Origin of the sequence: Sphingomonas sp. Leaf34, from assembly GCF_001421805.1 — a bacterium.
GTDB lineage: Bacteria > Pseudomonadota > Alphaproteobacteria > Sphingomonadales > Sphingomonadaceae > Sphingomonas.
On the sequence record NZ_LMLC01000003.1, the window covers coordinates 286,624 to 511,212 of the forward strand.

At 65.9% G+C, this 224,589-nt stretch carries 224 protein-coding genes, 3 tRNA genes, 2 other RNA genes and 2 pseudogenes (1 of these 231 only partly in view); 120 read left to right on the plus strand and 111 right to left on the minus strand.

The window, feature by feature from the left end; translation table 11 throughout:
• Nucleotides 1-1,104: the 5' portion of a protein-disulfide reductase DsbD domain-containing protein gene (locus ASF00_RS09740; RefSeq protein ID WP_200910516.1), read on the minus strand. 948 nt of this gene lie to the left of the window's left edge; 1,104 of the gene's 2,052 nt are visible here — the first part of the coding sequence; it begins with the start codon at nt 1,102-1,104; the stop codon falls past the left edge of the window.
• Here ASF00_RS09740 and ASF00_RS18720 point away from each other — a divergent pair.
• Together ASF00_RS18720 and ASF00_RS09745 are read left to right on the plus strand one after the other, a co-directional pair.
• The gene (locus tag ASF00_RS18720) at nt 1,061-1,216 is read left to right on the plus strand and encodes a hypothetical protein (protein ID WP_162233579.1); all 156 of its coding nucleotides are present in this window, start codon (nt 1,061-1,063) and stop codon (nt 1,214-1,216) included. The two genes, ASF00_RS09740 and ASF00_RS18720, sit on opposite strands and share 44 nt — an antisense overlap.
• On the plus strand, nt 1,213-2,856 hold the full coding sequence (locus ASF00_RS09745) for an alkaline phosphatase family protein (protein ID WP_055878002.1): 1,644 nt from the start codon (nt 1,213-1,215) through the stop codon (nt 2,854-2,856). The genes ASF00_RS18720 and ASF00_RS09745 overlap by 4 nt, the downstream gene beginning before the upstream one ends.
• A gap of 207 nt (nt 2,857-3,063) precedes the next feature.
• Here the strand turns inward: ASF00_RS09745 and ASF00_RS09750 are convergent, their stop codons facing one another.
• Nucleotides 3,064-3,984: a right-handed parallel beta-helix repeat-containing protein gene (locus ASF00_RS09750; protein WP_055878005.1), complete on the minus strand. Its 921-nt coding sequence runs from the start codon at nt 3,982-3,984 to the stop codon at nt 3,064-3,066.
• Nucleotides 3,985-4,232: 248 nt separating this feature from the next.
• Here ASF00_RS09750 and ASF00_RS09755 point away from each other — a divergent pair, with 248 nt between their 5' ends.
• Nucleotides 4,233-5,441 carry a cation:proton antiporter gene (locus tag ASF00_RS09755; protein WP_055878006.1) on the plus strand — a complete coding sequence of 403 codons (1,209 nt, stop codon included), beginning with the start codon at nt 4,233-4,235 and terminating at the stop codon, nt 5,439-5,441.
• A 189-nt stretch (nt 5,442-5,630) separates the two neighbouring features.
• Here ASF00_RS09755 and pspF read toward each other — a convergent pair whose 3' ends face one another.
• Nucleotides 5,631-6,671, minus strand: coding sequence for a phage shock protein operon transcriptional activator (gene pspF / locus ASF00_RS09760; protein WP_055878008.1), 1,041 nt, complete (start codon nt 6,669-6,671; stop codon nt 5,631-5,633).
• Nucleotides 6,672-6,843: 172 nt separating this feature from the next.
• Here pspF and ASF00_RS18840 point away from each other — a divergent pair, with 172 nt between their 5' ends.
• From ASF00_RS18840 to ASF00_RS09800, 9 genes are all read left to right on the plus strand, one after another.
• Entirely contained in the window at nt 6,844-6,987 is a 144-nt protein-coding gene (locus tag ASF00_RS18840; RefSeq protein WP_165391738.1) for a hypothetical protein, read from the plus strand.
• Between the two features lie 53 nt (nt 6,988-7,040).
• Entirely contained in the window at nt 7,041-7,706 is a 666-nt protein-coding gene (gene pspA / locus ASF00_RS09765; protein WP_055878009.1) for a phage shock protein PspA, read from the plus strand.
• 1 nt (nt 7,707) lies between these two features.
• Nucleotides 7,708-8,004 carry an envelope stress response membrane protein PspB gene (gene pspB, locus ASF00_RS09770; RefSeq protein WP_055878012.1) on the plus strand — a complete coding sequence of 99 codons (297 nt, stop codon included), beginning with the start codon at nt 7,708-7,710 and terminating at the stop codon, nt 8,002-8,004.
• Between the two features lies 1 nt (nt 8,005).
• Nucleotides 8,006-8,386: an envelope stress response membrane protein PspC gene (gene pspC / locus ASF00_RS09775; RefSeq protein WP_055878014.1), complete on the plus strand. Its 381-nt coding sequence runs from the start codon at nt 8,006-8,008 to the stop codon at nt 8,384-8,386.
• Between the two features lie 27 nt (nt 8,387-8,413).
• Complete coding sequence (locus ASF00_RS09780) at nt 8,414-8,725, plus strand: hypothetical protein (RefSeq protein WP_055878770.1); 312 nt, start codon at nt 8,414-8,416, stop codon at nt 8,723-8,725.
• 15 nt (nt 8,726-8,740) lie between these two features.
• Nucleotides 8,741-9,040: a hypothetical protein gene (locus ASF00_RS09785; protein ID WP_055878016.1), complete on the plus strand. Its 300-nt coding sequence runs from the start codon at nt 8,741-8,743 to the stop codon at nt 9,038-9,040.
• The gene (locus ASF00_RS09790) at nt 9,037-9,285 is read left to right on the plus strand and encodes a hypothetical protein (protein WP_055878018.1); all 249 of its coding nucleotides are present in this window, start codon (nt 9,037-9,039) and stop codon (nt 9,283-9,285) included. Before ASF00_RS09785 ends, ASF00_RS09790 begins: the two co-directional genes overlap by 4 nt.
• 9 nt (nt 9,286-9,294) lie before the next feature.
• Complete coding sequence (locus ASF00_RS09795; RefSeq protein WP_055878020.1) at nt 9,295-9,534, plus strand: hypothetical protein; 240 nt, start codon at nt 9,295-9,297, stop codon at nt 9,532-9,534.
• Nucleotides 9,535-9,658: 124 nt separating this feature from the next.
• Nucleotides 9,659-10,066 (plus strand): SufE family protein, encoded by a 408-nt coding sequence (locus ASF00_RS09800; RefSeq protein WP_055878022.1) that lies wholly within the window; start codon nt 9,659-9,661, stop codon nt 10,064-10,066.
• A gap of 58 nt (nt 10,067-10,124) precedes the next feature.
• Here ASF00_RS09800 and ASF00_RS09805 read toward each other — a convergent pair whose 3' ends face one another.
• Both ASF00_RS09805 and ASF00_RS09810 read right to left on the minus strand, forming a co-directional pair.
• Nucleotides 10,125-10,424 carry a (2Fe-2S) ferredoxin domain-containing protein gene (locus ASF00_RS09805; RefSeq protein ID WP_443024399.1) on the minus strand — a complete coding sequence of 100 codons (300 nt, stop codon included), beginning with the start codon at nt 10,422-10,424 and terminating at the stop codon, nt 10,125-10,127.
• Nucleotides 10,421-10,960 (minus strand): J domain-containing protein, encoded by a 540-nt coding sequence (locus tag ASF00_RS09810; RefSeq protein ID WP_055878024.1) that lies wholly within the window; start codon nt 10,958-10,960, stop codon nt 10,421-10,423. Before ASF00_RS09810 ends, ASF00_RS09805 begins: the two co-directional genes overlap by 4 nt.
• A 217-nt stretch (nt 10,961-11,177) precedes the next feature.
• On the opposite strand from ASF00_RS09810, the gene ASF00_RS09815 reads away from it, so the two are divergent.
• Nucleotides 11,178-12,758: a SulP family inorganic anion transporter gene (locus tag ASF00_RS09815; RefSeq protein WP_082463355.1), complete on the plus strand. Its 1,581-nt coding sequence runs from the start codon at nt 11,178-11,180 to the stop codon at nt 12,756-12,758.
• On the plus strand, nt 12,755-13,393 hold the full coding sequence (locus tag ASF00_RS09820; protein ID WP_055878026.1) for a carbonic anhydrase: 639 nt from the start codon (nt 12,755-12,757) through the stop codon (nt 13,391-13,393). The genes ASF00_RS09815 and ASF00_RS09820 overlap by 4 nt, the downstream gene beginning before the upstream one ends.
• 115 nt (nt 13,394-13,508) lie before the next feature.
• Here ASF00_RS09820 and ASF00_RS09825 read toward each other — a convergent pair whose 3' ends face one another.
• From ASF00_RS09825 to ASF00_RS09870, 11 genes are all read right to left on the minus strand, one after another.
• Entirely contained in the window at nt 13,509-15,479 is a 1,971-nt protein-coding gene (locus ASF00_RS09825; RefSeq protein ID WP_156348292.1) for an energy transducer TonB, read from the minus strand.
• A gap of 48 nt (nt 15,480-15,527) precedes the next feature.
• Nucleotides 15,528-15,911: RNase P RNA component class A (rnpB, locus tag ASF00_RS11510), an RNA gene on the minus strand.
• An 88-nt stretch (nt 15,912-15,999) separates the two neighbouring features.
• Nucleotides 16,000-16,632, minus strand: a complete 633-nt coding sequence (locus ASF00_RS09830; protein ID WP_082463392.1) for an N-acetylmuramoyl-L-alanine amidase — start codon at nt 16,630-16,632, stop codon at nt 16,000-16,002.
• A 53-nt stretch (nt 16,633-16,685) separates the two neighbouring features.
• On the minus strand, nt 16,686-17,606 hold the full coding sequence (locus ASF00_RS09835) for a DMT family transporter (RefSeq protein ID WP_235525720.1): 921 nt from the start codon (nt 17,604-17,606) through the stop codon (nt 16,686-16,688).
• Between the two features lie 42 nt (nt 17,607-17,648).
• Complete coding sequence (locus ASF00_RS09840) at nt 17,649-18,500, minus strand: CheR family methyltransferase (protein WP_082463356.1); 852 nt, start codon at nt 18,498-18,500, stop codon at nt 17,649-17,651.
• Nucleotides 18,497-19,621 carry a chemotaxis-specific protein-glutamate methyltransferase CheB gene (gene cheB, locus ASF00_RS09845; protein WP_082463357.1) on the minus strand — a complete coding sequence of 375 codons (1,125 nt, stop codon included), beginning with the start codon at nt 19,619-19,621 and terminating at the stop codon, nt 18,497-18,499. The genes ASF00_RS09840 and cheB overlap by 4 nt, the downstream gene beginning before the upstream one ends.
• Before the next feature lie 13 nt (nt 19,622-19,634).
• Complete coding sequence (locus tag ASF00_RS09850) at nt 19,635-20,000, minus strand: response regulator (RefSeq protein WP_055878033.1); 366 nt, start codon at nt 19,998-20,000, stop codon at nt 19,635-19,637.
• A 76-nt stretch (nt 20,001-20,076) separates the two neighbouring features.
• Nucleotides 20,077-20,505 (minus strand): chemotaxis protein CheW, encoded by a 429-nt coding sequence (locus ASF00_RS09855; RefSeq protein WP_055878035.1) that lies wholly within the window; start codon nt 20,503-20,505, stop codon nt 20,077-20,079.
• Nucleotides 20,502-22,787 (minus strand): chemotaxis protein CheA, encoded by a 2,286-nt coding sequence (locus ASF00_RS09860; protein WP_055878038.1) that lies wholly within the window; start codon nt 22,785-22,787, stop codon nt 20,502-20,504. Before ASF00_RS09860 ends, ASF00_RS09855 begins: the two co-directional genes overlap by 4 nt.
• A gap of 119 nt (nt 22,788-22,906) precedes the next feature.
• Complete coding sequence (locus tag ASF00_RS09865) at nt 22,907-23,551, minus strand: histidine phosphotransferase family protein (RefSeq protein WP_055878041.1); 645 nt, start codon at nt 23,549-23,551, stop codon at nt 22,907-22,909.
• Between the two features lie 120 nt (nt 23,552-23,671).
• Nucleotides 23,672-24,064, minus strand: a complete 393-nt coding sequence (locus tag ASF00_RS09870) for a M67 family metallopeptidase (protein ID WP_055878043.1) — start codon at nt 24,062-24,064, stop codon at nt 23,672-23,674.
• 17 nt (nt 24,065-24,081) lie between these two features.
• Here ASF00_RS09870 and ASF00_RS09875 point away from each other — a divergent pair, with 17 nt between their 5' ends.
• The 5 genes and pseudogenes from ASF00_RS09875 to mtgA all read left to right on the plus strand — a co-directional run bounded on the left by ASF00_RS09875 (nt 24,082) and on the right by mtgA (nt 27,943).
• Nucleotides 24,082-25,029, plus strand: a complete 948-nt coding sequence (locus ASF00_RS09875; RefSeq protein WP_055878045.1) for an RluA family pseudouridine synthase — start codon at nt 24,082-24,084, stop codon at nt 25,027-25,029.
• A 57-nt stretch (nt 25,030-25,086) separates the two neighbouring features.
• Entirely contained in the window at nt 25,087-25,989 is a 903-nt protein-coding gene (gene rpoH, locus ASF00_RS09880; RefSeq protein WP_055878049.1) for an RNA polymerase sigma factor RpoH, read from the plus strand.
• 1 nt (nt 25,990) lies between these two features.
• Nucleotides 25,991-26,233 (plus strand): annotated as a pseudogene (locus tag ASF00_RS19230) (FAD-dependent oxidoreductase); the annotation flags it as partial.
• 264 nt (nt 26,234-26,497) lie between these two features.
• Nucleotides 26,498-27,262 (plus strand): flavin monoamine oxidase family protein, encoded by a 765-nt coding sequence (locus tag ASF00_RS19235; protein WP_327196357.1) that lies wholly within the window; start codon nt 26,498-26,500, stop codon nt 27,260-27,262.
• Between the two features lie 9 nt (nt 27,263-27,271).
• Nucleotides 27,272-27,943 carry a monofunctional biosynthetic peptidoglycan transglycosylase gene (gene mtgA, locus ASF00_RS09890; RefSeq protein WP_055878055.1) on the plus strand — a complete coding sequence of 224 codons (672 nt, stop codon included), beginning with the start codon at nt 27,272-27,274 and terminating at the stop codon, nt 27,941-27,943.
• A 57-nt stretch (nt 27,944-28,000) separates the two neighbouring features.
• Here mtgA and ASF00_RS09895 read toward each other — a convergent pair whose 3' ends face one another.
• From ASF00_RS09895 to ASF00_RS09930, 9 genes are all read right to left on the minus strand, one after another.
• Nucleotides 28,001-28,243 carry a hypothetical protein gene (locus ASF00_RS09895; protein ID WP_055878057.1) on the minus strand — a complete coding sequence of 81 codons (243 nt, stop codon included), beginning with the start codon at nt 28,241-28,243 and terminating at the stop codon, nt 28,001-28,003.
• A gap of 78 nt (nt 28,244-28,321) precedes the next feature.
• Entirely contained in the window at nt 28,322-28,645 is a 324-nt protein-coding gene (locus ASF00_RS09900; RefSeq protein WP_055878059.1) for a YbaB/EbfC family nucleoid-associated protein, read from the minus strand.
• Entirely contained in the window at nt 28,642-30,312 is a 1,671-nt protein-coding gene (locus ASF00_RS09905; RefSeq protein ID WP_055878061.1) for a DNA polymerase III subunit gamma/tau, read from the minus strand. Before ASF00_RS09905 ends, ASF00_RS09900 begins: the two co-directional genes overlap by 4 nt.
• Before the next feature lie 324 nt (nt 30,313-30,636).
• An RNA gene (gene ffs, locus ASF00_RS18025) (signal recognition particle sRNA small type) lies at nt 30,637-30,732 on the minus strand.
• A 79-nt stretch (nt 30,733-30,811) separates the two neighbouring features.
• Entirely contained in the window at nt 30,812-31,051 is a 240-nt protein-coding gene (locus tag ASF00_RS09910) for a hypothetical protein (protein WP_055878063.1), read from the minus strand.
• A 78-nt stretch (nt 31,052-31,129) separates the two neighbouring features.
• Complete coding sequence (locus ASF00_RS09915; protein ID WP_200910517.1) at nt 31,130-31,444, minus strand: hypothetical protein; 315 nt, start codon at nt 31,442-31,444, stop codon at nt 31,130-31,132.
• Nucleotides 31,445-31,554: 110 nt separating this feature from the next.
• On the minus strand, nt 31,555-31,860 hold the full coding sequence (locus ASF00_RS09920; RefSeq protein WP_055878794.1) for a 2Fe-2S iron-sulfur cluster-binding protein: 306 nt from the start codon (nt 31,858-31,860) through the stop codon (nt 31,555-31,557).
• On the minus strand, nt 31,857-32,942 hold the full coding sequence (locus ASF00_RS09925; protein ID WP_055878068.1) for a cysteine desulfurase family protein: 1,086 nt from the start codon (nt 32,940-32,942) through the stop codon (nt 31,857-31,859). Before ASF00_RS09925 ends, ASF00_RS09920 begins: the two co-directional genes overlap by 4 nt.
• The gene (locus ASF00_RS09930) at nt 32,939-33,982 is read right to left on the minus strand and encodes a cysteine desulfurase family protein (protein ID WP_268795094.1); all 1,044 of its coding nucleotides are present in this window, start codon (nt 33,980-33,982) and stop codon (nt 32,939-32,941) included. Before ASF00_RS09930 ends, ASF00_RS09925 begins: the two co-directional genes overlap by 4 nt.
• Nucleotides 33,983-34,063: 81 nt before the next feature.
• Between ASF00_RS09930 and ASF00_RS09935 the strand changes: the two genes are divergently transcribed.
• Nucleotides 34,064-34,720, plus strand: a complete 657-nt coding sequence (locus ASF00_RS09935) for an alpha/beta hydrolase (protein WP_055878070.1) — start codon at nt 34,064-34,066, stop codon at nt 34,718-34,720.
• Between the two features lie 111 nt (nt 34,721-34,831).
• Here ASF00_RS09935 and ASF00_RS09940 read toward each other — a convergent pair whose 3' ends face one another.
• Nucleotides 34,832-35,011: a hypothetical protein gene (locus ASF00_RS09940; RefSeq protein ID WP_055878072.1), complete on the minus strand. Its 180-nt coding sequence runs from the start codon at nt 35,009-35,011 to the stop codon at nt 34,832-34,834.
• Nucleotides 35,012-35,109: 98 nt separating this feature from the next.
• Between ASF00_RS09940 and ASF00_RS09945 the strand changes: the two genes are divergently transcribed.
• Nucleotides 35,110-35,691, plus strand: coding sequence for a hypothetical protein (locus tag ASF00_RS09945; protein ID WP_055878074.1), 582 nt, complete (start codon nt 35,110-35,112; stop codon nt 35,689-35,691).
• Here ASF00_RS09945 and ASF00_RS09950 read toward each other — a convergent pair whose 3' ends face one another.
• Nucleotides 35,692-36,654: a threonine ammonia-lyase gene (locus ASF00_RS09950; protein ID WP_055878076.1), complete on the minus strand. Its 963-nt coding sequence runs from the start codon at nt 36,652-36,654 to the stop codon at nt 35,692-35,694. It lies immediately after the preceding gene.
• A gap of 137 nt (nt 36,655-36,791) precedes the next feature.
• Here ASF00_RS09950 and ASF00_RS09955 point away from each other — a divergent pair, with 137 nt between their 5' ends.
• From ASF00_RS09955 to ASF00_RS09975, 5 genes are all read left to right on the plus strand, one after another.
• A complete protein-coding gene (locus tag ASF00_RS09955; protein ID WP_082463358.1) occupies nt 36,792-38,027 on the plus strand; it encodes a type III PLP-dependent enzyme in 1,236 nt (411 codons plus the stop codon).
• Nucleotides 38,028-38,179: 152 nt separating this feature from the next.
• Nucleotides 38,180-39,241, plus strand: coding sequence for a 1,9-bis(guanidino)-5-aza-nonane synthase (locus ASF00_RS09960; protein ID WP_055878081.1), 1,062 nt, complete (start codon nt 38,180-38,182; stop codon nt 39,239-39,241).
• Nucleotides 39,242-39,511: 270 nt separating this feature from the next.
• Nucleotides 39,512-39,937, plus strand: a complete 426-nt coding sequence (locus tag ASF00_RS09965) for an MAPEG family protein (RefSeq protein ID WP_055878083.1) — start codon at nt 39,512-39,514, stop codon at nt 39,935-39,937.
• 85 nt (nt 39,938-40,022) lie between these two features.
• On the plus strand, nt 40,023-41,027 hold the full coding sequence (locus ASF00_RS09970) for an alpha/beta hydrolase (protein ID WP_055878085.1): 1,005 nt from the start codon (nt 40,023-40,025) through the stop codon (nt 41,025-41,027).
• A 68-nt stretch (nt 41,028-41,095) separates the two neighbouring features.
• Nucleotides 41,096-41,287 carry a hypothetical protein gene (locus tag ASF00_RS09975; RefSeq protein WP_055878087.1) on the plus strand — a complete coding sequence of 64 codons (192 nt, stop codon included), beginning with the start codon at nt 41,096-41,098 and terminating at the stop codon, nt 41,285-41,287.
• A 4-nt stretch (nt 41,288-41,291) separates the two neighbouring features.
• Here the strand turns inward: ASF00_RS09975 and ASF00_RS09980 are convergent, their stop codons facing one another.
• The 12 genes from ASF00_RS09980 to ASF00_RS10035 form a co-directional block, all read right to left on the minus strand.
• Complete coding sequence (locus ASF00_RS09980) at nt 41,292-43,178, minus strand: XrtA/PEP-CTERM system amidotransferase (protein ID WP_055878089.1); 1,887 nt, start codon at nt 43,176-43,178, stop codon at nt 41,292-41,294.
• A complete protein-coding gene (xrtA, locus tag ASF00_RS09985; protein ID WP_055878092.1) occupies nt 43,179-44,654 on the minus strand; it encodes an exosortase A in 1,476 nt (491 codons plus the stop codon).
• Nucleotides 44,651-45,847, minus strand: coding sequence for a TIGR03087 family PEP-CTERM/XrtA system glycosyltransferase (locus ASF00_RS09990; RefSeq protein WP_055878094.1), 1,197 nt, complete (start codon nt 45,845-45,847; stop codon nt 44,651-44,653). The genes xrtA and ASF00_RS09990 overlap by 4 nt, the downstream gene beginning before the upstream one ends.
• Nucleotides 45,844-46,884 (minus strand): FemAB family XrtA/PEP-CTERM system-associated protein, encoded by a 1,041-nt coding sequence (locus ASF00_RS09995; RefSeq protein ID WP_055878096.1) that lies wholly within the window; start codon nt 46,882-46,884, stop codon nt 45,844-45,846. Before ASF00_RS09995 ends, ASF00_RS09990 begins: the two co-directional genes overlap by 4 nt.
• Nucleotides 46,881-47,741 (minus strand): XrtA system polysaccharide deacetylase, encoded by an 861-nt coding sequence (locus ASF00_RS10000; RefSeq protein WP_235525721.1) that lies wholly within the window; start codon nt 47,739-47,741, stop codon nt 46,881-46,883. Before ASF00_RS10000 ends, ASF00_RS09995 begins: the two co-directional genes overlap by 4 nt.
• Nucleotides 47,728-48,798, minus strand: coding sequence for an ExeA family protein (locus ASF00_RS10005; protein ID WP_055878098.1), 1,071 nt, complete (start codon nt 48,796-48,798; stop codon nt 47,728-47,730). Before ASF00_RS10005 ends, ASF00_RS10000 begins: the two co-directional genes overlap by 14 nt.
• A 13-nt stretch (nt 48,799-48,811) precedes the next feature.
• A complete protein-coding gene (locus ASF00_RS10010; protein WP_055878100.1) occupies nt 48,812-50,449 on the minus strand; it encodes a hypothetical protein in 1,638 nt (545 codons plus the stop codon).
• The gene (locus ASF00_RS10015; RefSeq protein ID WP_055878102.1) at nt 50,446-51,462 is read right to left on the minus strand and encodes an AAA family ATPase; all 1,017 of its coding nucleotides are present in this window, start codon (nt 51,460-51,462) and stop codon (nt 50,446-50,448) included. The genes ASF00_RS10010 and ASF00_RS10015 overlap by 4 nt, the downstream gene beginning before the upstream one ends.
• Before the next feature lie 6 nt (nt 51,463-51,468).
• Nucleotides 51,469-52,992, minus strand: coding sequence for an XrtA system polysaccharide chain length determinant (locus tag ASF00_RS10020; protein WP_055878104.1), 1,524 nt, complete (start codon nt 52,990-52,992; stop codon nt 51,469-51,471).
• Nucleotides 52,993-53,003: 11 nt separating this feature from the next.
• Nucleotides 53,004-53,648 (minus strand): XrtA/PEP-CTERM system exopolysaccharide export protein, encoded by a 645-nt coding sequence (locus tag ASF00_RS10025; protein WP_055878105.1) that lies wholly within the window; start codon nt 53,646-53,648, stop codon nt 53,004-53,006.
• A gap of 158 nt (nt 53,649-53,806) precedes the next feature.
• The gene (locus ASF00_RS10030) at nt 53,807-55,033 is read right to left on the minus strand and encodes a pyridoxal-dependent decarboxylase, exosortase A system-associated (protein ID WP_055878108.1); all 1,227 of its coding nucleotides are present in this window, start codon (nt 55,031-55,033) and stop codon (nt 53,807-53,809) included.
• Nucleotides 55,030-56,559, minus strand: a complete 1,530-nt coding sequence (locus ASF00_RS10035; protein WP_200910527.1) for an acyl-CoA ligase (AMP-forming), exosortase A system-associated — start codon at nt 56,557-56,559, stop codon at nt 55,030-55,032. The genes ASF00_RS10030 and ASF00_RS10035 overlap by 4 nt, the downstream gene beginning before the upstream one ends.
• A 78-nt stretch (nt 56,560-56,637) precedes the next feature.
• Between ASF00_RS10035 and ASF00_RS10040 the strand changes: the two genes are divergently transcribed.
• Genes ASF00_RS10040 through ASF00_RS10050 form a run of 3 tightly spaced genes read left to right on the plus strand, consistent with a single transcriptional unit; the run spans nt 56,638 to nt 58,405 of the window.
• Nucleotides 56,638-56,916, plus strand: a complete 279-nt coding sequence (locus tag ASF00_RS10040) for an acyl carrier protein (protein WP_200910214.1) — start codon at nt 56,638-56,640, stop codon at nt 56,914-56,916.
• 29 nt (nt 56,917-56,945) lie between these two features.
• The gene (locus tag ASF00_RS10045) at nt 56,946-57,602 is read left to right on the plus strand and encodes a hypothetical protein (protein ID WP_055878111.1); all 657 of its coding nucleotides are present in this window, start codon (nt 56,946-56,948) and stop codon (nt 57,600-57,602) included.
• Nucleotides 57,599-58,405 carry a hydrolase 1, exosortase A system-associated gene (locus tag ASF00_RS10050; protein WP_055878113.1) on the plus strand — a complete coding sequence of 269 codons (807 nt, stop codon included), beginning with the start codon at nt 57,599-57,601 and terminating at the stop codon, nt 58,403-58,405. Before ASF00_RS10045 ends, ASF00_RS10050 begins: the two co-directional genes overlap by 4 nt.
• A 59-nt stretch (nt 58,406-58,464) precedes the next feature.
• On the opposite strand, the gene trxB is transcribed toward ASF00_RS10050, so the two are convergent.
• A complete protein-coding gene (gene trxB / locus ASF00_RS10055; RefSeq protein WP_055878115.1) occupies nt 58,465-59,433 on the minus strand; it encodes a thioredoxin-disulfide reductase in 969 nt (322 codons plus the stop codon).
• Nucleotides 59,434-59,558: 125 nt separating this feature from the next.
• On the opposite strand from trxB, the gene ASF00_RS10060 reads away from it, so the two are divergent.
• Genes ASF00_RS10060 through fdhD form a run of 3 tightly spaced genes read left to right on the plus strand, consistent with a single transcriptional unit; the run spans nt 59,559 to nt 63,150 of the window.
• Nucleotides 59,559-61,847: an FdhF/YdeP family oxidoreductase gene (locus tag ASF00_RS10060; RefSeq protein ID WP_055878809.1), complete on the plus strand. Its 2,289-nt coding sequence runs from the start codon at nt 59,559-59,561 to the stop codon at nt 61,845-61,847.
• Nucleotides 61,848-61,870: 23 nt separating this feature from the next.
• Nucleotides 61,871-62,359, plus strand: coding sequence for a molybdenum cofactor guanylyltransferase (gene mobA / locus ASF00_RS10065; RefSeq protein ID WP_235525723.1), 489 nt, complete (start codon nt 61,871-61,873; stop codon nt 62,357-62,359).
• The gene (gene fdhD / locus ASF00_RS10070; protein WP_055878117.1) at nt 62,356-63,150 is read left to right on the plus strand and encodes a formate dehydrogenase accessory sulfurtransferase FdhD; all 795 of its coding nucleotides are present in this window, start codon (nt 62,356-62,358) and stop codon (nt 63,148-63,150) included. The genes mobA and fdhD overlap by 4 nt, the downstream gene beginning before the upstream one ends.
• 15 nt (nt 63,151-63,165) lie before the next feature.
• Here fdhD and ASF00_RS10075 read toward each other — a convergent pair.
• From ASF00_RS10075 to ASF00_RS10090, 4 genes are all read right to left on the minus strand, one after another.
• Nucleotides 63,166-63,242, minus strand: a tRNA-Met gene (locus tag ASF00_RS10075).
• Nucleotides 63,243-63,308: 66 nt separating this feature from the next.
• Nucleotides 63,309-63,824, minus strand: coding sequence for a 2'-5' RNA ligase family protein (locus ASF00_RS10080; protein WP_055878119.1), 516 nt, complete (start codon nt 63,822-63,824; stop codon nt 63,309-63,311).
• Between the two features lie 2 nt (nt 63,825-63,826).
• Nucleotides 63,827-65,725: a potassium transporter Kup gene (locus ASF00_RS10085; RefSeq protein ID WP_055878814.1), complete on the minus strand. Its 1,899-nt coding sequence runs from the start codon at nt 65,723-65,725 to the stop codon at nt 63,827-63,829.
• Between the two features lie 171 nt (nt 65,726-65,896).
• Complete coding sequence (locus tag ASF00_RS10090; RefSeq protein ID WP_055878121.1) at nt 65,897-66,340, minus strand: Lrp/AsnC family transcriptional regulator; 444 nt, start codon at nt 66,338-66,340, stop codon at nt 65,897-65,899.
• Between the two features lie 127 nt (nt 66,341-66,467).
• Between ASF00_RS10090 and ald the strand changes: the two genes are divergently transcribed.
• Nucleotides 66,468-67,574, plus strand: coding sequence for an alanine dehydrogenase (gene ald, locus ASF00_RS10095; RefSeq protein ID WP_055878124.1), 1,107 nt, complete (start codon nt 66,468-66,470; stop codon nt 67,572-67,574).
• 50 nt (nt 67,575-67,624) lie between these two features.
• The gene (locus ASF00_RS10100; RefSeq protein WP_055878126.1) at nt 67,625-67,843 is read left to right on the plus strand and encodes a DUF3072 domain-containing protein; all 219 of its coding nucleotides are present in this window, start codon (nt 67,625-67,627) and stop codon (nt 67,841-67,843) included.
• A gap of 79 nt (nt 67,844-67,922) precedes the next feature.
• Here the strand turns inward: ASF00_RS10100 and ASF00_RS10105 are convergent, their stop codons facing one another.
• The 20 genes from ASF00_RS10105 to ASF00_RS10200 all read right to left on the minus strand — a co-directional run bounded on the left by ASF00_RS10105 (nt 67,923) and on the right by ASF00_RS10200 (nt 85,464).
• Entirely contained in the window at nt 67,923-68,561 is a 639-nt protein-coding gene (locus ASF00_RS10105; protein ID WP_055878817.1) for a tetratricopeptide repeat protein, read from the minus strand.
• Nucleotides 68,561-69,001 (minus strand): cytochrome c-type biogenesis protein, encoded by a 441-nt coding sequence (locus tag ASF00_RS10110; protein WP_443024400.1) that lies wholly within the window; start codon nt 68,999-69,001, stop codon nt 68,561-68,563. Before ASF00_RS10110 ends, ASF00_RS10105 begins: the two co-directional genes overlap by 1 nt.
• The gene (locus ASF00_RS10115; RefSeq protein ID WP_055878129.1) at nt 68,998-69,525 is read right to left on the minus strand and encodes a DsbE family thiol:disulfide interchange protein; all 528 of its coding nucleotides are present in this window, start codon (nt 69,523-69,525) and stop codon (nt 68,998-69,000) included. Before ASF00_RS10115 ends, ASF00_RS10110 begins: the two co-directional genes overlap by 4 nt.
• Nucleotides 69,522-71,435, minus strand: coding sequence for a heme lyase CcmF/NrfE family subunit (locus ASF00_RS10120; protein ID WP_055878131.1), 1,914 nt, complete (start codon nt 71,433-71,435; stop codon nt 69,522-69,524). Before ASF00_RS10120 ends, ASF00_RS10115 begins: the two co-directional genes overlap by 4 nt.
• Nucleotides 71,432-71,878 (minus strand): cytochrome c maturation protein CcmE, encoded by a 447-nt coding sequence (gene ccmE, locus ASF00_RS10125; protein WP_055878133.1) that lies wholly within the window; start codon nt 71,876-71,878, stop codon nt 71,432-71,434. Before ccmE ends, ASF00_RS10120 begins: the two co-directional genes overlap by 4 nt.
• A 97-nt stretch (nt 71,879-71,975) precedes the next feature.
• On the minus strand, nt 71,976-72,701 hold the full coding sequence (ccmC, locus tag ASF00_RS10130) for a heme ABC transporter permease CcmC (protein WP_055878135.1): 726 nt from the start codon (nt 72,699-72,701) through the stop codon (nt 71,976-71,978).
• 176 nt (nt 72,702-72,877) lie between these two features.
• Nucleotides 72,878-73,927: a Leu/Phe/Val dehydrogenase gene (locus tag ASF00_RS10135; protein WP_055878138.1), complete on the minus strand. Its 1,050-nt coding sequence runs from the start codon at nt 73,925-73,927 to the stop codon at nt 72,878-72,880.
• Between the two features lie 112 nt (nt 73,928-74,039).
• Nucleotides 74,040-74,116, minus strand: a tRNA-His gene (locus tag ASF00_RS10140).
• A gap of 64 nt (nt 74,117-74,180) precedes the next feature.
• Nucleotides 74,181-74,906: a type II secretion system protein N gene (gene gspN / locus ASF00_RS10145; protein WP_055878140.1), complete on the minus strand. Its 726-nt coding sequence runs from the start codon at nt 74,904-74,906 to the stop codon at nt 74,181-74,183.
• Nucleotides 74,903-75,379 (minus strand): type II secretion system protein GspM, encoded by a 477-nt coding sequence (gspM, locus tag ASF00_RS10150; protein ID WP_055878142.1) that lies wholly within the window; start codon nt 75,377-75,379, stop codon nt 74,903-74,905. Before gspM ends, gspN begins: the two co-directional genes overlap by 4 nt.
• Nucleotides 75,376-76,464 (minus strand): type II secretion system protein GspL, encoded by a 1,089-nt coding sequence (gene gspL / locus ASF00_RS10155; RefSeq protein WP_055878145.1) that lies wholly within the window; start codon nt 76,462-76,464, stop codon nt 75,376-75,378. The genes gspM and gspL overlap by 4 nt, the downstream gene beginning before the upstream one ends.
• The gene (gspK, locus tag ASF00_RS10160) at nt 76,461-77,468 is read right to left on the minus strand and encodes a type II secretion system minor pseudopilin GspK (protein ID WP_268795095.1); all 1,008 of its coding nucleotides are present in this window, start codon (nt 77,466-77,468) and stop codon (nt 76,461-76,463) included. Before gspK ends, gspL begins: the two co-directional genes overlap by 4 nt.
• Nucleotides 77,455-78,135 carry a type II secretion system minor pseudopilin GspJ gene (gene gspJ / locus ASF00_RS10165; RefSeq protein WP_055878148.1) on the minus strand — a complete coding sequence of 227 codons (681 nt, stop codon included), beginning with the start codon at nt 78,133-78,135 and terminating at the stop codon, nt 77,455-77,457. The genes gspK and gspJ overlap by 14 nt, the downstream gene beginning before the upstream one ends.
• Nucleotides 78,135-78,521, minus strand: coding sequence for a type II secretion system minor pseudopilin GspI (gspI, locus tag ASF00_RS10170; RefSeq protein ID WP_055878150.1), 387 nt, complete (start codon nt 78,519-78,521; stop codon nt 78,135-78,137). Before gspI ends, gspJ begins: the two co-directional genes overlap by 1 nt.
• Nucleotides 78,511-78,981 carry a GspH/FimT family pseudopilin gene (locus tag ASF00_RS10175; RefSeq protein ID WP_055878152.1) on the minus strand — a complete coding sequence of 157 codons (471 nt, stop codon included), beginning with the start codon at nt 78,979-78,981 and terminating at the stop codon, nt 78,511-78,513. Before ASF00_RS10175 ends, gspI begins: the two co-directional genes overlap by 11 nt.
• Complete coding sequence (gene gspG / locus ASF00_RS10180) at nt 78,956-79,396, minus strand: type II secretion system major pseudopilin GspG (protein ID WP_235525725.1); 441 nt, start codon at nt 79,394-79,396, stop codon at nt 78,956-78,958. The genes ASF00_RS10175 and gspG overlap by 26 nt, the downstream gene beginning before the upstream one ends.
• 8 nt (nt 79,397-79,404) lie before the next feature.
• Nucleotides 79,405-80,631: a type II secretion system inner membrane protein GspF gene (gene gspF, locus ASF00_RS10185; RefSeq protein WP_055878155.1), complete on the minus strand. Its 1,227-nt coding sequence runs from the start codon at nt 80,629-80,631 to the stop codon at nt 79,405-79,407.
• A gap of 189 nt (nt 80,632-80,820) precedes the next feature.
• Nucleotides 80,821-82,341: a GspE/PulE family protein gene (locus ASF00_RS10190; protein ID WP_055878157.1), complete on the minus strand. Its 1,521-nt coding sequence runs from the start codon at nt 82,339-82,341 to the stop codon at nt 80,821-80,823.
• A 131-nt stretch (nt 82,342-82,472) separates the two neighbouring features.
• On the minus strand, nt 82,473-84,680 hold the full coding sequence (gene gspD / locus ASF00_RS10195; protein ID WP_055878159.1) for a type II secretion system secretin GspD: 2,208 nt from the start codon (nt 84,678-84,680) through the stop codon (nt 82,473-82,475).
• A 10-nt stretch (nt 84,681-84,690) separates the two neighbouring features.
• A complete protein-coding gene (locus ASF00_RS10200; RefSeq protein ID WP_327196356.1) occupies nt 84,691-85,464 on the minus strand; it encodes a type II secretion system protein N in 774 nt (257 codons plus the stop codon).
• Nucleotides 85,465-85,641: 177 nt separating this feature from the next.
• Between ASF00_RS10200 and ASF00_RS10205 the strand changes: the two genes are divergently transcribed.
• On the plus strand, nt 85,642-86,298 hold the full coding sequence (locus ASF00_RS10205; protein ID WP_055878164.1) for a prolyl hydroxylase family protein: 657 nt from the start codon (nt 85,642-85,644) through the stop codon (nt 86,296-86,298).
• 178 nt (nt 86,299-86,476) lie between these two features.
• Here the strand turns inward: ASF00_RS10205 and ASF00_RS10210 are convergent, their stop codons facing one another.
• Nucleotides 86,477-89,197: a TonB-dependent receptor domain-containing protein gene (locus tag ASF00_RS10210; RefSeq protein WP_055878166.1), complete on the minus strand. Its 2,721-nt coding sequence runs from the start codon at nt 89,195-89,197 to the stop codon at nt 86,477-86,479.
• An 89-nt stretch (nt 89,198-89,286) separates the two neighbouring features.
• Nucleotides 89,287-90,888 (minus strand): hypothetical protein, encoded by a 1,602-nt coding sequence (locus tag ASF00_RS10215; RefSeq protein WP_055878168.1) that lies wholly within the window; start codon nt 90,886-90,888, stop codon nt 89,287-89,289.
• Nucleotides 90,889-91,184: 296 nt separating this feature from the next.
• Here ASF00_RS10215 and ASF00_RS10220 point away from each other — a divergent pair, with 296 nt between their 5' ends.
• Complete coding sequence (locus tag ASF00_RS10220; RefSeq protein ID WP_055878170.1) at nt 91,185-91,520, plus strand: DUF6481 family protein; 336 nt, start codon at nt 91,185-91,187, stop codon at nt 91,518-91,520.
• Between the two features lie 141 nt (nt 91,521-91,661).
• Here ASF00_RS10220 and mtnP read toward each other — a convergent pair whose 3' ends face one another.
• From mtnP to ASF00_RS10265, 9 genes are all read right to left on the minus strand, one after another.
• On the minus strand, nt 91,662-92,534 hold the full coding sequence (gene mtnP / locus ASF00_RS10225) for an S-methyl-5'-thioadenosine phosphorylase (RefSeq protein ID WP_055878172.1): 873 nt from the start codon (nt 92,532-92,534) through the stop codon (nt 91,662-91,664).
• On the minus strand, nt 92,531-93,922 hold the full coding sequence (locus ASF00_RS10230; protein WP_055878174.1) for an amino acid permease: 1,392 nt from the start codon (nt 93,920-93,922) through the stop codon (nt 92,531-92,533). The genes mtnP and ASF00_RS10230 overlap by 4 nt, the downstream gene beginning before the upstream one ends.
• Nucleotides 93,923-94,091: 169 nt before the next feature.
• Nucleotides 94,092-94,445 carry a HesB/IscA family protein gene (locus ASF00_RS10235; RefSeq protein ID WP_055878175.1) on the minus strand — a complete coding sequence of 118 codons (354 nt, stop codon included), beginning with the start codon at nt 94,443-94,445 and terminating at the stop codon, nt 94,092-94,094.
• A gap of 41 nt (nt 94,446-94,486) precedes the next feature.
• Nucleotides 94,487-94,948, minus strand: a complete 462-nt coding sequence (locus ASF00_RS10240; protein WP_055878177.1) for an SUF system Fe-S cluster assembly protein — start codon at nt 94,946-94,948, stop codon at nt 94,487-94,489.
• Complete coding sequence (locus tag ASF00_RS10245; protein WP_055878179.1) at nt 94,945-96,123, minus strand: cysteine desulfurase; 1,179 nt, start codon at nt 96,121-96,123, stop codon at nt 94,945-94,947. The genes ASF00_RS10240 and ASF00_RS10245 overlap by 4 nt, the downstream gene beginning before the upstream one ends.
• 146 nt (nt 96,124-96,269) lie before the next feature.
• On the minus strand, nt 96,270-97,349 hold the full coding sequence (locus ASF00_RS10250) for a SufB/SufD family protein (RefSeq protein WP_055878181.1): 1,080 nt from the start codon (nt 97,347-97,349) through the stop codon (nt 96,270-96,272).
• A 199-nt stretch (nt 97,350-97,548) separates the two neighbouring features.
• Nucleotides 97,549-98,292 (minus strand): Fe-S cluster assembly ATPase SufC, encoded by a 744-nt coding sequence (gene sufC, locus ASF00_RS10255; RefSeq protein ID WP_055878183.1) that lies wholly within the window; start codon nt 98,290-98,292, stop codon nt 97,549-97,551.
• A gap of 96 nt (nt 98,293-98,388) precedes the next feature.
• Nucleotides 98,389-99,879 carry a Fe-S cluster assembly protein SufB gene (gene sufB, locus ASF00_RS10260; protein ID WP_055878827.1) on the minus strand — a complete coding sequence of 497 codons (1,491 nt, stop codon included), beginning with the start codon at nt 99,877-99,879 and terminating at the stop codon, nt 98,389-98,391.
• Nucleotides 99,880-100,003: 124 nt separating this feature from the next.
• Nucleotides 100,004-100,432, minus strand: a complete 429-nt coding sequence (locus tag ASF00_RS10265; RefSeq protein WP_055878185.1) for an SUF system Fe-S cluster assembly regulator — start codon at nt 100,430-100,432, stop codon at nt 100,004-100,006.
• A gap of 158 nt (nt 100,433-100,590) precedes the next feature.
• Here ASF00_RS10265 and ASF00_RS10270 point away from each other — a divergent pair, with 158 nt between their 5' ends.
• The 4 genes from ASF00_RS10270 (at nt 100,591) to ASF00_RS10285 (ending at nt 105,153) form a co-directional block, all read left to right on the plus strand.
• Nucleotides 100,591-101,619: a quinone-dependent dihydroorotate dehydrogenase gene (locus tag ASF00_RS10270; protein WP_055878188.1), complete on the plus strand. Its 1,029-nt coding sequence runs from the start codon at nt 100,591-100,593 to the stop codon at nt 101,617-101,619.
• Nucleotides 101,620-101,704: 85 nt separating this feature from the next.
• On the plus strand, nt 101,705-103,444 hold the full coding sequence (gene ggt, locus ASF00_RS10275) for a gamma-glutamyltransferase (protein ID WP_200910519.1): 1,740 nt from the start codon (nt 101,705-101,707) through the stop codon (nt 103,442-103,444).
• 79 nt (nt 103,445-103,523) lie between these two features.
• Nucleotides 103,524-104,228 (plus strand): SDR family NAD(P)-dependent oxidoreductase, encoded by a 705-nt coding sequence (locus tag ASF00_RS10280; RefSeq protein WP_055878192.1) that lies wholly within the window; start codon nt 103,524-103,526, stop codon nt 104,226-104,228.
• Nucleotides 104,218-105,153, plus strand: coding sequence for a 50S ribosomal protein L11 methyltransferase (locus tag ASF00_RS10285; RefSeq protein WP_055878194.1), 936 nt, complete (start codon nt 104,218-104,220; stop codon nt 105,151-105,153). Before ASF00_RS10280 ends, ASF00_RS10285 begins: the two co-directional genes overlap by 11 nt.
• Nucleotides 105,154-105,392: 239 nt before the next feature.
• On the opposite strand, the gene phhA is transcribed toward ASF00_RS10285, so the two are convergent.
• Nucleotides 105,393-106,271 (minus strand): phenylalanine 4-monooxygenase, encoded by an 879-nt coding sequence (phhA, locus tag ASF00_RS10290; RefSeq protein WP_055878196.1) that lies wholly within the window; start codon nt 106,269-106,271, stop codon nt 105,393-105,395.
• A gap of 22 nt (nt 106,272-106,293) precedes the next feature.
• Between phhA and ASF00_RS10295 the strand changes: the two genes are divergently transcribed.
• Nucleotides 106,294-106,959: a TIGR02117 family protein gene (locus tag ASF00_RS10295; RefSeq protein WP_235525726.1), complete on the plus strand. Its 666-nt coding sequence runs from the start codon at nt 106,294-106,296 to the stop codon at nt 106,957-106,959.
• 225 nt (nt 106,960-107,184) lie between these two features.
• Here the strand turns inward: ASF00_RS10295 and ASF00_RS10300 are convergent, their stop codons facing one another.
• Complete coding sequence (locus tag ASF00_RS10300; protein ID WP_055878199.1) at nt 107,185-107,463, minus strand: hypothetical protein; 279 nt, start codon at nt 107,461-107,463, stop codon at nt 107,185-107,187.
• Entirely contained in the window at nt 107,464-108,468 is a 1,005-nt protein-coding gene (locus ASF00_RS10305) for a glycerophosphodiester phosphodiesterase (RefSeq protein ID WP_055878201.1), read from the minus strand.
• Between the two features lie 140 nt (nt 108,469-108,608).
• On the opposite strand from ASF00_RS10305, the gene ASF00_RS10310 reads away from it, so the two are divergent.
• The 6 genes from ASF00_RS10310 (at nt 108,609) to ASF00_RS10335 (ending at nt 116,583) form a co-directional block, all read left to right on the plus strand.
• Nucleotides 108,609-109,172, plus strand: coding sequence for a 2Fe-2S iron-sulfur cluster-binding protein (locus ASF00_RS10310; RefSeq protein ID WP_082445319.1), 564 nt, complete (start codon nt 108,609-108,611; stop codon nt 109,170-109,172).
• A complete protein-coding gene (locus ASF00_RS10315; protein WP_055878203.1) occupies nt 109,169-110,149 on the plus strand; it encodes an FAD binding domain-containing protein in 981 nt (326 codons plus the stop codon). The genes ASF00_RS10310 and ASF00_RS10315 overlap by 4 nt, the downstream gene beginning before the upstream one ends.
• Nucleotides 110,150-110,151: 2 nt before the next feature.
• Nucleotides 110,152-112,383 carry a xanthine dehydrogenase family protein molybdopterin-binding subunit gene (locus ASF00_RS10320; protein ID WP_055878206.1) on the plus strand — a complete coding sequence of 744 codons (2,232 nt, stop codon included), beginning with the start codon at nt 110,152-110,154 and terminating at the stop codon, nt 112,381-112,383.
• 323 nt (nt 112,384-112,706) lie between these two features.
• Entirely contained in the window at nt 112,707-114,911 is a 2,205-nt protein-coding gene (locus tag ASF00_RS10325; RefSeq protein WP_055878208.1) for a xanthine dehydrogenase family protein molybdopterin-binding subunit, read from the plus strand.
• A 144-nt stretch (nt 114,912-115,055) separates the two neighbouring features.
• Nucleotides 115,056-115,979 carry an XdhC family protein gene (locus ASF00_RS10330; RefSeq protein WP_055878210.1) on the plus strand — a complete coding sequence of 308 codons (924 nt, stop codon included), beginning with the start codon at nt 115,056-115,058 and terminating at the stop codon, nt 115,977-115,979.
• Complete coding sequence (locus ASF00_RS10335) at nt 115,966-116,583, plus strand: nucleotidyltransferase family protein (RefSeq protein ID WP_055878212.1); 618 nt, start codon at nt 115,966-115,968, stop codon at nt 116,581-116,583. The genes ASF00_RS10330 and ASF00_RS10335 overlap by 14 nt, the downstream gene beginning before the upstream one ends.
• Here the strand turns inward: ASF00_RS10335 and ASF00_RS10340 are convergent.
• From ASF00_RS10340 to ASF00_RS10355, 4 genes are all read right to left on the minus strand, one after another.
• Nucleotides 116,558-117,766 carry an ABC transporter permease gene (locus ASF00_RS10340; RefSeq protein ID WP_055878214.1) on the minus strand — a complete coding sequence of 403 codons (1,209 nt, stop codon included), beginning with the start codon at nt 117,764-117,766 and terminating at the stop codon, nt 116,558-116,560. The genes ASF00_RS10335 and ASF00_RS10340 overlap by 26 nt on opposite strands.
• Before the next feature lie 202 nt (nt 117,767-117,968).
• On the minus strand, nt 117,969-118,625 hold the full coding sequence (locus ASF00_RS10345; RefSeq protein WP_082463361.1) for an ABC transporter ATP-binding protein: 657 nt from the start codon (nt 118,623-118,625) through the stop codon (nt 117,969-117,971).
• Nucleotides 118,626-118,683: 58 nt separating this feature from the next.
• Nucleotides 118,684-120,066: an efflux RND transporter periplasmic adaptor subunit gene (locus ASF00_RS10350; protein WP_055878216.1), complete on the minus strand. Its 1,383-nt coding sequence runs from the start codon at nt 120,064-120,066 to the stop codon at nt 118,684-118,686.
• Nucleotides 120,066-121,550, minus strand: coding sequence for an efflux transporter outer membrane subunit (locus ASF00_RS10355; RefSeq protein WP_055878219.1), 1,485 nt, complete (start codon nt 121,548-121,550; stop codon nt 120,066-120,068). Before ASF00_RS10355 ends, ASF00_RS10350 begins: the two co-directional genes overlap by 1 nt.
• 688 nt (nt 121,551-122,238) lie before the next feature.
• Here ASF00_RS10355 and otsB point away from each other — a divergent pair.
• Genes otsB through ASF00_RS10370 form a run of 3 tightly spaced genes read left to right on the plus strand, consistent with a single transcriptional unit; the run spans nt 122,239 to nt 126,142 of the window.
• Nucleotides 122,239-122,952, plus strand: coding sequence for a trehalose-phosphatase (otsB, locus tag ASF00_RS10360; protein WP_235525728.1), 714 nt, complete (start codon nt 122,239-122,241; stop codon nt 122,950-122,952).
• Entirely contained in the window at nt 122,949-124,757 is a 1,809-nt protein-coding gene (locus ASF00_RS10365; protein WP_055878221.1) for a glycoside hydrolase family 15 protein, read from the plus strand. Before otsB ends, ASF00_RS10365 begins: the two co-directional genes overlap by 4 nt.
• Nucleotides 124,754-126,142 carry an alpha,alpha-trehalose-phosphate synthase (UDP-forming) gene (locus ASF00_RS10370; RefSeq protein ID WP_055878224.1) on the plus strand — a complete coding sequence of 463 codons (1,389 nt, stop codon included), beginning with the start codon at nt 124,754-124,756 and terminating at the stop codon, nt 126,140-126,142. Before ASF00_RS10365 ends, ASF00_RS10370 begins: the two co-directional genes overlap by 4 nt.
• Nucleotides 126,143-126,273: 131 nt before the next feature.
• Here the strand turns inward: ASF00_RS10370 and ASF00_RS10375 are convergent, their stop codons facing one another.
• The gene (locus ASF00_RS10375) at nt 126,274-127,347 is read right to left on the minus strand and encodes a mechanosensitive ion channel family protein (RefSeq protein WP_055878838.1); all 1,074 of its coding nucleotides are present in this window, start codon (nt 127,345-127,347) and stop codon (nt 126,274-126,276) included.
• Nucleotides 127,348-127,623: 276 nt separating this feature from the next.
• Between ASF00_RS10375 and ASF00_RS10385 the strand changes: the two genes are divergently transcribed.
• From ASF00_RS10385 to ASF00_RS10410, 6 genes are all read left to right on the plus strand, one after another.
• Nucleotides 127,624-129,282, plus strand: coding sequence for an MFS transporter (locus tag ASF00_RS10385; protein ID WP_055878229.1), 1,659 nt, complete (start codon nt 127,624-127,626; stop codon nt 129,280-129,282).
• On the plus strand, nt 129,279-130,457 hold the full coding sequence (locus tag ASF00_RS10390) for an HlyD family secretion protein (RefSeq protein ID WP_055878231.1): 1,179 nt from the start codon (nt 129,279-129,281) through the stop codon (nt 130,455-130,457). The genes ASF00_RS10385 and ASF00_RS10390 overlap by 4 nt, the downstream gene beginning before the upstream one ends.
• Nucleotides 130,458-130,714: 257 nt before the next feature.
• Nucleotides 130,715-132,103 (plus strand): efflux transporter outer membrane subunit, encoded by a 1,389-nt coding sequence (locus ASF00_RS10395; protein ID WP_055878234.1) that lies wholly within the window; start codon nt 130,715-130,717, stop codon nt 132,101-132,103.
• A gap of 76 nt (nt 132,104-132,179) precedes the next feature.
• A complete protein-coding gene (locus ASF00_RS10400; protein WP_055878236.1) occupies nt 132,180-132,896 on the plus strand; it encodes a phosphocholine cytidylyltransferase family protein in 717 nt (238 codons plus the stop codon).
• Nucleotides 132,893-134,023, plus strand: a complete 1,131-nt coding sequence (locus tag ASF00_RS10405) for a hypothetical protein (protein WP_055878239.1) — start codon at nt 132,893-132,895, stop codon at nt 134,021-134,023. Before ASF00_RS10400 ends, ASF00_RS10405 begins: the two co-directional genes overlap by 4 nt.
• Nucleotides 134,024-134,206: 183 nt before the next feature.
• Nucleotides 134,207-135,325: a CDP-alcohol phosphatidyltransferase family protein gene (locus ASF00_RS10410; RefSeq protein WP_055878242.1), complete on the plus strand. Its 1,119-nt coding sequence runs from the start codon at nt 134,207-134,209 to the stop codon at nt 135,323-135,325.
• Nucleotides 135,326-135,418: 93 nt separating this feature from the next.
• Here ASF00_RS10410 and asnB read toward each other — a convergent pair whose 3' ends face one another.
• Complete coding sequence (asnB, locus tag ASF00_RS10415) at nt 135,419-137,368, minus strand: asparagine synthase (glutamine-hydrolyzing) (protein WP_235525730.1); 1,950 nt, start codon at nt 137,366-137,368, stop codon at nt 135,419-135,421.
• A 114-nt stretch (nt 137,369-137,482) separates the two neighbouring features.
• On the opposite strand from asnB, the gene ASF00_RS10420 reads away from it, so the two are divergent.
• From ASF00_RS10420 to ASF00_RS10455, 8 genes are all read left to right on the plus strand, one after another.
• Nucleotides 137,483-138,835 (plus strand): lipopolysaccharide biosynthesis protein, encoded by a 1,353-nt coding sequence (locus ASF00_RS10420; protein ID WP_156348293.1) that lies wholly within the window; start codon nt 137,483-137,485, stop codon nt 138,833-138,835.
• A 101-nt stretch (nt 138,836-138,936) separates the two neighbouring features.
• Nucleotides 138,937-139,398 (plus strand): DUF2141 domain-containing protein, encoded by a 462-nt coding sequence (locus ASF00_RS10425; protein ID WP_055878244.1) that lies wholly within the window; start codon nt 138,937-138,939, stop codon nt 139,396-139,398.
• A 205-nt stretch (nt 139,399-139,603) separates the two neighbouring features.
• Nucleotides 139,604-140,578, plus strand: a complete 975-nt coding sequence (locus ASF00_RS10430) for a diacylglycerol/lipid kinase family protein (protein WP_162233422.1) — start codon at nt 139,604-139,606, stop codon at nt 140,576-140,578.
• The gene (locus ASF00_RS10435) at nt 140,575-141,480 is read left to right on the plus strand and encodes a hypothetical protein (protein WP_055878249.1); all 906 of its coding nucleotides are present in this window, start codon (nt 140,575-140,577) and stop codon (nt 141,478-141,480) included. Before ASF00_RS10430 ends, ASF00_RS10435 begins: the two co-directional genes overlap by 4 nt.
• Nucleotides 141,477-142,232: a nucleotidyltransferase family protein gene (locus ASF00_RS10440; RefSeq protein WP_055878251.1), complete on the plus strand. Its 756-nt coding sequence runs from the start codon at nt 141,477-141,479 to the stop codon at nt 142,230-142,232. The genes ASF00_RS10435 and ASF00_RS10440 overlap by 4 nt, the downstream gene beginning before the upstream one ends.
• A gap of 101 nt (nt 142,233-142,333) precedes the next feature.
• A complete protein-coding gene (gene dapB / locus ASF00_RS10445; protein WP_055878848.1) occupies nt 142,334-143,116 on the plus strand; it encodes a 4-hydroxy-tetrahydrodipicolinate reductase in 783 nt (260 codons plus the stop codon).
• 4 nt (nt 143,117-143,120) lie between these two features.
• Nucleotides 143,121-143,792: an endonuclease III gene (gene nth / locus ASF00_RS10450; protein ID WP_055878253.1), complete on the plus strand. Its 672-nt coding sequence runs from the start codon at nt 143,121-143,123 to the stop codon at nt 143,790-143,792.
• Between the two features lie 387 nt (nt 143,793-144,179).
• Nucleotides 144,180-144,875 (plus strand): replication protein A, encoded by a 696-nt coding sequence (locus tag ASF00_RS10455; RefSeq protein ID WP_156348294.1) that lies wholly within the window; start codon nt 144,180-144,182, stop codon nt 144,873-144,875.
• A 903-nt stretch (nt 144,876-145,778) separates the two neighbouring features.
• Here the strand turns inward: ASF00_RS10455 and ASF00_RS10460 are convergent.
• On the minus strand, nt 145,779-146,429 hold the full coding sequence (locus ASF00_RS10460; protein ID WP_443024406.1) for an HPP family protein: 651 nt from the start codon (nt 146,427-146,429) through the stop codon (nt 145,779-145,781).
• Nucleotides 146,430-146,828: 399 nt separating this feature from the next.
• On the opposite strand from ASF00_RS10460, the gene ASF00_RS10465 reads away from it, so the two are divergent.
• Nucleotides 146,829-147,245 (plus strand): hypothetical protein, encoded by a 417-nt coding sequence (locus tag ASF00_RS10465; protein ID WP_156348295.1) that lies wholly within the window; start codon nt 146,829-146,831, stop codon nt 147,243-147,245.
• A gap of 114 nt (nt 147,246-147,359) precedes the next feature.
• Here the strand turns inward: ASF00_RS10465 and ASF00_RS10470 are convergent, their stop codons facing one another.
• The 5 genes from ASF00_RS10470 to ASF00_RS10485 all read right to left on the minus strand — a co-directional run bounded on the left by ASF00_RS10470 (nt 147,360) and on the right by ASF00_RS10485 (nt 149,588).
• On the minus strand, nt 147,360-147,863 hold the full coding sequence (locus tag ASF00_RS10470; RefSeq protein WP_055878262.1) for a DUF4262 domain-containing protein: 504 nt from the start codon (nt 147,861-147,863) through the stop codon (nt 147,360-147,362).
• Between the two features lie 597 nt (nt 147,864-148,460).
• Nucleotides 148,461-148,631 carry a hypothetical protein gene (locus ASF00_RS18500; protein ID WP_156348296.1) on the minus strand — a complete coding sequence of 57 codons (171 nt, stop codon included), beginning with the start codon at nt 148,629-148,631 and terminating at the stop codon, nt 148,461-148,463.
• Between the two features lie 170 nt (nt 148,632-148,801).
• A complete protein-coding gene (locus tag ASF00_RS10475; protein ID WP_055878264.1) occupies nt 148,802-149,104 on the minus strand; it encodes a hypothetical protein in 303 nt (100 codons plus the stop codon).
• The gene (locus tag ASF00_RS10480) at nt 149,101-149,331 is read right to left on the minus strand and encodes a hypothetical protein (protein WP_235525733.1); all 231 of its coding nucleotides are present in this window, start codon (nt 149,329-149,331) and stop codon (nt 149,101-149,103) included. The genes ASF00_RS10475 and ASF00_RS10480 overlap by 4 nt, the downstream gene beginning before the upstream one ends.
• Before the next feature lie 20 nt (nt 149,332-149,351).
• A complete protein-coding gene (locus ASF00_RS10485; RefSeq protein WP_055878268.1) occupies nt 149,352-149,588 on the minus strand; it encodes a hypothetical protein in 237 nt (78 codons plus the stop codon).
• Nucleotides 149,589-149,790: 202 nt separating this feature from the next.
• On the opposite strand from ASF00_RS10485, the gene ASF00_RS10490 reads away from it, so the two are divergent.
• The 19 genes from ASF00_RS10490 (at nt 149,791) to ASF00_RS10575 (ending at nt 163,260) form a co-directional block, all read left to right on the plus strand.
• Nucleotides 149,791-150,369 (plus strand): P2 family phage major capsid protein, encoded by a 579-nt coding sequence (locus ASF00_RS10490; RefSeq protein ID WP_235525734.1) that lies wholly within the window; start codon nt 149,791-149,793, stop codon nt 150,367-150,369.
• A 94-nt stretch (nt 150,370-150,463) separates the two neighbouring features.
• On the plus strand, nt 150,464-151,213 hold the full coding sequence (gpM, locus tag ASF00_RS10495; RefSeq protein WP_235525736.1) for a phage terminase small subunit: 750 nt from the start codon (nt 150,464-150,466) through the stop codon (nt 151,211-151,213).
• Between the two features lie 110 nt (nt 151,214-151,323).
• The gene (locus tag ASF00_RS10500; protein WP_055878271.1) at nt 151,324-151,536 is read left to right on the plus strand and encodes a DUF6458 family protein; all 213 of its coding nucleotides are present in this window, start codon (nt 151,324-151,326) and stop codon (nt 151,534-151,536) included.
• Complete coding sequence (locus ASF00_RS10505; RefSeq protein ID WP_055878273.1) at nt 151,533-152,012, plus strand: head completion/stabilization protein; 480 nt, start codon at nt 151,533-151,535, stop codon at nt 152,010-152,012. The genes ASF00_RS10500 and ASF00_RS10505 overlap by 4 nt, the downstream gene beginning before the upstream one ends.
• Nucleotides 152,012-152,227, plus strand: coding sequence for a tail protein X (locus ASF00_RS10510; RefSeq protein ID WP_055878276.1), 216 nt, complete (start codon nt 152,012-152,014; stop codon nt 152,225-152,227). The genes ASF00_RS10505 and ASF00_RS10510 overlap by 1 nt, the downstream gene beginning before the upstream one ends.
• A 3-nt stretch (nt 152,228-152,230) precedes the next feature.
• Entirely contained in the window at nt 152,231-152,584 is a 354-nt protein-coding gene (locus ASF00_RS10515; RefSeq protein ID WP_055878278.1) for a hypothetical protein, read from the plus strand.
• The gene (locus ASF00_RS10520; protein ID WP_082463367.1) at nt 152,584-153,099 is read left to right on the plus strand and encodes a lysozyme; all 516 of its coding nucleotides are present in this window, start codon (nt 152,584-152,586) and stop codon (nt 153,097-153,099) included. Before ASF00_RS10515 ends, ASF00_RS10520 begins: the two co-directional genes overlap by 1 nt.
• Nucleotides 153,096-153,560, plus strand: coding sequence for a hypothetical protein (locus tag ASF00_RS10525; RefSeq protein WP_055878281.1), 465 nt, complete (start codon nt 153,096-153,098; stop codon nt 153,558-153,560). Before ASF00_RS10520 ends, ASF00_RS10525 begins: the two co-directional genes overlap by 4 nt.
• Before the next feature lie 40 nt (nt 153,561-153,600).
• Entirely contained in the window at nt 153,601-153,807 is a 207-nt protein-coding gene (locus ASF00_RS10530; protein WP_235525737.1) for a hypothetical protein, read from the plus strand.
• 11 nt (nt 153,808-153,818) lie between these two features.
• Complete coding sequence (locus tag ASF00_RS10535) at nt 153,819-156,260, plus strand: SGNH/GDSL hydrolase family protein (RefSeq protein ID WP_055878285.1); 2,442 nt, start codon at nt 153,819-153,821, stop codon at nt 156,258-156,260.
• A 12-nt stretch (nt 156,261-156,272) separates the two neighbouring features.
• Nucleotides 156,273-157,034: a hypothetical protein gene (locus tag ASF00_RS10540; RefSeq protein WP_055878288.1), complete on the plus strand. Its 762-nt coding sequence runs from the start codon at nt 156,273-156,275 to the stop codon at nt 157,032-157,034.
• Nucleotides 157,035-157,037: 3 nt separating this feature from the next.
• Entirely contained in the window at nt 157,038-157,526 is a 489-nt protein-coding gene (locus tag ASF00_RS10545) for a phage tail protein (RefSeq protein WP_055878290.1), read from the plus strand.
• Entirely contained in the window at nt 157,523-158,188 is a 666-nt protein-coding gene (locus ASF00_RS10550) for a phage virion morphogenesis protein (RefSeq protein WP_055878293.1), read from the plus strand. Before ASF00_RS10545 ends, ASF00_RS10550 begins: the two co-directional genes overlap by 4 nt.
• Before the next feature lie 221 nt (nt 158,189-158,409).
• Nucleotides 158,410-160,209, plus strand: coding sequence for a sensor domain-containing diguanylate cyclase (locus tag ASF00_RS10555; protein WP_055878295.1), 1,800 nt, complete (start codon nt 158,410-158,412; stop codon nt 160,207-160,209).
• Between the two features lie 78 nt (nt 160,210-160,287).
• Nucleotides 160,288-160,707 (plus strand): globin domain-containing protein, encoded by a 420-nt coding sequence (locus ASF00_RS10560; RefSeq protein ID WP_082463368.1) that lies wholly within the window; start codon nt 160,288-160,290, stop codon nt 160,705-160,707.
• A 189-nt stretch (nt 160,708-160,896) separates the two neighbouring features.
• Complete coding sequence (locus ASF00_RS18030; RefSeq protein WP_082463369.1) at nt 160,897-161,211, plus strand: PilZ domain-containing protein; 315 nt, start codon at nt 160,897-160,899, stop codon at nt 161,209-161,211.
• A 152-nt stretch (nt 161,212-161,363) separates the two neighbouring features.
• Nucleotides 161,364-161,507, plus strand: coding sequence for a hypothetical protein (locus ASF00_RS18505; protein WP_156348297.1), 144 nt, complete (start codon nt 161,364-161,366; stop codon nt 161,505-161,507).
• 386 nt (nt 161,508-161,893) lie between these two features.
• Nucleotides 161,894-162,154, plus strand: coding sequence for a hypothetical protein (locus ASF00_RS10565; protein ID WP_156348298.1), 261 nt, complete (start codon nt 161,894-161,896; stop codon nt 162,152-162,154).
• A gap of 440 nt (nt 162,155-162,594) precedes the next feature.
• The gene (locus ASF00_RS10575; RefSeq protein WP_055878302.1) at nt 162,595-163,260 is read left to right on the plus strand and encodes a PAS domain-containing protein; all 666 of its coding nucleotides are present in this window, start codon (nt 162,595-162,597) and stop codon (nt 163,258-163,260) included.
• Between the two features lie 540 nt (nt 163,261-163,800).
• On the opposite strand, the gene ASF00_RS10580 is transcribed toward ASF00_RS10575, so the two are convergent.
• Entirely contained in the window at nt 163,801-164,265 is a 465-nt protein-coding gene (locus ASF00_RS10580; protein ID WP_055878304.1) for a GAF domain-containing protein, read from the minus strand.
• A gap of 659 nt (nt 164,266-164,924) precedes the next feature.
• Here ASF00_RS10580 and ASF00_RS10585 point away from each other — a divergent pair.
• From ASF00_RS10585 to ASF00_RS10610, 7 genes are all read left to right on the plus strand, one after another.
• The gene (locus ASF00_RS10585) at nt 164,925-165,809 is read left to right on the plus strand and encodes a baseplate assembly protein (protein ID WP_055878853.1); all 885 of its coding nucleotides are present in this window, start codon (nt 164,925-164,927) and stop codon (nt 165,807-165,809) included.
• Nucleotides 165,806-166,453, plus strand: coding sequence for a phage tail protein I (locus ASF00_RS10590; RefSeq protein WP_055878306.1), 648 nt, complete (start codon nt 165,806-165,808; stop codon nt 166,451-166,453). The genes ASF00_RS10585 and ASF00_RS10590 overlap by 4 nt, the downstream gene beginning before the upstream one ends.
• On the plus strand, nt 166,450-166,965 hold the full coding sequence (locus ASF00_RS10595; protein ID WP_055878308.1) for a hypothetical protein: 516 nt from the start codon (nt 166,450-166,452) through the stop codon (nt 166,963-166,965). Before ASF00_RS10590 ends, ASF00_RS10595 begins: the two co-directional genes overlap by 4 nt.
• A gap of 1 nt (nt 166,966) precedes the next feature.
• Nucleotides 166,967-167,155 carry a hypothetical protein gene (locus ASF00_RS10600; protein WP_055878310.1) on the plus strand — a complete coding sequence of 63 codons (189 nt, stop codon included), beginning with the start codon at nt 166,967-166,969 and terminating at the stop codon, nt 167,153-167,155.
• Between the two features lie 195 nt (nt 167,156-167,350).
• Nucleotides 167,351-167,614, plus strand: coding sequence for a hypothetical protein (locus ASF00_RS10605; protein ID WP_055878312.1), 264 nt, complete (start codon nt 167,351-167,353; stop codon nt 167,612-167,614).
• Complete coding sequence (locus ASF00_RS18510; protein WP_156348299.1) at nt 167,611-167,781, plus strand: hypothetical protein; 171 nt, start codon at nt 167,611-167,613, stop codon at nt 167,779-167,781. Before ASF00_RS10605 ends, ASF00_RS18510 begins: the two co-directional genes overlap by 4 nt.
• A complete protein-coding gene (locus ASF00_RS10610) occupies nt 167,778-168,884 on the plus strand; it encodes a site-specific integrase (RefSeq protein ID WP_055878315.1) in 1,107 nt (368 codons plus the stop codon). The genes ASF00_RS18510 and ASF00_RS10610 overlap by 4 nt, the downstream gene beginning before the upstream one ends.
• A gap of 4 nt (nt 168,885-168,888) precedes the next feature.
• On the opposite strand, the gene ASF00_RS10615 is transcribed toward ASF00_RS10610, so the two are convergent.
• Both ASF00_RS10615 and ASF00_RS10620 read right to left on the minus strand, forming a co-directional pair.
• Nucleotides 168,889-168,965 (minus strand) — tRNA-Arg (locus ASF00_RS10615).
• 642 nt (nt 168,966-169,607) lie between these two features.
• A complete protein-coding gene (locus ASF00_RS10620; protein ID WP_268795096.1) occupies nt 169,608-170,696 on the minus strand; it encodes a Gfo/Idh/MocA family protein in 1,089 nt (362 codons plus the stop codon).
• A 31-nt stretch (nt 170,697-170,727) separates the two neighbouring features.
• On the opposite strand from ASF00_RS10620, the gene ASF00_RS10625 reads away from it, so the two are divergent.
• From ASF00_RS10625 to ASF00_RS10645, 5 genes are all read left to right on the plus strand, one after another.
• Nucleotides 170,728-171,621 carry an aldo/keto reductase gene (locus tag ASF00_RS10625; protein WP_055878316.1) on the plus strand — a complete coding sequence of 298 codons (894 nt, stop codon included), beginning with the start codon at nt 170,728-170,730 and terminating at the stop codon, nt 171,619-171,621.
• Nucleotides 171,618-172,685 carry an LLM class flavin-dependent oxidoreductase gene (locus tag ASF00_RS10630; protein WP_055878319.1) on the plus strand — a complete coding sequence of 356 codons (1,068 nt, stop codon included), beginning with the start codon at nt 171,618-171,620 and terminating at the stop codon, nt 172,683-172,685. Before ASF00_RS10625 ends, ASF00_RS10630 begins: the two co-directional genes overlap by 4 nt.
• Nucleotides 172,686-172,964: 279 nt before the next feature.
• A complete protein-coding gene (locus ASF00_RS10635) occupies nt 172,965-174,224 on the plus strand; it encodes an MFS transporter (RefSeq protein ID WP_055878321.1) in 1,260 nt (419 codons plus the stop codon).
• An 86-nt stretch (nt 174,225-174,310) separates the two neighbouring features.
• Entirely contained in the window at nt 174,311-176,626 is a 2,316-nt protein-coding gene (locus ASF00_RS10640; protein ID WP_055878323.1) for a TonB-dependent receptor, read from the plus strand.
• Between the two features lie 122 nt (nt 176,627-176,748).
• Nucleotides 176,749-177,678 (plus strand): NAD(P)/FAD-dependent oxidoreductase, encoded by a 930-nt coding sequence (locus ASF00_RS10645; RefSeq protein WP_055878325.1) that lies wholly within the window; start codon nt 176,749-176,751, stop codon nt 177,676-177,678.
• A 141-nt stretch (nt 177,679-177,819) separates the two neighbouring features.
• Here ASF00_RS10645 and ASF00_RS10650 read toward each other — a convergent pair whose 3' ends face one another.
• The 3 genes from ASF00_RS10650 to ASF00_RS10660 all read right to left on the minus strand — a co-directional run bounded on the left by ASF00_RS10650 (nt 177,820) and on the right by ASF00_RS10660 (nt 180,407).
• Nucleotides 177,820-178,737 carry a Brp/Blh family beta-carotene 15,15'-dioxygenase gene (locus ASF00_RS10650; RefSeq protein ID WP_235525739.1) on the minus strand — a complete coding sequence of 306 codons (918 nt, stop codon included), beginning with the start codon at nt 178,735-178,737 and terminating at the stop codon, nt 177,820-177,822.
• 19 nt (nt 178,738-178,756) lie between these two features.
• Nucleotides 178,757-179,524, minus strand: a complete 768-nt coding sequence (locus ASF00_RS10655) for a bacteriorhodopsin-like (protein ID WP_055878861.1) — start codon at nt 179,522-179,524, stop codon at nt 178,757-178,759.
• Between the two features lie 262 nt (nt 179,525-179,786).
• A complete protein-coding gene (locus tag ASF00_RS10660) occupies nt 179,787-180,407 on the minus strand; it encodes a LuxR C-terminal-related transcriptional regulator (RefSeq protein WP_055878327.1) in 621 nt (206 codons plus the stop codon).
• A gap of 195 nt (nt 180,408-180,602) precedes the next feature.
• Here ASF00_RS10660 and ASF00_RS10665 point away from each other — a divergent pair, with 195 nt between their 5' ends.
• Nucleotides 180,603-180,872 (plus strand): DUF1488 family protein, encoded by a 270-nt coding sequence (locus tag ASF00_RS10665; RefSeq protein WP_055878329.1) that lies wholly within the window; start codon nt 180,603-180,605, stop codon nt 180,870-180,872.
• A gap of 85 nt (nt 180,873-180,957) precedes the next feature.
• Nucleotides 180,958-181,542, plus strand: a complete 585-nt coding sequence (locus ASF00_RS10670) for a glutathione S-transferase N-terminal domain-containing protein (protein WP_055878331.1) — start codon at nt 180,958-180,960, stop codon at nt 181,540-181,542.
• A 51-nt stretch (nt 181,543-181,593) separates the two neighbouring features.
• Here the strand turns inward: ASF00_RS10670 and ASF00_RS10675 are convergent, their stop codons facing one another.
• Nucleotides 181,594-182,805, minus strand: a complete 1,212-nt coding sequence (locus ASF00_RS10675) for a DUF1624 domain-containing protein (protein WP_235525746.1) — start codon at nt 182,803-182,805, stop codon at nt 181,594-181,596.
• A gap of 56 nt (nt 182,806-182,861) precedes the next feature.
• Between ASF00_RS10675 and ASF00_RS10680 the strand changes: the two genes are divergently transcribed.
• Complete coding sequence (locus ASF00_RS10680) at nt 182,862-184,931, plus strand: TonB-dependent siderophore receptor (RefSeq protein WP_235525747.1); 2,070 nt, start codon at nt 182,862-182,864, stop codon at nt 184,929-184,931.
• Nucleotide 184,932: 1 nt separating this feature from the next.
• Here ASF00_RS10680 and ASF00_RS10685 read toward each other — a convergent pair whose 3' ends face one another.
• Nucleotides 184,933-187,332, minus strand: a complete 2,400-nt coding sequence (locus ASF00_RS10685; RefSeq protein ID WP_055878336.1) for a glycoside hydrolase family 3 N-terminal domain-containing protein — start codon at nt 187,330-187,332, stop codon at nt 184,933-184,935.
• A 313-nt stretch (nt 187,333-187,645) separates the two neighbouring features.
• Between ASF00_RS10685 and ASF00_RS10690 the strand changes: the two genes are divergently transcribed.
• The 5 genes from ASF00_RS10690 to ASF00_RS10710 all read left to right on the plus strand — a co-directional run bounded on the left by ASF00_RS10690 (nt 187,646) and on the right by ASF00_RS10710 (nt 193,123).
• Nucleotides 187,646-188,806, plus strand: a complete 1,161-nt coding sequence (locus tag ASF00_RS10690) for an endo-1,4-beta-xylanase (protein WP_055878339.1) — start codon at nt 187,646-187,648, stop codon at nt 188,804-188,806.
• Between the two features lie 268 nt (nt 188,807-189,074).
• Nucleotides 189,075-190,025: a GGDEF domain-containing protein gene (locus ASF00_RS10695; protein WP_055878342.1), complete on the plus strand. Its 951-nt coding sequence runs from the start codon at nt 189,075-189,077 to the stop codon at nt 190,023-190,025.
• A gap of 114 nt (nt 190,026-190,139) precedes the next feature.
• The gene (locus ASF00_RS10700; RefSeq protein ID WP_200910520.1) at nt 190,140-191,525 is read left to right on the plus strand and encodes a hypothetical protein; all 1,386 of its coding nucleotides are present in this window, start codon (nt 190,140-190,142) and stop codon (nt 191,523-191,525) included.
• A 109-nt stretch (nt 191,526-191,634) separates the two neighbouring features.
• Nucleotides 191,635-192,393: an NUDIX hydrolase gene (locus ASF00_RS10705; protein WP_055878344.1), complete on the plus strand. Its 759-nt coding sequence runs from the start codon at nt 191,635-191,637 to the stop codon at nt 192,391-192,393.
• 1 nt (nt 192,394) lies between these two features.
• A complete protein-coding gene (locus ASF00_RS10710; protein WP_055878347.1) occupies nt 192,395-193,123 on the plus strand; it encodes an extensin-like domain-containing protein in 729 nt (242 codons plus the stop codon).
• 49 nt (nt 193,124-193,172) lie between these two features.
• Here ASF00_RS10710 and ASF00_RS10715 read toward each other — a convergent pair whose 3' ends face one another.
• The 4 genes from ASF00_RS10715 to ASF00_RS10730 form a co-directional block, all read right to left on the minus strand.
• Complete coding sequence (locus ASF00_RS10715; RefSeq protein ID WP_055878349.1) at nt 193,173-193,727, minus strand: hypothetical protein; 555 nt, start codon at nt 193,725-193,727, stop codon at nt 193,173-193,175.
• 235 nt (nt 193,728-193,962) lie between these two features.
• Complete coding sequence (locus tag ASF00_RS10720; protein ID WP_055878352.1) at nt 193,963-194,262, minus strand: hypothetical protein; 300 nt, start codon at nt 194,260-194,262, stop codon at nt 193,963-193,965.
• A gap of 83 nt (nt 194,263-194,345) precedes the next feature.
• Nucleotides 194,346-195,125, minus strand: coding sequence for a transglutaminase-like domain-containing protein (locus ASF00_RS10725; RefSeq protein WP_055878867.1), 780 nt, complete (start codon nt 195,123-195,125; stop codon nt 194,346-194,348).
• A gap of 88 nt (nt 195,126-195,213) precedes the next feature.
• Nucleotides 195,214-195,963 carry a Bax inhibitor-1/YccA family protein gene (locus tag ASF00_RS10730; protein WP_055878870.1) on the minus strand — a complete coding sequence of 250 codons (750 nt, stop codon included), beginning with the start codon at nt 195,961-195,963 and terminating at the stop codon, nt 195,214-195,216.
• Between the two features lie 121 nt (nt 195,964-196,084).
• Between ASF00_RS10730 and thpR the strand changes: the two genes are divergently transcribed.
• Together thpR and ASF00_RS10740 are read left to right on the plus strand one after the other, a co-directional pair.
• Nucleotides 196,085-196,672 carry an RNA 2',3'-cyclic phosphodiesterase gene (thpR, locus tag ASF00_RS10735; protein ID WP_055878354.1) on the plus strand — a complete coding sequence of 196 codons (588 nt, stop codon included), beginning with the start codon at nt 196,085-196,087 and terminating at the stop codon, nt 196,670-196,672.
• A gap of 14 nt (nt 196,673-196,686) precedes the next feature.
• Nucleotides 196,687-197,223, plus strand: coding sequence for a superoxide dismutase family protein (locus ASF00_RS10740; RefSeq protein WP_055878356.1), 537 nt, complete (start codon nt 196,687-196,689; stop codon nt 197,221-197,223).
• 169 nt (nt 197,224-197,392) lie between these two features.
• On the opposite strand, the gene ASF00_RS10745 is transcribed toward ASF00_RS10740, so the two are convergent.
• From ASF00_RS10745 to ASF00_RS10755, 3 genes are all read right to left on the minus strand, one after another.
• Nucleotides 197,393-198,991, minus strand: a complete 1,599-nt coding sequence (locus ASF00_RS10745; protein WP_082463370.1) for a spinster family MFS transporter — start codon at nt 198,989-198,991, stop codon at nt 197,393-197,395.
• Between the two features lie 111 nt (nt 198,992-199,102).
• Nucleotides 199,103-199,984, minus strand: coding sequence for a hypothetical protein (locus ASF00_RS10750; RefSeq protein WP_055878358.1), 882 nt, complete (start codon nt 199,982-199,984; stop codon nt 199,103-199,105).
• Nucleotides 199,981-201,192, minus strand: a complete 1,212-nt coding sequence (locus tag ASF00_RS10755) for a TIGR04063 family PEP-CTERM/XrtA system glycosyltransferase (RefSeq protein ID WP_055878876.1) — start codon at nt 201,190-201,192, stop codon at nt 199,981-199,983. The genes ASF00_RS10750 and ASF00_RS10755 overlap by 4 nt, the downstream gene beginning before the upstream one ends.
• A 97-nt stretch (nt 201,193-201,289) precedes the next feature.
• On the opposite strand from ASF00_RS10755, the gene ASF00_RS18845 reads away from it, so the two are divergent.
• The 3 genes from ASF00_RS18845 to ASF00_RS10765 are packed head-to-tail and all read left to right on the plus strand — an operon-like array spanning nt 201,290 to nt 203,827.
• On the plus strand, nt 201,290-201,442 hold the full coding sequence (locus tag ASF00_RS18845) for a hypothetical protein (protein ID WP_200910208.1): 153 nt from the start codon (nt 201,290-201,292) through the stop codon (nt 201,440-201,442).
• Nucleotides 201,435-202,787: a putative O-glycosylation ligase, exosortase A system-associated gene (locus ASF00_RS10760; RefSeq protein WP_055878361.1), complete on the plus strand. Its 1,353-nt coding sequence runs from the start codon at nt 201,435-201,437 to the stop codon at nt 202,785-202,787. Before ASF00_RS18845 ends, ASF00_RS10760 begins: the two co-directional genes overlap by 8 nt.
• Nucleotides 202,784-203,827 carry an acyltransferase family protein gene (locus ASF00_RS10765; RefSeq protein WP_082463371.1) on the plus strand — a complete coding sequence of 348 codons (1,044 nt, stop codon included), beginning with the start codon at nt 202,784-202,786 and terminating at the stop codon, nt 203,825-203,827. Before ASF00_RS10760 ends, ASF00_RS10765 begins: the two co-directional genes overlap by 4 nt.
• A gap of 48 nt (nt 203,828-203,875) precedes the next feature.
• On the opposite strand, the gene ASF00_RS10770 is transcribed toward ASF00_RS10765, so the two are convergent.
• Complete coding sequence (locus tag ASF00_RS10770) at nt 203,876-204,439, minus strand: type 1 glutamine amidotransferase domain-containing protein (RefSeq protein WP_055878364.1); 564 nt, start codon at nt 204,437-204,439, stop codon at nt 203,876-203,878.
• A gap of 178 nt (nt 204,440-204,617) precedes the next feature.
• Between ASF00_RS10770 and ASF00_RS10775 the strand changes: the two genes are divergently transcribed.
• The 5 genes from ASF00_RS10775 (at nt 204,618) to ASF00_RS10795 (ending at nt 209,761) form a co-directional block, all read left to right on the plus strand.
• Nucleotides 204,618-205,589, plus strand: a complete 972-nt coding sequence (locus tag ASF00_RS10775; protein ID WP_055878881.1) for a DNA topoisomerase IB — start codon at nt 204,618-204,620, stop codon at nt 205,587-205,589.
• 11 nt (nt 205,590-205,600) lie between these two features.
• The gene (locus tag ASF00_RS10780; protein WP_055878367.1) at nt 205,601-206,767 is read left to right on the plus strand and encodes a mechanosensitive ion channel family protein; all 1,167 of its coding nucleotides are present in this window, start codon (nt 205,601-205,603) and stop codon (nt 206,765-206,767) included.
• A gap of 453 nt (nt 206,768-207,220) precedes the next feature.
• Nucleotides 207,221-207,655 (plus strand): MaoC family dehydratase, encoded by a 435-nt coding sequence (locus tag ASF00_RS10785; protein ID WP_200910530.1) that lies wholly within the window; start codon nt 207,221-207,223, stop codon nt 207,653-207,655.
• Nucleotides 207,656-207,707: 52 nt separating this feature from the next.
• On the plus strand, nt 207,708-208,886 hold the full coding sequence (locus ASF00_RS10790) for an acetyl-CoA C-acyltransferase (protein ID WP_055878373.1): 1,179 nt from the start codon (nt 207,708-207,710) through the stop codon (nt 208,884-208,886).
• Between the two features lie 392 nt (nt 208,887-209,278).
• Nucleotides 209,279-209,761 (plus strand): pyridoxamine 5'-phosphate oxidase family protein, encoded by a 483-nt coding sequence (locus ASF00_RS10795; protein ID WP_055878883.1) that lies wholly within the window; start codon nt 209,279-209,281, stop codon nt 209,759-209,761.
• Nucleotides 209,762-209,803: 42 nt separating this feature from the next.
• Here the strand turns inward: ASF00_RS10795 and ASF00_RS10800 are convergent, their stop codons facing one another.
• Nucleotides 209,804-211,036: a polyhydroxyalkanoate depolymerase gene (locus ASF00_RS10800; protein ID WP_055878885.1), complete on the minus strand. Its 1,233-nt coding sequence runs from the start codon at nt 211,034-211,036 to the stop codon at nt 209,804-209,806.
• 163 nt (nt 211,037-211,199) lie between these two features.
• Here ASF00_RS10800 and ASF00_RS10805 point away from each other — a divergent pair, with 163 nt between their 5' ends.
• Nucleotides 211,200-212,975 carry an ABC transporter transmembrane domain-containing protein gene (locus ASF00_RS10805; RefSeq protein ID WP_055878375.1) on the plus strand — a complete coding sequence of 592 codons (1,776 nt, stop codon included), beginning with the start codon at nt 211,200-211,202 and terminating at the stop codon, nt 212,973-212,975.
• Here the strand turns inward: ASF00_RS10805 and ASF00_RS10810 are convergent.
• Complete coding sequence (locus ASF00_RS10810) at nt 212,959-213,294, minus strand: TfoX/Sxy family protein (RefSeq protein ID WP_055878378.1); 336 nt, start codon at nt 213,292-213,294, stop codon at nt 212,959-212,961. The genes ASF00_RS10805 and ASF00_RS10810 overlap by 17 nt on opposite strands.
• A 100-nt stretch (nt 213,295-213,394) precedes the next feature.
• Between ASF00_RS10810 and ASF00_RS10815 the strand changes: the two genes are divergently transcribed.
• Nucleotides 213,395-214,552 (plus strand): saccharopine dehydrogenase family protein, encoded by a 1,158-nt coding sequence (locus ASF00_RS10815; protein ID WP_055878380.1) that lies wholly within the window; start codon nt 213,395-213,397, stop codon nt 214,550-214,552.
• Nucleotides 214,553-214,556: 4 nt separating this feature from the next.
• On the opposite strand, the gene ASF00_RS10820 is transcribed toward ASF00_RS10815, so the two are convergent.
• Nucleotides 214,557-216,776, minus strand: coding sequence for a ribonuclease R family protein (locus ASF00_RS10820; RefSeq protein WP_055878383.1), 2,220 nt, complete (start codon nt 216,774-216,776; stop codon nt 214,557-214,559).
• A 167-nt stretch (nt 216,777-216,943) separates the two neighbouring features.
• On the opposite strand from ASF00_RS10820, the gene ASF00_RS10825 reads away from it, so the two are divergent.
• A complete protein-coding gene (locus ASF00_RS10825) occupies nt 216,944-217,708 on the plus strand; it encodes a FadR/GntR family transcriptional regulator (RefSeq protein WP_082463372.1) in 765 nt (254 codons plus the stop codon).
• A gap of 25 nt (nt 217,709-217,733) precedes the next feature.
• On the opposite strand, the gene ASF00_RS10830 is transcribed toward ASF00_RS10825, so the two are convergent.
• On the minus strand, nt 217,734-219,059 hold the full coding sequence (locus ASF00_RS10830; protein WP_055878385.1) for a sugar MFS transporter: 1,326 nt from the start codon (nt 219,057-219,059) through the stop codon (nt 217,734-217,736).
• Between the two features lie 147 nt (nt 219,060-219,206).
• On the opposite strand from ASF00_RS10830, the gene ASF00_RS10835 reads away from it, so the two are divergent.
• From ASF00_RS10835 to ASF00_RS18035, 3 genes and pseudogenes are all read left to right on the plus strand, one after another.
• Complete coding sequence (locus ASF00_RS10835) at nt 219,207-220,352, plus strand: aldose epimerase family protein (RefSeq protein ID WP_055878386.1); 1,146 nt, start codon at nt 219,207-219,209, stop codon at nt 220,350-220,352.
• 28 nt (nt 220,353-220,380) lie between these two features.
• Nucleotides 220,381-222,183 (plus strand): IlvD/Edd family dehydratase, encoded by a 1,803-nt coding sequence (locus tag ASF00_RS10840; RefSeq protein WP_055878390.1) that lies wholly within the window; start codon nt 220,381-220,383, stop codon nt 222,181-222,183.
• A gap of 84 nt (nt 222,184-222,267) precedes the next feature.
• Nucleotides 222,268-223,228 (plus strand): annotated as a pseudogene (locus ASF00_RS18035) (glycoside hydrolase family 43 protein); the annotation flags it as partial.
• A gap of 60 nt (nt 223,229-223,288) precedes the next feature.
• On the opposite strand, the gene ASF00_RS10855 reads toward ASF00_RS18035, so the two are convergent.
• On the minus strand, nt 223,289-224,371 hold the full coding sequence (locus ASF00_RS10855; protein ID WP_082463373.1) for an alpha/beta hydrolase: 1,083 nt from the start codon (nt 224,369-224,371) through the stop codon (nt 223,289-223,291).
• Between the last annotated feature and the right edge of the window lie 218 nt (nt 224,372-224,589).

Sequence of the window (224,589 nt, forward strand, 5' to 3'; positions counted from 1 at the left end):
GACCGCCGAGCCGCCCGCACGCAGCGCCAGGATCGCGGCGCCGAGCCCGAGGCAGACCAGCACGACGCCTGCGGTATAGGCCAGCGCCTCGCCGCGCGCGTCCTTCTCGCTCGCACCGCCGCGCGCGAGGCTGAGCGCCTTGAGGCTGAGGATCGGGAAGACGCACGGCATGATGTTGAGGATCAGTCCGCCGAGCACCGCGCCCGCAAACGCGACCAGCGCGGTCAGCCAGAGGCTTTCGCCATTCGCGCTGGTCGCGGCGTCGGTCCCGGCAACCTCGGCAACCACGCCGGACGTCGCCTTGACGCTCAGGCCCTGGCCGTCGCCGATCCGCAGCACGCCTTCGATCGGTCCGCCAAGCTTGGCGTTCGCCGCGACCTTCGTGCTGATCGTCAGCCGGTCGCCATCGCGCGTGACCGTCTGCGCGGCGCCATTCTCGATCGCACCTGTGGTGACGGGGAAGAAATACGCCTTGTCGGCCTTCGCGCTGGCAGGGAACGGGATGGCGATGCGCATCGTCCCGTTGCTCGCCGCATAGGTCGCACCCGCGTCGAGCGGCTTGGGGATCGCCTGCCGCCAGCCTGCGAACGCTGCCGCCTGCGACGGCGCGCCATCACCAATCGTCAGGTCGAGCGACAACGCCTTTTCCTCGGGCACGCAGATCGTCGCCGAGCAGACGAGGTAGCCCGTCTTCAGACGGATCGGGAATTTGGTGCCTGCCGCCAGCCCGGCTGGAACCTGGATCGTCACGAGCGGCGCGTAAGGCGCCTCGTAGACATAGTTCATCAGCCCCGCGATCAGCAGCGTCGTCGGCACCGGCCATTCGGCGTCGCCCGCCTTCGCGCCCGCCGGCAAGGTCCAGTCGAACGTCGCCGGAAAGCCCGCATCGCCGGGGTTGCGCCAATAGCCATGCCAGCCCTTTTCGGGCGTGGTCGCGAGTGCGATCGTCAGCGGTGCACCAGCCTTCGGGTGATCGCTTTCGGCGACCAGCGTCATCATCAGGTGCTGGCTCGATCCGTTGAGCGATTCCGCAAGCGCAGGGCCGCTCGCGAGGCCGCACATGGCCAGCAAGACCGTCATCAGGACGCAACGTAAACTGCGCATGGCCATCCTTGTTTCGTTCATCGCGCAAAGCCATAGCGGTGACCTTGTCGTATTGCACTTCAAAGCGACGCGCCGGATCGCTGGCGTCAGCTTGGTAAAGGACTGCTCGTGAAAGCACTTATCGCCGCGCTGCTGCTGACTTCGGCCGCTTCGGCCTCCGCCCAGACGGCGCCTCCGGCCTCAGCGGCTGCGCCCGCCGCGACATCGACGACACCGCCGAAGCTGATCGTCGCGATTTCAGTCGACCAGTTCGCCGCGGACCTGTTCCAGCAATATCGCAACCATTATACCGGCGGCTTCACGCGGCTGCTGAACGGTGCGGTATTCCCGAGCGGCTATCAGAGCCACGCCGCGACCGAGACGTGCCCCGGCCATTCGACGATCCTGACCGGCATGCGGCCCGCGCATACCGGGATCATCGCCAACAACTGGGTCGACCAGCGCGCGGGGCGGCCCGACAAGATCGTCTATTGCTCGGAGGACGAGCGCGTCGCGGGCAGCACGCACGACAGCTACACCGTGTCCGACATGCACCTGAAGGTGCCGACGCTGGGCGAGATGATGAAGGCGCGCGATCCGCGCACTCGTTCGGTCTCGGTCGCGGGCAAGGATCGCGCGGCGGTGATGATGGGCGGCCACAAGGTCGACGAACTCTGGTGGTGGGACGGCAAGACCTATGTCTCCTACGCCGGCCGCGCGGTGCCGCCCGCGGTGCAGCGCACGCGCGATGCGGTCGCCGCGCTGATCTCCAAGCCGCAGGTGGCACTGCCGCTGCCCGGCTACTGCGCGGCGGTGAACCATCCGATCGTGATCGCGGGCAAGACGTACGGCCAGGGCCGGTTCGAGCGCGAGGCGGGCGACGCCAAGGGCTTCCGCGTGTCGCCGGCGTCCGATGCAGCCGTGTTCGCGATGGCGGCCGCGCTGGTGCAGGACATGAAGCTCGGCAAGGGCCCGCAGACCGACATCATCGACATCGGCGCATCGGCGACCGACTATATCGGCCATACCTACGGCACGCAGGGGTCGGAGATGTGCATCCAGATGGCGCAGCTCGACAAGACGCTCGACGATTTCTTCGCCGTGATGGATGAGACCGGCGTCGACTACGAGGTCGTGCTGACTGCGGATCATGGCGCGCACGACGCGACCGAGCGCCAGCAGCAGCGCGCCATGCCGATGGAGGCGCATATGGAAGAGAACGTGCTGGCCAAGCAGGTCGGCACCGCCATCGCCGGGGACATGGGGCTCAAGGGCAGCGTGCTGCTCGGCACCGAGGGCGACGTCTATATCGATGATACGCTGCCGGCTAAGACGCAGGCCAAGGTGCTCGCCGAGGCGCTGCGCCGCTACCGTGCGCTGCCGCAGATCGCGGCGGCGTATTCGACCGCCGAGATCATGGCAACGCCGATGGCGAAGACTCCGCCCGAGACATGGACGCTGATCGAGCGCGCGCGCGCGTCCTTCTATCCGGGGCGCTCGGGGCAGATGGTGGTGTTGCTCAAGCCGCGCGTGACGACGATCGTGTCGCCCGCGGGCGGCTATGTCGAAACGCACGGGTCGCCCTGGGATTATGATCGCCGCGTGCCGATTCTGTTCTGGCGCAAGGGGATGACCGGGTTCGAACAGCCGCTATCGGTCGAAACGGTCGACATCGTGCCGACCTTGGCCGCGACGATCGGGTTGCCTGTGTCCGGGTTGGACGGGCGCTGCCTCGATCTCGATCCGGGGGCTGCAAGCACCTGCGCAAATTGAGGCGCGCCTCGCTCGCCCGGACTGTTCTCCCATAAAGGCGGAGTCCAGTCTGGGCTCGCGCCTTCGCTGAAGAACGGTCTTTTTGACGCGCGTGGTGCTTCATTGCGATCGTTAGCCACGTTTCGCTGCCCCACCGGTCATTCTGACAAAATGAGCATCGCGTGCATCATATTGGCTCGAGGTTTCTCTCGCTGCGGGCGCTTCGCCTTACCGCGTCTCGAACGGCTTCACCCCAGTCCCGAGCCGGTTCGCACCCAGCGCCAGCCGATCGTGACTGAAATCCACCACGAACGCCGGGTTCTTATTGTCCCCCGGAGTCAGTCGCGCGTCGTTGTCCTCGACCCGCAACCCGGTCGAAGGATACGTCTTCGCCTCCGCCGCCACGACGATCAGCGCCGAGCCGTTCTCCTTGTTCTTGCCCTGCACGAAGGTGTTGCGAGCGATCACGCCGGTTGCGCCGTCGGGCAGGTCGATCATGTAGTTGGTCTTGCGCCCCGCGGTGTCATCGAAGCTGTTGTCGGTGATCGACACGCGGGGGCTGCGCACCTTGACGTAATGCCCCCCCGTGCCGCGCTCGAACCGCGAGTTGGTAACGGTCACGCTGCCCTGATTGGCGAGATAAATGCCATGCGCGCAGTTCGGCGCCTCGTCGCATTGGCCGAGCCCGGAGAAGGTCGAATGGTCGATCGTGATCGTCTGACCGGAGGACTCGCCACCGAGAATGCCCTCCTGACTGTTTAGAAACATCGCATCGATAACTCGCAGGTCGCCCGTCTCGCTCCGGATACCGGCACCGTTGCCGTCCCTGACGCGATAGCCGCGGAACACCAGGCCTTCGACGACCGAGCCCTGGCCGCGCAGCACCAGCGCCGCCTTGTCCTCGCACGTCACGCTGTCGAAGATCGCGGTGCCGGGCTGAACCGCCTTGAAGGTGATGTGACCGCCGGACTGGACCGCGCATTGGCGATAGGTGCCGGGCGCGATCAGGATCACCGCGGTCCCCGCCCCGATCGACGACACCGCCTCCTGCAACGTCGCGAAGCCGCGCCCCGCCACCGTGAACGGCGCGGCGGTCTGCGCGAACGCAGGAACGGCAAGAACCGCAAATGCCAGCAACGATCGTTTCATCCGAGATCCTCCGTCTGTCCCGCTGACGACGAGATCGCAGCGTCAGCCTTCCCGTCGCATGGAATGCCGCGGGGCGGCCAGACGATCCAGAGCGTATTCACGCTCTTGTCCCGATTTGGCGCATCGGGCTGCCGACCGGCGGCAGGGCTATCACAGGTGCGTGGCTTGCCCCCGTTGCTTCCACGCAATACCACCGCGACCGAAACAAAGCCGGCGGGGGGGAACCGATCGGCGCAGGGGGGTATCAGATGCACGCCATGACGCCGACGGAGGTTTTCCTCCTCGCGATACTCATCATCTTTACCGTGCCCTATCTCGTGTGGCGGCTCGGGCGGACCGATTACTGGGCGCCGCTGGTGGTGGTGCAGATCTTCGGCGGCATCCTGCTCGGGCCGGGCGTGCTCGGCGCGGCCTATCCCGCCTATTACGCGACGATCTTCACGCCCGCGACGCTGGGGTCGCTGAACGGGATCGCCTGGTGGGCGGTGATGATGTTCGTCTGGGTCGCGGGCATCGAGCTCGATCTCGGCGAAGCGTGGAAGCGGCGCGGCGAGACCGGTGTCACCGCAGGACTCGCGCTCGCGGTACCGCTCGTCACCGGCAGCATCGCTGCGGTGCTGATGCTGCGCTACCCCGGCTGGCGCGGGCCGGACGGCGCGACGTGGCAGGTTGTGCTCGGCATCGGCATGGCCTGCGCGGTGACGGCGCTGCCGATCCTCGTGCTGTTCCTCGAAAAGCTCGACATCCTGCGCGAGCCGATCGGGCAGCGCATCCTGCGCTATGCCAGCCTCGACGACATCGCGATCTGGGGCGTGCTTGCGCTGATCATGCTCGATTGGGAGCGCGTCGGCCGACAGGGCGGGTTCCTTGTCGGGTTCGCGATCGCGACGCTGCTGGTGCGAAAGCTCATGGCGAAGATCGAGGAACGCGACCGCTGGTATGTCAGCCTGATCTGGCTCGCGGGCTGCGGGTTCGCGGCGGACTGGGCTGGGCTGCATTTCATGGTCGGTGCGTTCCTGTCAGGCGCGGTGCTCGATGCGAAATGGTTCACGACGGCGCGGATGGACCAGTTCCGCCACTTCGTGCTGCTCGCGGTGATGCCGGTGTTCTTCCTGTCGACCGGGCTGAAGACGCAATGGGCGGTCGGCGGGGTCGCAGTCTTCGGCGCGGCGGCGCTGCTGCTGCTCGCATCGGTCGGCGGCAAGCTCGCGGGGGTTCATGCCGCCGGACGGATCCTGAAGTGGCGGCCGGGCGAGGCGTCGGTGATCGGCTGGCTGCTCCAAACCAAGGCGCTCATCATGATCATCTTCGTCAACATCCTGCTGGATAAGAAGATCATCACGAACGAGACGTTCACCGCGCTGCTGCTGATGGCGCTGGCAAGCACGATGCTGACAGTGCCGATGGTCGCGCCGAAGTTGAAGAAATTGGCGGGGCTGGTGCGGAAGAGCGGCTGACGCCCACCCCCCATCGTCGCCCTGACGAAAGTCAGGACCCAGGGTTACGAACGCCGCCCTGCTTGGCTCTGGGTCCTGACTTTCGTCAGGATGACGGAGGTGGGAGGGGGCGGCATGCGAAACATTGGCGCCGTGCCCTCCCCCTCCGTCGCAATCGGCGCCACCTCCCCCTGCCGGGGGGGGATCACTTCAACCTCCCGCGTTGAGCAGGTCGTGTCGTTTGAGCGCGTGGCGGAGCTGGTCGTAGCTCAGGCCTAGCGCATCCGCGGTGGCGCGCTGGTTGAACCGATGCTCCGCCAGCGCCCTCGCTAGCAGCTCGCGTTCGAACCGTGATACGCGCGACTTGAAGTCTGAGGGGCCTTCCTCGCACGCCACTACCGGATCTTCGCCGTCATCCGTCTCGGCCGGTCGCGGCGCCACCACTGCCGGTGGCCTAGGTCCAGTCGCCGCCCCGGGCCGGTGCGGCGACTGGAACGGGTCGATCTCGATCGCGTCGATCGGACCCGCCTGTTCCCAGCGATACACTGCGCGCTCGACGACGTTGCGCAATTCCCGGACGTTGCCCGGCCAGCGATACGCGACCAGTGCATCCATCGCCGCAGGGCCGAACCCTTCCCAGCGCTCACGCCCGAGTTCGGACGCCATCCGCCGCCCGAAATGCTCGGCGAGCACCACGACGTCGCCGGCCCGTGCCCTGAGCGGCGGCAACGTCACCACCTCGAACGAGAGCCGGTCGAGCAGATCGGCGCGAAACTCGTGCCGGTCCACCTTGTCGGGCAGATGCTCGTTGGTCGCCGCGACGATCCGAACGTCGACGCGCATCGGCCGCGACGAGCCGATCCGCGTGATCTCGCCATATTCGACCGCGCGCAGCAGCCGGTCCTGCGCCGCCATCGACAGCGTGCCGAGCTCGTCGAGGAACAGCGTACCGCCATCGGCTTCCTCGAATCGGCCCGTCCGCGCCTTGGTCGCGCCGGTGAACGCGCCCGCTTCGTGCCCGAACAATTCGGCCTCGATGAGAGTCTCGGGCAGCGCGGCGCAGTTCATGATGACCAAAGGCTGATCCCACCGCGGCGACAACCGGTGGAGACGTTCAGCGACCAGTTCCTTGCCCGTGCCACGCTCGCCGATCACCAGCACCGGGCGGTCCAGCGCCGCTGCGCGCGACGCGCGTTCGAGCGCCGCCATGAACGTGCCGGACTCGCCGATGACCTGTGTGGTTCGCTCCATGGCGAAGATGTGGCGCGAATTCCCAACTCTTGGCAAGCTTCGGGCGAAACGCACGGCGCAACTTTTGCGCAAAGCCTTGGAATTGCGCGGTTTTCAAAACTGGCACGCTAGATGCAATGCTTCAGGTAACCCGCCAAACCGCGGAAACGACCATCTTTAAAGGGGACCCACTATGATCAAGACCGACATCGCTCGCACCGTCGCCGCCGTTCTCTGCACCATCGTCTTCAGCACCACCTGCGTGCTCGGCGCTGTCGGCCCGGCCACGGCAACCACCGCAGCGCCTGTCGCGGTACACACCGCGATTGTGGCATAAGAGCCCGACGGACTCGCTGAGAGCCTCGGGCCGACCCCTGGAGTAGGAATTACATGGGCATCTTTTCCCGCACCCGCGACATCGTCGCCGCCAACTTCGCCGATCTCATCGAGAAGGCCGAGGACCCGTCGAAGATGATCCGCATGATCATCCTCGAGATGGAGGAGACGCTCGTCGAGGTTCGTGCCTCCGCCGCGCGCACCATCGCCGACCAGAAGGAGATGCGCCGGCATATCTCGAAGCTCGAGCAGCTCCAGGACAACTGGACTGAAAAGGCCGAACTGGCGCTGAGCAAGGACCGCGAGGACCTCGCCAAGGCTGCGCTCGTGGAACGTCAGAAGGCGTTCGACATGGCCGAGCAGCTCAAAGCCGAGGTCGGCGTACTCGACGACGCGCTTCGGGCTTCCGAGGAGGACATCGCCAAGCTGCAGACCAAGCTGCGCGAGGCGCGTACCAAGCAGAACGCGGTGCAGACCCGCCTCGAAAGCGCGAACAACCGCACCCGCCTGCGCGAGATGTACAACGGCCCGAAGACGCACGAGGCGTTCAGCCGTTTCGACATTCTCGACCGCCGCGTCGACGAGGCCGAGGGCCGCGCGGACGCGATGGGGCTCGGGGTGGTCAAGACGCTCGAAGAGGAAATTGCCGAGCTGCGCAGCAACGACAAGGTCGACGCCCAGCTCGCCGCGCTCAAGGCGCGCATGAAGAAGGACGATTGAGATGGACACCGTACTCGTATGTGCCACCATCTTCGTCGGTTTGCCCTGGGTGATCCTTCACTACGTTACCAAGTGGAAGACCGCACCCAAGATCACGGATGAGGACGAGAAGCTGCTCGATGAGATGCAGATGCTTGCCCGTCGGCTCGAAGACCGGGTGATGACCGTCGAACGGATCATCGCCGCCGACAATCCCGACTGGAAGCCAGGCCTTGGCAACACCCAGTCGGACGCACCCTATCGGCTCGATCGCGACAGCAATCGCCAGGCCGACCGCCCTTTCGAACGGAGGAACTGAAATGTCCGGCAGTCGCACGCAGTTTTACCTCGACAAACAGAACGCCAAGTTCAAGGGCGTTTGCTCCGGGATCGCCGATTATACAGGCGTTGATATCACGCTCGTCCGAGTTGCCATGGTTGTGTTGGCCTTCGCCACCAGCGGATGGGTCATTCTCGGCTATTTCGCGACCGCATGGTTGGCGCCGAAAAAACCGACTGGCCTGTATGATACGCCTGACGACGCAAAATTCTGGCAAGGTGTCCGCTCGAACCCGAAGCGCTCGACCGCCGAGGTCCGCAGCAAGTTCCGCGACATCGACCGCCGCCTCGCTGACATCGAGACGCACTACACCAGCCGCTCAAGCAACAGCCTCGCGGCAGAGATCGACAGCCTGCGCTGAGACGCGGCGTTAACAGGGAGAATGACGATGAATTGGGGTGGACCTGGGTTCGTGCTCGCAATCATCGCGATGACGACGATCGGCTGGATCGCAAACAACTGGATCCGGACGAAGCACGGTTATCCGCCGAGCGACGACTGGGGCAACACGATGAACTGGGGCGGATCACAAAAACAGACCGCCGACGGAGAGCGCAAGGTCGCGCTTCTAAGCAGCGAGAACGAGCGGCTGATCGGCCAGGTCTCCCGACTCGAGGAGCGGATCGCGGTCCTCGAGCGCATCGCCACCGATCCCGCCGAGCGGACCGCACGCGAAATCGAAGCGCTCCGCAACCGCTGAAAAGGGACGAGGACGATGATCAACCCGCTACTCATTCCCATCCTCGCCATCTGCTGCGGACTGCTCGCGATCTTCGGCGGCGTCGTGGTCAGACCCTGGTTCGCCTACAAGCATCGCCGGATGGAACTCGACGCGCAGATGATCGCGGAAAAGTCAGCACAATATGCGGCACATACCGACCGACTTGAACAGCGCGTACGTGTGCTTGAACGGATCGTCACCGACCGCGGCGTCGAACTCTCGGACCAGATCGACCAGCTTCTCGACGACCGCCCGCATAATACAACCAAGACGATACAGGAGATAAGATCATGAATGGTGGACAGGTGATGGTCGTGATGATCGTCCTGATCGTGATGATCACCGGCATCTTCAAGTCGCGCCTCAAAAGCGCGCGACATGCAGAAGACGTCTCGCTGATGAGCGATCCCGAGGCGGCGCGACTGCGCGACGAGGTCCGGCAGATGAAGGAACGCATCCAGGTGCTCGAACGCGTGATTACCGACAACCACAAAAGCGTCGATCTCGACCGAGAGATCGAGCGGCTTCGCGACCGCTAGGAGGCGGATATGATCGACCCGAACTTCTACATCACGCTCGCACTGGCGGGACTTGCGGGGCTCGCGATGATCGTTGTCGCCGGATTGGCTGGTTGGCGCGGGTGGCTTTCATTGCGGCGGCTGGAATTGGACCATGCGCAGGACGGCCGCATGCCGGTCGCGGTGTCGACCGGATCGCGGATCGAGATCGCCGATCTGAAGGAGCGCATCAAAAAGCTCGAGGCGATTGCGGCCGGGGTGGATCTCTGAAGCCCCTTCCCGGCGACGCCAGAGGAATGGTGCTCCGCGAAGACGGGAGTCCAGTCTGGGGCCCCGCATGCGCGCGGGAACATCTTGTTGAAGCGCCACCCTCGACCCGCTACCGATCCGCGACATGGCCACGCTCACCGACATCCGCGAGGAATATGACTTCCTCGAACCCGACGATCGCTATCGCCTTCTGATCGATCTCGGCCGCGAGCTTGAACCGATGCCCGATGCACTCAAGACCGATGCAACGCTGGTGCGCGGATGTTCGGCGTCGGTGTGGGTGTATCCGACCACCACCGACGACGGCCGGCTGCATTTCCTCGCGGATTCGAATGCAGCAATCACCAAGGGGATCATCGCGCTGGTGTTGCTGCCCGTGCAGGACCAGTCGCCTGGCGCGATCGTGGCAATCGACATAAAGGCGGAACTCGAACCGTTCGATCTGGGCAAGCAGTTGAGTTCGAACCGGACGCAAGGCATCCCGAACATGATCGCACTCATCCGGGAAACTGCGGAGCGCTACGCCGCGTAAGATAGCGGTGATGCCCCTGCCCGCTCCCGATCGGCAGCCGCGCGGGAGTCAGGACACGTCAGGCGTCGGACAGCGTTGCGAGCACCTCGCTCGTATCCGCGCCAGCCGGCACCAGCAGCCAACGATCGGTCCGAGCGCCGTCGACCATCACGACGGCGTTCTTAGGGCAAATGCCGAGGCACTTCACCTCGACCACCCCGCGCTCCGCCTTGCGGCCCTTCTTCACCCCAAGCCCCGCGCGCAGCAGCTTGGCGAGTGAGGTGCGTCCCTTAACACCGAACCCGCCGTCAAGCTTCCTAGAGCATTTGCCACAAACCAGCACGCTTCCCTGCCAGCGGCTGGCAAGTACGCGGATCACGCCGGCTTCCATGTCCGCTGCTCTTCGGCGGCCTTCAGGACTTCATACGCCGCCTGCACGCCTTGAAACCGCGTCGCGGCATCCTTGTCGCCGGGGCGCACGTCAGGGTGGTTCGCCTTTGCCATCCGGCGCCATGCCGCGCGTACGTCGTCGAACGACGCGTCAGGCTCGAGTTGCAATACCTCTAGCGCGCGCATTTCGTCGCGCGATCGGCTGCCGTCGCCCGAGCCTGCCCAGGCATAATGCTTCGGGTCCGTATAACCGTCAGCAGTCCGGGTCTCCGCCGCCTCCCGTTCCGCAGCTTCTTCCGCGCTCAAGCCTTCGAAGTAGTTCCAGCCGCGGTTATATTCGCCGGCATGGTTCATGCAGAAATACCACCGGTCTGGGCTGTTTGGGGACTTGGGCGCGGGGCAATTGCCAGGTTCGTTGCAGCCATGCCGGTCGCACAACCGCACCGTCACCGCCTCGGTGCTCGCCCCGTATGCACGCCAGCGTGGAAAACCCCAGTCGGAAGATCGTGTCGTGCTTCTCGCCATAGCGGCCCGAGATAAGCGTTCGCGCCCACAACGCAACCGCGGGCGACCACCGCGCGCACCGCTCCTGCAACCCATTTAACCTTCCGCGCCGCAACATTGCGCCTTGAGTCAGCCACCATTCATCGATTAATAAACATGAACTATTTGTCATGTGGCATGGATAGATGCGTCCGGGTCGGACGTATTCCCAGCCGACACCTCAGCGACAGGAGCCCTGGTGCCGACTCTAATTCCAAAGCTTACCACATGGCGCGCGGATCTTCCCGCCTCCATCGTCGTCGCGCTCGTCGCGCTTCCTCTTTGTCTCGGCGTCGCGCTGGCATCGGGTGCGCCGTTGTTCGCCGGTATCATCTCCGGGATCGTCGGCGGTATCGCCGTCGGGCTGTTCTCGAAATCTCCGCTGTCGGTCAGCGGCCCCGCCGCCGGTCTGACGGTGATCGTGCTGACCGCGATCGAGAGCATGCCGAGCTACCAGATGTTCCTGATGGCGGTCGTGCTCGCCGGCGTGCTGCAGATCTGCTTCTCGCTAACGCGCGCCGGTATTCTGAGCGAATTCGTGCCGTCTTCGGTCATCACCGGGATGCTTGCGGCGATCGGCCTGATCCTGATCCTCAAACAGATCCCGCATGCGGTCGGCTTCGACCGCGAGGCCGAAGGAATTTTTGAATTCACGACCGCCAACGGCATCAACACCTTCTCGCGAATCTTCGATAGTCTGAGCGCCGCGGTAACGCCCGGCGCGATCCTGATCGCGTCGATCAGCCTTATCTTCCTTTTCTGGTGGGACGGCGCCAAGCCCAAGGACGGCCCGTTGCGGTTCATCCCCGGCCCGCTGGTCGTCGTGTTGATCGGCATCGTCGGCAACATGCTGCTCGGCGTCGTAAAGCCCGAATGGCAGCTCAAGGCAACGCACCTCGTGCAGGTTCCGATCACGCAGACGCTGTCGCAGTTCCCGTCGCTGTTCACCTTTCCCGATTTTTCGGGGATCACGATGGGGGTCGTGTGGACCAGCGCCGTGACGCTGGCGATCGTCGCCAGCCTCGAATCGCTGCTGAGCGTTAAGGCGGTCGACGAGATCGATCCGCGCCGCCGCTCGACCGATAAGAACTGGGAGTTGATGGCGCAGGGCGGCGGCAACATCCTGTCGGGCCTGATCGGGGGCCTGCCTGTCACGTCGGTGATCGTGCGCTCGTCCGCGAACGTCGATTCGAAGGCGGAGAGCAAGCTGTCGACGATGTTGCACGGCTTCTGGCTGCTGGTCAGCGTCGCGCTGATCCCCGCGGTGCTGAATTTGATTCCGCTGTCCGCGCTCGCCGCCGTCCTGATCGCCACCGGCTACAAGTTGACCAAGCCCAAGCTGTTCCAGGAACGCTACAAGCAGGGCTGGACCCAGTTCATCCCGTTCGTCGTGACCGTCGCAGCCATCCTGTTCACCGACCTGCTTGAGGGCATCGTCATCGGGCTCGCGGTCGGCTTCGTGTTCGTCGTCGCCCGCAACTTCCGAACTGCAATCACCTTCGCCTGCGACGATGACGACTGCCTCGTCCGTGCCCGTCGCAACCTGTATTTCATCCACAAATATGAACTGCAAAAGGCGCTCGCCAAGGTGCCGGATAACGCCAACCTGCTGATCGATCTGTCGTCGACCAGCTATGTCGATCTCGACAACGTCGACATCATCAACGCCTTCATCAAGGGCGCTGCGTATCGCGGCATCACCGTCCTGATCCGCGGTGACCTAGCACTCCGCACGGTAAAGCTGATCAACGCCCCCCAGACCGAGGTCCGTTTCGCATGAGGCAGTACAAACAGCTCTTGCTCGCCAACAAGGCATGGTCGGCCGAGATCATCGAGGAAAGCGCCGACTTCTTCCAACGCCAGCTGGTCGGCCAGAATCCGGAATTCCTGTGGATCGGCTGTTCGGACAGCCGGGTCGGTCCGGAACAGATGACCATGACGCCACCGGGCAACATGTTCATCCACCGCAACATCGCCAATCTCGTCAACGACGACGACATGAACCTGATGTCTGTGCTGCAATATGCGGTCGACGTGCTCGGCGTGCGGCACATCATCATCTGCGGTCATTATGCGTGCGGCGGAATCCGCGCGACGCTCGACGGTGGCACCACGGGACCGGTCGACGCCTGGCTCGGTACCGCGCGCTGCGTGCTGCACGACCATGCCGACGAGATCGCCGCACAGCCTGACCGCGAACAGAAGGTCAATCGGCTGGTCGAAGTCAACGTCCGTGACCAGCTCATCCGGCTCGCGCGGACCGCGACGATCCAGGGTGCGTTTGCCCGTGGGCAGGAAGTGCTGCTCCACGGGTGGGTTTACGACATTCGCGACGGACTCATCAAACCGATGATGGAAATCGACGCGACCACCGTGCTGGACGAGGTGGGCCGACCGGAGAAGGTACTGATGTAAGCGGCGAGATCGCTAAGTTTGCGATCATGGGCGGGACCAGACCGGGGCCCCCGCCTTTCCCTCAGAACCCTTCGCTTGAGATCAGGAAGCGCTTTGCCACGCTCCCCGCGCCCGCTCATCCCGGCATCTTGAACCGCACTTGCTGAGAGAGGCCGCCGCAGCCAACGCCGCCATCGGGGCGAAAGGTCTTGCTCCACCGTGCGCCCGCGACCGTTTGCACGCCCGCCTTGGTGAATACAAACGGCGGATAGCTCAGCACCGCCCGCTGGTGCAGCACCCGGCCATCGGCATCGACGTCGAATTGCGTTCTCGTCCAGCCCTCGAAACCCCACATCCGCGCCTCGTCGGGGAATACGCCGCCCGCCGAAAGAAAATGCGGCGGCGCATCAAGGATCGCGCATTGGTTTGCGGCTAGACCCGACCGTTCGAACGTCGCGCGGGCGGTCGCGGTGTCGCCCGCCTGCTGCTGAAGAGACGCGAGCCGGATCAGCGCGCCGACCCGCAGCGGGTCGTTCGCGGCAAGCGCTTTGTCGTCAGCGACCTGCTGCAACAGCGCGCCACGGCGGCTGCGCGAATTGGTGCGGTCGGCAATGAGCAGCGTGATCGCGGACCGCGCGGTGGCATCGTTCGCATAGACCGGCATCGACAGCAGCGGCGTGATGTCGCGCGCGTAGACCTCGTCCTTCCAGTTGTCCGCACTGCTGGTCTGCCGAACAATGACGTCGAGCGGAAGGCGCGCGGTCGGCGGCGCGCCCTGCGCCTCGGCAATCGCGAGAGCACGACGCGCTAGGACGTTGCTCTCCTCGCGCCCAACCACCGCATTATTCGCGAGTTGGAAGAGCGGTGGTAGCGCCGCGAGCGACGTGGCCCCGGACTTCGCCTCCGCCGCGGCAAGCGCCGCGCGCTGGCGCACGATTGCGACCGCATCCGCCCCACGCTCCTCGGTTCGCAACGCCAGGCCCTTTGACTCCAGCCAAGTCGCCATGTCGGCGTCGAGGAACTTGGTGATCGACGGACGCTCGAACGCGGTCGAGCAACGCATCTCGATCCGCACATTGTACCGGAAGAATGCAGGAAAAGCCTTGACCTGCTCCGGTGTCCAAGACCAGTCGCGAACCGCGCGCGCGAATTCGAGCGCGACCGCGCCGCCACCCGCGGCATAGATGGGCGCGACCGCACTCACGACGCCGTCGTCGCCGATCGAGAACTCGACCACTGCCATATCGGCGGGGCGCAGATCGGCCTCACCGCCACAGGGTGGTACGTCCATCTGCACCGCCGGATCGAACTCGCCCTTGCTCAAGCGCCCCGCGCCGGTCATCGCCATATAGCGGCGCGCGTCGTCGGGTTTCCCCGCCAGCAACGAAGCGATCGCCGCGTCCGATCGCGCTGAAACATCGCTGATAGTGGTCTGCGAGGTCAGGCCGCCGTGTTGCTTGACTGCCTCGACTGCATAGACCCGTGCCGGTTCGTACGCGCTTCGGTTGAGCAGTAGGATCGCGTGGCGGCGCGCGACCAGCGCCTTCAGCTTGCCGTCCGCCTTGAGCGGCATCAGCAGCGCATCGGCGCGCGCAAGCGCGGTCTCCGCGGCGGCGGGGTCGGTGAACGTCTTCGTGTTGGCCAATGCGAGCATCGACGCGGCTTTTAAGTCGGGCGCATCCGCGGCCATTTCGGCGCTGGCATAGGAATCGCTCGCGCCTGCGTAGTCGAGTGCGTTCTCCGCGATGGAGCCAAGGTTATAATAGGCGCGCCAGCGATCCTCGGCGAGCGTTGCATCGCTTGCAGGCAGCAGCGCGAGCCCAGCGCGCGCCGCTGTTACGGCGTCATCCGAACGATCGAGCTTGAACAGCGCGGCGCTCTTGCGGATCTGCGCAACGCCGCGGCTGCGCGAGCCGAGCTTGGTGCGCGCTTCGAGCCTTTGCCAGGCAGCGAGCGCACCAGCCCTATCGCCCTTCGTATCAAGGGCCGCGGCGGCATCGAAATCCTGTTGCAAGGTCGTCGCCGTGACGGGCGCGCCGGTCTGCGCCGCCGCGGCGGACATCGCCATAAGCCCAACACTTAACATGCCGATTTTTCCGAAACGCATCACTTCCCCCGACGTCAGTTCGCGGCAGTCTGCAATGGTTCGGGGGAGGATGCCAGAGGGTCTGTAAGCCGGGTTCTGTCCATTTCCGACCCTTCGGTCGAAAGTTAGGCGACCATTCCTCTAGGACGACGGTTGCCCGCCGCCTCAAGCAATCAACCCGGGTGACGAGCTGAAACGAAGCCCATGTGCCACCCCTATTCGATCTTGCTCCCGGTGGGGTTTGCCGTGCCGCCCCTGTTACCAGGCGCGCGGTGCGCTCTTACCGCACCCTTTCACTCTGACCGCCCCGGCTTGCGCTGAGGGTTGGCCGTCTGCTCTCTGTGGCACTTTCCCTAAGGTCACCCTCGCCGGGCGTTACCCGGCACCGTCGTTTCGCGGAGCCCGGACTTTCCTCGCGTGTCCTGAAACACCCGCGGCCGCCCGACCCTCTGGCAGGGGTGGCCCTAGCGCGCGGACGGGCGATGCACCACCGTTTTTCGCGTACGCGCTCAATCCTCCCCCTCGCCTGGCAGAGAATTGGTCAGTCGTCCCCCGTCGGCTTGGGGAGCAGCAACGCCAACAAGATGCAGCGGCATTCCGCATCGACCTCGCCGTCGACGAGCTCCGGGCGAAAGCGCCGCTGGAACGCCATCGTCGCCGCCATCCGGTTTTCGACGTCATAGCCGAAGCGGTCGAGCGCGAGGCAGAAGCCGCCCTCGGTCCAGCCGGGGTCCATCAAATTTTTGGTCGGTCGCGGCAACGCCAGCCGCCGCCGCGCCAGTTCATGCCACGGGAACAGCTCGCCCGGATCGCGTTTGCGCGTCGGCGCGATGTCCGAATGGCCGACGATGTTGCCGCGCGTTATCTCGTGCCGGTCCATGATCTCGGCGACCAACCCGACGACCGCGGCGATCTGCTCGGCCGGGAACGGACGATAGCCGAATTCGTGACCGGGATTGACGATCTCGATGCCGATGCTCGCCGAGTTGACGTCGTCCACCCCACGCCAGTGCGACTTGCCAGCATGCCAGGCGCGTTTGCCCTCGGCGACCATCCGGAGCACGGTGCCGTCCTCCTCGACGAGGTAATGCGACGAGACCTTCGCCGCGGGATCGCGCAATCGTGCGATCGCCGAAGCACCGTCCTGCATGCCGGTATAGTGCAGCACGATCATCGTAATGGGCAGCGATCGATCGTCGAAATTGGGTGACGGCGTCTCGATGAACTTCAAGCCAGCTTCCCTTCGAGCCGTTCTACACGCGCGGTGCGGATGGTGACGATCGCGACACCGAGCATCGCCAGGCCTCCACCCGCCAGCATCAATAGCGTCAACGGGTTGTGGAAGTAATAGGCCGCTGCGAACACCGAGATGATCGGCGCGGCGAGCGTCATCGGCGTGACGATGCTGACAGAATGGCGCTGAAGCAACCATGACATCGAGCCTTGCCCGATTACGGTCGAGCCGATCGCCGAGAACGCGACCCAGCCGATCGTGTGCAGGGGCAGGTCGGGAATAGCGCGCATCGCCGCGGGTTCGGTGATCCCGGCGACCGCCGCCATGACGAGGCTCCCCATCAATCCGACCCAGGCGTAAATCGTCAGCACTGGGACGCCAACGAGCCGCCGCAGGATCAACGACGTGATCGCCCATACCAAGCTGGCGAGTGCGGTCAACGCAAGCCCGGCGCCCTCCCGTGCGGCGGACGGATCGAACACCAGCAACAGTACACCGAGGATCGACAATCCGATCCCGAGCATCCGCGGCCAATGGATCCGTTCGCGAAACACGACGATCGCCAGCAAAAGCGAGAACGGTACGCCGAGCTGTCCGGCGATCGCCAGCGCGCCGATATTGGTAGACACCGCCAGCGACAGGTTGATGATCAGGTAAAACACGCCGCCTGACAGCAGCCCGAGCAAGGCGAGCGTCGCGGTGCGCCCAGGGATCACGCGCAGCCACGTTGCGCAGACCAGAAACACGATCGCTTGGCGGAGGAAGCCGGCGGTCATCGGCGCGATGTCGGTCACCGCCATTTTCACGGCGATGATGTTGAGCCCCCATAGTACGTTCATCACGATGACGACCGTGAAGTCGCGCAGCCCGAAGCGGTGCGGTTCTCGCGGAGCAGTGGCGGCAGGCATCTGCATGACTTGCCGTTACGTCGCTGCGAAGTAAACCGCGCTTGCCCGTCAGAGCGGCGCGTGCGCGGCGCTGCCGACGGACTGATACAGACCGCGGAATCGCTTGCTCGGCTCAAACGCACCGGTCTGGCCGATCACCGTCTCGCCCGCGCCCAGCACGAGCTTGCCGCCGGGATTGAGCGCCGCCGCGATCTTCGCGAACACCGGCCCCTTGGTATCAGTCGAAAGATACAGCAGGACGTTGCGGCACAGGACGATGTCGAACCGGCCGGGCGGCGGCTGATCCGATACGAGGTTCATCCGCCGGAACGCGATCAGTTTGACGAGTTCGGGCTTCGCCACCCAGTCGCTACCGGTAGTATCGAACCAGCGGATCATCCGGCGGACGGGCAATCCGCGCTGGATCTCAAACTGCGAGAAGCGCCCCGCACGGGCCCGCGCTAGCGCCGCTTCGGAGACGTCCGTAGCGACGATCTCGGGCACCGCAGCCCCGTTCGTCTCCTTGCGTTCGGCGAACAGCATCGCCAGCGACAGCGGCTCCTGCCCGGTCGAACAGCCCGCACACCAGATGCGAACCCGGCGCCGCTCGGCCTCCGCCTCGGCGACTGCCTCGACCAGCGTGTCAAACACCGGCGCGTCGCGGAAGAACGACGTTTCCTGGTTGACGAGGGCATCGACGATCCGGTCGCCGATCAGCCGGTCGCTGCCTTCGAGCAGCTGCGTCACGAGCTGATCGAGCGTTTCGAGTTTGCGATCGCGCAGCAGCGGTTTGAGCGCGGTGTCGAGCCGCCACGAGCGATAGGCGGCGATCTGCTGGCCGGTGCGCGCTTCAAGCAACGCAGTCAGCACGTTGATCGCGGTCTGCGAGGCGATCGGCGGCGATAAGGATGCGGCGGTCATGGTCGCCGCCGTGTCGCGATAAGGCGACCGATCGCGTCGGGCGGCAGGACGGCATCGGCCACCCCCGCTGCTGCCACCGCGCCCGGCATGCCCCAAACGACTGAGCTCGCCTGATCCTGCGCAACGACGCTGCCGCCAAGTTCCCGGACACGCCGAGCGCCCTCCGCACCGTCACGCCCCATGCCGCTAAGAATGATCGCGAGCATCCTTGCGCCATAGACCTCGGCGATCGAGGCGAGCATCGGATCGACCGACGGCATGCAGCCGCTCGCGGCCGGATCATGCGTGAGGCGGAACGCCGCCCCGCCATCGCCCAACGCAACGCATCTCAGATGCGCATCGCCAGGTGCAATCACGATACGCCCAGGCCTGATGCGCACGCAGTCGGTCGCGACCTCGCACGGGCGCCCGGCGAGCAACGCAACCTGTGCCGCAAAATACGGCATGAACGACGTCGGCAGATGCTGCGTGATGACGATCGGCAGGCGAAACCCGGCAGGCAGCTCGCGGAAGACGTGGCTCAATGCATGGATGCCGCCGGTCGACGCGCCGATCGCGACGATATCATAGTCGTCGCTCTGCGCGATCGCAGGCGATGGCGCGCGGGACGCAGGCCGCGGCAGCGCAGACGGCGCGCGCGCCGCATTGACCGCGACCGCCGGAGGTAACTGCTTGGGATGCTCACACAACCGCTCCAGCTTGGCGACGAGCGCCGCGCCGAACCGCCCCGACAATGCGCCCGCGGACGGCTTGACCAGCGTCTCGGCAGCACCGAGCGCAAGGGCCTGAACGGTCGCTGCGCCGCCCTCATCAGTCGAGGACGAAACGATCAGCACCCTGGCCCCCTGCCCCGCGGCGATCAGGTCGGGCAGCGCCGTCAGCCCGTCCACTCCTGGCATCTCAATATCGAGCAGGATGAACTCGACCTTTGCGCGGGCCAGGAATTCGAGCGCAGCCTTGGCGCTGCCGACCGCCCCAACCACCGAGAACTGGTCGCTCGCATCGACTAGACGCGCGATCACCGCACGCGCGACGACCGAATCGTCGACGATCAGGACGCGCGACGCCGCGGCCGCATGATGCTCGTCGTAGCGTGTCGCAGGAGGAGACCGACTGGCCATTGTTCGCGCCGGATCAGGCCATGCCGACGATCTGGAGCTTCGATTCCAGCGTATCGCGGTCGAACGGCTTCATGACATACTCGTCGGCACCGGCTTCAATCGCGGCACGAATATACGCCATGCCGTTCTCGGTCGTGCAAAACACCACTTTCGGGCGGCGCGGCACATCAGCCTCGCGCAACGCGCGCAAAAAATCCATGCCGCTCATCACCGGCATGTTCCAATCCAGCAGGATCACGTCCGGGATCGACGCCATGCACGACGCGAGCGCCTCGCGGCCGTCGCATGCCTCGGTGACGGTGAAATCGAGCGTCTCGAGGATATGCCGCGCGACCTTGCGGATCACTTTGGAATCATCGACAACGAGACAGGTCTTCATGGAAAGCCTTCCGGAGAAAATCGTGGAGCCGGTCTATGCGCCAAAGCGTGAGTACCGGGTTAAGCGTATGAAAATGTTACGCGGCCAGCGAGTCAGCGGGAATTATCGCGGCAAGGTCGAGTATCAGTAACGGCTCGCCATGGCGCTCGACGATCCCCGTCCCCGCCGCCGCCCAGCCCCGGTGCAGCGCCAAGCCCGACGACAGCGGCAATCTCGCGAACGAGGCGACATCCTCGACCGAATCGACCAGGATCGCGTAATGATGCCCCTCGACGATCGTGATCACCGCGCGGCGTACGTCATGTTCGGTCGGGGCGAAGCCGAGCGCGGTGCCGGTATCGATCACCGTGACCACGCGGCTGCGCAACGCCGCCAATCCGCGCACGAACGCCTCCGCGCGCGGCACGGCAATCACCTCGCCGATATCGACCACCGAATCGACCTGATCAGCAGCGATCGCGACGCCGCGTCCCGCGATATGCGCCACCAAAAACAATTCGCTCACATCGCTCTCCGTGCTGCCAGCGCCGCGATCAGCGCGGGCCGGTCATACCGATAGATGCTTGCATCATCGTCGCGCTTCGCAGTGCGGCCACGGCGCAGCGTCACCACCGGCGCGATCGTCTTAGGAACCGGTGCATCGTCCATCGCCAGTGCCACCGCCGCGGTCTCGCCCGCTTCCAGCGCGGTGACGCAGCGATAGCCCGAAGCTTCGAGGGCGGGTTTCAGGAACGTCTCCATCCAGCCCGACCCATCGACCTGCAGCAGGCACACCGGGAGCGAGGTCAGCGTCACCGGTTGCCCAGCGAACAGCGCATGCGGATCGACCAGCTCGATCTGCTCTCCCCCGATCGAAACCACGCCCGCGATCGGTCCGCCACCGCGTGCAGGTGCCATCTCGGCGGGCAAGGTGACAATCTCGATCGCTTCGGCGATCGCATAGGCCATCTCGCTTTCGCCATCGGTCAGGCGCAGCACCGCGACTTCGGCGCGCGGGCCGAGGTCCGCGACCGCGTGAAGTGGGATGATCGCATCGCCGACCGACAGCCGCATCGCGCCCCCCGACCAGCGGATCGCGTCGGTGGGCACCGGCTCGACCCGGTCGATCACTGCCAGCGCGATCGCGCGGCGTTGGCCATCGAGATCGTCAAACAGCAACGCGGGCACCCCGGGTATGGCCTCGTCGATCGCCGCGGCCGCCGCGAGGACGGGCGTGAAGCGCAGCCCCGCGACCGCTGCGATACCCGACGCATCGAGCAACAGCATCGGCAGGCCGTTATCGGGCAGCGTCTTGCCCGCATAGACGCCCGTCGCCATCACCGCGGGCGAAGCGGGCTTTACGACCAGTTCCTCGGCATCGAGCACGGCATCGACGCCGAGCGCATAGTCGCCCTCGCGAGTCGCCACGATCACCAGCGTCGGCGGTGCATCGGTACCCAGGCGGAACAGCTTGGCGAGCGACACCAGCGGCATCCGTCGTCCGCGCACCGTGACTGCCGCTGCATCGCCGATCGTGTCGATCCGCACCGCATCGCCGCGGACCATGACGATTTCCTCGATCGCCTGGCGGGGCAGCGCGAACCGCTGCGTGCCGACGCCGACGATGATCGTCGACAGGATCGACAGCGTCAGCGGCACATGGATGACGATCCGCAACCCACGCCCCGGATCGTTGGTCAGCACAATCCGCCCGCCGATCTGCTCGATATTGGCGCGCACCACGTCCATGCCGACGCCGCGCCCCGAGATTGCGGTCACCACGTCGCGGCTCGACAACCCGGCGGCGAAAATCAGGTCGAGCTTGGCCGCGTCGGTCATCGCGGCGAGTTCGGTAACGCTGTAGAGGCCCTTCTCCGACGCCTTGGCAACGATGCGCGCGACGTCGATGCCCTTGCCGTCGTCGGCTATCTCGATGAGGATCTGGTTACCAGACTGCCGCGCAGACACTACCAGACGACCGGTCATCGGCTTGCCCAACAGGCGCCGTTCGGTCGGTGCCTCGATGCCGTGATCGATCGAATTGCGGATGATGTGGACGAGCGGATCGCGCATCATCTCGATCATCTCGCGGTCGAGTTCGACGTCGGCGCCCTCGATGACGAGATCGACGCTCTTGCCGAGTTCAGCGCTGGTATCGCGTACCATCCGGGGCAGCGCCGAGAACAGCGCGTCGACCTTCTGCATGCGGGTGCGGGTGACGGTGTCGCGCATGTCGGCGACGGTCAGCGAAAGCCGCTCCAGCGCCGCCTCGACCTGTGGATCGACATCGCTGTCGCGCAACCGTCGGGCAAGTTCATTTCGCGCGAGCACCATCTCCGACATGCCGCTCATCATGTGATCGAGCAGCTCGACATTGAGGCGGACGCTGCGGCTGGCGGCGCGGTTCTGCAGCGCGGTCGGCGCCTGCGCGCGCGGTCGGGCGTCGGGCTGGAGTGCCTCGATCAGCAGATCCTCGTCCGAGTTGTCGATCGGCGCGCCGGAGTCGATCGCCTCGACGATCGCGCCGATCCGGTCGACGATGCCCAGCACCGCATTGACGAGCGCGGTGTCGGGCGTGCGCTTGCCGTCGCGGACCGCGGCTAGCACGTCTTCCGCGGCGTGACTGAGTCGGGCGAGCCGGGGCAGGTCGAGAAACCCGCAGCTCCCCTTGACGGTGTGGACGAAGCGGAAGATCGCATCGAGACGCCCGTCATCCGCGGGCGCGGCTTCCCAAGCGACGATCTCGCCGGAGATCGCCTCCAGCGTTTCGCGCGTCTCGGCAATGAATTCCTGTAGCAAATCGTCCATGCGAGCCCCGCGTTCGAGGCCTGTCATGCATGGCGGAGGTTAAGGGCGCGTTATCTTTGGTAAGACGCCGTCCCCGCAATCCGTCCCCGCGAGGGGGAGGCTTACAAAGCCGCCCCCCCTTACCGTGCGTCAAATACCGCACCGAAAATCATGATACCCTCTGCAGGCTCGGAGACGATCACCGCCCCACCCGCCTCGGTGACCAGCGTGTTGATCATGTATGCCGCAGCCGCCCGCGGCGTCACGGTATGCTGGCCATCCCCTTCAATCAGCGTCCGCCGAATTTCGGGATCCAGCACGATCCGCGCCCCCTCGATCTTCACAACGATCTCGAGCTGCCCCTCATTGTCCTCGCCGCCGACCTCCATCGTCCCACCGCGCACCAATGACTCCGTGGCGATCAGGACGAGGTTGAGCAGCACCTTGATCGCAGACTTGGGCATCGCCGAAGCTTCGACCGCCCACACAAACGTGATCCGCTTGTTCTCCGCGACCAACCCCTCGATCGCGTTCCGGGCCTCGTGCGTGTCGACCAGTTCGCCGAACCCGCCCGCGGCCCCAAAGGCGAGACGGAAGAATTTTAGCTTGCTAGCGGAGGCGCGTGCGCTGTCGGCAAGCAACTGCATGACTCGCTCGCGCATCGCCGGATCGGTTTCATCGGCCAGCAGCTCGAGTCCGTTGTTGAGCGCGCCGACCGGCGACAGCAGGTCGTGACACAGGCGCGAACAGAGCAGGCTCGCGAAATCGACCGGGCTGACCGTCATGAAAATCCCCTAGTTAGAGGCGTCTTCTGACGGTCGTGATGCGGCGACGCAAGGGTGGGCATTTGCATACGCCGCTGGGGCGTCGCGGACAAAGCGCGGGATGGCAAAATCGGGTGGCAGTCACGCCTCGTAGATCGCCTCCGCTACGAACACGCCCGGCTCAACCGAGCGCCAGGCCCGGGCGACGTTTCCGCCCAGGATCACCCAGACGGCCCCATCCCCCATCGCCTGGACGGCGTCGCGCGGCGAAGGGATCGGCAAGCCCGACGGGTGCGAGTGATAGTGGCCAATAACCGCGGCGCCACCAGCCCTTGCCCGCCGATGCGCCGCGAACAAAGCCGTCGGATCGATCTCGAACGCCCGCGCTGGATCCGTCGCGACGTTCGCGCACGGCTCCGCGGCCTCGATCCGATCTCCGGCCCCCAGTAACAGCCCACAGATCTCAGCCTCGAGCGATGCGGCCGCCTGCGCCAACATTCGCCGCAGCACTTCGCTTGAAATCGTCACACTCATCGCCACATCGCTACGACATGGACCGGGGGGTTTCCATCGTCGAAGCATCGATCACGCCGGCCACGGATGGCTGGAGGCTCGATCGCGCGCTCGCCGAACTGCTACCCGACATGTCTCGGGAGCGGTTGAAGACACTGATCGCCGCAGGGCAGGTGACGCTCAACGGCCGCGAATGGCGCGATTCGGCGAAGAAGGTTGCGACCTGCCAGACGTTCGCGATTGCGATCCCGCCGCCAACCCCGCTGCACAACGAAGCGCAGGATATCCCGCTCGTCATCGCCTATGAAGACGACGACCTGATCGTGATCGACAAGCCGGCCGGGCTCGTCGTTCATCCGGCGGCTGGCAATTTCGACGGGACGCTCGTCAACGCGCTGCTCCATCATTGCGCAGGCAATTTGTCTGGGATCGGCGGCGTCGCGCGGCCCGGTATTGTCCACCGCATCGACAAGGACACGTCGGGGCTGATGATCGCGGCAAAAACCGACCGCGCGCACGAGGGCCTGGCCAAGCAGTTCCATGATCACAGCATCGATCGCCGCTACAAGGCCATCGTCGGGGGCATTCCTCGCCCGTCAAGCGGCACCGTCAACGCGCCGCTCGCGCGCAGTCCGCAGAATCGCAAGAAGATCGCGATCGTCGAGGGCGGCAAACGCGCGGTTACGCACTTTTCGACTATAAAGAGCTTACGCGCTGCAGCGTTGATCGAATGTCGGCTCGAAACCGGTCGCACGCACCAGGTGCGCGTGCACATGGCGTCGATCGGCCATGCCTTGTTGGGCGACCCGGTCTATGGTAGAACAAAGCAAGCTCAGAAGTCGTTGCTCGATACGCTCGGGTTCCGTCGCCAGGCGTTGCACGCGGCCCATCTTGGGTTCATCCATCCGGTGAAAAGCATCGCTTTGGCGTTCGAAAGCGAAATGCCCGCAGACATGCAGGAACTGTTCACCCAGCTTGACGTATAGATAATCGATACCATGCCGCAGTGCGGCAATCGGGGTCAGCAGAAAGGGATTACGACCATGGCAGCCCGCTCCAACGTTCCAGCGACGATTCCTGCGCTCGGCAGCGAGGCGGGTCTCAATCGCTATCTCGCCGAGATCAAGAAATTTCCGCTGCTGAAACCCGAGCAGGAATATATGCTCGCCAAGCGCTTCCAAGAGCATGGCGATACCGAGGCGGCGGCGCAGCTCGTGACCTCGCACCTCCGTCTCGTGGCGAAGATCGCGATGGGCTATCGCGGTTATGGCCTGCCGACGTCGGAACTCATTTCCGAGGGCAATATCGGCTTGATGCAGGGTGTTAAGAAGTTCGAGCCCGAGCGCGGCTTCCGTTTGGCCACTTACGCCATGTGGTGGATCCGCGCGTCAATCCAGGAATATATCCTGCGCTCGTGGAGCCTGGTAAAAATGGGCACCACCGCGGCACAGAAGAAGCTGTTCTTCAACCTGCGGCGGATGAAGAGCCGGCTCGACGCGTTCGAGGATGGCGATCTGCGCCCCGAGCATGTTACCAAGATCGCGACCGATCTGGGCGTCGCGGAAACCGACGTCGTCAGCATGAACCGCCGCATGGCGATGGGCGGCGACACGTCGCTCAATGTCCCGATGCGCGAAGATGGCGACGGGCAATGGCAGGATTGGCTGCAGGACGATGCGCCGTTGCAGGACAAGATCGTGGCCGACGCGCAGGAAGCTGATGTCCGCCACTCGATGCTGGTATCGGCAATGGACGACCTCAACGAACGCGAGCAGCATATCTTGACCGAGCGGCGCCTGACCGACGATCCCAAGACGCTCGAGGAGCTGTCGCAGGTCTACAACGTCTCGCGCGAACGCGTGCGGCAGATTGAGGTTCGTGCCTTCGAGAAACTGCAAAAGGCGATGATGCGGATCGCCGGCGAGAAACGCCTGCTGGCGGCATAACGTGCCACGCACCGTCGTCATCGGCGGCGGTGCAGCCGGCATTGCCGCAGCCCGAACACTGCATGATGCGGGTCGCGAGGTAATGGTGGTCGAGGCTAGCGATCGCCTGGGCGGCCGAGCCCGAAGCCTTCTCCTGGCCGATTTGCTCGCCCATCAAGGTCTAACGCATGGCCCGCCTTCCGCCTTGTCGCGATACCATGTCGACGCCGGTTGTGGTTGGCTTCACTCAGCGCAGCGCAATCCGTGGACTGCGATCGCGGCGGCGAAGGGTTTTTCCCTTGATCGCTCCGAGGCGAACTGGCGCATACAATGGCGCGACCTAGGCTTCCCGCCTGAAGAACAGGACGCTTCTTCGGAGGCATACCAGTCCTGGATCGCGCGGGCGCTGGCCGCACAAAATGGTCCGGACCGCCCTCTATCCGACTTTATCGACGCAGACGATAAGTGGCGTCCCAAGATCGACGCGATCTCTGGTTACGCAAACGGCGCGAACCTCGGCCAAGTCTCGTTGCACGACTGGGCGGCCTACGAAGATGCCGCGACCGACGACAACTGGACGGTGAAGGAGGGCTACGGCACGCTCGTTACCAGCCACGCTGCGGGTCTCGCCGTCCGCTTCTCGACGCCCGTCACACGCATTGATCACACCGGCCATTGCCTCAAACTTGACACCCCCGCGGGTACGATCGAGGCGGACCACGTCGTGGTCTGCGTTCCCACGACGGTCCTCGCCACCGCGCAGATCGTGTTCGACCCGCCCCTCGCTGACAAGCATGCCGCCGCCGCAGACCTGCCGCTCGGCCTCGCCGACAAGCTGTTCCTCTACGTCGATCGCCCCGAATGGCCCAGCGACGCGCATCTGATCGGCAACCCGTACAGCGCCTGCACCGCAAGCCATCGCCTGTCGCCTTTTGGCTGGCCGATCGTCGAGAGCTTCTTTGGTGGCGACTGTGCGGAGATGCTCGAGGACCGCGACGCCGCGCAGTTCGCGATCGACGAGCTCGTGGGACTGCTCGGCACCGGCTGGCGCAACAGATTTACCCCGCTCGCCGCGACGCGCTGGCGCCATGAACCTTATATTGGCGGCAGCTACAGCCACGCGCTGGTGGGCAAGGCTGCACAACGCGGCGTCCTTGCGGCGCCGATCGATGGCCGGATCCACTTCGCCGGCGAGGCCTGCCATGCGTTCGATTTCTCGACCGCGCATGGCGCGTATGAGACGGGCGTCGCGGCGGCGCGCGCGATCATTGGCGAGCCCGCCTCGATCGCATAAGGAGCGCCGATGGGCTTCTTCCGCATTTTCGCCAAGATCGTCTTCGGGTTCGTCCTGATCACGGTCGCATGGGTCGGCATCTATCGGTTCGTGCCGGTACCGTTCACCTGGACGATGATGGGCGACGTGCTCAACGGCCATGGCGTGACGAAGGACTGGATGCCGCTGTCGGAGATGGATCCGGACATGGCGCGCGCGGCGATTGCGGGCGAGGATTCGCGATTCTGTTCGCATCATGGCTTTGATTTCAAGGCGATCGCGGGGGCGGCGGCGCGCAATGCGCGGGGCGGGCGGATCCGCGGTGGATCGACGATCAGCCAGCAGACCGCGAAGAACGCGTTCCTGTTCCAGGGCGGCGGCTATGTGCGCAAAGCGTTCGAGGCGTATTTTACGGTGCTGATCGAAGCGCTGTGGCCGAAGCGACGGATCATGGAGGTGTATCTCAACATCGCCGAGACCGGGATCGGGACCTACGGCGCCAATGCCGGGGCGATCCGCTATTTCAACCATGACGCGTCGAAGCTGTCGCCGACCGAGGCGGGGCGGATCGCTGCGGTGCTGCCGTTGCCCAAGAAGCGTGCGGCGATCGATCCGCATGGGTTCGTGCGCAAGCACGGAAATACGCTGTCGCGGCGGGTTTCGGTGGTGAGGAATGATGGGCTGGACAGCTGCCTGCGGTGAGGCTGCCAGCGCCGCGAAACTGCCGCCCCGGTGTTGGCCGGGGCGGTGCAGCCTGGATTACTGCGTCGACTTCTCGACCGCGTCGCCGGCCTTGTCGGCAGCGCCGCCGACGCTCTTGGCCGCCGAGGTGATCGCCGCGTCCTTGCTGTTCTGCGCGCCCTGGCGGCTGAACAGGTAGAAGCCGCCGATCAGCACGGCGATCAGCAGGACGACCGCGATCATCGCGCCGCCACCGCCGCCGCGGCGTTCGATGACGGTGGTGTGGGTGGTCGGGGTCTCGACGATACGCTCTTCGGCCATGCTACTCTCCCTGATAACTGAGAGGCGCAACGCCGGCCGAAGACCGAATGTTCCCGTCCCGAAACGAACCCGAAGTCGTTAGAACGGCAGCTTAAAGCCCGGGGGCAGCTGAAGCCCGCTGGTCATCTTCGACATTTCGGTGCCCGATACCGCGTCCGCCTTGGCGCGCGCATCGTTGAACGCCGCCGTCAGCAGATCCTCGAGCATCTGCTTCTCGCTCACCTGGATCAGCGAATCGTCGATCGCGATGCCGATGATCCGGCCCTTGGCCGACGCCTTGACCTTGACGAGCCCGCCGCCCGATGCGCCCTCGACCTCGATCGTGTCGAGATTGGCCTGCGCCTTTTCGAGCTCGCTCTGGACGTTCTGCGCCATGGCGAGGATTTCATCGATATTCTTCATGCGTTGCTCCTTTGGCCGGGCCAATTTTCCATTCTGGTATCCGGGAACGCTTCGCGCGCTGCCCGGACCAATGGCGAGTCCCAATATTTCAAACGGTTTGCCTCTTCAGCAGAGTCGGCCTGTTCCTTCAACGTCGGCTCGCCGGGCGCGTCGACGATCGACACTTTCCACGCAGTCCGCGTCACCGTCTTCAACAGCGTGTTGAGTTCGGCCAGCGTGTCCGCCGACACCGGGCGGCTGCCGCTGAGGATGAGTTCGGGCGGCGCATAGCTGACGATCCGCGCGCCGTGTCGCAGCCGCGCGGCGATCGCGAGACCGCCTTGCTCGTCGAGCAGGTCGACCAGCGCCTCGAACGTCGGCGGCAGGATCGGGCCGATCGGTTCAGGTGCCTTCGCAACGGGGGCTGGCTGGCTGGCCGGAGTCGGCAGCGACGGTGTGGCGGCGGGGGCTGCCCCGCTGGCGATCTGGCGGGCTAGTTCGCCGGGATCGGGCAAAGTCGACGCGTAGATCGCGCGCAACAGCGCCATCTCCGCCGCCTCGATCGGCAGCGCAGCCTTGGCGACCTCGTCATGCCCCTTGAGGAACAGCTGCCACAACCGGTGCAGCGCGGGGTAACCGAGCGATGCCGCCCATTCTTCACGCGCCGCGCGTTCCTCGGCCGGTTGCGCGGCGTCGGGCGGCGTGCCGACCTTGGTCAGCGTGATGCCGTGGACCGTCTCAAGCAGCGAGCGAAGCACCGACAGCGGGTCGACGCCATAATCATATTGCCGGCGCATCGCGGCGAGCGCGCCTGCCCCGTCGCCGGCGAGGATCAGCGTGAGCAGATCGCGCACCGCACCGCGATCGGACAGGCCGAGCATCTGGCGGACCGCATCCGCCGTCACGCCGCCGCCTTCGAGGCCTGCATGCGCGATCGCCTGGTCGAGGATCGACAGCCCGTCGCGCGCCGAGCCTTCCGCGGCGCGCGCGATCAGCATCAGCGCCTCGGGGTCCGCGACGACGCCTTCTTCGGTCGACACCCACGCAAAGTGCTTGGCGAGCTGTTCGGCGGAGATGCGGCGCAGGTCGAACCGCTGACAGCGCGACAGGACCGTTACCGGCACCTTGTTCACTTCCGTGGTCGCGAACAGGAACTTCACATGCGGTGGCGGCTCCTCGAGCGTCTTGAGCAACGCGTTGAACGCGTTCTTCGACAGCATGTGGACTTCGTCGATGATGTAGATCTTGAAGCGCGCGGTGACCGCCGAATAACGCGACGCGTCGATGATCTCGCGGACGTCGTCGACGCCGGTGTGGCTGGCGGCATCCATCTCGATCACGTCGATATGGCGGCCCTCGGCGATCGCGCGGCAGGGTTCGCAGACGCCGCACGGGTCGATCGTCGGGCCGCCCTGCCCGTCGGGACCGATGCAGTTGAGCGCCTTGGCGATCAGCCGCGCGGTCGACGTCTTGCCGACCCCGCGGACGCCGGTCATCAGGAAGGCGTGCGCGAGCCGGTCGCGCTTGATCGCGTTGCCCAGCGTCTGCACCATCGCATCCTGCCCGATGAGTTCGGAAAAGGTCTGCGGACGGTATTTGCGCGCGAGCACGCGGTAGGCGACATCCCCGGTTTGGGCTGGCGTCTTGGCCGGCTGCGGGGGTTCGCCCAGGTCGAAGGAATCTGACATTGCCGGCGTCATAGCGGGTGTGACGCCCGCTGTCGAAGGGGAGTGAAGTTCACAAAGTTCACACGCTGCGAAGCGTCTGTACTTGCGTTGCCGGGGCAGCGTGCCGGGCCGGCTTTGGGATGGGTGTGGGGCATGGACCGGGTTTGCCACAGTGTGACGCTGTAGGACAATGATTCGGAACGTTTCGGGAACGGTCTAGGCCAAACACATCGGGCCGGTGTCTGTGGGTGGACGAAGAAGTTTAGGAAGGGCGCTGCGGCTTAGCCGCATCGTCAGTCGGCGCTTTGCGCCGCTGGCCGCGCTCATGTTTGCCTGCAAACATTCGCGGTGGGAGCCGGGACGACCCGTGGCGAAATCGTTGTGGCTGCTTCCTTCCGGATCTGACCAAGTTGGCGACGACCACGTCCGCCCGACTCCCGCGGCGCATATGGCGGGGTCGGGCGGGATGATCAAGCCTTAGCTTGCTACTTCGCCATCAGCGGCCAGATCAATGCCGCGATCAGCGGTTGATGCGCACCGTGCGGCAGACGCGCTGGCGATGATGGTTGCGGTACACGTTGCGGCATACCTGGCGCGTGCGGACGACATGGCGACGATAGCCGGGGCGGCGATCCGTGTGGCGGACGACCGTACGCTCATGGACGACGGTGCGCTGTGCGGAGGCCTCTGCAGCGATCCCGACGGGCGCGAGACCGGTAAGCGCGACGAGACCTGCAGCGGCGATGGTAAAGAACTTCATGGGGGTCTCCTACGTGACGCGAGCCCTGACGGACTGGCAACCTATGTTAAACAAAGCGGGTGTCGTTACGGTTCCGTATCAGCGCCGGAAGCAGCGACGGACCGGGCCGTAATAGCCACGCTCGATCCGGCAGACGACGCGCGAGCGGCCATAGCCACGCGGGCCGCGATACCCGTAACCACCGCCACGATAGCCGCCGCGATAACCGCCATATCCGTGACGCGGGCCGTCCCAGCCTCGGCGGCCATGCCAGCCCCGGTCGCCGCGAGGCCCACGCCAGTCGTGGTGGCCGCGTGGACCGTCCCAGCCATGGCGCTGTGCATTGGCGGGGGCGGAAGCAAACAGCGTTCCCGCGGCCAAGGCGCCAGCGGCGAACATTGCGATGATCTTCATGTCCGGTACTCCTCTCAAGACCTCGTACATTGAGGCGATGAGAGGATAATCCGCTTAAGCGCGTGGACGTTCCCTGAACCGTCCGTTGTCTTCCTGTAAGCTTTGCTGACCTAACCTGGAATTCGAACCGTCAGTCCGTCGAGCGTGTCGGTGAGGCGGATCTGGCAGGCGAGCCGGCTCGTCCGCGTGGCGTTCTGCGCGAGATCGAGCATGTCCTCCTCATCCTCGGTCGCCGGCGGGAGGCGCGCGAAGTCGGCGGGATCGACGACGACATGGCAGGTCGCGCAGGACAGCTGGCCTTCGCAGGTGCCCTCGAGCGGCTGGCCATGCGCCTGCGCGGCATCAAGCAGCCGATCGCCCGGGCTGGCGGCAGCCATCGTGGCAGTGCCATCGCGGGCGATGAAGCGGACGATCATGGCCATTGTCCCTCGGCAGCGGCAACGATCGCGTCGATCGCACCGCACAGTTCGGTTTCGGTGGTGTAGCGGCCGAAGCCGAGACGAATGCTGGCGCGCGCCTGCGCCTCGGCGAGGCCGATCGCGCGGAGGACGTGGCTGGACCGGCCCGAACCGCTCGCACAGGCTGACCCTGCGGAGAAGGCGATGTCGCGCAGGTCCGACATCAGCCGGTTCACGTCGAGGCCGTCGCGGCGGACGTTCAGGTTGCCGTTATAGCGGTGTTCGATCGAGCCGTTGACGATCCAGTCGGGGCCGAGACGGTCGAGCGCGAGCGACTTGAGGCGGTCGACATGCGCGGCGTCCTCGGTGCTCCGTGCAGCCATCAGCTTTGCCGCGACACCGAAGCCTGCGCACAGCGCGGGCGAGAGCGTGCCCGATCGACCGGGTGCTTCCTGCCCGCCGCCATGCAACAGCGGGGCGAGGTCGATGCCGTCGCGGATCCATAGCGCGCCTATGCCCTTGGGACCGTGGATCTTGTGCGCAGAGATCGCGATCAGGTCGACGGTGTCGGGGATCGGCACGCGGCCATAACCCTGGACCGCGTCGCAGAGCATCAGCGCGCCGGCTGAATGCGCAAGATCGACGAGCGCCGCGATCGGCTGGACGACGCCGATCTCGTTGTTGACGAGCATCGCGGCGACGAGGCCGGTGCCGGGGAAGATTGCGGCGCGGGCCACGTCGAGATCGACCACGCCGTCGGGGCCGAGCGGGAGGACCGTGACCTGGCGCCCCCTCGCCGCCTCGGCTGCAACCGTATCGAGGACGGCGGCGTGTTCGGTCGCCAGCGTGACGAGAGGGCCGGTCGTCCCCTTGATCGCCCAGTTGAGCGCCTCGGTCGCGCCGCTGGTGAAGGCGATTCGGCCACCGGGGGGCAGCAGCGCGGCCACCTGATCGCGCGCGACCTCGACTGCGGCTTTCGCGCGGCGGCCTTCGCGGTGCGGGGAATGTGGGTTGGCGTGCTGCGATTCGAGCCACGGCAGCATCGCGGCGAGCGCTTCGGACGCGAGCGGGGTGGTCGCCTGGTAATCGAGATAGGTCATGCGGCTCGCTTTACGTCGCGTGCGATCCGGGTCCAGGCCTCGGCGAACCGCGCCACGTCGTCCGGGGTGGTCGTCCAGCCGAAGCTGACGCGGACGACCTCGGCGGCGACGTCGGGGCTATAGCCCATCGCGGCGAGCACGTGGCTGGGGCGCATGCTGCCCGACGAACAGGCGCTACCCGCGGAGACCGCGAAGCCGGCCATGTCGAGGCGGATCAGCTGCGCCGCGGAGCTTATGCCAGGCATGCGATAGGAGGCGATCGTCGAGATTCGGGGCGCGTGGTGCGCGACGATCTCGCCGCCGCCCGCGAGGATGGCGGTATCGAGCGTGGCGCGGAGGTCTGCTATGGCGGCGAACCAGTCGCGGGGTGCCTCCAGCGCGGCGGCGAAACCGAGCGCGGCCGGGAGGTTTTCGGTGCCGCCGCGATAGCCGCGCTCCTGTCCGCCGGTCGGGTCGAGGAGGCCCAGATCACGGACCAGCAATGCACCGATGCCGGGCGGCCCACCCAGCTTGTGCGCCGAGACGATCACGAGGTCCGCCTCGGGGAGCGCGAGCTTGCCGGCGGTCTGCGCGCAATCGGCGATCCATACGTCGGTCGCCGTATGCTTCGGCATACCGGGCAAGACGCCGGTTTCGCTGTTCGCGGATTGGACCGCAATGACGGCGGGGAGGTTTGCCGTGCCGATGCGCCCATCGTCGTCGACCGGCAGCATAACCGGACTTTCGGCAGCGCGCAGGATCGCGTCGTGCTCCACAGACGCAACGCCGACTCCCGGCCTACCGCGTAGTGCCAGCGCCGCGGACTCGCTCGCGCCGCTGGTCAGGATCACGTGGTGCGGCCAGTCCAGCGCCTTGGCGATACGGTTCCGCGCGTCCTCCAGCGCGGCGCGGGCCGCGCGCCCCTCGGCATGCGGCGAAGACGGGTTCGCCCAGCGCGTCATGCCCTCCATCACCGCCGCGACGGCCTCCGGACGCATCGGCGTCGTGGCGGCGTGATCGAGATAGATGCGGGACGTGTTGCGGGACAGGATCGGTTCCAATTGCGAGAATGGGTGTTTGGCCTATATAGCGCGCATAGTCCCGCACTCCACCCGAGTGCGTATCCCAGCTCGCGAGTGTCCATGCCCGAAGTCATTTTCCCCGGTCCCGAAGGCCGTCTCGAAGGTCGTTTTGCGCCGGGTCCGCGCCCGCGCGCGCCCGTTGCGATGATCCTGCACCCGCATCCGTCCGCGGGTGGCACGATGAACAACGCGATCGTCCAGCAGCTCTACAAGACGTTCCAGCGGCGCGGCTTCGCGACGCTCCGCTTCAATTTCCGTGGCGTCGGCAAGAGCCAGGGCGTGTTCGACAACGGCGTCGGCGAGCTGTCCGACGCGGCGAGCGCGCTCGACTGGGTGCAGAGCTTCCACCCCGAAGCGCAGACGACCTGGATCGCGGGCGTCAGCTTCGGCGCGTGGATCGGCATGCAGCTGCTGATGCGTCGCCCCGAGATCCGCGGGTTCATCTCGATCGCGCCGCCGGCGAACCTGTACGACTTCACCTTCCTGGCGCCGTGCCCGTCGAGTGGGATCATCATCCAGGGCGAGGCCGACGAGGTCGCGACGCCGGGGGCCACGCAGAAGCTGGTCGACAAGCTGCGCACGCAGAAGCACATCACGATCCATCACGACACGATCCCCAAGGCGAACCACTTCTTCGAACACGAGATGCCCGAGCTGATGGGGAGCGTGGACAAGTATCTGGATATGCGGCTGGACCCGAACTCGCCGATCCGGTGAATCTGTCCTTCTCCCCTCGGGGAGAAGATGCCGCGGCAGCGCCGGATGAGGGGGCGTTGTGGGATACCTCAGGCCTCCCCAACGCCCCCCACCCTCCCAAGGGGCGAGGGGTTAGAGAGTCCAGATCGCGACGTTGGCCAGCAGCACTGCGGCCATCACCAGCATCAGCAACCCTTTTTTCGTATCACGCCTCTTCACGATGAGCATCAGTCCGCCGATCAGGCAGGCGAACATGCCGAGCATGGCAATGGCGGGCGCGGCGGCGGCGATGCTGGTGAGGGCGGCGTTCATGCCGTTCGATACGCCAGTGCAGCCCCGGATTGAAGCGCGTTGACTTAGTGCCACGCGCGACAATAGCTTGGCGCCGTACTGGAACAGACGGAGGCTCGATGCTGGCCATTCTTACCCTGATCGCCGCGCAGGCTCCCCCCCAGAACGAGTGTCGCCATGACACGTCCGCGATGATGGCGCTCGACGAACGCGGCTTTGATCAGACGATGTCAGGCGGGTGGCGGACGCTCGCCGATGCCGGGTGCGATGCGCAGGCGGCCGACCTGATCGCGGAATGGCGGTCGAACCATCCCGCCAACCCGCGCACCGCAGGGCTCTTGCAGTGGCACGAGGGGCAGTTGCGCGCGAACGCCGGGCAGACGGCGCGGGCGATCATGTTGTTCGAGGCTGCCCGCAAGCCGGCGGAAGAGGATGCGGGGTTTGGCTGGAACCTCTACGTCGATGGCAGCGTCGCGTTCCTGCGTCGCGACCTTGTCGGGCTCGACACCGCGCGGGCCAAGCTTGCCGCGCTGCCACGCCCGGCGGGGTATGCGCCGATCGGGGCAGACGGCAAGCCCCGCGCCTATGCCTGGCCGATGAACCTCAACATCCTCGACGGCTTCGTCGCGTGCTGGAACCGGCCGTACAAGCAAGCCTATGCCTGCGCGAAACCCGCGACCAAGACGCTGCCGCCCGCCTAGTCAGCCCGCCATCGCCTTTGCATAGTCGGCAAGATCGACGTTGCCGCCCGACAGGATCACCAGCAGCCCCGGTTCGAGCGTCACCTTGCCCGCGAGCACGGCAGCCAACCCGACCGCGCCGCCGGGTTCGATCACCAGCCGCAACTTCTCCCCCGCCCAGCGCTGCGCCGCGGCGATCTCCGATTCGCTGACCGCGACGCCGGTCGCATCGCGGCGGTAGAGGACGTCGAAGGTCAGCGGCGAGACGCGCAACGTCTGGAGCGAATCGCACGCGGTCGGCGGCGGGTTGGGACCGACGGGCTCGATCCACGACGCCTCCAGCGACCGCCGCATGTCGTCCCAGCCCTCGGGTTCGACGACGGTGATCGCGCTTTCCTTCAACGCCAGCGCGATACCCGCCGACAGACCGCCGCCGCCGCACGGAACGATCACGCGAGTCGGTGCGCCCAGTCCGAATGCCGCCATCTGCGCGGCCGCTTCGATCCCGGTGCTCCCCTGCCCCTCGATGATCCACGGGTCGTCGAAGCTTGGTACCAACGTCGCCCCCCGCGCTTCCGCGAGCTGCGCGGCGATCGCCTCGCGGCTTTCGGTCGCGCGGTCGTAGGTCACGACCTCCGCGCCGAGCGCCAGGGTCGACTCGCGCTTCAGGCGCGGCGCGTCCGAGGGCATCACGATCGTCGCCGCGATCCCCAGCCGCTTCGCCGCCCAGGCGACGCCTTGCGCGTGATTGCCCGAGGAAAACGCAACGACGCCCTTTTTCCGCGCACCCTCGTCAAGTGCGGTCAGCCGATGCCAGGCGCCGCGAATCTTGAACGCGCCGATTGGTTGCAACGATTCAGCCTTAAAAGCGACCGGTACACCTTTGATTTCATAGATAAACAGTGGCGTCGGCGGGAGGATCCGCGCGATCTTTTCCGCGGCATCGCGGACCCCCGCCCGTGTCGGCTGTCGCAAAATCGTCACACACTGGCTCCTATGCGGCCAACCCTATTTACATGGGGGGCAAGCGACCCTAAATCGCCCTTCCGCTGCCCCATGGGACTTCCAACCGCAAGGCAGTGTTTTCGTAATTTGTCTCAGGACATTGGAGGTCCCTTGAATTGCACAAGCATCATAACGCGCTGGGGCTAGCGAAAGCCCATTCGACCGCCGTCTCCCCTTACGTAGGGCGCGGCATCGACATCGCTAAGGGGCGCCCGGTTGATCCGGTAACGCTCGTTCGACCGCACGCCGCTGCGCGCGCCGCCCGATTCTTCGCAGAGAAGTTTCCGGGCCGCTCGATGTACGCGGTGAAGGCGAACCCGAGCCCCGAACTCCTGCAGATTTTGTGGGACAATGGCATCACGCATTATGACGTGGCGTCGATCGCGGAGGTGCGCCTGGTCGCCCGCACGCTGCCCGAGGCGACCCTGTGCTTCATGCACCCGGTCAAGGCCGAGGAAGCGATCCGCGAGGCGTATTTCACGCATGGCGTACGGACCTTCAGCCTCGACAGCCTGGAAGAGCTGGACAAGGTCGTTCGTGCCACCAACGAAGCCGCCGACCTGACGCTGTGCGTCCGGCTGCGCGTGTCGTCGGAGCATTCGAAGCTTTCGCTCGCATCGAAGTTCGGTGTCGCCCCCGGCGAATCGAAGGAGCTGCTGTTCGCGGCCCGCCAGGCGGCGGACGCGCTGGGCATCTGCTTCCATGTCGGTTCGCAGGCGATGACCCCGGAGGCCTATTCGAACGCGATGGAACGCGTCCGCGCGGCGATCGTCGAGGCAGCGGTCACGGTCGACGTCATCGACGTCGGCGGCGGCTTCCCGTCGTCCTACCCGGGCATGGAGCCCCCGCCGCTCGAGCATTTCTTCGAGACGATCCACCGTGCGTTCGAATCGCTGCCCGTCAGCTATTCGTCCGAGCTGTGGTGCGAGCCGGGCCGGGCGCTGTGCGCGGAATATTCGTCGATCATCGTGCGCGTCGAGAAGCGCCGCGGGACCGAGCTGTACATCAACGATGGTGCGTATGGCGCGCTGTTCGATGCGGCGCATATCGGCTGGCGCTTCCCGGTCGAACTGCTCCGCGAGCCGGACAGCCGCGCGAAGGACATGGAGTTCAGCTTCTACGGTCCGACGTGCGACGACATGGATTACATGGTCGGGCCGTTCCTGCTGCCCGCCGACATCCAGGCCGGCGACTATATCGAGATCGGCATGCTCGGCGCCTATGGCTCGGCGATGCGGACCGCGTTCAACGGGTTCGGATCGGACGAGACGGTGATCGTCACCGACGAGCCGATGGTTTCGCTGTACGTCGAGACGTACCAAGAGGTCGCCTCGAACGTCGTCAAGCTGTAACCAAGCTTTAGTACCGCGCCCTTCTTCCTCCCCTCCCGCTTGCGGGAGGGGTCGGGGGAGGGCTTGTCCGCGAGCGATGGCGTTCGCGGATCGATCAGCCCCTCCCCTAACCCCTCCCGCAAGCGGGAGGGGAATTTCTGGAGAATTCAGACATGACCGAAGACACCCGCATCGACGCGCAGCGCAAGGCTGAGCTCCTGTCCACCACCGTCGAGCATATCGACATCACCAGCTTCGACGCGCGGCCGATCGTCGACGCGATGAAGAAGATGTCGTTCACCAGCCGCGACCTCGGCCGTGCGACCGACATCTACAACCAGATGCTCTCCGACAAGGACTGCACGATCTTCCTCGTGATCGCGGGCTCGACGAGCGCTGGCGGTTGCATGGACCTGTATGCCGAGCTGTTGCGCAACAACATGATCGACGGCATCGTCGCGACCGGCGCGACCATCGTCGACATGGATTTCTTCGAGGGCCTCGGCCACAAGCATTATCAGGCGCTCGAAGTGCCGCACGACGACGTGCTGCGCTCGCTGATGATCGACCGGATCTACGACACCTATATCGACGAGGAAGAGCTCCAGCACGTCGACCACACGATCTTCGAGATCGCCGAGACGCTCGAGCCGCGCGCCTATTCGAGCCGCGAGTTCATCCGCGAGATGGGCAAGTACCTCGTCGAGCACGGCAATAAGGAGAACAGCCTCGTCAAGCTCGCCTACGAGCATGACGTGCCGATCTTCTGCCCGGCATTCGTCGACAGCTCGGCGGGCTTCGGTCTGGTCAAGCACCAGGTCGACGCGGTGAAGGCGGGCAAGCCGTACATGGTCCTCGACGCGATCGCCGACTTCCGCGAGCTCACCGAGATCAAGATCAAGGCTGGCACCACAGGGCTTCTCATGATCGGCGGCGGCGTGCCGAAGAACTTCATTCAGGACACCGTGGTGTGCGCCGAGATCCTCGGTCACGATGACGTCCAGGTCCACAAATACGCGGTGCAGATCACGGTGGCGGACGTGCGCGACGGTGCGTGCTCGTCCTCGACGCTGCAGGAGGCGGCATCGTGGGGCAAGGTCAACACCGGCATCGAGCAGATGGTATTCGCCGAAGCGGGTTCGGTCATGCCGCTGCTGGCATCGGACGCGTACCACCGCGGCCATTGGAAGGACCGTCCGGTCCGCAAGTGGGGCGCGAGCTTCGACAAGGCCTGACTTCTAAATCCTCCCCCGCAAGGGAGTGCGAGGTTGGATTGCCGCCGGCAATCCAAGATCATGCTGGGAGCATGATCGACCTTGCACTGTGGCGCCGAAGGTGACGGAGGGGGCGGTGGCGATAACCTCGGTTCCGTGTCCTCCCCCTCCGTCAGGCAAGTGCCTGCCACCTCCCCCTGACGGGGGAGGATTGGCGGAACTGCGATCGGCATTGCCCCCACAGGGCAATTGAGGCAGCCTCTCCCGGGGATAACCGGGGGAGGCTTTTTCATGCACAGCGACATCCTGCGACCGATGGTGGCGCTGATCGCGTGGACGCTCGTCATGCTGGGCTGGACGCTCGCCACGCGGCTGCCGGCGATGAAGGCGGCGGGCGTCGACCTGCGCACGCTCGTCGGCACCAAGGGGTCCGACGCCGACCGGTCGCTGCCCCCGCAGGCGCAGTGGAAGGTCCACAACTATAATCATCTGATGGAACAGCCGACGCTGTTCTACGCGGTCTGCACCGTGCTGGCGCTGAGTGGCTCGGGCGACGGGCCCAACGCCTGGATTGCCTGGGCGTATGTCGGGTTGCGGATCGTGCACAGCCTGATCCAGGCGACCAGCAACCGCGTCCGCGACCGTTTTGTTGTGTTCGTGCTGTCGAGCCTGACACTGGTGGCGCTTACGCTGCACGCGGCATTGGCAGTGTTTTGAGGATCTTGGGACCGCTGCCGGGGAAAACCGCCGATCGCGCAGCACTCCCCTCCCCCAACGGGGTTGGATCGGCTAGCAGTCCGGCATGACCTTCGACCGCCGCTCGCTTCTCACCATTCCCCTTGTTGCCGGAGTCGCACCCGCCGCGTTCGCGCGGACCGGGGCGCAGCTTGGCGGGGGTCAGCCGCGCGAGACGGACCTGCCGGTCTGGCCGCCCGCCGAGCGGTTCGCGCTCTGGCCGGGCATGCCGCAGGGTGCCCCGAACCCGCTGCCGATTTCGCATCCCACGATGCCGCGCTACCCGGATGGCTATCGCGATTTCCAGATGCGCGGCGTGGTCCGTCCCGAGGTCGGCGTGTTCCGGGCGCCGCGGCCCGATGGTCGCGCCGTGCTGATCGTCCCCGGCGGCGGCTATGCGATCACCTCGCTCCGCAACGAGGGTATCGACGTCGCGCGTGCGCTCAACGCGTTCGGGATCACCGCGTTCGTGCTCAGCTATCGCCTGCCGGGCGAAGGCTGGGCGGACCGGGCCGACGTGCCGCTCGCCGACGCACAGCGGGCGATGCGGCTGATCCGTGCCAATGCGCGTACCTATGGCATCCGCGCGGACAAACTCGGGGTGCTCGGCTTCTCCGCCGGCGGTCATCTCGCCGGATCGCTGACCGTGCTGCCCGACTTCAACGTCTATCGGCCGGTCGATGCCGCCGACCGGCATTCTGCACGCCCTGCATGGGCCGGGCTCATGTATGCCGTCTCGAACATGGATCCCGGGCGCAGCCATGGCGGATCGCGCGCCAACCTGCTCGGCCCCGATCCGCTGCCCACGGTCCAGGCGCGCTATGCGATCGACCGCCAGCTCCGGCCCGGTGCGCCGCCGCTGTTCCTCGTCCATGCCGAGGACGACACTACCGTGCCGGTCGCCAATAGCGTCGACACGCTCGCCGCCGCGCACCGTGCCGGTATCCCCGCGGAAGCGCACTTCCTCCAGCGCGGCGGCCACGGCTTTGGGACGCGCCTGTCGCCGCGCTCGCCGGGATCGTTGTGGCCGCAGTTGTTCGATCGCTGGATGGGCGACCTCGTTACTACGTAACGATACGAGTCAGGCTTACGGACCTAATTACGGCCGCGGAACGTTCAACCCGCAATTAGGAGAGCGTGATGTCCCGTCCGCATGCCGAGCCCCGCACCGTCTTCCACGAAAACGGCGAGGTGATCATCGACGGGCCCGATGGCACGATCATCGCGATGACCCCTGAAGCGGCGTTGCGTACCGCGGGGCGGCTCGACGAAGCCGCACTCGACGAACTGATCGCCCGTGCGCAGATCGGGGACGGCGGCAAGCTGGACTGAACGCCTAGCCGAACATCCGCTTCATCGAACGGTCCAGCATCACGAATTGCCAGAGCGTACGGCCGTGCTCGGCGCGACCCATTCGGTGCTCGTCGGCGATACGCGCGAGAGTCGCCATGTCGAACCATCCCGTCTCGCCGAGGGTGCGCGATTTCGCCAGTGCGCGCGCCTCTCCTGCCAGATGGTCGCGGAACCACGCGCCGATTGGAGTCACGAAGCCCATCTTTTGCCGATAGAGGATCTCGCGCGGCAGATAGGGTTCCAGCGCCCGCTTCATCAGCCATTTGCCCTCGCCGTGGCGCAGCCGCATCGTCGCCGGCAGCGTGGCACAGAATTCGACGAGGCGGTGGTCCAGCAGAGGCTCGCGCGCCTCGAGCCCGACGGCCATGCTGGTGCGATCGACCTTGGTGAGGATATCGCCCGGCAGCCAATGCTTGATGTCGGCATATTGCGCGCGGTCGATCGCGTCGCGGGCGGGGGCATCGGCCATCGTCGCGACGTAGCGATCCTCGGCGCGATACCCTTGCAGGACGGTGCGCGCGCTCGGGCTGAAAAGTTGGGCGCGCAGTTCGGGCGTGGTGACGCCGACCGCGCGTGCATATGCTTCGCCGCCGCCCCTCGCGAGCGCGAGCAGCGTCGATTTCGCACGCAGCGGGCGTGGTGCCCAATCGGCCTTCGGGTACCAGCGGCCCAGGGTGCCGAACACGTCCTGCCGCAGAGCCTCGGGCAGCAATCCGCGAACGCGCTCTTCCGCAGCCTGGAACTTGTAGCGACGATAGCCGGCGAGCGCTTCGTCCGCGCCGTCGCCCGACAAGGCGACCGTAACGCTTTCGCGGGCCAGTGCGCAGACCTGATACGTCGCGAGCGCCGAGGCATCGGCGAACGGTTCGTCGAAACTGGCGACCAGCGTGTCGATCAGGCCGAAATCGCCCGACTGGACAACGCGTTCGCGGTGATCGGTCGCGAACCGCCGCGCGACGGTGGCGGCATAGCCGCGCTCGTCGTGCCCCGCCTCATCAAACCCGATCGTGCAGGTACGGACGGCCCGGGGGCTCGCCTCCGCCATCAGCGCGACGACCGCCGAGCTGTCGACGCCACCCGACAGAAAGGCACCCAGCGGCACATCCGCAATCATGCGCGAGCGTATGGCGGCGCGCATTCGGTCGACCAGTTCCTCGCCCAACGCCTTGGCCGACCCGGTCGCCCGGCTGGAGAAATCAAGGTCCCACCATTGGCGTGGCTGCGGGACGGGGCGGCCGCGCTCGATCAGGAGGAAATGGCCGGCGGCGAGCTTCTTCACGCCCGCGACAAGACACGCGTCGTCAGGAACATAGCCAAAGGCCAGATAATCCTCGACGGCGCGCAGGTCGGGCACGCGGCGGAGTTGAGGGTGCGCGAGCAGCCCCTTGAGCTCGGATGCGAAGGCAAGCGACCCGTCCGCCAGTTCGACATAATGGAGTGGCTTCACGCCCATCCGATCGCGCGCGAGAAACAGCGTGTGCGCCGCCGAGTCGTGGATCGCGAAAGCGAACATGCCGTTCAGCCGGTCGAGCATCGACGCCCCCCAGGCGCGCCAGGCGTGGAGCAGGACTTCGGTATCGCCCTCGGTCCGGAAGCGTGCGCCCTTCGCGGTCAATTCGGTGCGCAGCTCGGCAAAATTATAGACTTCGCCATTATAGGTGATCGTCAGATCGCCGTCGGACATCGGCTGCGGCGAGCCTTCGAGGTCGATGATCGACAGCCGGCGATGGCCCAGCCCGACGCCGGGTGCGGTCCAGATGCCGTCACCGTCGGGACCGCGATGCGCCTGTGCGGCGATCATCGCGAGGACGCGGTTGGGCTCGACCGGCTTGGGCGTGCCCGGATGGAAAATCCCGGCGATGCCGCACATCTAGCGCATTCCCGCGGCATGATCGGCGACGGTGTCGAGCGGGCCGAGCGCGCCGAGAAAGCGCCCGATCGGCTGCGGATCCGCGCCCTCCGTCGACAGATGGATCGCCACCGCGCGCTGCGGGCCGCCGAGCAGCCGCGTCTTCATCGTCTCGATCTTCACCAGCGTCTCGTCACTCGTCGTTACGTCGCCCACCCGGTACCACGTCGCGACGATCCGCTCCACGGGGCCGGGCGCGGTGATCCGCATCGTCGTTCCGTCGGCGATCGCGGGAAGATCGGCGACGCGGACCCAGCGGTCCTCTTGCCGGAGCACGCCCGTACCGAACGCGATCAGCTCCTTGCCTTCATGCTGGCTGGCGAAGACCGCGATGCTCATGTCGACGGTCGCGCCCGATGCATCGGCATAGCGACCGAACAGATAGTGATCGGCACCGGGGTAATAGGGAGTCCAGGGCGCCCGCGTGCTGACGGGGACGCGGTGCCAGCCGGGTATGTCGGGCAGCGTGATATGCGGAGGCAGCACTTGCGCGCGGCCCGATACGACCGCGCTCCAAGCGGGAAACAGTGCGACCGTCGCGAGCACCAGCGCGGTGGCAATACCGAGATCGGTGCGATGGCGCGGCGGCGTCTGGAGCTTGCCCGGATCGAAGGCGGGATCGTCGGGGCTGCGGTCAAACCAGCGCCAGCCGATCGCAAGTACGCCAGCCATCACCAGCCCGAAAAAGACCCAGCCATAGATGATGTGGTCAAGGCCGGTGGCCGCCTCGACCGAGGTCAGGTCCGCTGCCCAGATCGTGCCGAACGCGCGAAACCCGTTGGCGATGACCGGCACGACCACCGACACGGCGAGAAAGATCGCGCGGCGTCGGATCGAGACGAAGCACAGATTGGCAACGAGCACGCCGAACGCGACCATCGCGATGACGAACTTGGCGCCCGAGCAGGCTTCGGCGACCTCGAAATAATAGCGACCGGCGTGAATCAGCACGCCGTCGACCACCGCGGGCACGCCGACGAGGTGGAGCAACGGCATGACGATCGCGACCGTCACCGCCTGCAACGGCGGCTCCAGTCCTTCGCCGAACGGAACGAGAAACACGGCGTAGCAGAGCGGGAACAGGAGGCCACGCGTGACGCTGGGGCCGAAGATCGTCACGACCGTGCCCTGCAGCATCATCACGAGGCCCAACTGCCGCGCGAAACCGACCGAGGCGGCGTCACCCATCAGCCAGCCAAAGCCTCCGATCGCGACCAGGGCTAGCCCGGGCCACCATCCCGTCGGCGTGAGTTGGGCGAGCTCGGCCCGGCGCTGCCAGACGAGCCAAGCGATGACCGGGCCGATAAAGAGGCAATGGCCGAACGTCGTGCTGGTCCACCAGATGCGTGCGAGATCGGCCACGTCGCCGCGGAACGTAAGCAAGATCAGCGCCGCCGACAGCACGAACGCGAGGCCGTGGCGGCGCCAAGCGGTCACGGCGCGAGTCCGAGCAGCGCGTCGAGCGGAGCTAGCCGGGCATCCCAGCCATAACGACGAATGACGTGCGCGCGGGCGGCGTGGCCGATCAGCGCGGCGGCGTCGGGCGATTCGATCAGCGTGGCAATCCGGTCGGCAAAATCCTGTGCGGTATCGGCGACGCGGATCGTGTCGCCGTGATCGATCCCCTCGGCAGCAGCGACAGAGGCGACGACCGGCCGCGCCATCGCCATCGCTTCGAGCACCTTGTTCTGGATGCCGCGCGCGAGCTTTAGCGGTGCGACGCAGACCGCGGCAGATGCGAGCCAGCCCCGCACGTCGTCGACCGCGCCGGTAACGGTGACGTCGTCCCCCGCAAGCGCCAGAACCGCGGCGGTCGGTGCACGGCCGACGATCGCGAAATGCGCGGGGTGGCGTTGGTGGAGCAACGGCAGGATGCGGCGCACGAACCACGTCACCGCGTCGATGTTGGGCCGATAGTCCATCTGGCCGGTGAAGACGATCAGCGGGACATCGTCGCGCTCCCCCCCGGCGTTGGGGAACATGGTATCGCGGGGGGCGTACTGTAGCGCTGGGTCGAACCTGACCGAATCGATACCGTTTTCGAGCGCCAGCACCCGGCCCGCCGCGCCCCCTGCACGGAACAGCGCGGCCTCCATCTCGCTGACGAACAGACTCGCCGACGCGTGAGCCGCCACCTTGCGTTCGAACGCGCCGAGCAGCCGGGCTTCGCGGCGCATCATCCAGCGCATCGGGCCGTGCATATCCTCCGCGAAACCCGCGAACTTGGCGGAGTCGACGTCGACGAAATCCATGACGAACGGCGGCCCGCCGAACGGCAGATACTGCGCCATCTGGCCCGAGAAACAGTAGATTCCGGAGACTTCGGGCAGCACTTTGTCGACCGCTGCGCGCATTGCCGGACTGGCGAAGGCTGCCAGCGATACCGGTTTCCCGGTACCGAGCGCCTCGGCCGCGGCGCGCATCTGCGACTTCGTCCGCGGCACGACCGTGCAACTCGCGAGACGCTCGGTGAACACCGCCGGCGGATCGAGATCCGCCGCATCGTCGGCAAAGGCAATCAGATGCACGGGCGTACGTTGCGCCAGATACTGGAGAATGTGGAAGCTACGAATCTTATCGCCTCGATCGGGCGGAAAAGGCACCCGGTGCGCGAGAAAGAGCAGGCTCACCCCAAGCCTCGGGAGATCCAGGGTCCCGCCGCGGTTGCCGCCCAGAGCGGGAGCCGCTTCCACGTCCGGACCATCAGCGCATATTTGGGGTTGAGCGGGTTCACCTCGCGCGCCGGCCCGGCGCTGCGCTTAGCGTAGAGCCGTGGTTCGGGGACGAAGCCCCAGTTCTTCTTGAACGCCGCCGCACCCGTCCCCGTCTTCGATCGACCGAAGTCGAACCGCGTACATCCCTTTGCGCGCGCATGTGCCATCAGCGCGAAATACATCCGGTCATTGGCGCGCAGCCCGCGCGCGGCGCCGGTGCCGCCGCCCCAATAGGGATAGACGGTCCCGTTGAAATACAGGCTGAGGACGCTCGCGACGGCCCTACCCTCATGCCGGACGGTGAGAAGATCGGCATCCATCACGCTCGCAACGCTGCGAAACAGCTTGGACGGAAACACCGGCGTACCGAGGTTCCGGACCGACTCCGCATAGACCCGGTAATGTTCGGCGAGCAGCTTGCGGTCGTTGCCGGTGACGATCTCCAGGTCGAAGCCAAGCGCCCGCCGAACTTCGGCGCGCTGCTTGCGGGGGATCGCCAACAGCTCAGCATCATCGTCGACCGCCAGATCGCGGGCGAAACCCAGATAGCTGGTGTCGTCGCGAGCCCACCCATCGGGTGCCGGGCCGCCACGCAGTTCGACCGAGGGGCACCCGGTCAGCTGCGCAAGGTTCCACGCCGCCGCCGCGAGCGGTTCGATCGCCGTGCCCAAAATGCCGCCATCGACGCCGAATCCGGTCGATACCAGCGCACGCCCGAACAGCGGCGAGCGCATTTCGGTCAGCGGCAGCACGCCGACGATGGCACCACGGGCATCTTCGGACAGCAGATAGCGCGCGCGCTGGCCGCAGCCCTCCTGCACGGCACGGCTCCACGCAGGAAGATGAAACGGGGTGGCACCCTCCGTCGTTTCGACGAACGCGGCGATACGCGCGCATTCGGCCGGATCGCGAAGATCTACCTCGCGCACGCCGGCGGGCATGGGCGCAGTCACGCCAGCCGGGCCGCTTCGCGCGCCACGACGGCGTCGACACGGCCCCAGTCATGACGGGCGAGCAAGCCACGCAGCTTGCCGGCCATCGCGCCGAGGCGGGCGTAATGGCGGATCTTCGACCGCAGCGGCGCCTGGTCGACACGGGGTTGCGCTGCGTCGATCTCCCAAGGGTGGAAATAGAACATCGCCGGGCGATCGTCACGATTGACCTGACGCACCGCTAAATCGGTGATCGCCGCGGGAAGCAGGCGAAAGAAGCCGCCGCCGGTGGCAAGCTTGCGCGCGCCGAACTTGGCGACCGTCACGGGAACTTCGATCAACGCGCTGTCGGCGAGCGGCCTGAAGCCGTAGCGCGGGGCGTCGAGCCAGCCGTAATGATCGTGCTTCACCGGCGCGACGCTGGAGGAATAGGTGTATCCCGCCTCCGCCAATTCGATGTGCGCCCACGGCGTGCGCTGGTCGATCGAGAAGCTCGGCGCGCGGTAGCCAGTGACCTGCGTTCCGGCGGCATCCTCGATCGCGGTGCGCGCCCGTGCGAGGTCGGCGCGGAAAACGTCCGGCGTCATCGTGAAGACGCGTTGATGATCCCAGCCGTGGCTGGCGATCTCATGGCCTGCGTCGACAACGCGGCGGATCAGCGCGGGATACCGGTGCGCGACCCAGCCAAGCGTGAAGAACGTTGCCTTCGTCTCACTTTCGGCGAACAGCGCGAGGACGGCATCGGTATTCGTCTCGACCCGCGGCATCAGCGAGTCCCAGTCGGCCTTGTCGATCACCGTCTCGAATGCACCGACCTGAAACCAATCCTCGACGTCCACGGACATGCCATTGAGAACGGCCATGTCAGGCAGCATCATGCCAAGCCGCCACGCCCCGGATCGGCGCGTAGTCGGGCTTGTCGGTATCGCTTTCGACCCAGTCGACCAGCAGCGTCAGGACGCGCCGCAAGGCCTTGTCCTGCAACTCGACCCGCGCCTCGAGCGCCGCAATGCGGTCTTCGATCACCGGATCGGTGGACGGCGCCGCCGCAACCGGCGCCGCGTGCACGACCGGATCGGCCGGCGCCGCGGCCCCCTTCCCCGTATCCGTCGCAAGCGTCGGCAGATCGCCTTCGAGATCGCGCTGCACCGAGCGCACCACCGCCGCGTCGATGACCGTCAGATCCTCGATCGCGGCATGGAGCATCACGCGACCTGCCAGCAGATTGAGGCGGCGCGGCACGCCCGCCGATCCCGCGTAAAATGCGGCGAAGGCATCGTCGGCAAAGTCGGGATTGCCGTTCCAGCCGACGACCGACAGGCGATGCGCGAGATAGTCCGAAACCTCGCTCGCCTCCATCGGATCGAGATGATGGATCGCGATCACGCGCTGACGGAGCTGTTCGAGCCGCTCCGAACCGTGCAGCCGGTCGCGGAATTCGGGCTGGCCGAGCAGGACGATCTGCAACAGCGCATGCCCGCCCGCCTGGAAATTCGACAGCATCCGCAGTTCTTCGAGCGCGGAGACTGGCAAGGCCTGCGCCTCGTCGACGATCAGCAGCGTGCGCTTGCCGGTGCGCGCGACGGCGTGCAGCCCGCGCTCGATCGCGGTCAGCAGCTCGGCCTTGGTCAACCCCGCGGGATCGACCTTCAATTCGGTAGCGACGATCCGCAGCAGGTCGTCCGCCTCGATCGCGGTCGACACCAGCTTGATGGCGTTCAGCCGCTGATGATCGATCGTGTCCATCAGATGACCGACGAGCGTGGTCTTGCCCGCGCCGATATCGCCGGTGATGACGATAAAGCCCTCGCCCTGCGCCAGGCCATAGCCGAGATACGCCATCGCCTTGCGGTGGGTGGCGGTCTCGAACCAGAATTTGGGATCGGGGGTAAGCTGGAAGGGCCGACCCGTCAGTCCGTAATGTTCGTCGTACATCTGCTACTCGCCTTCAGAACTGGTACCGCGCACCGATCAGCGCCTGCGCCGACCAGACGCTGTCGAGGTCACCGACCTTGAAGCTGTAAAGCCCGGCCGACGCGGTCGTCCCGAGCCGTCCGAAATTGTGGTAATAGGTGCCGGAACCACCATAGGACCAAACGCTGGTGTCGCCGGTGATATCCTCGACGCCGCTGTCATAGTAGTTAACGAACAGATCGGCGTTGACGCCCGAAACCCTGGTCAGCGATCGCGTGTAGAAGAGCTGACCGAAATAGCTCTCGTCGTCGAGCCCGTCGACCGCGATCCCCGGCGCGTTTTGCGGCGCGAAGAGCTTGCGATTGACATAGCCTGCCCCCGCCCCCCAGGTCGAGCGACCACGGGTCGCGACGATCACGCCGTTGATCCCGCGCGCGCGGTAACTGGAGGTCGAGATCGACTGGAACACGTCGTTCAGACAGGCGCCGGGTTGCGCACCGCTGGTCCCGAACACGCAGCCGTTGAACTGCGGGTCGAGGCCCTGCTGCTGACCCGACACGAAGCTGGTGGGCAGGTTGGCGAGCCCCGTGCGAAGCTGACGACCGAAGGTCTGGATGCCGTCATAGACGACGACCGACATGCCGACCGATTGCGATGCCTGATAGGTTGCGGCCCCGGTCACGCTGAGCGAGCCATAGCGCTTGCCGACATGGCCCTCGACCGAGGTGCGACGGTTGGGACGCCAGATCACGCCGGCATCGTAATAGAGTCCGTCGGTGCGATAAGCGATGCGTCGTGGCGACGCCGCGTCGGTGACGAAGCGGCCGCGCCGGTCCACCACCGGCGCACCGGTCGCATCGACCAACGGATCCTTCTGGCTGGTCTCGATCGTCTCGTAGCCCACGCCCGCGGTCAGCGCGACATAGGGCGAGACCGGTTGCAGCACGTCGCCACGACCGAAATAGCCCTCATAGCGCTGCTTGAGCTGGCTCGCGGTCTCGCGGTCATATGCGCCGCTGAGCGTCATGCCGAACGGCGCGACGCTGCCGGGCGCGACCGATGCGCTGGCGGTGGCGGTGTGGCCGATCGAATCGTCGTAATAATCGAGCCGCCGCCCGCCGGCGCGCGGATCGGCGAAGGTCGGTGTCTCGACCTTGGTATAGCCGAGGCGGTAATTGGCGTTGAACGCCACCGGGCCGGCCGTCGTGGCGAGGCTGGGTCCGCCATAGACCGAATAAAGCTGTGCGACGTTGTCGACATTGCCGACCAGCAGTCCCGGCGCGGCCCCGCGGATATCCGAGCGCGTCCGTGTGGCAATGCCGCCGGCCTCCAGCGTCAGCGCGTTGCTCACCTTGGCATTGACGCGCGCGAGGCCCGAATGGATGTCGCTGTCGCCGATATCATCATCCCAGGCGAACCGCCGCTCGTAGCGATAGCTCAGCTGACCCGAGACGCGCGGCGTCGCGATCGCCGCGTCAACCCCTGCAGCGAGGCTGGTATAGGTCAGCACATCGCCACCGTCGAGGTCCGCGGACAGGATCTGGCTCGCCTCGACATAGGGCGAGATCGTGACGCGGCGCGTGGCCTGCGCGGCTGCAGGTACCGCGATCAGCGCAGCGAGTGTCACTGCACCGCCGGCCAATGCGAGGCTACGGATCGCGTGGCGTGTCATTGGGGGCTCCCCTGGCCGTAATAGCTGCCGAACCGCGCACCACCCTGGATGAACGACACCGCGTTCAACACGAGCTGGATGTGCTCGCATCCGTCGAGAAGATTCACCGCGGCGCGCAGTTCGCTTTCGGGCGTGCGATCGGCACGGACCACCAGCATCACCTGCCCGACACGCATCGCCAGCACCGACGCCGCCGACGCCGCGAGCGCGGGCGGCGAATCGATGACGATGATGCGGCGCGGATTGGCGGCAAGCAGCCGCGCGATCACCGCCTTGGTCCGTGCGCTGGCAAGCAGTTCGGTATCCATCGCGGTCTTGGTGCCGGCAGGCAGGATCGACAGATGCGGCACGTCGGTATGGATCACGAGATCCTCGACGTCGATCCGCACGTCGCCGAGCGCGTCGAGCAGACCGGGACTGTCGGTAAGACCGAGCTGGCGGACGATATCGGGCTTGGCGACATCGGCGTCGACGAGCAGGACTTCGGTGTCGCGTTCGGCCGCGATCGACAGCGCCAGATTGACCGCGCAGAACGTCTTGCCGTCCTCCGGCCGCGCCGAGCAGATCAGGATCATCCGCGCCTTGTCGGCGCTGTCGCTCTCGGCGATCCGTGCGCTGGCGATCAGCAGCTGCCGCTTGATCAGGCGGAATTCCTCGGCGAGCGGCCCAACCGGCGCGCCGGGGACGATCATGCCGTTGGCGGCAAGCATCCCGCGATCGATCCGCGCGGTATCGCCGCTATCCTCCGGCAGAAAGAACTCGTCGGGCAATTCATCGCCGACCGGTGCGCGCAGTTCTTCGGGGATCGCGAGGAACGTCGCGTCGGAATAGCTTGGTGCGAACGGCACGACCGGATCGGCGGTCGGAGCAGGCGGCGACGCGTCGACCACAGGCGTCTCGATCGATGCGTCGGGCACCGCGGCATGGCGCGCCCGCGCGTGCGCGCCGAAGTCGTACACCTTGGCGGCCCGTTCGAGCAGCGAGGGTTCGCGATCAGGTTTCGTCACGGTCATACCCCCTTAAGCCGCCAGCCCGCGCTGAAGGATCTCGACCCCCAGCAACAGGACATAGGCGGCGCCCAGCGCGGCAGTGCCGCCCAGGAACACCTTGAACTGGCGACGCCGCTGGTTCGACTGGACGCGCGTCACGACTTCGCCGATCGACCCGATCACCGGCATCCCCGCCGCCTTTTCAAGCCGCGCGCTGGTCGAGAACGTCGTTCGCAACTGCCCCATTGCGAACGCCGCACCGATCCCGCCGGCGAGTCCCGCGATCAATACACCCGACAATAGCAGCATTCGGTTCGGCGCGCTCGGTGTGCTCGGCATCGTCGGCGGATCGACCACGCTGAACTTCACATGATCGCTCTGCGATTGCGCCTGACCGACCAAGGCGGTTTGTTCGCGCTGGCGCAGCAGCGCGTCATACTGGTCCTTGAGCACCTGATAATCGCGATCGATCGAGCCCTGCTCCGCGGCGACTTCGGGGTCGCCGGTCAGCTTCGAGTTGAGCAGGTCGAGATCACCCTGCAACTGGCTGCGCCGCATCCGCAGCGACGCCACCGTCGCCTGGCGATCCGCCGCCATCGACTGGAGCGAGGCGTAAAGCGGGTTCTGCGCAGTGCCGCCGGCGCTGCCGCCCGACAGGGGTTCGCTGCGTGCCGCCGCAGTCGCCGCCGCGAGCTGGCTCTTGAGCGCCACCACGTCCGGGTGATTTTCGGTATATCCGCGCGACCGGGCGTCGGCGAGCTGACCCTGGATCGCCTGGAGACGCGCGCGCGCAGGGCCTGCCGCACCGGCGACGCCGCCCGCACCCGGCACGGTCGCAGGCGTTCCCGCCATCTGACCCTGCACCGCGGACAGGCTGGACTGCGCCGCCGCCAGATCGCCGTCGACCTGCGCCATCTGCGAGCGTGCCGCACCGATCCGGTCGCTGACCGATCCGGTGCCGGGCAACGCGCCGAGATAGCGGTTCTGGAAGTCGGCACGCTTGGCCTCGGCGTCCGCAAGCTGCTTCTGCCGCGCCGCCAGTTGCTGGTCGAGAAAAGTCAGGCTCTGGGTCGTTTTCGAACGATCGCCGGCCAGATTCTGTTCGACGAACAGGTCGATCAGCTTCTGCGTCACCTGGCGTGCGATCTTCGGGCTGGCGGCACGCGTCGTGATCTGAAAGACATTGTCCTGCTGCGACACGATCGTGATGTTCGGCATCAGGCCCGCCACGCGATCGGCGACGTCACGCTCGCTGGCCACGGTGTTCGCCAGATCGGTGCCGCGCACGACCTTTTCCAGATTGACCGCGGTGATCAGCGTGGTGCGGATCGTGTCGACGCTCATCGGAATGCTCTGTGGCACGCCGTCCATACCCGACGGCAGGATCGTCTGCATCTGCACGAACACGCGCGCGGTCGATTCGTAGCGGCTCGGAATCTGCGAGACGACCAGCCAGCCGAGGACGCATACGCCCCACGCAACGCCAAGCGCCAGCCAGCGCCGCGTCCAGATCGCGTGGAGTGCGATGCGCACCTCGTCGTAGATCCCGTTCATCTGGGTGTGCCTCAGAACATCGATTCGGGGATGATGATCACGTCGCCCGGCTCAAGCCGGACGTTGGCCGACGAATCGCCCTTCTTGAGCAGATTGCCGATCTGCAGCGCGAACTCGCTCTGCTTTCCGGTGGCGCGGTCGTAGCGGACGAGGCGCGCCTTGTTGCCCGCGGCATATTGATTGAGCCCACCGACCGCGATCATAGCATCCAGCAACGTCATGTTGGCGCGATACGGGATCGACGCGGGCTTCTCGGTCGCGCCGACGATGCGGACCTGCTGGCTGTAGGTGCCGCTGAAGTTCTCGACGATCACCGAAACGATCGGATCCTTGATATACGCCCCCAGCGCCTTCTTCATGTCGTCAGCGAGGATCGCCGGGGTTTTGCCGACCGCGGGCATGTCGTTGATGAGAGGCGTGGTGATCCGGCCATCGGGTCGGACCTGGACCTTCGCCGACAATTCGGGATTGCGCCAGACAAAGATGTTGAGCTGATCGAGCGGGCCGATCACATATTCCTCGCCTGGCAATTCCTGATTCGCGACATAGGCCGCGGGCGGCAATTCGGGGCGCCCACCCGTGCTGGCGCAGGCGCCAAGCGTGGTGGCGGTAAGGCCAAGGGTCAGCAGGGATTTCGAAATCGATCCGGAACGCATGGGCACTTTCTCCTGGCGCCACACCGCCCGTCGGTTGCCCGGCGGTCGGCTAAACTCAGCCTCGGCTATGCAAGGAACAGGTGAAGATAGCGTTAGGAGCGCCCCGTAACCATGCTCCCGACCGGTGATCGCCCCGAATTGGGACATCGCCCGGCAGGCTACCCCCGAGTAACGATCTCGATCGCCGGTGGATGCCCAAGAAACGCACTCGGGCTGGCGCTGGCGCCATATGCGCCAGCCATGAAGATCGCGATCAGGTCGCCGACTGCGACGGGGGGAAGCGCCACCTTGTCACCGAGCCGGTCGAGCGGCGTGCATAACGGGCCGACGACCGAGACGGTGTCCGTGGCGGCCTGCCCGATCCGCGCGGCGACCGCGATCGGATAGTTGCGGCGGACGACGGTGCCGAAATTGCCGCTGGCGGCGAGCTGGTGATTGAGCCCGCCGTCGACGACGACGTAGGTCTCGCCTTGGCTCTGCTTGATGTCGACGACGCGGGTGAGGTAGACGCCCGCTTCGGCGACGAGCCAGCGACCGAGTTCGATCGCGAACCGCGTGTCGCGCAGGATCGCCGGGCGCGACGCGAGCGCTTGGGCCAGCGCGTCGCCGACTCGTTCGACGTCGAGCGCTACGTCACCTGCGAAATAGGGCACGCCGAAGCCGCCGCCGAGATTGACCAGCGGCGGTGCCGCGCCGACCTCGTTCGCCAACCGCGCGGCGAGCGCGATCGTCGCGGCCTGCGTTTCGACGATCGCGCCGGGATCGAGCGCCTGGCTGCCCGCGTAGATGTGGAAGCCCCGCCAGTCCGCCCCGGCAGCGACGATCGCGGTCACCAGCGCAGCCGCCCGCACCGCATCGACGCCGAACGGCGATGCGCGACCGCCCATCCGCATTCCCGATCCGCGCAGTTCGATATCGGGGTTCACGCGCACCGCCATGCGCGGCGTCAGTCCGAGCCTATCGCCGATCGCGAACGCCCGTGCGGCCTCGCCTTCCGATTCGACGTTGAGCGTGGCGCCGGCGGTGATGGCGGCGCCGAGTTCGTCGTCGCGCTTGCCGGGACCAGCAAAGCTGATCGCCGCGGGCGGCTTGACGACCAGCGCCTTGGCGAGTTCGCCCGAGGAGGCGACGTCGAGCCCGTCGACGAGCGGCGCGATCGCGGTCAGCAGGTCGGCGTGCGGATTGGCCTTTATCGCATAATGAAGATCGATCGCCGGCATCGCCGCGCGGAACCGGGCGATTCGGGCGGCGACAATCGCCATGTCGTAGACGAACAGCGGCGTGTCGCCGGCCTGCGAGGCCCAGTCGTCCGCCGTCTCGCCGCCGATCCTGAAAGCACCACTTTGCAGCAGGAATTCGGGAGGGAGAGCGCCCATAGGTTTCATCGCCCTTGCTCCTCATTGCCCCGCGAAGATTGCCGCACCTGGGTCGCGATGGCAGACCTGTCCAGCTTCCCATTGGCATTGCGGGGCAATTCCTCCCGCCAAAGATAGTGGCCCGGCTGCATGAAGCTCGGCAGCGCGGTCCGCAGCCGCGCTCGCAACGCCGTCTCGCCGCTCGCATCCCCCGCCAGCACCACGACGATCGCCTGCCCCAGGCGCGCATCGGCGACGCCGACTGCCACCGCCTCGCGCGCCTCGTTTCCCGCCAGCACGGCCTCTTCGACCTCGAGCGGACTGATCCGGTTCCCCGCGCTCTTGATCATCTCGTCATCCCGACCGACGAAGCGCAACAGCCCGTCCTCTCCCTCGACGACGGTATCGCCCGACCACACCGCCATGCCGCCTCCGTCCGGCGCCGGCCGAAACCGCTGCGCCGTCCGCTCGGCGTCGCGCCAATAGCCTTGCGCGACCAGCGGCCCCGCATGCACCAGCTCGCCCGCCTCGCCCGGCGCGGCGCGCGTCCCGTCGGGTTTGACCACCGCGATGTCTGCAAACGGGATCGCCCGCCCCATCGCATCGGGCTTCGCATCGATCATCGCGGGGTCGAGATAGGTCGACCGGAACGCCTCGGTCAGCCCGTACATCGCGTACACGTCCGCCGCGGGAAAGCGGTCGCGCAGCCCGCGCACCAGCCGCGGCGTCAGCGCGCCGCCGGAGTTCGTCAATCGCGTCAGCCGCGCCGCAGTCTCCGCGGGCCACTCGGCTTCGAGTAGCTGCACCCAGAGCGGCGGTACACCGGCCAGCGTCGTCGCCGCGACGCGCTCGACCGCCTTCACGACGTCGCGGGCCACCAGATAATCGAGCGGCGCCACCGACCCGCCCGCGAGCCAGGTCGAGAATAGCTGGTTCTGGCCGTAATCGAATGACAGCGGCAGCCCGGCGAGCACCCGGTCTGCGGGGGCAAGCTTGAGGTAATGCGCGACCGAAACCGCGCCGAGCCACAGGTTCGCATGACTGAGCATCACCCCTTTCGGCCGTCCGGTGGACCCGGATGTGTAGAGGATCGCGGCAAGGCTCGCGGGATCGGCATCGGACGGCCCGATACTGCTTGGCCCGGGAACCAAGGGGCAATCCGCCTCGTCGACGATCGTGCAGCCGTCCGGAACGTCGCCCGCGTCCAGTGTCCCAGCGCGCGCGGCCTGCGTCACCAGCAACCGCGCACCGCTATCGTCGAGAATATGCGCGACCTGCGCGCGTCGGAGCAGCGAATTGATCGGCACATGCACCAGCCCGGCGCGCGCCACCGCGAGCGGCATCAGGCAGGCCGTGCGGGTCTTGGGCAACCACGTCGCGACCCGGTCGCCCGCTGCCAGCCCCCTGCCCGCCAGCCAGCCCGCCAGCGTGGCGACCCCGGCCTCGAGCCCGGCGAAGGTCATCGTCCCCGCCTTGTCGACCAGCGCCACCGCCTCGGCAGCACCGCGCAGCGCGACATGGTCGATAGGGTATGGCGTAGGGTCGAGCGCGATCATCTGCCCCTCATAGCGCCAAGCCGTTGCCGAATTCACCCCCACACGCTAGCGCACCCCCGGTTCGTAACGGTTCAGGCGATGCTCGTGATCTTCGAAGGCACTTCCCAGGTTGAAACGACGGTTCGCGCCGTCCTTGCCGACATCCTCGGTCTCAGCGCCGAGCGAGTCGCGGCGTTCACACCCGACACGCCGCTGTTCGGCGCGCTGCCCGAACTCGATTCGATGGCGGTGGCCAGCGTGCTGACCGAACTCGAGGATCGGCTCGGCATCCTGATCGAGGACGACGAGATCGACGGCGAGATGCTCGAGACGTTCGGCGCGCTGGTGACGTTTGCCGCGAGCAAGGCGCTGGTCTAGCCGGCGTCGGGGGTCTAGCCTCTGCCGGGATGACGGGTATCCGCTTCGATCACTATGACTGGGCGGGTGGGCGCGAGGCGATGCTGCGGTTCGGCCCCGACGCCGGCCCGATCGTCCTCGCCGCGCTGCCGCTGTTCGAGGAAGCGAACCGGACGCGACAGTTCGCCTGCACGATCCTGCGCGCGCTCGCCGGGCGCGGGATAGGCAGCGTCCTCCCCGATCTTCCCGGCACCGGCGAAAGTCTGGTTGCCACGGCCGACGCGACGCTCTCCGACCAACGCGCGGCGTATTTCGCGCTGGCACAGCAGCTTGGCGTTGATACCTATGCGGCTTCGATAAGAAGCGGCGCGCTGCTTGAGGGCGACGCGACGCTGGCCGGGCGCTGGCACCTGTCGCCACAGACGGGCGAAGACCTTGTTCGCGACCTCGAACGCATGCGAGCCGCGGCTGGCAAACCCGAAGGCGACTATGCCAGCAATAGACTGTCCCCCGAACAGCTCGCCGCGTTGCGAGAAGCCATGCCGCGGGGCGAGGGGCGATGCCGGATCATACGCCTCGACACGGACCCGCGGGCGGCGGATGCGACCTATCCCGGCGCGCCGCTCTGGCGCCGGGCCGAACCGGACAACAATATCGAACTCGCCGAGAAGCTTGCTGCCGACATCGCGCACTGGATCGCAGCATGAGGCGGTTCGTCGCGGTCGCGTGCGAGGGCGAGACGCTCGCCGCCACGCTGGACGAGGCGGACGGGACGACGGGGCTGCTCATCGTGTCCGGCGGCAACGAGATCCGCAGCGGCGCGCATCGCGGGATGGCGGATCTCGCCCAGCGGCTTGCCGCCACCGGCACGCCGGTCTTTCGCTACGACCGTCGCGGTGTCGGCGATTCGACGGGTGATAATCGCGGATTCCTCAGCGCCCGGCCCGACCTGGTCTCGGCTGCCACTGCATTCTGGAACGCAGCACCGCATGTCACGCGCATCGTCGGCTTCGGCAATTGCGATGCGGCCAGCACGCTTGCGCTGTTCGGGCGATCGGCGGAGATCGATCAGATCATTCTCGCCAATCCCTGGGTGATCGAGCCGGTCGACGACCTGCCCCCCGCCGCGGCGATCCGTGCGCGCTATGGCGAACGGTTGCGCGATCCTGCGACGTGGCGGCGGGCCGTCACAGGGCAGGTTAGCCTGGCAAAGCTTTTCAATGGCTTGAGACGGGTGGTTGCCGCGAAGTCTGAGATACTCGCGCCACTCGCTACCCAAGTACTCACCGCGTTGGACGACTGGCGGGACGATGTCGCGATCGTTCTTGCAAGCGGGGACGCGACCGCGGTCGCGTTTGCTGCAGCGTATCGCGGCGGGGCGAGCGTGACACGGCTGGACACGGCGTCCCACAGCTTTGCGGGCACAGAGAACGCGGCGGCACTCCACGCCGTCCTCGCTGCCGCCATTGCTTTGCGTCATCCTGACGAAGGTCAGGATTCAGAGCCATAAGCGCTATCGCCTGGAACCCTGGGTCCTGACTTTCGTCAGGATGACGGTGGAGGTCAGTGTTATTCCGCGGCTTCGGCCATTTCGGCAAATTCGGCGGCCGCGAGGAAGCGCTCGGCGTCCAGCGCGGCCATGCACCCCGTCCCCGCCGCCGTCACCGCTTGGCGGTACACCTTGTCCGCGACGTCGCCGCACGCGAACACGCCCTCGACGTTCGTACGCGTCGAGCCGGTCTCGACCGCGATATAGCCGTCCGAATCGAGTTCGAGGTGGCCGCGGAACAGCTCGGTCGCCGGGTGGTGGCCGATCGCGACGAACCCGCCATCGACCGCGAGGCGCGAGCGTTCGCCCGTCACCGTGTCCTCGAGTTCGAGCGCGACCAGCCCGGCATTGCCGCCGCCGTCGACGAATTCGCGGACTTCCTTGTTCCACAGCACCGTCACGCCCTTGTGCGCGAACAGCCGCTCCTGGAGGATCTTTTCCGCGCGGAGCGAATCGCGACGGTGGATTAGCGTCACGTCGGGCGAGTGGTTGGTGAGGTAGAGCGCTTCCTCGACCGCGGTGTTGCCGCCGCCGATGACCGCGACCTTCTTGCCGCGGTAGAAGAAGCCGTCGCAGGTCGCGCAGGCGCTGACGCCCTTGCCCTTCATCGGCTCCTCGCTGTCGATGCCGAGCCATTTGGCCTGCGCGCCCGTCGCGATCACCAGCGTGTCGCCCTCATACACGTCGCCGCTGTCGCCGATCAGGCGGAACGGGCGGCTGGTGAGATCGACCTGCACGATCGTGTCCCACATCATCCGCGTGCCGACATGCTCGGCCTGTGCCTGCATCTGCTCCATAAGCCATGGGCCCTGGATGACGTCCTTGAAGCCGGGGTAGTTCTCGACATCGGTCGTCGTGGTCAGCTGGCCGCCGGGCTGGATGCCCTGCACCACGATCGGCGCCATCCCGGCCCGCGCGCCATAGATCGCGGCGGAGAGGCCGGCCGGGCCCGAGCCGAGGATAAGCATGCGGGTCGTGTGCGTCGTCATCGTGATTCCTTGGAGATTCCAACCCCATCTAGGCGATCGGCATCGGGATTTGAACCGTCGGTAAATCTGTTGGCCTTGCATCGAAAGCTTTGCCGCTTCGTTCGGGTATAAAAGCGGAGATGACCATGAGCGACGACCGGACCGTAGAGATCGAGAACTACACGGCACCAGCAGGCGGCTGGGGATCGATGAAGTCGCTGGTGGAGATATCCGCCCGCGAGAAGGTCGGTCCCGAGGTGATCCGCGAACTCGCCCGCCAGAACAAGCCCGACGGCTTTGCGTGCGTCAGCTGCGCTTGGGGCAAGCCCGCGCATCCGCATGTCGCCGAGTTCTGTGAGAATGGCGCCAAGGCGACCGCCTGGGAGCTGACCTCGTTCCGCGTCACGCCCGCTTTCTTCGAACAGCATACCGTCAGCGAGCTGATCGGCTGGAAGGATTATGATCTCGAACAGGCCGGACGCCTCACGCACCCGCTGAAATATGATGCGGCGACGGACAAATATGCCGCGTGCAGCTGGGACGAGGCGTTTGCCGGGATCGGTGCCAAGCTGAAGACCTATGATCCGACCAAGGTCATCTTCTACGCCTCGGGCCGCGCCAGCCTCGAGACGTCGTACATGTATAGCCTGCTCGCCCGGATGTACGGCAGCCAGAACCTGCCCGACAGCTCGAACATGTGCCACGAGACGACGTCGGTCGGGCTGAAGTCGGCGATCGGCTCGGCGGTGGGGACGATCCACCTGTCGGACTATGAGAAGTGCGACGCGATCTTCTATTTCGGGCAGAACCCCGGCGTGAACAGCCCGCGGTTCCTGCATCCGCTGCGTGACTGCGCCAAGAGGGGCGTCGAGATCGTCGTGTTCAATCCGCTCAAGGAGCGCGGGCTCGAGAAATTCCAGGATCCGCAGAATCCGATCGAGATGGTGACGGGCAAGTCCACGCCGATCGCCTCGCAATATCACCAGCTGAAGACCGGCGGCGACGTCGGGGCGATCATGGGGATGTGCAAATACCTGATCGAAGCCGACGACAACGCTAAGCGGATCAACGGCCTACCCGTGCTTGACCACGCGTTTCTCGCCGAGCACACGACCGGGTTCGAGGCGTTCGCCGATGTCGCACGCGGCACCGATTGGGCGACGATCGAGCATGAGAGCGGGCTGGCGCGCACCGAGATCGAGGCGGCGGCGAAGGTCTATGCCAAGTCGAAGGCGGTGATTGCGGTCTACGGCATGGGGCTGACGCAGCATGTCGGCGGGATCGACAACGTCCATATGGTCGTCAACCTGATGCTGCTGCGCGGCAACATCGGCAAGCCCGGCGCGGGCATGGGCCCGGTCCGCGGGCATTCGAACGTACAGGGCCAGCGGACCGTCGGTATCACCGAAAAGCCCGAACTCGCCCCGCTCGACCTGCTGGCCGAGCAATATGGCTTCGAGCCGCCGCGCGAAAAGGGCTGGGACACGGTCGAGGCGTGCGAGGCGGTCCTGGACGGCACCGCGCAGGCGTTCGTCGGTCTCGGCGGCAATTTCGTGCGCGCGATCCCCGACCATGCGCGGATGGAGCCGAAATGGCGCGGGCTCGACCTGACCGTCCATATCGCGACCAAGCTCAACCGCTCGCACCTGCTGCCCGGCGAGACGTCGTACCTGCTCCCCTGCCTCGGCCGGATCGAGACCGACATGCAGGGCACCGGCCCGCAAAGCGTGTCGATCGAGGATTCGTTCAGCCAGATCTATGGCTCGAAGGGCAAGGCGACACCCGCTGCCGAAACGCTGCTGTCCGAGCCGGCGATCGTTGCCGGGATCGCCAAGGCGACGCTAGCGCCCAATCCGAAGCTCGATTGGGATGCGTGGGTGCGCGACTATGCGCGCGTTCGCGATGCGATCGAGGTGACGTATCCGGACCTGTTCAAGGACTTCAACGCGCAGATGTTCACGCCCGGCGGCTTCTGGAAGGGCGTGCCGGCGGCACATCGCGAGTGGAAGACCGAGAGTGGCAAGGCGGAGATCAACATCCCGCAGGCGTTGAACGTGACCGGGTTCGAAGAGGCGGAAGGCCGTTTCCGCTTGATGACGCTGCGGTCGAACGACCAGTTCAATACGACCGTCTATGGCTATCACGACCGGTTTCGCGGCGTGAAGGGCACGCGCGATATTGTGTTCATGAACCGCAGCGACATGATCCGGATGGGCATCACCGATGGTGACGACGTCGATCTGGTCGGCGACGCAGGCGGCAATTCGGATCGCCGCCTGAACAAGCTTCGCGTGGTCGAATATTCGATCCCCGAGGGGTGTCTTGGTGCCTATTACCCCGAGTGCAACCTGCTGATGCCGGTCGCGCATCACGCGCGCGAAAGCCATGTTCCGGCGGCAAAATCGGTGCCGGTGCGGATCGAGAAGACACGCTGAGCAACCGCCACATCCTCGGCGTCGTGCTTGCCGGCGGACAGTCGTCGCGCTTCGGGTCCGACAAGGCGCAGGCGGTGTTAGACGGGCGCGCGTTAGCCGAGCATGCGCGTGCCCTGCTGGCGCCGCACGTCGAGCGCGCGGTGATCGCCGGGCGCGACGGGACGATCCCCGACCTGCCGAGTCCGGAGCTCGGACCTTTGGGCGGCATTGCCGGCGCGCTCGACTATGCCGCCGGGCTGGGCTTCACCTCGGTGCTGACGATCGCGTGTGACATGCCCCGGCTGCCCGATGGATTGCTGGAAGCATTGGCACGCAGGGCGTCGGCCTATTGCCCCGATGCGCCGGTGCTCGGGCATTGGGAGACACGGTCGCTCGGGCACCTACTGAACCACATCGCGACCGTGCCGAGGCGCTCGGTGCGGGGGTGGGCGGAAGCGGTCGGTGCTATCCCTATCTCGGCGGGGGCACGCATCCCGAACGTCAACACGCCGCAGGACCTCGATACCCTATGACCATCGCGCGCGCGCAAGCGATCAAGATCCTACGGCCTGACTCGATCACCGCGGGCGAACGCGCGATCGCGGTCGAGGTCCCGGTCGCGATCGAGATCGACGGTCTCGGCTATGCGGTGATGATGATGACCCCGGCAGACCTCGCTGAATTCACCACCGGCTTCCTGCTGACCGAACGCCTAGCCGACAGCGCCGACGACGTCCGCGACATCGATATCTTCGAGGCGGAGGCGGGCTGGATCGTCCGCGTTGGGCTGTCCGATCGATGCAAGGGGCGGATCCACGACCGAGTCCGCCACCGGACCAGCGACACGAGCTGCGGCCTGTGCGGCATCTCCGGACTTGAACAACTCCGCAAACCGGTCCCCAGCACCCCGCCAAGGCCCGACGCGCCCGTCGAGGCGCTGTTCGCCGCCCTTAGCGGCCTGCGCGCGCACCAGCCGCTCAACAGCGCCACCGGGGCGATCCACGCCGCCGCCGCATGCGATCGAAACGGGCGGATCACCGCAGCCTTTGAAGATGTCGGCCGCCACAACGCGCTCGACAAGCTGGTCGGCGGGCTGGCGATCGCACGGCAGCCGGTCGACGGCTTCATTCTGGTGACGTCGCGGATCAGCTTCGAGATGGTCGACAAGGCGCTGATCGCGCGCGCGCCGATGCTGGTGGGAATCTCCGCGCCGACCAGCTTGGCGATCGATCACGCGCACGCGCACGGCCTGACGCTGCTCGCGCTCGCGCGGAGCGATGCGATCCTGGTCGTCAACGACCCATGGGCCGTCTTCAGCGACTGAAACTGTGTCTGAGAATGGTAGCGAAGGAGGGACTTGAACCCCCGACCCCAGGATTATGATTCCCGTGCTCTAACCAACTGAGCTACTTCGCCGTACCGTCCGTCAGGGAAGCGTTCTTCCCTGCGAGGCGCGGCCTATAGGAAGCGGATTCGAGGCGGTCAAGCAAACATGTCCCGAGAAATCGCTTCCCACGGTCCGCCGCGATACCACCACGCGCCAAGACCGGCGATTTCGACGTCCTTCGGGACGAAACCGCGCTGCAGATTGCCAAGCAGGAGCTTGGCCACTGGCGGGCTGACCTTGTTCTGGATCGTGACGTGCGGACGCCAGCCGCCGGCATCTTGCGGCGTAAGCATGCCGGTAAACGCGTCGGCCAGCCGCGCGCGGATGCCGACGAGGTCGGGGGACTCGATCCGGTAGGCGACCCCGCGCCCCAGCGACATCAGCCCGCCGATCCGTGCCTGCGGGGCACGGATGCCGCGCGTCTCCTGATTGAGGCGGTGCTTGAGCTCATCGAGCCCCGACGGCGGTAGATGGTGAAACAGCGTCAGATGCGCGTCGAGCTGGTTGCGCTCGGGCGGGAAATGCTCGCGGCGCATCGCGTCGAAGAACGCGGTATCCTGTCGACCAAACAAGGCCGTCACGATGATCGGCGCGGGTACGAAATCCGTCATGCTCAAATTTCGATCTGGCTGCCGAGCTCGACCACGCGGTTGGTCGGCAGTCGGAAGAACTCCATCGCGCTTTCAGCATTGCGCAGCATCCAGGCGAACAGCTTTTCGCGCCACAGCATCATGCCGGGCTTGTCCGACGCGAGCAGCGTCTGGCGCGAGAGGAAGAAGCTGGTGTCCATCATCTTGAAGTCCGCACCGCAGCTATGGACCTGGCGCAGCGCCGCGGGGACATCGGCATCCTCCATGAAGCCGTAGCGCAGCACGAGGCGGTGGAAGCCGCTGCCGAGCTCCTCGCGTACCGCACGGTCGTTGGCGGGCCAATAAGGCTGGCTGGCGATCTTTACCGTCAGCAGGATCACGCGCTCGTGCAGCACCTTGTTGTGCTTGAGGTTGTGGAGCAGCGCGTGTGGCACGCCGTCCGCGGTCGAGGTCATGAACACCGCGGTGCCCGGCACGCGCGATGCCGAGCTGGCAGCCGAGCCGATGAACACCTTTATCGGCATCGCCGCCTCGTGCATCCGGTCGATCATCAGCTGCCGCCCCTTCGACCAGGTGGTCAGAAAGGTGAAGATGATGAAGCCGACCAGCAGCGGGAACCAGCCCCCGGCCGGGACCTTGGTCAGGTTCGCCGCGAAATAGGCGCCGTCGACGGTGAAGAAGATCGCCAGCAGCGGGATCGCCGCGATCTTCGGCCAGTTCCACAGGCGGAACAGCACCACGCCGAGCAGGCACGTGTCGATGAGCATCGCGCCCGTCACCGCGATGCCATACGCGCTCGTCAGGTTCGACGAAGTGCGGAAGAACAGCACGAGGAGGATCACCATCACCATCAGCGCGCCGTTGACGAGCGGAATGTAAATCTGCCCCTCGGTCGAGGCGCTGGTATGCTCGATCCGAAGCCGCGGGATGAAGCCGAGCTGGATCGCCTGCTGGGTCACCGAGAACGCGCCCGAAATGACCGCCTGCGACGCGATCACCGCAGCCATCGTCGCGAGAATGACGAGCGGGAGCTGGAGGCTCTCGGGCGCAAGATTGTAGAACGGGCTGACCAGCGCGGCCTGACCGTCGCGGAACAGCAAGGCGCCCTGCCCCATATAGTTGAGGATCAATGCGGGGAGGACGAAGACCAGCCAGGACAACCCGATCGGTTTGCGACCGAAATGGCCCATATCCGCATACAGTGCCTCGGCCCCGGTGACCGCGAGCACGACCGAACCCAGCGCCAGGAAGGCGCGCTCGGGATCGATGAGGAAGAACTCGACGGCGTAATGCGGCGACAGCGCCCAGAGCACGCCCGGGGTCTGGACGATGCTGAGGATACCCAGCACCGCGATGACGCTGAAATACACGAGCATGATCGGCCCGAAGACGAGGCCGATCCGGGCGGTGCCGCTTTTCTGAACCCAGAACAGCGCGATCAGGATCACGATTACGATCGGCAGCACGAGACCGCCAAAGGCGGGCGCGGCGACGGCCAGGCCCTCGACCGCGGACAGCACCGAGACCGCGGGGGTGATCATGCTGTCACCGTAGAACAAAGCAGTCGCAAAGACGCCGAGCAGGATGATGCCCTTGCTCCAGCGCCGCGTCTTGGTCTTGCCCGAGACCAGCGCCAGCAGCGCGAGACTGCCGCCCTCGCCCTTGTTGTCGGCGCGCATGATGATGATGACGTATTTGACCGTCACGACGATCATCATCGACCAGAACATCAGGCTGATGACGCCCATGATGTGCGCCGCGTCGAGCGCGAGCTTGTGATGGCCGGCGAAGGTTTCACGAAAAGCATAGAGCGGGCTTGTGCCGATATCGCCGAAGACGATGCCGATCGCGCCGAAAGCGAGCTTCAGCATACCGTCCGAGTGATGATGCCCCGTCTCGGGATCGAGAGTGGCGGGTGGCACGGTCGAGGCCGCGGCGGTCTGATCGACGCTCACTGGACGGTGAATCGACCCGGAAGTGCAGCAATCATCATCGAATTTCCGATTTCACCCTGTGCCCCAAGCGCGCGCATTTAGCATGAGGGGCAAAGGGCGGCAACGGCGGGACGGTTAGCGTGGATTAACCGGGGCTGATCAGACGCGCGTGACGACTTCGCGGATGACGAAATGCGAGGCGAGACGCGTGACGCCGGGGAGTTGCGACAGCGTCTCGCGGTGGATGCGTTCGAACGTCTCGCCGTCGCGAATCTCGACATGCAGCATGTAATCCGCCTCCCCGCTCATCAGAAAGCATTGCACGACCTGCGGGCAGTCGACGATCTCGGCCTCGAACGCCGCCATCGTTTCCTTGCGCTGGTCGCGCAGCGTTACGTTGACGAGGACGATGCTTGGGTCGCCGCGCGCCGCGCGCGACAGGACGGCACGATAGCCGGTGATCGCGCCGCTTTCCCGCAGTTGCGCGACGCGGCGATGCGCGGCGCTTGCCGACAGGCCGACCGCGTCGCCGATCTCGGCGCTGGTGAGGTCCGAGTTGGCGGCGAGCAGGTCCAAAATCCTGCGTTCGATCGTGATGCTCAAGATATTCCCGAATTACCTACGCTGAGTGCAATCATCGTGCGGATCCGCTACTGCATCGCGACGAGTTTGCGAACCCTTCCCATCCAAGGCGCGCTAGTATCGCGCAAACGATAATGGAGTGGAATCAATGCGCGTCGGTGTCCCCAAGGAAATCAAGAACCACGAATATCGCGTCGGCCTGACCCCGCCGTCGGTCGCCGAACTCGTCGCCGCGGGTCACGAGGTCGTGGTCGAGACGCAAGCCGGATCCGGGATCGATTTCGAGGACCAGGACTATGTCGACGCGGGTGCGACGATCCTGCCGACCGCGGCCGCGGTGTTCGCCGGCGCCGACATGATCGTGAAGGTCAAGGAGCCGCAGCCGGGCGAGATCGCGATGCTCGAACCGCGCCATGTGCTGTTCACCTATCTCCATCTCGCAGCCGACAAGCCGCAGGCCGAGGGCCTGATGAAGTCCGGCGCGACCTGCATCGCGTACGAGACCGTCACCGACAATCGCCGCGGTCTGCCGTTGCTCAAGCCGATGTCCGAGGTCGCCGGCCGCATGTCGGTGCAGGTCGGCGCGCATTATCTCGAAAAGGAGCAGGGCGGACGCGGCGTGCTGCTCGGCGGCGTCCCCGGTGTCGCGCCGGCCAAGGTCGCGATTCTCGGTGGCGGCGTCTCGGGCGTCAATGCCGCGCAGATGGCGGTCGGCATGCGCGCCGATGTGACGATCTACGACATCTCGAACGATCGCCTGGCCGAGCTCGACATGTTCTTCTCGAGCCAGATCAAGACGGCGTACGCATCGAAGGCCGCGATCGCGGCGGCGGTGAAGAACGCACATCTGGTGATCGGCGCGGTGTTGGTCCCCGGGGCGGCCGCCCCCAAGCTCGTCACGCGCGAGATGCTCAAGACGATGAAGCGCGGTTCGGTGCTGGTCGACATCGCGATCGACCAGGGCGGGTGCTTCGAGACGAGCCATGCCACCACGCATGAAGACCCGGTGTTCGAGGTCGACGGGGTGATCCATTACTGCGTCGCCAACATGCCCGGCGCGGTCGCCCGGACCTCGGCGTTCGCGCTCAACAACGCGACGCTGCCGTTCGCGCTAAAGCTCGCCAATCTGGGGGCTGAGGCGGCGATGAAGGCCGATGCGCATCTTGCCAATGGGCTGAACGTCTACAAGGGCAAGATCGCGTACAAGGCGGTCGCGGATGATCTAGGTTTACCTTACGAAGCTTGGGTCGGCTGATAGGGAACGGATACGGAACATGGGTGTTGGACAGGGGAAAGGAATTTCCAATGTCCGACACCCCGAACCCGAAGTCCGAACCGTTCTCGAACGCCGAGAAGGACCCGGACGACTGGACCACCGGCGACGAGAAGATGACCGGTGCGCAGGCGAGCTACCTCAAGACGCTGTCCGAGGAAGCGCATGAGGAATTTGACGAGTCGCTGACCAAGGCGGACGCGTCGAAGAAGATCGACGAACTTCAGTCGAAGACCGGGCGCGGTCAGTAAAAGGGGGGCGCCTGTAGGCGCCCTGTTTCCACGGCCTCACGCAAAACCGTTATCCCTGCTTGCGCAGGGATAACGGTTTCTAAGGCCTATCCGGCGCGTCCTGCGCATCCAGCAGTCGGTCAAGCAACGTCAGTCGCGCCGCAATCTCGCCGCGATAGGAGATGTCGGCCGGTGTGAGCGTCAGCGCCCGGGCCCAATATGGCCGGGCCTTTGCGAACTCCCCCGCTCTCACATACGCCAAGCCGAGAAAGAACGGCGGCGCGGGGTGCTTCGGCGCCAACCGCATCGCCTGTTGAAACGCGAACAGCGCGGGCGGCGACACCTGGTTCGCATCATGCGCGGCGAGCGCATTGGCGAGACCAGTCCATAATACCACGTTCGTAGGCGCGATACGGATTCCGCCCAGCAACACCTGCACTGCGGCACGGCGATCGCCGATCCGGGTCATCGCATCCGCGGCCACGAGATACGCCGCCGCGCCGGTATACCGCTCCAGCATCTGATCGCGCAGCTCAAGCATCGCGCTATCGTCAGGCGCGGGCGCGAGCCCGGTCGTCACCGAATGCCCGGCAAGCCCCGGCTGACCCTGCAGCGCATAGCCCGCCGCGCCCAGCATCAGCGCCGACGCAACCATCGACCACAACAGTCGATCGACCTTCAACACCGCGAGCATTGCGAACACCCCCGCGCCGATCACGCCAAGCCAGACCCAGCCCATCAGCGTTTCCTCCGCCGGAAACTCGACCGCGCGATCCACCCGCCGACGCCGAGCAGCAGGATCGGGGCGAGCCATAGCGGCCAGGTCAATCCCGTCAGCGGCGGATCATAGGTCACGTAATCGCCGTAGCGTGCGACCAGCCAGTCGCGGATCGACGCGGGCTTCTCCCCCCGCTCGATCCGTTCGCGGACGAGCGCGCGCATGTCGGCGGCCATGTCGGCATCGCTGTCGGCGATCGACTGGCCTTGGCAGACCAGGCACCGCAACGTCTCCATGAGCGCGCGCGCGGAGGCTTCCTGGGCGGGGTCGGCGAGCTGGACGTTCGCGTAATGGGCGGGCGCGATGACGGGCTGCGCGGCGGCTGGCGCAACGCAGAGCAACAGCGCCGCGAGAACCTCCGCTCCCGCTCGCGACAGGGGAATGACGTGTGGGTTCTTCACCGCGCGTCCTTCACCGCTTGCACGATATCGGCGACATTCTCGGGCCGGATATCGCCGATGATCTGCTTCACGACGATGCCGCGACCGTCGATCACGAACGTCTCGGGCACGCCTGACGAGCCCAGCGCCAGCTGCACCCGGCTCGCCGTGTCGCTGCCGATCCGCTCGTACGGATCGCCGTTGCGGCGCAGGAAGCCCACGATCGCGGGCGTCGTGTCGCGGATCGCGATCGCGTCGATCGGGACGCCCATCGCCTTCAGCCGCATCAGCTGCGGGGCCTCGGCGATGCACGGAATGCACCAGCTGGCGAAGACGTTGAGCAACCGCGGCTTGCCCTGTCGGAACGATGCGCTGGTCAGGCCCGGCTTGCCCGGGACCATCGCCGGCAAGGCGAAATCGGGGAGCGGCTTGCCGACCATCGCCGAGCGAACGGTTTTCTCGGCGGGCCGGAACAGCCCGCTCGCCACCACTGCGAACAGCAAGGCGAAGATCGCCAGCGGCGCCCAAAGTGCGAAGCGCTTCATGCCGAATGCGTCCGTATCGCGGTACGCCGCTCGCGCCGGACGCGGCCGAGCAGCGACAGCGCGCCGCCCAGCGCGATCAGCACGCCGCCGAACCAGATGAGCGTCACGAACGGCTTCCACCAGAGCCGAAGCTGCCACCGCCCCTGCCCGTCCGGCTGGCCGAGGACGGTATAGAGCTGGCCGTCGAGCACGGTCAGGATCGCGGATTCGTTGGTGCTGGTCGGCGGGTTGGCGAAGAACCGGAGTTGCGGGCGGAGGATGCGCGCGCTGTCACCACGCGTGGCGGTCAGCCGCGCTTCGAGCGCGGACCAGTTCTCGCCGATCACGGGCGATATCCCGTCGAGCGTCACGGTGTACGGTCCAACGCGCGCGGGTTCGCCCGCACGCACAGCGACCAGAGTCTCCTTGGTGAACGCGCTGTCCGACGCCATCCCGGCGAGGCTGACCGCGATCCCGAGATGCGCGATGACCATGCCATAGGTGAAAAGCGGCGTGCGCCTGAGATTGCGTTTCCACAACGGCGCGACGCTGGCGACTGCCAGACCGGCGGCGAGCGACAGTCCTGCCCAGGGGAGCACACCCGGCCAGACGAACAGCAACGCGACTACCGCGACCAGCGTCGCGCCGATCGGCAGGATGACACGGCCGAGCACCGCCTTCGCGTCGTCACGCCGCCAGCGCAGCAACGGCCCGACCGCCATCACCGCGACCAGCAGCAGCGCGATCGGCCCTGCCGCCTTGTTGAAGAACGGCGGGCCGACCGAGAGCTGCACGCCGAAGCTCGCCGCGACGATCGGGTAGAGCGTGCCGATCAGGACGACGCCGAGGATCACCGACAACAGCAGGTTGTTCGCGACGAGACCGCCCTCGCGGCTGACCCGATCGAAGGTCGTGCCCGCGCGGACGGTACCGATCCGCGCGGCGAACAGCGCCAGCGCGCCGCCGATATAGATCGCGAGCAACGCCAGGATGAACGCACCGCGCTCGGGATCGACCGCGAACGCGTGGACACTCGTCAGGATACCCGAGCGGACCAGGAACGTGCCGATCATCGACATCGAGAACGCGACGACCGCGAGCATGATCGTCCAGGCGCGCAGGCCATCGCGGGTCGCGAGCACGGTCACCGAATGGAGCAAGGCGGTGGCGGCGAGCCACGGCATCAGCGAGGCGTTCTCTACCGGGTCCCAGAACCACCAGCCGCCCCAGCCTAGCTCGTAATAGGCCCAGTAGCTGCCCGCGGTGATGCCGAGCGTCAGGAAGATCCATGCGATCAGCACCCACGGCCGCATCGCCTTGGCGAACGCGGGTCCGACGTCGCGGGTGACCAGCGCGCCGACTGCGAACGAGAACGCGACCGAGAGGCCGACATACCCCGTGTAGAGCGTCGGCGGATGGAACGCCAAGCCGGGGTCCTGCAACAGCGGATTGAGCCCGAGGCCATCGGCTGCGGCAGGGTTCAACCGCGCGAACGGGTTCGAGGAGAAGAGCAGGAACGCATAGAATCCGAGCGCGATCGTCGCCTGCGCGCCGAGCGTCGCGGTGAGCGTGCGTTCGGGCAGCGTCCGTTCGAGAATCGCGACCGCACCGCCAGCGAGCCCGAGGATCGTCACCCAGAGCAGCATCGAGCCTTCGTGGTTCCCCCAGGCGCCGGCGAACTTGTAGAGCCACGGCTTGGCCGAATGGCTGTTCTCGACGACCAGTCTCACCGACATGTCGGAGTCGAGGAACAGCGCGATCAGCAGCGCCATCGCCAGCAGTGCGAGCAGCCCCTGGACGATCGCCACCGGCCGTACCGCCGCCGCGACGTCGTCACGACCGCGCGCGATACCGATCGTCGCCATGACCAGCTGCAACGCCGCCAGCGCGCCTGCGAACCACAGCGCGGCGAGACCTGCTTCGGCGATCATCGCTTGGCGTCCGGCTCGAGCGTCTTGGTTTCGTGCATCTTGCCGGCCATCTGCGGCGGCATGTATTTCTCGTCGTGCTTTGCGAGCAGATTCGACGCGACGAAGCTGCCGTCGGGCTGGAACTGGCCTTCGGCGACGATGCCCGATTTCTCGCGGAACAGGTCGGGGACGATGCCGGCGAAAACGACCGGCGTGCTCGCCTGCCCGTCGGTGACGACGAAATGCACGGTGATGCCGTCCGCGGCGCGCTCGACCGAACCGCCCTCGACCATCCCGCCGAGCCGTACCGCACGCCCGAGCGGCAAGCCGTCGCGGCGCACGTCGGAGGGCGCGTAGAAGAACGCGGCCTGATCCTTGAGGGCCGACAGCGCGAGCAGCCCTGCAACCACGACCGCGCCGAGCGCCAGCAGCGCCAGCGTGAGGCGTTGATGCTTGGCCTTCATTTCTCGGCCTTCCGCATCGCTAGGTAGCTGATGAGCGCGATGATGGCGCCGCCGCCCAGCGTCAGGACGTAGGCAGCAGTCACGAACGGCCAGGGGTTCATGATCGGGCCATCCGGCGCATGCGGGCTTCGGACTTGGCAATCGCCAGTATCGTGCGCATCCGCATCAAGACGATCCCGGCGAATATGAAGGTAAACCCGGCCAGCATGATAGGCAGCGGCCACAGGATCGAACCGGCGATCGTCGATTGCGTGAGGCCGATGCTCGGCCCCTGATGCAGCGTGTTCCACCACACCACCGAATAGCGGATGATCGGCAGCAGCACCGATCCGGCGATCCCGTACAGCGCCGGCACACGGCCATCGCCGCCCCGGTCGGCATCGGCCTTCGCGAGCGCCATATAGCCGAGATAGACGAACAGCAGCAGCAGCATCGAGGTCAGGCGGCCATCCCATTGCCACCACGTTCCCCAGGTCGGCCGTCCCCAGATCGAGCCGGTCGTCAGGCAGAGCGCGGCGAATACCGAACCGGGCAGCGCGATCGCGCGCGCGGCGACGCTGGCGAGCGGATGCCGCCAGACAAGAAACATGATGCTTGAAATCGCGATCCCGCTCCACCCGCCCATCCCGAGCCAGGCGGCGGGGACGTGGATGTAGAGGATGCGGACGGTCTCGCCCTGGAGGTAATCGGGCGGGGTCTGCGTGAGGCCCGCCCAGCAGCCAAGACCAATGAGCGCAACGCCGGCCCAAAAGAGCAACGGCGTCAACGGCTTGGCGATCTTCAGGAAGCGCGCGGGGTTTGCGAAGGCGTGTAGGGTAGCCACTGGATGTCACCACTATGGCAAGTCATCACGGACTTAAAGCCCCTCTCCCCATCGGGGAAAGGGAGGGGCCCGCCGCGATTGCGGTGGGAGGGTGAGGGGCTTCGGGCTCGGGTCGTTCGCCCCGACGGCCCCTCATCCGGCACTTCGTGCCACCTTCTCCCCGACGGGGAGAGGGATCAGCGGCCGATCAGGCGCTTGGCGATCGAGTCCGCCACATCCGACGCTGGCTGGCCGGTGCGGTCGCTTTCGTTCCAGACTTCGATCAGGCGCTCGGGAATGCGCGCGATCCGTGCCTTGACCTCGGCCTCGTCGCCGTGACCCAGATATTCGAGGCCGACGTTGATGATCCCGCCTGCGTTGATGACGTAATCGGGCGCATACAGGATACCGCGCGCATGCAGACGCGCGCCGTCTTCGCGGACGCTCAGCTGATTGTTCGCACCGCCTGCGACCACCTTCGTCTTCAGCGCGGCAATCGACATCTCGGTCAGGATCGCGCCGAGCGCGTTCGGGCTGAAGATATCCGCGTCTGTCGTCAGGATCGCCTCGGCGGCAACCGCGGTCGCGCCGAGCTCGGCGGCAAGCGTCTGCGCGCGCGCCTCGTCGACATCGGCCAGCGTCAGCACCGCGCCATCCTTGGCGAGCAGTCGCGCGAGCCCGCCGCCGACCGAGCCGACGCCCTGGATCGCGACGCGCACGCCCTTCATGTCGGTCGCCCCCAGACCACGCTGTGCCGCCGCCTTCACGCCGAGATAGATGCCGAGCGCGGTATACGGCCCGGGATCGCCGCCCGCCGCGCCGCTCGCGACCGGCAGGCCGGAGACGAAGCGCGTCTGCGTCGCGATCACCTTCATGCGCTCTTCGGACATGCCGACGTCTTCCGCCGTCACATAACGTCCCCCGAGCGAATCGACCGCGCGGCCGAACGCCTCGAGCTGTGCGGTGGTGATGACGTCGCCGGGTTTGGCGGCGAGGACGACGCCCTTGCCGCCGCCGAGTTCGAGCCCGGCCATCGCGTTCTTGAAGCTCATGCCGCGCGACAGGCGCAGCGCGTCGATCACCGCGCGACCGTTATCGGCGTAATGCCAGAAGCGCGTGCCACCCGCCGCCGGGCCTAGCTTGGTGGAATGCAGCGCGATGACCGCGCGCAGGCCCGATTCGGGATCGGTGAACGCGTGTACGCCCTCGTGGTCGTCGAAATCGGGAAGGTCCCAAACCGCTGTCATCGCCGGCTCCTGAGGAGAATAAAATTACCGGGGAGCGAAATATTATTTTCTTGGGGGTTTTACCAGCCCAAAGCGCCCGCAGCGCGGGAGCTTGTCGAAAATAACTAAATAATGGGGCGACCGACGGGACTTGAACCCGCAACATCCGGCATCACAAGCCGACGCTCTAACCAATTGAACTACGACCGCCGCGTAGGCGTCGCCCCTAGCGGGGGTCGGCGTCATCCGTCAACCGCGGACTTGCACAAATCTGTCAAAAACGTCCTTCGATCGCGAGCCGGTACCCGTTTGGCCCCGCCACGAACCCGGCCTGTTCGAGCTTCTGGACGGCGAGCGGATCGGACGGGCGCAGCGACAATTCGGCGCGGTAGGTGCCCGCGCCCTCGATCCGCAGCGCGATGCTTTCCGTCCCGGCCTGGCTCGCCAGCGGCAGCAGCAGCGCGGTGCCGTCGCAGCGCGCGGTGCCGCTGACCGATTGCGGCAACGCGATCCCGCCGACGTCGCCCGCCAGCGTCGCGCGAACGCGACCCTCGGCCGCGTCGCACTGTCCGTCGCGGAACCGGACCGACACGTCGTCGAGATCGAGCGCGGCGACAGGCACCGGTGCGAACAGCCGTCCGGTGGCGACCGTCGCGGTCATGTGGTCGACGCCGAAGCCGTGCCGGCTGACGCTCGCCGACCCGCGCAGCGGCTTTGCCGATACCGAATCCGGACCTGAAAAGACGATGGTCGCGCGGCCGACGAGCAGCGGCAGCGGCGAAAGCCGCGCGTGGAGGTCGCCCAGCGCGAGATCGCCGAACCGCGTCTCGGTGAGCGTGGCGCCCCAGATCGTGCCCGACACGCGCCGCGCGACGAGTCCCTCGTCCCCGATCCCGGTCCAGCCGAGCACCGCGCGCATCGGCAGGAAGACGATCAGCGCGATCAGCAGCATCATCCCGAACAGCGCGGCGGGGCCGGTGCGCAAACGAATCCGCCTCATGCCGCGCGCGCCTTCAGCGTGAGTGCGACGCCGACGGTCTTGTCGCCCTTGTCGGTCATCGCCACCGAATCAACGAGGATGCCGAGGCGTTCGAGCCGCGCCAGCCACGCGACGAGCGCGCCGGGACGCGCCGACTGGATACCGATGCGCACCCGGTCTGCCCCGTCCTGATCGAGCGTGGCGAGCGCGAAACCGGCCTGATCGGCCTCCGCCCGGACCGCGTCGGCGAGCGTGCCCGTCAGCGGGGTCGCGCGGTTCCGCTGGATATCGCGCAACGTCGCGACCTGCGCGCGAGTCTCGCCGAGCCGCGTGACGGCATTGGCATGACGCTCGCGCGCGCTCGACAGGCCGTCGCCGACCGGACGGATGATCAGCGCCCACAGCAATGTCAGCACCGCGAGCGCCGCCATGACGAGCAGCAACCGCCGCTCCCGCAGCGAGCGGCCCTCGAACCAGTTACGAAGTCCGGTCATCGTCCACCTCCCGGCCCTGGGCTGATCGTCAGTTCACCCGTCACGCGGCCCGCGACCGCCTGGAACACGCCCGCGCGGACATCGAAGCCGGCGGCTTCGAGCGCGCGCTTGAGATCGGTCGCCAGCGCCTCGCGCTCGACCGCGACCGACAGGCGGAGATCGCCGTTCGCCTGGAAATCGAGCGCGGTCACTTCGGTGCCGGGCGTCGCGCGGACCGCGGCGAAGACAGCGGCGGTCGTGGTGGTGAAGCCGAGCCCCGGCCCCCGGACGCGCGAGAGACGCTCGTCGAGCTGGCGGGCGGCATCGACCACCGTCTCGCCGCGCGGCAATCCCGTCACCGCGACCGTGTCCGCCTCGGCCTCCAGCGCATCGGCACCGAAGCTGAACTTGGCGATGCGGACGAGCGAGATCGCCAGCGTCACCGCCAGAATCGTCAGCGACAGCAGCGCCAGCCGCCGGATCAGTGCCCAGTCGATCGCGAACCGGCGTCGATGCGCAAACGGCCCTTGCCGCAGGTCGAGCGGCGGCGACGCGACGGCCGCGACGATCGCCGCTTCCAGCGTGTCCCGGTCGATCGTCGCTGGCGCGGTACCGCCCGTGACCAGCTCGGTCAGCCGGGCTTCGTCGGCGAACCCGCTGGCGGTGCCGCGCACCACGCCGCTGCCAGCGAGCTCGGCGCGCGCATACCCCTCTTCGGGCCGCGGGAGGAGCATCGGCGCGGGGATGACGGCGACCGGATCGACGCCCGCGTCGGCCAGCATCAGCAGCCAGTCGCGCATCGTGGCCACGCCGACCACGCCGATCGGCCGATCGCTCGCGCCTTCGTCCCCGACCGCGACATGGAGTTCCGCGAGCGGCGATGCGCTCGCCTCGCTGGCGAGGATCCGCGCGGCGGCGGTCGCCTGCGCCACCGATCGCGACGGCAATTCCGCCCAGTGCAGCGTCACCGCATCGGCAGGCGCCACGGCAATCGTCGCGTCGTCGGTCTCGGGGATGCCCTCCCCCTCCCCGACCACGCGCGCGTCGACGACGCGCATCCAGCGAAATCCGGTCTCGCCGGCGGGAAGGAATAACAGCGTGGTCATGATGGCTCGCCCCATTGCCGCGATACGAGCTGCGCGGGAAGCCGGTTCGCGTCGATAAGCGCGCGTTCCTGCATCTGCGTGCTACCCAGGGTCACGTCGATATCGAGCGTGAACCATTTTGACGTCACGGTCGCGACGGCACCGGGGGCGAGATTGGCCGCCCCCTGCAACGCCGCCGCCTTGGTAATCGCACCGACGTCCGCATAGCCTTGCGGCGGGCGACGGAGCAGCATCTGCTGCGCGCTGCCGACCTGGAGCGTGTCGGGATACAGCATCGCGAACAGCGGCGCCTGTTCGGGAAGCAAGGTGTTCACGTTGATCGGCGACGGCTCGGCGATCGGCAAGGTGCAGATCCAGGGCCTAAGCGTCGTGTAGATCGCAGGCGTCATGCCCGCGACCGGGCGCAGTTCGCTCGGATCGCTCATCAGCGTGCCGCCGGTGCGATAGGGCGTTTCGCGCGCCAGATACGCGCCGTCCTCCGCCCCCATCGCCTGCTGGTCCTGATCGCTGTCGATCCAGTCCGCGGTGCCCGACGCGATCTGTTCGGCGACCTGGACGGGGACGTCGAGCAACCGCATCAGCCGGACGAACTGCGGCCGGATCTCGGGATTGGTGATGTACGTGCCAGGTGCACCCTGCACCTGTTTGACGAGACCGTTGAGATTGAAGCAGTTGCCGCCGTCGCGCACGCGTGCGGTCGCGAAGCCGCCGGGGACGGGCAGGCCGAACGGCGTGTTGCTCCAATTGCCGGCGAGCGTGACTCGCTTGGGGCTCTGCCCGAGCAGGGTGGAGACGCGGGTCAGCGCCATCGTCTCGGCGGCAAACGCATAGGCGCGTGCCTGTTCGCCGGTCGCGGCATTCCCCGCGAGCCGGGTCGACAGCCTCAGCTTTTCAAGCGCGGCGCCCGCCATCACCGCGATGATCGCGACGAGCATCAGCACGGTGAGCAGCGCCGCACCGCGTTCCTGCCCGCGCGGGATGCCGCCGCGATCAGGTGCGCGCACCGGGCGTCTCCTGCGAGGGGGTGCCGGCAGGCGGCGTGCCGGCCGGATCGGTATTCTCGGTCCGCGCCGGGACATAACCGGTGCCGACGAGGAACATCTGGCGGAACTGCGTGCCGTCGTCGCGGACGATGCGGAGCTCCATCGCGTCGGGCAAGGGCGTTCCGTTCGCGCCGTCCCAGCGATCGCTCCAGGCGCCCGCGATACGGTAGCGGAGCGCGATCTGGCGCACTCGCGTGAGGAGCGCGGCGGGCGGGAGGCCCTGCGCGCCGTCGACCATCGGGTAGGCGATCCGCTGGAGATTGCCGCCGTCGATGCGGTAGGCGATCTTCTGCAGGCTGGGCCGCGGCGCGCCGTCGATGTTGCTCCAGCCCGCGCGGACGAGGCGGAGCATCGGCGTGACGCCCGATCCGCTCTCCCCGACGAACGCGGGGACGCGAGTCCCGGCCTCGTCGCGGGAGGCGCGGTTGGCGGCCTGGGCGAGATCGGCGGACAGGATCGACATCGTCCGGGTGAGCGCGCCGATATCGTCAAGCTTCGCGCCGGTGCTGCTCTGCGCACTGACGCTGAACGACAGGATCGCGACGCCCGCCGCGGCGATCATGCCGAAGATCATGAGCGAGACCATGACCTCGATCAGCGTGAAACCCGCCTCGTTGCGCGGTCGCATCACGTCGCGGTCCGGGGAGCGGGGCGAACCATCGTCAGGCGGCCGAGCTGCGTGCCCGACCGATCCGCGACCGTCACGTCGATCCGCAGCACGCGCGATCCGCCGAGCGCGCTCACCTGCCGGGTCCAGCTCCAGGGCTGGCCGCCGTTGATCTCGACGCCGGTGACTCGCCCGGCGGTCGGGGGCTGCGCGTCGGTCACCGCGTCGATCGCGACGTTGCGCGCGACCATCTGCGCGACCAGCGTCTCGTCGAGGATCGACGCGCCGCGGATCGTCGTGCTTTCGAGACGGACGAGCGCCATCGCGGCCAGGCTGAACACCGCCAGCGCGACCATGATCTCGATGAGGGTAAAGCCCCTCTCGCCCGGATGGCCGTCAGCCGGCATCGGCGCGCACGCTGCCGTCGGCGTCGATATGCACGGTCGCCGCGACGCCGCCGCGATCGAGCCGGATTTCCGCGGGGCGATCGACGAGCCCGGTCGGATCGAACGTCACGCGCATCCGGCCGCTGCTGTCGCCGATGCTGGCGCGCGTACCCTCGTTCCAGCGTTCGACGCGCATCGGTTTCTCGGCGATCGGCGTCCAGCCGCCGGACAGACGCCGGTCGAAGCCATAGCCGCCGCCGCTGACCCAGACGCTGACCGGGCGCGCCTCGACGATCGCGGAATCATGCGCGGCGCGGGTGCGCAACGCGAACCGCGTCGCCTCGTCGAGGACGCGGCCGCGGGGGTCCGGCATGACGAGCATCGCCACGGCCGAGGCGAGGCCGATGACGGTGACCACGACCATCAGTTCGACGAGCGTGAAGCCCGTCTCCCGATTACTGCCAGCTGCCGATATCGGCATCGATCCCCTCGCCGCCTTCCTTGCCGTCCGCCCCGAAGGTCCAGACGTCGGCCTCGCCGTGCGTGCCCGGCGACGCATAGAGATACGGGCGACCCCAGGGGTCGTTCGGCAGCTTCTTCAGATACCCGCCACGCTGATAGCGCGAGGGATCGGTGAGACCTGCGGGCGCGGTGACGAGTGCGTTCAGCCCCTGCGACGTGTTGGGGAAGGTCATGTTCTGGAGCTTGTAGAGTTCCAGCCCGCCCTCGATCTGCGCGATGTCGGCCTTCGCCTTCTGGATCCGCGCGGTGTCGCCCGAGGGCAGCACGTTGAGCGCGACGATGGTCGCGAGCAGGCCGATGATTACGATCACCACCATCAGCTCGACGAGCGTGAAACCCGCTTCACGACGGCGTTTGTTGACTTCTTGACGCATACGAAACCTCATTGGCCTGCCAGCGTGTTGAGCTGGAGGATCGGGAGCAGGATGGATAGCACGATCGTCGCGACGATACCGCCCATCACGACGATGATCAGCGGTTCGAGCAGCGACAGCGCGGTGGCGGTGAAGCGGTCAAATTCGCGTTCGAGATAGTCGGCGGCGCGCTCGAGCATCTCGTCGAGGCGACCCGCCGCTTCGCCGCTCGCCGCGAGATAGGTCAGCAGCGGCGGGAAGACGCCGGCGCGGCGCATGGCGGCGGACAGGCTGCCGCCGCCGCGGATCGCGTCGACGATCTGGTCCGACGCGAGCCGGAGGCGGCGATTGTGGATCGTGCTCGCGGTGAGGTTGAGCCCGTCGAGCAGCGGCAGGCGGCTGGCGACCATCGTCCCCAGCGTGCGTGCCATCCGCGCCGCGTGGAGATCGCGCAGCAGCCGCCCGAGCAGCGGGATACGGAGCAGCCAGCCGTCGAAGGCGAGCCGGATCGTCGGGTCCTTGAGCGCCTGCCACCCGCCCAGCGCGGCGAGCCCAACGACCAGCAGCATCACCCACCAATAGCCGACCAGAAACGCCGAGAACGCCATCACCATCCGCGTCAGCAGCGGGAGCTGCTGGCCGACCGTGTCGAACTGCTCGACGACCTGCGGGACGACGAACATCATCAGCGCGGTGACGACGCCCAGCGCGACCAGCGCGAGGATCGCGGGATAGGCGAGCGCGGTGATCAGCTTGCCACGGATCTCGGCCTGGCGTTCGAGCAACGCTGCGAGCCGGTCGAGGATCGTCGGAAGCGAGCCCGAGCTCTCGCCCGCCGACACCATCGCGCGGTAGAGCGGCGGGAAGCTTTTCGGTTCGCGCGCCATCGCATCGGCGAGACGCCGGCCCTCGACGACGCCGGCATGGACGTGCTGGACGATCGCGCGGACGCTGTCCTGCTCGGTCTGGCGCGTGATCGTACGGAGCGATTCCTCGAGCGGCGAGACGCGGTTGAGCGTGGCGAGCTGGCGCGTGAACAGCGTGAGGTTCTTGCCCGACATTTTCGGCGTGCCGAGCTGGAGCCCGAACAGCGGGCGGCCCTTCGTCGCCTGTGGCGGGGCGCCGGGGGTGATCTTGACGACGTACAGTTTCCGCGCGTTGAGCGTCGCGCGCGCGACGTCGATATCAGCCGCGGCGACATGGCCGCGGCGTTCAGCGCCCTTCGTATCGATCGCAAGATAGTCGAAGTCCGCCATCATCCTCCCCGGCACGGGGAGGGGGACCGCCGCGTAGCGGTGGTGGAGGGAGCGTGCCGCAAACGCTTCGAGCGTAGTGGCCGTGGGCGAAAGGTTGTGGCGGTCTGCGGCTGGCGTTGCGCACGGGGTGAGCCCCCTCCACCAGCTGCGCTGGTCCCCCTCCCCGTTCCGGGGAGGATTTGCCTGGCGCTATGCACTGGCTGTTTCCTTGACGACCTCGGTGGTGTCGCGACGCGAGACGCGGACGGCTTCTTCGGCCGTGGTCTGCCCCGACAGGACGAGATCGCGCGCGGATTGGGCGAGGTTGGGCGACTTCGCAAAGGCGTGCGCGACGATCTCGGATTCGTGGCCGTCGGTGTTGATCAGCCGGCGGATCGTGTCGTCGATGCGGACTGCCTCGAACACGCCGATGCGGCCCTTGTAGCCGGTCTGGTTGCAGTCCTCGCAGCCTTGCGCGACGTAGACCACCGCGTCAGGGGCGATCCCGAGCAGCGGCGCGACCGTGTCCGATGCGGGCACGGCCTTGCGACAGGTCGGGCAGAGCCGGCGGACGAGGCGCTGCGCGATCACCGCGCGCAGCGTGGAGGCGAGCAGGAAGCTCTCGACCTTCATGTCGCGCATGCGGGTGATCGCGCCGATCGCGTCGTTGGTATGGACCGTCGACAGCACGAGATGGCCGGTGAGCGACGCCTGCACCGCGATCTCGGCGGTTTCTCGGTCGCGGATTTCGCCGACCATGACGACGTCGGGGTCCTGGCGCAGGATCGCGCGCAGGCCCGCCGCGAACGTCAGCCCGACCTTCGGGTTCACCTGAGTCTGGCCGACGCCGTCGACGGCGTACTCGACCGGATCCTCGACGGTGAGGATGTTGCGGCTGCCGTCGTTGAGCAGGCGGAGCGCGGCGTAGAGCGAGGTCGTCTTGCCCGAGCCGGTCGGGCCGGTGACGAGGATGATGCCGTTGGGTTCGCTCAGCGCCTCGTTGAGGAGCGCGAACAAAGCGGGCGGCAGGCCGAGCGCTTCGAGGTCGATCCCGGCGTTTTCCTTGTCGAGGATACGCAGCACCACGCGCTCGCCCGCGCGGCTTGGCAGCGTTGAGACGCGGACGTCGAGCAGCTTGCCGCCCAGCGTTAGCCCCATGCGACCGTCCTGCGGCACGCGGCGCTCGGCGATGTCGAGCCGCGCCATGACCTTGATGCGGCTGACCACCACGGGCGCGACGTTGGGGGGCATGCGCAGCGTCTCGCGCAGCACGCCGTCGATACGCATGCGGACGACGAGGCCGCTTTCGTAGGGCTCGATATGGATGTCCGACACGCCGTTGCGCGCGGCGTCGGCGATGATGCCGTTGATGAGGCGGATCGCGGGCGCGTCGTCGGCGGTGTCGAGCAGATCCTCCGCGGTCGGCATGTCGCCCGCGAGCAGATCGAGCTCGTCGCCCATGCCGACCGCGGCTAGCGCATTGGCCTGGCCGTCCATCGCGTAGACGTTCGACAGGAGGCGGTCGAAGGCGACCTGTTCGACGAAGCCGACGTCGAACGGGCGGCCGAGATAGCGGCGGAGCTCGAGCAGGACCTTGGGGTCGGCGCCCGCGCGCATCGCGATCGTCAGGTGCGAGTCGGTCTCGGTGTGGTCGACGACGACGCCGAACTTGCGGGCGAAGGCGTAGGGGATGGTGATTTGGGGAAGGTCCGCATCACCCCCCTCCCGCATGCGGGAGGGGTTGGGGGTGGGCTCGCGCTCACCGTCGAGGACGTCGTTCGGGGAAAGCGCGTGCCCACCCCCGGCCCCTCCCGCTTGCGGGAGGGGGGAAGAAGGTTCGGGAGGGAAGCCTTCGCGGATGATCATTTCTTCGGCCGCACGACCATCGTAGAGGTGCGCACCGCCACCGCGATCCGGGGGTCCTCAATGTTGCCGGGGATCGGCGCGGACGGGATGGGCGGTGCAGCCCCCATGTAATCGCGAACGAGCTGGTCGATCGACGGCTCCGCTCCCGGCTCCTGCAGGCCCTGTTGCAGCCGGACATAGCCGTAGCGCTGCTCGGTCAGCTTGCGGCTGTCTTCCGCGGTGCGCAGGATCGTCGGGCGGATGAAAATCATCAAATTGGTCTTCGACCGCTGCTTGGCCTTCGACGTGAACAGATGGCCGAGCACGGGAATGTCGCCGAGCAGTGGAATCTTCTCGATCGTGCGGCGCTCATTGTCGTCGAGCAGGCCGCTGATGACCGCGATCTGGCCGTCGTCGACGGTGCGGACGGTCTCGACCTCGCGCTTGTTAAGGATCAGGTCGCTATTGTCGCTAGACACCGGCCCCGCGATCGAGCTGACTTCGAGGCGGAGGTTGAGCTTCACCGTGCCCGACGAGTTCACCTGAGGCCGCACAGTCAGCTCGATGCCGACATTCTGGCGCTGCGTGGTGCGGAACGCGTTGTCGAAATTGGTGCTGAGCGCCTGCCCCGTGGTGATCGGGATCTCCTGCCCGACGAGGCTGTGCGCCTCCTGATTGTCGAGCGTGACGAGGTGCGGGACCTGGAGCAGGTTCGAGGTCGTGTCGCTCTTCACCGCGTTGATGATCGCGCCGAAGAATGTGCTGCCGATCTTGCCGCCGAACCCACCGAACCCGCCGGTTGCGGCGAGGATCGACGAGATCGCCGACTGCGCGAGTGAGTCCGCGGCCGCGTTGGGTGTGTTCGTTTCCGTGCGCGTGCCATCGGGCGCGACGACCGTCGTGCCGTTGCCCGTGATCGAGCGCGCGCCGATCGCGCCAGCGATCTGCAGGATGTTAGGCGCGGAGTTCGAGAAGGTCGACGCGCCGAACGCGCCGCCGCTGGGATCGCCGACGATGAACTGCGCACCGAGCGTGCGCGCCGTCGTGTCGGACACTTCGGCGACGATCGCCTCGACCAGCACCTGTTCGCGACGCGTATCGAGCTGGCGGACGACCTCGTTCAGCTGGCGCTGGATTTCGGCGGGCGCGGCGATGACGATCGCGTTGGCCCCGGCGAAGCGCGTGACGACCGCGGCGGTCTTGCCCCCGGCCGCGGTGATCGCGGGCTGGCCCGAGCCACCCGACCCGCCCGAGCTCGGGATCGACTGGTTGACCTGTGGCTGCGAGATGTTCGACTGGCCGCCGGATGCCCCATTGGTGCTGCTCGATCCGAAATTCGAGCGCGACAAGGCGGTCTGGACGGGCTGTGTCGGGGTCTGGCCGACGAGTTCCTGCAGGACCGGCAGCAATTGCTCGGCGTCGGCATTCTCGAGGAACACGACCTTGATCTCGGTGCCGTTGCGCGCCTTCTGGTCGAGATCGGCGGCGACCTGTGCGAGGCGGGCGACGGTGGTCGGGTCGCCGCGGAGTGCGACCGCGTTCGATCCCTCGACCGCGACAACCGAGGCGCTCGGGCCGGTCGCGGAGGCACCGCCCTGCCCGCCACCGGTTCCCGTGCCGATCAGCCCCTGAAGCGCGGTCGCGATTTCCTTGGCGCTCGCATTCTTCAGCGCGACGACGCGGGTCGACGAGGTGTCGGTATCGATCCGGCGAAGGACCTCGCGGATGCGGCGGATATTGTCGGCGAAATCAACGACGACCAGACTGTTGCCGCCGCGGTTCGCGCTGACCGAGCCTTGCGCGCTGACGAGCGGACGGACGGTCTCGACCGCGGACTGCGCGTCGATTGCGCGGAGGCGGACGATCTCGGTGACGTAGCTGTTGCGCGCGGCGCCTGCGACGCCGATCCGGCTGGGCTGCGACGCAGCGTTGTCGAGCGGCTGGACGCGGAAAGCCCCGCCCGAGGTCGGCACCGCGACGAGGCCGTTGGCGCGCAGCGTCGAGAGGAACACCTCGAAATATTCGGAGCGCGACAGCGGACGATCGGTGACTACGGTCACCTTGCCGGCGACGCGGTTGTCGATGATGAACGTGCGGCCGGTAACCTTCGCGGCGTCGGCGATAAACGCGCGGATATCGGCGTCGCGAACGTTGAGCGTGGTCTGTGCGTGGACGCTGGCGGCGAGCGCCAGCGCGACGACGGGACCGAGGATAAGCTTTTTCATGGGGCCGTTTTCATTGGGGGGGCGCGATCGTGATGGCGAGCGGGAGGGTATCCTGGCCGCGTTCGACGGTGATGGGGACGTTGCCGCCGCCCGCGAAATCCTTGGCGATCCGGTCGAGATCGCCCGGCCCTGAGACGGGGCGACCGCCGATCGAGGTGACGACGTCGCCGTCCTTGAGCCCCGCCGCGCGGAAGGCGGCGCCCGATCCTTGCGCGCGGACGGTCAGCCCGCTGATGCGGCCGCCATCGATCCGCGGGATAAACCCGATCTCGGTGCGTAGTTGCGCGACCGGGATGCCGATCGCGGGCGATGCCGCCCCCGCTGGTGCCGCGCCGGGCACGACCGGCGTGACGGCGCCCGACTGGTCGAGGAACAGGTCCTCGTCCGCGCCGCCGCGATCGATCGTGACGTGATCGAACGCGACGGCCTTGAGGCGGACGCCGGGCTGGATCTCATCGCCGATCGCGACGCTCTGCTGGACGCCGTCGGGACCGGCGATAATCGCGGAACTGCGACCCATCGCCTCGTCCATGCGCGTGCCGAACAGCGTGAGTTGCAGCGACGTGACGGTCGCGGGAGCGCCCACGGCCCCTGCAAGACGGAAGAACGGATCGAAGCCGCGCAGGATATCGGCGGGTGCACCGACGACCATCGGCGCGGCCGGTCGCCAGTCGCCGAGCGGCGTGATCGGCGTGACGATGGTCCAGGCCAGCCGCGCGCACTGCACCGCAAGCCCGGCCAGCAGCGCGAGCTCCACGACACTATAGACATTCACGACCGGCATACGCCGCAAGATACGGCGCGCCCGCGCGTCCAGCTTCAATCGCATCCGCGACCCACCCCAATTTCCCGCATTTCGTCGCGTAGGCATGCCATGTTACAATTCCGCGTCAATGGCTTGTGCACAGATACCGCGTTCGGCGGGGTGGCGCTTTGTCTTCGGGATTGGCAGAAAGCGCGAATGTCCGATGTTCTTCCGTCCAGTGGCTCCGGCCTGCCGCCCGAACCGGTCATCGCGCGCCTGACCGTCCCCGGCGTGCAGCGCGTGCCGAGCGCGAAGCTCGATCTGTTCGTGCGGCGAGACTTCCTGCCGCCGGATCAGTGCGCGGCGTTGATCGAGCGGATCGATGCGGTGCGACGGCCCTCGACGATCTCCGATTCGAACGGAGATGCGAGCTATCGGACGAGCGAGACGGGCGACCTGGCCGCGAGCGACGCGGTGGTCATGGACGTCGAACGCCGGATCCTCGCGCTGACCGGGCTCGACCCGGCGCATGGCGAGCCGTTGCAGGGGCAGCGCTACGCGGTCGGGCAGGAATTCAAGGGGCATACCGATTATTTCGAGCCGAACGGCGTCGACTATCAGCGCTATTGCGGGGTCGCCGGCAACCGGACGTGGACCGTCATGGTCTATCTCAACCAGCCTGAGGCGGGCGGTGCGACGCGCTTCAAGGCGATCGACAAGATTGTCCAGCCCGAGACGGGTAAGCTGCTCGCGTGGAACAACCGACGCGCGGATGGGAGCTTGAATGCGGCAACGCTGCATCATGGGATGAAGGTGCGCGCGGGGGTCAAATACGTGATCACCAAATGGTTTCGGGAGAAAGCGTGGGGGTGAACGGCGGCTTGGCGAGCCTCACAAACGGGTATCACCCCGGCAAAAGCCGGGGCCCATTTTGGGGGAAGCCGATAACGAAGCGTATCGCTCCATTACGCCCACCGTCCCAGCTAGGCCCCGGCTTTCGCCGCGGTGGTTCTGTACTTCGCCGACACAATAAACTGCGTCCGCCCCGCCCTCAAAACTGCACGCTTGCGCCCAGCGTGAACAGGCGGCCCAGCTTGTAGCGGTTGATATCGACTTCGGCGCCGTTCGAGAATGTCTGGTATTCGCGATACCCCGTCCCCGTCAGGTTGCGCGCCTCGAACTTCACCTCGATCTGCTTGCCCGCCACCGCGATGCCCTGGCGTGCGACGACGTCGAAGCGGATGCCGGGTTTCTCGATCAGGTCGGGCAGGCGAACACCGCCGCCGCCGCCGACCGGGCCACGATTCGTCACGCGGTCGCTGGCGTAGTTGAACAGCAGCGTCAGCTGCGACAGGCTCGACTTGTCCTCGATGCCGAGCTGCAAATTGACGAGGTGGTCGGACTGGCCGGTCAGCGCGGCGCCATCCTGGAACAGCACGTTGGCAGGACGCAGGCTGGCGGTGCTGCCATTGCTCTGGATCGGGCTGGCAATCAGCTCGTTACCGACCTTAAGCTCGGAGTGCGTGTAGGTATAGTTGGCGATCGCGACGAGACGGCGCGTCGCGAAGAAATCACCCCCAAAGCCGTCCAGCGGGATGTATTTCTGCAGCTCGACCTCGCCGCCGTACAGGTTCGCGCGCGGCGCGTTGGCGAAGCCGGTCTGGAGCGTGTCGCTGCCCGCCGGGAAAAACGCGACCGCTTCGATCGGGTTGTCGATACGCTTGTAGAAACCCGCCAGGTTGAACTTCTGGTCGCGCGCGAAATACCATTCGTAGCGCAGCTCGCCGTTATACAATTGCGAGTCGGTCAGGAACGGGTTGCCGAAGAACAGGCGATCGCTCTCGAAATCCTGATACAGCTGTGGCGCGAGCTCGCGGAACTGTGGTCTGGCCAGCGTCTTCGACATGTGTCCGCGCAGCTGCATGTCCGACGCGAAGTTCCACGTCACCGTCACGGCAGGCAGCCAGTAGGCGCGCGACAAATTGGTTTGCGCGAACGACACGCCTGCACCGCCGCCCGGCAGCACCGTCTCCAACGCATCCTCATAGCGGATGCCCACATTGGCGCGCAGACCGTCGAGAATCTCGCCCTCGACCTGCGCATACGCCCCATGGACGCGCAGCGAAGCGTCGTAGGTCGGCGCGCAATTCGGCGCGACGCAGGTGTTGGCGAGGCCGATGCCATAGGTCTGGAGGTTGAAGTCCGACAGCAGATAGTCGGGACGCTCCTGCGCGACGGCATCGTTCAGCGCGACGTTGCCCGCGGTCTGGTAGCGGAAGGTGTAGCGGCTCGATGTGCGATCGGTGTCGCTATACGCATAGCCGACCGACAGCGCGAACGGGCGGTCGAACGGTACGTTCCAGGTGAGGTTCGCCTGACCCGACCACAGCGTCTCGTCGAGTTCGCTGAACGCCACAGCCGCGCTCTGCAAGCCGCTGAGGTTGTTGGTGTAGTCGCCGACGGTCGCGTTGTACTGATAGGTGAACTGACGTTCGTAGGGCGAGTTGCGCTCGGTCTTGGCGTAGCTGCCGCGGGTGTCGAGCGCGAAGTCGCCGAACTTGAATTCGCCGACGAGCTGCGTGTCGATGAGCTGGCGTTCGAACCAGCTGGTGTTCTGGACGATGAACGGCTGGATGCCCGCAACATCGCCGATGTTCGAAGTGGATCCGGTGCTAAGACGACCCTGCTTTAGCGTGTCGTGGATGTACAGATTGGTCCAGCGGATCTTGTTCTCGCCGAACTCCGCGCCGAAGCCGAGCAGGCCGTTGATGATCGACCGGTTGTCGGTGAGGACGGTGCGGAAGTCGCGCGTCAGGATGCCGCCGACGTCGTCGGTCGACTGCTGGAGCGCATCGCGCGTCCGCCAAGTGTTGCTGATCCCCGCCGCGGCGATGACGCCGACGCGAGTGCTGCCGATATCGGCGGAGGTGCCGAAGCTCGCCTCGCCCGACAGGTTGGCCGGGATCTGGTTGTTCTGCTGCAGCAGGGTCGTCTTGGCGTTCGACAGCGCGGTGATCTGCGCGCCGGTCAGCGACGTCCCATTGGCGCCCGCCGACTTGATGAAGCCGGGCACCTTGCGCTCGCCGCTGTCGAAGCCCGTCCAGTCGTGCTTGCCGCCGTCATAGACATAGCCGAGCTCGCTGGTCGTGACGGTGTCCGCGCCGACCGATCCGCCGAACTGGAAGAACGTCTTGTCGGGAACCGCCTTAGTCGTCAGGTTGATGACGCCGCCGCCAAATTCGCCCGAATAATTGACCGAATAGCTCTTCTGCACGACCGCCGAGGCAATCACGTTGGTCGGGAAGATGTCGAGCGGGACGACGCGGCGCAGCGGCTCGGGGCTCGGCAAGGGCGAACCGTTGAGCAGCGACGACGAATAGCGATCGCCCAGACCGCGGACATAGACGAGCCCGTTGCCGACCACCGACAGCCCGGTGACGCGCTGGAGCGCGCCGGCGATGTCGCCTTCGCCGGTCCGCGCGATATCGGCCGAGGACAGGACGTTGACGACTTCGGCGGTGGCGCGGACCGCGTTGGGCACGTTGCGGCCGACGACGACGATATCCTCACCGGTGCCACTGCCGCCAGGCGTGGAGATCTCGACCTGCTCCTGCTGTTGCTCGCCCTGGACGGCAGGGTCGGTGCGCTGCTCGACCGGCGTACCGGCCTGAGGCGAGACGACGCTGCCTGCGGGCGCGGTTTGCGCGAACGACTGCGCCGGGACGAGCGTCGTCGTCGCGAGCAGGACGGAGACGAGAACGGATGACTTCATGGCTGCCCCGGCAACAAGAGGAATTCGGTAGGTGTGAGGCTGCGCGGCGGGCCCCCGCCCCCCGCACAGCCTCAGGCTTGGCGTCGGTGTCAGTTGGTCGGCAGCGCGGTGCAGGCGCTGCTCGTCGTACCGAAGCTCGCGCGGTTCGAGTTGCAGGTCCAACCGCGATACCATGTGTCGGTCGAGCCGTTGACCGCACCGACATAGCTTGTGTTGACCAGGAACGCGCTGCCCGACGGGTTGAGGCTGGTCGCGTTGAACGCAGTGGTCGTGCTCGACACGCCGGCGGGCAGGAACGTGCCGGTTACGGCCGAGCCGACTGCGGCGCTCTCGGTATTGTTGCTGCCGGCGCGGAAGATCGCCTGCTGCTCGTCGGTGGTCACGGTGATGCCGTTGACGGTGGTGGTCGCATAGGGCGTCAGGCAGCTGAAGACGACCGAGTTGAACACCGGCGGGCCCTTGTCCTGCAACGTCGTCAGCTCGGCCGGACGGATGGTCGTTTTGCCCCCTGCATCGGCGCCGGCGATGATGTTCAGGCAGGCGCTGTTCGGGTTGCTGACGATGCCGTTGACGAAGGTTGCGTCCGCACCGCCACGCAGACGGATCGCCGCGTTGGTCGCGGTCGACGTCTCGATGAAGGTGAAGTTGGCAAGCGTGTAAGCCTGGCGTGGCAGCGCGTCTTCCGAACCGTTCGAGTCGATTTCGGTCGAGTAGTTGTCGGTCTGCGTGTTGTTCGGCTTCTGGATCGCTAGCACGAACTGGACGAAGCCCTGCCAGCCGACATCGGTATCCAGGCCGTCATCGTCCGAGCCGGTCAGCGCCAGATAGCGCAGGTTGCTGCGACCGCCGAAGATTTCAATACCGTCGTCCGAGCTGTTGTGGACCTGGATGTGATCGAGCGTCGTGCCCGAGCCGGTGCCGCCGAGCGTCAGACCCTGAAGCTCGTTGTTCGGGCTGATAACGGTGCCCGAATAGCGGATCTGAACGTAACGGACGCTGCCGCTGCTGTCGGTCGGCGTCGCGCCGCCGTACAGCGCGGTGCTGGTGCCTTCGACGACGTTCTCGCACGCCACGTTACCGCCGGGCACGGTGTTGTTGCAGTTCGAGATCGGCGCGCGGCCGGCGAGGATGATGCCGCCCCACAGACCCTGCGACTCGTCGGTGACGCCGCCGGTCAGGTTCGCCTGCGCGGTGAAGATGATCGGCTGGGTCTCGGTACCCTCGGCGATCAGCTTCGAACCGCGGTTGACGACCATATAGTCGTTATCGGCGTTGGTCGTGTTCGCGTATACCAGCGAGCCCGCTGCGATCGTCAGCGTCGTAGCGATCCCGCCCGGCTGCGTGCCCGCGCCGCCGATGTCGACACCGACATCGACGCGGCCGTTGATTTCGTAGGCGACGCCCGCGACCTTCGGCAGGCTCAGCGCAGAGGTGATCAGCGTCGGCAGGCGGCACGAGCGGTAATTGCCGATGATGCCGACATCGGTGGTGCCGGTCGGGCACGACGTCGCGGGCGTCCCAGCCGTCGGGGTTGGCGTCGGCGTGGGCGTCGGGCTTGGCGTCGGCGTACCCGGTACGACGATCACGCCTTCACCCGGCGAGGCGACGCTGTCCGCGCCATCGCAGGCCGAGAGGGCCATGCAGGCGGTGCCGGCGAGCAGAACAAGACTCGTGCGCTTGAAGATAGTCATTCGAGAGACTCCCGGTCGGATCGTTGATCTGATGGATCGACTCAGGCTCCCCCCTGCCGACCTCGATTAGGCGACTATGCGGGATGCGTGACGTTACGATGCGATTTGGATGACGCCGACGTGACTGTGATATGACGAAATGGTGACACCGCTTTCAGGCGTCGGTTGAAACCGGGAGTTTCGAACAGATCTCTTCCGATCCGGCGCGCGATGATTTACAGGCGCTGGCAGAGTCACCCGCGGCGCATTCCTGCGACCGCGCGGCCAGACCATCATTACAGGATATTTCGACAATAATGGCCTCTTTCAAGGACCCCAGTTTCCAGGACCGCACGAGCAGCGCAGCCGCCGCCAAGCAGAAGGCGCTCGAAGCGCTGCGTGCAAAGCCGCCGATCGACGAGGCCGTCGTCGCCGAGCGCCTCGCCGCGCGTGAAGCCAAGGAACTGGCCGAGCGTGAGAAGCGTGCCGCCAAGCGTGCCGCCGAGGATGCCGCCAAGGCTGCCAAGAAGGCCGAGGCCGAAGCGGCGGCTGCGAAGAAGCGCGAGGCCGAAGCCAAGGTCGAGCTGACCGACGCCGAGAAGAAGGCGATTCGCGACGCAAAATACGCGGCCCGCAAGAACAAGAAGAAGTAAACGCGCGCGTGGGCCTGCTGCGGCGGGCCCACCTCTCCGGCTCAGTGCAAGATCGCATCGCGCGATCGACCGTGCATGCGGCAATGTACGCACTCCCGGCCCCCGGCGCAAAAGCCCTCGCGCCGGATGCACATATCCCTCCTACATTTTCGAAAGCGCCCGACCGGCGACCGCATCGAGCTTGGCGACCAGCGCGGGATCGCGCGCGCCGCGCGCGGTAAGTATCGCGCTATCCAGGCAGTCGTCGATCGGCGACGCGAGCCGCGTCAATGGCAGGGTGCGCAACAGCGTCATGACCATCGCACGCGCCTTGGCCGCATTGGCGTCCAGCTGCGCGAGGACCTGCGCAACGTCGACCCCGTCCTCGTCTTCACGCCAGCAGTCATAATCCGTGACCATGCCGACCAGCGCGTAGGGAAGCTCTGCCTCGCGCGCGAGTTTCGCCTCGGGCATCGCGGTCATGCCGATCACGTCGCAGCCCCATTGGCGGTAGAGCCGGCTTTCCGCCCGCGTCGAGAATTGCGGGCCTTCCATCGCGAGGTAGGTGCCGCGCTCGTCGACTTGCGCCCCTGCGTCGCGCGCGGCGTCGGCGGCGTAGCGCGACAGGCGCCGACAGACGGGATCCGCCATCGAGACATGCGCGACCAAGCCGGTGCCGAAGAAGCTCGACGGCCGCCCCTTGGTGCGATCGATGAACTGGTCGACGACGGTGAAGCTGCCGGGCGGGCGGGTCTCGGCCAGCGAGCCGACCGACGACACCGCCAGAACGTCGGTCACGCCGAGGCGCTTGAGTGCATCGATGTTCGCGCGGGCGTTCAGATCCGACGGCGCGATCCTGTGCCCGCGTCCATGCCGCGGCAGGAATGCCACGCCGACATGCCCGACGCGGCCGGTATAGATGGCATCCGATGGCGTGCCCCAAGGCGTTTCCACCGTCTGCCAGCGTCCGTCCTCGATCCCGTCGACCGCGTACAGTCCCGAGCCGCCGATGATCCCGATCGTCCAGCCGGTCATTCGGCGAGCGCCCGTGGCCGCGCGTAGACGAAGTAGATCACCAGCCCGAGCAGGTTCCACACACCGAAATAAAGCTGTGTCTTCGAGGGCAGACTGAAGAACAAATACAGGCAGCCGAGGATGCCGATCGTACCCACCAACGTCGCCGCCGGCGCGCGGAAGGTGCGGATCGCGTCGGGTGCACGGCGGCGCATCACCAGCATGCAGGCGCATACCGCGACGAACGCGGCGAGCGTGCCGGCATTGGCCAGTGCGGCGATCTCGGCGAGCGGCAACAGCCCTGCGATCACCGCGACGATCGCCGCGGTGATCCAGGTGATGCGGACGGGTGCGCCGCGCTTTGAGACCTTGGCCAGGCTCAGGGGAAGCAGCCCGTCGCGGGCCATCGTGAAGAAGATCCGGCTCTGGCCGAACAGGAAGGCTAGCAGCACGGTCGGCAACGCAACCACCGCCGACGCGCCGAGGAAGGTCGCGAATCCCGGACGGCCGATCTCGCGGAGGATCAGCGCGAGCGGCTCGGCGCTGCCCGCGAACCGCGTGTACGACAGCGCACCGACGGCGGCAACCGCGACGAGGATGTAGATCGCGATGCACGCCACCATCGATCCGACGATGCCGATGGCGAGGTCGCGGCCGGGATTCTTGGTCTCCTCCGCTGCGGTGGAGATCGCGTCGAAGCCGTAGAAGGCGAAGAAGATGATCGCCGCCGCCGCCATCACGCCGCGCTCGGCACCGTCGGGCTGCACGGCCTTGGGGAAGCCATAGGGCATGAACGGATGGAGGTTGGCGCTGTTGAAATAGTGCAGCGCGATGAACACGAAGACCGTCAGCGCGATCATCTTCACGCCCACCAGCACCGCGTTCAGCGTCGCACTCTCGCGCGTGCCGAACGACAGCACGCCCGCGACGACCGCGATGATGAAAATCGCGGGGACGTTCAGTATGCCGCCAAGCTCGGGGCTAAGCGTCAGTGCCTCGGGAAAGCCGAACGCGCCGCGCAGCAATGGCGCGGCATAGCCCGACCAGCCGACCGCGACGGTCGACACGACGAGCGAATATTCGAGGATCAGCGACCAGCCGATCACCCAAGCGATCAGCTCGCCGAGCACGACATAGCTGTACGTGTACGCGCTGCCCGACGCCGGGATCATCGTCGCCATCTCGGCATAGGCAAGCGCGGCGCAGGCGCAGATCCCGCCGGCGATGACGAAGGACAAGATGACCGCGGGTCCGGCTAGCCCTGCCCCGACGCCGATCAGCGTCAGGATGCCGGTGCCGACAATCCCGCCGACGCCCATCGCGACCAGGTGCGGCCACGACAAGGTCCGCGCGAGCTGGTGCTCGGGCGGCTGCTCGGTGACGATTTTTCGGCGAAACAGACTGGCCACGTATATCCCCTCTTCTCGGCGGGGGAGTGGCACAGGACGGGATGGGCAGGCAAGGCGGGCGGTCGTTCGGCGCTGCCCCGTCTCGACCCGACGCTTGTACTCCCGCGTAGGCGGGAGCCCAGTCTGTGTCCCCGCCTTCGCGGGGACACATGCTAATTAACGGTGAGGTTCAGACCGTGAAGCTCTCGCCGCACCCGCACGCGCCCTTGGCGTTGGGGTTCTGGAACACGAATCCCGCGGTAAAGTCGTCCTCGACCCAGTCCATCGTCGAGCCGATCAGATACAGGATCGACCCGCCATCGACGAACAGCGTGCCGCCGGGCGTGTCGATCCGCTCGTCGAACGGCTTGGCTTCGGTGACGTAATCGACCGAATAGGCAAGCCCCGAACACCCACGCTTGGGCGTCGACAGCTTCACCCCGATGGCATCCCCGGGCGCGCGCGCCATCAGGTCGGCGATCCGCGCATGCGCCGTCCCCGTCAGGTTCAGCGCCGCCGGCCGTGCTCGCAATGTCGTCGCCATTCTTATTCCTTCCTCGATCAAAGTAGCACTTTGATCGATGCCTACAGCATGCCCAGTTCGAGCTTAGCCTCGTCCGACATCTTCTGCGGATCCCAGGGCGGATCCCAGACCAGGTTTACTTCGGCGAACCCGACTCCCGGCACCGACCCGACGCGCATCTCGACTTCCGCCGGCATCGATTCCGCGACCGGGCAGTTCGGCGTCGTCAGAGTCATCGCGACCACCGCATGCCCGTCCTCGGTCACCTCGACGCCGTAGATCAGACCCAGGTCATAGATGTTCACCGGGATCTCGGGATCGTAGATCTCCTTCAGCGCATCGATGATCGCATCATACACCGCGCCGCCCGGCTCACCAGGCGAGTCGACCTGCGGCTTCTGCGCCAGGAACCCGGCAAGATAGTCGCGCTTGCGCTCCGCATCGCCGTCGGTGTCGAGCACGACACGCGCCTTGGGCGGCGACTGCACCGCCTCGACTTCCTCGATCTCGAACCGATCGCTCATCCAAATATCCTCGTTACTCGCGCGATACCGCGCACCAGCGCATCCACGTCGGCAGGACCATTATACACGCCGAAGCTCGCCCGCGCCGTCGCCTCGACACCCAGCGCCTCCATCAGCGGTTGTGCGCAGTGATGGCCCGCCCGGATCGCGACGCGCTCTTCGTCCAATATGGTGCCGATGTCGTGCGGATGAACCCCCTCGATCGTGAACGAGACGATCCCCGCGGACTCCGCCGGGCCGTACAGCCGCACCGAATTGATCCCCGACAGCGCCTCGCGCGTCGCGGTCACCAGCGCAATCTCGTGCGCGTGGATCGCGCCAAGCCCGATGCTCTCGACGTAATCGATCGCCGCGTGAAGCCCGAGCGCACCGACGATATGCGGCGTCCCCGCCTCGAACCGGCCGGGCGCCGGCGCGTAGGTCGTCTTCGCGAACGACACCTTGTCGATCATCGACCCGCCACCCTGATAGGGCGGCATCGCCTCGAGCAGCTCGGGCTTCGCCCACAGCACCCCGATCCCGGTCGGGCCGTAAAGCTTGTGCCCGGAGAACACGTAGAAATCGCAGCCGATCGCCTGAACGTCGACCGCGATCCGCGGCACCGACTGGCATCCGTCGAGCAGGATCTTCGCGGCGACCGAATGCGCGATTTCGGTCGCGCGCTTCACATCGAGCACCGAGCCGAACACGTTCGAGACATGGCCAAGCGCGACCAGCTTGTGCGCCGGCGTGATCATCCGCTCCATCGCATCGAGATCGATGCGGTGGTCGGGGGTCAGCGGGATCACGTCGATCGCCGCACCAATGCGCTCGGCGACCATCTGCCACGGCACGATGTTCGAGTGATGCTCGAGCATCGACAACAGGATGCGGTCGCCCGCCTTCAACTGCTCGCCGGCCCAGCATTGCGCGACGAGGTTGATCGCCTCGGTCGCGCCGCGCACGAACACGATCTCGTCGGGCGAGCCTGCGCCGATGAACCGCGCGACAGCCTTGCGCGCCTCTTCATAGGCGACCGTCATGTCGGCCGAGCGCTGGTACACGCCGCGGTGCACGGTGGCGTAGGTCTCGCCGTACGCGCGCGTGATCGCGTCGACGACGACTTGCGGCTTCTGCGCAGTGGCGGCAGTATCGAGATACGCCCAGCCCTCGGGAATCGCCGGGAAGTCCGACACACGATCAAGACACTCCTCCCCGGCACGGGGAGGGGAACCGCGACGCGAAGCGGCGGGGTGGAGGGGGGCTTCCACAGACGCGGCGCCAAGTGGAGAACCCCCTCCACCAGCTGCGCTGGTCCCCCTCCCCGTGCCGGGGAGGATACTCATAATGCCGCCTCCAGCCATGCATCCGCGTCCGCGACAAACGCGTCGCGCACCGTCTCGTCCGCGATCTGCGCGAACGCATCGCCCACGAACGCGCGCGTGAGAAGCGCCTGCGCCTTGGCATGCGGGATGCCGCGGCTCTGCATGTAGAACAAAGCGCGCTGATCGAGCTCGCCGACCGTCGCGCCGTGCGCGCACTTCACGTCGTCGGCGAAGATCTCGAGCTCGGGCTTGAGATTGACCGTCGCGGTGCGCTTGAGCAGCAACCCGCGCAACGACTGCACGCCATCGGTCTTCTGCGCATCGCGCGCCACCTCGACGCGCGCCGCAAGGCTCGCGGTCGACGTATCCGCCGCGACCGCGCGCCAGATCTGCTTGCTCTGCCCGTTCAGCGCGGCATGCCGCACCGACACCGCGCATTCCTGCCGCTGGTCGTTTCGCGTCAGCAGAGCGCCGCCATACTCGGCGAACGCGTCGTCGCCCGACACGATGATCGCGCCATCGATCCGCGTGCCCGCATCGCCCGCGCCCAGCACCGTCGCGATCAGGCTCGCGCCTGCATGGATATCGACCTCGTCGCGTACCGACACGAAACCGGCCGTCTGCAACAGGCGCACCGCGCGCGTGAGCTTCGCACCGCTGCCGAGCGTCGTCCGCGTCGACCGGTTCGACCAGCCGGTGCCGACATAGGTCTCGACCACCGACGCGGTCGCGCCCTCGGCGAGGACGATCTCCGCGGGAAGATGGTTCTCGCCGCCGGTCGCGATGTGGACGATCTGGAGCAGCTCGGCGGCCGTGTCGCCCGCGACGCGGATCGACCAGCCGGTACCCGTCGTCCGGCGCCCGAGCACATGCGCGCCGCCATCGACCTGCACGAGTTCGACATGGCGCAGATCGCTGCGTGCCGCGTCGAGCACGCCATCGACGAACACCGCCCGCGCACCCGGCAAGTCCAGGAACAACGCATCGGCATCGAGCGCCGCACCCCGAGGCAATTCAGCCGCCGCCACGATCGCCGCCGGATCGCCCCAACGCCACGATTCCTCGCGCGTGGACGGGAGTTCCATCACCGCGGTCATTCGGCGCCCCTTGCGAAGAAGAGGGGTTCGCGCAGAGGCGCGGAGACGCGGGGAAGAAGAGGAGAAACGCCCGTGAGGGCTCTCGAATTCCGGTTCATGATGGCGCGCGGGAGCGTTGCCGAGGCGACGACTCCTCCGCGTCTCCGCGTCTCCGCGCGAACCCCCTTACTTCTATAAAAGCCTGCGGCGCGAAGGGAGATCATGCGGCGATCCCCACATAGCCTTCGCTCTCGAGCTGCTGCGCGAGTTCCTTGCCGCCCGACCGGACGATGCGGCCGTCGGCGAGAACGTGGACGAAGTCCGGCTCCACATAATCGAGCAGCCGCTGATAGTGCGTGATCAGCAGCACCGCCTTGTCGGGCGCGCGCATGATGCGGTTGATGCCGTCGCCAACGACGCGCAGCGCATCGATGTCGAGCCCTGAATCCGTCTCGTCGAGGATCGCGAACTTCGGGTTGACGATGCCCATCTGCACCATCTCGTTGCGCTTCTTCTCGCCGCCCGAAAAGCCGACATTCACCGGCCGCTTGAGCATGTCGTAATCCATGCCGAGCAGATCCGCCTGCCCGCGTGCGAGCTTCAGGAACTCGCCGCCGGTTAAGGCCTTCTCGTCCCGCGTCGCGCGCTGGGCGTTCAAGGCCTCGCGCAGGAACTGGACGTTCGACACACCGGGGATCTCGACCGGATACTGGAAGCCGAGGAACACGCCCGCCGCGGCGCGCTCATGCGCCTCGAGTTCGAGCAGGTCGACGTCGTCGAACGTCACCGATCCTGCCGTGACCTCGTAGCCGGGCCGCCCGCCGAGCACATAGCCCAACGTCGACTTGCCCGCGCCGTTCGGCCCCATGATCGCGTGCACCTCGCCCGCATTCACGGTCAGGGACAGGCCCTTGAGGATTTCCTTGCCGTCGATCTCGGCGTGAAGGTTTTCAATTTTCAGCATCGAATGTAGCCCAATTCCAAATCTCTAAATTCCGAAGCGCGCGATGCGCCGGCCGTGCCCCGTCATTCCCGCATGTGCGGGCATGACGGGCGGGGATCACCCCACAGACCCTTCCAGCGAAATCCCCAGCAGCTTCTGCGCTTCCACCGCGAACTCCATCGGCAGCTGCTGCAACACCTCACGCGCGAAGCCATTGACGATCAGCGCGACCGCCGCCTCCGCATCCAGCCCGCGCGACATCGCGTAGAAGAGCTGGTCCTCGGAGATCTTCGACGTGGTCGCCTCATGCTCGATCTGCGCGGACGGGTTGCGGACCTCGATATACGGCACGGTATGCGCGCCGCACTGGTCGCCCAGCAGCAGGCTGTCGCACTGCGTGAAGTTGCGCACGCCCTCCGCGGTCGGCGCGACGCGCACCAGCCCGCGATAGGTGTTGTCCGACCGCCCCGCCGAAATCCCCTTCGACACGATCGTCGAGCGCGTGTTCTTACCGAGATGGATCATCTTCGTTCCGGTATCGGCCTGCTGGCGATTGTTCGTCACCGCGACCGAATAGAATTCGCCGACCGATCCATCGCCCGCCAACACGCACGACGGATATTTCCACGTGATCGCGCTGCCGGTCTCAACCTGCGTCCAGCTGACCTTCGAATTCTTGCCCTGGCAGAGCGCGCGCTTGGTGACGAAATTGTAGATCCCGCCGACGCCGTTCTCGTCGCCCGGATACCAGTTCTGCACGGTCGAATATTTGATCTCGGCATCGTCGAGCACGACGAGCTCGACCACGGCCGCGTGCAGCTGGTTCTCGTCGCGCATCGGCGCGGTGCAACCTTCGAGATACGAGACGTAACTGCCCTTGTCGGCGACGATCAGCGTGCGCTCGAACTGCCCGGTATTCTCGGCGTTGATCCGGAAATAGGTCGACAGCTCCATCGGGCAGCGCACGCCCTCGGGGATGTAGACGAACGTGCCGTCGGAGAAGACCGCCGAGTTCAGCGTCGCGAAGTAATTGTCACGCTGCGGCACGACCTTGCCGAGCCACTTCCGCACGAGGTCGGGATATTCCTTGATCGCCTCGGAGATCGAGCGGAAGATCACGCCCGCAGCCTCGAGCTCCTTGCGGAACGTGGTCGCGACCGAGACGCTGTCGAACACCGCGTCGATCGCGACGCGGCGCTTCGGCGTGCCGTCTTCGTTGAGCGGATCCTCCACCACGCCCGCGAGCATCTTCTGCTCGCCGATCGGGATGCCGAGTTTTTCGTAGACGCGCAGGATCTCGGGATCGACCTCGTCGAGCGAGCCAAGCTTCGGCTTAGCCTTCGGCTCCGCGTAATAATACGCGTCCTGGTAATCGATCGGCGGGACGTTGAGCTTCGACCAGTCGGGCGCCTCCATCGTCTGCCAAAGCGCGAACGCCTTCAGCCGCCAGTCGAGCATCCACTGCGGCTCGCCCTTCTTGGCGGAAATGAAGCGCACCGTGTCTTCCGACAGACCCTTGGGCGCGAATTCCTGTTCGATGTCCGAGGAGAAGCCCCACTCGTACGTCTTGTTCGCGGCGGCGTATGCCTCTGCGTTCCGGGTAGCCATCATTCCATCTCCGCCGCAACGCGGCTCTCTAAAAACTCTGCGATCTCTGCGCCTCTGCGCGAACAAGAAATTTTGCGCGCGGAGGCGCAGAGATCGCGGAGAAAAGGGTTAGGCGCTGCGCGCGTCATGCGGGCACCGGCGAATTCGGGACTTGCGAAAGACTGGCGAGCGTCACGCCGGCGAGCGCGCCGCGGACCGCGCCGTTGACCGCGTTCCAGTGCGGCTTCACCTTGCACGTCTGATCGATGCAACAATCCTGCGCGGCACCGTCGACGCACGCGGTGAGCGCGATCGGACCCTCGACCGCCTCGATGATGTCGGCTAGCGAGATCGACGCGGGCGGTCGCGACAGGCGGAAGCCGCCGCCGGTGCCGCGCGTGCTCTCGATCAGCCCTGCGGCCGACAGCCGGCTTACGAGCTTCTGCACGGTCGGCAGCGGCACGCCGGTCTCTTCGCTCAGCAGCGTCGCGTTCAGCCGCGCGATACCGCCACAATGACGCGCCGCGGCGCTCATCATCACGACCGCATAGTCGGCTAGGCTGGAAAGACGCATGGTGGCTTGATAGTCCAATCGGAGCGATATGATCCGATTGCGCAAATGGGCGTTGCGCGAGTCGTCGTCAACCCGTCGACGCGTGCTAACGACTCGCAACTGGGGTGGGGTTTTCAAGCGATTTTTGACGTGAAGCCGAACCAGTGCGAAGAGCGCGCATGGCCTTCTACCACCCGCTTCTCTTCCGCCTCGACGCCGAACGCGCGCATGGCCTGACGATCGCCGCGCTTGCCGCATGGGGCAAGGCGGGCACCCCGCTCGCCCCACACGTCCCGCGGCTCGCGACGACCGTGGCGGGGATCGCGTTTCCCAATCCGGTGGGGCTTGCGGCGGGCGTCGACAAGGACGGCCGCGCCATCGACGGGTTCTTCGGGCTGGGCTTGGGCAGCGTCGAGATCGGCACGCTCACCCCACTGCCCCAGCCCGGCAACCCGAAGCCGCGGATCTTCCGCCTCCCCGAAGACCGTGCGGTCATCAACCGCCTCGGCTTCAACAATGGCGGCCTCGGCGAAGCGCTCGACCGGGCCAAGGCGCACAAGCGCGGCACGCGCGTGCTTGGCATCAACGTCGGCGCCAACAAGGACGCGGCCGATCGCACCGCGGATTACGTCCACGGCGTCACCCGTGCCGCGCCGCACGCCGATTTCATCACGATAAACATCAGCTCCCCCAACACCCCGGGCCTGCGCGATCTCCAGCATGGCGCGGCACTGCGCGATCTGCTCGCCGCCTGCACCGCCGCCAAGGGCACCACGCCGATCTTCCTCAAGGTCGCGCCCGATCTCGAGCCCGCCGACATCGACGACATCGCCCGCGCCGCGATCACCAATCGCATCGACGCGCTGATCGTCAACAACACGACGATCTCCCGCCCCGGCTTGCGCTCGGGCAATGCGAACGAAACCGGCGGCCTGTCGGGCGCGCCGCTCGCGCCGCTCGCCCGGCAGCGCCTCGCCGACTTTCGCAAGGCTACCGGCGCGGCGATCCCGCTGATCTCGGTCGGCGGCATCGGCAGCGGTGCGGAGGCCTATGCCCGCCTCCGTGCGGGCGCGAGCCTCGTCCAGCTTTACACCGCGCTGGTCTATGAAGGTCCGGGCCTGCCGGCGCGGATGCTGCGCGACCTCGACGCGCTGCTAACGCGCGACGGCTTCGCGACCGTCGCAGACGCGGTGGGGATCGACGCCTGACGACCCTCCCCGCCGGGGAAAGGATCGCGCGGTCTGACGGCGAGACGGCTTGCCTCATATTCCAACCGCGCTAGGCTCGCAGGTGATGAAGACCTCTCTCCTAGCTCTCGCCCTGCTCGTCCCCGCCGCCACCCAGGCGCGCCAATCCACCCCCGCACCGGCGAAAGACCAAGGCATGGTCAGTGCCGCCGATCCACGCGCGGCGGCGGCCGGCGTCGAGATCCTGCGCGCGGGCGGCAGCGCCACCGACGCGGCGATCGCGACGATGCTCGCGCTCAACGTCGTCGAGCCGCAAAGCTCGGGGATCGGCGGCGGCAGCTTCTGGATCAGCCATGCGGCCAGCGGCGCGCTCAGCACGATCGACGCGCGCGAAACCGCGCCGGCCGCCGCCGACGCGCGCTGGTTCTACGCCCCCGACGGCACCCCGCTCAGCCATCGCGAGGCGGTCCCCGGCGGTCGCAGCGTCGGCATCCCCGGTGCGCTGCGCGGCATGGCGCTAGCACACCGGGCGTCGGGCAAGCTCCCCTGGGCGCAGTTGTTCGCCCCCGCGATCCGCCTCGCAACCAACGGCTTCCAGGCCTCGCCACGCCTCGTCAACGGCATGTCTGCCTATGGCGACCACATCACGCCGGAGACTCGCAAACTCTTCTCCGCGCCCGACGGCGCGCCGGTCGCGATCGGCGCGACGATCAGAAACCCTGAGCAGGCCGCGCTTCTCCAGCGGATCGCGAGCCAGGGCCCCGACAGCTTCTATGTCGGCCCGCAGGCGCAGAAGCTCGTCACTGCGGTCAACACCGCCGCACGCAACCCGTCGAAGATGACGCTCGGCGACCTCGCCAGCTACGACGCCAAGAACCGCCCGCCCGTCTGCATCAAATACCGCGTCTACCGCGTCTGCGGGATGGGCCCGCCCTCGTCGGGTGGCATCACCGTGCTGATGATCCTCAAGCAGCTCGAACGCTTCGACATGGGCAAGCTCGGCAAGGACAGCGTGCAGGCGTGGCACCTGTTCGCCGAATCCTCGCGGCTCGCTTATGCCGATCGCGACCAGTACGTCGGCGATCCCGATTTCGTCCGCGTGCCGATCACGGGCATGCTCTCTCAAGGCTATCTCGCGTCGCGCTCGGCGCTGATCTCGCCCACGACGACGATGGCGAGCATCGCACCCGGCACGCCTCCCGGAGCCCCTGCCCGCGTCCGCGCGCCGGTCAGCGAAGTCCCCGGCACCACCGACCTCGCGGTCTCCGATGCGCGCGGCAACGTCGTCGAGGTCACGACCACGGTCGAGGGCTATTTCGGGTCGGGAATCACCGTCGACGGCACCGTGCTCAACAACCAGCTCACCGATTTCGACATCGTGCCCGAGAAGAACGGCGCGCTGGTCGCCAACCGGGTCGAGGGCGGCAAGCGGCCGCGCAGTTCGATGGCCCCGACGATTGTCTACGGCCCCGACGGCAAGGTCCGCCTCGCGGTCGGCGCGGCGGGCGGCTCGACGATCATCGCGCAGGTGGCCAAGGCGATCATCGGCGTGGTCGACTGGAAATTGTCGGCGCAGAACTCGATCGCGCTCGGCCTGATCTATGCTCCCGGCCAGGTCGCCGCGGTCGAGAAGGGCACCGAGCGCGAGGCGATGGTCCCCGCGTTGCAGGCGCTCGGCGAAACCGTGCAGGTCGCGGCGCTCGGCCTGAAGGCGAACGCGATCGAACGCGTCGGCGGCAAATGGGTCGGCGCGGCCGATCCGCGCAGCGAAGGCGTCGCGATCAGCCAGGACGGCACCGTCTCGCAGATCCAGCGTGTCGGCAAGCTGCAGCGCGCGCCGGAATGAAGAGCGGCGCGTCGTTTAGCCAGGCTGCCGGCGTCGGCATGGGGTGACGCGACACGAAACCGGACGCTAAGGGCGGCGCATGACCATATTACTTACCGGCTCCAGCCGCGGCATCGGCGCGGCGATCCATCGGGCGCTGACCGACGCCGGCGCCTCCGTCATCGGGCACGGGACCGCGAGCGGCATCCCCGCCGACTTCGCCGATCCGGCAGGGCCCATGGCGTTGTGGAACGCCGCGCTGGAGCAGGCGGGCGGGACGATCGACGTGCTGATCAACAATGCGGGGGTGTTCGAGGCCAGTCCGCTCGGTGACGACGACTGGACCGCGCAGTGGGAGCGGACGATGCGGATCAACCTGACCGCATCCGCCGAGCTGTGCCGGCTGGCCGTACTGCATTGGCAATCGCGCGGGCGCCAGGGCTGGAAGGGGGGCGGCCGGATCGTCAACATCGCCAGCCGCGCCGCGTATCGCGGCGATTCGCCGGCGCACTGGCATTATGCCGCGTCGAAGGCGGGGATGGTGGCGATGACCAAGACCATTGCCCGAGGCTATGCCCGCGAGGGGATTCTGGCGTTCGCGGTGTGTCCGGGGTTCACGATGACCGGGATGGCGGAGGACTATCTGTCGAGCCGCGGGGGCGATGCGTTGCTGGCGGATATTCCGTTGGGCCGCGTTGCGGCGCCTGAAGAGGTGGCTGCCGCGGCTAAGTTTCTCGCGTTGGAGGCTCCGGCCTCGATGACGGGATCGGTGATCGACGTGAATGGAGCGAGCTATGTCCGATAGTTGGAAGCTGACTCTGCCCTGCACGCGCGCGGAGGCCGAGGCGATCGATGCGAGCGACGATCTCACGATCGACGCCGCGTTGATGACGACCGAGGAGATCGAGGACGACGTCGAATCGTGGCGGCTCGATGCGTATTTCGAGCATGAGCCGGCGGCCGACACGGTCGCGGCGGTGCGCGCGCTGGTGCCGAGTGCGGCGGGCGCCGAGATTGCGGTCGAGCGGTTGGGCGATGCCGATTGGGTGACGATGAGCCAGGCGGGGCTGGAGCCTTTGTCGGTCGGGCGGTTCTTCGTGCACACCGGCGCGCATGCGGGCGCGGTGCCGGCGGACAAGCGCGCGTTCCTGATCGAGGCGAGCCGCGCGTTCGGGACAGGGCATCACGAGACGACCAGCGGGTGTCTGGCGATGCTCGACGGGTTGGCGGGCGCCGACTTTGCGAACGTGATCGATATCGGGACGGGGACCGGGCTGCTCGCGTTTGCCGCGGCGCATCTGTGGCCCGAGGCGGCGGTGATGGGGACGGATATCGATCCGGTCTCGATCGACGTCACGCGCGAGAATGCGGATCTGAACGGGGTTTTCGGGATCGAGCTGATCGTGGCCGATGGCACGCTCGACGACGCGATCGTGGCGAAGGCGCCGTATGATCTGGTGATCGCGAACATTCTGGCGGGGCCGCTGGTGTCGATGGCGCCCGAGATCGCGTCGATTGCCGATTCAGGGGCGACGATCGTGCTGGCGGGGTTGCTGGAGACGCAGCGGGCTGGCGTGGTGGCGGCGTATGCGGCGTGCGGGTGCTCGCTCGAGGCGGTCGACCGGCGGGGGGATTGGAGCGTGCTTCGGTTGAAGGCGGGGGCTGCGCGGTTCGTGGCCGATGGGCCGTTCGATCCCAAGGGGCGCGATGGGTGGGCGCTGGATATCTAACGGCTGCTGGAAGTACGTTCCCCCGTGAAGGCGGGGGTCCAGTCTGGGCCCCCGCCTTCACGGGGGAACATGGTGGCAGGGGTGCCCTCCCCTCACCCCCAGCACCACCCCGGCGGAGGCCGGGGCGCAGTTGCGATGGCGGTGCGGCTCTATTTCGGGGGTTCGCTCAATTGGGCCCCGGCCTTCGCCGGGGTGGTAGGGTCGCGCCGGAGTGGTGGCATCATGCCGGGTGGTGGATACTATGCAGTGAGCGTCGTGAGCTTCGCGTTCGCGTAGTCCTGCGTGCCTTCCGTCAGCACGACATCGCCGGGCTCGATCTGTGCCACTGGGATATCCGGCAGTGCCTTCAGCTCCTCGTACAACGGTGCGAAGTCGGTCTCGACGGTCAGCCGCAATAGCTCGTCGAAGCTCGGGATGACGAAGTAGTTCTGCTGGAAATCGTCGATCCGGTATTCGGTCCGCATCACGCGCGCGAGGTCGAGCGCGATGCGGTTGGGGCTTGGGTCGTCGAGCGCGAAGCGCGTTTCCGCATAGCTGGAAACGATCCCTGAGCCGTAGATCCGCAGGCCCTCGGGTTCGGCGATCAGCCCGAACTCGACGGTGTACCAATAGAGCCGCCCGAGATATTTCAGCGCGTCGAGCCCGAGCGCGCGCTGGCCGCCGCGGCCATACGCCGCGAGGTAGTCGGCGAAGACTGGGTCGGCGAGCATCGGCACGTGCCCGAACACGTCGTGGAAGACGTCGGGCTCCTGGAGATAATCGAGCTGGTTGGGCCGACGGATGAAGTTGCCCGCGACGAAGCGGCGATTGGCCATGTGGTCGAAGAACACGTCGTCGGGGACGAGCCCCGGCACTGCGACAACCGACCAGCCGGTGAGCTTGGTCAGGCGTTCGGAGAGTTCCTCGAAATCGGGGATGCCGGGTTTCGAGAGCTTGAGCACATCGAGCCCGCGCAGCCACGCGTTCGACGCGCGCCCGGGGAGCAGTTTCGACTGGCGTGCGAACAGCGTGTCCCAAGTCGCGTGATCCTCCGTGGTGTAGGCAGACCAGTTCTGTGGGATCGTCCAGTCGGGGGCGCCTTCGGGCGGGGTGCTCAGTACGTGCGTGTCATTGGCCATGCGCTTGGTCTAGCATGACGGAATGAAGACGGAAACGCACTGGATGCGGTGGATTTTATGGTGCGCCGCAGCGGTGTTCGGGCTGATCGCGAGCTATGCCGTGGCGGGGCTGATCGGTGGGGCGATCGCAAGCAATCGCAGCTGGCGGGCACCTGCCGAGGGCGTTCATATCTTCGTCGAGAGCAACGGCGTGCATACCGGGATCATCGTGCCGAAGGTGGCCGTGGGCGTGGATTGGCGCGGCGTGGCGCGCGCGGAGGATCTGCGCGATCCGCGGTTTGCAGGATATGATCATGTGGCGTTCGGGTGGGGCGAGAAGACCTTCTACCTCGAGACGCCGACCTGGGCCGAGGTGAAGCTGCGCACCGTGCTGGCTTCGGCGGTCGGGAGCAATCGCACGTTGATGCATGTCGAGCATCTGGCGGTGCCGCGGGCGGGCGACGGCGCGCGCGAGATCGTGGTGACTCCGGCGCAGTATCGCCGACTGGCGGCGTATATCCGCGCAAGCTTTCGCGACGGGGGTGCGCGGTATCGCGGGTATGCGGGGTATGACGCGTTCTACGACGCGAACGGGCGGTATGACGCGATTCGGACGTGCAACAGCTGGACGGGCGATGCGCTGCGGTTTGCCGGGGTAAGGGTTGGGGCGTGGACGCCGTTTCCGGTTACCGTGATGGGGTGGTTTTGAGCCAAGCTTGTTCTCCCGCGAAGGCGGGAGTCCAAACTGGGCTCCCGCCTTCGCGGGAGAGCAAAGAAGTAGAAGGAGCAGTAGTTCGGGCCACCACCCCGGCGCAGGCCGGGGCCCAATTGGGAAGCAGCGGTAACCGCGCGCCGTCCGTCGTCGGCGTCGTCCCCCAATTGGGCCCCGGCCTTCGCTGGGGTGGTAGATGGAGGATGGGGTGCTGGACCGCGCTTAATAGCCCGCGCGATACCCCTGATACTGGCCGCATTCCGAGCGTTGCGGGTTCTTCTTGCAGCGCTTGGCGAGTTCCGTGCGCTGCTTGCCCTCTTCGGCTTCCTGCTTGCGCATCTTCTTGCCGTAGTTGCGGTCGGCTTCTTCCTGGCTGGTCGTCGTCCAGTCGACCGCCTTGCCGGCGACCTGGAACGGTGCCTTCACGATCGAGGTGGCGGTGCTGATGCAGCCGCTGACGAGGAACGGCAGGATGGCCAGCACGGGAAGGACTTTACGCATTTACTTCACTCCTGTGCGCACCCTGTCGCGCGCTTGAGCCCCGTATAGCGGATAATCGGTGAAGAATCCGTCGATACCTTGAGCGAGGCCCGCGTCGATCTCGCCGGCGATGTCGCCGTGCGTCGCGGGGTCGCTGCCGCGGCGGAAGCGATCGGGCTCGAAATAATTTTCCGCGCGGTAGGTCCAGGGGTGGACGCGCAACCCCGCCGCATGCGCATCGGCGACCAGCGTCGTCGGCGTCGCGTCGGCCCAGAGCATGCCCTTGTTCGGGCCGATTCCGTAGGCATAGGCCGCGACCGCCTTCAGGCCTTCGGGCGTGATCATCGCCTTGTAGCTAGGTTGCGCGCGATCGGCGGGGCCGCCCTCCCCGTCCATGAGCTGGATCAGCCGGACCTTCGTCATCGTGTGGAGACGCCGCAGATTGGCGACCTCGAACGACTGGATGAAGACCGGTGCCTTGGCCGAATCCCACCCCGCCGCGCGGAGTTCGGCAACGAGCTTCGCGTCGGTCGGATGGCCGATGCTCGCAAAATAGGTCGGGTGCTTGGTCTCGGGATAGATGCCGATCGTCCGGCCCGTGTCCTTCGAACGACGTTTTGCCAGCGCGATGATTTCGGCGAGCGTCGGTATCTCGAACTGGCCGTCATAGGCGGTGTTGGCCGGGCGAAGTTTCGGCAGGCGCTCCTTCGCGCGGAGCGTCTTCAACTCGGCCAGCGTGAAATCCTCGACGAACCAGCCGGTCGCCGCCTGGCCGTCGATCGTCTTGGTGGTCTTGCGGGCGGCGAACTCGGGATGATCGGCGACGTTGGTCGTCTCAGCGATGTTGTTCTCGTGCCGCGCGACGAGGACGTCGTCCTTGGTCGGCACTAGATCGGGCTCGATGAAATCGGCGCCCTGGTCGATCGCGAGCGCGTAGCCCGCCAGCGTGTGCTCGGGCCGAAGCCCGCTGGCGCCGCGGTGCGCGATCACGATCGGGGGCGACAAACGGGGAGAAGCAGGCGTCATCGCAACAGCTTGCCCGCTCGCGAGGACGAGCGCCAGCGCGCCAATGTGTGAGAGCTTGTCGCAATAGGAAACCATCGGTCGCATCGGCGTTCAGTCCTCGTATTCCAAAATTCCCAGCGCATCCAACGAGGGGCACTCCCATGCATTTCACGATCAATGGTCAATCATATGACGCCGAGCCCGATATTCGTACGTCGGTCCTTGACCTCTGTCGCGAGCATCTCGGGCTGACCGGCTCGAAAAAGGGTTGCGACCACGGCCAGTGCGGGGCGTGCACCGTCCTGATCAACGGGCGGCGCGTCAATTCCTGCCTGACGCTCGCCGTCATGCACCAGGACGACGAGATCACCACGATCGAGGGCATCGGCCAGCCGGGCAACCTGCACCCGTTGCAGGACGCGTTCGTGCGGCATGACGGCTATCAGTGCGGCTATTGCACGCCGGGCCAGATCTGCTCGGCGGTCGGCATGCTCGACGAGGTCAAGAAGGGCTGGGCCAGCCACGCCTCGGGCGACCTGACCGATCCGAAGTTCGACGACGCCGAGATTTCGGAGCGGATGAGCGGCAACCTGTGCCGTTGCGCCGCCTATCCGAACATCGTCGATGCGATCCGCGAAGTCGGCGACACCGCGCCCAAGGGCCGGTCCGCGGACGAGAAGGACGCCGCGATGGACGCCAATGCGCGCGGGGAGCTGGTAGCATGAAGACCTTCACCTACGAAAAGCCCGCCACGCCCGAGGCTGCGGCGAAAGACGCGGGCACGACCGGCGCGAAGTTCATCGCGGGCGGTACAAACCTGCTCGACCTGATGAAGCTGCAGGTCGAGACGCCCGACAAGCTCGTCGACATCAGCCGCCTCGATCTCGCGAAGATCGAGGAGCGCGAGGATGGCGGGCTGACGATCGGTGCGCTGGTGCCGAACAGCGATCTGGCCGCCGACCGCCGCGTCGTCGCCAAGTATGAGGTGCTGAGCCGTGCCTTGCTGGCGGGTGCCTCGGGGCAGTTGCGCAACAAGGCGTCGACCGGGGGCAATCTGCTCCAGCGGACGCGCTGCTATTATTTCTACGACACCGCGGCGGCGTGCAACAAGCGCGAGCCGGGCAGCGGCTGTTCGGCGATCGGCGGCTATAACCGGATCCTCGCGATCCTGGGGACTAGCGAGCATTGCATCGCGACGCACCCGAGCGACATGGCGGTGGCGATGCGCGCGCTCGAAGCGACGATCGTGACGCTGAAGGCGGATGGCGATCGGCGACGGATCTCGATCCATGAGTTCTACCGCCTGCCGGGCGATACGCCGCAGGTCGAGAACGCGCTCGAGGCGGGCGAACTGATCACGCATATCGAGCTGCCCGCCCCGCCGAAGGGCAAGCAGGAGTATCGCAAGGTGCGCGACCGTGCCTCCTATGCGTTCGCGCTCGTATCGGTCGCGGCCGTGGTCGACGTGCGGGACGGCGTGATCGCGTCCGCCTCGCTCGCGTTCGGCGGGCTCGGGCCGATGCCGTGGCGCAATCCGGCGGTCGAGGCCGCGTTGGTCGGCAAGGCGCCGTCGGACGAGGCGTTCGAGGCTGCGGCCACTGCGCTCCTCGCCGATGCCAAGGGCTATGGCTCGAACGACTTCAAGATCCCCCTCGCCCGTCGCACGCTGATCGCGACGCTGCGCACCGTAACGGGAGCATAAGCATGTTCGGTTTAGGAACCACCAACAGCCTGACGATGGACAAGCCGCATCCGGACAGTCTTCTGGATACCGGAGTCCAGGGCGTGATCGGCAAGCCGCTCGACCGGATCGACGGGCCGCTCAAGGTCACCGGCACCGCGACCTATGCGGCGGAATATCAGTTCGACGACATGGCCTACGGCGTGCTCGTCGGCACGAAGATCTCGGCGGGCAAGATCGTCTCGATCGACGTCGATGCGGTGAAGTCGATGCCCGGCGTGATCGATGTCGTGACCGACTTCGACCAGTTCATCCGCGTGTCCGCACAGGGCGGCGCGACCGATGCACCGACGCAGGGCGTGAAGGACATCGCCTTCTTCGGTCAGATCGTTGCGATCGTGCTCGCCGAGAGTTTCGAGGTCGCGCGCGATGCGGCGGCCCGCCTGCCGATCGTGTATGACGAAGCCGAGGGTCAGTATGACTTCGCCGCGCACCGCGACGAGACGCGGACGCCGCCGGACGATGCCGCACCCGCGCACTTCAAGCAGGGCGACGTCGACAGGGCGATGGCCGATGCGGCGGTGACGATCGACTCCACTTATGTCACGCCGAGCCAGAATTCGGCGGCGATGGAGCCGCACGCCTCGACCGCGGTGTGGGACGAGGATGGTTCGCTGACGTTGTACGGCGCGTACCAGATGCCGACGTCGGACGCGCAGCAGCTCGCCAAGTCGCTCGGCATCTCGGAGAAGAAGTGCCGGATCGTCGCGCGCTATATTGGCGGCGGGTTCGGGTCGAAACTCGGCATCGCGCCCGAGAGCGTCGCGGCGGCGATTGCGGCGAAGCAGCTTGGCCGGCCGGTCAAGGCGGTGATGGCGCGCCAGCAGGTGTTCGAGGCGACCGTGCGGCGCTCGAATACAGAGCAGCATATACGGCTTGCGGCGGATGCCGAGGGCAAACTGCTGGCGATCGGTCACGAGACACTGACCTCCAACCAGCCGACCGAGGATTATTTCGAGCCGGCGGGTATCGGAACGCATCTGCTGTATGGCGGTGAGAACCGGCTGATCACGCATGACGTTGTCGACGTGAATCTGGTGCTGTCGGGATCGATGCGGGCGCCGGGCGAGGCGGTCGGGATGCTGGCGCTCGAGGGTGCGATGGACGAGCTGGCCGAGAAGCTCGAGATGGATCCGATCGAGCTGCGCAAGCGCAACGATCCGAAGGTCGACCCCGAGAAGGACGTGCCGTATTCGTCGCGTAACCTGACACGGGCGCTCGACGAGGGCGCGAAGAAGTTCGGCTGGGACAAGCGCCAGAAGGCCGGGACGCGGCGCGAGGGCGAGTGGTTGATCGGGATGGGCGTGTCGGCGGCGGTGCGCGGCAACATGATGATGGAGTCGTCCGCCAAGGTCGAGATACACCCGGACGGCTCGGCGACGGTGTCGTCGGCGATGACCGACATCGGCACCGGCAGCTACACGATCCTGGCGCAGATCGCGTCGGAGATCCTGGGGATTCCGGTGGCGAACATCACGATGGCGCTGGGTGATACCAACGATCCCCCCGCCGCGGGTTCGGGCGGGTCGTGGGGCGCGGCCTCGTCGGGCACCGCGGTGTATCTCGCCTGCGAGATGTTGCGCGGGAAGCTCGCCAAGGCGATGGGCGTCGAGGAGGATGGCCTGACACTGAAGGACGGTAACGCGATCGGCGACAACCGGTCGACGCCGATCGGCGAGCTGGTCGGCAAGGGTCTCGAGGCGACCGGGCATATCAAGCCGGGCAAGCAGGAGAAGGAGACGTCGCAGGCAGGGTTCGGCGCGCACTTTGCGGAGGTCGCGGTCAACGTGATCACCGGCGAGACGCGCGTGCGGCGGATGCTCGGGTCGTTCGCGGCGGGGCGTGTCCTCAACGCGAAGACCGCGCGGTCGCAGTGCCTGGGCGGGATGACGTTCGGGATCGGCACCGCGCTGACCGAGGATCTGATCCACGACACGCGGACCGGCAAGCTGGTGAACCACGATCTCGGCGAATATCACGTGCCGGCCAATGCGGACGTGCCGCAGATGGACGTGCACTTCGTCGACGAGCGCGACATCCATGCGAACCCGATCCATGCGAAGGGGATCGGCGAGCTGGGGATTTCGGGCGCGGGCGCTGCGGTGGCGAACGCAGTGTATAATGCCACCGGGATCCGGGTGCGCGAGTTCCCGATCACGCTCGACAAGCTGCTGGATCAGTTGCCGGCGGTTTGAGGGCATCGTGACGGTCGTCATCTTGTTCCCCCGCGAAAGCGGGGGCCCAGGAGCCACGATCGCCACCGCCTGTAACCCTGGATCCCCGCCTTCGCGGGGAAACAGCTTAGACGAGCGCATGTCTCAAAATTACCACCCCGGCGAAGGCCGGGGTCCAGTTGGGGAACGACGATAACGCGGGGTTGGTCTCCGTTATCAAGACCCTTCCACCTGGACCCCGGCCTTCGCCGGGGTGGCGGCTGAGAGGGGGAGCGTCCGAGCTTTCACCCTCGTCAAACGCAGCCACCACACCCATATCTCTCCCTCCACCCGAGGATGCCAGAATGAACGAACACGTGATGGATGCGGCGTTTCGGCCGGCGGGGCTTGGCCGTGCGAAGCAGGGCGTTCTCGGGCTGGGGCTGGACCGGATCGAGGGGCCCGCAAAGGTCACCGGCGTTGCCGATTATGCGTACGAGGGCACGCCCGAGGGCATCGCCTATGCCGCGATCGTCGGCACGCCGGTCGGCAGCGGGCGCATTCTCGGGATCGATGTGAGCGCGGCGGAGGCGTTGCCCGGCGTCATCGCGGTCCTTCACGGCGACGCGCGCATGCCCGCGGGCGAGTCCAATTCGCGCGCGATGCCGCTGTTTGATACCGACGTCATCCTCCACCTCGGCCAGCCGGTCGCGATCGTCGTTGCCGAGGATCAGGCGATCGCGCGCGATGCCGCCGCGTTGGTGGTGGTGCGTACCGAAGCGGGCGAGGACCGGTTCGACGTCGAGGCGCAGCCGGTCGATACCAAGCCCGAAATCGGCTTCCTCCCCCCCGTCGACAATGGCGATCTCGACGCCGTGATGGCCGATGCGGCAGTGACGTTCGACCGGACCTACACGACCCCGGTGCATTTCCCCGCCGCGCTCGAACCGCATGCGGCCACCGCGTGGTGGGAGGACGGCAAGCTGACCGTGCGTACCAGCAACCAGGTCATCGGCGGCGCGCGCAAGACGATTGCCAAGGCGTTGAAGATCGACGCGGACTCGGTGCGCGTGCTTGCGCCCTATGTGGGCGGCGGGTTCGGCGGGAAGACCGGCGTCGGTGCCGAGGCAATCCTTGCGGCGATCGCTGCCGAGGTCGTCAGGCGGCCGGTGAAGATCGCGCTGCCCCGCCGCCAGACCGCGTACATGGTCCACCACCGCTCGCACACCACGCAGCGTATCCGGATCGCCGCCGACAAGGACGGCGTGATCCTCGGCATGGGGCATGAGAGCGTCGTCGCGCAGAACGACGATGGCGAGTTTCTCGAGCCGGTGCCGTTCGGGACGCTGCCGCTGTACCGGGGCGAGGCGCGGCGGTTCAAGACCGACCTCGTCCGCGTCGACCTGCCTGCGAGTGGTGCGGTGCGCGCGCCGGGCGAGGCGGTCGGCACGTTCGGCGTCGAGTGCGCGATGGACGAGCTGGCCGAGCAGCTCGGGCTCAATCCGGTCGAGTTGCGGCGGCGCAACGAGCCCGAGACCGATCCGGTGAGTGGCAAGCCCTTCTCCACGCGGCGGATGCTCGATTGCTACGATCAGGGTGCCAAGCGGTTCGGCTGGCCCGCCACGCTGCCAGCGCCGGGATCGGTGCGCGAGGGCGAGTGGCTGATCGGGATCGGCATGGCGGCGAGCCTGCGCGGCAACTTCACCGTCGAGGCGCAGGCGCGGGTGCGGCTGGAAGCGGATGGCCGCGCGACGGTCGAGTGCGACATGACCGATATCGGCACGGGGACGTACACGATCCTCGCGCAGACCGCGGGCGAGATGCTCGGCCTGCCGGTCGCCGACGTGAATGTGCGGCTGGGCGATACCGATTTCCCGCCGAGCGCAGGCTCGGGTGGGTCGTTCGGTGCGGGGAGTGCCGCATCCGCGGTGATGCTCGCCTGCGAGGATATCCTCGGCGAACTCGCGCTGCGGATGAATGCGGCGCCCGAAGAGCTGAGCCTGCACGACGGTTGCGTGAGCGCGGGCGGGCGGCAGGTGGCGCTGGCCGACCTCGTCCGCGGCGAGCCGATCGTCGCGATGGGCAAGACCGGGCCGGGCAAGGAGAGCAAGCGCACCAGCCAAGCGAGCCACGGCGCGCACTTCGTCGAGGTCGCGGTGAACGCGGTGACGGGCGAGACGCGCGTGCGCCGGATGCTCGGCGTGTTCGATGTCGGTCGCGTGCTCAACCGCAAGACCGCGACGAGCCAAATCACCGGCGGGATGGCGTGGGGGATCGCCTATGCGCTGAGCGAAGAGGGCATCGTCGACACGCGGACCGGCGCGTTCGTGAACCCCGATTTTGGCGAATATCACGTCGCGGTGAACGCCGACATTCCGCAGCTCGAGGTGCATTTCATCGAGGAGATCGACGATTCCGCCAATCCGGCCGGCGCGAAGGGGGTCGGCGAGCTCGGCATCTCGGGCGCAGGCGCAGCGGTGGCGAACGCGATCTACAATGCGACGGGGGTTCGGGTTCACGACTTCCCGGTGACGCTCGACAAGCTGTTGGACGGACTACCGGCCGTTTGATCCTCCCCGGCACGGGGGGGGGGACCGCGCCTCTTGGCGTGGTGGAGGGGGTGGCCCCGAAGCGTAATGTTTGCGGCTGGCCCCCTCCACCAGCTGCGCTGGTCCCCCTCCCCGGTCCGGGGAGGATTAGAAAGAGAACGAGACATGGCCGAGAACGATAGCGTGATTGCCGCCGCCAAGGCGTGGAAGGGCGAAAAGATGGCGATCGCCACGGTCGTCTCGACCTGGGGATCCGCGCCGCGGCCCAAGGGTAGCCATATGCTCGTCCACGCCGATGGCCGGTTTGAAGGATCCGTGTCGGGCGGCTGCGTCGAGAGCGATATCCTTGCGACCGCCGCCGACGTGATCGCCGGCGCGCCGTTCCAGGTGCGGAACTACGGTGTCGCAGATGCGGCTGCGTGGGAAGTCGGCCTGCCATGCGGTGGCGAGATCGCGGTGATGGTGCAGCCGGTGTCGGCCGAGGGGTTCGATCCCGAGCTGTTCGACCGGATCGCCGGCGCGCGCGACCAGGGCGATGCGCTGACCGTCACGACCGACCTCAAGACCGGGCACAGCGACGCGCGGCCGTTCGAGACGGGCGAGGTGTTCGTCAACCGTTACGACCCGCCGCGCCGCCTGCTGATCGTCGGCGCGGTGCAGATCGCGCAGGCGCTGGCGGGCCTTGCGCGCGAACTCGGGATCGAGACGATCGTGATCGACCCGCGCGCGCGGTTCCTGACCGAGGAGCGGTTCCCCGGGGTGACACTCGACGATCGCTGGCCGGACGAGGCAATTGCGGCGCTCCGCCCCGGTCCCTCGACCGCGGTCGTGACGCTGAGCCACGACATCAAGATCGACGACCCTGCGCTGATCGCGGCGCTCGCGTCCGATGCCGCCTATGTCGGCGCGCTCGGCAGCCGCAAGAGCCACGCGGCACGGCGCGAGCGGCTTGCCTCGGAGGGCGTTACGGCCGAGAATATCGACCGGATCGATGCGCCGGTCGGGCTCGATATCGGCGCGATCGGACCATCAGAAATCGCGCTGTCGGTTGCGGCGGCGATGATAGGAGCGTTCAATGATCGCCGCTGAAAACGTCTTTCTCATCCTCCTCGCCGCGGGTCGCTCGGAGCGGTTCGGCATTCCCAACAAGCTGGAGGTGCCGTTCCTCAACAAGCCGCTGGGGCTGCACGTCGTCACCGCGTTCGAGAACATTCCGTTCAAGCGGCGGCTGGTCGTCACCGATGGTTGCAAGCTCGATTTCATCAGCGAGCGGTTCGACGTCGTCCACAATGGCGACCCGTCCTCGGGTATGTCGCAGTCGGTGAAGCTCGGCGTGCAGCGTGCCAAGGACGAGGGTGCGGAGGCGGTACTGATCGCGCTCGCCGACATGCCGCGCGTGACCGCGGCGCATATCTACCGGATGCTCGATGCCGCCGACAGCGCGGACGCGGTGGTGGCATCGAGCGATGGCGAGAAGCCCTCGCCCCCTGCCCTGTTCGGGCGCGAGCGGTTCGATTTTCTGCTGACGCTCGACGGCGATGCGGGTGCGCGCGATCTGGTGAAGGCCGGGCGGCACGTCGTCACCGCGCCCGCAGAGCTGATCGATATAGACACGCCCGAGGATCTGGACCGGCTGCAGGCGCTGGTCCACGATCCCAAGGCCGCGATCACTCGTGCCTTAACGCGTCGATAGGGTTCATCGCGGCGGCGCGGCGTGCGGGGAAATAGCCGAACACCACGCCGATGACCGCCGAGATGACGAAGGCGAAGATGTTTATTTCCGGCACGAAGATCCACTGAACCTTGATCAGCGGCGCGATAATGGCGATCGCGAGCTGCGCGATGACGAGGCCGATGACGCCGCCCAGGCACGACAGCGCGATCGCCTCGACCAGGAACTGCATCAGCACCTCGCGCGCGACCGCGCCGATCGCGAGACGGATGCCGATCTCGCGCGTGCGTTCGGTCACCGACACCAGCATGATGTTCATGATGCCGATCCCGCCGACCACCAGACTGATACCGGCGACCGCGGCGACGATCCCGGTCAGCAGCGTCGTGGTACCGGTCAGCGTGTCCGAAATCTGCTTGGTATCGAAGATGTTGAAATTGTTGTCCTGCCCCGCGACGAGGTGGCGGCGTTCGCGCAGCAAATCGGTCAGCGACGCCTGGACCTGTTGCGTGTCATAGCCCTGATCAACGCCGACGAGGATCGCCGCGACGTTCTGGTTGCCCGTGAAGCGGCGCTGGACGGTCTTGATCGGCATGACGACCACATCGTCCTGATCGCCGCCGAAGCCCGCCTGCCCGCGCGTGCTGAGCGTGCCGATCACGTCGCACGAAATGTCGTTCAGGCGGATCCGCCGGCCGATCGGATCGACGCCGCGGAACAGGTTCTGGATGACGGTGTTGCCGATGATGCAGACCGCCTTGCCCGCGGCCTCCTCCTGGCCCGTGAAAATGCGGCCGCCGGCGAGCGGCCAGGGCTGCACCTCGAAATAGGCGCCGGTGGTGCCGTTGATCGAGGTCGTCCAGTTCGCGCCGTTGTAGATCGCGGTGGCGCTGCGCTGTTCGGTCGGCGCGACCGCGGTGACGCCGGCGATCTGCCGCGCGATCGGATCGATGTCGTCCATCTTGAGCGGCGGCGGCGGCGGTCCGCCACCGCCGCGGCCGAAGCCTTGGCCGGGACGGATCTGGAGGATGTTGGTGCCGAGCGACGAGATCGACTTCTGCACGGCCGCGGTAGTCGCCTTGCCGAGCGTCACCATCGTAACGACCGCGCCGACGCCGATGACGATGCCGAGAATGGTGAGGAACGAGCGCAGCAAGTGGCGGCGGATCGAGCGGAGCGCGAGGACGAGCGTGGTGCCGAACATTAGTTTTCTTCCCCCCCGCCCGCTTGCGGGGGGCGGTTGGGGGGTGGGCTCGCGTGTTCGGCAGGCGCGGCGTTCGACGCGCATTCCACCATCGCCGGCGTTGCGTTCGAGGTTAGCGCGTGCCCACCCCAGGCCCCTCCCGCTTGCGGGAGGGGAGAAGATGGCGTCTCTCCCGCTTGCGGGAGGGGGGAAGATAGGGCGCTCACGACTCCACCCTCTCGCCTTGCCGATGCTGGCTTTCGATGCGTTCCACCAAGCCGTCCTTGAAGTGAACGACGGTGCGCGCGAAGGCGGCCATGTCGGGTTCGTGGGTAACCATCAACACGGTGATGTTCTTCTCCGCGTTCAGCCGCGTGAGGAGCTGCATGATCTCGATCGAGCGTTCGCTGTCGAGATTGCCGGTGGGTTCGTCCGCCAGCAGCACGTCGGGACTGGTTACCAGTGCGCGCGCGATCGCGACGCGCTGTTGCTGGCCGCCCGACAGTTCGGCGGGGGTATGGTCCCACCAGTCCGCGAGGCCGACCGTGTCGAGGCTCGCCATCGCCGCATCGCGCCGCGCGCGCTTTTCGTCGCCACGATACAGCAGGGGCAGTTCGACATTCTCCAGCGCGGAGGTGCGCGAGAGGAGATTGAAGCCCTGGAACACGAAGCCGAGATAATTGCGGCGCAGCAGCGCGCGCTGGTCGCGGTCGAGCGTCTCGACATGGTGGCCGCGGAACGTGAACGTCCCCGCGCTCGGCACGTCGAGGCAGCCGAGGATGTTCATCGTCGTCGACTTGCCCGACCCCGACGGTCCCATCACCGCGACGAAATCGCCCGCTGCGATATCGAGGTCGACGCCTTTCAGCGCCTGGAACATCGTCGCGCCTTGCCCGTACGTCTTGGTGACGCCGCGCAGACTTATCAGCGGGGGCGGATTACTGGCCACCGCCCCCACCCTTGCTGGCGCCCCCGGCGCGGCGGCTGCCGCCGGACTTGCTGGAATCGGTACCGGTGGCGAGCTGACCGATGATGATCTGCGCGCCGGGCTGGAGATTGCCCGACAGGACTTCGGTCATCGTCCCGTTGGTGTCGCCCGTAGTGATCTGCACCGGCTGCGGCGTGCCGTCCGTGCCCTTGACGTAGATCGTCTGCTGCGACCCGCGATCGAGCTTGGCGGTCCGCGCATTGCCACCGGCGCCGCGGCGCGGGCGGAAAGTCAGCGAGCCGGCGATGCCACCGCCCGAATCCTTGGCGCCATCCGCGCTCGGCTTGAAGCGCAGCGCGGCGTTCGGGACGAGCATGACGTTGCGCTTGTCCGAGGTGACGATGTCCGCGGTCGCGGTCATGCCGGGGCGCAGCGTCAGCGACGGATTGCCCACGGTGAGGTCGGCGGCGTAGGACACCACCTGGCCGGTGGACGTCGTCGTGGTCGTCGTCGACGCCGTCGCCGAGCTGACGGTCAGGTTCGAGCCGAGATCGACCCTGGTGATCGTCGCGGGGAAGGTCTGGCCGGGGAACGCATCGACGGTGAAGCTGGCCTTCTGGCCGACCTTGACCTCGCCGACGTCCGCCTCGTCGATCGCGACCTCGAGCTTCATCTTGGTCAGGTCTTCGGCAATCACGAACAGCGTCGGCGTGTTGAACGACGAGGCGACGGTCTGGCCCGGATCGATCTGACGCGCGAGCACGACGCCGGTGACGGGCGAGCGGATGATCGCGCGGGCGCGCTGCGTCTGGTTCTGCGCGAGCAGCGCGCGGCTGGCGACGACGTTGGCCTCGGCGACCTTCTGCGCGGCGACGGCACGGGCGTAATCGGCGCGACCGGTCTGGAGTTCGGTCTTCGACGGCACGCGGCCCCCCGACAGGCGCGAAACCTCTTCAAGGCGGTTCAACTGCGCGCGGGATTCAGAGACGGTGGCCTGCGCCTGCGCGACCTGCGCCTGGTTCGCGGCAAGCTGCGCGCTGGTCTGACGGATCTGGTCGTCGAGCTGTTCGGGATCGATCAGGGCGAGCGGCTGGCCTGCCGTCACGCGGTCGTTGACGTCGACCACGACCTTGGTGACGAGACCCGACAGCTGCGAGCCGACCGTGACCTGAGTGGTCGGCGCGAGCTTGCCGGTGGCGGACACCGTGACGGTCAGGTTGCCGCGCCGCGCGGCCTGCGTCGAATATTGCGTCTGTTCCTTGGCGCCGAAGCAGCGTGCGAGAAGGAGGCAGAGCAGCACGACGCCGATCGCGATCGCAACCCATTTGACGTACCGCCGCCAGGGCGCTTGCGGCTTTACGCCGAGGAAGTCGTCGATCGATGCGTCGGCCATCAGCGTGCCTCTGAAGTGTTTGGGGCGCTAGGTGGCGCTTCGGGAATGACGGTCGAGTCCCAGCCGCCGCCGAGCGCGGCATAGAGCGCGATCAGCGCGGTCGCGGCGTCGGCGCGCGCCTGCGTCGCCCCGTTGCGCGCGGACAGGAGGGCGGTTTCCTGCTGGTTAAGCGTGGTGAAATCAGTGAGGCCGGTGCGGTACTGGCTGCGGCTCAGGATCGCGGAGTTGTTGGACGCGTCGAGCGCGATCGCGAATTGTCGCTCGCGTTCCTGCGCGGTCTGGAGTGCGACGACGGCGTTCTCGACGTCTTCGAGGGCGGTGAGCACGGTCGATTGGTACAGCGCGAGCGCGCCGTCGGTGGCGGCCTCGCTCGTGCGGACCTGTGAGCGAAGACGGCCGCCGTTGAAGATCGCCTGGGTGAGGCCGGCGAACAGGCTGCCGGTGATCGCATCGCCGATGCTGCCGAGCGAGGTCGCGTTGGTGTTGAGGTTGCCGGTGATCGCGAGCGCCGGATAAAGCTGTGCCTTGGCGACGCCGATCCGCGCGGTGGCGGCGGCGAGCGCGCGTTCAGCGGAGCGGATGTCGGGGCGCTGGCGGAGCGTGTCGCCGGGAATGCCGACGCCGACCGCGGCAGGGCCGGTCGGGATCGCCTTGACCGGTGCCATCAGCGGACGGAGCGCGCCGGGGGCCTGGCCGGTGAGAATACCGATCCGCGCGACGGCGGCGGCATATTGCTGATCGAGGCTGGGGATCGTCGCGGCGGTCTGTGCACGCTGGGCGCGGGCCTGTTCGGCGTCGACGCTGGAGACGAGGCCGGCCTGGACGCGGAAGCCCGCGATTTCGAGATTGTCGTCCTGGATCGCAAGCGACGCGCGGGCATTGGCGAGCTGTTGCTGATACAACCGCGCGAGGACGTAGTTGCGTGCGACCTCGCTCTCGACCGAAATGAGGACGGTGGCGTAGTCGTAGCCCGATGCGGCATAGTCCGCGCGGCTCGCCTCGACGGTACGGCGGATCTCTCCGAAGACGCCGACCTGATAGCTGGCGCTGGCGCCGAGCGAAACGCTGTTGGTGCCGCCGCCGCCGGTGTCGACGAGCGTGCCGTCGGGCAGCGTGAACGAGCGCCCACCGCCGCGGACATTCTCGTTGCGTTGATACCCTGCGGATCCGCTGACGGTCGGGAGCAACGAGGCGCGGTTCTGGATCAGGCTTTCGCGCGCCTGACGGAGGCGGGCGACCGACTGCGCGAGGTCGAGATTGGTGGCGGCGGCCTGTTCGACGAGCTGGCCTAGGACGGGGTCGTCGAACTTCTGCCACCAGCGGGTAAGATCTTCGGGGCTGGTCGCGGGGGTGACCGAATAAGCGTCCGGAACACCGAGTTCGGCCGCAGCCTTCGGGCGATAGTCGGGGCCGACGGTGCAGCCTGCGAGCAGGATCCCTCCGGATACGGCGGATGCGATGAAAAGAAGCCGGACTCGGAACATGGGCGGTAGGCATGGCCAACGGGCTTGGGCTAGTCCAGCGCTTTTGTGTCGCGAGGTGTCGCAGACGGGATGGGTGCTGCGAGTGTGGGGCGTTCCGGACACTGTGCTGTCCGGCGTGTACCTCTGTAGAATTCTGTAGTGCCTGAGCGCGGTATCCCCGCCGACGTTCCCGTTCCCCCCGCAGGCGGGGATCCCCCTGACCGAGAGTCGGCGGATATGCTGACGGGTTCGCCCGTCTGGGTTCCCGCCTTCACGGGAATGACCGAGGAGAGGTGAGCATCGTATCCGCTGGCACCTCGCCGGCTGAGCCGGGGGTCCAGTCGGAACGTCGGACACGACAGGGCGCAGCGGGGATCATTGCCGTCCGACAACTGGAAGCCGGCCTTCGCCCGCGTGGTGTCCGCGGGGTTGGTGGGGCCTTCATCCCATAAACCGCTCTCCCGCGCAGCCGGGAGCCCAGGGTTACCGGGTCCGGGGCTCCCGCCTTCGCGGGAGAACGACAGGGAGAGCGAGCAACGCCCTGCCTGCAAGCCCGCTCCGCACCAGAATAATCGAACCGCACCCGTTCCAATTTCGCAGTGCAGCGGAACGTAGCGGCATGCCCGGGGGTTTGACGACCATGCTAGCCGAACGCCAGCCCGCGACTGAAGTCCTCGCGCCGCCGCCTGTCGCGCTCGATCCGCCACCCGTGGCCCTCGACACCGTCAGCCTCTTCTTCGATTTCGACGGCACGCTTGTCGATCTCGCCGCGACCCCCGACGCGGTCCTTGTGGACCAGCCCCTGCGTGACGCGCTCGACAGCCTTGCCGAACACTATCCCGGACGTGTGGCGATCATCAGCGGTCGGTCGATCGAACAGCTCGACTCGATGCTCGGCGACCATGCGCGAAGATTCGCGGTCGCGGGCAGCCACGGTGCCGAGCGCAGGACGCCGGAAGACGGCCATTTTGCCGCCGCACGGCCTGCCTCGCTCGAAGCCGCAGCCGAGGAATTCGCCGCCTTTGCCGCCGCGAACGGCCTCGTCTATGAGGCCAAGAGCCTCGGCGCGGGCCTGCACTACCGGATGGCCCCGGCGTTTGAGGCCGACGCCGTGGCCCTCGCCGAGACGCTGGCCGCACGCCATGGTCTCACGCTCCAGCGCGGCAAGATGATGGTCGAACTGCGCACCCCCGGCGACAAGGGCGCTGCGCTCCGTTCCCTGATCGCCGCGCCCGCAATGGCCGGCACCATGCCCTTCTTTTTCGGCGACGACGTCACCGACGAGGACGGCTTTGAAGCCGCGCGCGGTCTCGGCGGCGCCGGCGTGCTGATCGGCGAAAACCGTGCCACCGCCGCCACCTATCGCCTGAACGACGTAGCCGCGCTCCGTGGCTGGATCGCCGCCATATTGGAAACACGATGACCGCACCGACCCTCCCCGCTTCTCCCCAGGCCGACATGAACCTCTGGCCGATCGGCAATTGCCAGGTGTCTGCGCTCATCGACACGACCGGCACGTTCGTCTGGGGCTGCGTGCCGCGCGTCGATGGCGACCCGGCATTCTGCGCGCTGCTTGGCGGCGATGCACCCGAGACCGGGTTCTGGGCGATCGAACTCGAAGGCGCTGCGAAGACCACGCAGGCCTATATTCGTAACACGCCGATCCTGGTGACGCGGCACGAGGACGAGGCCGGCAACGCGGTCGAGATCACCGATTTCTGCCCGCGCTTCGTCCGTGAAGGCCGCACCTATCGCCCGACCAGCTTCGTGCGGATCGTCAAGCCGGTCGCGGGTTCGCCGCGGATCCGGATCCGGATGCGGGTGGCGACCAACTGGGGCAAGCCGACCGACCATACGCAGGGCTCGAACCATATCCGGTTCCTGATGGCCGACCAGACGCTGCGGCTGACCACCGACGCGCCGGTCGGGCATATCGTCGGCGAGAACTGGTTCCGGCTCGAACGGCCGATGCACCTGTTCCTCGGCCCCGACGAAAGTTTCGCGGGTGTGCTGCACGAGGCCGCCGAGGCAATGCTCTCGCGGACCAAGGAAGAATGGCGCCACTGGGTCCGCGGGCTCGCGACGCCGGTCGAATGGCAGGACGTCGTCATCCGCGCCGCGATCACGCTGAAGCTGTGCCAGCACGAGGAGACCGGCGCGATCGTCGCCGCGCTGACCACCTCCATCCCCGAGCATGAGGGGTCCGAGCGCAACTGGGACTATCGCTATTGCTGGATCCGCGACGCCTATTACACGGTTCAGGCGCTCAACCGGCTTGGTGCGCTTGACGTGCTCGAGGGGTATCTCGAATATCTGCGCAACATCGTCGATGCGTCGAAGGGCGGCCATGTCCAGCCGCTCTATGGCGTCGGCGGCGAGTCGACGCTGGTCGAGCGGACCGAGAGCGACCTGCCCGGCTATCGCGGGATGGGCCCGGTCCGCATCGGCAACCAGGCGTACGAGCAGATCCAGCACGACGCGTACGGCCAGATCATCCTGTCCGACGTCCAGGCATTCTTCGACAAGCGGCTGTTCCGGATGTCGAGCGAGGAGGATTTCAAGAGCCTCGAACTGGTCGGCGACCGTGCGTGGGAAACCTACGACAAACCCGACGCCGGGCTGTGGGAGCTCCGGACCAAGGCGCATGTCCACACCTATTCCGCCGCGATGTGCTGGGCGGCGTGCGACCGGCTCGCCAACGCGGCGGGCGTGCTCGGGCTCGAGGATCGCCGGGCGTTCTGGAACGAGCGCGCGGACACGATCCGCACGACGATCGAGACGTCGGCCTGGCGCGAGGATACGCAGCGTATCTCCGCGACGTTCGGCGGCGACGATCTCGACGCGAGCCTGATCCAGCTGCTCGACCTGCGGTTCTTCGCGCCCGACGATCCGCGGTTCCAGTCGACGCTAAAGGCGGTCGAGCAAGGGCTGCGTCGCGGCAGCCACATGCTGCGCTATGCGACCGAGGATGATTTCGGGCTGCCGCATACCGCGTTCAACGTCTGCACCTTCTGGCTGATCGAGGCGCTCCACGCGACGGGTCGCACCGCTGATGCGCGCGAGCTGTTCGACGAGATGGTCGCGCGCCGTACCCCTGCAGGCCTGTTGTCGGAAGATATCGATCCTGCGACCGGCGAACTGTGGGGAAATTATCCGCAAACCTATTCGCTGGTGGGGCTGATCAACTGCGCGGTCCTGCTCAGTAAGCCCTGGAGTGCCGTCCGATGAGCCGCCTCGTCGTCATCTCGAACCGGGTCCAGTCGGTCGATGCGCCCTCGGGCAATCAGGGCGGACTCGCCGTCGCGCTGCTCGCGGCGCTCCGCGAAAAGGGCGGCGTGTGGTTCGGATGGTCGGGCGAAACGACCGACAAGTTCACCGGCCACATCAATTTTCAGCAGGGCAAGGGCGTCACCACCGCGACGATCGATCTCGAAGAGCAGGATTTCGACGAATATTATAACGGCTATGCGAACCGGACCCTATGGCCGCTGTTCCACTACCGGATCGACCTGACCGAGTTTGAACGCGATTTCTCCAGCGGCTACGCGCGGGTCAACACGCGCTTTGCCGAGACGGTGCTGCCGCTGATCGAGCCCGAGGATCTGGTGTGGGTCCACGACTATCACCACGTCCCGTTGGGTCAGGAACTGCGCAAGCTGGGGGTCGGGAACAAGATCGGGTTCTTCCTCCACATCCCGTGGCCGCCGATGGCGATGTTGCTGTCGCTGCCAAGCCACCGCGCGCTGGTCGAATCGATGTTCGCGTACGACGTCGTGGGGTTCCAGACGCAGGACTGGCTCGACAGCTTCCTGCATTACGTCACGAGCCAGCTCGACGGCGTGGTCGGCGAGGACGGCTGGGTGACGGTCGGCGACCGTACGATCAAGGCGATCACCACGCCGATCGGGATCGAGACCGCGGACTTCGAGAAGTCCGCCAACAGCGACACCGCTCGGCATGCCAAGGAGCGGATGTACATGTCCGCGACCGGGCGCAGCCTCATCGTCGGGGTCGACCGGCTCGATTATTCCAAGGGTCTGGCCGAGCGATTTGCCGGGTATGAGCGCTTCCTGGGGTCGCATCCGGACCGGGCGGGGCTCGTTTACATGCTCCAGATCGCGCCGCCGAGCCGCGAGAAGGTCGATACCTACCAGGAGATCCGCGCAAACCTCGATTCGATGTCCGGTCGTATCAACGGCGAATATTCGGATATCGACTGGACGCCCATCCGCTACGTCAACCGCGGCTTCCCGCGCGATGTGCTGGCGGGGATCTACCGCGCGGCTCGCGTCGGACTCGTCACGCCGCTGCGCGACGGGATGAACCTGGTCGCGAAGGAATATGTCGCGGCGCAGGACCCGGAGGACCCCGGCGTGCTGATCCTGTCGCACTTTGCGGGTGCCGCCGCGCAGTTGAAAGACGCGGTGCTGGTCAATCCGTACAGCCCCGAAGAAATGTCCGACGCGATCGCGCGCGCACTGTCGATGCCGCTGGGGGAACGCAAGGCGCGCTGGGAGAAGCTGATCGATAACGTCCGCAAGGAAGACGTGATGTGGTGGTGCGAGCTGTTCATCACCGCGCTGGAAGCGGTGCCCGAGCACATCGAGGCCTGATTAATCCTCCCCCGCCAGGGGGAGGTGGCTGGCATTAGCCAGTCGGAGGGGGAGGACGCGCAACGCCGGTTGCCCTATCCTCCCCCTCCGTCGCCTTTGGCGCCACCTCCCCTTGGCGGGGGAGGATAGTTTCAGGGGCGGGTTACCGGATCCGACGCCATCAGCAGGCGGTTGCGCGGGATCGCCTCGGGCATCTCGTCGCGGATGTATTTCAGCAGGGCCTCGCGCACGTCGCACCGTAGGTCGAACGCGATGGCCGCATCCTTGGCGGTCATCAGCCCGCGCAGTTCGATGCAGTCGGTCTTCACGTCGGTGACCTGGAGGTTGTAGAACCGCTTGTCCCAACGCGGGTTCGACGTGATGATCTCGCCCAGTTTCTCGCGCAGCCGTGGCACATCCGCCGACGCATCAAGATACCAGAACACCGACCCCATCAGCTGGCTGGTCTCGCGCGTCCAGTTCTGGAAGCTCTGCTCAAGGAACTTCGACACTGGCACGACGAGGCGCCGTTCGTCCCAGATCTTGACGACCACGAAGGTCAGGTTGATCTGCTCGACGCGCCCCCATTCACCGTCGATGATCAATACGTCGTCGAGCCGGATCGGCTCGGTGAACGCCATCTGCACGCCCGCGATCAAATTCTTCAGCGCAGGCTGCGCGGCGGCACCGACGACGAGGCCGGCGATACCCGCCGACGCCATCAGCGTGACGCCGATCGATCGGATGCCGGGCACGCTCAGCAGCATCAGGCAGACGCTGATGAAGATGATGAAGAACGTGCCGATGCGCCCGAGGATCGCCGCGCGGGTGCGCTTGCGGCGTGCGCGAAGATTGTCCTCGACGGTGATGTCGGCGCGGATCTCGATCACGTCCTGAAACGCGCGCAACGCCGCCGCCGCGAGCCAGCCCAGCAGCGCGGGCACGAGGAAGCCGAGCAGCTGCTTCCACAAATCCTCGACGTCATTGTCCATCGGCAGGATCCGCGCGACGAACGCGACCGCGATGATGACGAACACGGCGCGCAACGGGCGCCGTATCCGGGCGAGAACAAGGCCGTCGGTCTTGGCGGTGGTACGACGCTGGGCATGGCCTGCGATCCGCATCGTCAGCCAATGCGCGACCAGCGCGAACAGAACCGCCGCCGAGACGACGGCGACGCTTTCTACCCAGACCCATTGGGGCGGTATGTGGAGCGATCTGAACATGCGCATGATGGCGCAACGGCGCGCGAGCAGGGATGTTCCGCTGCGGTGCAGCATAAGCACGGTCAACACGGTCAGCTTCGCAAACGAGTCCTTTCCCGGCGCAGGCCGGGGTCCAGTTGGAAAGGTCGCCATCATGAAGCGCTGTTCGCCGTTCCTCGCCCTCCCCGACTGGGTCCCGGCCTTCGCCGGGGAGGCGTGCCCTTCGTGACCCCGTTGCGCCAGCCCGTCAGCGTTCCCGGATGACGACCGCCCCCGATCGTGCCAAAACGCCCCCCGATGATAGCCCGGAGAATCAGACACTTCCTGAGCGAAGAGGACTGGCAGTTCGCGCCCCACGAACTGCCCGTGCTGCCCGGCTCCCCCGGCTCGCCACTCCACCCGCGCCGTCGGCAGATCGCCTATGCGCTGATCGGCATCCTGCTCGGGCTAACGGTCGGCTTCGGCAATGCGTTGATCAGCGCCAACACCTACACGCTGCAGGGCGCACTCGGACTCGATCCGGCGCAGATCGCCTGGCTGCCGACGGTTTATGTGATGACCAACGTCAGCATCAATCTGCTGATGATAAAGTTCCGCGCGCAGTTCGGGCTGCGACCGTTCGCGATGATCTTCCTGATCCTCTATGTGCTGATCACGCTCGCGCATCTGTTCGTGCACGGTTTCGCGACCGCGATCGCGGTGCGCGCGATCAGCGGCATGGCAGGCGCGGCGCTCAGCAGCCTGTGCCTGTATTATGTGATGCAGTCGCTGCCGGCGAAATGGCGACTGAAGGCGGTGGTGCTCGGCATCGGCATCCCGCAATGCGCGACGCCGCTTGCGCGGCTGTTCTCGCCGGACCTGCTGGCGATGTCGCAGTGGCGCACGCTGTACCTGTTCGAACTCGGGCTCGCCTTGCTGTCGCTCGCCGCGGTCGCAGCCCTCCGCCTGCCGCCGACGACGCGGAGCAAGGCGTTCGAGCCCCTCGACTTCCTCACATTCGTGCTGTTCGCGGGCTCGACCGCACTGTTCGCCGCGGTGCTCGGGCTCGGGCGGATCGTGTGGTGGACCAATGCGCCGTGGATCGGCTGGGCGCTGATCGCGGCGATCCCGATGTTCGCCGCCGCGCTGGTCGTCGAGCATCACCGCGCCAACCCGCTGCTCAACACGCGGTGGCTCGGCAGCGCCGACATCGTCCGCTTCACGATCGTTATCGTCATGGCGCGGATCGTGCTGTCGGAGCAGACCTATGCCGCGGTCGGATTGCTGACCGTGCTGGGGCAGAACAACGACCAGTTGGTGCCGTTCTTCCTGATCATCTTCGTCGCTTCGGTCGCGGGAGTCATCGCGAGCGCGGTGACGCTCGACGTCGAGCGGCTCGGCCATCCGATCATGCTCGCGATCGGACTCGTCGCGGTGGCGGCCTGGTTCGATTCCTACGCGACCAGCCTGACGCGCGCGCCGCAGATGTACGTCACGCAGGCGATCATCGGCTTTTCCGCGACGTTCTTCCTCGGCCCCGCGCTGCTGTTCGGCATGACCCGCGCGCTGAAGGAAGGCGCGGGCCATATCATCAGCTTCATCGCGCTGTTCGGGATCATCAATTCGCTGGGCGGGCTCGGCGGCACCGCGCTGCTCGGCAGCTATCAGGTGATTCGCGAGAAGGCGAACAGCGTGGCGCTGGTCCAGCAGATCTCGCCGACCGACCCGATCGTCGCGCAGCGTATCGCCGCGGGCGGCGCCGCGGTCAGCCGGGTGATCGTCGATCCGACGCTGCGGACCGCCGAGGGGGCGGCGATCCTGTCGCAAACCACCACGCGCGAAGCAAACGTGCTTGCGTATGACGACGTCTTCCGGTTGATCGCCGTTCTCGCGGGGGGGACGTTCGGCTATCTGCTGTTCCTGCTGGCGAGACGCGCGCGACGCGAACGGCGCACGCGGCTGGAGGGGACGACATGACCGACGCGCGCAGCCCGGTGGCCGAAGGACCGGCGACCGAAGAGAAGATCGCAGAGGCGGCACCATCGCCGGCGCCCTCCCCGCCCCCGGCCGCTCCGGCCACGCCGGTCGGGTCGGGCTGGCGACCGCAGCCGCCGAGCCGCAACGTCATCATCATCATCGCGTTACTGGCGGTGGCGGGCGTGTGCGCGGTGCTCGCGGCGTGGCGGCTGCCGCCGTTCGCGACGACCTATCAATCGACCGACAACGCCTATGTCCGCGGCCGGACGACGGTGATCAGCCCGCAGGTGAGCGGCTATGTCACGCAGGTGCTCGTGCGCGATTTCGCCGATGTGAAGCAGGGCGATCCGCTCGTGAAGATCGATGACCGCATCTACCGCCAGCGAGTCGACCAGGCGCAGGCACAGGTCGATGCGCAAGCCGCGACGCTCGCGAACAGTCGCCAGACCGCGGCCAGCCGAGAGGCGACGTTCGCGGCACAGGACGCCGCGGTCGCGAACGCCGCCGCGCAGCTGATGCGGGCGCAGGCGGATATGGCGCGCGTCAACGATTTGGTCACCGACGGCTCGGTGTCGTTGCGCGAGCGCGACCAGACGCTGGCGGCGCTGCGCCAGGCGCAGGCGCAGGTCCAGCAAGCCAAGGCCGCGCGCGAGATCGCCCGGCAGGACATCCGCACGGTCGAGGTCGGCCGCGGCGGGCAGCAGGCGGGCGTCTCGGGGGCCGAGGCGGCGCGAAGCCTCGCGCAGATCGACCTCGCCAACACCGTCATCCGCGCGCCCGAGACGGGGCGGCTGAGCGAGGTCGGCGTCCGCCTCGGCCAATATGTGACCGCGGGGTCGCAGCTGATGTTCCTGGTGCCGCCCGAAACCTGGGTGATCGCGAACTTCAAGGAAGCGCAGACCGCGCGGATGGCGGTCGGCCAGCCGGCGTCGTTCACGGTGGACGGGCTCGCAAACGAACGGCTGACTGGGCATGTCGAGCGGATCTCGCCCGCCGCGGGGTCCGAATTCGCGGTGCTGAAGGCGGATAATGCGACGGGCAACTTCACCAAGGTGCCGCAGCGGATCGCGGTACGGATCCGCGTCGACGCCGGCCAGCGGCTGAGCGCACGGTTGCGGCCGGGCATGTCGGTGCAGGCGCGCGTGGACACTGCCGGCGGACCGGGCGTCCGGTGATGCCGCCCAACCCCGACGTCACGCCCGCGTCCTGTTCTCCCGCGAAGGCGGGAGCCCAGACTGTGTCCCCGCCTTCGCGGGGACACAGGGGAAATGCCACTGCCCCAGAACAAACCACCTCGATCCAGGCCACCACCTCAATCCTGGCCACCACACCGGCGAAGGCCGGGGCCCAGTTGGGGGACGGCTGTAACGAAGCACAGTCCGCCGTTACTACGACCTTTCCACCTGGGCCCCGGCCTGCGCCGGGGTGGCGGTTGATTCGGGATATTGGGATCCTCCCCCTAGCCCTCCTCGCCGGCGCCTGCATCGGCCCCCGCCCCGAGGCACCCGCGACCACCGCGGTTGCCCCGCCCCCCGCATGGCGTACCACGCTCGGGCCCGGCGCGCCGATCCGTGCGGACTGGTGGAACGCGTTCGGCGATCCCGCACTGACCGCGCTCGTCGCGCGCGCGCTGGCGAACAGCCCCGATCTCGGCGCCGCCGCCGCGCGGATCGACGAGGCGCGCGCCACCGCGCGTCTCGCCCGCGCGCAACAGACCCCGCTCGTGAACGGCTCGGCGCCGAGCACCACCGGCCAGACGGTCAACGCGTTCGGCCTGCCCTCCGACGCGATCGGCGCGCAGCCCTCGGTCAGCATCAGCTACGATCTCGACCTGTTCGGCCGCCTCCGCCAGGCGAGCCGCGCGGCGCAGGCACAGTTGCTCGCCAGCCAGGCGGCGCAGGACACAATACGGCTCGGGATCGCGAGCAGCGTCGCGACCGGCTACATCACGCTGCGCGCGCTCGACCTGCGCCTCGCAGTCGCGCGGCAGACGCTGGCGGCGCGTGCGGAGGGCCTGCGGATCGCCCGCCGCCGCGCCGAGACCGGCTACACCTCGAACCTCGAACTTCGCCAGTCCGAGGCCGAATATCACGCCACCGAACAACTCGTCCCCGCCGCACAGCTCGCGATCAGCCGGCAGGAAAATGCGCTCAGCCTGTTGCTCGGCGACAACCCGGGCCCGATCCCCCGCGGGCGCACGCTCGACCAGCTCGCCGCGCCGGCGATCCCCGACGGCCTGCCCGCCGACCTGCTCCGCCGCCGCCCCGATCTCTATCAGGCGGAACAGACGTTGGTGGCGACCGACCGCTCGCTCGACAGCGCACGCGCGGCGATGTTGCCGAACCTCGCACTGACCGGCTCGGCGGGGGTGGTGCTCTCGAGCGCGCTGGCGAACCCGATCGCGGTATTCTCAATCGGCGCGAGCGTGCTGAGCCCGATCTTCGACGGCGGCAGGCTCGGCGCGCAGGCCGACGCCGCCACCGCGCGCCGCGACCAGGCGGCGTTCGCCTATCGCCGCACCGCGTTGCAGGCGTTCCGCGAGGTCGACGACAGTCTGGCGGGTGTGCAACGCTCGGGCCAGCAGGCGGTGGCGCTCGCCGGGCAGCGCGATGCGCTCGCGGGGGCGCTGCGCAACGCATCGAACCGCTACCGGGCAGGGTATTCGGCGTATATCGATCAGCTCGATGCGCAGCGCGGGTTGCTGACCGCCGAGCTGTCGCTGGTGCAGGCACGCGCGGATCGGCTGACCGCCTATGTCACGCTGTATCAGGCGATGGGCGGAGGCTGGTCGCGGGCGGACAGCGAGAGCGTCCAGCGATAACGCTCTCCCCCCGGAGGCGGGAGAACGGCGCGCAACTGCATTTTCCTGCCACACTTGCCGCGTAGAGGCGCACCCCATGAAGGCCATCATCCTCGCCGCGGGCCACGGATCGCGGTTGCTGCCCCTGACGCTGACCACGCCCAAATGCCTGGTCGAGGTCGGCGGACGCGCGATCCTTGATCACCAGCTCGACGCGGTCGCCGCCGCGGGCTTCGATGGCGCGGTGATCATCGGCGGCTACCGGATCGACCAGATCGACGCGCATCTGGGCGCACAGGACGGCGGCCTGCCGACCGAGCTCGTCTTCAACCCGTTCTGGTCGAGCGCGAACAGCATCGGCAGCGCCTGGGCGGCGCGCGCCTATCTCGACGCGCCGTTCGCCCTGATGAACGGCGATACGGTGTTCGACCCGACGATCCTGCACACCGCGCTTGGCGGCGACACGGCGGGCGTGGCGCTGCTCGTCGAGCCGCTGGTCGACGCCGGGCTCGACGACATGCTGGTCGAGGCCGACGGGACCCGCGTGATCGCAGTCGGCAAGCACCTCGTCGGGCATGAGGCGACCGATCGCTCGCTCGGGCTGATCGTCTCGCACGGCGGCGGCGCCTATGCCGAGGGGTTGCGCGCGGTCATCGGCGAGGAGAACGGCATCCACGCCTATCACCACGCCGTCGTCGCGCGCGTCGCGCAGGGCCCTGGCGTGACGGCGGTGCGGATCGCGACCGGCGCGCACTGGCAGGAGATCGACCGGCCCGAGGATATCGCGCTTTGGGAACGCGATCACCGGCCATGACCAGCGCCCCTCCCAGAGGCAAGGTCGCGTTCCTGTTCCTCGGCGAGACGCTGCTGATCCCGCATCTCTATCCGATCGTCGAGGCACTTGCCGCGACGTCGGCCGTGCCGATCGACCTGTGGGTGAGCACGTCGGTCCACGAGACCCTCCTGACCCGGTGGACCGCCCCCTTCCCCACCGTGCGTATCCGCCGCGCGCCGGGGTTCCGCCGCGTCGCCGACGACGGCACGGGGCGCAATCCGGTGCTGCCGGCCAAGATCCCGATGCTCGTGCGGCTGCTCCCATACCTCCGCAGCGCGCGCGTCGTGGTGTGCGCCGAACAGACGAGCCTGTGGCTTCCCAGGCTGTTTCCGATGCGCGCGAAATTCGTGAAGACCTCGCACGGCGTCGGCTCGATGAGTGCACGCGACGACCCGCGCCGGCGCGCGGCGGCGTTGACGCTGGTGCCGAGCCAGCGGGAGCGCCAGACCTATCTCGATCGCGGCTTCGCGCCCGACCGGTTCGTCGCGACCGGCTATGTGAAGGCGGATTTCACGCACCGCACGCACGCCGCGCCGCCGTTCGCGGATACGCGGCCGGTGGTGCTGTACACGCCGCACTGGCAACAGCATCGCTCGTCCTGGTGGCGCTGGGGGGCGGAGGTCGTGCGGCGGATCGTCGCGGACGGGCGCTACAATCTGATCTTCGCGCCGCACCAGCGCCTCGTCGAGAAGGCGCCCGAGGTCGCGGATTTGATGCGCGCGATCGGCGGCTTGCCGCACGTGCATTGCGACATTGACGGCTTCGCGATGGTCGACGGGAGTTATACCGGCGTCGCGGACGTCTATCTCGGCGACACGTCCAGCCAGGTGATCGAGTTCCTGATGCGGCCGCGGCCTTGCGTGTTTCTGAATGCCGGCGGCGTCGCGTGGGAGGGGGATCCGAACTACGCGATGTGGGCGTGCGGCGAGGTGGTCGGTGACGTCGCGGAGGTCGTGACGGCCCTCGATCGTGCCGCGTTGCTCCACGCCGAGTATGCGGCAATTCAGGCGGAGTTCGCCGGCGGGTCGCTCGGCGCGGTCGAGGGCGGCGCGGTGCGGGCTGCGCGGGAAGTCGTACGCGTGTTGGAAGCGAAGCCAGTTCGATAAACCCCACCACCCCCGGCGAAGGCCGGGGTCCAATTGGGGGACGATGCTGACAAGGGACCGCGCGAAGTTGCTCCGGCCGTCCCAATTGGGCCCCGGCCTCCGCTGGGGTGGTGACCTGGGGAAGCGTGGCTCTCGCGAACTCCCCCTCTCGCTTTCAGGACCAGATCGGCTAACGGGTGCGGCATGGTAGATTCTACAGCCCCCACGCCAGCGCTCCGCACCGTCCGGACGAACGACACGCTGCTCTGGGGCATGACCAATGCCGAGCGGATCCGGCGGATCGGCGTCGCGCAGGGGTTGCCGGAAGATGATGGCGACGGCCCCGTCATTCTCGCCAACCTCGCCTATGCGTTCGATCCGGTGTGGATTGCGCATCTGAAGTCGCGGCCCGGTACGGTCGTCACACGCACCGGCGTCCCCGTTCTCGCGCATGTCCGCGACGCCGACGAGCGCGCGCGGATGACCGCGGCGATGCTCGGCGAGGCGCCGCTGGTGAGCGGCCTCACGGTGATCGCCGCCGAAGCCGAGGACGGGATCCTTAACGAGTCATTGCGCAAGCGAGAACGCCCGTTTGCCGAACTGCTGACTCCGCCCGCGGTGCCGGCGATCGAGCGCGCGAGCTATGTCGGCGCCTATAAAGGCGTCACCGATCTGCTCACCAAATATCTGTGGCCCGAATGGGCGCTGGCGATCACGCGGGTCTGCGCGCGCGCCGGGATCACGCCGAACCAGGTGACCGCGCTCGGATCGGTGCTGTGCATCGTGGCGACCGTGGCGTTCTGGTATGGCTGGTTCTGGACGGGCCTTGCCACGGGACTGTTCTTCATGGTGCTCGACACCGTTGATGGGAAGCTCGCGCGGTGCACGATCACGTCGTCGAAGCTCGGCAATGCGTGGGATCACGGCGTCGACCTGGTCCACCCGCCCTTCTGGTGGTGGGCGTGGGCGGCGGGGTGCGCGCCCTATGGGCGGCCGCTCGACGACCAGATGTTCTGGGCGGTGATCGGGACGATGCTGTTCGGCTATGTCGCGCAACGGCTGATCGAGGGGGCGTTCATCGTCCGGTTCGGGATGCACATCCACGTCTGGGAGCGGTTCGACAGCTGGTTCCGACTGATCACCGCGCGGCGCAATCCGAACATGGTGATTTTGTTCGCGGGGCTGCTGGTGATGCGGCCCGACTGGGGGATCATTGGCGTGGCGGCCTGGACCGCAATCTCGCTGGTGGTGCATCTGGTGCGGCTGGTGCAGGCGATGGCGCGCAAGGCCAAGGGTGAGACGCTGGTGAGCTGGCTGGCATAGGCATCGCCCCGTCATCCTGACGAAAGTCAGGATCCAGGGTCACAAAGGTGGACGTCCGTGGCTCTGGGTCCTGACTTTCGTCAGGATGACGATCTAGAGTATGCCGACCGCAACGGCCTTGGGCCGGCCGATCCACCAGAGGCAGTAGATCGCCAGCGCATACAGGAAGCGGCTGTAGTCCCGCTTCCCCGCCCGGTGATCCGCGAACACCTTGTCGACCGCGCCCGTGCGCCACATCCCCTGCTCGCGCACGCCGCTGTCGCGCCAGAGTTGCTCCGCATAGGCGCCGAAATCGCCCGCGAACCACGCAGCGAGCGGCATCTGGAAGCCCTGTTTGCGGCGATCGAGGATCCCCTCGGGCAGCCACGGTGCGATCGCCTGCCGGATCACGTATTTGCCGACCTTGCCGTGCAGCTTCATGTCCGCGGGCATCGACAGCGCGAGATCGACCATCCCCTGCCCCAGCATCGGCACGCGCACCTCGAGCGAATGCGCCATGCTCGCGCGGTCGACCTTGGTCAGCATCGCGCCGGGCAGGTTGAGCGCGAGATCCGCCAGCCCGAACTGCTCGAGCGTGTCGACCGAGATCGCGGCGGGATCGGGGAAATATTCCGCGACCAGCGCGGCGATCCCGCCCTCTTCCTCGGCGAGGAAGTCGGCCGAGAAGATCTCGCGGCGGAAGGCTTCGTTGGTGATCTGCGTCTTGGCGAAGAACCGCGCGACGCCGTTCGGGAGTGCGGCGCTGCCCGTCGTCTTGCGCCAGCGCTGCAACACAGCATTCGCATGCCGCGACGGCAAGGTCGGCACCGCATCGAGCGCGCGCGCAAGTTTGCGCAAAGGTGCGGGCAGCGCGCCGATGCGGCGTTCGGTCGCGTGACGTTTGTAGCCGAAGAACAGCTCGTCACCGCCATCGCCCGACAGCGCGACCTTCACCTCCTGCGCGGCGATCTGGCTGACATACCAGGTCGGCACCGCGGACGGATCGGCGAACGGCTCGTCATAGCAATGCTGGACTTCGGGCAGCATCGCCTGCGCCTCCGCCAGTTCGAGCGTCCGCGTGACATGGTTGCAACCGAGATGCCGCGCGATCGCCTCGGCATGCAGCGATTCGTCGAAGCGCGGATCGGGGAAGCCGATTGTGAACGTGCGCACCGGGCGATCCGAAACCTGCGCCATCGCCGCGACCACCGCGGACGAGTCGACGCCGCCAGACAGGAAGGCGCCGACATCGACGTCCGCGACCATCTGCTTGCCGATCGTGTCGAGCCATTGATCGCGGAACTGCTCGATCCACTGCGCCTCGGACCGCGGCTCGGCCGGATGATAGGCCGGCGTCCAATAGGCGCGCATCGTCGGCGTGCCGCTCGCCTCAATCGTCATCACGTGCCCCGGCGGCAGCGTGCGGACCTGCGCGTAGATCGACCGCGGCGTGCGGACATGCCCGAAGCTGAAATAATCGTGGAGCGCGCGGGCGTCGACGTCGAACGCCATCCCCGGCAGCAAGGTCAGCGTCTTGAGTTCGGAGCCGAACGCGAACCCGGCCGCCTGGTCGGTATAATAAAGCGGCTTGATACCGACGGGATCGCGCGCAAGCGTCAGTCGCCGGGCGTGCATGTCCCACACGGCGACCGCGAACATGCCGTCGAGCCGCGCCCAGACATCGTCGCCCCAGCGTTCGTAGCCGGCGAGGATGACCTCGGTATCGCCCGCGCTCTCGAAGACGCGCCCCAGCGCCTGCAGCTCGCGCCGCAAGTCGCGGAAATTGTAGATTTCGCCGTTGAAGACAAGCGCATAGCGGCCGTCGGGCGAGTGGAACGGCTGATGCCCGCCTTCGATGTCGATGATGCTCAGCCGGCGCATCCCGAAGCCGAAGTCGCCATCGGTCATCACGCCCTGGTCGTCGGGACCGCGGTGCAGGATCGCGTCGCACTGCGCGGTGATCAGGGGTGCGGTGACGAGGCGGGGCGAAACGGCACCGCCACACCGCGCGTAAAGGCCGGCAATTCCGCAGATGACGAACGATCCCTCGCATGACGGCGGCACTGTCGCCCGATCGCGCGCGGTCTAGGGGCCGCCTCCGGTTTTGTCACCTCTGCGCACCCCGCCGCCCCGCGCACCTTGCCGCACCCACGATCGCGCTCTAGGGGCCGGTCGCAGATGGTTCAGGACCCCGCTCCTTCTCCGGCTCCGGCGGATGCACCGGCACGTGCGGGCACGACCGGGATTTTCCGGGCGGCGGCGCGCAACCTCGGCTGGCTGCTCGCCAGTCGCAGCGTTCTGGCGATCCTGTCGCTCTTTTATCTCGGGTTTGCGACGCGCACGCTCGGCGTGGTCGATTTCGGCCGGTTCGCGCTGATCTCAGGCGCGGCGCAGGCGCTAACGACGTTCGTCGGATTCCAGACGTGGCAGATCATCGTCCAGTACGGCGTCGGTCCGATCCAGCAGGGCGACGCGCCGCGGCTTGCGCGCCTGCTTCGGTTGTCAGCAATCCTGGACCTGTGCAGCGCGCTGGTCGGGGCTGCGCTGACCGTCGCGATCCTGTTCGCGTGGAGCGACGGGTTCGGCATTCCGCCCGACCTGATGCGCGACACGCTGATGTTCGCGGTCGTGCAGCTGATCACGATCCGCTCGACCCCGCTCGGGATCCTGCGGCTGCGCGACAAATTCTCCTTGTCCGCGCTCGCCGACAGCATGACGCCGATCATGCGTTTCATCGGCGCGGGCGCGGCGATGCTGTTCGAACCGACGATCCGCGGCTTCATGCTCGCCTGGGCGGTCGCCGAGTTCGTCACCGCGGCGACCTATTGGATCCTGGTCGCGAAAAGCGGTGACCTGCGACTGCTCGCACGCGGTCGAGGGCGTTGGCAGCAGGTCCGCGATGAGAACCCCGGCATCGTCCGGTTCGCGCTCAGCACCAACGCCAGCGCGACGCTGGGCCTGTCGAGCAAGCAGATCCCGCTGCTGCTGGTCGGCGCGTCGATCGGCCCCGCCGCAGCGGGCGCCTTTCGCCTCGCGACGCAGCTTGCACAAGCGCTTGCCAAACTGTCGCAGATGCTGTCGCGCGCCGCGTTCCCAGAAATCGTCCGCGCGGTGCGGACTGCCGAGCCCTCGCGCCTGCGCCGCATTTTGGTGCGGACCATGCTTGCCAGCACCGCGGCGGCGTTGGTCATCCTCGCGATCGTCGCGCTGGTCGGCGAACCGATCCTGAAGCTGGTGGGCGGCAAGTCGTTCGGCGGTGCGTATCCGGTCTTGCTGTGGCTCGCGGCCGCGGGCTGTTTTGATCTCGCCACCGTCAGCCTCGACACGGTGATGACCGCACTGCACCGCGCCGGCACGGTGTTTGCGATTCGTGCGGTCGGGGTCGCATTGATGTTCGTCGCGGCTTTTGCGCTGATGCCCGCCTACGGATCGGCCGGTATCGCCGCTTCGGTCGCTGCCGGATCGGTTGCGGTTGCGATCCTGCTGGGGTTTGCGGCCGCACATATGACCCGGACGCCGAGACGAGCATAGCCTCCACAGAGCGACCGACGTTTGCGATAAACGCCTCGTTCACGTCGCAAATGTCATCTGCGCGCCGCTCTATCGCCACTATTTTGGGGCTTAGTCGGTCAATGAACTACGGATTTCTTTTCGCGCTCGGCGCGGCGACCGCGCTTGCGCCGGTCCAGGCGCACGCCGCCGAAACCTGCGAAGGCACGCCGGGCGGCGGCAATGCCAAGCTGATTTTGGAGGCAACGACGCTGCGCAACAATGCGGGGGAGGTCGCGTTTGCGATCTATCCCGACGACAAGTCACGATTTTTGGCAAAGGGTGCGAAGGTCGGGCGTGCTCGCGTGTCGGCGGCCAGCCCGCGCGCCTGCTTCTGGATGAAGCCGGGTCACTATGCGGTCGCGCAATATCACGACGAGAATGGCGACCATAAGTTCAACCGAACGCTGTTCGTGCCGAAAGAGGGCTTCGGCTTTTCCAACGACGCGCCGACTTCGATCGGGCTGCCGTCGTTCGACGCGGTTCGCACCGCCCTTCCCGCATCCGGCGCCGTCGTACGGATGAAGATGCGGTATCGCCGATAAGTCTCGTATCGGCTGCGACCGACGCGCAACGGAAATCTAACTGACACAAAATTGTAGCGGTTCTGCGCCGTGACGGGTATCCTATATCGTGGTCGATGCTGTTTCGAACTTTCATGCCTTTGGCGGGCACCCGCTTTCGCCGTCGGCACCGCCGGCCTGGCTGCCTGATGGCTTGTTCGATCCGGCAGTATCCGAAAGGCATGGCGTGAGCCCACGCGACGCCGCCGCCAAGATCCGTACCGGTATAATCTGCAACCCCAAGAGCCATCGCAATCGCAGCAGCGTCGAGGCGACCAAGCCGTTCCTGTCGGGAACCGTGCTGGCCGTAACGCCGCGGACCCAGGCCGAATTGGCCGAGGTGCTGACCGGTTTCGCGCGGCACGGTATTGAACTGCTGGTGATCGATGGCGGCGACGGGACGATCCGCGATGTCATGACCGCCGCCGCGCGCGTGTGGACCGGCGCGGCACCGCGCGTCGCGATCGTGCCCTCGGGCAAGACCAACGCGCTCGCGCTCGACCTTGGCATTCCCGATACGTGGACGCTCGATCAGGCGCTTGCCGCGGCACGGGGTGGTAACCTCAAGACCCGCAGCCCGATTGAAATCGTTCGAAAGGACTCGGGCACGCGCCTCCACGGATTTCTGTTCGGTGCCGGTGCGTTTGTCGATGCGACCGCCCTAGCGCAGCGGACGCACCGTGCGGGCGCGTTCAACGGCGTCGCGGTCGGGCTCGCCTTGTGCTGGGCGATACTGCAGACGCTGTTCGGTGGCGTGAACAGTGCGTGGCGCGCCGGCAGCCGGATGCGGCTCCGCTTCGAGTCACGCGGTGACGAGGGCGTTCATGCCGCGGGCAGAAACACGGACACCGATCGTGCGCGCTATATCCTGCTCGCCTCGACACTGAAGCGAATGCCGATCGGGATCCGCCCGTTCGGCGTGCCACGCGCCGGGTTGAAGACCTTGGTCGTCGATGCGCCGCCACGCTGGCTCGCGGCGGCAGCGCCACTGATCGTAACCGGTTCGCCCGCCGCCTGGCTTGACCGCGCCGGCTACCACCGGATCGACTCGCCAAGCTTCGACTTGTCGATCGAATCGGGCTTCATCCTCGATGGCGAAGTCTATCCCGGTGGCGACCTCATCGTCCGCGAGGCGCGCGCGCTCCGCTTCGTCGTCCCGTGATCACGCTCGGCGACGTCGTCCGCCGTCAGCTCCATGTTCCGACGATCCCCGCAGTCCGCGATCTCGCGGCGTTGCTGGCGGACGCTCCGGGGGTCGTGGCGGTGCTGTTCTACGGCTCGAACCTGCGTACCGGGGCGACCGAAGGCGTGCTCGATTTCTACGTGCTGACCGCGGGCCCTCCCGAACGGGGGATCTGGCCGACGGTTAGCTACCGCGAGGTCGATCGGCACGGCGAGATGCTGCGCGCCAAGATCGCGACGATGCGACTGGCGACGTTTGCGAACGCTGCCGCGGCGCGGACGCTCGACACGACGATATGGACTCGTTTCGTGCAGCCCTCCGCACTGGTCTGGGTGCGCGATCAGGCTACCGCAACGCTGGTAGCCAACGCGATCGGCGACGCGGCCAGGTCGGCCGCGCGGTTCGCCGCTGCGCTGGGGCCCGCAACCGGCACCGCAGACGACTATTGGCGCGCGCTGTTTCGCCAGACCTACGCGGCCGAACTCCGCGTCGAACGCAAGGGCCGCGAGGGACAGATTCTCGCCTTCGACCCGTCGCGCTATGTCGAACTTCTCCCGCTTGCCTGGGCCGCCGACGGCATCGCGTTCCGCGACGAGGCAGGCAAGTTGAGCCCCGACCTTGCCCCTGCACGGCGGCGCACGCTGCTCCACGCCTGGAACCGCCGACGCCGAGCCGGCAAACCCCTCAATGTCGCGCGACTGGTCCGCGCGGCGTTCACCTTCGACGGGGCTGCGCGCTACGGCGTATGGAAGGTCGAGCGGCACACCGGGATCGTCGTGCCGTTGACGCCGTGGCGCGAGAAGCATCCGATCCTCGCGGCGCCCGGCGTATTCTGGCGGGTCTGGCGTGCGCGGGCGCAGGCCGGTGCCAAGACGGTATGAACACAGGATTCAACGCGCTGATCCTCGCCGGATCGCGCGGCGGGAGCGATCCGGTCGCAGACTATGCCGGGGTGTCGCACAAGGCGCTGATCGTCCTCGATGACCAGACCTTGCTCGCGCGGGTCGCGCAGGCGTTGCGCGCGGCGGGCGCGACGCAGATCGCGGTCTCGGTGTCCGACGACGCCGTCCGCGCCGCCGCGATCATGCTCGGCCTCACCGTCCTGACCGCGGCATCCGGTCCCAGCCACAGCGTCCGTGACGGGATCGCAGCGCTCGGGGCGCCGCTGCTCGTCACCACGGCGGATCATGCGCTGCTCCGCCCCGAATGGATCACGCGCTTCCTCGCCGACGTCCCCGCGGACGCAGACGTCGCTGCCTTGCTCGCGCGCCGGGACGTGATCGAGGCGGCCGCCCCCGGCACGCGCCGCACCTATCTCCGCTTTGCCGACGGCGCATGGTCGGGATGCAACCTGTTCCACTTCGCCACGCCGCGCGCGGTCGCCGCGCTTGATCTGTGGGCGCAGGTCGAGGCGGATCGCAAACGGCCATGGCGGATCGTCCGTCGACTCGGGATTGGCACGCTGCTCCGCTATATGTCCGGCCGCCTGACGCTGGTCGCTGCGCTGGCGCATCTGGGACGGCTCGCCAACCTGAAGGCTGCCGCGGTCGCCAGCCCGTTCGGCCTCGCTGCGGTCGACGTCGACAAGCCTGACGACCTCGACCTCGTCCGCGACCTGATCGCACACGGCTGAGGTTCCTGCGCTGCGACCTTGCGCGGCATGTTCATGGACAAATTGCCTCGGGCTATCGTTCGCCCCTGTCCCCAAACCGCCGCTTGGTGCAAAGCGCAGTGATGCAGACGCCCGCACCGGCCACCGCGCCGCACCCCGCCCCGCACGTCAGCGGCACGCCTTCGATCGGCATCTATGGTAGCGCCGGACGGATGGGCCGCGCGATCGTCGACGCGATCGAGGCCGCCGGCGCATCGCTCGCCGGTGGGGTCGATGCGGGCGAAGATCCCACTCCGCTCGCCCGCGCCGCCGATGTTCTGGTCGATTTCTCGACCCACTCCGCGGTCGAGGCGCATCTCGCGGCCGCGCGTTCGACTGGTACCGCTATCGTCATCGGCACGACGGGGCTGTCGCCGCAGCATCAGTCGATGATCGACGCCGCGGCGCGGGATATCGCCATCCTCCAGACCGGCAACACCTCGCTCGGCGTGACGCTGCTCGGGATCCTCGTTCGCGAGGCCGCCGCGCGGCTTGGCCCGGACTGGGACGTCGAGATCGTCGAGATGCATCACCGGCACAAGGTCGATGCGCCCTCGGGCACCGCGCTCCTGCTTGGCGACGCCGCCGCCAAGGGCCGCGGATCGTCGCTCGCCGAACTCCGAGTCGACAGCCGCGCGGGGCTTGTCGGCGCGCGCACCGAGGGCACGATCGGCTTCGCGTCGTTACGTGGCGGATCGGTGATCGGCGATCACAGCGTGATCTTCGCGACCGAAGGCGAGCGGATCGAACTCAACCACCGCGGCGACGATCGCTCGATCTTCGCGCGGGGTGCGGTCCGCGCGGCGATCTGGCTCGCGGCGCAGCCTGCCGGTCGCTACCGGATGGGCGACGTGCTCGGGCTGTAACGCGGTGAAAAAGGCCGACGTCCTCGAATTCTACGCGCGTCTGGCCGAGGCCGACCCGCACCCCGAGACCGAACTCGAATTCGTCAATCCGTACACGCTGGTCGTCGCGGTCGCGCTGTCCGCGCAAGCCACCGATATCGGCGTCAACAAGGCCACGCGTGCGCTGTTTCGCGAAGCCGACACGCCCGAGAAGATGGTCACGCTCGGGCTCGACGAGTTGAAGCGCCACATCAAGACGATCGGCCTGTTCAACACCAAGGCGAAGAACGTCATCGCGCTCTCGCAGATGCTGATCGACGACTATGGCGGCGTCGTCCCCGACGATCGCGCTGCGCTCGAGCGGCTGCCCGGTGTCGGGCGAAAAACCGCCAACGTCGTCCTCAACGTCGCATTCGGCGCGGAGACGTTCGCGGTCGACACGCACATCTTCCGCGTCGGCAACCGCACCGGCCTGGCGCGCGGCAAGACCCCACTCGCGGTCGAACTCAAGCTCGACAAGGCGACGCCGCAGCCGTTCCGCCTCCACGCGCATCACTGGCTGATCCTGCACGGCCGTTACGTGTGCAAGGCGCGGACACCCGAATGCTGGCGGTGCATCGTCAGCGACCTCTGCGCGTTCAAGCCCAAGACGCCGCCGCCAAAGATCAAGTCCGGGGCGGCCGTCGGCGAACGCTGAGTAATTTCACCCCGACCGGGCACGACGCTGATTGCAAGCTGGGCCTGATCCCGACGGTGACACGCATTCAAGTAGGCATCTGTCCATCGTCGACCGCGCGACACGTTCGCGCGCGCTTGCCCTTTTCAGACATCGCAGGCTGGCCGATAACAAGCAGCGTGAGACGCACCAAATAACCGCGATCCTTCCGGGGGGGCGCCTTTTTAAGTCTTTGCCTTCAGTGTCTGCGGCCGACCGCGGGGAGATTGCGCGAGGTGCGTCATCGGAGAGGTCTGGTGCACCCGACTGGTCTCCAATAACTGCACCAAATCAATACGTTGGATTGGCTAACCTACAAGATACCGACCGCGCAAACCTGCGGATCTCCGACAAACTGGCTAACCGATCGTGAGCAACATTGCCCGCTCGTTTAGCGAGGTTACGACCGGTATCCGTGACCGCGCACGCTCAAACTCACCAGTACGCCGCAACAGCTACAATGCTGGCGGATCGGAGGTGTCGCTATGGCGAACGCACAACACATTTCCAAAGACAGAGCACAACGCGCGGATGCGCGCGGCCGAGGCGTTCGAGCACGAAACGAAGCTACCGGGGAAGCGCAACGGCGCGCTCGGCGCGATCGGGCTCGAAGTGCTGCGCTGCCTGTTGCGCCTGCGCGGCCGTAAGGACGGCCGGCTCGATCCGACCTATCAATGGATAGCGGACAAGATCCACCGGTCGCGCAGCGCCGTAGGCGAGGCGCTCGACCGCCTGAAGGCGTGCGGCTTCCTCGACTGGATCCGCCGCTGCGTACCGATCGAAAATGCCGAGCCTGACGAGCAGCAGAGCGAGCAGATCGCCAACGCCTTCATCCTGCTTCAACCGCCAACGGTGCGGGAGTGCGTCCGCCGCATGCTTCGTAAGCCTAGCGAGTTCGTGCGAGCTGTAGCCGAGAAGCTCGCACGCCAGAAGAAGCTGGACACCGCGACGGTCGACGACGTGATCGCCGAGGTCCAAAGTCCCGAGCTGCGCGCCATCCTCGCTCGCGTCCGCGCTTCCGTTGATAGTGCAAATCCGCCGAGCGGTCACACAGAGGCCCTGTAAGACTTAAAGATAAGTGGAACGCCTATGGCGTACGCAGTTTGAAGCTCCACCAAGCCCCCACGGCCCCGAACCCAGCGGGCTCAACGTCCAGCAACCGCTGGCGAGCGTGCCGGCTTGCGCCGTCCCGTGCATCCTGGGGAGGATGCGCAAATTCGGTGCCATTTCACCCATTCACGTCGACCATGCTACGATATCCCCTAAGCGGAATCGATGGGAATGGGCAGGATTGCGGACTGGCTGCTTACGGGCGAACATCGAGGTAAGCAGCCGTTCGTTCAGGTGTCGGGGCGGGGGGCGAGCAGCCGCTTTTTGTTGGAAAGCGGACGCGAACCTAGGCGAGCGCAGAAGCTAGCCTGATACCGACGTGGACCATCAAAGCACCCATTGCCGCACCCTTCGCAAAGCTGAACGCCAATTTCGGTCGCTTCATTGTTCGCCTCCTGTGCGTCAATCTTACCAACGGGCTGAAGGTCCGCAAGTGGGCGTTTCCAGCCTGTCCCACTGCTGGCAAAGCCGTCTGGCGTGCCGCACGTCGCATTGCGGTGGCTAGCTGCCGGTCCGCTTCCGATTAAGACGAACCAGCAGAGCGCCCGTCAGCACTATCGGGAGAAACGCGTTGGCTATCGGAACGCTCGCGGTATTCGTCAGTGCGCAAAATAAAAAATAGGCACCAAGTGCTACACTGAACGCTACCAGTCCTGCTCGTAGGGGCATTTGACTACTTTGCACCTTCGATCTCCGCTCAACCTCAGCAGCGACATTACGAAAACCTGCGAACGTCCGCTAGTGGGCGTAAGTGTAACGGCTGAGATGGGCAGGAAAGCGGACGGTCCGCTTCTAGGTGTCGGTGAATTGAACGGGCACTGGTATACGCAAACGATCTCGCGACCTGATCGGTGGAGCCTAACGGCGGCCCGCAAACTTCTCACTTCCACGACGCATTGCCCCATGGGCTCTCACACGGTCGAACAGTAGCTCGAGATCGTCGCGGCCGATGTCGAATGTCTCGCCAAGGTCAGCGAGCGCTGCGTCGAGATCTTCAGGATGAGGGATGCCCTCAGCCTGCGGACCGGCGGGCATCTGCAGGCCTGATACAGGGCGATGCGGGTACGAATGGCCAGACAGATGATGAAAGACCACCCCGGCAGCGGTCAGGATTACCGCGTTAATCCCCACTGGCATTAGCGGGAACATCCAGTCGGTTGTTGTGACCGCATGACCGCCCATCACCGCGGTCAGTGCAGCAGCCCCGCCAGGAGGGTGCAGACAGCGCAGCAGTGACATCGCCAGGATTGCACCTCCGACTGCCAAGCCACTCGCAAGCCCAGGCGATGACACCGTGGATGCTATCCCAACGCCGACAACAGCCGAGATGACGTTGCCCCCGATCACTGCCCAGGGTTGCGCGAGCGGACTGGCAGGAACGGTAAAGATGAGTACCGCCGAAGCGCCCATGGGGGCCACGAGCAGCACGGCGGGCCACCCGTCTCCGAATACCATCGCTGTCACAAGTGCGGTGAACGCGATGCTCAGCGCCGCGCCAATACACGCCACAAGTCGACCACCGAACGTGGCACCAGCAAGGATCGGAGCAAATAGAGCCCGCAAGCATATAACCTTTCGTCGACAGGCTTCGCACCGATTTACCCGGCCTTGAGCGACCGCCTATGAGCGCAAGCAGGATGGCCGTATAGGGCAGGAAAGCGGACGGACCGCTCTCGGGCCCTGTCATGGGAAAGCCGACACTAAACGTAGGCGTGAAAACGCCTCAGATTTTGGCATCGGCGTATCGCACGGTTTCCCGCCGTTTTCTGGCCGATGCAAACCCTGTGAATTTTGCATCAACAATGTTGTTGCATATCCAGCGGGCGAGGCCTTGCCTTTTGGCACCGCTGCGATGATCGCCAGCTCATGCGATGCCTGAAGTCGATTGTCATAGCTATAGCCACGGGCGTGGCCGGTTGGGCTACCGGCAACGGCGTCCTGAATCTGATCATATTGCTTCTTGGTCCATCGGCAGCGATCAACTTTTCAGGGTATCATCGGGAGATAACCCCGCTTTTGATCTTCCTGGCGACCGCTTTCGGGCCGGTCACAGAGTCCTTCGCGGTCTGGGTTTTGGTTTGGCTGGCTCAATCGAAATTCGGTTTGGGTCATGTCAGCACATCGCTGGCGACCAGCGCTGCGATGGTCATACTGCACGGAATTTCTTGGGCGTCGCTCGCCGTTCTGCCGACCTTTGCAATGCACGCCGCGATCATGTTTTCAGCGAGATTGAGGCGTCGATCTGGATCCGGCTATCTCGTTATCGTCGGTGCCCACTCCTTGCAGAACCTCATTTCGGTCATTCGCCCCCTGCTCATGGCGTAGACACTTTCTGTAAGGCCGACCATGATGCAAAACTTTTGATTTTTGCATCACGAATGACCGGAATGGGAGGAAAGCGGACGGGCGGCTTTTAAGCCAGCGCGATGGAAAGCGGACTCACCCCGTAAGTGCTGACTCCCACCCATTTTCTGTAAAATCGATCTGGTCGGTTGCAAAAGCTGTGTCGAACTCCTGCTCCCATGGGAAAATGCCACTCCGATCCGGCCAAACAATCTGAAGGCATGGGAAATCGTCGCTACCGTAAAACCATCGGCTCCAACCGAGATGATCTCGGTAGAACCGCTTTGCCACCGGAAAGACATAGGCAAGAAGGTTTTCAAACGCTCTATCGGTTGGCTCGCCTACCGGCAGTGGTAACCCCGCCTTAGCCTCTCGGAATAACTCCCAGAACACGTCATGCGCTATCTCACGCCTCATGCCGAACATGATCAATTCTGGTTGACCCGTGTTCACCCACAACCCCGTAGTAAACGAGAACCCCGGCCCTTCAGTGTCGCCAAACACTGCGGTATCGAACCAGCCGTGCTCTCGGACCTTGGCTACAAACACTCGCTCGGCATCATCCAGAGCTTCATCAGGCGCGTTCAGGGCGGTTCGCATGAGCGGTAGCTAACCCTCCCGCTGAACGTCCGCAATCTGGAAGCGCAACAGCCATCCCGAATGACCTATTCTGGGCGGAAGCGGAACGGCCGGATTGGGTTGAATGCGGACATTCGAGCGGTCGTCGGAAGCCGTTACCAGAGGATATGATCGGTAATCACGCCAAACCTGACGAGAAAGCCTAGCGCCGCTCCCACAAAAAGGAGGACCGCATACACGGTGATTGCTCGCGTCCGGCTTCGACGGTCTGTTTGATAGCCCATGTTTGATAACCTCATGGCGGAGTCGGCTGCGACGGTGACCGATCCCAGCAATGTCCACTAGTGGGCGGAAGCGGTCGTCCGGTCGATCAGCAGACCGATGGTCGCTTTGTGGTGGAAAGTGGACGCTGGCAGTTAGTGTGAGCCGAACCACACCCCAGTGACATAGGCTATGCCGCTACCCCAATTTAGCGCTTTGAAAATTCCGAACGCAACCAACGCGGCGTTTCCCAATCCCAGCAATTTGCGGCTCATTCGTCCATCCTCCATCCCTGATATTTTGACAGCGTATTTACCCGTGCGAATGTCTGCAATTGGGCGGTCCCGCCCGGCTCTATCATTGCCGCTTTCGCAACTCGAGAAGAACGCGGGCGGAGGGCGGGGTCAGCGAACGAATTGCGGCGACAGCTGCATCAATTTGCATCATCAGGTGCGCGATCAGATGGCCGCTGAAGCTATGCGTCGTCCTCCTCCGCATCGCATCCGCCGACTGCATCGTGAGCGACATAAAAAGCTCCCGGGCGAGGCGGGGGTTCTTGCGCCGTATTTGGGGTCGCCGAACCGGTCGGGCTTGATAGGGCCACGGCGCCCCGTGGTGGGCACCCTGCCCTGCCGGCGGTAGGCGGCAACGCCAAGGGGCGGCCGGGCAAACGACGGCCCCTAGGGCCGCAGGATAGCTTAGATCCCCCCGCCTCTCGGATGCTGCGGGATATGGTGTCGATAGGAAAGGTCCGGATGAGGGTGCGGTTCATCGACACCCCATGATCCGCGCTTCGGTGAGTGCTGCGGTCCGACATTGCTCGGCACGATCAGGATGGTTTCGCTTTCCTCTTGCCCCATGATACGCTGGAGCAAGTCGTCAGTGAACGATTGCACGGCACGAGCTCCCTGCAGGTCGACGCTCATCCGTTCAGACTTCCGTCGCACCGTCAGCGCAACCTCGATGATCATCCGCAGCTCTTCCCGGCTGATCCTGTTCATGGTCGTGCCCACAGGTCGCGGATGCCCAGCCCGAGCGGGCCGGTGCCAAGGTAGGCGCCAAGCATCCCGTGATCGCGCTCGGACAGCGCTATCGGCCGGCCGTCGTTGATAAAGCGCGCCAGATAGCCCGGAGATCGGTCGATCAAGCGCGACAACGCGGCGAGGCTTTCGCCCCGCTGATTGACCGCCAGCCGCAGCGCCTGACGCGGATCAGCCGGCGATAGCACTAGGCAAAGCTTCGCGCCCATCAGTATACCAGCCAGTGCATTTCGGCGTCGTCGATCGCCGCGAACGCGTCGCCGTCGGCCGACATCTCACGCAGACGCTTGCGAACCGCCTCGGGATCGCCGTCTCTCGGGAACTGCCGATCGCCCCGCGCCGCTTCGGCAACACCATTGATCCAATCTCCCCGATCACGCTGCCGTAGCAGCCATCGGCCGAACGCTTCGGGCTTCGCCTCGATCACATCCTGGTCGTCGTGCATCGCTCAATCCTCTTGCCGAATCGACGCCGAAATCTATACGGCGTTCCCGCTATGTTCTCAAGTGGAGTGCGCGTGTACGAGTTCAGTACGGCGGTTGTCGGGATCCAATATCCGAACACCGATAAGAGCGATCGACGGTATGAGGCCTTACTATGCAAGCCAGGGGACGAGGTGCGGCTCGTGGCAGAGCCGCGCAACAAATATGATCCTCGTGCCGTTGCAGCACATTCGCCTCGATGCGCCCGCCCGCGTGCTGGCCGAAGGCGACCTGAAGCCCGCCACCCGCGTCAACGATGTCGTGACCGTTGCCGGCGCGGTGTACGTCGGTGCCGGTGAGGTTGGTGAGGATGTCGACTACGTCAACATCGACGCGCTGATCTACGACGCGATCGAGCTGCTCGATGAGAATTACCGCGATGACACCGACCTGGTCGTGATCGTCGGCCGCGATCTGGTTCACGACAAGTATTTCTCGATCGTCAACGCGGCCGGCGACAAGGCGACCGAACTGCTCGCGCGCGACGTCCTTCTGTCGGCGAAGAAGCTCGGCGGATTGGACGCAGTCCGCGTCCCGAAGTTCCCGCGTAACGCGCTGCTCATCACCACGCTCGCGAACCTCTCGGTCTATGAGCAGATCGGCACCGAGCGCCGCAAGATTGAGGACAACGCCAAGCGCGACCAGGTCGAGAATTACGAGAGCGTCAATCAGGCTTTCGTGGTCGAGGACATGGGCAAGGTCGCGCTCGTCGAGAACATCGTCATGGGCAAGAAGCCGGCCTGATCAGGCCGCCCTGCCCCCACCAGTTAGCCCGCTCTCCACAGGACATGCCATGAGCCTTGCTCGCAAACATCGGGATCGTATCCTTGCATCCCAGATGGCATCTGCTCCCGTCACGGAGAGCGGGTTATCCCATACCGCCTCGGCGCCAGCGTCCGACGCGGGCACGCCCGCCGAACGCGCTGCGGCGTCGATCGCGATGCGGCTGCAGCATGACCTGCGCCGGCTGAAAGAGATCCAGTCGATCCAGCGCAAGATCGAAACCAAGCGCGAGCTGTTGCCCGCCTATGCCGATTGGATTGCCGGACTGCTCGACGGAGGTCGCAATGCCGGCGTCGGTGTTGCCGAGGACGTCCTGCCGACCATCATGGTCTGGCTGATCGATACCGGCGACTATGCACGCGCGCTCGAACTCGCCGACCATGTCGTCGCCTATGACGTTCCGCTGCCGTCGCGCTACGAGCGATCGGCGCCCACGCTGATCGTCGAAGAGATCGCCGACGCCGCGATCCGGGCGCAGACCGCGAAACAGCTATTCCCGCTCGACGTCCTCGAACACGTCGAAGAGCTGACGGCCGACGCGGACATGCACGACCAGGTGCGCGCCAAGCTGCACAAGGCCATCGGCACCGAACTGGCGCGCACGGCCGAGGATCTCGATCCGACCAAGCCCGAGTTCGTCGTCGCGGCCGTCCGCGCGCTGGCACCACTGCGCGAAGCCGTCCGCCTGCATGACCGGGTCGGCGTCGCCGGCCAGATCAAGCGGCTCGAAAGGGCCATCACCAAGCGCGCCGAACCGACGACGGTCCCGGCCGCTCCAGATACCGCCGGTTCCACCGGCTCCTAAGCTCGCCCCCGGCGCTCGGGGGCGGATCACGCGGGATGGGAGGGTGCTTCGGCACTGAGGGCCATCGTCCCACCCTGATCCCCACCCCCGAGATTTCCAAGGATCAACCGATGGCTGCCCTGTCGCAGATGTGCGCTCTACTCGCTCTCACACTGGGCCTCGGCGTCGGCGTTGCTCTCACGCTGGCCGGCGCCGTCATCGCGCTGGTCAGTTCGCCTGAGTACCGTGACACCGACGATACCGTGCTGGGATGGATCCTGTTCATCGTCGGCCTGGCGATCTTCATCCTCACCGCCAACGCGATCTGCGCGAACCTCGCATGACGCTCAGCTTCAACCCCACCGTCGTGTCGGACGATCCGGCAGCAGCCGAGGCGATCGTCGTCAACGATGGCTGGTATCCGAACATCGACCCGATGCGGCTGCGCGCCGAAGCGCGGATCCGCGATGGCGTTCTCGCCCCGCGTCTGCGCAAGGAGATCCTCGCCGCCATCATCACGGTCGGCGACAACCTCGATACCTGGGCGGAAACGCAGCGCGCCGCGGGATATGCGACGCTCGCGGCCGTGCCGGCGAAAACGATCGACGGGCAAAGCCGTCTGCTGCTGCTCTATTTCAACGCAATCGCCGACGAGACGAAGGCCCGCATCATCGAGGGCTATCGCGACACCGATCTGACCGGTCGCGGCGACCGGAAGGTCGAGGATCTCGAACCGTCGGTCGACGAGCTGCGCCGCAACGCCATCCAGGCGGTCCGCAGCATCCTCGGCCGCACCCGCACCCGTATCGAGCTGATCTGATGGCGGACGTCATCCGATCGCAGCAGGGCGACACGCTCGACGCGCTGATCTGGCGCGAGCGTGGCCTTGCCGCAGCAAATATCGCCCCCGTCCTCACCGCCAATCCCGGCGTAGCCGGGCTCGGTGCGGTCCTGCCCGCGGGCACCGCCGTCACAGTCCCTGCCACCGCGCCGGCCGTCACCGTTCGCGACATTATCCAGCTTTGGAGCGATTGAACGATGAAGGATCTCCTCCACGAATTCGGGACGTGGCTGCTGGCGTTCGTCATCAGCCTCGTTCCCGCCGGCCTCGGGTCGATCGTCAGCCTGCTGGTCGAAACCGGCCTCACCTGGGGGCAGCGGATCGCGCAGGTCTGGGTCGGCATCGTCGTCAGCTACTTCGTCACCAACGCGGCCGGCGCGATGTTCGGCATGCACCCGTTCGTCTCGCAGGCGATCGGCTTTCTGGTCGCCATGGTCGCCTTCAAGGGCGCGCCCGGCTTCATCGCCGGCTGCAGCGCCGTCCTGGCCGAACTCCCCGGCAAGCTCAGCGAGCGGCTGCTCGCGCTCATCCCGCGAAAGGACCCCAAGTGATGCCACAGCCCGACAAGGGATCGTCCCCGTCGAAGAAGCCCAAGACGCTGATCGGCGTGATCGGCGCGGCAGCGGCGCTGATCGTCACGCCGTTCGTTTCCGGCTGGGAGTCGGGCGGCACGCCGCGGCTCGTCGCGTACCAGGACATCGTCAAGGTATGGACGATCTGTGGCGGCGAAACGCTCGGCGTGAAGCCCGGCATGGTCGAGACGGTCGCCGGATGCGAGCTGCGCGAGGAAGCCGCGCTCATTCGCCATGCCGAACCCGTCCTTGCCTGCACGCCCGTCCTGCGCACGCATCCCAACCAGCTCTCGGCCGCGATCAGCCTCGCCTACAACATCGGCACCGCCGGCTACTGCCGATCGACCGTGGCGCGCCGTTTCAATGCCGGCGACTGGAGGGGCGGCTGCGACGCTTTCCTCATGTGGAACAAGGCGGGCGGCCAGGTGGTCCGCGGGCTTGATCGTCGGCGCCGTGCCGAGCGCGACCTCTGTCTGAAGGAGCTGCCCCGATGATCCGCACCCTGTTCGCGAAGGTGAAGGCCGAAGCGTTCTTCCTCGTCCTGCTCGCCGTCGCGGCGGTCGGCGCGTGGCTCTACGTCCAGTACCGCCAGGTCAGCGCCGACCGCGACGATCTGCAACACCGCGCCGAGCTGATCTGCGCAGGGTCGGGCACCGACTTCACGGCGATCGGCAAGACCGCCCGCGGCGTTCGCTGCACGCAGACGGTCGCCGGGCTGGTCAAGTTCAAAGCCGACAGCGACCAGCTCGCCGCGCGCACGCTCGCCGATGCACTGGCGGAACACGACGCCCGACAGAATGACGACACCCGCGCCGCGCGCGCTGCCGCAGAGGCAGCAAGCTCGGCCGCACACCGAATGGAGATGGCAGATGCGCAAGCTGAACGGACGAACCTTGTCGATCATGAGTGGTTTCGCGCTGTCAACGGCGTTGCCGGCCTGCACGCGGCGCGCTGAGGCACCACCCGCGGTCGTCTCGACGCCGATCGTCGTCAAGGTGAAGGATACGCCCCCCGCCGCGCTGCTGACGTGTGCCGAGCGCCCCGATGGACTCCCCGAGGATCCGTCGCTGATCGCGCAGATCCCGACCAGGATCCGTTCGGGCATCATCCGCCTGGCCCGTGCCTTCGCCAGCAACGCCGATCGCAGCGACCGCCTGGTCAACTGGGTCGATCCCGGCACCTGCCCTACCCCCAAGCCCTGACGGAACACCGCATGACGCCGACCAGCGCCCGTATCGACGAAGACTTCACCGCCCGGTTCTACCGCCGCGAGCCGATCGTGCTCGAGCTGCTGCTCGAAAACGCGGACGGCGCGGCCGAGGATCTCGCCAACCGCCGGTTCTTCGCCGCGCTGTATCAGCCAAGCGGCGAAGTGTTCGACCGCGTCGAGGCGACGATCGCGACCGGCACCAACGGCCGTCCCTATCTGTCGTGTGCGTTCCACGGCGACATCACGGACGCACTCTATGGCGAGCAGCTTCTGCGCTACACGATCGGCGAACAGCTCGACAGCGGCCAGGACGTCATCGTCGACGGGGTTCTCAAGATCCTGCCGGCGCCGGTCGGTGCCAGCACCGGCACCTCGACGATCGTCGACGGCATTGCGACGCGGTTCGTGCGCCGGCTCGACATCGCCGGCCGCTCTCGGATCCTCGTATCCGAACGCGGCCCTGCCGGCTTGTCGGCCGCACAGATCGCGGTCGCTGCCAATGACATAACCGAGCCGACGCCCGAGGCGTTCATGGGCCACCTTCGATCCACCGCGGCGACCGCAGCGCGTCAGGAGGCGGATAGCCAGTTCGGCGACGCCATGCTCGACTTCGGCGAATTCGTCGGCGTTCGATCGGCCGAGATAGATGGCGCAATCAGCGGGGCGGACGCGGCTGCGGTCGAGGCACAGGCACAGGGAAGTTTCGCGAAGTCGAGCGGCGAGGCTGCGGCAAGTGTCGTCACTGGCGCAGCGGCTATTCTAAGCGCGGTGCCGATTGTTCAGGCGTCTCAGGCATCTACCGAGCAGGCGCGCGATCAGGTGGTCGGGTCGGTCAGAAATACACCAGGCACGGCAGGGTCTTCCGACCCGCTGGTGGTGCTGAAGAACGCGCTTGGCTTTGTATTCGGCGAGATCTTCCGCAACGGGCTGACTCTGGAAGGCGTCTCGATCAACGCGCCCGGTGGATCCGGCGCGTTCTTTTCGCTGTGCAACGAATTGGGGTTCTCGCCCTTCGGCATCACCCAGGACGGCACCATCCAGTTGCCGGGCGGCGACTGGCGGGCGACCGAGCTTGGCGGGTTCGAGCTATCTTCCGGCGGCAACATTCCGCTGTCGTACAGCGACGGAAAGCTTGGCCTCCTGGGCGCTTCGGTTCGGCAGATCGACGATGCGCTATTCCGCATCGCCAACCCGCTCGGCTTCGTCGCGTTCGAGATCGGCATCGATGGGAAGGTGATGTTCGGCCCGACCGAAGACGTTGATATCGTCGTGCCGCCCGCGCCGATCGACGTGACGCCGGTCATCGGTGACGAACTGTTTCTCGTTTCCGATCGTCGCCTGCCGATCTTCGGCCGCAACCTGCTGGTTAGCCGCAGCGATGACGATCTCGCCGTCGTATCGATCGAAAGCCGCAAGGGTGCGCCGTCGCAGCCGTACCTCGACAGTGTCTCGCGGGGGCCGCTCAATCTCGATCCCGCACGGACCGCGGCAACGGCCCGCCTCACGGTGCGAAAGCTCGGTCAGCGAAGCACGCGCCTAGTCAAGAACCTGACGGCGATGGTGAAAACCGTTCCCGTTGTCGGGTCGCCGGCCCCCAAGATCCTGCTGCTCGGCGACAGCATCACGAATCGCGCGACCGGGTTCAATATCCAGCTGCTGTTGCAGAGCTGGGGTTTCGCGCCGGTGTTCATCGGCACGATCGTCGGGTCGAGTTCCGGCTCGTCGTCGAACACGGGCGGTGTGCTTGGCGAAGGCCGCGAAGGCTGGGCGTTCTCCGACCTGTTCGGCTCGAAGTTGACGGACGGTGACGTCCCCTACGGGGTGCTGCCGATCGGGCAGGAGTCGACCTACGCCACGCTTACCAAAACCGAGAAGCGTGGTTGGCAGGTGTTTCTCAACCCGAACACCGCGACGGGGGCACAGACGCCGATCGTGACGATCGGGGGCGTCGATTACCGGTTCGACCTGAGATTCTACCTCGACCGCTTCAGCCTCGCCAACCCGGACGTCGTCGCGATCAACCTCGCCATGAACGACAAGAATGAAGAGGGTGCCAGCCAGTCGCTGCAACAGGTGACCGAGGGTTACGGATACCTGATCGACGAAATTCGGCGCGTGCTGCCTTCGGCGCAGATCGTGATCTGGGCCACGATGGTTCCGGTCGACACCAACGCCGACGTCGAATGGTCGAACGAGTGGCGCCCCATCCTCGCCTCGACCATCAACATCGTGGCGACGCGTCGCGCAGCGGGTGACACCAGGCTGCACCTTTGCTCCGCCTGGGCGCATCAAAGCGCCGAGGCGGGCTGGGATGTTGCGGCCGGCACGCTCGACCCGGCGACCGGGGTCGCGACCACCACCCTATCCGACACGGTCCACCCCGGATCGATCGCGCGCGAGCAGGCCAATGAAGCCCTCGCTGCCGCCATTGCCTGCATCGCTTAACGGAGAACACCAATGGCCACGCCTATGCTCGAACTCACCACCGGCGCCGTCGCGATCATGCCGCGCGCAGGTCGGCTCACGCTTCCCGGGACGCTCGCGACCGGTCTGGAGTTTCTCCATATCCTCGCGGCCGGCGTGGATCCCTCGCTCCGCAATTGGGCCGATGGCAAGCCGAACGCGACCAAGGTCGGTGCACCCGTCGCGGGTGCCGGCTTCCTCACGCTGCGCTCCGGCGTCGACTATCTGAAGACCGGTCTTCTCGATGTTGCCGGCGACCGGACCTATCTTGTCGTCGGCCGCGATGTCAGCGGCGGTGCAGCGGGGGCGGCGCGCTTTGCCTGGATCGGCAGCGCCGTTGGACAATCCGGTGGCGCGAACCTCTACACGCTCGATGGCACCAGCATTCGTTACAACGTCCCTTACAGCAACGCCGGGGGCGAGGTGAATTCGTCGGCCGTCCTGCCCATCCCGAAGGTCTTTAACTGCCTGATCATGACCGCGGCGCAAGTGGGCCTGACCAGCACCGCGGCGGACAACCCGACGCTGTATAACATGACGACCGGCGTGTCGGCCGTTGGATCGTTGAACGACGGGTACGCCCGCGTCGCTAACGGCCAGCCGGTCATCATCGGGGGCTTCAGCGGCACGGCCTTCGGCGGTGTCGGCGACGAGGCCCTGGCGATGTGCTGGTCCCGCGTCCTCACCGATGCGGAGCGGGTGGCCGCATACGCATGGGCAAAGGCCCTTGTCGCGACCAAGTCGATCGCAGTCTGACGGATGAAAAAGCCGGAATCTCTTCGCGATCTCCTATTCGCCAGCGTCCCGGCGCTGGCGAAGAAACGGGAGAACCTGTCGATATTCATCGACAAGGGCCGCATTGCAGCCCGCGCGACCGGCTCGCTGTCGTTTGAGTACCGCTACACCCTGTCGATCGTCGTGCAGGATTATGCCGGCGACCTCGACGACCTGGTCGTGCCGGTCCTTGCCTGGATCGCCGAGTATCAGCCCGATCTGATGGAGCGCGGCGAGCAGGAACCATTTAGCTTCGAGTCCGAGATCCTCGACAGCGACGCGGCCGATGTCGAGATTGGCATCGAACTCACCGAGCGCGTGAAGGTCGAGCGTCGTGACACCGGTGGTACGCGCGTCACGCATCTGCCTGAGCCACCCCGCACTGATGCCTTCGCCGGGATCGAGCGCGTGAACCTGTGGCAGGTCGTGCTCGACGACATTGTCGCCGGGACGGTCGAAACCACCCGCGCATGAGTGACGACTTCGAACAGATCCAGTCGCTTGCCGGCGCGCTGCTGCGCCAGCTTGGCGCGTCGGAGCGGCGATCGTTGCTGCGCCGGATGGCGCGCCAGGTGCAGCAGAGCCAATCCGCGCGGATCGGGCGGCAGGAAGCGCCGGATGGCAGCAAGTTCGCACCGCGCTGCGAACGCCGCGATCTGAAGCCGGGCAACTATGCGGTCAAATTCCTGTATCCGAAGGGCGACGCGAACGCGCGCGTCGTGTTTCTGAAGAGCTGGGTCCACGACGGGCCGCTGATGACCGGCTTCGATATCGAGGCGGGCGGGATCCGCAGCTTCTTCTACGACAAGGTCGAAAAATACCTGCCCCTCGATGCCAGCGCGCAGAACGCCGGTGCCGGCAAGCTGCGACGGAAAGGGACGATTCGGCAGAAAGCGATGTTCCGCAAACTGCGCAGTGCGCGCAACCTCCGCGCCGGCTCGACCGATCGCGAGGCGTGGATCGGCTTCTCCGGTCGCGCGGCCGAGATCGCGCGCGTTCACCAGGAGGGCCTGCGTGATAAGCCGTCAAGAAAGGGCCGTGCCGTTCGCTATGCCGAGCGCGGCCTGTTGGGGGTGACCCAGGCCGAGCAGTCGTGCGCGCTCGACATGTTGCTGGAACATGTTGCAGCCGCTTGATGGCTTTCCGGTGATGGGCTGGCGAGTCTCTGTACTGACGGAAGCCTCGACCGGCACCTTCCCCATGAATGCTCAGTTACGCCCTACCGTGCTAATTTCTCCATCCCCCCGGACGGGCGGTAGTTCAGGAACGCGAGCACCCACACCGTTGATTTAAAATAAAAGATGATCTCTGACCGCTGATAATCGCACCGTTAAGGATTCTCAGTTAGTCGATTTAAATGCGCCAGACATTTGCACGGTTGGGAGATTCGCCGCTCGGTCCGGCGGTTCTCGGCATTGCCTATTTCGCCTCTGCATTGCTGTCGTTAGTTATGACCCGCGGGGCGCATGGCATCGCGGCGATCTGGCCACCGAGTGGCATTCTGCTCGCGACCCTACTCGTCGTACCCCGGCACGCGGTCTGGCGGTTTGCGATGGCGGCGATAATCGCAAGTTTTGCGGCTAATCTGCTCGCCGGATCGGGTTTCTGCGTCTCCATCGGATTTACAGCAGCCAACGGGCTTGAGGCGATGGTTGCCACCCTCCTACTTCGGCGACGATCGGGGGCACGGGTCTCTTTCATCAATCCATCGGGCCTATCTGCGTTCTTCGTCGCGTCGTTGATTGCCTCGCTCGTGAGTGCTTTAGCGGCGACCTGTATTTCGCCGAGGTTGAATGGCGAATTCCTTCTTTCATGGTTCAGCACGGTATGGCTGGGCATGTTGCTCGTGACGCCGTTGCTACTAGCGGCATTCGAGCTTTCGCTCTCCACGCGACGACGGGTGTCCGGGCGCGATGCCATTAATTTGAGCGGCATCGTTCTACTGACAGTCATCGCCGCCAGTTTTACATTCTACCAAACCCAATACCCGATGCTGTTCGTACCGATGATGGTAATTGTGATTGCCGTCCTGCGCGGCGGTATGCTTGGCGGTATCATCAGCATGATGGTCGTCGCGGTGCTCGGATCACTGGCGCTTTTCTGGGGGTCAGGCCCAATATTCCTCATCCGTGCGTCCTCCGATACGCGCCTTTTATTCTTTCAGTTTTATCTATTGTCGCTGTTCGTTTCGTCGCTACCAATGGCAACGCTCCTCGCTGCGCGTGATCGCTTGAGAGTAAATCTTTCAGAACGCATCCGTCTTCTCGATCAGGCGGAGGCTGCGGCGCATATTGGGCATTGGCGTGTCAATTCTATCGACCAGACGATCTTCTGGTCGCCAGAGGTTTTCCGCATGCACGGCCTTCCGGAGGGAAAACCACCGGCTTTGGAGCAGGCTATCGATCTATATCATCAAGATGACCGACAGGGCGTATCCGAGGTCATTGCGCTTGCACTTGCCGAAGGCCAGCCCTTTGCGTTCGAAGCCCGTATCGTTCGCCCCGACGGCTCCGTCCGTTATGTCGCGACCCAGGGAGAGCGTGATTATTCGTCGACAGATGACGCTATTGGGCTTTTCGGTCTCATCCGTGATGTCACCGAGCAAATCGAAGCACAACAGGTCCTGAAAGAGTCCCGTGACGCCGCCAACCGCAGCGCGGCTGCGGCAATGTTGCTCGCTTCGACAGATGTCCTAACCGGACTCGCGAACCGTAGACGGATCATCGAATATCTTGATGACACGTTGACAGGCAATGAGACGGGAAAAGCCGCACTCTCGGTCATACTCTTCGACATCGACCATTTTAAAGCCGTGAATGATCGGTACGGCCACGATATCGGCGACGATGTGATAAAGCGTGTTGCATCGTCGGCAAACGGGTGTTTGCGAAACACTGATCTGATCGGTCGCTATGGTGGCGAAGAGTTTGTCATCATCTTGCCCAAGACAGACAGGGAGGTGGCGTTGCAGATCGCCGAACGCGTACGAGCTAGTATCGAAGCATCTTGGGATGACGGACAGCCGAAAGTAACTGTCAGCTTGGGCATCGCATCCACCCGGGACGGCGACACGTGCGATGTCATCCTCAAACGGGCGGATATTGCCCTCTACGAAGCAAAACACGCTGGCCGAAACCGATTGCGCTTGGCTTCCTGATGCTGAACGATCAGTATATATTGCGTCAGCCGGAATAACTGGCGACACAAAAAAATCTATCCGTCGCGTGAGGGCGAAATGTCTTTAACGGTAGATCAAATTCGGCTGGTGACGGAAAGCTACGAGCTGATTAGACTCTCACCCCGCCCGTATGCCGAGCTATTTTATCATAGATTGCTTTTGGATCACCCGTTTGCACGAGCGGTATTTCCCGATGATATGACGAACCAGATCGCCGTTTTTTCAAAAACAATAGATGCCCTTGTTGCTAACGTCGGCGATATCGTAAACCTAAAGCCTTTCCTTTCTGATTTGGGCAAGAAGCATGTCAAATACGGCGTCAAGGCCTACCAATATGAAGCGGTCGGGACCGTTCTGATCGATACATTCGCGGATATATTAGGCGAACGTTTTACTCCGGCAACTCGCCATGCTTGGGAGACGGTTTATAGCGAAACAGCCGGCATCATGATCTCCGCGGCCTATTCCGATATTTAGCACAGAGCCGCGGCCGGATCTTCGGTCCATGATTATTTTGTATTATGCGAGCCATACATCCACTCGGCGGCGCTTCGAGTTCATTCCTAAGAAGATGATCGTACGCGAAAGCGAGTCCTCCGCCCCGGACAGCGTAGCGACAATTAGCCCATGATAATGAAGCCGTATGACGGCTGACCTATTCTAAAAATGTTCAGCGCAGATTATGAGCCCGTCGAAGCAAACAGACGGCGAACGGCACGGACGCCAATCGCTATCGATGCCGAACTTGACGGATCACGCCGCACGCTTTGCAAGGTCGCCGATATCTCTACTGGCGGCGCGCAGATTCAAACCTACTCAGCATTGAATGTGGGCGCAAAAATTTGGCTTACTCTTCCATTAATCGGCCGAGTGTCGGCAACGATAAAATGGGCCAGCGACTACAACGCAGGTTGCCAATTCGACGATCCTTTGAGCGCCGACCTGGTTGAGGCTGTGATTGCACGGGGTGGCGGGAGTTAAACGACGGTAGTGGCAAGTGACCTATCGCGACGTGCGGCCTTGGGATGACAAAACCAACAAGTCCAAGCCGTGCAGCCCGCAGACCATATGTTCGATCCTGCCTCTGACCATTTGTTGTCGACGCGTAAGCACCGCAGCGCGAGGATCCCGCAATGGCGCGCAATGAGCGGGAGACTGAGAAGGACTTAATCGAAGGCTTATGGGCCATGCGCGCTCTGGCGATCCGGCTGAATCTAAAAGTCGTCGGGGCGCTCATCAAAGTCGCAATCGGATTGATTCCCACCAGCTTTCACTAGCTATCAGAATCTTGACTCTGAGCAGTAGGGACTAGCTTGACGCAAAGCGCCCTCCATCGACTCGCGTCGCTCTTCAGCTGCGCGCTTTATATATCCTAGTTCCACATGGGTTCGGCGGAGACACCCTCCGCCGCGGCCTTTTACAAACCGCAGAAATCCATGGTTTGTGGGCAAGAAATGGTACGACGTACCCCGGCGATACCCTAGGGCAAATCGCACGACTATGAGCATTTGGATCTGAAACGGATCTGTCTTGGCGCGTCCGCCTCACCCCTATAGCAATTGCGAATGTAAGGACGAGACGGGCTCGGGCTATTGGCGAGCATTGCTGTCGATGTATGGGATGGTTAATCAGCCATCGGCTCATTCCGATCGCGAGGATTACGATGGATCTCGACAAGCCAAGAAATCTGCTGAACTCGGATGAGCTTCATCAAGTGATGAATCACTTGGCCAGTGCGAAAAAGTATGGCGATCCTCGCCAAGTATGGGTCGAAGACGGACATGTATTCGTCGAAGGACACGACGGAGAGATCGTTTCAATGACCCCAGCGGTCGCAATCAAAATGGGCAGGATGCTGGGCGAAGCCGGAGCCGCATCGCTGATCAACAGTGTGATGGACGAGAGCACTGATAGATCGGTTTAATCTAGCGCAGCTTGCAGAATTGGCGAGCCGTGAATCTACTTTCATTTCCATCTCGGCCATTCCGCTTCCGCCCAATCTTTGCCGTTGCCCGGTCCGATTGCATTTCCTGATTGCAGACGATCGTTCAGGCTGGGTTGCCAGTGGCAGGCCTCGAACCCGCAACCTCCGGTTGTGAAAGGTGCTCCCGCCGATTGAGCTTCGCTAACGTTCGACGATACCGTATCCGCATCGTTGTCGGAAAACGCTTAGAAGGCGATATTGATCGCAGTTTTTCTGGATTCCTGACTTTTGCCGCCAGTTCATTGTTCGAGCTTGCATTGTCGAGCCGATACTATGAAGTAAAGAGAGAAGCTCTATGATGCCTTAACGTTTGTCTGTTCCTAGTCATACCTTTTGATGCTAATATATGTGGATAATTCCAAGCCGTTGGGGAGGGAACAATGCCTGCCGCTCATTGCGTATCATCGCTCGAAGGGACGATACTGCATGCAGATCAAGGCTTTCTCGACCTGCTGAAACGTCGTGAAGACGAAGTGATCGGAATATCCTATCGTCAAATCACGGATCCTCGCGATTTGGAACGAAGCGCTGACATGCTGGCGCTATTAAGAGAAGGCGCCGCCCCTGTTCGATTGCAGAAACGATACCTGCGACCTGACGGCACCTCCATCGCGGCAAATCTGCTTGTTACCCGCTTCTCGGGCCCTGATCGTTTGATAAGTACGCTGTTCTGGCATGATAACGGCCGCGATCCGCCACCGGCTAGGCTCTGGGAGGCAGCGCTTCGGATACGTCATGTACACGACGCTCGTATCAGGCTGTTCGGTGCCGATCTGAGCACTGATCCGATCGGATCAGTGCTCATCGGCATCTACCTGGCCGAGGCCGAGGGCAGGAGCATTGGGCTGGCCAAGATCGCAACATATGCAGGCATCGCAAACTCGACCGCTGCTCGGTGGGTCGAAGTGTTGCAGCAGCGCGGGATCGTTGAGGGAGAACACGACGCATTGATTGACCTCCGGTTAAGCCAATCGGGATTAGACCGAGTGGAGGCCATGCTGGCGACGGTTTATGAGGGAGGCGATGCGGCCGGCATGTTGGCGTAAAGTTTGTGCATAACACCCACGGGCGATGGGTCGCGCGGGGGCGCGCCTAGCCCCTGGACCTATTGCTGCTGAAATCGAAAGTGCCAAGCTTAACTCCGATCAATTCCATACAGGTAGCATCCGCCCGCTGTCTTGATCTAGATTATTCCCGCTATGCCTTACGGTGCGCGTTGGAATACGAGACAGGAGGCTGAGGATGAGTCCCGACCAACATAACAGATTAAAGGCGCTTCTTTTGGAAGCGCTGATGATAACCGATAAAATGCAGGGGCACGATGTTCTCGCCCTTTACATCGTCCAAGCAATAGATGCCCTGACGCCCAACGTCCGACGATAAAGGTCTAGCGTCAGGTGTTCCGCCTGCCTTCCAAGAAGTGGTCAGGCTGCTTTCGTTGCGTATCGGGCTTCCCGCTTGCGTTAACACCTGGACGTTTATGCAGGCGATGTACGCTCCGCTATAATCGCCTGCGCCGGACAATGAGCCCGTGCGGACCAAGCTTCGCGACGAAACTTTGCTCGTTATCCTAACTCGCGCCTAGATCAAGCGGCGGATAGTATCGAGGCGATCCTGTCCGCAAACCCCTTCAGCATCGTGACTTTGCCGAGACCAGCGAGCTTCCGCGGTTCGGGATCGATGGCGCAAAGAGTGCCATAGAACGAGCCATCAGCGAGAACGATGGGAAGTGAAACATAGCTTTTAAAACCGTACAGAGCCGGAGCGGGATGGCTTAGCCACTTGGAATTTCCCGCCACGTCGTCGATTACCACGGTATTACCATGCTCTCGTATGTCGTTGCAGATAGTCGTTGAAACCCTCAGTTCCTCACCCGGTGACATCCCGAAGTCGATCTGATCGACGACTTGACAGGCAATCCACCGTGTATCGGTAACACGAGCAAGGGCGACAAACCCCATTCCGGTTGATGTGGCAAATTCATCTAAAATCTGGCGGATACCGTCATCGTCACCGTCGCAAGCGGCGCCATCTGCAAATTCATCGAGCATACTCGTCGTTACCGGTCCCGCGGGAGGACGGCAACTGTTCCCAATTGTCACGCATCAATTCGTTTTGCTTAGATGCCGCTTTACCGCATTGATGGCGACGAAACTCGGTGCCTTGCACTCCCAGATCGCGTTTCCATCGTTTGATGCAAACCGAGGATTGCTACTTTAACCTTCGTACAGCTTTGCCAACGCTGCAACCGGAAAGCCACGCGAAACGCTCTGACATTTTGTCATGAATTTCAAAGGGGCATTGGTCCGGAACGCCTTCGCATTGACCGCTTTTCAAGCCCGCTTCATACGCATCGCGTAACAATGGTTCGTCTGGTTTCATTGGATGGTAACGCTCAAAGCCAGAGATCGGATTGAGCCAGATCAATACAAATTTCGTGCTCGAAGGCGAATCTCGTCTTACGCCCCAGTTGCGGTGCGATCATGAGATTTTAAAGGCATACGCATTCCCATTTCATCATCGTTTTGACGTCGCAGCGTTGTGTCGGCTATCGCCATCGGCGTTCGCGAAAGCGGAAAGTCCGCTTTCCTTCCCATAGCGGACATCGCAGGCGGCTTCCGCTTGGGGGGCACGGCTGTCTTGTAGAGACCGTCTCTACAAAACTCGGCCGTAGCTTTTCGCCCGCGCGCGCGCCGACATGGCGGGCATCATGGCAGCAACTGCACCCTCAACGACCGTCGACCTGTCGCGCCTGCCGGCGCCGACCATCGTCCCGCTGCTCGGTTACGAGACGATCCTCGCTGCAATGGTCGCGAAGATGCGGGAATTCCTGCCGAGCTTCGATGCCACCGTCGATAGCGATCCCGCGGTCAAGGTGCTGCAGGTCGCGGCGTATCACGAAGTCCTGATCCGCCAGGCGGGCGACGATGCCGGCAAGCAATTGCTGGTCGCCTATGCCACCGGCGCGAACCTCGATCATCTCGCCGCCCTGGTCGGGGTGCCGCGGCTGTCGGTGACCGACGGTACGACGACGATCCCCGAAACCGACGACGCGCTTCGCCAGCGCATCGTCCTCGCTCCCGAGGGCTTCTCGGTCGCCGGCCCCGAGTTGGCCTATGTGAAGCACGCGAAGGATGCGAGCGGCGACGTCCTCGATGCCAGCGCCACGTCACCGGCCCCCGGCGAAGTGCTGGTGTCGGTCCTGTCGCGCATCGGCAGCGGCGTCGCTTCGTCTCAATTGCTCGACGCTGTCCGTGCGATCGTCACGGATCCCGCGATCCGCCCGCTGGGCGACGCGGTCACCGTCGCCTCGGCGAATATCCTGTCGTTCGAGATCGTCGCCGCGCTGCTCACGCTTTCCGGCCCTGATACCGACCTGATCCTGACGGCCGCACGCGCGGCGCTCGTTGCGTATCTGGCCGACAGCCGCAAGCTCGGCCGCGCGATCACCCGCGTCGGCATCACCGCCGCGCTGAAGGTCGCCGGTGTCATCGACGTCGACCTGCAGAGCCCGGTCGCGTCGATCGCCTGCGATCTCAGCCAGGCGGGCAACTGCACCGCCATCACGATCCGCCATGGCGGATACACGACGTGACGCTGCTGCCCCCCAATGCGACTGCGCTCGAGCGCGCGCTTGAGATTGCGACGTCCCGGATCGGCGACGTCCCGATACCGCTTGCCCCGCTATGGGATCCGGCCACCTGCCCCGCCGATATCCTGCCCTGGCTCGCCTGGTCCCTCTCGGTCGACCGCTGGGATGCCGACTGGCCGGAAGCGAGGAAGCGCGCGGCTATCGCCGGCTCGATCGCGTTGCACCGGATCAAGGGCACCCGCGCATCGGTCGAGGCGGTGATCGCCAGCTTCGACGCGCTGATCGAGCTGGTCGAGTGGCATCAGACCGCGCCTCGCGGCGCGGCGCACACGTTCGAGGTCGTCATTCCGATGGTGACCGCCCCCGGATCCGCGCCGGGCGGCGCGCGCGCCTCGGTCGCGTTCGTCGACCAGATCGTGCGCGAGGTGTCGCGCGTGAAGCCGCTGCGCGAACATTTCAAAGTGGTGCAGCTCGTCACGCTCGCCGGTGCGATCGGCGTGCGCGCTGCCGCCCGGCTTTCCAGCTTCATCCGTGAAAATGCCAACCTCACCATCGACGTATCACCCGAATGGCAGTTCTTCCTCCAGACCGAGGATGGCGAGCCGCTGGAGGGTGATGACGGCGCTTATCTGGATACCCGCCCATGATCCTCCCCGCGCTTGCGCTCACCATGACGACGCTCGGCCTGCAGCGGTTCACCGCCGCTCAGGTCGAGGACGATATCGACCTGTCGATCAGCCATGTCGGTCTGACCGATACCGCTTTCGTCGTTGCCCCGACGCTGACCGCGCTGCCGGGCGAATTCCGCCGCCTCGATACGATCTCGGGGAAGCCCGTCGGCAACAACATCGTCCACATGGTCCTGCGCGACGATGCCGACCTGACCTATGGCGTGCGCGGTCTCGGCCTGTTCCTTGCCGATGGCACGCTGTTCGCCGTGGTCGGCCAGGTCGAGCGCATTTTCGTCAAGGCGCAGGTTGCATCGTTCCTGCTCGCGATCGACGTCGCCTTCGGCAGCGCCGGCGCAACGGCAGTCGGCATCCTCGTTGCGACGCTCGCGCCGCAATGGACCCGAATCTGCCGGCTGGCACTCGGCAACGTGGAGCCCGGGCACACCCCCCTGCCCCCCAGGCCGTTCGCCGAAGCGTCGCACTCGTGACGTGGGCGACGTCGCAGTCTGCTTCGGCGACCGCGCCCTTTTCCAAGGGCTCGGCCGGACCGGAAAACAGTGCGATGTCCTCGCCGTACGCAAGACCTTTGCCTCGGTTCGCTTCGACGACGGCCAGGCACTCCTTTGCCTCGCCGCCGATTTGCACCCGATCAAACGACGCCCGCGGCCCATGTTCTGACACTCTCGGCGGTCTTGTTGAGACGCTCTCTACAAGACCTCAAGGTGGCGTCGGGCCCGCGGCACCTTCCACCACAGGACTCGTATGATGTTCAGCGCCGCTCCCTCTGCAGCCCGCCATTCTCAGCCATGCACACAGTCAACAGCCTGTTCCTCAAATCGGGAACAGGTCGCATTTCCGATTGAGGTCCCTCGTATGATGGGCCTGGACACTGCAGCTGGATTGCTCGGCAAAGGCCGGCTCGCCGACGAACTTTGTATCACGGTCCGCAATCTGAATTACAAGATCGGCGGAGAGCGCGGCGCATGTGATGCTGACATAATCGCAGCGGCTCGTGGTCTAGAGGAGCGGGCAAAGCGATTCCTGGCTCATGCGCAGAAGCTGCGCGCCGTCGTGTCGCAAGCCATGTCTCCCTCAGCAAAACAGCCGGGTCTGACTGACTTGGGGATAGCAGCATGAGCGCCAGAGCCCTTATCCGGCAGGCGGATCTAGCCCGTGTTCTTCGCGCCGCGGAGAAGGTCGGTGTTCCGGTGCGCGTAGAGATCGAGCCCGGCCGGATCATCGTTACGACGGGCGCTGGCGTGTTGCCAGTTGGCGCCAATAGCCTGGACGAGATGTTCGCGTGAAACGGCGTTGGCTGCCAAAGTACGTCAGCACGTTCCGCGACCGACATGGGAAGGCCCATTATCGGTATCGCCGGACGGGTTTCGTCACCTACTATTTCAAGAATGATCCAGGGACCGAGGCGTTCCTGACGGAGCTGCGCGCCTGTAATGACGGCGTCAGCGCCCCTGAAATCGAAGCCGGCGCCAATCGTGCTGTGGTTGGCACGTTCGACGACCTGCTGTCACGCTACTACCGCTCGCCAGATTTTCTCGATCCGGGCGAACGAACCCGCGTCGTCTATCGGGGCACGCTGGAACGTTGGCGCGCACGGACCCGCAAGGGACGGCGCTATGGCGAGATCATGGTGCGCGAGCTCCAACCGCGACACGTCGAGGCAATGCTTGCCGAGTTGCTGCCGCATCGAACGTCGGCGAACATGCTGCGAAAGCGGCTCTCGGCGCTGATGAAGTTCGCGATGCGGATCGGGATGGCTGGCAGCAACCCGGTCATCGTCACGCGACCTTTCAAGGTCAGCGGTGGCGGGTTCCATAGCTGGACCGAGCAAGAAATTGCCGCATACGAGCGCCAACATCCGGTTGGCACCATCGCGCGTTTGGCTTTCGATCTGATGATCTGGACCGGCCAGCGCGGCGGTGATGCGCGGAAAATGGGACCGGCCAGCGTCCGCGATACGCGCCTCGAGCTCACCCAGGAAAAGACAAAGGTTTTCGTCTCGCTGCCCATCATGCCGGGCCTGGCGGAATCGATCCTAGCGACGCCGACAGTCGGCGCGATCTTCGTCGTAACGGAATTCGGCAAGCAGTTCTCGGTGAAGGGCTTCGGCAACAAATTCCGCCAGTGGTGCGACGAGGCTGGTTTGCCGAACTGCTCGGCCCACGGCCTGCGCAAAGCCGCGGCACGCCGATTCGCCGAGGCTGGCTGCTCGAACCAAGAGATCAAAGCGTGGACCGGTCACACGACCGACAGCGAGGTCGCGCGCTACACCGCCGCGGCCGACCAGCGCACGTTTTCAGACACTGCCGCAATCAAACTTTTGGCTAACCTCGCGGAAAGGTTAGCCAAAGATGCTGCTAAAGCATTGAAATCAGGGGATATAAAATGAATTTTGGTGCACCCGACTGGATTCGAACCAGTGGCCTCTGCCTTCGGAGGGCAGCGCTCTATCCAGCTGAGCTACGGGTGCCTGCGGTGAGGTCGCTTAGCAAAGCCTTTCGGGCCGCGCTAGTGAAATGACGGTTCAAAAATCTCGGACCGGCTACAGCCAGCGGTAGCGTGTCGGTCAGTTCGAGTGTCATGGATCGGCAGGCCGAAACTGGCAAACCGATCATCCAGGATGACGCTGTCTCCTACCGGAGGATTGTTCGCCAACTCGATCGGCGTTGCCTCCTTTGCGACAATCATGTTCGTTGACGATCAGCGAGTGCTGCATCCGGGCACATCTCAGACCGATATCGGCACGAACAGCATAGGCCGGTGCCCGACCGCGGCTGACGAAGACCTATCTCAGCAGCTATCGCTCACGGGATGCTTGCGGTGTCCGTGGGCACCAAAAGCACGGTGACATATCGTCCGCGCCTTCAGTCAACGCCGCATTTATCCCCGATAACCGCGATCGGTTTGCGCTCTCCTGCGCTGGACACCGGTCTTCGCTAAGCCGATTGCAGTGTCGTTGTGTCGCATGACGACACGCCGACCCCACTTGCGGTGGGGTGGTTGAAAACCGCAGGGCCAATCAACACCGTTCCCTTGCTCCGGACCTCGGCGACGGGCCTTCCAATTGAGGACACGCGTATCCGCAATTCGACGGCCCGGTTTTGACCCCGATCTAGAACCCGAGTTCCGTCATCGTCACGACGCGGTGTTCGCGGGCGCTGATCTCGGCAGCGGTGCCGATCGCGACGGCGCGCAGGCCGTCTTCCGCGGTGACCTGGACCTGCCCTTCACCGCGCACCGCAGCGGCGAAGGCCGCGTGCTGGTAATAGGTCGCACCTTCGTGCGAGCCGGCGGCTTTGGCCGCCGGGTCCACGGCGACATGGGACCGCTCGACCTGTTTCGGGTTGAGAAAGCCGACGCGTGGGGAATAGACCAATTCGCCCGCGGGAATCCGCACGTCGAGCCGCGCGGCGTCGCCGGTCGCGGACATCGCCTCCTGATCCTCGGCGCCGTCGGCGAACATGCTGAGGTCGAGCATCGCCCGCACGCCATTGGCGAAGTCGACAGTCGTATAGCTGTTATCGATGATGTCGGGACGCTGGCCGTCATAGCGTTCGTCAAGGTGGTTCACATCCATCGCGCCCGAACAATACACCCGCACGGCTTCGGCGCCGACGATCAGCCGCATCAGATCAAAGAAATGACAGCATTTCTCGACCATGGTGCCGCCGGTGTTGTGCGAGAAGCGGTTCCAGTCGCCGACCTTGGGGAGAAACGGGAAGCGGTGTTCGCGGATCGAGAGCATCTGGAGGCGGCCAACGCGCCCGCCGTGCACCTGGTCGATGAACGCGGCGGCGGGGGGCATGAAACGGTACTCCATGCCGGTCCAGAATGGCTTCGCATGACCAGCGGCGCGCTCGACGATCCAGCGCGCGTCGTCGATCGTCGTGGCCAGCGGCTTCTCGCAGAGGATGGCGGCATCCATGTCGAACAGGCGATCGAGCACAGCGCGGTGCGTGTTGTTGGGCGAGGCGATGACGATCGCATCCACCTCCGCGGCGGCGGCGAACGCCTCGACCGAATCGAACCGTGCGACACCCGCGGCCCGGTCGCCCAATGCCGCGGTCGCCCAGCCGATCGAGTCCGCGACCGGGTCGGCGATCGCGACGATCTCGGCGCCCGGCAGGATCGCCAGGTTCCGGATGTGTTCGACGCCCATCATGCCCGTTCCGACGACGCCGTATCTGATCGTGGCTACCAAGCTGACTATCCCTATGCCATGAGCCGTCGTTATGACGACGATCCGCCTTTCCAACGACCTCCGCCCGCTCGGCAAGAGCGAAATCTTCGTTTCGCCGATAGCCTGGGGCATGTGGCGGCTGGCCGGAGAGGTTGCGCCCGTCCGCGCGATGATCGACGCGGCGCAGACGGCGGGGATCAATTTCTTCGACACCGCCGACATCTATGGCTGCGACGTGCCAGCCGGGTTCGGCTCGGCGGAGGCGCTGTTCGGGCGCGCGCTGGCGGAGGATCGGTCCTTGCGCGCGCAGATGGTGATCGCGACCAAGGCGGGCATCCGGCCCGGCATCCCGTATAATTCGAGCGCACCGTATCTCAGCGATGCACTGGAGGCGTCGCTGACGCGGATGGGTGTGGAGCAGGTCGATCTGTACCAGATCCACCGCCGCGATTTCCTGACGCATCCGCAGGAAGTCGCCGAAACGCTGACCCGAATGATCGAGGCGGGCAAGATCCGCAGCATAGGCGTATCGAATTACAGCCGTGACGAGTTCGATGCGTTGCAGTCGTTTCTCGGCCAGCCCATCGTGAGCACGCAGCCGGAGTTCTCGCCGCTGCGCACGGCGCCGCTGTTTGACGGGACGCTCGACCAGGCGATGCAACACGACGTTGCGGTGATGGCGTGGTCGCCCCTAGGCGGCGGCCGGCTGGCGCAGGGCGAGCACCCCGCGGCCAGGCTGCTCGCCGAGCATGGCGCGCGTTGCGGCGTCGATGCAGCGACCGCGACGCTCGCGTGGATCATGGCGCATCCGGCACGGATCATTCCGATCGTCGGCTCGCAGACCCCGGCGCGGATCGCGGCGTCGGCCGATGCTTACAAGGTCGAGTGGACACGCGCCGAATGGTATGCGGTGTTGCAGGCCGGGATGGGTGAGAACCTTCCATGAGCGACCTGCTGCCGTGCGAGATCAGCTGGTTCTCCGCGCTGTGCGACGACGACTACGAATTTCTCGGCGTGCCCGACGAAGCGCTCAAGTCGAGCTGGGAGCATTGCCGCGACATCGTCATGCAGGCCGAGACCGCAGGCTACGATAACATCCTGCTGCCGTCGGGGTATGCGCTGGGGATCGACACGACCGCGTTCGCCGCGGGAATCGCGCCGATGCTGAAGCGGTTGCGGCTGTTGATGGCGGTGCGGATCGGCGAGAGCTGGCCACCACAACTCGCGCGCCAGATCGCGACGATCGACCGGATGCTCGGCGGGCGGCTGGCGATCAACATCATCTCGAGCGACCTGCCGGGTGAGAAGCTTGAGAGCGCGCCGCGATACGCGAGAACGGTCGAGGCGATGCATATCCTGCGGACGTTGCTGGACGGCAAGCCGCTCGATCATGATGGCGAGTTCTGGAAGCTGAAGGTCGATCCGCCTCGAACGACGACGGTGTCCGGGACCTGCCCGGCACTATATTTCGGCGGGCTGTCCGACGCTGCGCGCGATGCGGCGGCGACCAACGCGGACGTGTATCTGATGTGGCCGGATACGATGGATGCGGTGCGGGCGATCATCGCCGATCTGCGGTCGCGTGCAGCCGAGTATGGCCGGACGTTGCGGTTCGGCTACCGCGTGCATGTGGTGGTGCGCGACACCGAGGCGGAGGCACGGGGGGCTGCCGATCGGCTGTTGTCGAAGCTCGACGATGCCGAGGGTCGCGCGATCCGGGAGCGGTCGTTGGACTCGCAGTCGGCTGGCGTGCGACGTCAGGCCGAGCTGCGCGAGGGGTCCGAAGACGGCTATGCGGAGGCGAACCTCTGGACCGGGATCGGGCGTGCTCGGTCGGGGTGCGGCGCTGCGATCGTCGGGGATCCGGATCAGGTCCTGGCGAAACTGAACGCGTACCGGGCCGAGGGAATCGATGCGTTTATTCTTTCGGGGTATCCGCATGCGGCGGAGGCTGATTTGTTCGCGCGGCATGTACTGCCGCGGATCGAGCACGGGCCGCTGATTATTTAGCGAGCCCCCCGCCAATTGTGCCATTCCAGCGAAGGCCGGGCCCTAATTCGAGGACGTTAAGGACTACGTACAGCGCCCGCGAACCCTGTTCTCCGGCCAACGCGGGAGTCAGTCCGGATTCCCGGCTTCGGGGGGGAAAATGCTTGCGTGAGCGGGAGGTCCAGGCAAATCCGCGGTAACGCAGGGCGTGCGAGCCCCTCCTCTGCTGCAACCAAATAACCGGGTCGGCGAAGAGAAACTGGCTAGCCTCTGCGCTCGGGTCGTCCATGCTAGACGCTTATGATCAAGCCTACCAAGACCGTCGCACAACTCAGCGCCCGCGCGCGCGCACTCCTGTTCGCGCTCGTCGTTACCGCAGGAATCCTCAATCTCGTCGATCGCCAGATCATCTCCGTCCTGAAGCCAACGATCGCTGCCGATCTCGGCTGGAGCGACGACGATTATGGGACGCTCGCGGCGTGGTTCCAGGGCGGGGCAGCGTTCGCGTTCCTGTTCACCGGGTGGATTGTCGACAAGCTCGGCGTCAAATGGGCGAACCCGATCGGCGTCGCGGCGTGGAGCATCGCGGCGATGGCGCATGGCTGGGCGCGGTCGATGACCGAATTCGTGATGATCCGCGTCAGCCTCGGCGCGACCGAGGCGATGGGAACGCCGACGGGAATCAAGACGATCGCGTCGGTGTTGCCGAAGAACTGGCGGTCAAGCGGGTTCGGCGCGACCAATGCCGCCAACAGCATCGGCGCGATCCTGGCGCCGTTGGCGATCCCGAGTGTCGCGCTCGTGGTCGGCTGGCGCGGGACGTTCGTCGCGGCGGGTGGGCTGGGGCTGGTATGGGCCGCGGTCTGGCTGATCGCGACGCGCCGCGTACGCTTCTCCCCATCCGTTCCGCTCGAACGTCCGGTCGAAACGGACGCGACGCCGCCCACCGCTTACGGCCCGATCCTACGCAACCGCCAGACCTGGGCGGTCGCGGGCGCGAAAATCCTGTCGGACGCGACGTGGTGGCTGCTCCTGTTCTGGCTCCCTGATTTCTTCCACCGGCAATATGGGCTGAGCGGCGTCGCGCTCGGTGTGCCGCTGGCGATCGCATATGGTGGCGCGGCGGCCGGGTCGCTGCTCGGCGGCGGCGTTTCGACGCGGTTGCTGAGCCTCGGCTACAGCGTCAATGCGGTGCGCAAAGGCATATTGCTGGTCGCCGCGCTCTGCGTCCTGCCGATCCCGCTGGTGCTTTATGCGGGCAGCTACGCAGTCACGATCGGACTGATGGCGCTCACGCTCGCTGCACATCAGGCATTTTCGACCAATCTCTTCGCGCTGATCGCCGACGTCGTGCCACAGGACAAACTCGGCCGCGTCACCGCGTTCGGGTCGTTCAGCGGCAATGTCGGGGGCATGGTTATCGCCAAGGTTGCAGGACTCGTCCTGACCGCCGGGCTCGGGTATCTCCCGCTGTTCCTGTTCGCGAGCTTCTCCTACCTGCTCGCTGTCGGCTGGATCCATGTGTTGTTGCCAGTGCTGCGGCCAGTCGAGGCCCGCTAAAGCTCTCACGACAGGCCTGCATGTCATTCTTTATACCCATCGCACGAATGGGAATTAAAAGACGCTATAATTTCGGGAGGGAAACCATGTTCGACCCACGCACTCAGCGTCTCAGCCTCGCGCTTTTCGCCAGCACCGCGCTCGCGACGCCGGTGATCGCGCAGGACGCGCCCGCTCCGGCCGCTGCGGCCAGTGCCCCGGCGGCCGAAAGCGACGACGTCATCGTCACAGCGCGCTATCGCAACGAGACGCTCCAGTCGGTGCCGATCGCGATCACCGCGGTCAGTGGCCAGTCGCTCGCCGAACGCCAGTTGAACACGGTCGAGAATATCGCCGCGACGATACCGTCGGTCGGCTTCCGCAGCGGTGCGTCGAACAAGGATCGCACGATCTTCATCCGCGGCGTCGGCACGATCACGACCTCGCCGGGCGTCGAGCCCTCGGTATCGACGGTGCTCGACGGCGTCGTCCTCACCCGCCCCGGCCAATCGACGCTCGATCTCGGTGAGGTCGAGCGGATCGAGGTGTTGCGCGGACCACAGGGCACGCTGTTCGGCAAGAATGCCTCGGCCGGCGTGGTCAACATCGTTACCCGCAACCCGACCGACGCGTTCCGCGCGTTCGGCGAAGCGGGCCTTACGTCCGACGCGGAATATCGGATCAAGGCGGGCATCTCCGGCGCGCTCGTCCCCGGCAAGGTGCAGGCGCTGATCGGCGGTCTGTACGACGACTTCAAGGGCAACGTCCGCAACGTCGCGCAGGGCAAGGACGTCAACGGGTATCGGCGTTACGGCGCGCGCGGCAAGCTCGTCGTGACTCCGGCCGACGCGTTGAAGCTCACGATCATCGGCGACTATCTCAATTCGCACGATACGACGCCGACCAGCGTTTATGCCGCCACCAGCCGCACCGCCTATCCGACCGGCGTCGTCACCAATTCTTCCGATCTCGCCGCTGCGCTCGGCGCAAGCGGGATCGTCGCGGGGGCGAGCAATCGCCGGACCAACAACAATTCGATCACCGACGTGAAGGACGAGAATTACGGCGGATCGTTTACCGGCGAACTCACGCTTGGCGACTACCACATTACCTCGATCACCGGTTGGCGACAGTGGCTCAATAACCAGCGGCAGGACTATGACAGCGTCGCTGCGCTCTCGACCGTCTTCCCGTCGGGGCAGGATGCGGGCAGCGTCAATACCAAGCAATTCTCCGAGGAACTGCGGCTGACGTCTCCCAGGGGCGGGCTGATCGATTACGTCGTCGGCGCCTATTACCTCCACGCCACGACCGACGAACGCTATCAGCGCACGCTGACCTCGCTTGCGGCCGATGGCGCGCAATCCAGCACGACCGGCGTGGCGAACTACGGCATCGTCAACGACAATTACGCGCTGTTCGGTGAGGCCAACGTCAATTTCACACCGAAATTCCGCGGTATCGCCGGCTATCGCTCGACCTGGGACAGCCTGGATTTCTATCACGTCCGCACCTCGACCGCGGATCCGCTCGACACCGGCGCAGCGGCGCTCGACCGGCCCGGCGTCCGCGCGTACCACAACGCGACAGGCGGGATCGACAAGCGCGGCGACAGCTATCGCCTTGGGCTCCAATATGATCTTGGCGCGCACGCGCAGACCTATTTCACCTATTCGCACGGCTATAAGGGCCCGGCTTACAACGTGTATTTCAACATGCGGTCGTTGAATGCGACGACGCCGCTGGACGAAGTGCCGCTGAGCCCGGAGACGTCCAATTCCTACGAGGTCGGGCTGAAGGGCGGCACGTCGGATCGCAGCTTCAGCTACAGTCTGGCCGCATACACGACCAACTTCGACGGCTATCAGGCAAGCTTCAACGACGTCGTCGCGGGCGCGCAGGTCAGCCGGCTGATCAACGCCGGCTCGGTCCGCTCGCGCGGGGTCGAGGCCGACGTGACGCTGCGCCCGACCAAGGGTCTGACGCTGGATATCTCCGCCGCTTACACCGATGCGACGGTACGCAATTTCCTCTGCCCGACCGGCGCACCGACGAGCTGCAACATCGACGGTCAGCCGCTCCCCTATGCGCCGAAGATCAAGCTGTACGAGAATGCGGCGTACAAGTTCGGGCTGACCGATACGCTGGCGCTGGAACTGCAGACCGACGTGACGTTCAGCAGCAAGGTGCAATATGCGCTGTCCGAAACGCCAAGCACGATCCAGCCGTCCTATGCGATATGGAACGCAAGTGTCGCCGTGCTGAGCGACGCGTCCGGGTGGCAGCTTCGCGCCTATGTGAAAAACCTGACCAACGCGTCCTATTCGTCGTTCCTCACCGCGGGCACGTTTGCCGGCACCGTCCGGTTCGTGCCGCGCGACGACAAACGCTATGCCGGGCTGTTGCTGCGCAAGGATTTCTGACCTCCCGGCGGTGATCGATATCAACTTGGTGCGCGGTCGGCGCGGATCGGCGGCGCACCGGCGTTGCGGTGGAAGCAGGACACGTTCATGCGACCCGTGGCCGCGCGTATCGGGAGAACGTCATGAAAGTTGCGATCGTTGGCGCCGGGATTGCCGGCCTGTCCTGCGCACTGCGCTTGCAGGATGCCGGCCACCGGGTGACGCTGTTCGACAAGGGGCGCGGTGCCGGCGGTAGGATGTCGACACGGCGGATCGAGACGCTAGCGGGCATCGCCGCGTTCGATCATGGCGCGCAATATCTGACCGCGCGCGATCCCGGCTTCGCCGCCGCGATCGGCGCCTGGGAGGCGGCTGGCGTGGTCGCACCCTGGCCTGCCGCAGGTGACGATGCCTGGGTCGGCACGCCCGGCATGAGCATGATCGTCAAGCATCTCGCCGACCGGACCGACGTTCGCTGGCAGCATCAGGTCACGGCGCTCCGCCATGATAGTGCGGGCTGGCACATCGCGCCGTTCGCGACGGAGCCGTTCGACACGGTGGTGCTTGCCGTGCCCGCAGAGCAGGCCGCGCCGTTGCTCGCCGATCATGACCCGGTCTTGGCGAACGCGGCTCGCGGTTGCCACGCATCGCCGTGCTGGACCGCCATGTTCGCGTTCGCCGCGCCACTCGCGATCGCCGACGATATCGTCAAACACGCCGGCATCATCGGCTGGGCCGCCCGCAACAGTGCCAAGCCTGCACGCCAGGGTCCCGAAGCCTGGGTCGTTCAAGCCACTCCGGACTGGTCGACGACGCATCTGGAAGATCCGGTCGACAGCGTCGTCGATCATCTGCTCGCGGCACTGGCGGAGCAGTGCCCGGGACCGATGCCGACGCCGATCGTCCGCGCAGGCCATCGCTGGCGCTATGCGCGCGCCGTAGCGACCGATCTCGGATGCCTGTGGAATGCCGATCTCGGGATCGGCGCAGCGGGCGACTGGCTGTTGGCCCCGCGAATCGAAAGCGCATGGTTGTCGGGACGGTCGCTCGCGGACCATATGCTCGCGGATTAGGTCCATTCCCTTCCTTCCCCGCCAGGGGAAGACGGCGCCCGAGCTGATGGTGGAGCGGACGCACCGCAATAGCTCGCACCTGCCTCCCCCTCCTGTCGGCAAGGCAAAGCCACCTGCGCGCGCGGCCGGCGTAAATCCGATTCAGGCGTGTGGTTGGCGGCCGAGCCGCCGCTCCAGCCAGTGCGACAACAGCAAATGCGGCAGCGCGACCGTGGCGAGGAGCTGGAAGGCCTGCGCGGTCGGGTCCGCTGGCAGCCACCGTGCAACATTGGCCGCGAATACCAGCCAACCACCGATCGCGAGCGCGGACATGCCGCCCCCGGTGACCAGCCACGCCCGCCGCGACATACCGCGCAACAGGCCGCGCGCCTCGGCAAGATGGCGCGGTGAGTGCAGGAACACGAAAAACAGGGCAAACCCGGCAACCGGCGGCGCGACGATCAGCATAAGGATCGCCAGCGCCATCGCCCCTGCCCATTCGCGCGCGCCGCCACGCCAGGCGACGACGACTCCCACCCCCGTCACGAGCAACGCGACCGGCGCCACCGCGATCACCGCGCGTGCGACGACGTCGCCGCCCGCCCCGCCCGCCATACCGACGAACAGGTGCGACACTGCGGAGGGATGCCCGATCGCGGGTGCGGCAATGATCGCGGCACCGGCCGCGACCTTGTGTAGCGGCTCGTCGAGCATTGTCCAATCCTCGCCGAAATGCACGGCTGCTACGCCCAGGAACAGGATTAGCGCAGCCACCGGCGCTACCAGCCAGAGCACCGCCATCACCCCGGCCACCGCAACATAGCCCGCAACCGCAAGGCACAGCCCGCCGCCGGCTAGCCGCGTTGCCTGCACGAGCAACGCGATGTCATAGGCACCGTGCGGCATCCCGCCGACGACAAAAACGAGTGTCGCGATCACCGTCGCGGTCGGTCCATCGAGCGGCATTCCGGCTGCGATCGCCGCAATCAGATACATGCTCGCGAGCCAGAATGCGGCACGCACGACACCACCGCGCCCGATCGGGACACGGTGGTGGTGCATCAGGCGTGTGGCGCCCATCAGCCGCCGAACAGATCGGTCATTCGGCGTGGACCGTCGCGCCATGCGCCTCGACCTGCGATTTGCGCATCGAGATCATGAAGATCAGCACGCCGACGCCGGCCTTCGCGACGAGATCCGCAATCGTGTAGCCGAGCTGGATGACGGTCGTCGCGGTCGCGCCGGTCAGCCCTGCATAGGGTGCCATGTAGACGATCGGGTAGAAGCCCCATGATGCGAACGTCAGCAGACGCGCACGGCGGACGAGATCGCGCGCGGCCACCGGCTGTTGCTCGATCGAAGCGCCCAGCCCGCGAAACAATTCCCAGACTATGTAGACGAACGGGATCGACGACAAGGTCCCCCACAGCGCGCGGGTCGGAATGTCCGCGGCGATCTCGCCCGGATAACCAAGGACGATCATCAACGCCGCGGCAAACCCGAGCCGAAATGTCTTCGACGACGTCTGTTCGGGCGACAGCCGCATGACCAGCACCAGCTCGATCAGCAACAGCGGCACCGTCAGCAACCAGTCGACATAGCGATAGGCGTCGTTGAACGCGAAGCCCGTCGCGGCGAGCACGCCGTCCTTCAGGACATATGCGGCGTTCCAGCTCTCGAAGATGCGCAGGTAGTGATACGCCGCGATCGCGGTCACCAGACCCGAGATCGTCACCGCGGTGCGATAGGCCGGCGCGACCTGCGTTCGGCTGAGCCACAGGAATGCGGTCGCCGCGCCCATCGCCGCGAGCGTGAACGAGAACGCGTTATAGACCAGCGAGAATTGGAACGGTGTTATGATGTCCATCGGGATCTCCATCGCCTTGCTGCGGCTGGCCCGCTCGCGTGGAGAACCAGCCTCGTTGCGGGAAGCGCAGGCCGAGATTGATCGGCGCACGTCCCCCGATGATGGCGCCACAGCGGCCTTGAAGGGTATCGGAGGGAGTTCCACCCAGGACGCGATGCGTTGGCTGTAGACCCCGCGCCCCGGCCGCTGTGACGACCAGAACCTGAATACGCCCCCGCGAGACGAGCCGCGATACGGAACTTGGTCCGTATCGGTCGATATCTCAAAGCCCCGCTTCGACCGCCAGCCGGATGAGATCCGCGGTCGTCCGCAGCGCCAGCCGCTCCATCAGGATCGCGCGGTGCATCTTCACCGTTTTCTCGGCGAGCCCCAGATCCGCCGCGATCTGCTTGTTGAGCAGGCCTTGCGCGACACGCTTGAGCACCTGCCCTTGTCGCGGCGACAATGCCTTGACCATCTCAGCCGCTCGGATCCGGCGCATGCTCGAGGGTGTCGCCGCACCCGCGTCGATCTCGACCTGCGACCCGAGAAAATACAGCAGCTGGTCCTCCTCGTCATAGATCGGGGCGACCAGCACGGCGTTACGGAACGGCTGCCCGCTGCGCTTGTAGTTCAGGATCTCGACGAGCACCGGCGTATGGGCGCGCACGCCGCGCCGGATCTCCTCCGACAGCCACGGCTCGGTCGCCGGGCCCGACAGGAACCAGCAGTTGCGCCCGACGACCTGCGCCGCCAGATAGCCGGTCAGGTCGCAAAACGCCTGGTTGCACGCGATGATCGGATTGTCGGGCAACCGCGGATCGCTGATGACCGATGCGATCGGGCTCTCGGTGACAAGCCGGACCAGCCGCCGGTTGGACCGCGCCGATAGTTCCGTCTGCATCATCGTGTCCCAGCCCCTCCCGCAGCCCTGCCGTCTCGCGACGGGCATGACTTTTATCGATTAGCACGTGTCTCGGCCGCCCGCGTGCAATTCGATGTTTGCGTCGCGCAGGCGACAAAGCGAAAACGATATCGCGAAGCCCTTGCTTGCGACGAGTCTCTTAGGCAGGGCCGTCTCGTTTCCAGGAGTTGAGCCATGCCAAACCGTATTACCGTTGACCAAGCCAGCCTCACCGACAACGACGTCGCGCAACAGGTCGAGTTCACTGCCGAGATCGACGGCGACGAGCGTGATTTCGCGGTCAAATACGCCGTGCTGCGCGAACTGAGCGGCGATGAGCCCGAAAACGACGCGCTCGAGCTGTTCGAACGGTTCAGCGACGAGATCCTCGACGTCTGCGCCGATGTCGCCGACCAGCGGCCAAATGCCAACGTGGTCATGATCGACGACGACGACCTCGAATAAGCGATCGACCGTCAACCGGGCCGCAGTCACCCGGGCAGCCAATGAGTATCCTGCGCGTTCAAGCCGTCCAACACGGAGAGACACGATGAAGCTCTATTACTCGCCCGGTGCCTGCAGCCTGTCGGACCACATCGCGCTGCACGAGGCCGGCCTCTCGTTCGAACACGAGAAGGTCGATCTGAAGGCCAAGCGGACCGAGAGCGGCGCCGATTACACCGCGATAAACCCCAAGGGCTACGTTCCCGCGCTGACGCTGGATTCGGGCGAGACGTTGAGCGAGAACATCGCCATCCTCGACTGGATCGCGCATCAGGACAGCGCGCTGAAGCCGGCGGGCGCGATGGGCCATACGCATCTGCTCGAAGCACTGGCGTTCATCTCGACCGAAATCCACAAGAGCTTCAAGCCGTTCTTCTCCGGCGCGGGCGATGACGAGAAAGCCAAGGCCGCGGAGACGATTGTTAAGCGGATGACCTATCTCGCCGATACGATGCAGGGCGACTTCCTGTTCGGTACGGACATCAGCGTCGCCGATTTCTATCTGTTCGTGATGCTGCTCTGGGCGCAGAAGAACGACATCGAGGTGCCGGCGCAGCTTGCCGCGTTCCGCGACCGGCTGATGCGCCGTCCATCGGTGCAGACGGCGATGCAGCACGAAGGTCTGATCTGACCCCTTCGGACGATGCGCGCGACGATCACGCGCGCATCGTCCTCACCGGTATCAAAGGTACCGCCACCACCAACCGGTTTGGGTACGCTTGAACGCGGCAAAGCTGCGACACGCAAACCAGCACGGCACCGCGATCAGCCCCGCCACCAGCCAGAGCGCCATCACATTCGGGACGCTCACCAATGTGCCGTCCACGCCCAGCACCCATCCGGCCGCGTTATTCAGCGCATGCACGACATACAGATGCAGGATGTAGAAGAACAACGGCGCCGATCCGAACACCGCCAACACCGTCGTCACCCGCGCCGGCATCCGCTCGATTGCGGCGAGCAGGATCACCCCGATCCCAAGGGTCAGCAGCAGGAAGTCGGCGGACGGCGGGTATTTCGTGAGGTTGAGAAAGCTCATGACCGTCGCGAGGGTTCCGCCATCATGCTCCCGCAAGAGCGGTTCGCCATAGCCGTCGATCGTGCGAAGGATCGCAAACGACACGAGCGCGCCGCCCCCCGCAACCAGCAGCCGACGGCGGCGCTCAATGCGATCGACGGTGCGCGCGAACCAGGGTCCGATCGCCCAGCCCAGCGCGATCACCCCGATCCATGGCAGTACCGGATATGATGTCCGGGCCTGCCCACCGAAGGGTAGGTCGAGCAGCCCGCGGTCGTGCAGCACCGCCCAGATCACGTGCCCGTGTTCGCCTGGGGCGATCGCAACCGGATCGAGCAGATTATGGCCCAGCACGATCACCAGCGCGAACGCGACGACAAGTGGACGCGGCAGATGCAGGATCGCGGCGAGCGCGATCATTGACAACCCGATCGCCCAGATCACCTGAAGGTAGACGAGCGCCGGGGTGGGATCGAACGTCCACGCGAAATTGACGATGGTCCATTCGAGCGCCACCAGGAACATCCCACGCTTCACCAGGAATGAGGATGCCGCCGCGCGACGCTCGTCCGGCGCCCTGCCCTCGGCATACAGCCATGCCGCCAGCCCGGTCAGCAGGACAAAGACCGGCGCGCACAGATGCGCGGCGGATCGCGTGAAGAACAGCGCGGGTGGCGTCGTCGCGATCGTCATCGGATCGCTGACCGGCGCATGGGAATAGAAAAACTCACGGGTGTGATCGACCAGCATCAACAGCATGACGAGGCCTCGCAGGGCGTCGATGGACACGATCCGCTGACGCTTCGTCGCGATCGGCGGGGTCGTCCGTGCCAGCGCGTCGTTGGAAACCGCCGCCGCGGTGATCATCATTGACATAGGTGTCATACCTCCTTCACTGCGATGTTACATCATCACCAAAAAGGCAAATTGTCTTGCTGATTTTTCTGCGGCGTACCGGACCGATCACCGCCCTTTTCGGCTTCATACTACCGCTCTCGGTGGCGGCGCAGGAGCCCGATCGCGAGACTGGCAGCGAGGAGATCGTGGTGCTCGGCACCCGCCGCGTCGCACCGGATCGGACCTTGTCGTCGGATGTCGCGACCGAACGCATGTCGCCATCGAGCCGCTCGCTCGAACGCGATCTGCTGAGTGCTGCGGGGACCTACCGTCTATCGGACGCGCTCGAACTGGTCAGCGGGGTCAGTAACCAGAACAATCGCGGCGGCTTTCTCGACAATTTCGCGATCCGCGGCTTTCTCGGCACGCCCGACGGCGGCGCGGAATATTATGTCGATGGGTTCCTCGCCAATCGCGGCCTCGCGCCCCCACGCGATCCCGCGACCACCGAGCGGATCGAGCTGCTCAAGGGACCGGCCGGCGCAGTCTTCGGCGACATCGATCCGGGCGGTCGCGTCAACATCGTCAGCAAGACTCCCCGCTTCACGCCGCGTGCGACGGCAACGCTCACCTATGGATCGTTCGATACGCGCCGCACCGAATTGGACGTGACCGGGCCGCTGTCCGCTACGCTCGCCGCGCGGATCGTGGTCGCCGCCGAGAACAGCGATGGATGGCGCGATTTCGTCCCCCTGCGGCGTCGCGTCGTGGCGCCGTCGCTGACATGGGCGCCGCGCGATGGCGCCCGCCTGACCTATATCGGCGAGATCACGCAATTCGATGCCCCGTTCGACCGCGGTATCCCGGCGATCAACGGCGACGCCAATGCGCTGCCGCGCACGCGCTACTTCGGCGAACCCGCGGACGGAACGACGCGGTTCCGCAACACCCGCCACCAGCTGTCCGGAGAGATCGCACTCGCTGACTACCTCACGCTCGACGGCGGGATCGCGCGGCGCACCGGCTCGCTACGCGGATTCTCGTCGGACCAGTCTAGGCTGGTCGGCGGCGACACGCTGTGGCGTCAGCGTCGCGCGCGCGACTACACCGTCGCAGACCTATCGGCGCGGCTGCAACTGACCGGCAATTTCGGCGCGCACCGCGCCAGTATCGGCGTCAAGGGCTATACGCTCGCCTATCACGAGGGACTGCTCCGCCGGAACCCGACCGCGACGGTACCCCACGCGATCGCTGTCTTTGCGCCGGTCTATGGCGGCCAGGCGCTGCCGCTGCTGCCGTTCACCGACAATGACGAGACGCGCCGCGCCGCCACGCTGTATGTTCAGGATATGTGGGACGTGACGCGGCGCCTGACGCTCAGTGGGGGCGTGCGGGTCGACGCCTATCGCCAGCGCATCCGCAACAACCGCACCGGTATCGTTGGCCTGAGCGTCGACGCGCCGGTCAATTTTCGACTCGGCGGTCGCTATGCGATCGACGATCGGTTCGCACTTCATGCCAATTGGGGCGAGAGCTTCCTGCTCAATTCGGGCATCGGTCGCGACGGTCAGGGTTTCGCGGCCGAACGCGGCTACGGCTATGAGGTCGGCGTAACGGCGGCGTTGCCCGGCCTCGACATCGCGGTCACCGGGTTCGACATCGCCAAGCGCGACATCCTGACCAACGACCCGGTCGACCCGAACTTCCTCGCGCCGGTAGGCTCGCTGACCAGCCGCGGGATCGAGTTCGACGCCTCGTTGCGGATCGCCGAACGCTGGCAGGTCGTCGCCAACTACGCCTGGACGCGCGCGCGGACCGACGATCGCAGCTTCGCCACCGACCGGGTCCTCAACGTCCCCGAGCACGCCGCCACGCTATTCGCGCTCGGCCGCTTCCTCGACGCGGACGGTCGCGGTGCCTCGGTCAGTGCCGGGATCAGCTATGTCGGCGCCCGCGCTGGCGCGATCGACACGAGCGGCCTCGTCCTGCCAGAGTACCTCAAGGCGAAGGCCGCCGTCGAATACGCCGTTTCGCCTGCATTCACTGCCCGGCTCGAAGCCGACAACCTGTTCGATGCGCGCTATGCACAAAGCTCGTACAGCCCGGTCTGGATCTTTCCCGGCGCACCGCGAACGCTGCGGATGTCGGTCCGCATGAGCTATTGAATCAGGCGATCTCGAGCACCGCAGTCTTCAGATGCGCCGAGTCCGGCCCGACCATGATGTGGAATTGGCCGGGCTCGACCGTCTCGTGCATCGCCGAATCCCAGAGTGCGAACGCGTCGGGCCCGAGCGTGAAGCGCAGCGTGCGGCGCTCGCCGGGCGCGAGCGTGACGCGCTCGAAGCCCTTTAGTTCGAGCACCGGTCGCGCGACCGACGCGACGAGGTCGTGGACATACACCTGCACCACCTCGTCGCCTGCCCGCGCGCCGATATTGGCGATCTCGACCTCGACGACGACGCTGCCCGCCCGACCGATCCGCGCCGCGGACAGGCGCGGCTCGCCGATTTCGAACCGCGTATAGCTCAGCCCGTGTCCGAACGGGAACAACGGCGTCATCTCGGCGAACAGATAGCCGCGCTGCGTCGAGGGCTTGCGATTATAATAGAACGGCACCTGCCCGACTTCGCGAACCACCGTGACGGGCAGTTTGGCGCCCGGATTGATCCGCCCGAACAGCGCCTCCGCCATCGCCGTGCCGCCCTCCTGCCCCGGATACCAGCATTCGAGGATCGCATTGGCGCGCGCAACGACATCGGGCCAACTGGGCGGCCGGCCATTGATCGCCGTCACGACGATCGGCTTACCCAGCGCGTGCAGAGCATCGAACAGCGCGCCCTGCTCGCCGACCAGATCGAGCGTGGTGCGGTCGCCGAGATGATTTCTGGCGAACCCCTCGCGGCTGGTCTGCTCGGTATCGCCGATCGCCAGGATGATCGTGTCGGCACCGCGCGCGATCTCGACCGCCTCGGCGATCAGCGCGCGGTTGCGGACCGGGTCGGCGAGCAGGACTTCGTCGACCGACCGGTCCTCGCTCTGCGTGATGAAGACGCCCTGCGCATGGACGATCTCCGCCGCGCTGCCCACGATCGCGCGCACGCCATCGAGCAGCGACACCGACTGGCGCGGCGGCGCGGAATAGCCACCCAACCGCGCGATCGCCGCATTGGGGCCGATAACCGCGACCCGCCCCTTCGCGGTCAACGGCAACGTGCCGTCATTGGTCAGCAGGCATAAGGATCTGCGTGCCGCCTCAAGCGCGAGCGCGCGGGCCTCGGCGTTGCCCGTCAGCCGCGCTGCCGCTTTCGCGTCGACGCTCGCCGCCTCGAACAGCCCGGCGCGAAACTTCAGCGTCAGGATCCGCGCGCACGCCGCATCGATCGCCGCGATCGATATCGCCCCAGCATGGACCTGCGCGGGCAGCGTGCGATAGGCAAGACCATCGGGCAACGCGCTGTCGACGCCCGCGCGCAGGGCCAGGCGCGCCGCCTCGTCCTGGTCCTTTGCGACATGGTGGATCGTGTCGAGTTCCTCGATCGCCCCGTAGTCGCTGACGATCGCGCCCGAAAATCCCCATTCGCCGCGCAGCACGTCGCCAAGCAGCCAGTGGTTCGCATGGCTTGGGACGCCGTCGATCTCGTTATAGGACGGCATCACCGCGCCGATCCCGGTCCGCGTGACGACCGCACGAAACGGCGGGAAAAAGCTCTCGCGCAGTTCGCGTTCGCCGATCGGCGCAGGGCCGATATTGTTGCCCGCCTGCGGTTGGCCGTGCCCCGTCATATGCTTCAGCGTTGCGAACACCTTGCCCGGCGCCAGCGTCGTGCTGTCGCCCTGCAAACCCTTGACCGCCGCGACGCCCATCTCGCCGCACAGGTACGGATCCTCGCCAAACGTCTCCTCGATCCGTCCCCAGCGCGGATCGCGGGCGATATCGACGACCGGTGACAATGCGAGATGGCTGCCATGCGCGCGCACCTCGCGGCCGATCACGCTCTGCGCGCGGCGCATCAGGTCGCGGTCGAAACTGCCTGCCATGCCGATCGCCTGCGGGAACATCGTCGCATCGGGCGCCATGTACCCGTGCAGCGATTCCTCGTGGAAGATCACCGGGATGCCCAGCCGCGTTTCCTCGCGTGCCCAGCGTTGTACCGCGTTGACGAACGCGATCGTCGATGCCGACCCCCGGAAGCGTGCACCGGTTCCGCCCGCGACCTCGGCCACCGACGGGCCACCGCGCAGATCCGACGGTCGCGTTATCTGACCGAAGCTTGCCGGATAGGCCGCGCTTGCCTTGGCAGGATCGAACGTGAGTTGCCCGGCGGTCATCACGTCGGCCTTCGTCGCCCACAGCGATATGGTCTGCGCCACCTTCTCCTCGATCGTCATCCGCGCCATCAGGTCGCGGACGCGGAGATCGACCGGCGCGCGGGAATCCTTGTATATCGCACCGTGAATCGCCGCCGCCGCAACGCCAGGCGTCAGCGCCACTATCGAGGCGGATCCGAGCCAGCGAAGCACGCCGCGGCGGCTCGTTGCGAAGGATGTCGTGGCACCGTCAGGCATGATCCGCTCCCGTAAATCGCGGCATTGCTGTCGATGCCATCGTCGTGATAGCGATACCATGTCTGGTTATCGGATGCGCTGTCAATGCGCACCGGACGCGTTGCGCGCCAGATGGGAGAGACCGATTGCGGGCATGGTTTCATACGATCCCGTTGGTCGCGACCGCGGATACCGCGGCGCTCGCGATACCCGCGCCTATACGTGCTGGGGACGGATGCGCACGATCTTGCCTGCTACAAGGCACGCGTCCCGCAACCCGCAACCCGCAACCCACAATGACATCGCTACGCCAGTCAAACCGCAAGGATCATCGATGCACATCACACGACGCACCGGACTCACGATGCTGGCGGGACTGGCCGCAACGGCGGGTGGCGCCGGCCGCGCGCACATGCACCGCCCCGCTGCGCCCGGCGGGCTCCAGGCCATCGCCGCAAGCAAGGGGATACGGCTCGGCGCGTGCTTTGCTTGGGGAATGCCCGGGGCGGATCGCGGATCGTTTGCCAATCCTGCCTACGCCGCGCTGCTTACGCGCGACTGCGGTATTCTGGTGCCCGAGAACGAGCTGAAGTGGCAGGCGCTTCGGCCGACCCCCACCCGTTTCGACTTTGCCCGGTTCGATGCGATGATCGCCTGGGCACAGGCCAATGCACTGCCGGTGCGTGGACATAATCTGCTATGGCATCAGCCGAAATGGATGCCACGTTGGGCGGAAAATCATGATTTCGGCGCCACCCCCCGTCGTGCGGCGGAACAGTTGCTAGTCGATCATATCACCACCGTCTGCGAGCGATACGGCACGCGCATCCAGAGCTACGATGTCGTCAACGAAGCCGTGAATCCCGCCGATGCGACGCTGTACCAGACCGCACTGTCCCGCGCGCTGGGCGGTTCAACGGCGACGCTGGACCTCGCCTTCCATATTGCGCGTGCCGCCGCGCCGCACGCGCAACTCGTCTACAACGACTATATGAGCTGGGAGCCCGGCAATGCCCAGCACCGCGCCGGCGTGCTGCGACTGCTCGAAGGATTCAAGGCGCGCGGCGTCCCAGTCGATGCGCTCGGCGTGCAATCGCATATCATCACGCAAGGCGTTGATACGCGCGTGCATATCGCGGCGCTGGAAGGCGAGTGGCGCCGTTTCCTCGATGCAGTGACGAGCATGGGGTACGCGCTGGTCATCACCGAACTCGATGTCCGCGACGCCGCGCTGCCCGCCGACATCGCACGACGCGACGCGGCGGTGGCAGCGTATACGCGCGGCTATCTCGACCAGATGTTGTCCTATCCGCAGCTCGACGATGTACTGTTGTGGGGCATGAGCGATCGCTACAGCTGGATCGAGGGATTCGAGCCGCGGACGGACAAGGCGCGACGCCGTCCCTGCCCTTACGACCGCGCGTTCAAGGCCAAGCCGATGTACGCGGCGATCGCCGCCGCGCTGACCGCTGCCACGCCGCGCATTCGAGGCTGACGCCGCGGGATTTTTATATAGTCGGTTAGCCGTGCCGACGTAAAATGCGAGAGGGGCTTCCGGTTCGTCCTGCTCCGGCCGCGGACGCCTATCCCCATGATGCCGCCACGATCGACCTGACGAAGCCGGGTTATCGCCGTCGCCGGCCGGCCCGCGCGCAATGCCGACGCGATCGGACCCCGCACCCAAGCCTGCAGCCGATGCCGGCGCATTGATGCGATGTTAACCGTGCATCGTCCACAAGTTGCCACGGAGCACCGCACGCGCAATGACAACACCTTCCGAGATTGATCGCGAAGAGCTTCGCAATCTTCGCCTGCTCGGCGAATATTGCAGCGACGTCATCGCAACGGTCAACGCGGAGATGATTTTCAGCTATATCTCGCCCTCCGTCGAGCGGCTGTTCGGCTGGCCGGTAGAGGCAGCGCTCGGGCATTCGATCGCCGAGTTCGTCGTTGCGGAGGATCTGCCCGAAATTGCCGCCGCGACCGCGCAGTTGCGCGCCGGCCAGATTCGCAGCGCGACCGTGACGGTGCGGATCAGACGATACGACGGCACGCTGGTCTGGACCGAGATCACCTCGCGTCCCGTCGGTGGCCCGACGCTGGACGGTCTCGGCGAACGTGCGGTCGTGATCCGCGATATCTCCGAACGCAAGCTGCTCGAGGATCAATTGATTGCGATGGCGATGAAGGATGGACTGACCGGCCTCGCCAACCGCCGCGCGTTCGACATCGCGCTCGCCAAAGCCTGGACGCAGGTCAAGACGATGAAGAACCAGATGTCGCTGCTGTTGCTCGACGTCGATCATTTCAAGGAGTTCAACGACTCCTACGGCCACCAGACCGGCGATGATTGTCTTCGTGCGATCGCGACCGCGCTACAGGCCTTACCGCTCTCATCCGACGATATCGTCGCGCGCTATGGCGGCGAGGAGCTCGCCATTGTTCTCGCGCAGGGCGGTGCCGACTGGGCGGCGGACATTGGCCAGCGCGCGTGCGACGCGGTTCGCGGTCTGCAATTGCCACATCGCCATGCACCGACCGATGCCCGCATCCTGACGATCAGCGTGGGCGCCGCCACCGTTCTGTGGCGCCATGGTGGCTCGGCAGAAATGCCGCACGCGTTGATCGCCTCGGCGGACCGCGCATTGTATCTGGCCAAGAAAAGCGGTCGCAACCAGGTCTGCACCGGATTGGTGCTGGGGGCGTCCGGCTAGTCGACGCCGTCAACCGAGTTGCGGCCTCACCAGCATTTTATGCGATACCGGCAAGCCCCGGTTCACGCTGGAGCGTTACTGATACCCGCCTCTCCTATTGCGATACGTATCACGATGTCGACGTTCCAAGTGAGGCTGTGCTTCGCCCTCACCCTGCTGATCCTCGTCCCGGCACCCGCGTCCGCGCAGACGGCCGCGACCGGTGCGACGGGCGCGACGGGCGCGATCGCACCACGCCCGCAACTGCCCGTCGATGCGCTGATGCAGGATGCTGCGGAATATGCCCGCGCGTTCGCCGTACCGCTCGACGAGGCGATGCATCGGCTGCGCGCGCAGACCGACAGCATCGTCGTCACCGATCAGCTGCGCGAAACCTATCGCGATCGATGGGCGGGGATCGTCGTCGAGCACGTTCCCACTTACCGGATCGTGATCCTGCTGACCGGGAACGATCCGGTTGCGGATCAGTCCGTTCTGGCCGGCGACCGCGTCGTGCCGATCGTCTTCCGAACCGGCGCGACCGTCAACCGCGCGACGATGCTGACCAGGATCGCCACCTATCAGGCGCAGATCCGCGCCGCGCTCCCGCATCCGCCTGGTCTGGGCATCGATCAGCGGACCGGCGCGCTACTGGTGATGATCAGCGGACGCGATGCGGAACTGGATCGCGACGGTGCATTGCGGAGGAAGCTCGAAACGATGACCGGCGTGCCCGTTCGGATCGAGGCGATCGACGCTCGCCCGTCGGACATGGCGCAGGCCGTGCCGATTCAGGACCCGACTTCGCCGAGCGTGACGCCGGAGGCGCCGCTGACGCTGCCCCCCGCACGTGTGCCGATCGTCGCGGGCGGCGCTCGAGTCGTCGGAACGGTCGATGGTCGGCGTTACGCCTGTACCACCGGGTTCGTCGTCACCGATGGCCTACGGTCCGCGATCGCGACCGCGGCGCACTGTCCCGACACGCTGCGCTATGTCGATGCGCAGCGGGGCAGCGTCGCGCTCGACTTCTTCGGCCAATGGGGGTGGGGCTATCAGGACGTCCAGATCAATGCGCCTCCGACCGTCCAGACGCTCGCGCCGGCATTCTATGCCGATACTGCCAAGACGCTGACGCGGAGCGTCTCGACCTGGCGCAACCGCGAAAGCACGCGCGCGGGCGATTTCGTCTGCCACCGCGGCGAACGCACCGGGTATAGCTGCGCGCTCGTCGCCATGGTCGATTTCGCGCCGGCGGGCGACCTGTGCGGCGGCGCGTGCCTGCCGACCTGGGTCGCGGTCGCCGGGCCGACGTGCAAGGCCGGCGACAGCGGCGCACCGGTCTTCGATCGGACCGTCGCGCTCGGCCTCGTCAAGGGCGGCACCTACCGGCGTGATGGCACGTGTGCCTTCTACTATTATATGTCGACCGACTATCTGCCGCCGGGCTGGTCGCTCCTCTACGCCACGCCGACCGCTGGGGCTGCCCCTGCCGCCGCCGGCTCCGTCCCCGCCGCGCGTTGACGCCGCTTGTACGCGCCGCCCGTCAACGTTGTACGTTCACGCCGCCCGCGCATGCTGCGACGCCATTGCTCGCGCTACCCGATCGGCGCTTGACGCGTTACGCCGGGATATGACCGACACGCCACCCGCCATTCCCGCCGCCACTCTGGTCGTATTCCGCGATGCCGGCGGCGGTGCGCCCGAATTGCTCTTCGTCGAACGCGCGAAGGCGATGGCGTTCGCGGGCGGCGCGCTGGTGTTTCCCGGCGGGCGTGTCGATCCGGGCGACCATGCGCTCGCGGCGATGCTTGGGAAGGACGATTCGGAAAGCGCAGCACGAATCGCCGCCGTGCGCGAGACGATCGAGGAAGCGGGCCTGCCGATCGGCCTGTCGCCGATGCCGTCCCCCTCCGCGTTCGAGCGTTTGCGCGCGGCGCTGCATGACGGACTCGCGTTTGGCGCGGCGCTGACGGATGCCGACGTCAGTCTCGACCTGGATGTGCTGGAATATTTCGCGCGGTGGCGACCCGCGCATGCCCATGCCCGGATCTTCGATACGCGCTTCTATCTGGCGCGTTTGCCGGCGGGCGCGCCCGAACCGCGCGTCGATGCGACGGAGAATGTCCGGCTGTTCTGGACGACCGCGGCCACCGTGTTGGCGGAGGCGGATGCGGGGCGCGCGACGATCATCTTTCCGACCCGGCGCAATCTGGAACGGCTGGCGCAATTTGCCACCTTCGACGCCGCTCTCGCACATGCCCGTGCGCATCCGGTGCGGACCGTGACACCATGGACCGAAGTGCGCGACGGGATCGAGCATCTCTGTATCCCGCACGACTTGGGCTATCCTGTTACGTCAGAGCCACTGCTGGACGCGGTGCGCGGCTGACATGCGGACGGTACGGCTGACGCTTTGCTGGCTGGTTGGGCTGATGGTCGTCGCGACGCTCGGCTTGATGCTGTGGTCGATGCTGCGCGCGCGCCCACAGGACCTGCCTTGGACGCCGCTTGGTCTCGACCAGCCGATCGGGATGTCCACCGGACGAAAGCTGACGGCGCTGACCGGGGATTTCCCGCAATGCCGGGCGCTGCTTGACCGCGCGGGCGTTCGGTACACGGCCCTGCCGCCGCGCAAAGGCGATGGACAATGTGGCTATGCCGATGCCGTCAGGCTGACCGGTGGCGCGCGAAAGATCGCCTTCGTGCCCGCGGGGCTCGGCGTCGCCTGCCCGGTCGCCGCAGCGCTCTCGATGTGGGAATGGAACGTCATCCAGCCTGCTGCCGTCCGCTTTTTCGGAGCGCGGGTCGTGAGCATCGATCATTTCGGGAGCTACAGCTGCCGGCGGATCTATGGCCGCGATGCGGGGACGTGGAGCGAGCATTCGACCGCCGATGCGGTCGACATCGCCGGTTTCCGCCTGAGCGACGGTACGTATATCACCGTCGCCCGCGACTGGCAGCGCGGCGGTGCGAAGTCCACCTTCCTCCACGCCGTGCGGGACGGCGCATGCAAGCTGTTCGCGACGACCCTGTCGCCGGACTACAACGCGGCCCATGCCGACCATCTGCATCTCGACCAAGCCGACCGCGGCGCGATGGGCTGGCGGGCATGCCGATAGCGCGACGCCGCTCCGGTAGTGCGCAAGTCCGGAGCGACAGAGGTACCTCTCAGTTCGTCAGCGTCGTGCCCGAATCTACCTTCTCGACCCAATAAGGGAAGAAAGCGGGCTGCCGGTTCGACCAGCCTGACGCAGTCGCCGCCGCCTCGCTGATTGACTGGAGCAGCTTGCGGCGCAACTCGGGATGCAGATGCGGCAGCGCTGCCGCCGCACAGAATGCCGACGGCAGCCAAGGCCGGACCTCGGCACCGATCAATCGCTCGTACAGGAAGCGCAGCGCGGAAAAGCCCGTCAGCCGCCCCTGTCCCAGGTCGAACGCCACGAGCGTCATTAGCGGTGCCAGGAACGGCTCGATCGCATCAAGGCCGCTGTCGTCGGGCACCATCGTACGCAGATCGGGGAGCGTGTTGTAAAGCCGCGCCTGCGCCCGGATGCTCGCGGCTTCGACCACGTCGCGTGACCAGCGCGTCATCGCGTCGTCGCGGTCGAGCCCGACATCGAGCGAACGGCGAATGTACCGCTGCGTCGAACTCGGAAAGCTCGCAAATTCCTTCATCTCGGCCAGCGTCATCGAGCCCTGTGCCGGTTTCATTCTGGAAGCCATGTCGTCACCCCGCTCTCGTCAAGGAACCGGCAGACTATGCGCCCGGATGGTTAACAACGGTCCTATCGCGCGTCATCTTTCCGTAACCCCAAGCGACCATGAAAGCTGTTGCGCTGCAACAAGGCTGCGATGAACCGAATGAAATCAAGCGATTTGATCGTGTTGCGAGGCGTTTAGGCAACAAAAAAGCGCCGGTCGATCGCGACCGGCGCCCGTTCGTTGTGCAGCAGCTGCGTTACGCCTGCTTTTCGCGCAGCGCTCGCTCTGCATCCGCATCATAGCCCGACGACTGTGCCGGCTCAGTGCCCGACCCTGGCTGAGTTGCTGAAATCGGATCGCTACCGTCCATCGACTCGTCCAACCCATTGTCGAGCCGCGCATCGGCGCTGTCGGGGTTCTTCTGCAGGCGCTTGGCGATCGACTTGTCTTGGCCCGCTTCCTGGCGCGGATCGCGGCCCGAACTCTTGCCCTCGGCGTCCTTCTCGTCAGGTGCGACCGAAAGGCTGTCGAGTGCGCTCTTGTCTATGTCGGTCATCGCGAATGTCCCTCTTTGAAATCTTTGCGAAGACCAACGGTCCAGCCGCGCTTTGTTTCCCAAGGGTCCGCCCGCGGCAGCGCTCAGTCGAGCGGCGTGACTGTGACCCGCTGCTCCCAGAGATACGCCTGACCGAACACCGTCATGAACGCGATGTCGGTCGCATCGCGCCCGACGCACACGCGCGCGATATCGCTGCACGTCGCCATCTTGGTCGCATCGATCAGCCGCCAGTCGCCCGCCAGCCACAGCTCCGCCACCGCATGGAAGTCGGGCGGATCGACGCCGGGGGCATAGGCCGACACGCACCGCGCCGGGATCCCGCCCGCGCGCGCCAGCGACACCAGCAGATGCGAATAATCGCGACACACCCCCGATCGCGACGCGAACGTATCGAGCGCGGTCGTCTCCCCGCTGCTCGAACCGCACCGATAGTCGAGCGACTGGTACACCCATTCCGTCAACGCAGCGGCGAGCGGCCCGCCCTCCAGCCCGCCGAACTCGCGCGCGACAAAGCCTTCGAATCGGTCCGACGGGCAATAGCGGCTCGGCATTAGATAGGGCGTCAGCTCGCCATCGAGCATCCGCGGTGGGGTCGCCGGATACAGCTCGAGCTGGACGCGCTCGCGCGACACCGCAACGATCGATTTATACTCTGCGGTGAAGCGGCCATGTCCGCGGGACCAGCAGCGCTGGCCGATCCCGTCCTCGCCACGCACCGCGCGGATCGGACTGTCGGACCAGATCGTCAGCGATTCGGATTCGATCTTTTGGTCGGCCATCGCCGCGGCCTCGATCTGGAGCAGCACATCGGCGTCTCCCCCGATTCCGTAATCCAGACGCACGTCGATCGAGAGCCGCATCGCGCGTCCCATTCCTATCCTGAGGCCAAAAGAAAAGGGCCCGGCGGTGTCCCGCCGAGCCCTGCGTTCGTCACACCCTTAGCGGGAGTTAGTTACGGCTGCTACCAAACAGACGCAGCACGAACATGAACATGTTGATAAAGTCGAGATAGAGGCTGAGTGCAGATAGGATTACGACCTTGCCGACCATGTCGGTGCCCGCCACCTGCGCATACAGGCTCTTTGTACGCTGCGTGTCGTAGGCGGTGAGGCCTGCGAACAGCAGCACGCCGACGCCGCTGATGACCAACTGCATGACGCCCGACTGCAGGAACATGTTGATCAGGCTGGCGACGAGCAGGCCGACCACGCCGATGATCAGGAAGGTCCCGAACGCCGACAGATCGCGCTTCGTCGTGTAGCCGTACAGGCTCAGCCCCGCGAAACCGGCGGCGGTCGCAAAGAACGCGCCCGCGATCGACGTGCCGCTATAGACCAGGAAGATGGTCGACATCGACAGGCCCATCAGGACCGCAAAGCCCCAGAACAGCATCTGCATCGTGCCGGTGCTCATCCGGTTCTGGCCGAAGCTCATGCCGAACACGATCGCCAGCGGCGAGAACATGATGACATACTTCAGGATGCCGCCGCTCTGGAATACCTGGGCGGCAGGCGATTCCGCGCCGCCCCAGGCGAAGAGCATCGCGACAATGCCGGTCAGCAGAACCGCCGAGCCCATATAGTTGTAGACGGACAGCATGTACGACCGGAGACCAGCGTCATAGGCCTCGGTACGCTGCCCCGTGGCCGTCGTTCCGAACGACGTGGCGCGGGGCCGGGGGTCAGACCAATTAGCCATGGTGAAATCAGCTCCTTTGTCCGGCATCGTGCCGGTTACGGTGAATATCGTCTTTTGCAGGACGCTTTTCAAGCGGAGTGGTTGCATCGCGCGCCATAGTGACGGTTAACCTGTCGCGGTCATGATCCGTCTGTTCGTCGCCCTCCGCCCCCCGCCGCCTATCCGTCGGAGCTTGCTCGACATAATGGAGGGCGTCCCTGCCGCGCGCTGGCAGGACGACGATCAGCTGCACATCACGCTGCGCTTCATCGGCGCGGTCGAGCGGCCGGTGGCGGAAGATATCGCGGTCGCGCTCAGCCATGTCGTCGCGCCGGCGCCGGTCGTTTCGCTCGCCGGAGTCGGCCAATTCGAGAAGCGGGGCCGGACCGATACGCTCTGGGTCGGCGTCACTCCGCACGATGCGCTCGCAGCCCTCCACCGCAAGGTCGATCAGGCGTGCGTTCGCGCGGGGCTCGAGCCCGAACGCCGCGCCTATCTCCCGCATATGACGGTCGCGCGGCTACCGCGGTCTGCCGCCGTTGGGATCGCGGTCGATCCTTGGCTGGCGACGCACGCCGGGCTCGCCAGTGCGTCCTTCCCGCTCCCCCACCTCGTGCTGTACCAGAGCCATCTCGGCCGCGATGGCGCGACCTACGCGCCCGTCGCGCGCTGGGCACTTGATACGCCGCCGGGAACCAGAGCCGCGGCGGGGGGTTCGCCAGAAGAATAACAGGGAGAGACGATATGCGGATTGCGACACTGGCACTGCTCGGCGCGGCAACGATGGGCCTCAGCGCCTGCGAAAAGAGCGGGATGGACACCGGCACCCCGGTCGCGGGCGGCCAGCGCGCCACCGCGATGCTCATGACCGCCACCGGCGTCGATGTCGGCCGCGCCACCGCGACCGAAGTCGCCGGCGGCGTCCGCTTCACGCTCGACGCCAAGGCGATGCCTCCCGGCACGCACGGCGCGCACATCCACACCGTCGGCCGCTGCGACGCACCCGACTTCACGACTGCGGGCGGCCATTGGAACCCGACGGGCACGAAGCACGGCAGCATGAACCCGCAGGGTCCGCACGAAGGCGACCTGCCCAACCTGATCATCGGCACCGATGGTCGCGGCACGATCGGCATGACGATCCCGGGTGCGACGATGGCCGGACTGCTCGACGCGGACGGCGCTGCGTTTGTCGTGCATGCAGCGCCCGACGACTTGATGACCGACCCGTCCGGCAACAGCGGCGGCCGCATCGCCTGCGGCGTGTTCCAGGCCGGCTGAGTACCAGCGCCCCTCTCGAGACGAGAGGGGCGCTTCTTTTCGTACGCCTGCCTCTTCCGTTCGCCCCCCTTTTCCCGTTCGCCCTGAGCGAAGTCGAAGGGTGTGCCCCAAACGGAGGTGCTTCGACTTCGCTCAGTACGAACGGAAGGAGGGCAAGCAGGCAGCCCCCCTAAACCGCCTCCCCCGCAGCCCGAGCCCGCGCCTCCCGCGTCGCCTCGGCGCGCGGTGCCAGCCGGTACGCCGCCACCGCGCAGGCCAGCGTGATCGGCGTCACTACCAGCAACGACAGCATGCCGATCGACAGGCTCCCCGTCAGCGTCGACACCCGCCCCGCCATATACGGCCCGAGCGCCAGCCCGATCAGCGTCGTACCGATGAAGAAGGTCGCGGTCGCCGTCCCGCGCATCCGTGGCAGCACCATGTCCTGCGTCGTCGCCGCCGCCGCGCCCAGCGCGCACGACGCGGTCAGCTGCGCGAGGAAGATCCCGGTGTAGAAGGCAGTCGGCGCACTGGCGGTGAAAGCCAGCACAAGGAACGGCACCGGCACCACCGCGCCGAAGATCACGACCCACAACCGCCCGGCGGGATTACCGCGCCGCAACCGATCCGACACCACGCCGCCGATCGTCAGCCCGAGAAAACCCGCGGTCGCGCCCAGGCTGCCGATCATGAACCCCGCCGACGACGGCGTCACGCCAAGCTCGCGCAACGCGTAGGGCGCCGCCCAGAAACTCGCGGCATAGCTCAGGAACGCGTTCAGCCCGTACGCGACGACCGTGCACAGGAACGCCGGCGTTCCGACGATCAGTGCGAACGTCGGCGGATCGCGGCGCTTCAACGCCGACGCCCAGGAGAACACCGCATACACGCCAATCCCGATCGCCACCCATTGCGGCCACGGCTCGCCTGCCTCGATCAGCCCGGTCACCGCGGCCGCTACCAGCGCGAGCGCCAGCAGATTATACCCAAGCGCACGCGCCCCACCCATCGCCGCACCGATCAGCGTAAGCGGCGGCACGATCGTTACCAGCTCGGCGCCGAACGCGCGGAACGGCGCGGGGTGTTTCTCGGGTTCGGGCAGCCCCTCGACCAGCCCGCGGATCGGCTCCTTCAGCGTCGCGATCCACACCGCGAGCAACAGCCCCGGCACGCCGACCGCCATGAACGCCGCCTGCCACCCGACCAGCCCGAGCGGCCCGCCGTGCGGATAGGCCGTGTTCCAGCCCTGCACGATCAGCCCGCCGATGAATAGCGAACAGCCGCCGCCGACGTACAGCCCTGCGGAGTAGATCGAGAGTGCGGTCGCGCGCAGCCGCTTCGGGAAATAATCGGAGATGATCGAATAGGCCGACGGGCTCGCGGTCGCCTCGCCGATCCCGACCCCGATCCGCGCCGCGGCCAGATGCCCACCGGTCCGCGAAAACCCCGACAGTGCGGTCATCACCGACCAGAGCGACAACCCGATCGTCATCAGCCGCACGCGGTACCAATTGTCCGCCAGCCGCCCGAGCGGGATCCCGAACAGCGAATAGAACACCCCGAACGCAGTGCCGTACAGGAAGCCGAGATCCTGGTCCTTCAGCCCTAGGTCGCGCTTGATGTCCTCCGCCAGGATCGAGATGATCTGCCGGTCGACGAAGTTCAGCACGTAGACGAGGAACAGGATCGACAGCACGTACCAGGCGTAGCGCGTCGCCCCCTGCTCCACGGGAGCACCGCGTTCAGCCTCGTGTGCCGGCTCGACAATTTTGGTATCCGCGCCAGCCATGATCCCTCCTCGATGTTTTCGAGCTATGGGTATCAGAGCGGATCAGGCAGAAACAGCGGTTTCAGCAGGGTCCGGTACGTAGGCCCGGCGGAGGGGCGTCAGCTCGCGCGGTCAGTGAGAGCCGATCAACCCGCGACGGAGTGCCCCGTTTTCGAGCCGAGTCAGCAACGCCTCGATCGTCGGCGGCGACGCCGGTTCAACCACCGCGCGTGCCGGCCGCGCGATCGGCGTCGGCGCCGCGGTTTCGACGACGTCCTCCTGCACCGGCACGGCACGTGCCTCGACGAAGGGCTCGGGCGGGACTCCAGGCGGTGCCTCGACGAAGGGCTCGAGCGCAACCCCAGGCTGTGCTTCGACAGCGGCCTTTGCGGCGACGACAGGCGGATGCGCCGGCAGCGGTGCGGGCGCGGTCACGAACGTCGTCGCCGCCGCCGTCGACTCGACCGCGATCAGCGGTGCCATGATCGCCGGGATCAGCGGCGGCACGGGGCGCACGGGCTCCATCGGCACCGGCAGGATCGCCTTGGGATCAAACGCCGCGAGCGGCAAATCGAGATCAGCCGGGATCGTCCGCTCGTCGCGCCCATCCGGCCCCACGCCCACTTCCATCATCGGCGTGCCCAGGTCGGCCGCCGACATCGGCTTGCGCGGCGGCGCGTCGGGATGCGCATCGGCGCGGCGGATCACCGGCACGCCGTCCTCGCGTGCGCCCCGGCGGATCAGGAACCCGCCCGGCCCGAATAGCAGGAACAGCGACGACCACAGCAACGCCGCAACCAGAAGCCCGCTGCCCAGCGCCAGCAATGCGCGCGCAGTCATCCCGAGCGGCGGCGCGGCAGCGGGCACGAGCGCGGCGACGCCGGTGGTCCACACCAGCGACTCCAGCGTCTCGGTCGAAATCGCCACCACGCCGACGGCGGCGAGCAGCCCGCCGGCCACCGCGCCGTATAGCGGCAGCGATCGGATCAGGGGGTAGCGACCAAGCGCGATCATCGTTTTTCCCGTGCAGCAGCTGCGATCAGCCGTCCATAAAGCGGATCATAACGCCGAATGTTTGACGACCAGTTACGCTCGGTCTTGACGAAATCCCGCCCGCGCGTGCGGCGTTCGTCCCAGCCGGACCGGTCCGCGAACATTCCCGCCAGCGCCTCCGCGATCGCCTGCGGATCGTCGGGCGGAAACAGCGTACCCGTCTCGCCGTCGCGGATCAGCTCGCGATGCCCGCCGACATCGGACGCCGCGACCAGCCGCCCCTGCGCCATCGCTTCAAGCGGCTTGAGCGGCGTGACGAGATCGGTCAGCCGCATCCGCTTGCGCGGATAGGCCAGGATATCGACCAGCCCGTAATAGCGCTCGACCTCCTGATGCGGCACGCGCCCGACGAAACGGATCGCGTCCGCCACCGGCGACGCCTCGGCCTGCGCGCGCAGCGCCGCCTCCATCGGCCCGCCGCCGACCATCAACAGCCGCGCGTTGGGCCGCACCGCGACCAGCGCAGGCATCGCCGCGATCAGGTCGTCGAGCCCTTCGTAATCGTAGAAGCTGCCGATGAACCCGACCACGTCCGCACCGTCGAGCCCCAGCGCCGCGCCCAGCGCATCATCGCGCGGCGGCGCCGTCCCGAACAGCTCGAGATCGACGCCATTGGGCGACACCGTGATCTTTTCCGCAGCGATACCGCGCGCGACCAGGTCGCCGCGCAGTCCCTCGCAGATCACCGCGACCGCATCCGCGCGCCGCACCGCCCATGTCTCCAGCGCGCGCGTCGCGCGGTAGCGCAGCGACGTCGCGGTCCCCGTCCCGTTGCCGACCGCCGCATCCTCCCAGAACGCCCGGATCTCGTAGACCAGCGGCAGCTTGCGCTTGCGCGCGACGATCAGCGCGGCGAGCGCGTCGATCACCGGCGAATGCGCGTGGAGGATGTCGGGCTTGAAGGCATCGACCGCCGACTCGATCCGCCTGGCGAAGGCCGCGATCCCCGCGACTTCGCCGACGGGACCCGGCTTCACGCCTGCCGCCGTCCGGTGGAACGTCAGCCTGTCGATCGACTCGACCAAAGCCGGCGCGACGCCGTGACGCGGGCCGGTGACCGCCGCGACGGTCCACCCCAGCCCTTCCTGCGCCTTGAGGATCGCGCGCGTGCGGAACGTATAGCCGCTTTGCAGCGGCAGGCCGTGGTCGAGGATATGAAGGATACGCATCGTCGACGCCATCTGCCACAGATCGCTTAACGGCGCGTCAACCGACTAGACCTACAGACGATCCCAGATCGCCCACACTGCACGAGGAGGCCGTACCATGATCAACAATCTCGCGCTCGGCCTGAGCCATGGGCTGATGATCCTCGCCGCGTTCCTGCTGCTGCGACGCCCCGATCTCGATTCCGAGCCAAGCCCGCACGACGTCGCGTCCCCCAAGCCCGGTCGCCCCAGGACTCCTCCCGGTGCGTGATCTCGCGTTCATCGCCTTTCTGTTCGCGTTCTTCGCGATGGGGTTCAAGCGACCGTTTCTGCTCGTGCTCGCCTATCTCTACATCGATATCGTCTCGCCGCAGCGTCTGACCTATCTTCTACTTAATACGGTACCGATCTCGCTGATTGCGTTCGCCTTGGCGGTTGGCGGCTGGATTCTCGTCGAGGACAAGCGCGATACCCGCGTCGGTGCCCGACAGGTGCTGATCGTGCTGCTGATGCTGTATTGTTGGGCGACGACGATCAATGCCGACTTCCCCGCGGAGGCGCTGGAGAAATGGGGCTGGGTGTGGAAGGCGCTGATCTTTGCCGCATTCCTGCCGCTGACGCTGCGCACGCGCCTGAGGATCGAGGCGTTGCTGCTGTTCATGATCCTGTCGGCCTCATCGATCATCATCGTCGGCGGGATCAAGACGATTGCCAGCGGCGGCGGCGGCTACGGTACGCTCAACCTGATGGTCGATAACAATTCGGGACTGTACGAGGGCAGCACGATCAGCGCGGTGGCGATCGCGATTATTCCGGTCATCATCTGGTTCATGTCGTACGGCACGATATTCAAACCCGATTGGCGCGTTAAGACTTACTGCGTCGCACTGGTCTTCGCCTGCCTCTTGATCCCGGTCGGCACTTCGACACGCACCGGCCTGCTCTGCATCGGCTTGCTCGCGGTGCTGTCGATCCGCGCAGTCAAGCGTAAGATACCGTACCTGATCATGCTCGCCGTCCTGGGGCTCGCGGCGGTCCCGTTCCTGCCCTCGACCTTCACCAACCGGATGAACACGATCAAGACCTATGATGCCGATTCGTCGGCATTGACCAGGCTCGCGGTGTGGCAATGGACGATCGACTATGCCGAACGCCATCCCTTCGGCGGCGGCTTCAATGCATATCTGGGCAATCACATCCGCTTCGACGTGAAGTCTGCGGGTGACGATTCCGGCGCGCGCGTTTCGGTCGATCAAGGCCGCGCCTATCACAGTGCCTATTTCGAGATGCTCGGCGAACAGGGCTATTTCGGGCTCGCTTTGTGGCTTGCGATCAACCTGATCGGGGTCGTCCGCATGGAAATCCTGCGCCGTCGATACCGTGACCCCGACGGCGATTTCGCCTGGGCGGGGCCGCTCGCGGCGGCATTGCAGACCGGGCATCTCGTCTATCTGCTCGGCGCGGCCTTTATCGCCATCGCGTTCCAGCCGTTCGTCTACATGCTGATCGGCGCGCAGATCGGGCTCGACACGTATCTGACGCGCAAGCGGGGCGAGGAGTCGTTTCGGTCGATGCGGCGCGTGCCGTCCGCCACCGCGAGTCCCGCATCGGCATGACCGATCGCGCGCCGGTGCATGAATTGCGTGCGTTGACCGGTATCCGCGGGATCGCAGCGTGGTTCGTCGTCTTGTATCATATTCGCCTGTCGATCGCAGGGCTGCCGACCGCATTGCGCGACGTTGTCGCCAAGGGCTATCTCGCGGTCGATTTCTTCTTTCTGCTCTCGGGTTTCGTGATCTGGCTGACCTGGAGCGCGCGGATCGGCACCAGTGGCTTTGCGGGCATTCCCCGCTTCCTGCAGAAACGCGTCGCGCGGATCTGGCCGTTACATCTGGTCATGCTCGCCGCCGCCGTCCTGCTCGCGCTGGTGTTGCGCGCGACCGGACGAGCCGACCCGCAATTCGTGTTCGCCGAACTGCCGCTGCATATCCTGTTGCTCCAGAATTGGGGCTTTACGCAGGAATTGTCATGGAATGATCCGGCCTGGTCGATCAGTGCCGAGTTCGGCGCCTATCTGGTGTTTCCGCTACTCGTGATTGCGGTGGACTGGCGGCGGCTGCCGAGCGCGGCGCTGGTGGCGCTCGCGGCGGCCTTGCTGGTGGCCCTGCACCTCACGATGCATGCGGAGAAACTCGGCGCCGACATATCGCGCTTTGGCCTGTTGCGGTGTCTGGTCGAATTCATCACCGGCAGCATCGTCTGCGCATTATGGTTGCGTTGGCGAGATCGACCAAGGGCGATACCCGGTACCGTCATCGTCGCGGTAGCGTTGGCTATCGGCAGGGCTTTGGGCGCGCCCGAAACCCTCGTCGTCCCCGCGTTCTTCGCGTCGGTCCTGATGGTCTTGGCGCTCACTGCGGGGCGTCGTGGCAATCTGTTCGAAGGCCGCGTGGTCCATTATCTGGGCGAGATCAGCTATGCGACGTATCTCAGCCATTTCATCCTGTGGAAGGCGTTCAAACTCGCCTTTGTAACCGATGCACGCGCGGTATCACTGCCGCTGATAGCGCTCTATCTTACGCTCGTCCTGCTAGCCTCGGTCGCGCTCTACCACCTGGTCGAGCGGCCTGCCCAACGCTGGGTCAACGCACGCTGACAGCGAGCGGCGGGCACCCCATGCGGGCACCCGCCTCACCATCGCCGATCAGTCGACCGGTTCGTCGGCCAGTTCTTCCTCCAGCGCGGCGATGATCGCCTTGTTGAACGCGGGGATGTCGTCGGGCTTGCGGCTGGTGATCAGATTGCCGTCGACCACGACCTCCTCGTCCACCACGTCCGCGCCCGCATTCTCGAGGTCGGTGCGGATCGACGGGTAGCTCGTCACGCGTCGGCCGTCGATCACGTCCGCCTCGGCCAGCAACCACGGCGCATGGCAGATCGCCGCGACGATCTTGCCGTCCTCCATGAACTCGGTGATGATCTCGATCGCGCGCTCTTCCTGGCGCATCGTGTCCGGATTGGCGACGCCGCCCGGTAGCACCAGCGCGTCGTAATCGTCGGTATCGACCTCGTCGAGCGTCAGCTCGGGCGTCGCCGTCTCCGCCTTGTTGATGTCGCCCTTCATGCCCTGGATCGGGTCGGTCTTGATCGACGCAAGCGTGACTTTCGCCCCCGCCGCCTCGAGCGCCTTCCTGGGTTCGAACAGTTCGACGGTCTCGAAACCATCGGCAGCGAGCATCAGTACGCGAGCTTGGGAAAGATCGGTCATGGCATGTCTCCAGTGAAATCCAGTGCCCCCTCAACCACGGGCGGCCCGCGTCGTTCCGGAACGATGCGCCTTCCCGAACATTTCCAGAGAGAGTTCATACGGCGCCCCAAGGACCACCGCATTGCCCACCAGAGTCGTGTATTCGGACGACAGCAAGCCCGGCATCACCCGCAAGAAGATGCGGAACGGCTGGGGCTATTTCGATGCCAAGGGCGAGCGCATCACCGACCGCGACGAGATCGACCGGCTCAACACGATCGCCCTGCCCCCCGCCTATCGTGACGCCTGGTTCTGCCCCAAGCCCAACGGCCATATCCAGGCGGTCGGCTGGGACGAGAAGGGGCGCAAGCAGTATCGCTATCACCTCGGCTTCCGCGAAGCGCAGGAGGCGGCCAAATACGAACGCTGCGCCGATTTCGGCCATGCGCTCCCCAAGCTACGCAAGGCGGTCGAGTCCGACCTGCGCAAACGTTCGCTCACCCGAGAGCGCGCCGTCGCCGCCGTCCTCCGCCTGCTCGACGGCGGCCATATCCGCGTCGGCAACGAAGCCTATGCCGAGGCGAACGAGAGCTTCGGCGCGACTACGCTTCGCAAGCGCCACGGCGCGGTAAAGGGTGCGACGCTGAAACTCCAGTACAAGGGCAAATCGGGCAAGATGCGGACGCTCAAGATCACCGATCGCTCGCTCAGCAGCTTCGTCAAGAAATGCCAGGATCTCGACGAACAGCATCTGTTCGCCTGGCTCGACGATGCGGGAGTCGCGCATCCCGTCACCTCGACCGACGTGAACTGCTATATCCGCGACGTCACCGGCACCGAATTCACCGCGAAGAACTTCCGCACCTGGGCCGCCAGCGTCGCCGCGTTCGAGGCTCTGGCCTCCGCCGAGGCGGATCTCAGCCTCAAGGCGATGCTCGAGCCCGTCGTCGCACGGCTCGGCAACACGCATGCGATCGCGCGAAAGAGTTATGTCCATCCCTCGTTGATCGCGCTGGTGAAGACCGGCCAGTCGACGTTCCGCAAGGCGCTCCGCCTCCCGCGCGCCAAGCGCTATCTCAGCCGCGAGGAATGCGGGCTGATCGCCTTCCTCGAAGCCGGCACGCCCGCCACCGCGGCGCCCATTCTGACCGCTCGCGCAAACGCGGCCTGACGAGTATTTCCATGTCCAACGCAACCACCCCCGCCAAACAACCGATCTTCGACGCCGGCGACGTCGGCAACCAGGCGCAGGGCTTCGTTACCGCCAGCATCGCCTGGATCCAGGCCTATTGGCTCCAGATCCTGATCGCGGTCGGGATCGGCGCCGCGATCGTCGTCGCGCTGCACACCGCACGCCGGTTCGGCAGCAAGCTGTGCCAGCGCCCGCGTGCGCTCGGCGGCTGGGGCTCGGTCGTCGGCAAGGCGATCGCGCGTACCGGCAATTTCTTCATCGTCATGCTGGCAGCCAAGCTCGTGGCGGGCTATTCCGCCGCCCCCGGCGAGGTCGCGACGACGATCAACTTCCTCTTCACCGTCGCCGCGGTCTTCCAGGCGGCGGTCTGGGTGCGAGAGATCATCCTCGGTGCGATCGAGCACCGCACCCAGTCCGAACATTATTCGGGTGAGGCGCTGCTGTCGGCGATGGGGCTGATCCGGCTGCTCGTCACGTTCGTCGTGTTCGCGGTCGCCTTGGTCGTCGTGCTCGACAATCTGGGCGTCAACGTCACCGGCCTCGTCGCCGGGCTCGGCGTCGGCGGCATCGCGATCGGTCTCGCCGCGCAGGGTATCTTCGCCGACCTGTTCGCCGCGCTCGCGATCATCTTCGACCGCCCGTTCCGCCGCGGCGATTCAATCAGCTACGACACCGCCTCGGGCAGCGTCGAGGCGATCGGCCTGAAATCGACGCGCATCCGCGGTATCGACGGCGAGGAGCGCGTCATCTCGAACAAGAACCTCCTCAATAAGGAGATTCTCAACAACACGCAGCGCAATCACCGCCGCGCTAAATTCATCATCGGCGTCACCTACTCGACCCCGCCCGAGGTCTGCTCGCGCATCCCAGCGATGCTGAAGGAGATCGTCGAGGCCAACGACAAGATCTTCACCCGCGCAGGCTTCACCGGCTTCGGCGCATCCAGCCTCGATTTCGAAGTGCAGTTCGACAGCAAGGGCCCCGATTATGCGAGCTTCTACGACGGCCGCACCGCAGTCGGCATCGCGATCCTGAAGCGCCTCAACGACGAGAAGATCGAGATCGCCTTCCCGACCCAGGTCAACATGATTGCCGCACCGGATGGCTCGGTCGTCGCTCCGTATCCCGAGGGCAAGCCAGCACGCCTGGACGCGTAAGCCATCGGCATCCAGACCATTGAGCTGGCGCATCGCATTCGAACGAGTGCACCTCCCCGGCGAAGGCCGGGGCCCAATTGGTAAGGTGGCATTAACGAGGCGCAACCTCCGTCAGCGACGCCCCCCAATTGGACCCCGGCCTGCGCCGGGGAGGTACTTCAGGCCCTCAAACCAACCTTGGCATGTTTCCTCGCGAATAGGGGGACCAAGACTGGGCTCCCGCCTTCGCGGGAGAGCAAGGAACGGAAAACCGCTATCCAAATGCAGCCCCCACTCTCCTTAGAATATAGCGCTTTAGAATATCGGGTTCGCAACCCCACCTCGACAAACCCATCATTTTCCTCTTTCCGGTTAGCGCAAGGCTTGCGAGAGCAAGGCCTCCTCGCCTAGAGACGCGTCAGCGCGTTGCGCCAACCAGAGAGGAACCCCGTGGCAACGATCACCACCGCAGAAATGCAGGCCCGCATCGGCACCGAAACGGTGTCCGACTGGGTCGAGGTCACGCAAGCCATGATCGACCAGTTCGCCGACGCGACCGGCGACCACCAGTTCATCCATATCGACCCGGCCCGCGCGGCGCAGACTCCGTTCGGCGGCACTATCGCGCACGGGTTCCTGACGCTGTCGCTGATGCCGATGCTGTCGTCCAAGGTTCCCGACGCGCCGACGATCGAGGGCGCCAAGATGGGCGTCAATTACGGCGGCAACTCGGTGCGCTTCCTCTCGCCGGTCCGGTCGGGCTCCAAGGTGCGCGGCAAGTTCAAGCTGCTGTCGTTCGACGAAAAGCGCCCCGGCCAGTGGCAGCAGACCAACGCCTTCTCCGTCGAGATCGAGGGCCAGGAAAAGCCGGCCCTGATCGCCGAATGGATCAGCCAGATCTTCGTTTGATTTTACCGAGTCCCCTCCCGCGAGCGGGAGGGGAGCAGAAAAGGATATAAACATGCGTTCAGCCGTCATCGTCTCCACCGCCCGCACCGCCATCGGCCGCGCCTATCGCGGCGGCTTCAACAACACGCCCGCGCCGACGCTCGCGGCACATTCGATCCGCGCCGCGGTCGAGCGCGCCGGCGTCGATGGCGCGGAGATCGACGACGTCGTCTTCGGCTGTGCGCTCCAGCAGGGTCACCAGGCCGGCAACATCGCGCGCACGTCCTTGCTGCGCGCCGGGCTTCCGGTGACCGTCTCGGGCATGTCGGTCGACCGCCAGTGCGCGTCGGGCCTGATGGCGATCGCCACCGCCGCCAAGCAGATCATCACCGACAATATGGACATCACGATCGGCGGCGGCGTCGAGAGCATCAGCCTCGTCCAGACCCCGCAGATGCGCGTCGCGCCCGATCCGCAGCTGGTCGCGATGCACAAGGACGTCTACATGCCGATGCTGCAGACTGCCGAGGTGGTCGCCAAGCGCTACGGCATCAGCCGCGACGCGATGGACGCCTATGCGCTCCAGTCGCAGCAGCGCACCGCCGCCGCGCAGGCCGCAGGCTATTTCGACGCGGAGATCGTCGCGGTCGAGGCCAACATGGCCATCGTCAACAAGGAGACCAAGGAGGTCACCTACAAGGACGTGACGATCGCCAAGGACGAGGGCAATCGCGCCGACACCACGCTCGAAGGGCTCCAGTCGCTCAAGCCAGTCATGGGCCCCGACTTCACGATCACCGCCGGCAACGCATCGCAGCTGTCGGACGGGTCGTCGTCGTCGGTACTGATGGAGGAGAAGATCGCCTCGCAGCGCGGCCTCCAGCCGCTCGGTCGCTATGTCGGCATCGCGGTCGGCGGCACCGAGCCCGACGAGATGGGGATCGGCCCGGTCGTCGCGATCCCCAAGCTCCTCAAGCGCTTCGGCCTCAAGATGGACGATATCGGCCTGTGGGAGCTGAACGAGGCGTTCGCGGTGCAGGTGCTCTATTGCCGCGACACGCTCGGCATCCCCGACGAGCGGCTCAACGTCAGCGGCGGCGCGATCTCGATCGGCCACCCCTATGGCATGACCGGCGCGCGCGCGACCGGCCACGCGCTGATCGAAGGCAAGCGCCGCGGTGCCAAGTACGTCGTCGTCACGATGTGCGTAGGCGGTGGCATGGGTGCCGCCGGGTTGTTCGAGGTGCTGTGATCTTGAAAACCATGCCGCATTCGCGCATGTAATAAAGCGGCGTTGCATACACCGCCTTTCTTGTCTGGGCCTCGGTCGTGTCAGCGGCCGGGGCCTAATACGTTTGGGACTTGGGTGTCAGCCCAAGCCCCTCCCGTGCACCTAGCCTTTGCGCGACACTCCGATGATCTTCACGACCAGGGTCGCGAAGGCGAAGCGCATGCCGGGGATCAGGCACAGATCGGCAAGTTGCATACACCTTACCTTTCTTGTTTGGCAGCAGGACTGCTGCCGCCCCCATCATGGCGCGCTGTCTGCGCTTTCACCAAGCAGCATCGCATCGGACCGCGCAGCGCAACCAACGCCCGCCCCGCCCGTTCTCTCAGGCAATCCAAGCCCACAGGAGAATGACGATGGCCGACAAGGATACCCCGCAGGAAATCGCAGCGAAGTTCATCGACAAGCTGAAGTCGAGCCCGTTCGTGATGATCGGCCTCGAGGATGGCCAGCATTCCGAGCCGATGACCGCGCAGATCGACGACGATCAGCCCAACACGCTGTTCTTCTTCGCCGGTCGCGACAATCGCATCGCCAAGGGTGGCGCGGCGATGGCGCAGTTCGTCGGCAAGGGGCATGATTTCTTTGCCTGCATGTCGGGAGACGTTTCGACGTCGAACGATCGCACGCAGATCGACAAGCTCTGGAACAACCAAGTCGAGGCATGGTTTCCGGGCGGCAAGGAAGACCCGAACCTCACGCTGCTGCGCTTCGACATCGACAGCGCAGAACTGTGGGAGACGGACATCTCGATCGGTGGTCGCCTGAAGATGCTGTTCGGCGGCACGATCCGTCCGGACGAGTCGAGCAGCCACGCGGTCGTCGACTCGGTCGCATAAGCTACCGGTGGGCAGCCCCGCGATCGGGGCTGCCCATAGCCGTCACCCGTTCGCGGTGATGAACTCTTCGACAACGGGCGCGATCTTGTCGCGCCAGCGCGAACCGTTGAAGATGCCGTAATGCCCTGCGCCCTCCGCGATCAAATAGCGCTTCTTCGCATCCGGCAACGCCGTCGCCAGCGTCAGCGCAGCCTTGGTCTGGCCCAGGCCTGAAATATCGTCGCGCTCCCCCTCGATGGCCAGCAGCCCGATATCGGTGATCGCCGCCGGATCCACGAGCCGTCCACGATGCGTCAGGATCCCGCGCGGCAGTGCGTGGGTCTGGAAGACCACATCGATCGTCTGGAGATAGAATTCCGCGGTCATGTCGCAGACCGAGCGATATTCCTCATAGAAATCCTGGCTCTGCGACGCGCTCGCATCGTCGCCTTGGACGAGATGCTTATACATCTCCCAATGCGAGACCATGTGGTTGCCCAAATTCATCGACATGAACCCGGCAAGCTGCAGGAACCCGGGATAGACCTTGCGCCCCGCACCCGGATAATTGCCCGGTACCGTCGCGATCACATTCTGCTCAAACCAGGCATGCGGCCGTTCGGTCGCCAGCGTGTTGACCGCGGTCGGCGCTTCGCGCGTGTCAACGGGACCGCCCATCATCGTCAGCGTCTTGGGCCGGCACGGATTCTTGTCCGCGCTCATCAGCGCCGCCGCGGCATAACAGGGTACCGACGGCTGGCAGACCGCGAGCATGTGCGTCCCGCCCTGCCCCTCGTTCGCGCCGATCTGCTCGAGAAACGCGATCAAATAATCGACATAATCGTCGAGATCGAAGCGGCCCGCCGACAACGGCACGCTGCGCGCATCGCGCCAGTCGGTGATGTAGACGTCCGCGAACGGGAGCATCCGCTCGACCGTCCCGCGCAGCAGCGTGGCGTAATGGCCCGACATCGGCGCGACGATCAGCAGCTTGGGGCCGCCCTCGACGCCGTCCCGCACGAACCGCTTCAGCTGGCCGAAATCCTTCCGCAGCACGATCTCCTCGCGCACCGCGACCTCACGCCCGTCGATGACCGTCCGGTCAAGCCCAAACGCCGGCTTTCCGCGAGTCGCATTCGCGTGTGCGAACACCTCCAGCGCCGATCCGATCACCGCCCCGCCCCCTAAATAGGCGAATGGGTTTGCCGGATTGTTGAGCATTTCCGCGCCGAAACTCGCCAGTTTGCTGGCACCTGACATCATCGACCGTTGGAATTCGTAAGCATCGTAGAGCATGCGGTATCCTTCGCCTTTATATAGGCTATAACGGTCGTAACGCAAAAGCGCCGCAGCGCAACGCGCGATCATTACCTATCGCGTCAGGCCGAACTGTCTCCACGGCCACCGCGCACGGTGGTTGTCGTTGAGCGGCACCCCCACGGCTGCTAGGCGGTGCCGCATGGCCAAGCCGAACCCCGAAGAGAAGACGTCCCGCCGGATCGGCGATCTCGCAATGGTATGGCGCCACGCCGCCAACTATCCGCGCCAGATCGCGTTTGCCGGCCTCGCGCTGATGACCACGTCCGCGGCGACGATCGGCATACCCTATGGCTTCAAGCGCGTGATCGATCGCGGCTTCGGCCCTGGCGCCAGCGGATCGGTCGGCACGTCGTTCCACTATCTGCTGATGATCGTCGTCGTGCTCGCACTGGCGACCGCGGTGCGCTTCTATTACGTCTCGTGGCTCGGCGAACGCGTCGTCGCGGACATTCGCACCACCGTGCAGCGCCACCTGCTTCGCCTGACGCCGCGCTTCTTCGAGGAGAATCGCCCGTCCGAAATCGCCTCGCGGCTCACTTCGGATACCGCGCTGATCGAACAGGTCGTCGGCAGCACCGTGTCGATCGCGCTGCGCAACACCTTCACCGGGATCGGCGGGCTGATCTATCTGTTCGCGATCTCGCCGAAGCTCGCCGGCATGCTGATGATCGGCATCCCGCTGATCATCCTGCCGATCGCACTGCTCGGCAAACGCGTGCGCAATTACTCGCGCACCTCGCAGGACCGAGTCGCCGATGTCGGCTCGATCGCGACCGAGACGCTCGGCGCGATGAAGGTCGTGCAGGCGTTCGGCCAGGAGGACCGCGAGGCGATCCGCTTCGCCGATGCGGTCGGCGCGACCTTCGCGGCGGCGCGCGCGCGCATCCTGCTGCGCGCGGTGATGACCGCGATCGTCATCGGGCTGGTCTTCGGATCGATCACGCTGGTCCTGTGGGAGGGCGCGATCGACGTCGCCGCCGGACGGATCAGCGGCGGCGCGATCGCCGCGTTCGTTCTTACCGGCGGGATCGTCGCAGGCGCGTTCGGCGCGCTGACCGAGGTGTATGGCGACCTGTTGCGCGGTGCCGGCGCCGCCGGGCGACTGTCCGAACTGCTGCGCGAGACGCCCGAGATCGCCGCCCCCGCCACCCCGGTCGCGCTCCCGCTGCCGCCGCGCGGCGCGCTCGCGTTCGAGAACGTCCAGTTCCATTACCCGACCCGCCGCGACGTCGCCGCGCTCAACGGCTTCTCGCTCGACATCAAGCCGGGCGAGACGGTCGCGGTCGTCGGTCCCTCGGGCGCAGGCAAGACGACGTTGTTTCAGCTCGTCCAGCGCTTCTACGATCCCGATGCGGGCCGCGTGACGCTCGACGGCGTCGACCTGCGCGACGCCGATCCCGCCGCAGTGCGCGCGCGGATCGCGATGGTCCCGCAGGAGACGATCATCTTCGGCGCGTCCGCGCGCGACAATCTGCGCTACGGCGACTGGACCGCGACCGACGACCAGCTCTGGGCCGCCGCCGAGGCCGCCAACGCGGCCGAATTCCTGCGCAAGCTGCCCGAGGGGCTCGACACGTTCCTCGGCGAGGGCGGCGCGCGGCTGTCGGGCGGGCAGCGCCAGCGCGTGACAATCGCGCGCGCGCTGCTCCGCGATGCGCCGATCCTGCTGCTCGACGAGGCGACCAGCGCGCTCGACGCCGAAAGCGAGCGGCTGGTGCAGGAGGCGCTCGAGCGGCTGATGGCGAACCGCACCACGCTCGTCATCGCACACCGCCTCGCCACGGTGCGCGCGGCGGAGCGGATCATCGTGATGAGCGACGGGCAGATCGTCGAGGAGGGCTCGCACGGCGCGCTGATGACCAACAGCGGCCTCTACGCGCGGCTCGCCAGCCTCCAGTTCAACGAGGCGGCTTAGCCTTTTTGGGTTTTGGCAGCGGCAGTTCCGCGGTCGAGATACGGACGAGTTCGGCAAGCCAGTCGGCGTCGTCCCAGCGATCGGCGTCGACCAGCAGGCAGGGTTTCGCGCCCGGATAGGGCGCCCCCTCGTCGATCGCGCCTGCGAACGCACGGCCGCCGGGGGTCGGCTTCACGAACAGCTGGTCGTCGCAGATCAACGCCACCATCCTGCCGTCGCAATAGACGCCAAATTCGCCGAACATCGGCTTTGCCGAGACGTCGCCCGCTGCTGCGAGCTGCTCGACGATGAACGCGACGGTTTTGCGATCGGAGGCCATTTAGCGATGCTCGCAGATCGACGCAGCCTTGGCGAGTCACTGTGTTTCTCTTGCGATGCCACGAGCAGGAGCGCAGAACCGGCGCAAACAGGAGGCGGATATGCGCGATTTCGACATCGTCATCTATGGCGCGACGGGCTTTACCGGTCGGCTGGTCGCCGAATATCTGACTCAGACCTATCCGAGCGGTGTCCGCTGGGCGATGGCGGGCCGGTCGCTGGCGAAGTTGCAGGAGGTGCGCGATCTGATCGGTGCGCCCGCCGACACGCCGCTCGTCACCGCCGATTCGGACGATCCCGCCAGCCTGCGCGCGATGGCGGAGCGCGCCACCGTCGTGATCTCCACCGTCGGCCCGTACCAACTCTATGGCAGCGCACTCGTCGCCGCGTGCGCCGCGACCGGCACCGGCTATGTCGATCTGTGCGGCGAGCCCGCCTGGATGCGCCACATGATCGACGCGCATGAGGGCGAGGCGACGCGCACCGGTGCGCGGATCGTCTTCTCGTGCGGATTCGACAGCATCCCGTTCGATCTCGGCGTGCTGACGTTGCAGGACGCGGCAAAAGCCAAATACGGCATCCCCGCGCCCCGCGTGAAAGGTCGCGTGCGGACAATGCAGGGGACGTTCTCGGGCGGCACCGCGGCCAGCCTCAAGGCGACGCTCGCCGCCGCCGCGCGCGATCCCGGCATCGTCAAGCTGCTGACCAGCCCGTTCGCGCTGACCCCGGGCTTCCAGGGGCCGCACCAGCCGACCGGGCTTCTCCCCGAATATGACACGACGCTCTCGGCCTGGGTCGCGCCGTTCGTGATGGCACCGATCAATACCAAGAACGTCCACCGCACCAACTTCCTGCTCGGCGAGGCGTATGGCGCGGACTTCGTCTATGACGAGATGATGGTCGCAGGGCTGGGCGACATGGGCAAGATGGCCGCGGAGGCGATCGCCAAGTTCAATCCGTTCGCGGGCGACAAGGGGCCGAAGCCGGGCGAGGGTCCGTCGAAAGAAGAGCGCGACGCCGGCCATTACGACCTGTTGTTCGTCGGCATCATGCCCGATGGCGCACGGATCGACGCGGTCGTCACCGGCGATCGCGATCCCGGTTACGGTTCGACCAGCAAGATGATCGCAGAGGCCGCCTTGTGCCTCGCCCAGGACGTGAGCGGCGACGGCGGCATATGGACACCGGGCGCGCTGATGGGGACGGTTCTGCGCGACCGGCTGGTGGCGAAAGCGGGGCTGACGTTCACCGTCGGCTGACGCTCTACCGCCGCTTTCCCTGGTGGCGGATGTTCATGGGCCGACCGCGGTGCTTAATCTGGCGGACCGGCTTGCGCCCGTCACGCGGCGGCGGAGCAGCCCCCTTCCCCTCGGGCATCTCGAAGCGCAGCGCCCCCGATACCGGGTTCGCCTCCGCGAGCCGCAGTTCCAGTGCCTGCCCCTGCGCGAACACGTCGCCGCTATGCTCGCCGGTCAGCGTGCGTGCGCCCTCGTCGAAGCGGAAGTACTCGCCGCCCAGATCGCGCACCGGCATCAGCCCGTCGCCGCCAATCCCCTCGACCGTCGCGAAGAAGCCGAAATTGGTCACGCCGGTGATGCGCACATCCATCACCTGCCCGACCCGCTCCGACAGGAACGCCGCGACATAGCGATCGGTGGTATCGCGCTCGGCCTCCATCGCGCGGCGCTCGAGCCGGCTGATGATCTCGCCGACCGACTCCATGTTGGCCGCGTCGTCTGCCGGCAACCCGCCCTCGCCTAGCCCGTAGGCGGACACCAGCGAGCGGTGCACGAGCAGATCCGCATACCGCCGGATCGGCGAGGTGAAGTGCGCGTAACTGCCAAGGCTGAGCCCGAAATGCCCATGATTGCCCGGCGCATAATAGGCCTGTGTCTGCGTACGGAGGATCTGCTCCATCACCTGCGGCCGGAAGTCGGCATCGCCGATCCGCTCGATGATGTGGTTGAACGTCGCCGGGCGGACGACCTGCCCCAGCGCGAACGGCACGTCGAACGTGTCGAGATACTCCTTCAGCGCCATCAGCTTCTCGCGGCTCGGCGGCTCGTGGATGCGATACATCACCGGCGCCTTCTTCGCCTCGAGCGCCTTGGCGGCGGCGACGTTGGCGGCGATCATGTAGTCCTCGATCAGCCGGTGCGCGTCGAGCCGTTCGCGCGGCGAAACCGACATGATCCGCCCCTGCTCGTCGAGCACTACCCGGCGCTCGGGCAGATCGAGATCGAGCGGCGCCCGCGCATCGCGCGCCTTGGCGAGCGACTGCCAGCATGCCCAGAGGGGACGCAGCACGGATTCGGTCAGATCGAGGTCGAGCGTACCGTCGATCGCCGCCTGCGCCTCTTCATAGGCCAGGTTCGCCGCGATCCGCACCACCGCGCGCGTGAAGCGCCACGACTTGAGCGATCCATCCTTGCCGATCCGCAAATGGCAGGCCAGTGCCGCGCGATCCGCGCCTTCCTTCAGCGAACACACCTCCGCCGACAGGATCTCGGGCAGCATCGGCACGACCCGGTCGGGGAAATACACCGAGTTCCCGCGCCGCCGCGCCTCGCGATCGACCTCCGATTTCGGCCGCACGTAGAAGCTGACATCGGCGATCGCGACGATCGCCTTCCAGCCGCCCGCATTGGCGGGATCGTCGTCCGCCTCCGCCCACACCGCATCGTCGTGATCGCGCGCATCCTCGGGATCGATCGCGACGATCGGCACGTCGCGCAAATCCTCGCGCCCCTCGCCCAGCGGCAGCTTGGACACCCGCTCCGCCTCGTCGAGCGCCTCCTGCGCAAACACGTCGGGGATGCCCAGCTTGTGGATCGCGATCAGCGAGAAGCTGCGCGCCGCAAACGGATCACCCAGTTTCGAGACGACGCGCGCGGCGATCTTCGGCGGCTTGCCCGCGAGTTCGGCCAGCACCAGATCACCCGGCGCCGCACCGCCCGCATCCGCGACCGCGAACTCACGCCGCTCGCGCTTGTCGACCCCCGTCAGCCACAGCCGCCCCCCGTCTTCACGCAGCACGCCCAATACCTGTTCGGACGCCGGTGCGAGCACCTTCATCGGATGCGCGATCCAGCCGTTCCCGGCCTCCTCGGTGCGCGCCAGGATCCGTTCGCCAACGCCCAGCGCCCCCCGCTTGCGTTCGCGCACGCGGAGCCGCGGCGGGGGCACGCCTTCAGCCTCCCACCGCTCGGGCACCGCCCAGACGTTGCCGCCATCGTCTACATCGACGATTCGCAACACCGTGACCTTCGGCACGCCGCCCATCTTGTGGAACGCGCGACCGGGGGCGCTGTCGATCAGCCCCTCGTCGGCCATGTCTTTCAACAGCGCCTTCAGCCCGATCTTGTCCTGAGCGCTGAGCCCGAAGCCCTTGGCGATCTCGCGTTTACCCGCGGGCACGTCGGAGGTGGCGATGAAGTCGAGGATCTGCTCGCGCGTCGGAAGACCGGCTTTTGGTTTGTACATGGATCAGAGATAGGGAGCCATCCGGTTCCCGTCACCTGTTCGATCACGTAGAAACCCAAGGATTTGGCATAGTATCTACTCGGACATATCAGCGTACCTCGGGGCGGTGATGTTTGCCGTTTCGCCAGCCGAGATCGGCTGGTACGCAGGTCTACAGGAGTGCAATCATGACCAAGACCATCGCAGAACCAACGGCGCCCGCATCGACCCCGGTTGCAACGCCGCGGGTGCCGCGCGGGACGGGGCGGCGGCTTCATGGCGCGATCGCGCATAAGTTGGGCACCGCAATCCTAGCGGGCGACTATCCGCCGGGCGACGTCCTGCCGGGTGAGGTCGCATTCTCCGAGACGCTCGACGTGTCGCGCAGTGCGTATCGCGAAGCGGTGCAGGTGCTGACCGCGAAGGGGCTGGTCGAGAGCAGGCCGAAGGCGGGGACGCGCGTCCTGCCGCGCAACCGGTGGAACCTGCTGGACCCCGACGTGCTGGCCTGGGCGTTTGCCGGCGAGCCCGATATCGCCTTCGTCCGCGGTTTGTTCGAGCTGCGCGCGATCGTCGAGCCCGCCGCCGCCGCGCTCGCCGCGGAACGCCGCGAACGCAGCGACCTGAAGATCATGAAGGATGCGCTCGCGGCGATGCGGCGTCACACGCTTGCCACCGAAACCGGCCGCGCCGCCGATCGCGAATTTCACGACGCGGTGCTGACCGCGACGCGCAACGACGCGTTGATCGTCCTGAGCGCGAGCATCGGTGCTGCGGTCAGTTGGACCACGCAATTCAAGCAGCGGGCGCGGGCCCTGCCCCGCAATCCGATCCCCGATCACGTCCTGGTCTATGACGCGATCGCGGCGGGGGATGCCGCGGCGGCCAGCGCAGCGATGCGAACGCTGGTCGATCTGGCGCTGGAGGATACCAAGCTGGCGATGGAGCGCTGAACCGCACCCCATCGCCCTGCAAGTCTCAGTGGACCGTGACGGGATCGGGCAACGCGTCGGTGACCTTCGACCCCCACACTGCGTAGAACAGCACGTACAGTTCGCATGCCGCGGTCAGCAGGAACGAGGTCTGCAGCCCGTAGGTATCGGCGAGCCAACCCTGAACGATCACCAGCGCACCGCCGGCGATCGCCATGATCAGCAGCCCGGACCCCTCCTCGGTCAGCGGTCCGAGCCCGCGGATGCCGAGCGTGAAGATCGTCGGGAACATGATCGAGTGAAACAGACCGACAGAGATCAGCGCCCACATCGCAACATGCCCCGTCGTGAACGTCGCGATCAGCATCACGACGAACGCGCCGATGCTTGCCCCGGCCAGCACGCGCTCGGCAGGAATCGTCCGCATCGCGACGCTGCCGAGCAGCCGGCCGACCATCATCCCGCCCCACAGGATGAACAGGTAATGCGACGCCTGTTCGTGCGTCAGATTACCGATCTGCGGCTGGCTGACGAAGTTGATGAACAGATTGGCAACACCAATCTCGGCAATCAGGTAGATGAATATCGCCGGGATGCCGAACACGAGGTTGCGGTGCGACCAGAGCGAGAGCCCCTTGCGATCAGCCTTGGCCGAGCGCTGCGTCGCCGAGCCCATCGCCGGCAGCGGGAAGCGCGCGATGACGATGGCCAGCACGACCAGCACGCCCGCGACGATCAGATACGGCAACACCACCGACTGCGCGTCTGCGAGTCGCTCGGCCGGCGTCAACACCGCAGTGGACCCGGCAACCGCGGTGCCCGAGGTCGAGCGCCCGAGGATCAGATACCCGCCGAACAGCGGCGCGAGCGTCGCACCCGCCGAGTTGAAGGCCTGCACCAGATTGAGCCGCGACGACGCGGTCTCGGGCGGCCCGACGACGGCGACATAGGGGTTGGCGGCGACCTGCAGCAACGTGATCCCGCTCGCGATCACGAACAGGGCGACCAGCGTGACGCCGTAGGACGGCAACCGCGCGGCTGGCACCATCATCAGCGCACCGACCGCCATCAGGCCCAGCCCGAACACCATCGCGCGCTGATAGCCGACCCGCTCGATCAGCTTGGCCGATGGGATCGAGGCGAAGAAATAGGCGATGAACCAGACGCTCTCGATCAGCGTGGTCTGCGTATAGCTGAGGTCGAACACGCTGCGTAAGTGCGGCAGCAACGTGTTGTTGATGACGGTGATGAAGCCCCACATGAAGAACAGGCTGGCCAGCAGCGTGAGCGCGGACCGATAGCTCGGTGCCCCGCCCGTCGTGGAAGGAGCCCCCGCTCCGACAGCATGTTGGGTCTGTATCGGCATTGCCATAGTCGCTCTATCCTCCACGCCATGTCGGTGACTGATCAACAGACTTTTTCCGCATGGCTTGCCCAAATTTCTGTTGTCCGACTATATAGCCCCACAAGGCGCGTCAACGGCGTCAACGGCGTCAAGCGATTAAGGACGGGAAGCGGAATGCGCGCAATCAGAAACTCGGGGATCATCGTGGCAACCTTGCTGGCTGCGCTGTCGGCGCATACTGCCGATGCGGCGGAGGCGAAGCGCGCGCCCGCCGGAACGTTGAAGGACGGCACCGCGATCGAGGCGATCACGCTCAGCAACGCGCACGGCGTCACCGCGCGTATCCTGTCCTATGGCGCAACGCTGCAATCGCTGATGGGCCCCGACCGCGCCGGCAAGATCGCCGATGTCATGCTCGGCTATGACGACCTCGCCTCCTATGTCGACCATCCGAACTTCTTCGGCGTGACGGTCGGTCGCTATGCCAACCGGATCGCGGGCGGTCGCTTCACGCTCGATGGCAAGGCGTATCAGCTGCCGCTGAACGACAAGACGAACTCGCTCCACGGCGGCGGCCAGGGCTTCGACAAGACCGCGTGGAAGGTCATGTCTGTCAAAAGCGGCCCGATCGCAACGCTCGTGCTCGGGCATCGTAGCCCAGACGGCGACGCCGGCTATCCCGGCAACCTCGATGTCACCGTGACCTACACGCTCGACGAAGCCGGCAATCTCGGCATCGCCTTCGATGCGAAGACCGACAAGCCGACCGTGGTCAACATGACCAATCATGCAATCTTCGATCTCGCCGGCGAAGGCTCGGTGGGCGGCATTTACGGCCACCGCCTGACGATTCCCGCCAAGGCGATCACGCCGGTCGACGACAAGCTGATTCCGACCGGCGCGTTGCAACCCGTCGATGGGACCGTGTTTGACTTCCGCAAGGGTAGAATCGTCGGCGAGGGCATCCGCGACGGCCGCGACCAGCAGATCCGTTATGGCCAGGGCTATGATCATAACTTCGCGCTCGACAAGGGCCTGACCGCCACGCCCGAGCTGGCCGCGCGACTGGAGGATCCGACCTCGGGTCGCGTGCTCGAAGTGCTGACGACCGAGCCCGGCGTGCAATTCTACACGGGCAATTTCCTCGACGGCACGTATATCGGCAAGCAGAGCCATCTGTACCGGATGGGCGACGGCATCGCGCTGGAGCCGCAAAAATTCCCGGACTCGCCGAACAAGCCCAACTTCGTCTCCGCGCGCGTCGATCCCGGCAAGCCCTATCATCATGCGATGATCTACCGCCTTTCCGTCGCCCGCTGACCCCACCGCTCCCCCCAGGAACTTCCCGATGACCGACATGCCAAAACTCCCCCAGCCGCTCCGAAGCCGCGCGTGGTTCGACAACCCCGAGAATATCGACATGACCGCGCTCTATCTCGAGCGCTATCTGAACTTCGGGCTTAGCCTCGAGGAACTGCGCTCGGGCAAGCCGATCATCGGCATCGCGCAGACCGGCAGCGACCTGAGCCCCTGCAATCGCCACCATCTCGTGCTCGCCGAACGCCTGCGCGAAGGCATCCGCGAAGCAGGCGGCATCGCGCTCGAATTCCCGGTCCACCCGATCCAGGAAACCGGCAAGCGCCCGACCGCCGGGCTCGACCGCAACCTCGCCTATCTGGCGTTGGTCGAGGTGCTCTACGGCTATCCGCTCGACGGCGTCGTGCTGACGATCGGCTGCGACAAGACGACGCCCGCCTGCCTGATGGCGGCGGCGACCGTGAACATCCCGGCGATCGCGCTGTCGGTGGGGCCGATGCTCAACGGCTGGCACAAGGGCGAGCGGACCGGCTCTGGTACGATCGTGTGGAAGGCGCGCGAGTTGCTCGCGACCGGCGCGATCGACGATGAGGGCTTCATCAAGCTCGTCGCCTCGTCGGCCCCCTCGACCGGCTATTGCAACACGATGGGCACCGCGACGACGATGAACAGCCTAGCCGAAGCGCTCGGCATGCAGCTGCCCGGATCGGCCGCGATTCCCGCGCCGTACCGCGACCGCCAGGAGGTCGCGTACAAGACCGGCAAGCGCATCGTCGAGATGGTCGCCGAGGATCTGAAGCCGTCGGACATTCTGACCAAGGAGGCGTTCCACAACGCGATCGTCGTCAATTCGGCGATCGGCGGTTCGACCAATGCACCGATCCACCTTTCGGCGATCGCGCGCCACATCGGCGTCGAGCTGCCGATCGACGACTGGCAGACCCACGGCCACAAGGTGCCGCTGATGGTCAACCTGCAGCCGGCCGGCGAATATCTCGGTGAGGATTATTACCACGCCGGCGGCGTCCCCGCGGTGGTCGGTGAACTGATCAAGCAGGGCCTGATCCACGAAGACGCGATGACCGCGAACGGCAAGTCGATCGGCGACAATTGCCGGACCGCGACGATCGAGGACGAGCGCGTGATTCGCCCGTTCGCGACGCCGCTGAAGGAAGACGCGGGCTTCATCGTCCTGCGCGGCAACCTGTTCGACAGCGCGATCATGAAGACCAGCGTGATCTCTCCCGAGTTCCGCGAACGCTATCTGTCGAATCCCGCCGACCCCGAGGCGTTCGAGGGCCCTGCGGTCGTGTTCGATGGTCCGGAAGATTACCACCACCGGATCGACGACCCCTCGCTCGGGATCACCACCGACACGTTGCTGTTCATGCGCGGCGCCGGTCCGATCGGCTATCCGGGTGCCGCTGAGGTCGTCAACATGCGCCCGCCGGCATATCTGATCCGCGAAGGCGTCCACGCACTCCCCTGCATCGGTGACGGCCGCCAGTCGGGGACATCGGGTTCGCCCTCGATCCTCAACGCGTCGCCCGAAGCCGCCGCGATGGGCGGGCTCGCGCTGATCCGTACCGGCGACCGTGTCCGCATCGATCTCGGCCAGGGCAGCGCCAATGTGCTGATCTCCGATGACGATCTCGCGGAGCGCCGTCGTGCACTGACTGAAGCGGGTGGCTATGCCTATCCACGCTCACAGACGCCTTGGCAGGAAATCCAGCGGGCGACCGTCGGCCAGATGGAAACCGGCGCGATCCTGGAGGGTGCCGAGAAATACCAGCGCATCGCCCAGACGATGGGGCTGCCGCGCGACAACCACTAACCGCAAACGGCGTACGGATCGCGATGTCAGCATACTGCCATGACTCAATCCGTACTCCGCGCCTTGGCGGCCCTTTGCGCGCTGATGCTCACGACGAGCGTCGGCGCGCAGACCGCCAGTTTCGAAGACTTCAGCTATGACGGTCGGTCGCAGGAGCGCGTCGCCGCAGGGCCCAATGCATACCGCAATCCGATCCTGGCGGGCTATTATCCCGATCCGTCGATTGCCCGACTCGGCAACGACTATTATCTCGGCAATTTCAGCTTCACGCATTTCCCCGGGCTGCCGATCTTCCGGTCGACCGATCTGGTGAATTGGCCACAGATCGGTAACGCAACATCGCGGCCGAGCCAGCTCGTTTTGGCGGGACGCGCCGTGTCGCAAGGCGTCTTCGCACCCGACGTCTCGTGGCACGCCGACGTGTTCTAAATCGTCAACACCTGCGTCTCGTGCCAACGCAATTTCGTGTTTCCCGCGAAGGACCCGGCCGGGCCGTGGTCAGAGGCGATCTGGTTGCCGTTCGAGGGTATCGACCCATCGCTCTATTGGGAGGGCGGCAAGGCCTGTATCGTCAACAACCGCGCGCCGAACGAGCCGCCGCGCTATGACGGGCTCCGCGCGATCTGGGTGCAGGAATATGACTGGCGCGCGGGCAGGATGGTCGGGCCGAGCACGCAGATCGTCAATGGCGGCGTCGACCTGGCGACCAAACCGGTCTGGATCGAAGGGCCGCATCTGCTCCGCCACGACGAGTATGCTATCTGATCGCAGCCGAGGGTGGCACCGGCGACAATCATTCCGAGGTCGTGTTTCGATCGAAGCGCCTGACCGGCCCGTTCATACCCTATCCGCACAACCCGATCCTGACGCACCGCGGTCTGCGCCTGGATCGCCCCAACCCAATAACGTCCGCGGGTCACGTTCAGTTCGTCCAGACCCAGAGCAGCGAATGGTGGGCGACGTTTCTCGCAACGCGCCCCTATGCGCCGAACGCTATGCGATCGGCCGCGAGACCTTCCTGTTGCCGGTAACGTGGTCCGATGGCTAGCCGCATATCCTCGCGCCGAATACGCCGATCCCGTTCACCGCGCCGAGGCGGATTTATTCAGCGGTCAAAGACGAGATGCTGGCTGAAGAACGGAACCACGTGATCCTGAAAGCGCAGCGCGACGTTGCTGGTATGCGTGCCCGGGTAGATCGTGAAGTTGTTGGCGATGCCGTAGCGATCGAGCGCCGCATGCAGTCTTGCAGCATCGTCCTTTAGATCATCCTTGTCGCCGACATCGATCGCGATCGCGCGGTAGCGGCGCAGATTGCCGACATATTGATCCAGCATCGCGAGCGGCGCGTTCGCGGCCCAGCGTGCGAGCACGTCAGGCTGCACGACACCGTTCTTGATCGGCAGGTCGAGGAATAGCGGCGGCGCGGCCGGATCGGGCGACCATGCCGCCGCGCTCGCCAGTTGCGCGCGTGTTCCCCAAGACAGCGTGGCAGCATCGCCCGCCGATCGCAGCGCGCGCACGCTGTCTTCGATCGCCGGGTCGAGCGCCTTGGCATCGCGCGGCGACAGGCAGCAGGGGCTCATCATGTAGAGCGCCCCAAACATATCAGCATGTTTTAGCCCGATGCGCGTGGTGCCATACCCCCCCATCGAATGCCCGGCGAGTCCGCGGCTCTCGCGCCGCGCGATTGTCCGATAATGCGCGTCGATATACGCGATCAGATCGCGCGCGACGAACGTCTCGAAATCGCCGGTCGTGACCGAACTGGAATACATCGATCCGTTGTGCACCGTCTTCGCATCGGGCAGCACCAGAATCATCGGCCGCGCACCCTTGGCGAATGCGCCTTCGACGGTCTGCGGGACATGGATCTCGCCGATCCACTGTGCCGCGCCTATCGAATAGCCATGCAGCGCATAGACCACCGGATAGCGCCGCTTGCGATCCGCGGCATAGCCGGGTGGCAGGATTACGATCACGTCACGGTCGGCTGCATTGCCTTCAAGATTACCTACGATCGAGGCGCCATGGACTTTGATCCGTTCGATCGTAACGAGCTTGGCCCCAACCACCGCCGGCGTCGCGTTGGTGTCGACCTGGGCGACGGAAGGATTGGTCGCAAGCGCGACGCCGACGAGGACCGCCGTCATCGTCGAACGACGGAATCCTGTCTTGGGCAAGGTCATCGATCCCCTCCTGTTCTGATTTGATCTTGATATCGCTATCACCGATGCGGTGCCTATGAGAGTCTTAATCCCGGTATTTCGTCATCTCGGCCAGGGTCGGATCCGCATCGTGATAAAGGTCTTGCCGGTTTGCCTGGTCAGGCTATACCGGACGATGTGAGCGATACCATGGCTACTCGGGCCCTGTCGGTTCGGTGTGATAAATGGTGCGCGCGACG

Excerpts from the sequence above, each read along its gene's own strand:
- ASF00_RS18720 (WP_162233579.1), top strand. The coding sequence starts at position 1,061 with ATGGCCAGCAAGACCGTCATCAGGACGCAACGTAAACTGCGCATGGCC.
- ASF00_RS09750 (WP_055878005.1), bottom strand. The coding sequence starts at position 3,984 with ATGAAACGATCGTTGCTGGCATTTGCGGTTCTTGCCGTTCCTGCGTTC.
- ASF00_RS09755 (WP_055878006.1), top strand. The coding sequence starts at position 4,233 with ATGCACGCCATGACGCCGACGGAGGTTTTCCTCCTCGCGATACTCATC.
- pspF (WP_055878008.1), bottom strand. The coding sequence starts at position 6,671 with ATGGAGCGAACCACACAGGTCATCGGCGAGTCCGGCACGTTCATGGCG.
- ASF00_RS18840 (WP_165391738.1), top strand. The coding sequence starts at position 6,844 with ATGATCAAGACCGACATCGCTCGCACCGTCGCCGCCGTTCTCTGCACC.
- pspA (WP_055878009.1), top strand. The coding sequence starts at position 7,041 with ATGGGCATCTTTTCCCGCACCCGCGACATCGTCGCCGCCAACTTCGCC.
- pspB (WP_055878012.1), top strand. The coding sequence starts at position 7,708 with ATGGACACCGTACTCGTATGTGCCACCATCTTCGTCGGTTTGCCCTGG.
- pspC (WP_055878014.1), top strand. The coding sequence starts at position 8,006 with ATGTCCGGCAGTCGCACGCAGTTTTACCTCGACAAACAGAACGCCAAG.
- ASF00_RS09780 (WP_055878770.1), top strand. The coding sequence starts at position 8,414 with ATGAATTGGGGTGGACCTGGGTTCGTGCTCGCAATCATCGCGATGACG.
- ASF00_RS09785 (WP_055878016.1), top strand. The coding sequence starts at position 8,741 with ATGATCAACCCGCTACTCATTCCCATCCTCGCCATCTGCTGCGGACTG.
- ASF00_RS09790 (WP_055878018.1), top strand. The coding sequence starts at position 9,037 with ATGAATGGTGGACAGGTGATGGTCGTGATGATCGTCCTGATCGTGATG.
- ASF00_RS09795 (WP_055878020.1), top strand. The coding sequence starts at position 9,295 with ATGATCGACCCGAACTTCTACATCACGCTCGCACTGGCGGGACTTGCG.
- ASF00_RS09800 (WP_055878022.1), top strand. The coding sequence starts at position 9,659 with ATGGCCACGCTCACCGACATCCGCGAGGAATATGACTTCCTCGAACCC.
- ASF00_RS09810 (WP_055878024.1), bottom strand. The coding sequence starts at position 10,960 with ATGGCGAGAAGCACGACACGATCTTCCGACTGGGGTTTTCCACGCTGG.
- ASF00_RS09820 (WP_055878026.1), top strand. The coding sequence starts at position 12,755 with ATGAGGCAGTACAAACAGCTCTTGCTCGCCAACAAGGCATGGTCGGCC.
- ASF00_RS09825 (WP_156348292.1), bottom strand. The coding sequence starts at position 15,479 with ATGCGTTTCGGAAAAATCGGCATGTTAAGTGTTGGGCTTATGGCGATG.
- ASF00_RS09830 (WP_082463392.1), bottom strand. The coding sequence starts at position 16,632 with ATGATCGTGCTGCACTATACCGGCATGCAGGACGGTGCTTCGGCGATC.
- ASF00_RS09835 (WP_235525720.1), bottom strand. The coding sequence starts at position 17,606 with ATGCAGATGCCTGCCGCCACTGCTCCGCGAGAACCGCACCGCTTCGGG.
- ASF00_RS09840 (WP_082463356.1), bottom strand. The coding sequence starts at position 18,500 with ATGACCGCCGCATCCTTATCGCCGCCGATCGCCTCGCAGACCGCGATC.
- cheB (WP_082463357.1), bottom strand. The coding sequence starts at position 19,621 with ATGGCCAGTCGGTCTCCTCCTGCGACACGCTACGACGAGCATCATGCG.
- ASF00_RS09850 (WP_055878033.1), bottom strand. The coding sequence starts at position 20,000 with ATGAAGACCTGTCTCGTTGTCGATGATTCCAAAGTGATCCGCAAGGTC.
- ASF00_RS09860 (WP_055878038.1), bottom strand. The coding sequence starts at position 22,787 with ATGGACGATTTGCTACAGGAATTCATTGCCGAGACGCGCGAAACGCTG.
- ASF00_RS09865 (WP_055878041.1), bottom strand. The coding sequence starts at position 23,551 with ATGACGGTCAGCCCGGTCGATTTCGCGAGCCTGCTCTGTTCGCGCCTG.
- ASF00_RS09870 (WP_055878043.1), bottom strand. The coding sequence starts at position 24,064 with ATGAGTGTGACGATTTCAAGCGAAGTGCTGCGGCGAATGTTGGCGCAG.
- ASF00_RS09875 (WP_055878045.1), top strand. The coding sequence starts at position 24,082 with ATGGACCGGGGGGTTTCCATCGTCGAAGCATCGATCACGCCGGCCACG.
- rpoH (WP_055878049.1), top strand. The coding sequence starts at position 25,087 with ATGGCAGCCCGCTCCAACGTTCCAGCGACGATTCCTGCGCTCGGCAGC.
- mtgA (WP_055878055.1), top strand. The coding sequence starts at position 27,272 with ATGGGCTTCTTCCGCATTTTCGCCAAGATCGTCTTCGGGTTCGTCCTG.
- ASF00_RS09895 (WP_055878057.1), bottom strand. The coding sequence starts at position 28,243 with ATGGCCGAAGAGCGTATCGTCGAGACCCCGACCACCCACACCACCGTC.
- ASF00_RS09900 (WP_055878059.1), bottom strand. The coding sequence starts at position 28,645 with ATGAAGAATATCGATGAAATCCTCGCCATGGCGCAGAACGTCCAGAGC.
- ASF00_RS09905 (WP_055878061.1), bottom strand. The coding sequence starts at position 30,312 with ATGTCAGATTCCTTCGACCTGGGCGAACCCCCGCAGCCGGCCAAGACG.
- ASF00_RS09910 (WP_055878063.1), bottom strand. The coding sequence starts at position 31,051 with ATGAAGTTCTTTACCATCGCCGCTGCAGGTCTCGTCGCGCTTACCGGT.
- ASF00_RS09915 (WP_200910517.1), bottom strand. The coding sequence starts at position 31,444 with ATGAAGATCATCGCAATGTTCGCCGCTGGCGCCTTGGCCGCGGGAACG.
- ASF00_RS09920 (WP_055878794.1), bottom strand. The coding sequence starts at position 31,860 with ATGATCGTCCGCTTCATCGCCCGCGATGGCACTGCCACGATGGCTGCC.
- ASF00_RS09925 (WP_055878068.1), bottom strand. The coding sequence starts at position 32,942 with ATGACCTATCTCGATTACCAGGCGACCACCCCGCTCGCGTCCGAAGCG.
- ASF00_RS09935 (WP_055878070.1), top strand. The coding sequence starts at position 34,064 with ATGCCCGAAGTCATTTTCCCCGGTCCCGAAGGCCGTCTCGAAGGTCGT.
- ASF00_RS09940 (WP_055878072.1), bottom strand. The coding sequence starts at position 35,011 with ATGAACGCCGCCCTCACCAGCATCGCCGCCGCCGCGCCCGCCATTGCC.
- ASF00_RS09945 (WP_055878074.1), top strand. The coding sequence starts at position 35,110 with ATGCTGGCCATTCTTACCCTGATCGCCGCGCAGGCTCCCCCCCAGAAC.
- ASF00_RS09960 (WP_055878081.1), top strand. The coding sequence starts at position 38,180 with ATGACCGAAGACACCCGCATCGACGCGCAGCGCAAGGCTGAGCTCCTG.
- ASF00_RS09965 (WP_055878083.1), top strand. The coding sequence starts at position 39,512 with ATGCACAGCGACATCCTGCGACCGATGGTGGCGCTGATCGCGTGGACG.
- ASF00_RS09970 (WP_055878085.1), top strand. The coding sequence starts at position 40,023 with ATGACCTTCGACCGCCGCTCGCTTCTCACCATTCCCCTTGTTGCCGGA.
- ASF00_RS09975 (WP_055878087.1), top strand. The coding sequence starts at position 41,096 with ATGTCCCGTCCGCATGCCGAGCCCCGCACCGTCTTCCACGAAAACGGC.
- ASF00_RS09980 (WP_055878089.1), bottom strand. The coding sequence starts at position 43,178 with ATGTGCGGCATCGCCGGGATTTTCCATCCGGGCACGCCCAAGCCGGTC.
- ASF00_RS10000 (WP_235525721.1), bottom strand. The coding sequence starts at position 47,741 with ATGATGCTGCCTGACATGGCCGTTCTCAATGGCATGTCCGTGGACGTC.
- ASF00_RS10005 (WP_055878098.1), bottom strand. The coding sequence starts at position 48,798 with ATGTACGACGAACATTACGGACTGACGGGTCGGCCCTTCCAGCTTACC.
- ASF00_RS10010 (WP_055878100.1), bottom strand. The coding sequence starts at position 50,449 with ATGACACGCCACGCGATCCGTAGCCTCGCATTGGCCGGCGGTGCAGTG.
- ASF00_RS10015 (WP_055878102.1), bottom strand. The coding sequence starts at position 51,462 with ATGACCGTGACGAAACCTGATCGCGAACCCTCGCTGCTCGAACGGGCC.
- ASF00_RS10020 (WP_055878104.1), bottom strand. The coding sequence starts at position 52,992 with ATGAACGGGATCTACGACGAGGTGCGCATCGCACTCCACGCGATCTGG.
- ASF00_RS10025 (WP_055878105.1), bottom strand. The coding sequence starts at position 53,648 with ATGCGTTCCGGATCGATTTCGAAATCCCTGCTGACCCTTGGCCTTACC.
- ASF00_RS10030 (WP_055878108.1), bottom strand. The coding sequence starts at position 55,033 with ATGAAACCTATGGGCGCTCTCCCTCCCGAATTCCTGCTGCAAAGTGGT.
- ASF00_RS10035 (WP_200910527.1), bottom strand. The coding sequence starts at position 56,559 with ATGATCGCGCTCGACCCTACGCCATACCCTATCGACCATGTCGCGCTG.
- ASF00_RS10040 (WP_200910214.1), top strand. The coding sequence starts at position 56,638 with ATGCTCGTGATCTTCGAAGGCACTTCCCAGGTTGAAACGACGGTTCGC.
- ASF00_RS10045 (WP_055878111.1), top strand. The coding sequence starts at position 56,946 with ATGACGGGTATCCGCTTCGATCACTATGACTGGGCGGGTGGGCGCGAG.
- ASF00_RS10050 (WP_055878113.1), top strand. The coding sequence starts at position 57,599 with ATGAGGCGGTTCGTCGCGGTCGCGTGCGAGGGCGAGACGCTCGCCGCC.
- trxB (WP_055878115.1), bottom strand. The coding sequence starts at position 59,433 with ATGACGACGCACACGACCCGCATGCTTATCCTCGGCTCGGGCCCGGCC.
- ASF00_RS10060 (WP_055878809.1), top strand. The coding sequence starts at position 59,559 with ATGAGCGACGACCGGACCGTAGAGATCGAGAACTACACGGCACCAGCA.
- fdhD (WP_055878117.1), top strand. The coding sequence starts at position 62,356 with ATGACCATCGCGCGCGCGCAAGCGATCAAGATCCTACGGCCTGACTCG.
- ASF00_RS10080 (WP_055878119.1), bottom strand. The coding sequence starts at position 63,824 with ATGACGGATTTCGTACCCGCGCCGATCATCGTGACGGCCTTGTTTGGT.
- ald (WP_055878124.1), top strand. The coding sequence starts at position 66,468 with ATGCGCGTCGGTGTCCCCAAGGAAATCAAGAACCACGAATATCGCGTC.
- ASF00_RS10100 (WP_055878126.1), top strand. The coding sequence starts at position 67,625 with ATGTCCGACACCCCGAACCCGAAGTCCGAACCGTTCTCGAACGCCGAG.
- ASF00_RS10105 (WP_055878817.1), bottom strand. The coding sequence starts at position 68,561 with ATGGGCTGGGTCTGGCTTGGCGTGATCGGCGCGGGGGTGTTCGCAATG.
- ASF00_RS10115 (WP_055878129.1), bottom strand. The coding sequence starts at position 69,525 with ATGAAGCGCTTCGCACTTTGGGCGCCGCTGGCGATCTTCGCCTTGCTG.
- ASF00_RS10120 (WP_055878131.1), bottom strand. The coding sequence starts at position 71,435 with ATGATCGCCGAAGCAGGTCTCGCCGCGCTGTGGTTCGCAGGCGCGCTG.
- ccmE (WP_055878133.1), bottom strand. The coding sequence starts at position 71,878 with ATGAAGGCCAAGCATCAACGCCTCACGCTGGCGCTGCTGGCGCTCGGC.
- ASF00_RS10135 (WP_055878138.1), bottom strand. The coding sequence starts at position 73,927 with ATGACAGCGGTTTGGGACCTTCCCGATTTCGACGACCACGAGGGCGTA.
- gspN (WP_055878140.1), bottom strand. The coding sequence starts at position 74,906 with ATGAGGCGGATTCGTTTGCGCACCGGCCCCGCCGCGCTGTTCGGGATG.
- gspM (WP_055878142.1), bottom strand. The coding sequence starts at position 75,379 with ATGACCGGACTTCGTAACTGGTTCGAGGGCCGCTCGCTGCGGGAGCGG.
- gspL (WP_055878145.1), bottom strand. The coding sequence starts at position 76,464 with ATGACCACGCTGTTATTCCTTCCCGCCGGCGAGACCGGATTTCGCTGG.
- gspJ (WP_055878148.1), bottom strand. The coding sequence starts at position 78,135 with ATGCGACCGCGCAACGAGGCGGGTTTCACGCTGATCGAGGTCATGGTC.
- gspI (WP_055878150.1), bottom strand. The coding sequence starts at position 78,521 with ATGCCGGCTGACGGCCATCCGGGCGAGAGGGGCTTTACCCTCATCGAG.
- ASF00_RS10175 (WP_055878152.1), bottom strand. The coding sequence starts at position 78,981 with ATGCCGATATCGGCAGCTGGCAGTAATCGGGAGACGGGCTTCACGCTC.
- gspG (WP_235525725.1), bottom strand. The coding sequence starts at position 79,396 with ATGCGTCAAGAAGTCAACAAACGCCGTCGTGAAGCGGGTTTCACGCTC.
- gspF (WP_055878155.1), bottom strand. The coding sequence starts at position 80,631 with ATGGCGGACTTCGACTATCTTGCGATCGATACGAAGGGCGCTGAACGC.
- ASF00_RS10190 (WP_055878157.1), bottom strand. The coding sequence starts at position 82,341 with ATGCGGGAGGGGGGTGATGCGGACCTTCCCCAAATCACCATCCCCTAC.
- gspD (WP_055878159.1), bottom strand. The coding sequence starts at position 84,680 with ATGAAAAAGCTTATCCTCGGTCCCGTCGTCGCGCTGGCGCTCGCCGCC.
- ASF00_RS10200 (WP_327196356.1), bottom strand. The coding sequence starts at position 85,464 with ATGCCGGTCGTGAATGTCTATAGTGTCGTGGAGCTCGCGCTGCTGGCC.
- ASF00_RS10205 (WP_055878164.1), top strand. The coding sequence starts at position 85,642 with ATGTCCGATGTTCTTCCGTCCAGTGGCTCCGGCCTGCCGCCCGAACCG.
- ASF00_RS10210 (WP_055878166.1), bottom strand. The coding sequence starts at position 89,197 with ATGAAGTCATCCGTTCTCGTCTCCGTCCTGCTCGCGACGACGACGCTC.
- ASF00_RS10215 (WP_055878168.1), bottom strand. The coding sequence starts at position 90,888 with ATGACTATCTTCAAGCGCACGAGTCTTGTTCTGCTCGCCGGCACCGCC.
- ASF00_RS10220 (WP_055878170.1), top strand. The coding sequence starts at position 91,185 with ATGGCCTCTTTCAAGGACCCCAGTTTCCAGGACCGCACGAGCAGCGCA.
- mtnP (WP_055878172.1), bottom strand. The coding sequence starts at position 92,534 with ATGACCGGCTGGACGATCGGGATCATCGGCGGCTCGGGACTGTACGCG.
- ASF00_RS10235 (WP_055878175.1), bottom strand. The coding sequence starts at position 94,445 with ATGGCGACGACATTGCGAGCACGGCCGGCGGCGCTGAACCTGACGGGG.
- ASF00_RS10240 (WP_055878177.1), bottom strand. The coding sequence starts at position 94,948 with ATGAGCGATCGGTTCGAGATCGAGGAAGTCGAGGCGGTGCAGTCGCCG.
- ASF00_RS10250 (WP_055878181.1), bottom strand. The coding sequence starts at position 97,349 with ATGACCGCGGTGATGGAACTCCCGTCCACGCGCGAGGAATCGTGGCGT.
- sufC (WP_055878183.1), bottom strand. The coding sequence starts at position 98,292 with ATGCTGAAAATTGAAAACCTTCACGCCGAGATCGACGGCAAGGAAATC.
- sufB (WP_055878827.1), bottom strand. The coding sequence starts at position 99,879 with ATGGCTACCCGGAACGCAGAGGCATACGCCGCCGCGAACAAGACGTAC.
- ASF00_RS10265 (WP_055878185.1), bottom strand. The coding sequence starts at position 100,432 with ATGCGTCTTTCCAGCCTAGCCGACTATGCGGTCGTGATGATGAGCGCC.
- ASF00_RS10270 (WP_055878188.1), top strand. The coding sequence starts at position 100,591 with ATGGCCTTCTACCACCCGCTTCTCTTCCGCCTCGACGCCGAACGCGCG.
- ggt (WP_200910519.1), top strand. The coding sequence starts at position 101,705 with ATGAAGACCTCTCTCCTAGCTCTCGCCCTGCTCGTCCCCGCCGCCACC.
- ASF00_RS10280 (WP_055878192.1), top strand. The coding sequence starts at position 103,524 with ATGACCATATTACTTACCGGCTCCAGCCGCGGCATCGGCGCGGCGATC.
- ASF00_RS10285 (WP_055878194.1), top strand. The coding sequence starts at position 104,218 with ATGTCCGATAGTTGGAAGCTGACTCTGCCCTGCACGCGCGCGGAGGCC.
- phhA (WP_055878196.1), bottom strand. The coding sequence starts at position 106,271 with ATGGCCAATGACACGCACGTACTGAGCACCCCGCCCGAAGGCGCCCCC.
- ASF00_RS10295 (WP_235525726.1), top strand. The coding sequence starts at position 106,294 with ATGAAGACGGAAACGCACTGGATGCGGTGGATTTTATGGTGCGCCGCA.
- ASF00_RS10300 (WP_055878199.1), bottom strand. The coding sequence starts at position 107,463 with ATGCGTAAAGTCCTTCCCGTGCTGGCCATCCTGCCGTTCCTCGTCAGC.
- ASF00_RS10305 (WP_055878201.1), bottom strand. The coding sequence starts at position 108,468 with ATGACGCCTGCTTCTCCCCGTTTGTCGCCCCCGATCGTGATCGCGCAC.
- ASF00_RS10310 (WP_082445319.1), top strand. The coding sequence starts at position 108,609 with ATGCATTTCACGATCAATGGTCAATCATATGACGCCGAGCCCGATATT.
- ASF00_RS10315 (WP_055878203.1), top strand. The coding sequence starts at position 109,169 with ATGAAGACCTTCACCTACGAAAAGCCCGCCACGCCCGAGGCTGCGGCG.
- ASF00_RS10320 (WP_055878206.1), top strand. The coding sequence starts at position 110,152 with ATGTTCGGTTTAGGAACCACCAACAGCCTGACGATGGACAAGCCGCAT.
- ASF00_RS10325 (WP_055878208.1), top strand. The coding sequence starts at position 112,707 with ATGAACGAACACGTGATGGATGCGGCGTTTCGGCCGGCGGGGCTTGGC.
- ASF00_RS10330 (WP_055878210.1), top strand. The coding sequence starts at position 115,056 with ATGGCCGAGAACGATAGCGTGATTGCCGCCGCCAAGGCGTGGAAGGGC.
- ASF00_RS10335 (WP_055878212.1), top strand. The coding sequence starts at position 115,966 with ATGATCGCCGCTGAAAACGTCTTTCTCATCCTCCTCGCCGCGGGTCGC.
- ASF00_RS10340 (WP_055878214.1), bottom strand. The coding sequence starts at position 117,766 with ATGTTCGGCACCACGCTCGTCCTCGCGCTCCGCTCGATCCGCCGCCAC.
- ASF00_RS10345 (WP_082463361.1), bottom strand. The coding sequence starts at position 118,625 with ATGTTCCAGGCGCTGAAAGGCGTCGACCTCGATATCGCAGCGGGCGAT.
- ASF00_RS10350 (WP_055878216.1), bottom strand. The coding sequence starts at position 120,066 with ATGGCCGACGCATCGATCGACGACTTCCTCGGCGTAAAGCCGCAAGCG.
- ASF00_RS10355 (WP_055878219.1), bottom strand. The coding sequence starts at position 121,550 with ATGTTCCGAGTCCGGCTTCTTTTCATCGCATCCGCCGTATCCGGAGGG.
- ASF00_RS10365 (WP_055878221.1), top strand. The coding sequence starts at position 122,949 with ATGACCGCACCGACCCTCCCCGCTTCTCCCCAGGCCGACATGAACCTC.
- ASF00_RS10370 (WP_055878224.1), top strand. The coding sequence starts at position 124,754 with ATGAGCCGCCTCGTCGTCATCTCGAACCGGGTCCAGTCGGTCGATGCG.
- ASF00_RS10375 (WP_055878838.1), bottom strand. The coding sequence starts at position 127,347 with ATGTTCAGATCGCTCCACATACCGCCCCAATGGGTCTGGGTAGAAAGC.
- ASF00_RS10385 (WP_055878229.1), top strand. The coding sequence starts at position 127,624 with ATGATAGCCCGGAGAATCAGACACTTCCTGAGCGAAGAGGACTGGCAG.
- ASF00_RS10390 (WP_055878231.1), top strand. The coding sequence starts at position 129,279 with ATGACCGACGCGCGCAGCCCGGTGGCCGAAGGACCGGCGACCGAAGAG.
- ASF00_RS10400 (WP_055878236.1), top strand. The coding sequence starts at position 132,180 with ATGAAGGCCATCATCCTCGCCGCGGGCCACGGATCGCGGTTGCTGCCC.
- ASF00_RS10405 (WP_055878239.1), top strand. The coding sequence starts at position 132,893 with ATGACCAGCGCCCCTCCCAGAGGCAAGGTCGCGTTCCTGTTCCTCGGC.
- ASF00_RS10410 (WP_055878242.1), top strand. The coding sequence starts at position 134,207 with ATGGTAGATTCTACAGCCCCCACGCCAGCGCTCCGCACCGTCCGGACG.
- ASF00_RS10420 (WP_156348293.1), top strand. The coding sequence starts at position 137,483 with ATGGTTCAGGACCCCGCTCCTTCTCCGGCTCCGGCGGATGCACCGGCA.
- ASF00_RS10425 (WP_055878244.1), top strand. The coding sequence starts at position 138,937 with ATGAACTACGGATTTCTTTTCGCGCTCGGCGCGGCGACCGCGCTTGCG.
- ASF00_RS10440 (WP_055878251.1), top strand. The coding sequence starts at position 141,477 with ATGAACACAGGATTCAACGCGCTGATCCTCGCCGGATCGCGCGGCGGG.
- dapB (WP_055878848.1), top strand. The coding sequence starts at position 142,334 with ATGCAGACGCCCGCACCGGCCACCGCGCCGCACCCCGCCCCGCACGTC.
- ASF00_RS10470 (WP_055878262.1), bottom strand. The coding sequence starts at position 147,863 with ATGCGAACCGCCCTGAACGCGCCTGATGAAGCTCTGGATGATGCCGAG.
- ASF00_RS18500 (WP_156348296.1), bottom strand. The coding sequence starts at position 148,631 with ATGTCGCTCACGATGCAGTCGGCGGATGCGATGCGGAGGAGGACGACG.
- ASF00_RS10475 (WP_055878264.1), bottom strand. The coding sequence starts at position 149,104 with ATGAACAGGATCAGCCGGGAAGAGCTGCGGATGATCATCGAGGTTGCG.
- ASF00_RS10485 (WP_055878268.1), bottom strand. The coding sequence starts at position 149,588 with ATGCACGACGACCAGGATGTGATCGAGGCGAAGCCCGAAGCGTTCGGC.
- ASF00_RS10490 (WP_235525734.1), top strand. The coding sequence starts at position 149,791 with ATGATCCTCGTGCCGTTGCAGCACATTCGCCTCGATGCGCCCGCCCGC.
- gpM (WP_235525736.1), top strand. The coding sequence starts at position 150,464 with ATGGCATCTGCTCCCGTCACGGAGAGCGGGTTATCCCATACCGCCTCG.
- ASF00_RS10500 (WP_055878271.1), top strand. The coding sequence starts at position 151,324 with ATGGCTGCCCTGTCGCAGATGTGCGCTCTACTCGCTCTCACACTGGGC.
- ASF00_RS10505 (WP_055878273.1), top strand. The coding sequence starts at position 151,533 with ATGACGCTCAGCTTCAACCCCACCGTCGTGTCGGACGATCCGGCAGCA.
- ASF00_RS10510 (WP_055878276.1), top strand. The coding sequence starts at position 152,012 with ATGGCGGACGTCATCCGATCGCAGCAGGGCGACACGCTCGACGCGCTG.
- ASF00_RS10515 (WP_055878278.1), top strand. The coding sequence starts at position 152,231 with ATGAAGGATCTCCTCCACGAATTCGGGACGTGGCTGCTGGCGTTCGTC.
- ASF00_RS10520 (WP_082463367.1), top strand. The coding sequence starts at position 152,584 with ATGCCACAGCCCGACAAGGGATCGTCCCCGTCGAAGAAGCCCAAGACG.
- ASF00_RS10525 (WP_055878281.1), top strand. The coding sequence starts at position 153,096 with ATGATCCGCACCCTGTTCGCGAAGGTGAAGGCCGAAGCGTTCTTCCTC.
- ASF00_RS10535 (WP_055878285.1), top strand. The coding sequence starts at position 153,819 with ATGACGCCGACCAGCGCCCGTATCGACGAAGACTTCACCGCCCGGTTC.
- ASF00_RS10540 (WP_055878288.1), top strand. The coding sequence starts at position 156,273 with ATGGCCACGCCTATGCTCGAACTCACCACCGGCGCCGTCGCGATCATG.
- ASF00_RS10545 (WP_055878290.1), top strand. The coding sequence starts at position 157,038 with ATGAAAAAGCCGGAATCTCTTCGCGATCTCCTATTCGCCAGCGTCCCG.
- ASF00_RS10550 (WP_055878293.1), top strand. The coding sequence starts at position 157,523 with ATGAGTGACGACTTCGAACAGATCCAGTCGCTTGCCGGCGCGCTGCTG.
- ASF00_RS10555 (WP_055878295.1), top strand. The coding sequence starts at position 158,410 with ATGCGCCAGACATTTGCACGGTTGGGAGATTCGCCGCTCGGTCCGGCG.
- ASF00_RS10560 (WP_082463368.1), top strand. The coding sequence starts at position 160,288 with ATGTCTTTAACGGTAGATCAAATTCGGCTGGTGACGGAAAGCTACGAG.
- ASF00_RS18030 (WP_082463369.1), top strand. The coding sequence starts at position 160,897 with ATGTTCAGCGCAGATTATGAGCCCGTCGAAGCAAACAGACGGCGAACG.
- ASF00_RS18505 (WP_156348297.1), top strand. The coding sequence starts at position 161,364 with ATGGCGCGCAATGAGCGGGAGACTGAGAAGGACTTAATCGAAGGCTTA.
- ASF00_RS10565 (WP_156348298.1), top strand. The coding sequence starts at position 161,894 with ATGGATCTCGACAAGCCAAGAAATCTGCTGAACTCGGATGAGCTTCAT.
- ASF00_RS10575 (WP_055878302.1), top strand. The coding sequence starts at position 162,595 with ATGCCTGCCGCTCATTGCGTATCATCGCTCGAAGGGACGATACTGCAT.
- ASF00_RS10580 (WP_055878304.1), bottom strand. The coding sequence starts at position 164,265 with ATGCTCGATGAATTTGCAGATGGCGCCGCTTGCGACGGTGACGATGAC.
- ASF00_RS10585 (WP_055878853.1), top strand. The coding sequence starts at position 164,925 with ATGGCAGCAACTGCACCCTCAACGACCGTCGACCTGTCGCGCCTGCCG.
- ASF00_RS10595 (WP_055878308.1), top strand. The coding sequence starts at position 166,450 with ATGATCCTCCCCGCGCTTGCGCTCACCATGACGACGCTCGGCCTGCAG.
- ASF00_RS10605 (WP_055878312.1), top strand. The coding sequence starts at position 167,351 with ATGATGGGCCTGGACACTGCAGCTGGATTGCTCGGCAAAGGCCGGCTC.
- ASF00_RS18510 (WP_156348299.1), top strand. The coding sequence starts at position 167,611 with ATGAGCGCCAGAGCCCTTATCCGGCAGGCGGATCTAGCCCGTGTTCTT.
- ASF00_RS10625 (WP_055878316.1), top strand. The coding sequence starts at position 170,728 with ATGACGACGATCCGCCTTTCCAACGACCTCCGCCCGCTCGGCAAGAGC.
- ASF00_RS10630 (WP_055878319.1), top strand. The coding sequence starts at position 171,618 with ATGAGCGACCTGCTGCCGTGCGAGATCAGCTGGTTCTCCGCGCTGTGC.
- ASF00_RS10635 (WP_055878321.1), top strand. The coding sequence starts at position 172,965 with ATGATCAAGCCTACCAAGACCGTCGCACAACTCAGCGCCCGCGCGCGC.
- ASF00_RS10640 (WP_055878323.1), top strand. The coding sequence starts at position 174,311 with ATGTTCGACCCACGCACTCAGCGTCTCAGCCTCGCGCTTTTCGCCAGC.
- ASF00_RS10645 (WP_055878325.1), top strand. The coding sequence starts at position 176,749 with ATGAAAGTTGCGATCGTTGGCGCCGGGATTGCCGGCCTGTCCTGCGCA.
- ASF00_RS10650 (WP_235525739.1), bottom strand. The coding sequence starts at position 178,737 with ATGGGCGCCACACGCCTGATGCACCACCACCGTGTCCCGATCGGGCGC.
- ASF00_RS10655 (WP_055878861.1), bottom strand. The coding sequence starts at position 179,524 with ATGGACATCATAACACCGTTCCAATTCTCGCTGGTCTATAACGCGTTC.
- ASF00_RS10660 (WP_055878327.1), bottom strand. The coding sequence starts at position 180,407 with ATGCAGACGGAACTATCGGCGCGGTCCAACCGGCGGCTGGTCCGGCTT.
- ASF00_RS10665 (WP_055878329.1), top strand. The coding sequence starts at position 180,603 with ATGCCAAACCGTATTACCGTTGACCAAGCCAGCCTCACCGACAACGAC.
- ASF00_RS10670 (WP_055878331.1), top strand. The coding sequence starts at position 180,958 with ATGAAGCTCTATTACTCGCCCGGTGCCTGCAGCCTGTCGGACCACATC.
- ASF00_RS10675 (WP_235525746.1), bottom strand. The coding sequence starts at position 182,805 with ATGTCAATGATGATCACCGCGGCGGCGGTTTCCAACGACGCGCTGGCA.
- ASF00_RS10685 (WP_055878336.1), bottom strand. The coding sequence starts at position 187,332 with ATGCCTGACGGTGCCACGACATCCTTCGCAACGAGCCGCCGCGGCGTG.
- ASF00_RS10690 (WP_055878339.1), top strand. The coding sequence starts at position 187,646 with ATGCACATCACACGACGCACCGGACTCACGATGCTGGCGGGACTGGCC.
- ASF00_RS10695 (WP_055878342.1), top strand. The coding sequence starts at position 189,075 with ATGACAACACCTTCCGAGATTGATCGCGAAGAGCTTCGCAATCTTCGC.
- ASF00_RS10700 (WP_200910520.1), top strand. The coding sequence starts at position 190,140 with ATGTCGACGTTCCAAGTGAGGCTGTGCTTCGCCCTCACCCTGCTGATC.
- ASF00_RS10705 (WP_055878344.1), top strand. The coding sequence starts at position 191,635 with ATGACCGACACGCCACCCGCCATTCCCGCCGCCACTCTGGTCGTATTC.
- ASF00_RS10710 (WP_055878347.1), top strand. The coding sequence starts at position 192,395 with ATGCGGACGGTACGGCTGACGCTTTGCTGGCTGGTTGGGCTGATGGTC.
- ASF00_RS10715 (WP_055878349.1), bottom strand. The coding sequence starts at position 193,727 with ATGGCTTCCAGAATGAAACCGGCACAGGGCTCGATGACGCTGGCCGAG.
- ASF00_RS10720 (WP_055878352.1), bottom strand. The coding sequence starts at position 194,262 with ATGACCGACATAGACAAGAGCGCACTCGACAGCCTTTCGGTCGCACCT.
- ASF00_RS10725 (WP_055878867.1), bottom strand. The coding sequence starts at position 195,125 with ATGCGGCTCTCGATCGACGTGCGTCTGGATTACGGAATCGGGGGAGAC.
- ASF00_RS10730 (WP_055878870.1), bottom strand. The coding sequence starts at position 195,963 with ATGGCTAATTGGTCTGACCCCCGGCCCCGCGCCACGTCGTTCGGAACG.
- thpR (WP_055878354.1), top strand. The coding sequence starts at position 196,085 with ATGATCCGTCTGTTCGTCGCCCTCCGCCCCCCGCCGCCTATCCGTCGG.
- ASF00_RS10740 (WP_055878356.1), top strand. The coding sequence starts at position 196,687 with ATGCGGATTGCGACACTGGCACTGCTCGGCGCGGCAACGATGGGCCTC.
- ASF00_RS10745 (WP_082463370.1), bottom strand. The coding sequence starts at position 198,991 with ATGGCTGGCGCGGATACCAAAATTGTCGAGCCGGCACACGAGGCTGAA.
- ASF00_RS10750 (WP_055878358.1), bottom strand. The coding sequence starts at position 199,984 with ATGATCGCGCTTGGTCGCTACCCCCTGATCCGATCGCTGCCGCTATAC.
- ASF00_RS10755 (WP_055878876.1), bottom strand. The coding sequence starts at position 201,192 with ATGCGTATCCTTCATATCCTCGACCACGGCCTGCCGCTGCAAAGCGGC.
- ASF00_RS18845 (WP_200910208.1), top strand. The coding sequence starts at position 201,290 with ATGATCAACAATCTCGCGCTCGGCCTGAGCCATGGGCTGATGATCCTC.
- ASF00_RS10765 (WP_082463371.1), top strand. The coding sequence starts at position 202,784 with ATGACCGATCGCGCGCCGGTGCATGAATTGCGTGCGTTGACCGGTATC.
- ASF00_RS10770 (WP_055878364.1), bottom strand. The coding sequence starts at position 204,439 with ATGACCGATCTTTCCCAAGCTCGCGTACTGATGCTCGCTGCCGATGGT.
- ASF00_RS10775 (WP_055878881.1), top strand. The coding sequence starts at position 204,618 with ATGCGGAACGGCTGGGGCTATTTCGATGCCAAGGGCGAGCGCATCACC.
- ASF00_RS10780 (WP_055878367.1), top strand. The coding sequence starts at position 205,601 with ATGTCCAACGCAACCACCCCCGCCAAACAACCGATCTTCGACGCCGGC.
- ASF00_RS10785 (WP_200910530.1), top strand. The coding sequence starts at position 207,221 with ATGCAGGCCCGCATCGGCACCGAAACGGTGTCCGACTGGGTCGAGGTC.
- ASF00_RS10790 (WP_055878373.1), top strand. The coding sequence starts at position 207,708 with ATGCGTTCAGCCGTCATCGTCTCCACCGCCCGCACCGCCATCGGCCGC.
- ASF00_RS10795 (WP_055878883.1), top strand. The coding sequence starts at position 209,279 with ATGGCCGACAAGGATACCCCGCAGGAAATCGCAGCGAAGTTCATCGAC.
- ASF00_RS10800 (WP_055878885.1), bottom strand. The coding sequence starts at position 211,036 with ATGCTCTACGATGCTTACGAATTCCAACGGTCGATGATGTCAGGTGCC.
- ASF00_RS10805 (WP_055878375.1), top strand. The coding sequence starts at position 211,200 with ATGGCCAAGCCGAACCCCGAAGAGAAGACGTCCCGCCGGATCGGCGAT.
- ASF00_RS10810 (WP_055878378.1), bottom strand. The coding sequence starts at position 213,294 with ATGGCCTCCGATCGCAAAACCGTCGCGTTCATCGTCGAGCAGCTCGCA.
- ASF00_RS10815 (WP_055878380.1), top strand. The coding sequence starts at position 213,395 with ATGCGCGATTTCGACATCGTCATCTATGGCGCGACGGGCTTTACCGGT.
- ASF00_RS10820 (WP_055878383.1), bottom strand. The coding sequence starts at position 216,776 with ATGTACAAACCAAAAGCCGGTCTTCCGACGCGCGAGCAGATCCTCGAC.
- ASF00_RS10825 (WP_082463372.1), top strand. The coding sequence starts at position 216,944 with ATGACCAAGACCATCGCAGAACCAACGGCGCCCGCATCGACCCCGGTT.
- ASF00_RS10830 (WP_055878385.1), bottom strand. The coding sequence starts at position 219,059 with ATGGCAATGCCGATACAGACCCAACATGCTGTCGGAGCGGGGGCTCCT.
- ASF00_RS10835 (WP_055878386.1), top strand. The coding sequence starts at position 219,207 with ATGCGCGCAATCAGAAACTCGGGGATCATCGTGGCAACCTTGCTGGCT.
- ASF00_RS10840 (WP_055878390.1), top strand. The coding sequence starts at position 220,381 with ATGACCGACATGCCAAAACTCCCCCAGCCGCTCCGAAGCCGCGCGTGG.
- ASF00_RS10855 (WP_082463373.1), bottom strand. The coding sequence starts at position 224,371 with ATGACCTTGCCCAAGACAGGATTCCGTCGTTCGACGATGACGGCGGTC.